We start from the raw sequence: 230,686 nt of genomic DNA, 5'->3' as shown, positions 1-230,686 counted from the left end.
TTGCTCGCGCTGCAGCATGTGGAACAAAGGCATTCCGACCGTTTGGCCCCGGCCGACGAGCGTAACGTGCTTCCCTTCCAAGGAATAGCCGTATGCTTGCAGCAGCCTTATGCAGGACTGCGGCGTCGCCGGGTACAATCCGGGCTCTCCCGTCATGACCGCAAGCTTTGCCGCCGGCGTCACGCCGTCCACGTCCTTGAGCGGATCAACGGCCGCGGCTACGGCTGCGGCGGACACATGACCCGGGAGCGGCAGCTCCAGCATGATCCCGTGTATCGAAGCATCGCGGCTCCATGCCGTAACGATCCCGACCAATTGCTCTTCCGTCGCCTCCCGCGGCATCGTCATCAGCTCGAATTCGATTCCGAGCTTGGCGGCGATTTTCCGTTTCGTCTCCGCGTAATAGGCCGATGCAGGGTCCCCTTCCACGAGGAGCGCGGCCACCTTCGGGACGATTCCGCCCGCCCTTAATCGCGCCGCTTCGGCTGCGACTTCGGCCCGCACCGCCTCGGCGGCATGCTTTGCCGTCATCCAAATGCCCATTGTTAGTCCTCCCACTCGTTATTTTTAGCCCTGTAGCCTCAAAAAGCCGGTCGGACAAAAGAAAAAGCATCCGAAGCGTCCGCGCGAGGCGCGGCAGCTCCGGACACTTTACCCAGGCGAGCGGTTATGTCCGTTCCGCGCGCTCCCTCGTGGTACCCCACGGATTCGCCAGTTACGCGCGGACTTCAATCTTCTTCCATTTTACCAAATTTGTTTTCAAAAGAGAAGCCCCGGGCACCTGCCTATTTGCTCAGCTCCTCCTGTATTTTTTTGTTCGCCGCTTCCTCCGCTTCCCTAAGCGCCGTGTTCGGATCTTTATTGGCCAAAATGATATTGTTGAACGCCGTCAGCAAATTCGTCTCGGCAACGCTGTTATATTTGCCGATCGGGGTAGCCGGCGCGAATTTCTCGGGCAGCATCGCCTTGATGTTTTTGCCCTTGTACATAGCCGCATCTTGGCCGAACGCCTTCCGCAGCGTGTCGCTTTTCAGCGCGGATAGGAACTCGCCTTTCTTCACGCCCGCCAGCTGGAATTCCTCCGAAGCGAGATACGCCATCACCTGGAACGCCTGGTCCTTGTATTTGCTCGTGCGGGCCAGCCAGAACCCGTTCGGATACGGCTGTGGACCGACCGAAGGCTGATCCGCGAATGCGGGGAACGAGGCGATATCCCAATTCATCCCCGCCAGCTCCTCGGCCGTGTGCTGGGTGCTCACCGGCAGCCACATCGCTACCGTCCGGTCTTTAATAAAGGCGGTACGCTGATTCGTAACGTTCGTCAAAGCCGAAGTCATCTCGTAGCCCGGAATCGTGTAGAAGCGGGTCGCATTGTCAAAAAACTTTTTCCACCTCTCGTCGGAGTAGGATGCTTTATTCGTCGTCGTGTCCAGCGTCTTCAGCGAAAATTGGTTCAACCGGATCAAATGCTGCGCCGAAACGAACAAGCCCCGGTACGTGATACCGCCGTCCTTGCGGGTCAGCTTCTTGGCCATTTCGTAAATTTCGTCCCATTTATTGCCGTCCTTCGGATAAGCGACGCCGAACTTATCGAAAATGTCTTTGTTGTAATAGAGCGTCGCCGGAGACATGAACGCCGGAAGACCGTACATGCCGCCGTTCGCCAATTGCTTCATCTGATCGACTACTACCGGCTCCAGCTTGCTCAGATCGTACTTGTGCTTCTGGATCAACGGCGTAATATCCTGCTGCAGCTCGTACTGCAGGAAACGGCTGTACACGAGTCCAGTAGAGGAATATACGATGTCCGGCGGCTCTCCGGCGGTTATCATGTCCTGCACCTTGCTTCCGTTCGTATACGGCACGAATTTCGAAGTAATATGCGGAAACTTTTGTTTGATCGGACCGCCTATTTCCCTTTCGAAACGTTCCGCCGGCCAGTCCCCGCTCCCGTCGTAGATCACGAGCTGGACCGGCTCCTCCTTGACGGCCGGCTTCGGAGCGCTGTCCCCCTGTTTGCTCGAATCGGCTGTTCCGCCGCCGCATGCGGCAAGCGGTACGGTACAAAGTGCGGTAGCGAGAAGAAGCGATACGGTTTTCTTAGTAATCATGTGCAAGTACTCCCCTTTTTAGTCGAATTCGTGATGTTGCGGCTTCGTATTGCTCCAGATGGATGCGGACGGTGATGTCCTGCGGATTCGGATTCGTAAAATGAATCGTCAACCTATCGCGCCGCGGAAAGCGATTTCAAAAACAAATATAGCACAGCGTCCGAAAAATTGAATTGATCTCAAATGGGAGGGTGGGCGCTTCTTTTAACTGTAAGTGGTTTTTTGATTTGTTTCCCGAATGCGCCGGGTAAGCGATTTCAAAACGGATCCTTATGGTATACTTACATTATCAACTTAGACTTTCCGGGATTGGAGGGACTTTTCTGTGGTGAAGTCGCATCCTTTTCGCATTTTCGCTGCTTATTATTACAAGTGGAACAAGCTGCCCCCGGCCTTGACTTTTCATTCGCATCCGCAGTACGAGATCTATTATTTCCACGGCGGCCGTTGCGACTATTTACTCGGGGACCGGATCATCCCCCTCGAGCCCGGCGATCTGATCATTATGAACGGAATGACGCGGCACTGTCCGAAGATCGACCTTTCGGCGGAATATGTACGTACGACGTTCTCGTTCGACCCCCATCTCGCCCAATTGTTCGGCCCGGAGCTGCTGGCGTGCGGACCGCTCAAGCCGTTCGAGGTACTAAGAAACCACCATATCCGGCTAAGTCCGGAAGCGAGGGCGGAGTGCGAAACCATCTTGCAGCGGATCAACCGGTTCTACTATTCGAATGACGTCGTTCATCACTATAGGCTGCTTTCGGCATTTTACGACCTGCTGCTGCTTATCTGCGAGCAGTGCCGCGAACATATGGAGACGAACCGGAGCTTGGCTACGGACCGGGAACGGTATGTGCAGAACATGATCGCATACATCGAGGAAGGATATATGGAGGATATCGAGCTGGAGAAGATGGCGGCCGATCTGCATATGAACCGGTTTCACCTGATGAAAGTGTTCCGGGAAGTAACCGGGCTCACCGTGTTCGACTACTTGTACAGAAGAAGGGTCAATCAGGCCAAAATTTTGTTCTACCATAGCGACCGGAATTCCATCACCGATGTATGCTACATGGTCGGGTTCAAGCATGTATCGCACTTCAGCCGGGTGTTCAAGAAGCAGGTCGGGATGACCCCGGACCAGTATCGCAAGCTTGTGCGGAAATTGTCTTATACCGCTTCGAACTGACTGCGGGGCCCGCAGCATACAACGCAAAAGATGCCGGGACTGCCGCCCGGCATCTTTCTTTGCTTTGCATAGAATCAGTGGCCGCCGCCCATCGGCGCGCCCGTCTGATGCATCGGCTGATAGCTGTGCAGAAACGTCTTGGCCGTATGATCCTGCATCGTAGGCACTTGATAAGCGCCCATCCGGTTCATGAACAGGAACACCTCATACGCTTGGTTGGCGCAGTCTACCGCTCCGTTCACGAGCATTTGTCTCACGTTCGGGTCCGCGCATTCCAGAGAGCCGGCCATATGGTTTTTGGCCGAGTTTTTGTGGCAGGACAGCATCGAGCCGGCGATTTGCCGGTCGTCGAACTGTCCCTGCATCGGGGCGTGTGTTCCCGGCTGATGCAGTCCGTACTGCACCTGCTGCGGCTGAACCTGGGGCATGCCGTATGGCGCCGGGCGGTTGGCGACGGCATTATAGTCATGCGTGTAGCCGACCAGTTGATCGTACGATTGCACCGCCGTCTGCAAATGGCGGTTGATCATGTCGCGAAGCTCGGGCAACTGCGCTTGCTGGGCGTAGAACGAAAAATGGTTGATCAAATTGATCTTCTCGTTCAAAATTTCGTGTACTTCCATCGTTTCGTGAGCGCCGTATGGCATCTGTATTCATCTCCTTCGGTTTGTCGGATCGGTTATTCGCAAGCCCGTCTTACTGTTCCCGCTCCGAAGGAAATTATGTGCAGCCGGCCCTCAGTCTACCGCCTTGAATTGTGTGCTATGCCCGGCAGTTTGTTTATTTCCTGTACCTGATTTGCACCGTATATTTTCCCGGCGCCGAGCCGGCAGTGTGCGCGTGCTGTGTAACCGCCGCATCGTCTACGTACACGATTTTCGCCGCTGACCTTGCCCGAGAACAACTCAGACAACCGATCTGGCCCCTATTATTTTATCTCGTTCACAATTATCTAATAAGTTGATGAACGACTGCATCGTCGATATAAACTTTCGCATCTTCAGCGCTGTCAACGATAATAAAAGCTTGAATCCGATCGACTTGATACCCCTTTACGGTTTCGGGAATTTCCTCCAACAGTACAAGAGAAGACCACTCACCCGCTGTACTGGATAAAGGTACAAACTCCTGATTAAACGTTAGCAAGGCTGAACCATTCGCATTTAATACTTGATAGAACAATTGAATCGTACCTTGCGTCTCCGTACCCGGAGGGGTATAGTAGTAAACTCGCGATGCTAAAAGTCCAGGCTTCGCCGACAGAAATTGATAAGGGCCGCCCCGCACGAGATGATTCACCAGCAAGCTCGCCTCGCCGGTACGAGCAACACCTTCTACCCGTTCCATCGGTCCTCCGGACGTCACCCACCTTATCCAAGGCGGAGCATCTTTTGCTCCCTGCTCGAAAGAAGCATTTTGCATTAAATTTGGCGCTTTCCCCTCATTGATTTGCTTCAACAGCTGGACTACTTCACGTTGCTGCAAAGGCAAGTTGCTGTCACCCGCCAACTCACGTACCTTATTTGTCAAAGGTCCGCCTTCTGGTTCAAACTGAGCCATATAGTCTACAAGATTCCAAAATTCATATGCATTTCTCCCAGACCAATTGGCTACCGGCAAAGTTGGAAATTTCAATGCAGGATCACTGCTAAATTCCTGAATCAGCTGATGTCTCTCTTTCGCCGGCTCTACACCTTGAGTTACCCTATCCAACATCGCCAACGCAGCAGCTGTATTTTCAGGTCGATCCACATTGCGCGGATAACTTAAAATCGATGCTTCATAATATTCAAACATACGCCCGAACAAACGAGCACGTTTTTGTTGAACTTCCGACCCGGCTTTGGACACAACAGATGTAATCAGCCTTCTACTCTCTGCCACATCTTCATCCGTCACCAGATTCAAGTACGAAGCATTGGTAATGGGTAGAAGTATGCCTCCCACCATGAACCATGGAGAATCTTTGATCCGCACAGACCAGAAATCCTCCCACAGTTCAAAATACGCCTTTAAGTCAGGAGCTGCCTCCGGCCCTACTATTCGTTCGTACCATTCCTGCAGCAGAGCATCCACATCCTGATCCGGATCCCATAGCAATTTCGCAGAAAGCCAAGCCTTTGGACCATCCCCTATATTCGGATACATTTCTACATAATTTCCGAACACATGATTTTGTTGATCAATTTTATAATTTTCTGCCATCAAATGCGGATACACCCGCGGCAACATATACATCGTACCATACATGTAATCGTACCAACCTATTTGTGCTGCAACTTTGTTCCATTCTTCCACTTGCCGTTGTTTTTGCATCTTGAATTCTTCATCAATCCACATCATTCGATCATTTGTAAGAAAAGGTACGACTTGAGGATTCAATGCAAATGAAGGGGGATCGTATACATTAAAATAAGCCAGCAATCCAAACCACTTCCCAGGATGTACCTTCAGAACTTGCTCCACAACATCATTTACCCATTTATAGTAAATGTCCGACATATCAACACTGCCGAGCGAATTTAGTTTATTTGGATATTGTGGGTGGCTCGGATTCACTTCGCAAAACCTAGCGTTATCATTAATGCCGAGCGAGAACGATGTTTTGTCCGGATTTTGATCAAAATAGGCAATGATCCCTGCAACTGCTGCCTCCACGCTGCCTTTTGCAGTGAAACATGGCTGCCATGATGTTTTATTTCCTGGAGCCGGCGGTTTTCCATCCGGATAAAACTCGGGATGAGTTACTGCATATTTCTCCGGTGGGAATAAGGAGTGCAAATTATGGTGAAAACTAACGGTCCCATTATAAAGCCCTTGCAGCCTGTTCCGCTGCGCCCACACATTTGTCGGTTGATTGCCGGCTGCTTGCCCAGGATCACCGCCAAAAGGACTCAATTGCCGAAAGGCAAACGCCGGTTCTTCTCTTACCTCAGCACGTGGCACGATCAAATTCGTTTTCTGCGGAACATCTTCACCGTCTGGGCCTGGTATTAGCCAGCGAACACCAACATAGGTTTCCAAAAATCCGTAAACGCCATTTAAAGTTCCCCATATGGTTGGACCCGCTATAAGAATGCGTTCCCCTTGAGATTGAATAATAAAACCTTGACTATCCATCTGACTCAACATTTCAGATTGCCCATCGACACCCCCTACATCAATCAAGACAACCCCCGTCTTACCAGAGCCCGAACGGACGAGTTCGCTTGCTGTCATCAGTTGCAATTCAACTCCGGTCGACTTTTTAATATACTCGATTAGAGTTTTTGCCCCAACCTCAGTCGTCTTATCTGCATTATCTTTGATAACGACGATCGCATTCGCTTGTCCATTCCGAACAATAACGTGAGCCGAACCGTCAAGTATAGCGATCGCTTCCTTCACGGCCGCATTAAGTTGCTTTTTCGCCGCTTCACTCACGAACTTACTCATCGAATCATTATGGAGATGTGCCAGAACATCCTCCAATTTTTTTATCGCTTGCGCTTTATCGCCTTTATCCAATTGATGCTTCGCCTGCATCACACCATTACTCAATTGTGAGAATAGCGGATGTTGAACCTTTCCCGATGTATTCAGAGCATTCAGTTGTACGAGGATCGCATCGAGCTCAACATTTCCAATTTCAGCTGCCTTCGCTTGATATCCCAGCCCAATGAACTGCATAATCGTAAAAACAAAAACTAGAGTTGACACCAACATTTTTTTTCTCAATACCAACTACCTCCTAGATCGTTTCCCTATTTCACGAATGGTGTATCGTACATGAATTTGATTACACGACCGGTCAATTAACATTCATGTAAACCAGGTATTAGCTGAATTCTACCCCATTGTGGTTGGTGATTAATTCCGCCTTTAAAACCCATTTGGCAGTAGTTCCGCCTGTTTGCCCATTTAGAAGGTTGAATGCTACGCTTTGTTCTTTATTGGGATCACCGGATATGTTGACAGTCGGACTAACAGGGGCGGCCAACAGAGCAGTTGTGGAAATCGTAGTAAACTCGGTATCAGAAATCAGTTTAATCTCAGCAACGCTGGAGACGGAATTGCTGGTACGCTTAATAGCAGCCCTCCATTCTACTTGACGAAGCGTCGTATCCTGTCCTTGCATATACTTTTGCCCTCTGATCATCAGAGTGGCGTCTACTGCATCGGTTGGCACACGGACTGCAAAAGCTAGCTGCGGGGAACTTGTCGCCGACGTTGCGACGTAATAGCTCTGCGCTTTCCGGGTAGCCAGCTGCGGGAAATTTGCATTGCCTACGTCCACGCCTTGCACCCTGCCACGGTATTCAATGAACTTGGCGAAAGTAGCAGACACTGTATTGAAGGTGAGACGGGTATTGACGTCCATCGGGTTCTCAGACGGGCCGTCATAGCAATCCTCGAACACGATGTTGCCCATTTTTCCGCCCACAAACAGATTAAAGTCGACACCGTTCATCCAGCATTGTTTGAAGAACACATCGTAGAGCTGAGACAGACGGCAATGAACTTTCATCCCCGTATTACGCTCAAAGTACAGCTTGTGCGGAGCGTAAGGCAATCCGGAATCCCCGCGAATTTCAATGTTGTTTGTACTGCCTTCGAAGTAGTTCCGCGTTACTTCGATATCCTCCCCGCTATTGTAGATCAGAAGGTCACAACCCGCATAATTGGCCTCGATTATGTTATGATCAATTCGCATAAACGAACAAGGGTATTTCAAGAAAACGCCGATTGCGCATCGCTCAAAAGTATTATCACGAATATTAGTAGTTGTTACCAACCCAGTCGTTTCAACGGCTACGTTCGTATACCAAACTCTGTTATCGCATATCGTCAGCCCGTATTGCGCCCTGATCTGCATTGCGCTGTCCAGCCCGTAAAAGAAATTTTCCGAGATAACGAATGGTGCGTACGCGCCCTGAACTCTAATGCCCACCGTGCTTACATTCGCACTGCTATCGGGGAGCTTGTAGCCTGCATAGTTCGTTGTGATGGATGTAAAACCAAAGGCGGCGTTCGTAGAACCGTACAGCTTGGAGATATGTCCTTCGACGCCGACACCGCCTATAATTTTAAACCTGCTTACCCCGCCAAGCACATCAACTCGTCCACCTGTTTCATTGGGGGATCGGCCAAAAATCAAGCCAACGTCATGAATCTCCAAAATCGTATTTGTTCCATGACCAACGAAGAAAACGTTGTTCAGAATTCTTACACTCGACAAAAGCTTGTATTTTCCCGGATAGACAACAATAACGCCACCATGATTCGCTGTCACCCCGGGATTGCTTGAGGGATAACCAAAGTAATCGACGGCAGCCTGGAACGCCCCGCTGGAATCATTCACTCCGGAATCGTCGGCCCCAAACCAGCGCGGGTCAACAGCACCAGAAACCACTCGCACCCATGCCCCTCCGGTTCCTGTCAGATCAGAACTAGGCGTTATAAATACACCTGATTTCGTGTCGGCAGCAACATCAGTTGAATGATCGGAAGCTGACCATCGGAAAAGACCTGCCCGTCCTGTTGTAATGACCTCCGCAACTTGGCCATTCACCATCCCCGTCAAATCACGCAAATCCTCGATCGTGTCCACCGTCACTGTTGCCGTTAGTGATCCACCCGTTCCATATACTTGGTCCGTTACACCAGCGAGGGCTTGATTGCCTCCGAGAAAGCTTGCTGCAGCTGTAGTCAAACATGCGGCTCCGGCAACTGCGATCAATGACCGGCGTGTGATCAACCTACTCGACGCTTCGTCTACCGATATTTTTTCGTTTATGCTGTCTGTACTCATAAAAACCTCCTTCTATAAAGTAATGTTTCTGTTTCCTTGCTCTTTCTCAGTATTGCAACTTTGACAGTTTGAGAGATTATGTTGGAAAATGTAATGCTCTTTCCGGATAACGGCGACAGCGCGTAAAACACCAATTCCACAGGCTCCAAAGGCAATGGCTTTGGCTGCTCCAGTTTCGTAGTTTATTCATAAGAATGATTCACTTCTGCGCATGATGAATTCAAAGTGTTCATTCTTATTGTTATAATAAGATAAACGGAATGAAAACGCTTTATCTTATTAGGCAATTAATTTGCATGTACGAAAGGGGGCATGACCGATTCGCGCACTTTTCAGCTAGTGCAGGGGGATATTGTGTTCTACAAGCAGAATGAATTTCATGGCGGAAAAGCTTTGCGCGGAAAAGCACCCAATCTGATCATTATCAGCTTTGAATGCTTCGCGCCATACATTTGATCCACCCATTCATACTCCTTCGATGCGTTTCCCCATACGTGGCATGGAGGCTCCTTTTGGCAGCGATCAGATCATCCGCAATTATCTGGAAATTTTATTAATACAATTAATTCGTTATGGAGAACAGTCCCATCCTACCGTCACGGTGTCCACTGCTGCCGATGAGCATCGCGCGCAGGAGCTCTCTGGTTCATGGTTTTAGCAAACTTGTACAGGTGCAAAAAGACCGGGGACGAAAAATCGATTCGTCCCCGGTCTTTTCAGATCGTTTAGTGATTCGTTCCCATCGGCAAATCCCTTTCCTTGTTCCCGTTATACGCTGAAACCGGCTTCCTCTAGCATCAGCTCCAGATTGGCTTTTGCTTTCGCCACGCGCTCGTCGAGCTCCTCGGCCGACGCCGGGCCGCCGGTCCCCTCAAGACGTTCGACGATGACGGGCCCGCTGAATGAAACCCGCTTCAGTTCAGCGAACATCGCCGGGAAGTTGCAGTCCCCTTCGCCCGGTATCGGAAAATCGGCCTCCGCGCGTGCGCCGCGGTGATCCTTCGCGATAAACGAAACCGTCTGGGAGGAGATAGCCGGGAAATCTTCCGCGGGATCGATCGCTTCATAGAAGCGGACGTTGCCCGCGTCATAGCTTGCCTTCACGGCAGGAGATCCGATAGTGCGGAGGGTGTCCGCAATCACCTGCGCCGTCGCCGTATTTCCGGTATGCGGCTTGATCGTCACGACGAGTCCGCGCTTTTCCGCTTCTTCGCCGACGAGACGGTACTTCGCGGCAAATGCATCGTTCAGCGGCTTCATATCTTCGTCGCTGATCGGCTCGGAAGGGAATCTTCTGTAGCTGGTCGTTCCGAGAGACAACAACTCCTTTACGCCCAGTGCCTTCACAAAATCCATCCGCTTCCGCGCTCTTTCGATCGGGTGTTGCGGAGCAAGCGCATCCGTACTGATCCACGACACGGGCTCGAGCCCATACTTATCCAGAAGGCGAAGTATTCTTTCCGCTTCGCCCTCCGCCCCGTCATTGAACGCAGGCTTGCCATCATGGGGCAATCCCAGCGAGACGTACCGGAAACCCGCCTTGGCTACGCCTTCCAACGCCCTTTCCAGCGGATATTTGTTGTACGGAAAAGTCATGCATGCCAGCTTTACGCCCGGTTTCATCGTCCGTTCCCTCACTTTCCGCCGGCCGCTTGACGCACGGCCGAATAATCCACTTGAACCTCGCGGCGCTCATTCAGAGGCCGATTACAGATTTACCGGAACGCCTTGGCTTTCGTACATCGCCCAGATCGTACGATGCGATCTCAGTGCTTCGACACCGTCGGTTTCCGGACGGGTACCGTTTGCAATGCATTCCAGGAAATGCTCGATTTCGTAAAGGACATTGCGTCCCGGGAAGTTTTCGAAATCCGCAGGGCGCTCGTAAATGACCTCGGAGCCTTCCTTCGTAATGTATTCCACTTTCAACATGCTGTTTTCCACCTGGAGAAGTCCTGTCGTCGTATGGATCTGGTATTTCGCCGGCGGTCTCGCCACCTTGATGCCCCAACTGGAGTTCAGGTTGGCGATCACTCCGCTTTTGAACTGGATCAGCGCTTGCGATGTACCCTCGCCTTCCATCCATTCGGTGCCGATCCGCGTGCCGAAATGAGCGACTCTTTCCGGATCGCCGAACAAGTAGAGCAGAATGTCGATGTAATGGCAGCCATGGCTGAACAGGACGCCTCCGCCCAGTGTTTCCTTGCGGGAGAACCAGCTGCCCGGCGCCGGAGTGAGATTGCCCTGTACCCATCCCTGAGCGTTGATCGGAGTGCCGTACTTGCCGCTGTCAATTGCTTCCTTCAGCTTCCGAATGGCCGGAAGATAGCGGACGATGTAGGCGATCATGAGCCTTACATTTTTAACGTCCGCCGCTTTAATCAGCTTCAGGCAGTCTTCCTCCGAATTGGCCAACGGCTTTTCGATCAGCACGTGCTTTCCTGCCTCAATCGCTTGCATGGCGTGCGGTGCGTGCAGATGGTGAGGAGTGGCGAAGCTTATGGCATCGACATCGTCGATGATTGACATCCAGTCTTTCGTATAGTTGCACCCAAGCTCGCCGGCAACCTTTTTCGCTTTTTCCTCGTCCAGATCGACGACCCAAGTCAGCTCCGAGCGTTCCGCTCTTTTATAGGCGTGGGCATGGCTCAATCCCATGCTGAGTCCGACCACGGCAGTACGAATTTTTCCCATTTAAATGAACCTCCATAAAATTTTTTTCATACGATTATACTAAAATAGAAGCCAATTCCTTTTTAAAAAACTCAGCGAACAGTTCATAGCCCTTCATATTAAAATGCACGCCATCTTCAACGAAAATATCGTCGCGCACCTTTGCGAAATCTCCCATATCGGCACGATCGTAGAAGAATAGCGGGGACTCCATGATGCTTATATACGTACAATCTTCATGCTGGCTTGCATAGTGTCGCAGCAGCGAGTCGTATTCGCGTTTTCGAATGTGGTAATCCGTAGTTGGTTTACGGTTGCCCTCCGGACCGAACAAGTACAATCGAATACCCGGAAAATCGGTGCGCGCGTATTCGAATAGCCGGGCGCTGATCTCCAGAACATCGCTTGGACTGTAACCAAACAACATATCGTTGCCGAACGTTTTATAAACAATGGCGCACGGCTCGTACGGTTTGACGGCACGCGGATAATAGTACAAAAGCTCCTCGGCCGTACTGGAGCCGAATCCATGGTTCAACGTGCATTCCGTGCCGCTTTCGCCGACTATGACGGATTCAAGAGACGGATGACCCCATGGTTCCGGTTTCCATCTCGTGAAAAAGGAATCCCCGTAAAATAAAATTCGTCCCTTGACGACAGGTGCTCTTTCGAAATTGACAATCGATTGTTCCAGCCGTTTTAAGTTTACTCTTACCGGCATAAGTTAACCTCCTGTATGCAAATAAAAAATAACCTCTCGGCGTTCGACTAGCCAGTCAGGGCAAGGATTTTCCCTATACGCGCTGCTGATCACCGACCTCGTTGATTCCGAGAGGCTAATGCTTACGTTGTTACTTGGATTGTTGGGACAATACTTGCTGGAACGCTTTGTTCGCCGCTTCTTCCGCCTCCCGCAGCGCGGTGTTCATATCCTTCTCACCCGTCACGATGGATAGGAATGCCTTGTTAAGCTCGCCTTCGGCGATCGTCTTGAACTCCGCTCTGGCAGCCGGCGCCGGAGCCGCAGGCGTTTGAGCCGTAAATGCACGAACATTTTTGCCTTTCCACATTGCCGCTTCCCCGAAGGCGGCTTTCGCTTTCGGATCCTTCAGTGGGCTGAATACCCCATACTTCGAGGACCGGTCGATCTGGACTTCACTGGAGAGCAGCTCGCTGATCGCCAGAACAGCTGCGTCTCGATGCTTGGTTGTGGAAGAGAGGCCCAGATACACCGGATACGGCTGAGCTCCAATTCCGCGCAGGCTGCTCATTTCAGGCAGGCTGACTACGTCCCAATTCAGTTTAAGCGAAGGAAGACTGAATGTGCCATAAGAGTTGAAGGCGAGCAGCATGGCGGCCGTGCCTTGCTCGAACGATTTGAGCTGGGCACCGCCAGCCATTGTTTCCGGTGTCGGGTTATAGCCCGGAACCGTAAACAAGGGAACGATCGACTCAAAAAAACGCTTCCATTGATCGGTAAAGATAGCCGCCTTGTCCGTTGTTTTCGGATTCACATACCCGAGCGAATATTGATTGATCGCGAGCCCCCCTCCTGCGGCGGCCGTTACTAATCCGCGGTAAGCGATGCCGCTGTCCGACCTGGTTAACTGTCTGGCCGTTACGAGCAGATCCTCCCAAGTGGCTCCATCTTTCGGGTAGGGAATGCCGAATTTGTCGAATAAATCTTTATTGTAATAAAGCCCCAACCTGAGATCGTATACGGGCAATAGCGGCAATTTGCCGTCAAAAGAACTTTGCACCAGGTCGATATACGGCTTCTCGATCGTTGTCAGGTCGAATTTATGCTGCTTGACCAAATCAGTCATATCCCCCACCATGTCTTTATCCTTGTAAAGAACAAAGTTGGCAAACGAACCGAAAAGGATATCGATCGGCTGTTTCGAGAGAATAACTTTGTCGACCGTGTTGTCATCCGTAGCATTAATGAATTTGAAGGAGATATGCGGGTACTTCTTCCGCACATAAGAGGTCCATTGCGCCGCCTTCTCCTCCTCCGTTCCCGACAACGGAGACAACGCGTAGAACACGAGCTCGACAGGTTCTGCTTGTGCAGGCTTGGATTGCGCATCCGATTTCGAACTTTCGTTCCGATTGCTGCATCCTGCCAACAAACCCGATAAAATCGCCGAACAGCTGATCATAACAACCATTTTCCGCAGGGCAACTCGTTTGTTCATGTATATACCCCTCTCTATTTCCATTTGTTATACCCGTGATGATTCAGTATGCCTTAAGACCAAGACCTCTCAGGTCAGCTTCCGTATGATTCTTCTCCGCTTCATATAGACGCCAAATCACGCGCAATCCTTGCAAGCTTGAAGGTCCGTTAGTCATTGGACGCTTATTGTTCGCGATACATTCTAGGAAATGGCGCGTTTCATGCTGGGTTAGCTTGCCGCTGGCGGAATCCTCGTATAGGACCGTGATTTTGGAATCGGTGTCGAGGTTTGATTTTTCTTCCTTAATGCTGTGGTGCAAGTAGACCTTGCCGTCGGCTCGTTTGTATTCGATCATGCCGTGCGTGCAATGGATGTGCAGGCTCCATCCGAGACGCGTTCCCCGGGCGCCCCAAGTTCCCATATGGTAACCCATCGCCCCGCTTGCGAACTCGATCACGACATTGCTCGTCCCTTCCCGTTCCATCCAAGGCGTCCCGAGATTGGTTCCCATGTGAAATCCGCGAATCGGATCGCCAAGCAGCCACATCATCAGATCGACATAATGGCAGCCGTGACTGAAAAATTGTCCGCCGCCCAGACGCTCGGCCGACAAGCCCCAATGGCCTTCGGGATATTTCGTATATTGCTCGGTCCAGATCGACAGCTGGAAAGGTTCCCCGTACGTTTTGTTATCGATCCATTCCTTGATTTTGACAATCGCCGGCCAGTAGCGTACGGGATAAGCGGTCATAAGCACCCGATCGTTCCGTTCGGCCGTCTCGATCAGTTGAACGCATTCTTCCTCCGTATTGCAGAGCGGTTTCTCCATTAGTACGTGCTTACCCGCTTGCAGGAAATACTTCCCGACCGTAAAGTGAAGATCGTGCGGCAAGGAAATGAGCACTGCATCGACTTCATCGACCAATTGCTTGTAATCCGCCACAGCTGTCCGGATCCCGAATCTGGCAGCTGCCTGCTCGGCTCGCTCTACAAGGATATCGCATACCGCAGTCACTTCCATCAAATCGCTTAATTCGGTCAACCCCCCAAAGTGTGATCCGGCTATGTTCCCACAGCCTATAACCCCCAACCTGATTTTGCCCATGTCTGGTTTCTCTCCCTACCGAAATAGTTGTAATAGGGAATGATTCACTTCTGCGCATATGAATTCAAAGTGTTCATTCTTATTTGTTATAATAGGAGAAACCGCATGAAAAGGCTTTACCTGCTTAGGCAATTAATTTGCATGATTGGACGGGGGGCCGGCCGGAACATGATGTATCAACGGTATCTGCTGAAGGAAGAATTGGAAATTCGCAAATTGATCACGTTTTACTATAAGGAGCTGCCGCGGCATTATGACAGTCCGGGCGAAAAGCACGATTTTTGGGAACTGGTCTATGTGGATACGGGAGAAATCGAGATCGTGACCGACTCGCGCACATTCCAGCTGGGGCAGGGCGAAATCGTATTTTATAAGCCGAATGAATTTCATGGCGGCAAAGCTTTGCGCGGCACCGCGCCCAATCTGATCATTATTACCTTCGAATGCTACGCTCCTTGCATGGAATTTTTCTCGGGGAATTCCTTTCGGCTGCGCGATGAGGAACGGTTTATATTAACGAAATTGGTGAAAGAAGGGAAGTCGTCGTTCGACCCGCCGATTCATTCTCCTACGATGCAGTACCCTTTTCGTCGATTGGACGCGCCTTTCGGCAGCGATCAGTTAATCCGCAATTATCTTGAAATCTTATTGATCGAGTTGATTCGTTATGGAGATACGGCACATCGTACGACCACCGTGTCCACTGCCGCCAATGAGCATGACGCTCAGGAGTTGGCGGAGCAAGTGATCCAGTACATGATTCAGCATCTTTCGGGTACGATCTCGATCGACCAATTATGCGCCCGGTTTGCCATCAGCCGCACGAAATTAAAGACGATTGTAAAGGCGAAGACGAACATGGGGGTAAGGGAACTTTTCAACCAATTGAAAATCGAACAAGCCAAGTTGTCGATCAGGGAGGATAGAAAAAGTTTCTCTGAAATTGCCGAAAGGCTCGGGTACTGCAGTGTGCATCATTTTTCGCGGCAATTTAAAAATACGACCGGGATGACTCCTACGGAGTATACACGGTCGGTCAAAGCGAGATCCGAACAGAAGCGCTAGCTGATCCAACAATCACGTGCGCTCTATAAACCGGAATCGAATCCAAACGCAGCAAAAAAAACCCGGAAGTGAAAAGCCGCTTCGCAGCTTATTCCGCTTGCTTCCGGGGGGATACCCATAGAAATCGACTTCGTATCAGCCGACCGTCTCGAATTGGGCTCGATGCAACCCGGCGAATACGCCGCCGCGCTCGACCAGCTCGTCGTACCTCCCCTGCTCGGCAATACCGTCCTCCGTCACGACGACGATCCGGTCGGCATGGCGAATCGTTGCCAGCCGGTGGGCGATGACGAGCGTCGTCCGGTTCGCGGAGAGCTCCTCCAGCGCCTGCTGGATCACCGCCTCCGTTTCCGTATCGAGCGCCGAAGTCGCTTCGTCGAGGATGAGAATCGGCGGATTTTTCAAGAACATACGGGCGATCGCGAGCCGCTGCTTCTGCCCGCCCGACAGCTTGATGCCCCGTTCGCCGATCTGCGTGTCGAAGCCCGCCGGCAGCGATTCGATAAACGCTCCGAGGTGCGCACGACGCGCCGCTTCGCGAATCTCGGCTTCCGTCGCGTCCAGCTTCCCGTACGCGATGTTCTCGCGGATCGTTCCCGTGAACAGGAACACGTCCTGCTGCACGATCCCGATATTGCGCCGCAGCGAGCGTTGGGTCATGGAACGGATGTCCGTGCCGTCGATCTCGATCGCGCCTTCGTCCACTTCGTAGAACCGGGGGATGAGGCTGCACAGCGTCGTCTTGCCCGCTCCCGAAGGACCGACGAACGCGACCGTCTCCCCTGCCGGGATTTGGAGATGGATATGCTGCAGCACTTTGGCATGCCCTTCGTACCCGAAAGTCACATTGCGGAAGGCGATATTCCCGCGCAAAGCCCCGATCTCTACGGCGTTCGGCTCATCAGCCACATCGGCCGCCGTATCGAGCAGCTCCGTAAACCGTTTGAACCCGGCCATCCCTTTTGGATACATTTCGAGCAGTGCATTAATTTTCTCGATCGGCTTGAAGAACAGGTTGACGTACAGCAGGAAGCCGATCAGCTCGCCGTAAGTTAGCTTGCCATTGAAGCTGAAATACGCTCCGAACATGAGCACGAGCAGCGCGAATATGCGCGTCAGGAAGTAAATGCCGGACGAGCTGAACGAGATGATCCAATACGAACGCAGCTTCGCCTTGCGGAAATTGGCGTTGTCGCGGTTGAACTTCTCCATCTCGAATGCTTCGTTCGTAAACGATTTGACTACCCGAATGCCGGACATGCTGTCCTCGACGCGGGCATTCACTTCGGCGATCTCCGCATACATCTTCCTGGCCGCGCCGTGCAGCAGCTTGTTGCAGACGCCGATCAGCCATACGAGCAGTGGAACGGCGACGAACGTGATCAGCGCAAGCTCCGGATTAATCGAGAGCATGATCGCGAAGGCGGCGACGAACGTCATGCACGCGATGAACAAATCCTCGGGCCCATGGTGCGCCATCTCCCCGATGTCGAACAGATCGTTCGTCATCCTGGACATGAGATAGCCGGTTTTCGTATTGTCGAAGAAGCGAAACGACAGCTTCTGCACGTGCTGAAACAGCTGCCGCCGCATGTCCGTCTCGATGTTGATGCCCAGCTTATGGCCCCAGTAGTTAACGACGAACTGCAAGCCGGTGCTGATCATATACAGAACGAGCAGTCCCGTTCCGGCCAGCACGATCGTCCGCCATTCGCCTTGCGGCAGCAACGAATCGACGAACCATTGCACCGCCAGCGGAAAAGCCAATTCCAGAACGGCCACGACGCAGGCGCTGCCGAAATCAAGCATAAACAGTCGCTTATGCGGCTTGTAGTAGGTAAAGAAACGGCGTATTACACTCATCTTTCACTTGCTCCCATCGGTCGAATGTCGTGCCCATTATATAGGCTTTTGACCGGACAGGCAAGGGAAAGAATGGATATATGCGAACCGGTAATGACATCGCCCCCATTATCCTTTACGATACAAGTACACCTCTCGAACAATAACCGGGAAAGGAAGTCCCTTCATGACGATAAACGGAAACGAATCCAAGCGCGGCAACAAAAGACGTCTCCTCGCTGCGATCGCCTTGACCGGAATGCTCTGCGCCTCCGCCGTCTTCCCGCCTGCCGTCCAGGCGGAGCAGGAGCATCCGTGGAACATGCACTTGCGGGCGGAAGCGTACCATAACGCCGGGCAGACGGCGCTCGCCGTCCCGATCTGGGACAGCCTGATGCGCGGCGGCGCAGCGCAAGCCGATTGGAATTCGGCAGCCCTGTACGCCGGCAAAATCAATCAATATTACGACTCGATCCGCGATTACGAGAATGCGATTGTGTATTACGAGCTGGAGAACGACTACTGGCTGAAGGACGGCAAAGATTGGGGAGCGAACGATCTCGTGCGGGCGAACCAAATCCGCACGACCGTCGAGCTGTTCGCTTCGGCCAAGGAGGACGAGGCGCTCGTACGATCCTATGCGCCCAAGTCGGGCAAGCTGGCCAAGTTCGAGCCGGAATATGGCATGTACTTCGGCCTCTATTCCGAGCAGGACAGCGAGATGGGTAACTTTTTCAGCAAATCCACCGCGATTTACGGGCGAAAGCATGCGATGTACTTGGCTTACGCCACGTACGGGGAGGAGTTTCCGGCGCGATATGTCCAGCGGGCCAAGGAGGCGGGCGGAGCGCTGCAGATCGCCTGGCAGCCGCTCGGCGGGCTCGATGCCGTAGCCGACGACGCCTACTTGCGCCAATGGGCGAAAGCCGCCAAAGCGGCCGGCATTCCGATCTTCCTCCGCTACGCCGGCGAGATGAACGGCGATTGGACGGCATGGAGCGGCGACGCGGCCAAATATATCGAGAAATTCCGCATCGTGGCGAGCGTCATGCACGCCGAAGCGCCCAACGTAGCGATGGTATGGAGCCCGGGGGACGTTCCGAGGTTCAATATGGCGGGCTTCTATCCGGGGGACGAGTATGTCGATTGGGTCGGTGTCAGTCTGTACACCGAGCCTTATTCGCATGGCAATCCGGACGAGAGCATGGAGGCAAACACGCCGATCGAGAAGCTCGAAGAGCTGTATGCGCTCTATGCCGACCGCAAACCGGTCATGCTGAGCGAATCGGCGGTGTCTCACTACACGAATGTGGACGGCAAATCGCACACCGACTTCGCTCTGATGAATTTGGACAGGCTGTATCGGGTCATGCGAGTCAAATATCCGCGTCTAAAGGCGATTACGTATTTCAACGTCGACCTGAAGACCAAGGAATCGCGCAACGACTATTTGCTGCGGGACAATCCGGAATTGCTGGCTTTGTACAAAAGCATAATCGCCGATCCGTACATGCTGACGGACGTAAAGACGGGAGCCAAGCCCGCCAATGAGGTACTATACCGGAACGCTTCCGTCCCGTTCGCGAAGCGGACTTCGATCGTGCCGTTCGTGCGCATCCCCGACATCTGGATCGGCAAGCTTGAATATGTGCTGAACGGCACAACGATCGCCGAGCAAACGAAGCCCCCTTACGGCATCCCGTTGAGAGCCGGCGACGTACCGGACGGCTCCGTATTGGAGCTGCGGGTGTACAATCGCGCCGGTCAGCGCGTCGCCACGAAGACGGTGCCGGTCTCGTCGCTAATCTCCGTCCAAATCGACGGCCGGGACCAGACATTCGAGCAGCCTCCGGTCATTATGGACGGCTCCACGCTCGCGCCGCTGCGCGCCATTTTCGAGCAAATGGGCGCGAGCGTGGAATGGAACGGCGACACGAAGACGGCGACCGGGCGCAAAGGCGGCACGACCGTGACGATCGCGATCGGAGAAAGCGTCGCCTACATAAACGGCGAAGCGGTGAAGCTCGAGGTGCCCGCGCAGCTCGTTGGCGGCTTCACGATGGCGCCGGCCCGTTTCGTCGGCGAGGCGTTCGGCGGCACGGTGACCTGGGACGGCGAATCGCGAACGGTCGTTATCGCGAAGGCGAAATGACCGGCCGGTTTAAATCGGCAGCTCGATCGTAAAAGTCGTACCCGCGCCGATCCGGCTTTCGATCTTCATCGTGCCTTTGTGATTCTCGATAATATTGTTCGTAATCATCAATCCGAGGCCGGTCCCCTCTTCCTTCGTCGTATAGAACGGCTGGCCGATCCGGGGGAGCAGATGCTGCGGAATGCCTCCTCCCCGGTCGGACACCCGTACGAGCAGCCGTTCCGCCGCGCGCTTGATTTCGATAATGACGTCCCCTCCGTCCGGCATCGCCTCGATGGCGTTTTTGATAATATTGATGAATACCTGCTTGATCTGGTTCTCGTCGCACATCATGAACAGGGAGCGCTCCGTACAGCGGATCAACAAACGCACGTTGTTCATGATAGCCTGGGTTTCCAGCAGCGCCATCACCTGATAGATGATCGCCACGATGTCGCCGTTTGCGAATTTGGCCTGCTGGGGCTTGGCCAGGACGAGCAGCTCGGTCAAGATCAATTCGATCCGGCTTAACTCCGACGACAAAATGTCGAAATATTCCTTCTTCGGCCCGTTCTTCTGCATCAATTGATGAAAACCCCGGATCGCCGTAAGCGGGTTGCGGATTTCGTGGGCGATTCCGGCGGCCAGCTGCCCCGCGACCGACAGCTTCTCGGAATTGTTCAGCAGCTCCAGCGTTCGCTTCCTTTCGGAAATGTCGCGGATAATCGTGTAGACGGCCGGCTCGTTCTGGAACACCGTAGGCACCGAGCGGGCTTCCGCTTCGATGATTTGTCCGTCCAGCCTGACGAGCTCCAGCTCGAAAAATTCGGCCGTTTTCCCTTCGGCGGCAAGTCCGTTTCGAAGACGTCCGATTTCCCCGTATTGGACGGGAATGAACCGGAGCGGGTTTTCCAGAATCGTCCGTTTGTCTTCCTCGGAGGAGCCGCCGAGCAGCCGTACCCCCGATTCGTTCATATACAAGCCCTTCTCCATATTGGCGATCAGCACCGCATCGGGGGAATGCTCGACGAGCTGCCGGTACTGCTCCTCTTGCAAGGCAAGCTTCTCCTCCGCCTGCCTCCGCTCCGTGATGTCGCGGCTGAATGACAAAATATTCTCGATCTTCCCGCTTGAATCGCGAATGATCCGATACGTGCACTCGAACCATACGTAGTGATTGTCCTTATGCCGGAAGCGGCACGTTAATGTGTCGATGTCCCCGATTATTTTTTTGGCCTCCTGCAGATCGTCGGGGTGCTGCAGATGAATACATTTCAGCCCGATTACTTCCTCCGCCTCATAGCCGAGCAGCCGCTTGACCGCCGGAGAAACGTATCGGATGCGAAGATCGGCCGAGCAATAAGCGATTATATCCTGCGACTTCTCCGCTATGAGCCGGTACATCTCCTCGTCGTGAAGCTCGCCCTCCGTCAGGCCGCATCCGGGCTTCTCCTGAATATGCGATATAAAGTACAGCGGGTTACCCCGTTCGTCCCGCATGATCGACGCATTCAACAGGGTGTGGACGAAATGGCCTTCCTTATGGACATACCTCTTTTCCAGCCGGTACGTTTCCAGCTTTCCGGAGAGAAGCTGGTCCGCATACACGACATCGGTATAGATGTCGTCCGGGTGGGTAATATCGAGAAATGTCCGATTCAGCAGCTCTTCTTCGCCGAACCCGACGATTCGGCTCAATGCATCGTTTATTTTTAGAAAACGGCCGCCAATATCGACCAATGCCATTCCGATAGGAGCATGTCTGAATGCGCTGTCAAAAAGCGCGATGTTTTCTTTGTCCGGATTCCTTTTCCTCGCCATCGGCCACTCCTCTCCGACCCTATGTCTTTCGCGCATTTCCTCCATTATCATAGGACTTTATAACTAATTTCGCAACACATTCATAGGGATCGCCGGATCGACTTTCATGTGCCGCGAAGTTAGACATGCTATAATGGACGATATGCGAGTTCGGGTAGCATTCGGATAACGTCGAGGAGTGATACGGCTTGGGCAATTGGAAGCTTAATTTGATCGTGCTTTGGTTCGGCAACTTTTTGGTTATGGCCGGGATGACGATGATCATTCCGTTCCTGCCTCTTTATATTCAGGATCTCGGAATAACGGATCCGGGCGAGGTCGCCTTCTGGTCCGGCGTTATTTTCGCCGGCAATTTCGTCACGTCTTTTTTGTTTCAGCCGTTATGGGGAAAGCTTGCCGACCGGTACGGCCGGAAAATGATGCTGCTCCGCTCCGGCTTCGGGATGGCGATCGTCATGACGCTGATGGGCTTTGCCGGCGACGTATGGCATCTGCTTCTGCTGCGTATGCTGAACGGCACCATTTCTGGCTTCATCCCGGCTGCCGTCGCTCTGCTGTCCGCCACTACGCCGCGCGAGAAGATGGGCTTCTCGATGGGCACGCTTCAATCGGGCGGTACGGCCGGCAGCATACTCGGACCGTTTATCGGAGGACTTCTGGCGGAATGGGTCGGGTTCCGGCCGATTTTTTACATAACCGGGGCGTTGTTGTTCCTTGCATCCATGCTTGCGATGTTCGTCGTCAAAGAAAAGTTCGACGCCCGGAAGGCGGCCAAGCTGCCGAACGTCTCGATCGTGGCCGGCTTGAAGGAATTGGGCAAAATACCACAGCTGTCCGCGCTGTTCGCGGTAACGTTCCTGATCCAGTTCTCGATGCTGAGCTCGATGCCGCTCATTCCGTTGTTCGTGCAGCATTTGCATGGTGAAGGGAACATGCTGGCGTTCTACGCCGGTCTCGTCGGCTCGATCACCGGATTTTCCAATATGATCGCTTCCCCGCTGCTCGGGCGGCTCGGGGACAAGATCGGCCAGGAGCGCGTGCTCGCCTTCTCGCTCGTCGGGGCGGCGATCATGTTCATCCCGCAAGCGCTCGTGCAAAACGTCTGGCAACTGTTCGCGGCACGGTTCATGCTCGGCATGTTCATGGGAGGGCTGCTTCCCTCAGTCAACGCGGTGATCCGCAAACATACGCCTGACGGGATGGAAAGCCGCTCCTACAGCTTCAACAGCAGCTTCCTCAGTCTCGGCAACATGATCGGCCCTACGGTGGGCGGCGTCTTGTCGGGCGTGCTGTCGATCCGCGGTATTTTCCTGATCGCCACGGTCATGCTGTTCGCCAACGCGATTTGGGTCAACCGCACGCTAATCCGCAAACCGGCCGCGGCGTCGGAGTAACGATTGATTTGAATCGTTAAAAAATAACGGAACAATTTTCCGTTATCGACAGCTAAAACAAGTTTGCTGCCAAAATTACGGAACTGTAATCCGTTATCCGCCCTTTTTGCCGCCAACGAAGCAAAGAATGAATGCTTTAGCGTACTGTAGTTCCGTTAAAACTCAGAAGTCCAGCTAAATCTCCAACTTAACGTACCCAAGTTCCGCTATCGAGCGAACTACAAAAAACCTCCAAAACCGTATCGGCTTCGGAGGTTTTTTGTTTTGAACGATTATTTGATCTGTGCCTGCAAGTCTTTGTTCGACTGCTCTTCGGCCTTGTTCAGCGCGGTGTTGATATCGGAAGCGCCCGTGATGACGTCCTTCAGCGCCTGGGTAATGTATTTGTCCGGCACCCGATCGTACTCCGATGGACCGTACAACAATTGCGGCTTCATTTTCGCCATCCAGTCGAGACGCTTCCCTTGCAAAGAGCCCAGCTTGCTCGCGAACTTTTTGACGACCTCGTCGTTTTTGATGACCGGGAGCACGCCTCTCTCCGACAAAAACGTCTGGTATTCCACCGAAGCGGACAGATGGGCGATGATTTTGTATACGAGCGCGGCATGCTTCGTCTGCGACGACATCGCGAGCATGGTCGGCACGCCGTTGCGGTTGTAGCCTTGATGGAGCGGAGCCTGCGCCAGCTCCCAATTGAACACGTTGCCCGCCTTCGTCTCGGCCTCGAGACGGCCCGAGTCGAAATGGTAAGGCATCATCGCGAGCGTCTTATCCTTGTAAAATTTGTTCAGAGCGGCCGTATAATCCATATACTCCATTCCTTGCGTGCTGAAGCCGGACTTCAGCAGCTCGAACGTCTGCTTCATCTCCGGATTGTTGAAGCTGACCTTCTTGTTCGGAACATCGACGAATCCTTTCTTGAACAGCGCGTACGTGAAGCTGTAGTTGCCGGGGAAAAACCCGGAATATTGGACCCCGCCGTCCATCCGCGTCACCTGTTTGCCGAGCGCGATCGCTTCCTCGTAGGTCATGCCGTCCTTCGGATACGGAATGCCGAATTTGTCGAATATATCTTTGTTGTAATACAGGGCGGAAGCGTAATTCGAGTACGGCAGCGCGAACATTCCGCCGTTCGGACTGAAGCTTCTGATCGTGTCGACGATCGCCGGCTGATAGCCGTTCAGATCGAGCTTGTCTTTGACGATCCATTCGTCCAGATTGGCGATCAGCTTCGTATTGATTTCCAGCGGGAAGCTCCATGCCGTCGTCATGAACAGATCCGGGGCAATGCCGCTCGCGGCCAGCTCGCTCACATAAGTGCCCTTGCCCGGCTTGACTACTTCGAAGCTGACGTTCGGAAACTGCTTCTTGACCGGCTGGACGAACCGTTCGTTAAACACCTCCTCGGACATATTCGTCTCGTCGTAGAACAGCAGCTTCACCGGTGTCTGCAGGTCGAGCTGGATGCCCGCTTCCTTCGGAGCGGCGTCCTTGGCCGCCCCCTTTCCATCCCCGGCCTTTCCTCCCGAAGTACAGCCCCCGAGCAGACCGATCGACAGCAGCAAAGCCGTCAATGCCGTCGCCTTGCGATGTTTGAGCATATTCATTCTTTTTCTCCCCCTGATCGTAGATGGTGTGTTGCGCGGCAAATCGCCATTATTCGGAACGCCGCTCGAACCGGACCGCATCCGCTCTTGTATAAATCGTCGGGTCCGCTGCGGTTCTCGTTGCTCTGACGTACTCGCTTCCGTCCCCGTCGAAACGGAACGTCCCCAGATTAACCCAGCCCGACGTCCCCGACGAAGCGTCGATATACGTCGCCTCGGTGACGGACTGATGCTTGATGTCCACCTTCACAGATGGATCGGCTCCCGGATTGCTCACGATTTTGTAGAAAGAAACGGAGTAAAGTCCGGCCGGTACATTAGCTTTCCATTCCGCCCAAGCGCCCTGCTCCGTCGTGTAGCGGGACTTGACCGTTTTATCGTAGCCGCTCAGACCGCTTTGAACCCATTTGCCCTGCTCGCTGTAAGCTTCGCTATCGGAAGTATCGACGATTGCGGACAATTCGCGGACATCGATCCATAGTGGCGGTGTCTCGAGAGTCGCTCCGTAAACCGAGACCGTGGCGCTGACCGCGATCCGCGACGTCGCCCCGTCGAGCCGATGCAGCGTAAGCACGCCGCCCGTACTGACCTCGGCCAGATCCGGCCTGTTGACATGGTATTGCACCGTGGCACCGGTCAAATCGCCGGGCAGTCCCGTATCGTAATACCCGGTCACCTTCAAGGCAGCAGAGCCGGTCGTCTCCAGTACATTCCGGTCGGAGTTCAGCACTGCCGACTCCCATCGCGGCACCGCCTGCGCGTTCACCCACATGACCGCATCCGCGGCGACCCGCGAACCGCTCGCCCGGTTCGTTAGCGATACGTATCCGGTATCGCCCGCCTTGAACGGGAACGTGCCGAGGTACGTCCATCCGCCGTCGGACAGTCTTTGGTTGACGGTAAAGCTTTGCGTTCCCCCTTCGTAATGAACGGTGAACGCCGCGTTCGGCGACAGCTCTTGGCTACCGGCGGGCAGCTTGTAATATACGCTGTATGTGACGCTTTCCGGCAGCTCGGGTCGCCAAAGTATCCGGCTCGATGCCGTTCCCGTCGTTGCTTTTGCATATACGTAATTGTCGTAATAATAAGGGTCGGCGGACGTATCCCGCACCCAGACGCCTTCCGTTTCCGCTTCCGTATTATCGACGACGAAGGAAGAACGGGGCGGCTCCTCCGGCTGCGGCGGCGGTGCTGCGGCCCGGTCGGGCAGGTAAAGCGCTGTCTCACGCGTACGTTTCTTTTCCGATTCGACGTAATACGTAAACGTCTTGGATAAATCGCTTACCCGGATCGACCACTCCATCGGATAGATCGCATCGGGAACGGCCGTATACGTCCGGCCTCCGTCCAACGAATAGTGCAGCGTCGCCGCTTTGTCCGTTTTCGCCTGCACATATGCGTCGTAGCCGCTCTCGTCGGGTTTGACGATGAGCATCCCTTTGACGGCGTCGATCGGGCTGTGCTTGTCGAAGAAATAAGAAGCGTCGGACATATCCGTTACGGTCTTCGAACGATGCAGCGGCACCTGAATGTCGAGTCCTTTCACGATGATCGCGGCGATTCCTTTCCCCGGCACGGCGACATCGATTTTCCCGCCGCGCATGACGGTATGCTCTCGCTTACCGTTGTTGCGGATAAGCTCGACAGGATAGGCCCGCTTCGAGTCGAACCCGATCAATTGCGCATTGAGGTCGACGGTCGTTTGCTGCACTTCGTCCGACTCGTTGACGAGACCGATGTAGAACCGGCTGCCGCTTTCCGCCGTAATCCAATTCAGCTGGGCGTTGTGCGGATCGATGACGCCCTCGGGCATCCACAGCCACACATCGGAATCGCCGTAGAACGTCCCCGGCTTATGGCCGTACAGCTTGTATTTGAACCATAGAAAGTCGGTCTCGAATACGGACGGGAACGATATTTGTCCGTTCGATTTCACCGATTGCTCGGTGACCAAATAATCGATCGTCTGGCCAAGCTGCGCCGGAATGTGATGGTAATAAATCGAAGTCGCCTCGCTCGGGCCGAGCAGCGGAAAATCCGCTTCGAGCTGGCCGGTCGCGAACGCTTTGTAATAATAGCCCGGATAGCTGGCGTATCGGCCTATGACCGCATTGTGGGCGATATCCGCGAGCAGCGCGTCGCCCGTATACGCCGACAGCCTGAGCATAAATGCGGCTTCCTGCGCATTCATCCGGTATGCCGAAGAGGTGGACCCCGCCTCGTAGGTCAGTCCGTTCGGCGAGACTAGCCAGCTGTCCGTCATAATCCCCCCGGCCTCATCTTCGGGAAGCCGGTCGCGCGGATAATCGAATTTGGCGGAAGACGGCCAATGGAACGACTCCCGGTATGGATATTGCGCCGGCTCGGGAATCCGCGTCGTCCCCTCCGGAACCGGTCGGGCGACGAACATCGTGGCGTAGCGCTTCGCCTCCTTGTAGGCGGCGTTCAAATAGGCGGGCTCCTTCGTTTCCTCATACAGCTCCAGCAGCTCCACCCACAGCTTGCCGAAATTGTACACAAACTCGGTTCGTGGCGGATTGACCGTCTCCGGTGTATCGATATTTTGGGCGATATACAGATCGGCCGCCGTCTTCGCTTCTTGCAAATAAGCGGCATCGCCGGTCATGCGGTACATCATCAGCGGCTGGATGACCGGCCCCCTGTCTTTCTGCTCCGGGTTGCGGAAGCGGTATTCCTCTTCGCCCATCGCGTAAATGCCCGGAGCCGCGCTGCCGGTCATCTGGTATACCGCCGCAACGGTCGAGAAGTCGAACGGCAGGGATGCCATTTTCCACTCCGACCCTGAGCCGTATACCGGCTTGCGCTTCGGCGACCAGCCTACGCCGTTTCGCGATACTCCGTACTGGATCGTCGGCAGCGCCCGCGTATCGTACAGCTCGCTGTCGCCGGTCAAATAATACGCGCCGAGCAGCACGCCGCTTGTCGTCGTTCGCACGGCATCCTCGTTCTCGATATCGATAAAGCCTTTGGCCCGGTTCCACCATCCGCTCTCCGATGGCACATAATCTACGGAATCGTCCCCCGGCGGCTCCGTCTTGATCAGATCGATCATATTGAACATCGCATCGGTCAGCGAGCCCTCGGGAGCGTTCTTACGGTAGGCCGAGTAGCCGTATTCGCTGCGAATCATGTCCCGGTAGGCGTCGTACAGGCCGCTTTTGCGCGCAGTCAGCCCGATGTGGAACCGGTATGTGCTTCCCGCCGTCATCAGTGAACGGTTGCCGAGCTGCGGAGCGTACACGATCGGCTGCACTTCGCCGTCATTGTTGACGAGACTCATGCCGAGACGCTGATTCGCGGCGCCGCTCGCCGGCTCGTATTCGAGCGGCAGCTCATCGGCCGGTACGAACAGGCCGTACGTCAACGCGCCGTTTCCGCCGCCGTTTTTCTCCACAAGACTCATCGGAGCGGTCAATTCCCACAGCCCGGTCGATTCCACAGTGCCGGCCATTTTGGCGTGAGAACGGAACCCATTCAGCACTTCCGATACTTGGTTAAGCGCTTCCGCGGTAAACGACTGATAGCCGATCACGTAATGACCGTTCGAATGCGGGGTAAACGAGTAAGCTACATCGGGCTCGCTCCCGGCCAGCGACCACGTAACCTGAAAGTCGTACTGGTCCGGGCTCGAAGCATCGGTCAATACCGCCGTTTGAGCGTCGGGAAACGATACCGAGTCGAAGGTGACCCACGTGCTGCTCATCGTTTCGTAATAATTGCTTCGCTTGCCGGAATTGCCGTCCAGCAGCACCCATTGTTCTTCCAGCCGTTCGGCCTCGGTATTGACCGGAATCCAGCTTCCGTTGTCGCTTACGAACAGATCGCGGACGATCGTTCGGCCTCCATCCCAAACCGCTTCGTAGAAGACGGCTTTATACCGCCCGTTCGCTATGACGCCCTTCTCCGTATAGTGCAGATTCGGCAGCGTCCGGCTGCGCAGCGGTCCCGGAGAAGGTTCCTGCTGCGAAATATATCCCTCGAACTTCGCCGCATCCGCCCGCGTATAGATCAGGCTGCTGCTTGCCGTCGTCCGCGTCATACTGACGTACTCCGCGCCGGTGCCGGAGAAGTCGAAAGTGCCTAGCTCGATCCATCCATATGGGCCGGATGCAAGATTCAAGTAGAAGCTGTCGGTCTTGCCGCTGTGTACGACATCGACTCTCACGTTCGAGTCGGCTTTATCCGGCCAGTTGACCTTATAGACGGATACCTTGACGGTACCGGCCTTCAGCTTCGGATTCCACGTAATCGAAGACCCCCCGATCGACGAATACCTCGTGCTGGAACCGTTTACACCTTTGACCGCGGTTGATGTGGTCCAGGAGCCGGACTCGGAATAGCCCTCATCGCCGTAATCGATCACGATACTCCTGTAAGGCGCGGCCGGCTCCCCGGAATCGGCATGCGCCGTCCGGCCGACAGTGCCCGCAGGCAGCGCCCATGCGAGACAAAAGCACAGAAACATAAACATTTTCTTTTTCAAGCGGTTCAACTAACGTCCCACCTCCTCGTGTGCAATGGCTCGCCGCCCTCTGCCCGGCCCGTACAACAACTACGGTCTTCTCCTCGCGGCTATACATCCATAGTAAGGCAGGCGCTGTCCGCAAAGACATATCCAATCGAAGCAAAATGTTAACGGATCTTACGATAATTGCTGCGTATATTTTAATGAAACCGGAACGATTTTCGGGGAAGCCGCTTTACGAATCTGCGCGCAGCCGTTAGACTTATAAGCACAGATCGGATCGTGAAGCCGAAAGCGGCAAACGGAGGACATGCCATGGAGATTATAGCCGTCGGTCATTCCATTCATACGAAATCATTCTATACCGACAAGCGGAGCGGCCTCGGACACTATATCGTCCGTCTGCAAACGGACGGCACCTGCAAAGCGGTCGTCAATCGCGCCGTCAACCGGCTCGACCCCGGCGATCTGCTGCTGTGCAGACCCGGAGACACTTACGAGCTGATGATCGGCGAAGAGGCGAACGGGGCATTCCGCAGCGCCGACTACTTTCTCTTGATTATGGCCGGGCAGGACTGGTTCGCGGAATGGTGGGAGAAGTACCGTCATGTCGGGAAATGCCGGCTCGGGCTCGACGACGATCTGATCGCGATGTGGAAGCTGATCCGTTACGAGAAAAGACGGCTGAAGAAGACGAATCCCGTCATTCTGGAATGCCTGGTCCGCGCTTTCTTCCTTCATCTGGGCCGGCTCATCTCGGAAGAGAGAGGCTCGACCGCATACGGACGGGCCGTCGCCAACCGGATGAAATATTTCATCGACAAACGCGCCGCCGAGCCGTTAAAGCTAAAGGACATATGCTCCGAAGCCGGACTGAGCGTATCGAGGGCGTCGCAGCTGTTCAAATCCGCTTTCAACCAATCCATCATGGATTATGTGATCGAAACCCGTCTTACGATGGCCAAGGAATATATGCTGATCGGGGGAGACACACTGGAGGAAGTCGCCTACAAGAGCGGATTCACGACCTATATCCATTTCAGCAGGACGTTCCGCTCCCGCTTCGGCGTGTCTCCGAGCGAGTTCAAGCGGACAGCGCTTCCGTTCGGGGAGCGGGGCGCCGAGTCTGAATCGTTAAAATAGCGGAACTGTATTCCGTTATCAACCGCTAAAACGAGTGTGCCATCAAATTAGCGGAACTGTAATCCGTTATCCGGCCGTTTTATCGTCAGCGAGGTGAGAAATGTATGTATTAGCGTACTACAGTTCCGCTATAACCGGGTAATGCCGCGAAATACTTAATATTACGGAATACAGTTCCGCTATCGAACCAAAAGGCGCAGCGAATTCGCTGCGCCATTCTTTCGCCCATGCCTGATACGGCTCAAGCCTGCGAAGGCTGAGCCTTCACTTCACTCTTGCAATACACAAGCCGTCATAAGCGGGCAATATCGTACTTTCCAGCCGCGGATCGGTCGCGATTCGTTTGTTGAACTCGCGTACGACGGCAACCGAATTGCCTTTCGCCTCGGGGTCCATCGTTTTGCCGTGCAGCAAAGCGTTATCCCCTACGATCAGCGCGCCGGGAGCGGCCAAACGGATCGCCCAGTCCAAATAGTTCACATAGTTGCCTTTGTCCGCATCGATGAAGAAAAAGTCGAAGGCGGCCCCTTCCTCACCCAGCCGCTCCAAGCTGTCTAACGCTTCCCCGATGCGGTACTCGACTACGTCGCCGAAACCCGCCGCAGTCAAATTCTCCTTCGCGACCGAAGCGAACTCCTCCTTCAGCTCCAGCGACAGCAGCTTCCCGCCGCCGTTCAACCCCCTTGCTAAACAAATGCCGCTATAGCCGCCCAGCGCACCGATCTCGAGCAACCTGTTCGCGCCGGACAAGCGCACGAGCATGGTCAGCAATCGGCCGTATCCGGGGGCGACCGAAATCTCCGGCATGCCGTGCTGCCGGATCGCTTCGTTCACCCGCTCCAAATCCGCATCCGTCTCGTAGAGCGATTCCACATACCGGTCAGCCGTCTGAAAATAACGATCCTCCATAAATTCCTCCGCTCTTCGCCGCATACGACGCGTTTGTATCCTTGATTCATTTCGCCTATACTTATTCTATAATTTCGCCGGCACCGATACAACCGAGCGTTTCTCGGAGCGGAGCCGACGCTAACAGATGGAGTGGACGAACAGGTGGATAAAGTGCAATTAATCGCAACCGCCCCGATGGGGCTAGAGGCGATCGTCGCCCGCGAGGTACGGGAGCTCGGCTATGACGACGTCATGGTGGAGAACGGCAAAGTGATGTTCCAAGCGGACCGCTCGGCTATAGCCCGGGCCAATCTTTGGCTGCGGACCTCGGACCGGATCCTGCTTAAGCTCGGGGAATTTCCGGCTACGACGTTCGACGAGCTGTTCGAGGGCGTGAAGGCGCTGCCTTGGCCGGACTGGATTCCCGGCGATGCCGAGTTTCCCGTCGAAGGCCGCTCCCATAAATCGCAATTATCGAGCGTACCGGCTTGCCAAGGCATCGTGAAAAAAGCGGTCGTGGAGAAAATGAAGCAGCGCTACGGCACGGAATGGTTCCCCGAGGACGGTCCCCGCTACGTGATCGAGGTCGCGCTGCTGAACGATGTGGCGACGCTGACGATCGATACGACCGGCCCGAGCCTGCACAAGCGCGGCTACCGCAAGCTGATCACCGAAGCGCCGCTCAAGGAGACGATGGCGGCGGCGATGGTGCTGCTCAGCCGCTGGCGGCCGGGGCGGCCGCTGATCGATCCGTTCTGCGGCTCGGGGACGATTCCGATCGAGGCCGCCATGATCGGCTGGAACATCGCGCCGGGGCTGCGCCGGGAGTTCTCCGCGGAGGCGTGGCCGACATTGGACCCTTCCATCTGGGACGACGCGCGGGAAGAAGCGTACGACCTGCTGCGCGACGACGAGCCGCTCGACATTATCGGCTCGGACATCGATCCGGCGGCGATCGAAGTAGCCGAAGCGAATGCGAAGAAAGCCGGACTTTCCGGCGAATTGAAGCTTTATCAGGCGCCCGTAGCCAAGCTGTGGCCGGATTCCGATTACGGCTGCATCATTACGAATCCGCCGTACGGCGAACGGATCGGCACGAAGGACGAAGTGGAGAAGACGATCCGCCAGCTCGGATCGATTTACGCCAAGCTTCCGACCTGGTCGCTGTTCGCCCTCAGCCCGAGCAAGCAGTTCGAGCATTACTTCGGCAAGCCATCGGACAAGAAGCGCAAGCTGTTCAACGGGCGGATCGAATGCAATCTGCTCATGTACCACGGTCCGCTTCCTCCGCGCCAGTCATAACGAGGCTATGCCGCGCCGCCGGCCGCGCGCCGGATGAAATACCCGTCGAGAAAAACGCCCGGACGGTCATGCAAACCAAACATTAGTGCGTTGGGAGAGTGGAGTTATTTCGTAGTGACTTCTACTCCCAACGGCCCTTCGTCATGAATGAACCAAATTTGTTTATTAGTGAACTTCTCTGCGCTTTTTGGCTCCACTTCTCGGTAATTGGAGAAACAATGAACCTAGAGTAACTATTACTGAACTTAAGTTTGGTAATAGTGAAATGGGGTTCGTTATTCGCTGTATTCGGCCATCTGATGTGCAAATAGCGCAATAGAGTTCAGTAATAGGGAAGTTTGGTTCGTTCAAGCCCATTTCCAAATTACCCATGCAAAAGGGTTACCCTTTCGCTTTAGTTCGGTAAAGAACTTAAACATTCTGATCGTACAAGCTTAAAGGCATCTGCCCCAGCAGATGCCTTCTTATTTCATGCGGTAATTGGCTCAATGCGCGGCGGCCATATCCTCCGCGAACGATTCCAGCAGTCCCAGCTGATCGGCCAGCTGTAGCACGGTGTACCGGCTGCGGACTTCCTTCGCCAAACGGAGGGCGTCTGCCAGCTGTTCCCGGCTGACCCCGATTTCCTTCGGCTCCGCGGGTGCCCCGACCTGACGAAGCAAGGCTTGAACGTCCGGAGCGATAGCGAGTATCGCTTGCAGCTTCGGTTTCAATTCCGGCCAATGCCCGACAAGCCTGTCGCGCCGGATATCGAGCTCCGTTTGATTCAAGAAAAGACCGCGGTTCATGGCGATCATCTCGTCGGCGAGCGGCCCGTAACACCGGCGAACGTCCCGTTCCCAATCCGCGATTTGCGCTGCCGTTTTCTCTTTCATCCGGAAAGTGTCCGGATCGGCGCCCAGCAGCGCATCGTACAGCTTCAGAACGATCGGCACGGCCGCTCCGACCTTGATCCCGTGAAGCTCCGTCCGATGCCCGGCGGCAAAATGCAGCATTTCCCAATAGTGCGAAATGTGGTGCTCGGCCCCCGAAGCGGGCCGGGAATTGCCGATCATTTGCATCGCGATGCCGGACAGCACGAGACCTTCCATAAGCAGCTTGGTCGCCTGCTCTTCGCCGTCGCGGATAGACTGAACATGGCTTACGATCCCGGTCAACGCTTTGCTCATCAGCGCTGCGATCACCTCGCAGTAGTGCTCTTCCTCCACTACGGATGCGAGCAGCCAATCGCATAACGCCGTTATTTTCGCCAGCATATCCCCTACTCCGGCCGCCTGCCGATCCCGCGGGGCCTGACGGATCACCGACAAATCTCCGACGATGGCGGCGGGGGACGCGAGGCTGTACGTCTTTTTGAAGCCGTTAACGAGAATGGGGGAGCCTGTCGAGGCATAACCGTCCATGGACGGTGCGGTAGCAACGACGATATATGGAAGTTTCGCCTTATAGCTGACGAATCGGGCGATATCGTTGATCGTGCCGGAGCCTACGGCAATGATCAATTCGGTATCCGGCTCCAAATCGATCAGAACACGGACGAGCGCTTTCTCGTCGGCATACCATTGTTCCTCCGGAAATACGCTCAACCGGACATCCGTTCCTTTGCCCGCCAAATCATCGGCCAACGCTTTCCCCGCCGCGGCGAAGCTCGAAGAGTCGGCTACGATCATCGCTTTCCCTCCGAGGTTCAACTCCCGGAGCAGCTCGTGCACCTTGTACAAGGCGCCTTCCGCAAGCATCAGCTTTCGCATCTCGACCCGATGCGTTTGTCCGCACGCGCAATGGAACGATATTCCCGCCAATTGCTCAGGGGTGCGCTTAAGTACCGTTTCAACCGTTATGTCCATCATTTCCCCCTGTTACTAGGTCTTTATCTCTATCTTAAAGCTCGATCCAAAATCTTCGGACGGCCGAATGCCATATCCGATATGACCGCCGGTGTTTAGCAGTCTCGGGCTCAACCGGTGGCGGATGTTAACGGCACCTACAATTTCTTCCCGCTCATCAACCAACCAATACGTGGAGTGTGGAACCCAATTCGCCTCGGTTACCTTCTCCTCGCTGTCCTGAGAGAACAGAAAATCAAGCATCGCCGCGAAATCGGCGGGGTCCCGTTCGACAACCCTAGGCACGATGTCTTCCCCGCTGCTCCGCCACTCCTCATAAAATGAAACATATTGGCGGCGGTAATCAGCCGACGGCTTAACCAAACGAACCGGAGTATGCATAAGGGACTACCTCCCGCGTAAATTTTTCTAATGGTAACACAGGAGGATAGCCGCCCGCAATGCCGGAAATTGCCGTTATACTCCGCTGCCGTTGCCGGATGACGCCATGGTCTCTCCGGATACGAAGCGTGCTACTTTGCCGCTGTACGCTTCCTTATCGTCATAGTTGTTGTACAGCCTGCTTGCGACTTTCACGGAATCCCCGAAGAAAAACCGTTCATACAGGGTCTGTCTCCCTGCAAACGAGCTCGCGCTCATCTCCCAGGCGAGCCGGAACAACCCTACCTTTTGACGCCCGTCCACATCGATTCCTTTCAAATACCGGGACAAATCGCCGGAAATGGGTGAGCGGAAATCCGCCTCGCCCGGAATCATGACGAGGCCGCTCGCTCCGATCAATTGAACGATCTCGACCATGCGCGGATAAAGCTTCGGATACAAGAAGTTCGCCGTATATAACGGCCCCGGGTCGGGCAGCATCGTCCCCCACCGATCCGGCTCCGCCCGGTGCTCGGCAGCGAGCAGCAGCGCTTTCAGCGTTTCGAGCGACGCTATCACCTCCGCCGCTTTCTCGACGACCTGCGAATAAGTGCGAAGCCCGAGCATTTTGACAATCGACTCGACCGTCCCGAGCACAAACTCCGTCTTCGCAATATTGCGGCACAGCACCTGATGGGTCGCATGGGTATGAAAATGGCTCTGTTCGGTAAACCGTGCCGCCAGCTCCTCGTCCCCGCACAAAAATACCCGGTCATGTGGAACGAGCACCCGGTCGAACACGACGAGCGTATCCATCTCCTCGAACCTCGAGCTTAACGGATAGTCATACGGCGAATGTCCGGCGGAGAAACTTTCCCGGCAAATAAACCGGATTCCCGGCAAATCGTTCGGAACCGCAAACGCGAATGCATGCGGATTCTCCTCGGCAAGCGACGGCAGCGGAGCCGGGAATATCAAGATTTCCTCCGCCGTCACACCTTGCGTAGCCAATAAGAAGGCGCCGCTGACGACGATCCCGTCTTTATTTTTCTCGATGACCTGAGCCGTATCCGGCAGCTCCAACGTATGCACAAAGGTCGACATTCTGCCGGAATGAGGGACGATAAAAGCATGGGAAAGCGTAATGTCGTTCTCCCGGCAATATTCGTAGTACCGTTTCATATTCTCGGCATACAGCGGATTATGCTCCGATAAAAAGCCGGAAGCCGCGCCGAACGCCATGACGGCCGTATTCATGTAATCCGGGGCCCGCCCCAGAAAACCGTGATGCCGCCCGGCCCACAAAGACATCATCCTTCTTCGCCGCACCAAATCGTTTTTCGTTATGGGACGCAGAAACGACAATCCTACGGGATCTCCGGTTGTCGGTGACGCAAATGTCATTTCCGCCCGAAACTCCTCTTCCCCCTGCATGTCGTATAAAGAAGCTTGCGTCGAAACGACTCCGCGAAAAGCGGGATGAACGGATATCGCATTCCGGACCCGTTCTCCGTGCACCCAAACCTCCACCCCCGAGCTATCGATTCGATCGATGTACTGCTTTCCGCTTTTGATCGGCATGCTCATCCACCTTTCACCATGATGTTATAACATACGCTGGCGGCGAAAAGCGGACAGGGGCACACGCCAATCTTTATGCGCCCGAGGTCCGTCCGGTTCCAAAAAAAACGAGCCTCCCTGACCGCTTCATGCGGCGAGGAAGGCTCGGGCCCATGCTTTCTATCCGTCCTGCTTCATCGTCGATACCAGCTGCTCCAGCACTTCATCGGCCGAATTGTATTCCACTTGGCACGTTCCCGCCGCCGCATGGCCGCCGCCGCCGTATTTCAGCATAAGCGAGCCTACGTCGGTTTTGGAGGTGCGGTTGACGATGCTGTGGCCGCAGGCGAGAACGCAGTTTTGTTTGTTTTTGCCGTCGACGATCCAGATGGAGATGTTCTGCTCCGGATACAGCGCGTATACCATAAAACGGTTGCCCGGGAAAATCGGATCGACGTTCCGCAGGTCGGATACGATCACATTCCCGTCGATACGGGTATGGGCGGTCAGCATCTCGCGATACTGCGCGTCCAGCTCGAAGTAGCGCTTCACCCGTTCCTGGACGTCCGGCAGCTGCATAATCTCGTCCACCGACTTCGTCATGCAATGAACGACGAGATCTTCCATCAGCTGATAGTTGCTGATCCGGTAATCGCGGTAACGTCCGAGACCGGTGCGCGCATCCATTATGAACGACAGCAAATCCCATCCTTGCGGATGCAAAATGTCTTCCTTGCTGAACTGCGCGGCATCCGCCTTGTCCACGCCCGCCATAATATCGTCGAGCTCGGCTCCGAACTTCTCCCGTCCGCCGTAATAGTCGTAGACGACACGGGCGGCGCTGGGAGCGATGCGGGTTTCCCCTTGAAATTGGATGTTCTCGCCGTTGCGGGTCAACTCGCTGGAATGATGATCGAACCAATAACCGCAGCCCGGCACATAAGGGACGTTAGCCAAAATGTCGTTCCCGTTCACTTCGATCAGCCCGTCCTGCACATCTTTGGGATGTACAAACTTCATCTCGTCGACCATTCCCAGCTTTTTGAACAGCATGGCGCAGACGAGCCCGTCAAAATCCGATCTTGTAATTAATCGCATGTCTGGTCCCTCTCTTATACATAGTTCTCACGGACTATTATATTCGTTAAATACGTTCGTTTTTCCTGCTTATCCCCCGGAAATTTCGCACCTTTGGAATATTGCCTCCGGCGTCTTCTGTCGATCTTTGGACCAGACGAGTCCCTTATACGAAAAAGCAACGCCGCTCTCGGGGAGCGGCGTCCGTTGTTTCGAGCCTCAGATCACTTTCCGTTACTGCCGGATGCTGCCTGTATGTCGCCATATGCCCAATGCTGTTTGGATACATCGGTCCATTTCGGCTGCGAGTCGGTCAACGGCTTCATGCCAAGCAGCTTATTGATAATCGCGACCGCCTCGGCGCGGGTAAGCGCAGCTTCCGGACGGAACGTTCCATCCTCGTAGCCGTTCAGAATGCCCGCTTTCTTGGCGTCGGCTATCGCCGTCTTCGCCCAGTGGCCTTCCGTATCCGTAAAGCTGCTTGTGCCGGTCGCCTTCGGCTTGTCACCCGACAGACGGGCTGCGATGGCGGCCATCTCCGCGCGGGTAATCGTATGATCCGGCTTGAAGCGGGCATCCGGGTACCCCAGCATCAGTCCCGCCTTCGCGGCGTTTTCGATCGATTCCTTCGCCCAGTGGCTTGCATTGACGTCGGAGAATGCGATCCCCGCTTGCCTCGGCTTCGCTCCGAATGCACGGCTCAGCATAGCGGCCATCTCGGCGCGCGTAACGTTCCGTTCCGGTCCGAACGTTCCATCGAAATAACCGTTAATATAGGCGATACCTGCATCCTTCTCATATTGCACGATCGTAAATGTACTGAACTTGCTTACGGCAATCCGTATTCCAAGCTTGCCGGATTCGTCGTACTTCACGATTTCGCCTGCGACCCATTCCTTGCTTCCGTCGCTATGTTCGATGAATACGCCGAGCGGTTTATCGCTTGCGTACGAGCTGTCGAGCGGCAGAACGAGCGTAACCGGTCTGTTTTGCAAATTCGTCTCGATCTTCATCGGTCTGCCGATCACGTTCATATCGCGGTCACCGATGACCGCGCGAACTTCCCGCTCCGTTTTGGTCCGGTCTTCGACGGCCTTGCGTTCGTTCTCGTCCTTGACGGGCACGAGGCGGAAGTATACATCATCCTCGCGTCCTTGCAAAGATTGCGGCGGAATGACAATACGGGCATTGTTCGTATACAGCTCCAAATTGATGTTTTCTTTGGACAAGAGATCCGCAGAGCTTCTCGGAATCGAAACATTCAGCTCGGATACTTCATCCTTCGCATCCGGAATTACAATCGTTGCCGAATTGGAGCCGGCAGCCTTCAATTGCTCTACCATCTTGGCCGTCTGATCGGCGGTCAGCTCGACTCGGTCTTTCTTCGTGCCGTCCTCGGCATTCGTACGGCGAATAACAGCTGTCGAAACAACTCCGCCGTTTGACGTCCCTCTATTCTCTACATTGACCGTAATCAATTCCGGCTGCGGAGACACAGGGCCCGTTCCTCCAGGAGAGGCTGGAGGATCATTGTCGGTGGAAGGCCCGCCCCCTCCACCGCCCGTCGATACCGCTCTCGGAGTTACCGACGCGGATGGTGCCGATGGTGCTGACGTCATGCCATTCGCATTTTTGGCCGTTACCGTGAACGTATAGGCCGTTCCGTTCGTCAATCCGGTTACCGTAATCGGACTGGAGGTGCCTGTTACGGACTTCACTGCTGTTCCGCCTGTCCATGCTTTCACTTCATACTCTGTGATCGCGCTGCCTCCGTTGTTCGCAGGCGGCGTAAACGTTACGGTCGCCTGACCGTCACCCGCCGTCGCGCTTACGTTCTGCGGTGCGGAAGGTACGGGCTGCTGCGAGGCGCTAGGAGTTACCGGTGCAGACGGTGCCGATGCTTGGGACCATACGCCGTTTCCATTTTTGGCCGTTACCGTGAATGTATAAGCCGTTCCGTTCGTCAATCCAGTTACTGTAATCGGGCTGGACGTACCGTATACGGACTTCACGACTGTACCGCCTGTCCATGCCTTCACTTCGTACTGCACTATTGCGCTGCCTCCGTTGTCCGCAGGAGGTATGAACGTCACGGTCACCTGAGCGTTGCCCGCCGTCGCGCTTACATTCTGCGGAGCGGAAGGTACAGGCTGCTGCGAGGCGTTCGGCGTTACCGATGCGGATGGAGCCGATGCTTGGGACCATACGCCGTTTCCATTTTTGGCCGTTACCGTGAACGTATAAGCCGTTTCGTTCGTCAATCCGGTTACGGTGATCGGGCTAGAAGCTCCGTATACGGACTTCACGACTGTACCGCCTGTCCATGCCTTCACTTCGTACTGCACTATTGCGCTGCCTCCGTTGTCCGCAGGAGGCGTGAACGTCACGGTCACCTGAGCGTTGCCCGCCGTCGCGCTTACATTCTGCGGAGCGGAAGGTACAGGCTGCTGCGAGGCGATCGGCGTTACCGATGCGGATGGAGCCGATGCTTGGGACCATACGCCGTTTCCATTTTTGGCCGATACCGTGAATGTATAAGCCGTTCCGTTCGTCAATCCGGTTACTGTAATCGGGCTCGACGTACCGTATACGGACTTCACGACTGTACCGCCTGTCCATGCTTTCACTTCATATTCGACTATCACGCTGCCCCAGTTGTTCGCAGGCGGCGCGAAACTCACGGTCGCCTGAGCGTCGCCCGCCGTCGCGCTCACGTTCTGCGGCACGGAAGGTGCAGGATGTATCAGCGTTAACGGAGCCGACGGTGCCGATGGAGCGGAAACACCCGCCGACGTATTTTTGGCCGTTACCGTGAACGTGTAAGTCGATCCGTATGTTAGACCCGTTACCGTAATCGGGCTCGATGCGCCGTTTACCGACTTCTCGACATTTCCGTTCGTCCACGCTTTCACTTCAAATTGTTCATAGGGGCTGTCCAGAGTACCCACAGGGCCCGCAGTGAACGTTACCGTCACTTGATCTTCATTAGCCGTCGCACTCACGTTCGTCGGAGCCGGAGGTACGGATTGCGCCGGCGCAGCCGTTACCACGTTGGAGAAACCGCTCGTACCGCTAGCATTTTTCGCTTTGACGGCAAAAGCATAGGTCGTTCCGTTCGTTAATCCGCTGACCGTATAGACGCTGCTTGTCACGCTGACGGCAGCACTCCGCCAGTTGGCCGCATCGGCAGGCGCCGCAGTTCCCTCGTATACGAATACTTCGTATTCTTCGGCTCCGCTCGGAGCCGTCCAGGTCAGCGACACTTTCGCATCGCCGGCAGTTGCAGTGAGCCCCGTAGGCGCGCTTGGTCCTAGCGGCTTGTTTGATTTAATGCCGAACAAAATATCCAAAGTGTACAGCCATCCGTTCGGATCGACCGCGATGCTGATCGGGTTCATAACCGCCGAACCTCCGACGGACGTAATCGTTTCCTGCGAACCAGCACTCAGGTTGTTCAAATCGAACTTCTTGATGCCCGCCATACCGTCGACAACATAAAGCAGCTTGTTGGTGCTGTCAACGGCGATTTTTCCCGGATTAGTCAGACCGGAAGTGATCATTGTAGGCATAGGGCCGCCCTCGCTTACGACCCCGGGTGTCGGCGTGTTGATCGATCGCCATATGTACCCTGCGTTGTCGGCGGCAAGCCCAAGGTTCGAATTGATGCTGCTCATCGTGGTGGGAGTAGTTCCGACTTTTCCGTAATAGTAGGAACTTGCTGGAAGACCCCCTCCCCCCGGCATACAAATCGGTGGACCTACAGGAACAGGAATACAAATATCTTGCGGTACAAACGAAGTTACACTGTAATAATAATATATTTCTCCTTGAGTCGTAACCGCCAGATCATCTACAGATACACCCGTAATAGGACCTGCTGCTGTAACAGACAACGGATAAGTTGCATGAAGGGTCCCGCCGGAGGAATAATGATTAATGGCTGCACTTATTACCGATGTTGTTGCCGCATAGATTTCCCCATTTCCGTCAACGAACACGGCCATCGGGCTCGCTATCGGAATCTCAAGCACGACATTTCCGGATGTGTCGAACTTGACAATCCGGTTATGGCCCGTATCGGCTACGTACATATTGCCGGCCGCGTCAAACGCGATATCTCTCGGGGCTAACAAGGTTGGACCCGGGCCTGGTGCCGGGGTCGCGCTGACGCCAACCCCGCCGAGCGCCTGCAAGAAGGCAAGCAGAATCGCCATCAGGAGCACCGCGCTTCTTTTCTTAATCTGATACAAGTTTCTCTCCTCCTCGTGTTGAACAAAATGCAAATTGTTCCTCACACCGGATTATACTTTTCCATTCTCACAAAATTCTCACAAGACTCCCCTATCGCAAATACAGCACCACCGGAGGACGAAAGCGACTGATGATCTCGACACCCGTATTTTCGCAAAGTTTCTCGTCAAATGCATAAGCTTTTGCATCTAGACCGGCAAAACCGGGCGATTTGTCGCGAACAACATGTACTCTTGCATGTAATGCATCATGCTCGGAAAAAGTGGTCCGCGAAATTTGGTAATACGCTCAAGAATTAAAAAAAAAGAGAACGGTATCGTCTCCCGCCCCCTGAACCTATTCCACTCCTACCTTGTCGGCCAGCTCTCTTGCGAGCTTCGGAGGCTCGACCCCGATCTCGTCCAGCAGCCGCTGCTTGTATAAGCCGTACTGCTTGCGAAATGCCCCCGCGTCTCCCGCTTCCACATAAAGCTGCAGCAAAGCTGCGTTCATCTCCTCGTCAAGCGGTTCGATCGACAAATATTTGCGAATACAGCGCTCGACCCCGGTTTTGTCCCCGCTGCCCCGGTAATGGACGACGAGCATCCGCGTCAGCGCCGCGAACAAACCGCCAAGCTCCTCAGCCGCTCCGAGACTCCACAAGTAGTCCTTCCCGCCGAACAACGGGCTTTCGTAGTCGTGCAGCAGCGTCTCGCACTGCTCCGCATTTGCGGAATCGGCCGCGGACACGCCGCGCATGAACTGCCGGAATTGTCCGACGTCGCAGGCCGCTCCATGCGGCATTTGGAGCGAATAGCCTTCGTTCGTCGTTTTCAGCTCAAGCTCGAAGCCGCTTTCCTTCAACACTTTCTTGAGCCGGTACATCGTATTATGCACGTTGTGGAGCGCACGGCTTTCTTCCATATCCGGCCACAATAAATCGGCGAGCACCCATTTGCTGATCCATTGATTCGGGTAGACGAGAAAATAGGCGAACAGCTCCTCCGTCTTACGGGTCGGCCAGCTTACGGTTTCCCCGTCCGCCCCCTTGACGTCGAACGTGCCCATGCAGCGGATTCGCGTCGAAGGCACCGCCGAAGGAGGCCGCCGTTTCAGCAAATCATGCGTCTTCATCAATCTGTGCGCAACCTTCTGCACCGCTTCCGGCGTTACGGGCTTCAGCAAATAATCGACCGCCTGGACGCGGAATGCATCCAGAGCGTATTGCTTATAGGCAGTCGTGAACACGATCTGAACCCGTTCATCCCGCGAAGCGATATGCTCCGCCAGCTCCAGCCCGCTCATCTTCGGCATCTCGATATCGAGAAACGCCGCATCGGGCGCAAGAGAAGCATAACGCTCCAACGCTTCCTTCGGGCTCGTAAACGTTCCGACGATTTCGAAAAAACCGCTCTCCTCCGCAATCAGCTTCATCCATTCGAGGATCGGCTGTTCGTCTTCGACAATGATCGTCCGCAGCATTCCGGCATCTTCTCCTCTCTTCCGGCGTTATCCCGCCCACGGCGTTTCTTCTGTCCGTTTGGGCAAATATACCGTCACTTTCGTTCCTTGCTCCAGAGCCGAATCGACCGAGATGCTCGCGCCGGGGAGCGTCATAAGCCGCCTGCGTATGTTCATCATCCCGATTCCGCCCTCCCTCATCTCGCCTTGGGCGAACCTGTACACGAGATCGTCGGCCATCCCCACCCCGTCGTCCTCGACGATAATCCGGATATACCCCTCGCCGTCCGTAACGGTCAAGGATACGCTGCCGTGCCCTTCCTTCTCGAACAGCCCGTGGCGTATCGCGTTTTCAACGAAAGGCTGGATGCTGAGGGACGGAATGAATGTCTCCTCCACTCCCGGCTCCAGCGTAAGGCGGAAATCGAACCGGTCGCCGAACCGGGCTTTCTCGATTTCCACATAAGCGCGGATCAACGCCAGCTCGCGGCTTAGCGGCACGAACATGTCGGAGCGGTCAAGCTCGAACACATAGCGCAAATAGCTGGCCAGCATCGACAGCAAATGCGCCGCCTTCCGCCCGTCCGTATAACAGAAGGAGACGATGCTGCTGATCGCGTTATACAGGAAATGCGGCTTGATCTGGGCATGCAGGAAAGCGAGCTCGTTCTGAAGCGCACGGTTCGCCGCCGTCTTCATCGCAAGCTGCATCCGGATTCGGGCAAGCAGCGTTCCGGCGATGAACGGCTTGGTTACGTAATCGTTCGCGCCCGCCTTGAAGCCGAGCTCGATATCTTCGGGCGTGCTCTTGGCGGTCGCGAGCAGAATCGGCAGTTCGATAACCGAGCGGGTCTCGCGCAATTTCCGGCACAGATCGAGTCCGGACAGCTCCGGCATCATGACGTCCAGCACGAGCAGATCGATGGACGGATGCTCGCTAAGCTTGCGAAGCGCCTCCTTCGCCGAGAAGGCGACTACGACGTTATACTCGCCGCCAAGCGCATTCAGAAGCAGGCGAATGTTCGAGGACTCGTCGTCCACGATCAGAACCGTATGCTCGTGCCGGTCCAAATGATCCAGAGCCGCTTTGGCCACTGGCTCGACAAATACCGCATCGTCATGCTGCGTCGTCCGGGCGCCCGGCGCCTCCGCCACCTGCGACACCGGCAAAGCAAAGACGATCCGGGTTCCGCGCCCAGGCTCGGACCAAGCTACCCGAATATGCCCGCCCATCCGCTCGACGAGCTGGCGGCTTATATACAGACCGAGCCCCATGCCGGTATATCCGTCGCGCGAGGCCGGTTCGTTCCGCTCGAAATAACTGAATATGTCCTCGTGCCGCTCCTTCGAGATTCCGGTTCCGGTATCTTCTACCGAGATGAACACGAAACCGTCCGCGATTCCCGAGGCTACCTCGATCGAACCCCTCTCCGTATGCTTGATCGCGTTATGGACGAGATTGTACATCACCTGCCGGACGCGGTTCTCGTCGGCCAGCGCGAGGGCGCTCGCCCCCACCCGGTTCGACAGACGCACGTCTTTGCCCTCCACCTCGAATTCGAGCACATCAAATACGAATTGGGTAACGACCTGCATGTCGACGGTCGACGACCGAAGGCGGATTTCGCCATGCTTCATCTGAACGACGTCCAGCAAGTCGTGAACGAGCGAAGACAGCTTGATCGAAGTATCCTTGATCAAGGAAAGATTGCGGTGCTGCTTCGCGTTCAGCTCCCCTTCCTTGCCGTCCAGCAGATGTGCGGAAATATTAAGAATGCCGTGCAGCGGTGTTTTCAGCTCATGCGAAGTGTTGGCGAGAAATTCGTCTTTCTGCTGGTCCCTCAGCAGCAGCTGCCGGGACAAGCTTTCCATGCGATCGTAGGCACGGGCGAACCGCAGCGCCAACATCAGGTTCATGAACGAAATGAACGCGAGAATGCTCAGCTTGCCGACAATCTCGCTTGTCGTCACGTTGGCCGCGTACAGCAGGCCGTCGCTCAGCATGATCAGGAGGGATACCATAGCCCCGAAGAGCAAAGCGAGTTCCCGGCGCTCCAATCTGCCGTTTTCTTTGTTGAAGCCAAGGTAGGCGATGCGGAAGGCAATCAGCAGGAATGCGGCAAAGCTATACATCCAAAACCAAGGCTCCGCAACCGTATACACCGAATAGGGCAGCACTACGATGCCTAGCAGCAGCACGATCAATGGAAGGATGAACGCCCCCAACTGCCATCTTCCGATAATGCGCCGATCAAGACGGTGGAGAAAAGCGGCCAGCACGACAACGCTCGCGAACCCGGTCAAGTCCTGCATTTTGTAAGCCGCCTCGAATGGAACGGCCGGGAACAGCTGCATGAACAGCTTCTCGCCGCTGAGCAGAAGCGTGCACATTAGCGCAGCCAAGTAGATGCCGCTGTACAAATACTCCTTTTCCTTCATCCGCATGCCATATATGCTCAAATGATAGACGCTGAACAACAGCAGCATAAAGACGTCGGCCAAATCGATTCCGGATGTGATCATGCCGAGCCGCAATACTTGCTCCTGCAAGCCGAACTGGATACTTTGCACGATGCCCCCGTTCGGAAATGCATAATTGGCGACCTGCAGCACGATCTCGATTTCCTCGCGGTCGGTCTGGAAAAACTTGCTGTAAGGCGTATTGCCGGGCGTATGCTCGCTCTCGCGGGCGGCCGGATCGCCGCTTTGGCCGGCCGGCTTGCCGTCGATATACAGCCGGTGAGCCATCCGGATGTTGCCGGACTTTATGCCATATTCGCCCGAGCCTTGTCCGAGCTTCAATAGGAGCCGATACGTGCCGAACCCTCTGCTATCCATGCCATTGCCGTTCTCCGGCGAGTGGCCCCGCCATATTCCAGGTACATTCATATAGCGGGTATATTCGGGAGTACGGCCTTGAAAGTCGGCGGGCGTAAGCAGCATTCCTTCATAAAATTCCCATTCCCCGTTCAAGCTGACGAAGCCGTCCTCCCGGAAATTCCAGTCCGACACGTCCATAACGCCCCGGATCGCCACAGGCATGTTCTGCTTGGGGATCGTGTAGGAATAGAAACCGCCGAGAACGAGGAGAGAAATGAGCGGAAGCAAGGCAAGCTTGACTATTTGGCTGAAGCTTGTTTTCATTGTCTGTCGACCCTCTTAATCGACCCCAAAATTTGCAGCCGGGACCGTTTAATCAAAGCTTAACATCCCGCTCTCACAAAATACTCACAAACTTCGGCGGGCTCGTCCTCTCCTTACTTTAATGCACCCTCCGCCAAAAAGAAACACCCCGCTCCCGGTAAGGAGCAGGGTGTGCTGCGTAAAGCAAGTCTTTGCTTATTTCACGATCATATGGATCGGATGGCCCAAAGCGCCTTCCGATGCATCCATGACGATCTCGCCGAGCGTCGGATGAGCATGAATCGTAAGGGAGATATCTTCCACGGTCGCTCCCATCTCGATAGCGAGCCCGAGCTCCCCGATCAGGTTGGACGCCTCCGCGCCGACGATTTGCGCGCCGATTAGATGACCCGTATCTTTATCGCCGATCAGCTTGACGAATCCTTCGCTCGCGCCGATCGATTGAGCGCGTCCGTTCGCCCCGTAGCTGAACCGACCGGAGAAGACGTTGACGCCTTTCTCTTTCGCTTCGGTCTCGCTCAAGCCGACGCTTGCGATTTCCGGTTCGGAGAATACGACGGCCGGAATCGCTTTGTAATCGACCGCGCTCGGCTTGCCGGCGATCGCTTCCGCCGCCACTTTCGCTTCATAGGAAGCTTTATGGGCGAGAGAAAGACCCGGCACAACGTCGCCGATGGCGAAAATGGCTGGTACGCTCGTACGGCCTTGATGGTCGACCTCGATCAAGCCGCGGTCGGTCATTTTCACGCCGATCGCCTGCAGCCCGAGCTCGTCGGTATTCGGCCTGCGGCCTACGGTCACGAGGACGTAATCAGCCGTTACTTGCTTCTCTTCGCCGCCGACGGTGTAAGTAACCGTCACGTCGGAGTCGGTTTGCTTCGACTCTTTGGCAAGCGCTTCGGTCACGACATCCACGTTCGACTTCTTCAAGCTGCGGCCCACATAGCGGGACAGCTCTTTCTCGAAGCCCGGCAAAATCGAGTCGGAGCCTTCCAGTATCGTTACCTTCGTGCCGAACTTGGCGAACGTTTGGCCGAGCTCGATGCCGATATAACCGCCGCCGATTACGACGAGGCTCTTCGGAATTTCGTTCAGGCTGAGCGCTTCCGTCGAGGACAGGATCCGTTTGCCGAACGGAAAAGCTTTCAGCTCGACCGGACGGGAGCCCGTCGCGATGATGCAGTGGTTGAACCGGTATTGGGTCGAGTCGCTTTCGGTGGCGACACTGACGACCGATTCGTTGACGAAGAACGCTTCGCCGGTCGCGAATTGAATTTTGTTGCCCTTCAGCAGCGAAGCTACGCCGCCGCTTTGTTTTTTGACGATGCCGTTTTTCCATTCTTGCACTTTGGCCCAGTCGACCTTCACGTCGCCGACGTTAATGCCGAACTCGGAGCTTTCCAGCGCCGTTTCATAGCGATGTGCTGCGGAAATGAGCGCCTTCGACGGAATGCAGCCGCGGTTCAGGCATACGCCGCCGATTTCGGCTTTGTCCACGCAGACGACGGACTTGCCGAGCTGAGCCGCGCGGATTGCGGCAACGTACCCGCCCGGGCCGGAACCTATAACCAGGACGTCGACATCTACAGTAAGCGTTCCGACTACCATGCGTTTATACCTCCATAACCATAAGCTGCGGATCTTCCAGCAGCGATTTGATGTAGTTCATTGCATTTTGCGCCGTTGCTCCGTCGATCAGACGGTGGTCGAAGCTGAGCGAGAGCGCCATGACGTTGCCGATGACGATTTGGCCGTCGCGGACGACCGGTTTTTGCGAGATGCGTCCGGTGCCGAGAATGGCTACTTCCGGATAATTGATGACCGGCGTAAAGAACATGCCGCCTGCCGAGCCGATATTCGTGATCGAGATCGTGCTTCCTTTCAGCTCGCCCGATTGCAGCTTGCCGTCGCGGCCGCGAGCCGCCAATTCGCGGATTTCGTTCGCAACCTGCCATACGTTTTTGCGGTCCGCATCGAACACGACCGGTACGAGAAGTCCGTTGTCGGTGTCGGTAGCGATGCCGATGTTGTAATATTTTTTATAGACGATTTCGCTCTTCTCGTCGTCGATCGAAGCGTTAAGCGCCGGATATTGCTTCACGGCCGCTACAAGCGCCTTGACGATGAAAGGCAAATAAGTCAGCTTGACGCCCTTCTTCTCCGCGAGCGGCTTCGCCTTCTGACGAAGCTCGACGAGAGCGGTGACGTCCACTTCGTCCATGATCGTAACATGAGGTGCCGTGTAAACGGACTTGACCATTGCGTTCGCGATCGCTTTGCGCATTCCTTTCAAAGGCACACGCTCTTCGACGCGTTCGCCGGCTGCAGTCACAACCGCCGCCGGTGCTGCTGCGGCTGGCGTTCCTTGAGCCGCTTCCGCCTGCTCGGCTTGTGCAGGCGCCACCGCTTGGCCGCCGCCCGCCGCGAAGGCGAGCACGTCGTCTTTGGTCACTTGGCCGTTGCGGCCCGTGCCTCGAACCGACGCGATGTCGACGCCTTTCTCGCGGGCGAACTTGCGCACGCTCGGCGTCGCCAGCACTTGGCCGCCGGCTGCTGCCGCAGGTGCCGGTGCTGCTGCTGCCGGTTGCGCCGCCGGCGCTGCTGCTGCAGGTGCCGCTTGCGGTGCACTTGGCGCCGGAGCCGCTGCAGGTGCAGGCGCCTCGGCCGCAGGAGCGTCGCCGCCGCCATGGTGAATCGACTCCGGCGGAATTTCGCCGACTACGTCGATAACCGCTAGCGGGTCACCTACGTGGGAAACCGTGCCTTCTTTAACTTTCAGCTCGACGATTTTGCCGGTTACCGGGGAAGGGACTTCCACGACCGCCTTGTCGTTTTGCACGTCCATAATGATTTGATCTTCTTTTATTTCATCTCCCGGCTTGACGTGCCATTTCACGATTTCGCCTTCGTGAAGACCTTCGCCGAGCTCCGGAAGTCTGAACTGCCAGATCGCCATAATACTGCCTCCTGTCGGATCGCCCTATGCAAGCAGCCGGTACGTATAGCCCGCTGCCTCCGGGCAATGATACGAACGATAACGGAACCAGGTTCCGCTAAGAAAGGAATTTTTATATCGTTCCATAAGTTAACGGAATTTTATTCCGTTATTCGTTGAAAATTTATGCCTATTGGAGCCGCCAACGCGCTGATAACGGAACGTAGTTCCTTTATTCGCGCGGAAACGTTCCCCGGCAGGCAAATAACGGAACCGAGTTCCGTTATTGCATGCCGCCAAGCGGATCATTAGAAATTCAGGACTTGATTGATCCCTTCGATGATGCGGGCCGGCGTAGGCAGCCATTCGTCTTCGATTTGTCCGAAAGCGTACACCGTATCCGGCGCCGCAACACGGAGAACCGGCGCTTCCAGGTGCAGGATCGCCTTCTCGTTGACTTGGGCGATAACTTCCGCCGCGATGCCCGCCGTCTTCTGGGCTTCCTGTACGACGATTGCGCGGTTCGTTTTCTTGATCGATTCGACGATCGTATCGATATCGAGCGGCATAAGCGTACGCAGGTCGATGACTTCGACGGACACGCCTTGCGCCTTCTCGATTTCTTCCGCCGCCTTCAGCGAGGTGTGAACCATCGCGCCATAGGTCAGGATCGTAACGTCCTTCCCTTCGCGGACGACGTTCGCTTTGCCGATCGGCACCGTGTAGTCGCCTTCCGGAACTTCGGCGCGGAATGCGCGGTACAGCTTCAAATGCTCCATGAAAAAGACCGGGTCGTTGTCGCGGATCGCGGAAATGAGCAAGCCTTTCGCATCGTACGGGTTGGACGGAATGACGACCTTGATGCCCGGAGTTTGCACGAGCATGCCTTCCAGGCTGTCCGTGTGAAGCTCGGCCGCTTTCACGCCGCCGCCGTAAGGCGTACGGATAACCATAGGCGCGTTGTAACGGCCGCCGGAACGCCAGCGCAGACGAGCGGCTTGAGCCACGATCGAGTCCATCACTTCAAATAGGAAGCCGATAAACTGCACTTCCATAATCGGACGGAACCCTTGAACGGAAAGACCTACGGCCAAACCGCCGATGCCGGATTCGGCAAGCGGGGTGTCGAACACGCGATCTTCCCCAAATTCCTTCTGCAGCCCTTCGGTAGCGCGGAACACGCCGCCGACATGACCGACGTCCTCCCCGAAAATCATGACGTTCGGGTCGCGCTGAAGCTCCAGCTTCATCGCTTCGTTAATCGCTTGAACCATCGTCAGTTGTGCCATGACTTACTTGCCCCCCTTGCCCGAAAACCAAGCTTTTTGCTCTTCCAAATGCGCCGGAGTCGTCTCGAACATCGTATCGATCAAGCCCGGAACGGTCATTTTGACCGTTTCTTCGGCTTTCTTGATCTGCTCGTTCACATGCTCCTTCGCTTCTTCGATCACTTTGTTCTCTTCCTCTTCGCTCCACAAGCCTTTGCCGGTCAAATAGTTGCGGAAGCGGACAAGCGGATCGCGAAGCTCCCAATCGCCGGACTCTTCTTTCGTTCTATATTTGGACGGATCGTCCCCGGACATCGAGTGCGGGCCGAACCGGTAAGTGATCGCTTCGATCAAGGTCGGAACGCCTTCAAGCGCGTGAGCGCGGGCTTCGGATACGGCTTTGTACACCGCGAGCACGTCCATGCCGTCGATTTGTACGCCGCGAATTCCGGCTGCGACCGCTTTTTGGGCGATTGTTGAGGCCATCGTCTGCTTCGCGCGAGGCGTAGAGATCGCATAGCCGTTATTTTGCACGAAAAATACGCATGGCAGCTTGAACGCTCCGGCGAAGTTCATCCCTTCGTAGAAATCCCCTTGGGAGCTGCCGCCGTCGCCCGTATAGGCGATCGCGATGTTCTGTTTGCCCCGGCGCTTCAAGCCCATGGCTACGCCCGGAGCTTGTACGATTTGCGCCCCGATGATGATTTGCGGGAGCAGCACATTGACGCCTTCCGGAATTTGCCCGCCATGCTGATGACCGCGGGAATACAGGAACGCCTGATACAACGGCAGCCCGTGCCATACGAGCTGCGGCATGTCGCGGTAACCCGGGCATACCCAGTCCTCTTTGTCGAGTGCATATTCGCTCCCGATCATGGAAGCTTCCTGGCCGGATACCGGCGCGAAAAATCCTAACCGTCCCTGACGGCTGAGCGACACGGCGCGCTGATCCCATGTGCGGGTGAACACCATGCGGCGCATCAGTTCCTTTAATTGATCGTCGGACAAATTCGGCAAAGCTGCCGAATCGACGACTTCGCCGCTCGGAGACAGAACCGACAACGGCTTGATTTCGTCGATCCGAACTTCGGACAATGGCTTGCTCATCGCTTTTCACCTCTGAATAGATTTGCCTATCGTGTTATACAGAATAGATAACTGTTATAGTATATGAGCCACTCTGTTTCATAACAACAAATGCTCTTCTGCCTGAGTATGCCTTATTTGACAGCCGGCAGCATATGTAACAGAGCATAATCATTATATAGTACAGATCAACAAAAATCTACACCAACCTGCAAACTTTTTCGTTGCAGCCGAAAGCGGACAAGCATCGGACGAAGTCGTCCGGTTTGCAAGGAAAGGCCGCTTTTCCGGTACGCATGCAGTATTCCCGAAACGAATCGATTTACCGTCTTTTCTTTTTCCCGGCCATCGCTGTTATAATTATTTTACACGAAACGAGGCAAATTCAATCCCGAAAGGAAACCGCGACATGGACGACACCCGCTATACGAAACGAACGATTATGAAAGAGGAAGTCGCTTCCGTCTTGCTGTCGGAAACCCGCAATGTGAAAATTTACCTTCCTCCGGGCTATAACGAACTTCTGACTTATCCGGTATTGTATTGTCAGGACGGGGAAGATTTTTTCAATTTCGGCCGGACGGCCACTCATATGACCAAGCTCATTTTGGACGAAGGACTGGAGCCGGCGTTCATCGTCGGAGTGGATGTGGACAAGAAGCTGCGCAATGAGGAGTATTCCCCCGACGGGTCGCGTTTTGGCGCTTATTGCCGTTTCTTCGCAGAGGAGCTCATACCGTATGTCGAAGCCCGCTATCCCGCCAAACGCGAACGTTCCGCCAGAGTCATCGCCGGCGACTCGCTGGGGGGGACGGTATCGCTTCACATCGCTCTCGAATATCCGCAGCTGTTCAACCGGGTTTTATCCTTGTCCGGCGCCTTCTTCGCAAGCACCCGCGACCGCATCGCGGCGGAGAGCGATTTATCTTGGCTTCAGCTGTACATGCTGATCGGCTTGCAGGAAACGGCCGTGGAGACGTCTCGCGGCACTTTCGATTTCCTTGAGGAAAACCGCCGCACCCGCGAGCTGCTGGAAGCCCGGGAAACGGATTTATTTTATGAGGAGAAGGATGGCAAGCATACATGGGGATTTTGGCAAAAGGAGCTTCCGACAAGCTTAAAGATTTTCTTCGGATGACCGATAAGGTACAGGCGGGAATTGTTGGATAGCTTCGGCACGGTGTAACTTCTCGCCGCTCCGGAACGTCAATACATACGATACAGCTTCAAAGACAATGGGGAGGATTACGACAGCCATGAAACGATATTTCAATCGAACGACAGCCGCCTTGCTGCTTGCCGGCTGCTTGGTCGGACTTTCCGCATGCGCGGATAAACAAGCGGCTCCGGCGGATACGAAACCGGCAGGGGAAACCGGTGCGTCTTCCGGCACCTCCGCGAATACAGGCGGGGGAAGCGGAACTCCCGGTCAGACGCCCCCGCCGAAGACGGGCGATGCCGGCTCTGCTGCCGGAACACCCTCGACAGGAACGCCGCCGTCATCCGGCAGCGCCGACAAGCCGAAAGACGGAACGACGGCACCCGACGCGAAGAACCCGCCGAACGGCGGCAAAACGGTGCAGGTTGTAGCCAAGCCTGCCGACATCGCCGTGCTGGTCAACAAAACCTACAAGCTGCCCGACAACTACAAACCGGACGATCTCGTCGAGCCGAACATCCCGTTTATTTTCCAAGAAAAAAACGAAAAGCGGCTAATGCGCAAGGAAGCCGCCGGCGCGCTCGAGAAGCTGGTCGCCGCAGCGAAGAAGGACGGCGTGTCATTGGCCGGCGTATCCGGCTACCGCTCTCAGACAACGCAAAAAACGTTGTTCGAAAACTATGTCAAGAAGGACGGCGAAGAAGCCGCCCGCAAATACAGTGCCGTCCCCGGCCACAGCGAGCACCAAACAGGGCTTGCGATGGACGTATCGGGCAGCGACGGCAAATGCGCCGCCTCCGACTGCTTCGGGGGCACGAAGGAAGCGAAATGGCTCGCCGAGCATTCCGCCGAGCACGGCTTCATTATCCGTTACCCGAAGGGCAAAGAGGATGTTACGGGCTACCAGTACGAGCCTTGGCACCTTCGGTATGTAGGGACGAAGGCCGCGAAGGAGATCGCGGAGAAAGGCGTTACGCTTGAGGAGTATATGCTGAACGCGATTCCAGTGTCGAAGTGATTTGTGTTTTTTGAAGGGGACAGTTGCCAATATTTTCGATATCCGTTAGGATGGAATCATCATCTTAATATCGGTCGTGAAGCACACGCCGCTCGTCGCTATTCGTGACGCAGCGGCTTTTTGCGTCGCGGCGCCAATGGAAGGGAGTGTTGCGGCTTGAGTTTCGAACAGGCTCATGAACGTTTTATGCAGAAGCATTCGCGCTTGCGCAGCGGTGAACGGCTTCGCAGGCTGACCGATGGTCACGGTCATGCCGAGCGGACTTTTCTCCAGCGCTTATGGTGGCCGGCCGTGGGCAGCTTTGATTATTTGCATCCGGAGTTTGAAGTGTCCGATTTCAAGGACGGCTCCCGTTACTTGGACTTCGCTTACATCCGCTTTCCTTACCGGGTGTGCATGGAGATCGACGGCTACGGCCCTCACCTGCGGGACGTCTCCCGCACGCAATTCGCCGATCAGCTCATGCGGCAGAACCATCTCCAGATCGACGGGTGGAGGGTCATCCGTTTCTCGTACGACGATGTAATGGAGAAGCCTCGCCGCTGCCAGCAAATGATACAGCAATGGATGGGAACATGGTTCGGCGGGGATCAACAACGCATCCTATTGACACGGAAGGAACACGAGCTGATCCAATTTGCGATCCGGCGGCAGAACGCGATTACTCCGTTCGAAGCGAGCGAACAGCTCGGAATCACCACAAGGTACATGCGGACCTTGCTGCAGAGGCTCGTTCGGGCTAATGTTTTGCTCCCCCACTCGGGGGATAAACGGGTTCGGTCCTATATCCTGAATCCGGATGGGAAGCATTTGTTCCTGTAAAGTAGGGAGTGTACCTTTCGTGCGGAACAAACAGTTCCGCTATCTCCGAACTAGGCAGGCAATTCAAGGCTTAAAGGAAGTTTGAGTTCCTTTATTCATAGAATAAAGAGCCGTTTCCGCCGTTATTTAGCGAATAGAGGAACTCTGCGTTCCGTTACGGCCTGAAAGCCGCCTTGCGAAGGGCAATAGCGGAACTCATTGTTCCGTGGAAGCATCGGAGGCAGCAGAAGCAGACGCATGCATAAAACATGCGCCTAAATGACACTTCTTCTGCAGAACTAGGACTAAGTTCAATCCTGCTGATCCTTGCGATCGTACCGGTTGCGCAGTGTCGCCGCCATCCGCTCGAGCTCCTGCATCGACGGCTTGTCCGGGTGACGTCCGACCGTTCCGCCCCACGACGTCAACGTCTCCGTCAACGCCCGGACAAACGTCCGGACGGTTACGCCGTAGCCGCCCAGCTCCGCCAGCGTAGCCATTGTTTCCGGCTGAACGGCCGGCGCATCTTGCGACTCGTCCCCACCCGTCGCCAATTCATAGAAGGAGCGGATCAGCTCTCCGCGGCGGTGGGCATGCCCTTCGACGGCGATGAACGCATTAACGATAAACGCCTTCGTCTGGCGCCGCTGCGAAATGCCGCACAGCTTACGGCCGTTCACGCTGACGTCGTACTCACCCGGGCAGTAAGAGCCCTTTACTTCTCCTTTGTCCGCACCGAGCCCCAGCTTGGCGAAGCTTTCGCGGATGAGCGCATACATCAGCTCGAAGTCTTCCTTGAACTCCAGTCTGCCCGTCGGATTCGGCATCACGATCGATACGTTGACGATGCCCGGATCGAGCGACACCGCCGCTCCGCCCGAGTTGCGCACACCGACCTGATAGCCGTGCAGACGCAGCCATTCGAGCGCGTGCTCGACGTTAGGCAGTCTGCGGTCCCGCAACCCGAGCACGACCGCTTTCTCGTGCCTCCATATGTGCACGAACGGGGATGCGCCTTCCCCGATCTTTTGACAGAGCAGCTCGTCATAAGCGAATGGGAATAAAATATCGCCCAGCAGCGTTTTTTCGCTTGAATCTTGAATGTAAAAAGGAGACGGTATCCGTCCGCTCATGTTTCCTCATCTCCCCGAAAGTAACTTGAAAGAAATCCAGTTAGAGAATAGCATGAAAACGGGAATTGTTCAAACCCGGACGGCAGTTTGAACGTGCCCTAGGCGTCTGACTCGCACATCGCAACTTGCCGAACACCATATAGGAGTAGATTGCACCATTTTATTTTGGGCAAAAATCCCTTTCCCTGTAGAATAGAAAATAGTAGAGAGACTGTCGATTAACTGATAGCGAAGCGTAAGCACGCCGTTCCAAGTGAAAAGATACCTTCCTCTGCTCAGACAGCTTGTTTTAAACTCCTTGATTGATAAGGATTAGACCGCTAATTCTCTCGCAAATCGCCCGGCAACCTGCCATCCCCCCAAAAAAATTCAAACAAAAAGACGCCCTCGCGGACGTCCCGGTCACTTTATCTAGATCGATACATTTTTCGGCTTCTGTCCGGGTACCCAAGCATGCTGGTCGTATCCGTTGCGCCCCCAAAATCCGATGTGCTCCTGCTCGATCAGCTCGATGTTGCGCAGCCACTTTACCGATTTGTAGGCATACATCTTCGGCACGAGCAGGCGGACCGGACCGCCCAAATCGCGGACGATCGGCTTCCCGTCCATCAGGACCGCGACCATCACGTCGTCTAGGTTCGCCTGCTCCATCGTCAGACTGTCCGTGTAGACGCCGTCTCCCGAATAAAACTTCACATACTTCGCATTGTGCTGGACTCCCGCCATCGCCAGCAGCTGCTTCAGAGGAATCCCTTCCCACGTGGTGCTGTACACGGACCACCCGGTGACGCAGTGAAAATTGCTGACCTGCACCTTGCGCGGAATTTGCAGAAACTGCTCCCAGCTCCACTCCAGCCGCTTGTCGACCAAGCCGCTTATCCAAAACTTCCACGTATCCGATGCGAATTCGGGCATATCGACAACCGTATAAATACGGAATTCGCCCTTGCCCCCTCCGCCGATCGGCTTCAGCGAATCCGCAAGCGGAGTCGGGGCCGGCAGCATCCGGTTGACGTCGGCGGCGGCCGATTCCAGCGACACCTTCCCCATGCCCGTGCCGGAGAAAAGCCAGCGCGCGAACTTCGGACCCACCAGCAGCAGCAGGACACCGGCGAACGACCATGTCAGGAACGCGCGCCGGGTGTATGCCGTATCTCGTAGCCAGCCGCTTACTTTCCCGATCCGCATCCGCACCGGAACCGCCGGCAGCGCGCCTTCTGACGCGTCGATGTTCGGCCGCTTCCCCGCTCTTGCATCGGGGCGTTTCACCCGCAGCCAGCGGCTGCGCGTAACCGCATGAAAGACGGCGTAAGGCACGCCGACCCATGTAAGCAGATCGTGAACCCACAGCGCGGCGTTCGTCAGGACCGGAGGAAGCGAACGGAACTGCCATAGCACAAATCCGGACACGATCCAGCCGGCCAAGAGTGCCAGCACGATCGCCAAATTCCACTGCTGGCGCGGCTTTCCCCGAAGCTGCTTCAGATGCTTGCTCATGGTGGGGACGTACAGCAGCACCACGACCGCCGAAATAATCCCGAGAATAATATGAGCTTGCTTCAAGGTAACCCGGACGATGCTGAATTCCCCGCGGAGCGCCGGAATGAACAGAACGATCCCGGTAATCGCCAGCACCAATACGAGCCAACCGTTCCATGCGTGCAGCCGAAGCAGCTTTTTGCCGAGCGCCGCGTTCCGCCGTTTCCGATCTTGTTCCATAACGGCTTCCTCCTTGTCGATCCATCCATTTACCTTAGTATACGTTTTCACCCGAAATCCGGTTTTACGGCCTCGGCCGGAGCGGCCCACCTATTTCGAGGATGGGCGACCACTACACTGTAGTGGATGCGCCTTATCATACAGACACAGGCCCATGAATTTTTTCATGGGCCTGCTCCTTTACGGTTGCATACGGGGAAATCCGCAAAATATCGTCGCGCAGACGACCGTTTTACTGGATAACCCGCTTCCCTTTAATCAGTCTTCCCTTCCAGCGTTCGTCCAGCTCGGATACGACGACGCCGATGCCCGTCCGATACGTATGCAGCATCTTGTTGTCGCCCAAATAGACGGATACGTGCCCGATCCGCTCCGTCCCGGTTTTATCCTTCCGCTTCGGCGTCGTGAAGAACAGCAAATCGCCTTTGCGGATTTGGTCCAGGCCGATTTCGGTTCCGACCTCGCTTTGCTGGCGAGAATTTCTAGGCAGCTTGATGCCTTTCTCCCCGAATATGTAATTCAGAAACGAAGAGCAGTCGAACGACTCGGTTTGGCCCAAAGGCGCTCCGAAATCGTACGGCGTTCCCATATACGTCATGCCGAGCGTTAAGATGGTGTCCGCTTTGCGTTCCCAGGCGGGTGCATCCGCTTGCGCCGGGACAAACTTGTAATTCGGATAATTGCCGTTCGAGTCCGGCTGGTCGGCCATCGGATCGTCTTCGTTTTCCGCGGAAACGACCGCCGTCTTCGTTTTATCGTTCCACTCCACCCGGTAGCCGAGCGATTGGGCGGCGAGCCGTATCGGCACGTAAGTCGTACCCTTGTAATTCAGACTCGACGGCAAATTCGTTTCGCCGTCGTTATAAGGCGTCTCGGAGCTGAACGTCTTCCCTCCGACCATCCACCGGAACGGAACGGCGTCGAGCTCGACCTTGGCCACCCCGGTTGCGAAGGCGACATTGACCATAAACGAAAGGCCGGCCAAACCGGCCAAGCCGACCGTAATCCATGTTTTCCTCATAAAGGTGCTCCCTCCACACGGCTGTACTTGTATCCGTATAGAGTTCGTCCGGCAAGAGCCCGTTTGCGGGAGTGGCATCTACGGTACAAATTGGTAATAGTTGATATTAATTTGTAATAAATGGTATAAATTGGCAATAGTTGATACTTATTTGTCCTTAACGGTACAATTTGGTATTAATACAAAGGCAAGTCGGCCACAATAGGTAAAGCGTTCATCCGGAGCTATACATTGACAAACGAGCCGAACTATTCCCATAATAAGTTAACGGTGCACGAAGCAATCCCGCCAAATGCAAGGTATTGAACCAAAATCGGCAACTCGCGAAATGGGGAATGTCCAGATGAATCTGATCGTAACCGATGCGGCCGTACACTGCTTTACGAAGGAATGGGGTTTTCGCGAAGGGGAATACGTCCGGGTGTACGTCCGATACGCCGGCGGCGGAGAAGATCCTTACGCGCTCGGCATTATGAGCGGCAAGCCGATCCATATCGGGATCGAGACCGTTGCCGGCAAGCTTACGTTTTACATGGAGGAAGCGGATCTGTGGTTTTTGGACAACCGGAACTTGACGCTCGACGCCAAAGGTGAAGATATCTTTTTTCATTTGTCGGCCGCGCCGACGAGAGATGACTGAATAAGTCATCTCTTTATTTGTTCCACCATAAAATGCAGAAAAAAGCCCCGGTATCCCCATAAGAGCGGAATACGGGACTTTTTTTGCTATGTATCAATAGGTTCGCTTGGAGGAGACATGCTCCTGCAAGAGCCGGTACAGCTGAATGATCGAGTCCTGGTTTTTGCTGAAGCGGAACGATATTTTCACTTCGCCCTGCCAGTAAAAAATAAACAAATTGTTTTTGCGCCCGATGACGAGCTCCACGTCCCATCTCGAATCGGTCAACCGGTATTTATCGCGGTTGAAAAACAGCTTCGGCCCTTCCGAGGAGTAGTACATGCCGAAAAAATCGTCGCACAGCTTCATATAAAAACCGTGTTCCGCGCACTTGAGCCCACCTTCCATCAGTTCCAACTCCTTTGCCTTCGTTATTAGTCCCTCCGTTGCGATGCTTCGGTAAGCCTCCGATCCTTATATCCAAAACAAAAAAACTTCAATTCGTTTCGTTCGGCAGCTGGCTGGCGTGGCTCGGTCGAGAGCGACCTAAGACTTTAGCCCCTTTAGCTTTGCGTCGCCGGCTTTCGCCGGGTTTGCCAGTATCGTGAAGTTCTCGAAGTTTTGGCGTCTTTTTTGTCGATTCCTTATTATAAGAATAATGGAGGGGCACTTCGCTTTACATCCTCCTTTATACCTATTTTTAGACACATGCCGACGTTTTTCGGATCAACCGCAACAAATTCGACAAACCTCTCGGCAAAAAAAACGAAAAAACCGGGCGGTTGACCACCCGGTTTTCAGCCCGTGGTACTGATTAGCAGATGCCGGTGCCGCGGAGAATAATTACCAGCAAGATGAACAACACCAGAATGATGCCCGTAGAAGTGAACAGACCTCCGACTCCTCCGACTCCGCCTACGCCGCAACCAACGCCGCCTACTCCGAATCCCATGTGCAGTCCTCCCTAATTCCATTATGCGGTGATTTGCGATCCTCCAAGGAACCGACCCGCTGCGCCATCGCTTCACTAAGAGGTTCCAACCACACGATCTACCATATGAGACATTGGCTATGGCGGACTGTACAAATGTCCCGTAGGCGCAAACTATTTTTGGGGAGGCCGGTCACATGCCTACTCGCGCGGCGCTTTGATGACGAGAACCGGTATTTTCGCATGCTGTACGACATAGTGGCTCACGCTGCCGAGAAACAGCTCTTTCAGCGTCCCGAGGCCTCTGCTGCCGATCACGATAAGGTCCGCTCCCTGTTCGTCGGCATATTCCAGCAGAGCCTGGGCCGGATCTCCCTGAAGGAGCGCCGAAGCCGCAACCGGGACCCCTGATGCACGGGCTCTAGCCTCTTCCAGAATATGCTCGGACTCCGACATCTCCTCCAGCTCCATACGCACGGGAGCTACGACAACCGCTTCGCCGACGACGAAATTAGGAATTTGGTATACATGGGCGATCGACAGACGCGCACCCGGCGTCGAACGGACGAGATCCGCGGCCCGGTCCAGCGCGGACTGCGCTTGGGCCGAACCGTCGTATGCGACTAGTACATGTTGAAATGGCATGACGGACACCTCTTATCGGAAATTGGATTTGGTTCCATTGTATCAACGGGTTCGTCCGGCAACTGTGAGCGTTGTCACATTCCGTATACTATATTCATACCCCAGTTGACCCGGGTTGAACCATAGTACCATGCAGCCGATCCGTCGTATGGACGAATTCACCGTATGACCAGAACCCGTTCCGGACCGTACCGTCCGGGTACGTTATCCGGCCGCGCCCATGCTCGAAATGATTGTCCCACTCGCCTTCATAAACCGTTCCGTCCGCCCACTCATATGTGCCTTTGCCGTGAAAGCAGCCTTCTCTCCACTGACCGGTATAGCGGTCGCCGTTCGCGAACAGCTTCGTTCCCCGGCCATGCTCCAAATCCCGGTACCAGACTCCCTCATACTTGGTCCCGTCCGCCCACACATAAGTCCCTTTGCCATGCCGAAGCCGGTGCAGCGTCTCGCCGCTGTAGCTGCCTCCCCGTTCATCCTGCCGCGACCCGGTGTCGCCCGTCAACCCGGTGCTTTCTTCCCATACCATATCCCGCAGGGCGCCGTCGATTTCGATGGTAGTCGTGAGTCCGGGTGCGGGCTCAGCGTTATCCTGATTCGCAAGGACGCCCTTCCCGGCGGTCGGCGCGACATACATCGGCTCGGCGGCGAAACGGTCGTCCACGTACGTCGTGTAATACCAGCAGGTCAGATCGTATATCCCGTACAAGCATTGTTTCACCGTACCGGCTTCCAGAAAAAGCTCGCTTTCTCTCAAGTCCATCATCATTAGCCGCCTCAGCAACGTAATGAAAGCCGGCTTCAGCAGCTCCATCTGTTCCAATTCGGCTAGCCGATCATACGGGTCGTGTCCTTCTGTGTTTCGTTCCTCGCGCTTCATGATATCCATCGTCAGCCAGTCGCCCGCATGCTTTAAATCCGATAGCGCGGCGGCCGGGTTGCTCGCCGAGGTCCGCTCGGCACGGGCTGCCATCTTGTACAGATGCGGGAGTTCCGCTTGCAGAAAATCAAAATGGGAAAGCTTCACGCCATACTCTCCTTGAACTTCTTTTTTGTTATCGTTTCGGAAAAGTTAACTTCGCTAAAACACGAATGTACAACATCGATGAAGCTTCGATCGGAAGCTTTTGTTATAATAAGGAATATCGGGAGGGATTATGTCAATGAAACTAGACAAGAACAGGGAAGCGGCCTCGTCGGCCCGCAAATCCGCCGCTTCTGCAAATACCCATAAAGACGGTTTCGGAACGGCCTCCATCGGCTCATTTGCCAACTGGCGGACGGCTCAGCGAACGATGGGCAACCGTGCGGTCGGACGAATGATCGAGCATTCGATACAACGCAAGCCGGAGCAGCCAACAGCCTCCCCTTCAGGTAAGCCGACCGTTCAAAGATTGATCGATGCAAGCAGCTTCAAGCAGGAAACGAAAGTAAAAAATCGCTTCCGTATGAAAATAAAAGGTGTCGACACGGCGCTCGCCGCTTACGGCAAAATCGCCAGAAACAACTACGCGAAACTCAACGAGCAGTTGGACGTCATCCGGGGCGAATGCAACGATTACAAAGCGCATCCCAAGGCGCATCCTTATCGCATTGCCGGCGTAGACCGGCTGCTTGAGCAGATCGGCAAGGAGCAGCGCGTAATTGCTCCATTAAGCGAAGCGATGGCCGAAGCCGATCCGAAGAAGAAGTTCGCCAAGCTGTGCGAAGGTCAGGACGCGCTTGTAGAAGTGAAAGAAGACGTTCCCGGCCTGAGCAACATGTCGCTCGATCCGGAATTCAGCGAATGCATACGAGAGCTTCGCGCCGTCCCCGGCGCAATGGAGGAAATGCTCCAGAACGAGATGGACCAGCTGAGGGCCATCATGAACGCTGCGGACACCCCGGACATAACGAAGCAAATATTGGCCGAAGCGCTCGGAAACGCGGACGATATTCACCTGGAGGCTTTCAGTCCGGGAGCCCGTTTTACGAATCAGAAAGAAAAAGACCGGGGAATAACGGAGAAGTATGTAGTCAACCACAACATGAACGCGCCCGGCGGCACATCCGAACGTCTCGGTTCTCTGGCGCATGAGCTTACCCACGTCTCCATATCCGAGCAGTTCGACAATACGGCGCTGTTCTTCGCCTTCGGCAAGGACGCGACCGAGGACGAGGTCATGGCTCTAGTGGAAAAGCGCCGAAGCGATCTCGATTCGCTCATCGCGCTGCTGAACCCGAAAGACTTCAAGAAGGATCAGATCGATCTGTTGAATTTAAAGCTGGCCTATCCGCGCAAAGGCGGACCCGCGGGCGTTCAGCGCTACATCGACAATTTCTTTACGAGCAAAAAAATATCGAAGGAACAGAAAGAAAAAGCCGAATCGCTTGTTGCCCGGGGAATGGATAATACCGTTATCGAGTTCGATACAGTCATAAACCAGATGCTCATCTACATGCAGCAGTGGAAAACACCGCAGGACAATCCATTCTATGTAAAGCTGATGGAGGTTGCGACCGATGCGCAAGCCCATCGCATGGGCGGCTGATTTCTTGTCGACCGCCCTGTCTGCGATAAGCCCCGACTGGACATGACGCAAGAACGGCCGCCTACTTGCCGCTCTTCCGCATGTCCATATTTATTTTTTTCCAGCGCTCCTTCTCTTTGCTGCGCAGCGCCGCATCTTCCTTCCGCGCCAAGTAGGCAAGCTCCCTCTGCAGCTTCAGGTAGCTGTCGTATCGGTCTGCTGCCAGCTTGCCGCTGCGCAGCGCTTCCTGCACGGCGCAGCCGGGTTCCCGACGGTGACCGCAATCGCCGAAGCGGCAGCTTGACGCCAGCTCTTCAACGTCGCGGAAGCCGTGGTCCAGCCCTTCGTCCGCATGCCACAGCTGCAGCTCCCGCATGCCCGGCGTATCGATCAGCACCCCGCCTTCCGGCAGCAGCACGAGCTCGCGGTGCGTCGTCGTATGGCGGCCTTTGTCGTCGCCTTCCCGGATGTCCCTCACCTGCATGATCGCCTTGCCGTACAGGGCATTGACGATCGTCGATTTGCCTGCGCCCGAGGAGCCTAGAAGCGCAACCGTTTGCCCTTCGTGAAGATACGGCGCGAGCTGCTCCAGCCCTTCCCCGCGCGCCGCGCTGATGACGTGCACAGGGACGCCGATCGCCGCGGCTTCCGCTTCGGCAACCCGCTCCGCCCGTTCCGCTTCACCGCACAAATCCGCTTTCGTCAGCAGGACGACCGGACTTGCGCCGCTTTCCCATGCCAGCACCATATACCGCTCCAGCCGACGTACATTGAAATCCTGATTGAGCGCATTGACGAGAAACACCGTGTCGACGTTCGCCGCCACAATTTGCTCGTCCGTGACCAGTCCGGCCATTTTCCGTGAAAACTTGCTGAACCTTGGCATGATCGCATGAATCGTCGCCCGGTTGTCGGCTTCCCTGTACCGGATGACGACCCAGTCTCCGACTGCCGGGTAATCGTTTCTTCCTTGCGCCTGATGCCTCAACTTGCCCGCCAATTCGGCCAGCATGTCGCCGCGTTCCGTATAAATCCGGTACAGATGCGTATGCTCCAGCGCGATGCGGCCGTATCCGTCCCCCGGCTCGGCCATCCGGCGAAACTGTTCGTCCATCTCAGGCTTCCAGCCCAATTGTTTCATATTCAAATGCGGATTCCTCCCGTAATGTTCGCGGAAGCGGCATCCGCCACGTCGTTTTCTTACGCGGACGGCGCTTCCGCCAATCTGTTCGTTTCCTTAACCGGTGCGCATACTGCTTGTTCCACTTTCCCAGTCCATGCAATCGACATATAACATCATCCTTTCATATGTTCAAAAAAGAGACGGCCGCAATACATGCAGCCATCTCCATTATATTCCATTGCGCCTCCGCTTACACGGGGCAGTATTGGTATAATCATTTTTTCGAAAGAGCGGCGGCTGTTCGCGGCTAAAGCGGCGATGTTCTCAATTGTCCGTCATTGTCCACGTAAACTTTGTATTTTCCTGTTCCGTCGGGCGTTGTCATGACAATTCCGTCGGCAACGTGAACGTTTGCCCAACGCTTGCCCGCGGCGCCAAGATCTGCCGTGTTGTCCGTCTTCGGAACGATCGCCCCTGCGAAGTCGGCCGTTCCGGCAGCCGATATTTTGAGCTTGGCGTCGCCTTTAACCCTTAGCTCGTGGCCATCGTTGCTTTCCGCAATAAACGACCCGCTCACTTTGTTCAAATTGCCGTGCACTTCGATGTTCGCTCCCGGGGTAATGCCCAAAGCATCCTTTCCTTCCCCGTTCTGCAATCGGACCCGCTGATTGTTCGGCGCCTTGAGGACGAAATCCTGCTCGGTTCGCTGCGGCATCGTTTCATAGCTGTCGAACGAATAACGCGGCTGGAAAAATCCCCCGTCCGTATAGCGAACCCCGGACTGCCGCTTGAACTTCGGCATTTTATCGACGCTGCTGAATTCCGTTGCCAGAAAGTAGATGTTGTTCGTCTGCCCGCATGGATACGGCCCCCTCGCTCCGGCACTGTTTCTCCACGGCGCGGCGATGATCCTCCCGCCTCCCAGTACCCCGTCGTAGCGGGCACCGGATTCGAAGTAGCTTCCTATGAATTGAACATCGAACGCATCATGCAGGTGAAGCAAAATATCCTCGTGACCTTGGATCGTGCAGGAGATAAATTTGAATCCGCGCAAAGGGTACCCGCTCATCTCTATATTTTTGGAGACACCCATACCGATCGCCGTATGACACGCGGCCCGCTTGGACGAATGCTCCAAACCGCCTATGTAGCAATTGACGAAAGCGGTGCCCGCAAATCCCGTACTGTACGGCGACAGCCTGACCTCGTCTCCCACATTCGCCGTGTCCGCCGGATTGCTCGACAGCCCGTGTAATGTGATGCGATCCCCGGATACCGTCGTCGACGTGTAATCGAATACCTTGTTGGCGAGCCGCACCTTGCCCTGTTGCGGCAGCGGACTGCTGCTCCACCAAGGGATTTCCAGCGTATAATTTCCAGCCGAACCGCCGAATGCGGTGGATCGGTACAAGTCGCCTCCCCGCACGCATAAGCCTGTCACTCCTTGAAACGTACAGTCGTAGAACCGATTGCGCTCCGCTCCCGCATTCGTATTTTCGGCGCCCAGGCTTCCGGCCGTAATGAGAGTCGCCGCAATTCTCCAGTATCCGACGATCTGCACGTTGTGTACGAGGATATCCTGCGCATTGTCGAGAAATACGCCGACGTCCCATTCGTCGCCGAGCGCAAACGTATTTTTGTCGTTGTACCCGTCCAAGCCATTAAAATTAGGGACAATGCGCAAATTGCGGATCGCGGCGAATTGGCACCCTTTAGGGGCGTACAAGGCGACGGAAAATGGTTTTGTCGAAGCCGGACCGCTCCCGGAAGCGTCCGCATTGCGGAAATTGGTCAGCCGGTAAGCCGAGTCGGCGTGATTCGGCAGCGTATCCGTATTGACGAGTACGCCGCCGGAAGGATGCATATCCGTGACGTAGGCCACCTCATACGATTTCGGTCCGGTCCCCGTAAATCGCAGCTCGGTCGCGGCCCGCTGCTTCGTCCGATTAGGAAAAGGAATATCCCATGCCCCGACACCCGCTCCTTCCAGCGCAACGCCGGAGCGCATCGTCAATGTATTCGTCAATTTATAAATGCCCGGGGGAAGAAATACGATTCCCCCGCCGCCTCCCGCGCATAGATCGATTGCACTCTGGACCGCTGCCGTATCGTCGTTCACCCCGTCGCCGAGCGCTCCCTGCTCCTTTACGTTCAGCACGCCGTAGGTCGCTTGCTGGACGGTCGTCTGACCGTTTGCCTCCGTATAACCTGCGCGCCATATTCCTCCCGCGGCGAAAGCGACACCCGCCGCCCCGATGGAAGCCAGAAGTCCTCTTCTGCTGATCGCGTGTCCTTGCTGCAGCTCTTCGTCATGCTCTAGCCCAACCTGTTTCCGATTATCCGCCATTTTCGATCACCTCATCCGCGAATTCGTTATTTCTGCTTCAGCTTGGCGATTTCCGCATTGATTTCCTCTTCGGCTTCCCTTAATGCGGTATTGACGTCTTTCCCATCGAAATATTCGGCAAACTTCTTACGCGTTATCCCGGTTGCGGTCCCTTCATATCGGGAATAGACGACCGGAGCCGACGGCTTGCTCATAAGAAATGCGGTCAAATGTTTATCCTTCAAGTAATCTACGTCCGCCCCAAGCTGCTTCTGCAATTCGGGGTCCTTAAGCGGAGTAAGGCGGGCTTGCCATCTGACCGACGTGCGCTGAACATCGGGCGAGGTCAGAACATCGAGTACCTGCATCGCCTGCTCCTTATGCTTGCTTGTCTTCGTAATGGCGAACACATGGGTAATCACGTAACCGAACACGTTCGGCTGCTCCTTGAAGCTCGGATATTGCACGACGTCCCAGTTCAATCCGGTGCTCGGATGCAAATATTGCGCCGATCCGTACAAAATGTTGTTGGTCGGGGCAAGGGCGAGCGTTTTGTCGATCAGAAACGTTTTTTGCCCGGTATCGTTCAGCTTCTCGGGCTTGTTGTTCGGCAGCGACCAGATCGTTTTGGCCAAATCGAATATTTTTTTCCAGCCATCGTTATTGACGGAAGCCCGTTCCGACTTTCCGTCGAGAGAAGTAAGCGACAGCGACTGCGCCAGCCTGTCTACTACGTCCGCGCTCAACCCTCTGTACGGCTTGCCGTCTTCTACTCGCGACAGCTTCTTGCCGAGCTCGACGGTCTGATCCCAGGTCATTCCGTCCTTCGGATAGGCGACTCCGAATTTGTCGAACAAATCTTTGTTGTAGAACATGGCGAGTCCGCTTACTTCGAACGGCAGCGCGTGCAGAGCCGTCCCTCCGGAAGCGAGCCGGATCGATTCCAGCGTTGCCGGATCGAACCGGTTCAGATCGACCTGAGCCGTCTTGGCGAGCGGCGTCAAATCATAGAGCAGATCGAGCTCCTTGTAGGCCGGAAGCTCTCCGCTCCAGTTGTAGATCAGGTCGGGCGTCTTGCCTTGCGCGACCAGGTCCGTCAGCATCGAGCCTTTTGCCCGCTTGATTACTTCTAACATAATGTGGGGATATTTCTTCTTGACCGGCTCTATAATCAGCTTGTTCACATTGTCCTCCGGTCCGAAGGTCATGTCGAGAAATAACGTCAGCGTGACCGGACTCGTATCGATACTCTTCGAGGCTCCGGCGGCCGGATCGGCCGCGGCTTGCCCGGATTGCCCCTTGTCCGCCCCTCCGCAGCCGGCCGTCATGGCGACCGAAGCGCAGGCAAGCAGCAAGGCGGCGTTTCTTTTCCAATAGTGGATTCGCATAGTTCGTTCCCCTTCCTGTCTAGGTTAATACCTTAATTGAAAGCGCATTCCCGAAATCGGATTCTAAAGAGAACGCAGCAGCCGATCGCAATCCGCTTCGTCCAAGCTGTACAACTCCTCTGATTTCCTGCGGGCATCCGGATGAAGCTCCCGCGGGTACCGGAAGCGCATAACGGCGTCGACTGCCGCTCGCACCTCTTGTTCCCGTCCGTCGCGATTCATCAACTGCATCAGCTCGTAATCCCGCATCCCTATCTGCAGCCATTTGTACCGAAGCGACAGCTGCGGCTTGCCCGCCGCTCCCGGGTTTCCACCTCGATCCGGACAATGTTCAAAGGTCCTCCTTTCCAGAACATCGGATCCGTACCCGTTGTCAGCAGGAAGTCGCGCTCGTCGGAAACGAGACACTGCAGCGCAGCGCTTTCTCTGCGGCAGCCTATTAGGTCCATATGCCGTGTCCTACGTATCTTTTGCGCGCCTGCGACCAGGCATTGTACCCCCGTACCGCCTTGTAAAACATCGATTGCAACCCAACATCCATTCGTTCAACTCCCGCCTGCAGTTCCCTATTGGTGAACAAAGTTCTCGAAATATGCCGCGACACTCCCGGCTATGCAGCAATCCCGATGAACTGTATACTTAAATTACCATCCCGCAAGGAAGGGAAGGAATGGAAACGATGACCAGATACATGGACTATAGGATCAGCACGAAGCCGATCCGGATTATCGATCTCAAGGTGGACAAAAGCAAGTTGTGCCATAAATCGCTAACGATTCTCGACGTCGGACATTTGCCCGGCAGAACATACTATAGAACGGATGCACGCTTCGTGGACAAATGGGCGGTCGTGTACATTGCCGGGGGTTCCGGAACTTACCGGGTCAACGACGGCGAAAAGCAGCCGGTAGCGGCGGGCAGCCTTTTTCTGTTTTATCCGGATGCCGTCTTTCATTTCGGACCCGATCCGGGCGGCTATTGGGATGAATATTATTTCACGATCCAAGGTCCGCGGATACGGGAATGGCTGGATACTTGGCTTTTCGAGCCGGGGACGGTGAGGCCGGTCGAGACCGACGAAGCGCAGCAAAGCAAAATCGAGCGGATATTCATGCTGATGGACAGCGGTGTTCCGATTAACGTGGACCGGGCGGCACTGCTGCTTGAATCCTTGCTGTTCGAATTTATGATGACCACCCGCACCTCGCCCAGCTCCGACAAAAATGAAGATACGATCAGGCTGATGGACGACATCGCCGGATCGCTATTCCGTCCCTTTAACGCCAAGAAGCTGTGCGAAAAGCATCACATCTCCTTATCGACCTTGAAGAGAACCGTTCGGAAATACACCGGATACCCGTTAAACGAGTACGTCCATCGACTGAAAGTGGCCGAGGCGAAAAATATATTGCTGAATACGGAACGAACATTGAAAGAAATCGCTACGTCCCTCGGATACGCCGATGTGTTTTATTTTTCCCGGCTGTTCAAGAAGTACGTGGGCGTGTCACCGGCGAATTACAAGAAAAGCTACTGAATGAAACGGCTTCCTCATTCCCGCTCCGTCCCGTATCCCCTCCTCTGGAACGTGCTCGGATTGACCCCGAACTGCTTGCGGAATTGGTTCAGGAAATGATTGTAGTTGCCGAAGCCGACGTCTTGGGCGACCTCCGACGCATTGCGGTCCGTATGCCGAAGCAGCAGAGCGGCCTGGCGGATGCGCATCCGGTTTAACGTCTCCACGATCGAGTGACCGGTCGTTTCCTTGAACAAGTGGGACAGCCTCGAAGGAGACAGGCCGACGGCTCTGGCCAGAACATCGATCCGGACCGAATCTCTCATGTTCTCGGACAGGAGACGAAGCGCCTCCTCGATGCGGGGATCGGTTGGCCCGGACATTCGTTTAGCGAGCAGCAGCAATATTTCCCGGAGCGCATTCTCGCTCAGCTCGTGCCAGTATGGTCCTCTCTCTCCGAAATCGGAGATGACCCGTTTGAAAGCCCGGTATATCCGCTTGCGCACCGAATCGCTCTCTACGCGATGAACGATCAGCTCCTTGTCCGGCAACAGTCCCGTTTCCAGCATGCGCGACGAGAAATGCGCCCAGACGAAATGCCACCGCTCCCCTTTCTCCGTTCCGTACTGGTGGGGCGTCCCCGATTTCAGCAAAGCGATGTCTCCGGCTCGGCACAAGCTTTTCGTACCGGACGTTATGTAGTATCCGGTTCCCCCCAGCGTATAAGTGATCAGCCAATCTTCCATTCCGTCGGGTCGTCGGGTCATATACGTGTCCGGCTCGTTGAAATGACCGGCGATGACGACGCCGGAAGTTACGCCGCCGTTCCCGGCAGGGCGGTTCATCTCTTTTGCCATCCGCACATGCTCCCTTCTCCTGCCATGGGCAGAATCGTTTATATCCATTTCCATCAGCATATCGCATCGTCCCCCGTATAACAATCGTCAGGTAGGAGAGGCAATTTTTGAAATAGCAGGATCGTGTGAGTTTTTGGCACGAATGTGACTATCCGCGACCTTGCCTCGGCAGTATCATGAACGTGAGAGCAACAATTTGGGAGCGAGGGGGATTCGCAATGCACCTTTTGCGTGCAATAACGGAAGATCAGAAGCGCCGTTTCGAGGAGGAAGGCTTCATCATAATCAAAGGCTTGTTTGCGACGGAGCAATTGGACGAAATCGAACGGACTTTCGAGGAGATCAGCCATCAAACGATACCAGGCTACTTCATGCCCGATTTGACCGCGGCGGGGGCCGACCCGCTGAGGCGGTATCCGCGCGTCATGCACCCCCACCGGTTCAACGAAACGGCCAAATCCTATATGCTGCATAAGCCGGTGCTGGACGTGCTGCGCGATTTATACGGGGAAGAGCCTCTCGCCGCGCAAAGCATGTTCTACTACAAGCCTCCGGGCTCGCGGGGACAAGCGCTCCATCAGGACAATTTCTATTTGAAAGTCGAGCCGGGCAACTGTATCGCCGCTTGGACGGCCGTCGACCCCGCCGATGAACAAAACGGCGGTCTGCTCGTCGTACCGAAGACGAACCGGTTCGATATCGTCTGTCCGGACAAAGCCGATGAGAACGAGTCGTTCACGACCCACTATGTCAAGCCGCCCCGAGACCATACGGTTGTCCCGGCCGTCATGGATAAAGGCGACGTGCTCTTCTTCAACGGCAACCTCATTCACGGCTCGTACCGCAACAAGACGAAGGACCGGTTCCGCAGAGCATTCATCTGCCATTACGCGAACGCTTCAGCCGCCAGCATCAGTTCCTATTACCGGCCGCTGTTCCGCGCCGACGGTACGGAAGTCATGCTTGAAGCGAATCCCGACGGGGGCCCGTGCGGAGTCGATGGCGGCAGCGCATATCCGCATTGATGAAACGGCCGACATTAAGCCCGCTCTCAGCTTCCGTTTAGGCTGATTTCAGAAACCGGTACTAAAATGAAAAACCGGAGAACCCATACAACCTAACGGGAGTGGTGAATGTCATGAAACATTATCGCAGCATGCTGGGAGCGGGAATCGTGCTTTCGATTTTCTTGAGCGGGTGTGCTTCCCAGCCGGGAACGCAGCCGTCCGGCGATACGGCAAATGCCGCGGGAGCCCAGGGACAAAACGCTCCGAGCGCGCAAGCCCCGCAGAACGGACAAAACGGGACGCCCCAGCAGCGGGGCCCATCCGGAATGAGCGAACAGTCGATGAATATGATGACCGTGTTCCGTTCGATCCCCTCGATGGACAAAACGGACGGATTAACGATAACGAAAGAACAGGCGGCCTACATGCTCCCGCTCGTGCAAGACATTGCAGCCAAAGGCGAGCTGACCGACGAAAGTAAGGCTAAGCTAATAGAGAAGCTTTCGACGGAGCAGAAACAATACATAGCGGACGCTTCGACGCGCATGCCGGGAGGCGCTAACGGCCGAGGCGGACAAGGCGATAGATCGCAGGGTGGTGATAGACCGCAAGGCAGCGATGGACCGCAAGCCGGGGGCGGCGGCAAGGCGCAGAGCGCACCAAGCGGCGGCAACATGCAAAGTAGCGACAGCGCGCAGGGAGCTGTCTCACCGGGTGGCGGCAGACCCGGAGGAGCCCCAGGCGCCGGCGGTATGAACAATATCGGTCAGCAGCTTGTCGAGCTGCTGCAATCCAAAACAAAATGATTGCTCAAGCGGAAGCCTTTATCTTATGAAGGGGCTTCCGTTTTGTTATGTCCAAGGAGCTCCTCGGCGGAACGAGCTGCTTGAAGAACGCTGCTTGAGAGAAATAACGTTCATATGAGCACTATACTCCGCAAGTTGCTTCGATACCGGCCGAATAAGGTTCAAATGTACACTACCCTCCGCCGCACATGCGCAAAATCGGTAGATTTCGGGCATATTCAATGAAATAACGTTCAAATGAGCCCTATTCAGCGCATCATGCACTCCCATAAGTCATATAAGGTTCATATGTACACTGTCCGATTAAACTCCCCTCTCCCAACGCCTCGGAAACGCTGCCCGAACGCTCCTTATCCCGGCACAGGCTCATTGCAGCCCCATCCAATAGCACCGTTGCCGGGCCCGGTGCATATTGTAAACATCGAGTACCTGTGCTCCAGCGGAGAACGGATGCGCGCCCCTCAATTGAGCTTGGTGCAATCGGATGAGAGCCCGACTGCGTCGGCTCATGACCGATTTATACCAACCTCGGATCGATGCAATTCGATGAGGAGCGACCGCGTTTCATGGTAGAGCTTGGTGCAATCGGATGAGAGCCCGACTGCGTCGGCTCATGACCGATTTATACCAACCTCGGATCGATGCAATTCGATGAGGAGCGACCGCGTTTCATGGTAGAGCTTGGTGCAATCGGATGAGAGCCCGACTGCGTCGGCTCATGACCGATTTATTACTTTTTCTTATGGGAAGCCAAAAAGTTCATGATGAACAAAAGGTTGCCTCAAACATAGGGAAACTGGCTGTACGCTCACCCGAATTTCGCCGGATTCCCTTCGCAAAGGAGTATCTTTCGTTCAAAATAACATAATCTTCAAGCCGTATTGACACGTATGTGCGGCGGTGTTACGATTGCTTCCATAAATAATCCCAACTATATTTATAGGATTAATCGGTCAACCGGACAGCCGGAGACTGGAGCACCCAGAACGTTACATCGACTGTTTATCAAATCAGAAAAAGGGAGTTTGAAAACAAATGAGAAAACCGTTCCTGCTGTCCGCCATTTCCGCCATCCTGTTAGTCGGCCTTACCGCCTGCGGCGGAGGAAGCGCCGCGTCGAACGGAGATCAGAAGACCTCCGCCTCCGCGCCTGCCGCATCCGATTCGAAGCCGGCCGCCAAACCGCCGATCGAACTGCTGAACGTCTCTTACGATCCGACCCGCGAGCTGTACGAAGAATATAACAAAGCGTTCGCCAAATACTGGGAAGGCAAAGCCAACCAAAAAGTGACGGTCAAGCAATCGCACGGCGGCTCCGGCAGTCAAGGACGCTCGGTCATCGACGGCATCCAAGCCGACGTCGTCACGCTTGCGCTCGCCTACGATATCGACGCGATTCAAGAGAAAGGCCTGATCAACGCCGACTGGCAAAAACGTCTGAAAGACAATAGCTCGCCTTATACTTCGACCATCGTCTTCCTCGTAAAGAAAGGCAATCCGAAAGGCATCAAGGACTGGAACGATTTGATCAAGCCGGGCGTAAGCGTCATTACCCCGAATCCGAAAACGTCGGGCGGCGCGCGCTGGAACTACTTGGCCGCATGGGGCTACGCCCTGAAGCACAACAACAACGACGAGAACGCGGCAAAAGACTTCGTCTCCAAGCTGTTCAAAAACGTACCGGTACTCGATTCCGGCGCACGCGGATCGACGACGACATTCGTCGAGCGCGGCATAGGCGACGTTCTGCTCGCCTGGGAGAACGAAGCGTTCCTCTCCTTAAAGGAGTTCGGCCCCGACAAGTTCGAAATCGTCGTTCCTTCACTCAGCATTTTGGCTGAACCACCTGTCTCTATCGTCGATAAAGTCGCCGACAAGAAAGGCAGCCGCGAAGTCGCGCAAGCGTATCTGGAATACTTGTATTCGGAAGAAGGCCAAGAAATCGCCGCCAAAAACTTTTACCGTCCGCGCCTCGAATCCGTAGCGAAAAAACATGAGAAGCAGTTCCCGAAAATCGAGCTGCTTACGATCGACAAAGACTTCGGAGGCTGGCAAAAAGCGCAAAAAACCCATTTCGCGGACGGAGGCATCTTCGATCAAATTTACAAACCTTCCAAATAATTAGGTGACAGGAGTGACCTGAACCGATGGCAGCAAACCAAACAGCCCCTCAAAGCGAAGCCGCAGCGAGGGGTCCCCATAAAATCAAAAAGAAACGATCCGTCCTGCCGGGCTTCGGCTTGTCGATGGGCTTTACGATCCTGTACTTGAGCTTGATCGTCCTGTTCCCGCTAGCCGGAATTGTCGTGAAATCGACCGGGCAAACCTGGAGCAAGTTTTGGGAGACGGTCACCGATCCTCGCGTGGTCGCTTCGATCCAGGTCAGCTTGAGCACTTCGCTCGTCGCCGCTCTGGTCAACGCCGTCTTCGGACTTATCGTGGCATGGGTGCTGGTCCGGTATACTTTCCCGGGCAAACGTCTCATCGACGGGCTCGTCGACCTGCCGTTCGCACTCCCGACCGCCGTAGCCGGCATAGCCTTGACCGCGATCTATTCGCAAAACGGACTGCTCGGCAGCTTCTTCGACAAATACGGCATCAAGACCGCGTACTCGCCGCTCGGCATCACGATCGCCCTGCTGTTCATCGGCCTGCCGTTCGTCGTCCGGACGATTCAGCCGGTGCTGGAAGATTTGGAGAAGGACGTCGAGGAAGCGGCCGCTTCCCTCGGCGCCTCCCGGTGGCGAACGTTCCGCAGCGTCATCTTTCCCGCCATCCTGCCTTCCCTGCTTACCGGCTTCGCCCTTGCCTTCGCGCGGGCGATCGGCGAATACGGCTCCGTCGTTTTCATCTCCGGCAACATGCCGATGAAGACCGAGATCGCACCGCTGCTCATCCGGACCAAGCTCGAACAATACGACTATGTCGGCGCAACGACCATCGCTCTCGTGATGCTGATCATTTCGTTCGTTCTGCTGCTCGTCATTAACGTTCTGCAATGGAGCGCCAGCCGCCGCACGATCAACGCATAGGAGGGAACTTCCATGGCCGGAACTGTCGCCGCACGTACGTTACCGCCTTCCAGCCAGCCCCGGACGGCCGCCACGAGCGAATCTTCCGCGGTCAAATGGCTGCTTATCGCAATCGCGCTCTTATTTATCGGATTGGTGCTCATACTCCCATTATTTACCGTGTTCACCCAAGCTTTCAAAAAAGGAGCCGACGTCTTCTTCGCCGCCATCATCGAGAAGGAAGCCCAATCGGCCATCCGGCTGACGCTCCTTACCGCAGCTATCGCCGTTCCGCTTAATACGCTGTTCGGCGTTGCGGCGGCTTGGGCGATTGCGAAGTTCAGCTTTCGCGGCAAGCAGCTGCTCATTACGCTTATCGATTTGCCGTTTGCCATATCTCCGGTCATTTCCGGCATGATTTTCGTGCTGCTGTTCGGCGCGCAAGGCTGGTTCGGTCCGTTTCTGATGGATAACAACATCAGGATCATATTCGCTCTGCCCGGCATCGTGCTTGCCACCATCTTCGTGACGTTCCCGTTCGTCGCTCGCGAGCTAATCCCGCTTATGCAGGCGCAGGGCAGCCAGGAAGAGGAAGCCGCCGTCAGCCTCGGAGCAAGCGGGTGGACCGTCTTCTGGCGGGTCACGCTCCCCAACATCAAATGGGGTCTGCTGTACGGCATTATTTTGTGCAACGCCCGCGCCATGGGAGAATTCGGAGCCGTCTCCGTCGTCTCCGGGCACATACGCGGCGAAACGAACACGATGCCGCTGCACGTGGAAATTTTGTACAACGAGTACCAGTTCGCGGCATCGTTCGCGGTAGCCTCCTTGCTAGTCCTGTTAGCGCTGGTCACGTTGATCGTCAAAAGCGCCGTCGAATGGAAGCATCACCAGGCAACCGTATATGTCCCCCAAAAGTGAAGCAATGCTTTGAAGCCGATTCCGAATACTTTTGGGGGAGCCCCCGAGAATAACCCCCAAAAGTGAAGCAATGCTTCGTAGCCGATTCCGAATACTTTTGGGGGAGCCCCCGGGAAATGATCAGGAGGAATAAGCATGTACATCGAAGTGAGCAATTTGGTCAAAACATTCGGCACGTACACCGCCTCGGACAACATCAGCTTCGGCATCGAGAAGGGCCGTCTGATCGGACTGCTGGGACCGAGCGGCGGCGGCAAAACGACGATTTTGCGGATGCTTGCGGGACTCGATTCGCCCGATTCCGGCGATATCTTCATCGACGGCAAACGAGTGAACGACGTCCCCGCGCAGCAGCGGGGCATCGGCTTCGTTTTCCAAAGCTACGCCCTGTTCCGTCATATGACCGTATTCGAAAATATCGCGTTCGGCCTGAAGGTTAAGAAACGGTCTAAGAGTGAAATAAAAGCCCGCGTCTCGCATCTGGTCGAGCTGACCGGACTAGCGGGGCTGGAGAGCCGATATCCGAATCAATTATCAGGCGGCCAGCGTCAACGCGTCGCCTTTGCCCGAGCCTTGGCGCCCGAACCGGATCTGCTCCTGCTCGACGAGCCTTTCGCGGCCATCGACGCAAAAGTGCGCAAGGAGCTTCGCTCTTGGCTGAAAGCGACGATCGAGAGAATCGGCATTACGACCATATTCGTGACGCATGACCAGGAGGAAGCGGTCGAGGTCGCCGACGAAATCATGATCGTCAGCGGAGGAAGGCTGGAGCAGAAGGGTTCTCCGATCGATATTTACAAAAATCCGAATTCGCCTTTCGTCGCCGGCTTTATCGGCGAATCGAGCCAGTTGGACAACCCGGGCGAGCTGAAAGGCTTCGAGGAAGAGCTGCCGGGCGCGAAAGCGATCATCCGGCCGGAATTCGTCGAGATCGGCAAAAACGGCGAGCTGGCCACCCCCTTGGCTGCGGAGTCCGGCATCGTACGCGACGTCTTTTTCCGCGGCAACAGCTGGCAGGTAGAAGTGCAGCTCGGCTCCCAGTCGATATCCGCTTACCGTTCTCTGGAGAAAGATCCGCTTAAGGCCGGAGATCAAGTTCTGGTACTCATTCACCGTCTCTACTTGTTCAACGATAAGCATTCGCGCATCGTGGAGAACGGCATGAAAACCGATCCGCTGCCCTTCAACATATAGCTAGCCCCCCAAAAGTGAAGTAAAGCTTCGAAGCGGATTCCTGGTACTTTTGGGGGAGCCCCCGGAAACAATCCCCCAAAGTGAAGTAAATGTGCGGAGTTTGTGCCGAGTACTTATCAATCAACAAATGATGGAGGGATCCGTTATGAGCATTCCGGTTCAATTGGACGATATTTGGGCGGAGCGGATATTGAACAGCGTCGCGGGCTTGGAATACGGCAGCGTCCATATCATCGTGCACGACGGCAAAATCGTACAAATCGAACGAACCGAACGGAAACGGTTCGACTCCGCTTCCAATCCCCGCAAAGCGGACGGCAAACCGCAAGTGGCCCAGTGGAAACAAAAATAAGTTCTTTAGCCTCGCATTTGACAAAAACAAGCTTCCTCCCGCCTATTGTTTGGACTGACGGGAATGGAAGCTTGTTTGTTTGCGCGCTATCGCCCGGGGGCGTACCAGGCAAGGACCGAGTCCCAATGCCAAGCGTCATAATACGGGGAAGGCACATCGATGTCGGAAATCACTTGTACGGCTTCGGACCCGTCGCCGTTTGAGATCCATGCATCGGCGCGTTCCCTGTCGGAACGGACCCAGGCGAGCTTTTTGCCGGCAGCCAAATAGGTCGGTTGAAAGTCGCCGTTATGATCCGGGGGACTCGTTATTTGCTTCTGATCGTTACGATGGATGTCGATACGGTATAACGCCGGCAATGGACGCAGTGCGGCATCGTTCGACCATTCGCTTTCCTTCGACCTGGATACGGTGATGAACCTGTCGCCTTCCCACGTAAAACCCCGATCGGCATACCCTTTCGGCGTGTACGGCACCCTTTGGATAACCGGAAACTCTTTAATTCTCAGCTGCTTGTTTTCGATGGCGAATCTGCCGATCCCTCCGATGTAGGCGAGCATGTTTTGACCCGGCGCCCAGTCGAACCATTCTTCGTAATGCAGCATCTCGTCCACTTTGCGAAACGTTTTGCCGTCGGAGGACAATACGCATAAGGTGTTGCTGTCCGCAGACAACGAAGCCGTAGGAATGGCCAGGAACGATATCCATTTCCCGTCGGGAGACCACTTGAATCCGCTGGTGCCTACAGCGAAAAAGCTACCGGATTGCGGAGGAAGCGTGAACAGCAGCTTGGCCTTGCCCGGATCCATATTGGCGTCCGCCGGAACCAGATACAGCTTGACGTCGGTCCATCCGGTCGGAAGCAATTGGGCGGACGAAGAAACAAGAAAGCCATTCCCGTTCGGAAGCCAAGAATAATTGGAGATCCCGGGAGTAACGTTTACAAAAGGATCGACCTGCTCGGGGCTCACGTCGGCATAATTCAGAATCCCGTCTATTTGGAACGCGAGTCTGTTCTTATCCGGAGCCCATTCGTAATTCGCCCCTCCGCTGTACACATGAAGCTGCCGCTTGCTCTCCAGACTGTAAACCCAAATATCGTTCGCCTGCTCGCCGGCGGCGTAGGCTACGAATTTACCGTCATGCGACCATTTGGGAGCGGCCGCTTTGCCGTCCTTCGTAACGGGCTGCTCGTCCGCCCCGTTCAGCTTCAGCCATAAATCTCCGTTGCGGATGAAAGCCGCTTTCAACACAAACTCCGCTCGATCCGCTTCGGCCGAGCAAATTCCGCCCGTCCATAAAGAAATCAAGAGGAGCATAACGCTCCATATTGTTTTATTCAAAGCAATACCCCCGTTTGACAACTTATACAGGGGTATTATTTACCATTTTGCCGGTTTTATGTAGAGTAGCGGGGTTTGATCAATCTTCTTAGCACTCTAGCGAAATAATATTGACGGCGCTCCATCGTCCAAGCATCCGGAGATACCGGTTGCGGAGTGTTCCATTCCAGAGCCTCCCATATGTCCTTTAACCAGCGGATGTCGCCAATAACAAAATAGAGGTCTCTGACTTCCTCAATGATTTCGTAAAGCTCCAATAAAGCTGCCCTAGGACCAAAACCGGACCACTGCTCCAAGTAAGCATCGCGTAAGTACGCTTTATCGGAATCCGACAAGGACCTTCTTATAACATGCAAGAACGAAACAATGCTAAAAAACGGATGAGTAACCGCCGACCAAGCCCAATCGAAGAAAACGATTCCGTTTGCCGTCAATCGAATATTACCAGGTCGAAGGTCGCCGTGATCGATCGAATCGGGAAACGAATAAGAAGCAATACGTTCGCAAAGTCCTTTCCAGTAAGGCAAACTCGCCACGAGATCGGATTGTTCTTCTTCCGAAAGCCGATAAGGAGAGTCTTGAAGCAGTTCGCGCGCCGCTTCGGCAATAGTATCCACATGCCCGGTAAGCGTGGACGTTCTGTAGTCATAGAATGGGAAAGGTTTGTCTACTTCAATGTGTTTCATCGCGCAAATCTGGAATCGTGCGTACTCCTCTATTACGACTGCCAGTTGTTCCACACTTGCATCCGGCGGCAGATCGCTTCCCCCCATATTTTCCATAAGGATGGCAGGCGCACCTTCTTCATCGGCAGCGATCCATACGGGTAGCGCAAGAACATCCCATTCCCGAATCAATTTCATAATTTCGATTTCACGAATAAAGACGGATGTGGGAATCTTCAAGTAATAATCGCGCTCGTTCATTCGGCAACGAAAAACAGTGGAGACGTAAGCGTTTTTGATTTGCCTGATCTCCGGGATGTCGTGACTATGGCTCCTTGCATGCAATCTCCCGATCATCGGATCGAGGTACGATTGGAATCCTTCCGGACGAACCCAGGGCATGATGCGGCTCTTGTTGTAGTGCTCCGGCAATCCGAGAAGGACTTGATGGATTACTGTATCGTGTCCGTATATACGGGCCGCCTCTGCATGAGATAGCCACACAGCGTCTGCTTTCTGCTGCGGATCTGTAGTCGTACCGGCCCGTTGAAGAACCATTACGGTCTCGTTAGTAAAAGAGGATTCGACGATATACCGTCTGAATACGGGAATCGAGCAGCACTGTTCAAACCATTGAAGATAAGGATCAGGATCGTCAAAACCGATATGATCCGCAACACCATTCTCATATAGTGGGATACAACCCCCATTTGCAGTCTGCAAAGTAAATACACGGCTCCCATCTTCGTTGGCGAGGACAAAATACAGCTGCTTCAAATTGCTCGCCATAACCGGACACCCCCTAGTTCATCTCGAGCACTTCATGACCAATCTCCCGCAACTGCCGCTGCCGGCGGCGCAGTTCCTCCGCTTGTGTCACGACTCCTAACCATTCGGGGTAACTGGCAGCCTGCTGATCCAAGAAGCTCCTCATCTCGTATCGGGCAAACACCCTTAGCACGTCGCGCGCGTCTTCTACTTCGATCACGTTTTCGTCGACCGATCTTCTGCAACCATACGACAGCCTGTGTCTTTCGCGGATCCAATCCGGGGCGCATTCGATTCTGCGGATAACGGCGAGGTCGTCCAGCGATTTCAATGCATTGAACCGTTCGGCCAGATGACCGCACCGTTTGGCCGCCGCGAGACGATCGAACCTTGTCCCGAGCCTGGCAAAAGAATTGTCGCGTTCCCTCCAGCTTTCCAGCAAATACGTTCTCAGATGCTCGACCGCTTCGTACAAGGTGTAGCTCGCTTCCAAACCCTTGCCGCCTGCGATCGCTTCACTCAGTTGGGCCTCGGTTTCCAGGAAACGGCTTCTCAGCTTATTCATCCGCAGCTTGACGATGCCGTCCTCGAACCGGTTCCGGTTGAACCACCGGACCAGCTCGCCGCCGATTCCATCCGGGTCGTACGCCGCCCGTCCCCCGTAAGCTTTGTCCAAGCTGTAATAGACGGAGGGCAGATCCAGCATCGACTCGAAAGCGGAACGTTCGGCTCGGACGAGGTCCGATGCGAGACCGGCCGTGAAGTAAAGCTTCCCCATATCGAGAGCGGTTCGCCACCCTTCTTGCACCCATCCTTCTATGAGCCGCACCCTAAGCTCCCGGATCGTTTCATTCGCCGCATGCTCATAGCCGTCCTCATAAATCGGAATGATGTCGATATCTGAAAGCGGCCAAGGCTCGCCCCCACCGAGACTGCCTCCGAGTATAAGTACCTTGACCCCTTCGACCTTGCAGCAGCGGCCTACGACCTCCTCAGCCCTCCGGTCCAGAACGGACCGCCAATCGGCCAAGTAGCTTTGCTCATTCATCTTCATCCGGCCCTCCCGAGCCTCCGTTCAACAGCAGCTCCATCCTTCTGTTCCGGGTTCTCAGTCCCATCGATTCGTACAGTCCGATCGCGCTTTGGTTGAACTCGGCCACGTTCAGCTCGAGCCCGTCCGCGTCCATCGAGCGGGCATACGCAATTGCATACTCCATTAACGCCTTACCGATGCCCTGGCCCCTATACGCCGCACTGACGCACAAATCGTTGATATAGATGAACGTCCTCGGATGCTTGAATACCGGCGACTGCGGCGCCTTCTCCGTATTCAGGACCATATAAGCCAGCACTCTGCTTGAACTCCCGTCCCAAGCTACGACGATTTTCGATTTCTCTGCGGCGAACAGCGAGACGATCTCGTTTTCATCGTAGTAATAGCCGCTTGCAAAAAGGTCGGGACGCGCTTCCGCGTGGACGTCGTCCAATTGCTTCCTAAGCTCGATCAACGGTCCGGCATCTCCGAGATGGGCATCTCTAATGACAAAACGCAAGTTTCCAGCCTCCTGACGATCCTTCTTATCTCATCCCATAATACCTTTATCGTAATGCTGTAAGTAAGGACTGTTTGAATTTACTTGAATAATCCGGTCCGCTGTATGGAATAAAAGCAGCGGCAGCCAGGGACAAATTTAGTCCTCGACTGCCGCTTGCTAGACGATTTTGATTTCAAGCAGCTCGTACTTAATTAATCCGGAAGGGGCGGTTACATGGATCGTGGTACCTATCTTTTTTCCCAGGAGCTCCTTGCCCAAGGGGCTCTCGTATGAAATTTTATTATTCGTCACATCAGCCTCGGCAGGGCCTACAACCGTGTATTCCACATTTTCGGAAAACTCGATATCGTGGAGAATAACTGTAGAACCCACTTGAACGGTTGTACGGTCCAAACTCTCCGCTTGGACTACTCGGGCATTTCTGATCATATTCTCCAAAATCTTGATTCGGGTTTCCATGAACGATTGATCATTTTTTGCAGAATGATATTCGCTATTTTCCTTTAAGTCGCCATAGCTGATTGCAAGTTTGAGCCGTTCGGCCGTTTCTCTTCGTTTTGTTGTTTTAAGCTCTTCGAGCTCGGCCACTAATTTGTCAAAACCTTCTTGAGTCAAAATCACTTCATCGTTGGACATCTTGACAACTCCTACTTTTTTAATCTTCATTCCATTGTAACCTATATCAGTCATTTTGCTAAAAAAATTAATGAATGAACCGTGCATACGCTCCCGGCTGCTTTGACGACCGGCAATACCGGCTGCCGGACATGCGCAAAAATTCCGCCATTTTGAACAAAAGCATGAAAAACCCCCGATCCCGGGATTAAAATTACAAACGAAAACCGCATATTTTCGGCCCATACAGCGATCTTTAAACCATTCCAACAACATCTCCGGAGGCGATTGACAGCGGGAGCCGGCCGATGGTAAGATGCCCACATAGATATCCAACTATATTTATAGGAATAATAGTAAAATATATGAATCATGAAACGGAGGAATGTGAGATGAGCAATAGCAATGCGGTTCAATTGGATGACGTATGGGCGGAACGTATATTGAGCAGCGTGAAGGGGCTGGAATACGGCAACGTGCAAATTATCGTGCATGACGGCAAAATCGTGCAAATCGAACGGACCGAACGGAAACGGTTCGACTCCTTCGCTGCCGCAAGCCAGAGCCGGGCGCGTCCCGAGCCTTTGAAACAACAAAGCCGATAAGGAACTTTAACGGAATTGCCGCCCTGACTGTGACGGCCGGGGCTTTGTGGAACGTCAAGTCCCGGTCGTCAGGGAGCAGGTACTTTATTCCGTTAAAGTTCTTAAGCCTACCGGACCGCCGGAGGCTTTCGCGAGTCCGATCGGATATCGATTCGGGCGGCGAAAGCCTCTTTTTTCGCGCCCGCTGTCTTTATGCGAAGCAGCATCATACTCTGATAATGAAAAGCAGGTGTCTGTCATGTCCAAAATCGTTATCATTTCCGGCAGTCCGACCGTATCCTCCCGCCTGAACGGTATTCTCGAATACGCCCAATCCATACTTGAGCAATCCGGCGCCTATGTCGAACGTCTCCAAGTCCGCGATTTGCCTCCCGCCGATTTGGTGTACGCCCGTTTTGACAGCCCCGAGGTGTTGAAGAGCATCGATAAGGTGGAGCAAGCGGACGCCGTTCTGATCGCCACTCCCGTATACAAGGCCGCCTACACCGGGCTGCTGAAAACGTTCCTCGATCTTCTGCCGCAGAAGGCGCTCGTGCGCAAAACGATATTGCCTGTCGCGATCGGCGGTACGATCGCTCACCTGCTGTCCATCGATTACTCGCTCAAGCCCGTTCTATCGGCTCTCGGGGCGACCCGCCTCCAGTCCGGCGTGTACATCGTCGATTCGCAGGTGCTTCGCGATGATCGGGGCCATTTGACGATCGAGGAGGAGGCGCTCAAGCGGCTGCACGATTCGCTCGTCGCTTTTCTAGAAGAAATCGAATCGACCCGCGAGAGGGTGTAACCTGACATGAGCAGCAAAGCGTTCACATATGCCTATGCAGTCGTACTACTTGTACTCGGCATTTCTCTGATCGGGGGCTGCGGCGAGGACAAGGCGGCGGGTTCGTCAACCGCTCCCGCCGCATCCTCAACCGGTCGTTAATCGCCTCCCCCTCCGCCGCCGTCTCCGCCCCCGCCATCCGAAGAGCCGGACGACGAGCTGTCCGAGGAGGAATCGTTCGAGGACGATCCTCCCTCGGACCCGCCGTTCGTATCGGCGTCGTCCTTGGAGTGGGATTTCCCGCTCTTGGAGGTTGGGCCGCTATCGTAAATATACGCGGAAGAATGCTCATCGGACCTCGCTCTGTTCGCCTTCGTCTTTCCCGATTTGTTTTTCCTTCCCGAAGCGCTGCCGATCCACAGCAGCGCCACCAGCACTATAACTACAAGTACCACGACAGCTTCCATCCGTTTCGTCTCCTTCCGATTTTTTAATAATATAACATGGAACGCCGGCCCTGTATCCTTAAGCGGCCGTTTTTTGTTATGATAGTAGCAACGTCCCGAAGACCACAGACAGCGAAGGAGACCGATCATGCGCAGCAACCGGATGCTTATTCTCGTCATAGCCGAACTCTTCATTGCCGTAGCGTTCGCCGCCACTTCCACGCTCGTCTTCATTTATGAGAGAAACGACGTCTGGATCCAAGCGATTCTCGTCCTGGGAGGTATCGCCGGACTTCTGAACGGCGCTTATTTGCTCAGGCTGCGCAGCAAACCTCCGGCCAGAAGAAGGCCGGGCAAGCCGAAACGGTAATACGCCGAAATAGAGCCCGCTGCAAAAAACACGAAGACGGCCCTCATGGAGCCGTCTTCGCTTTATGCCTTCACGTACTTTCGAGCCTTCTCGATCGCTTCGTCCTCGGTAGGTGCCGTAATGTACCGGCCGTTGACGAAAATAAATGCCGCTCTCGAGCACGGGCCGCAATACGATTTGCAGCCGACCTTGATGTCGGCGTCGGGAGCCAGCTTCTGCAGCTTCGAAAGCGCGGTTTTTATTTTCATATGCTTGCATTTGTCGCAAATGCGTATATCGTTGGCCATATCGCTTACGTTCCTCTTTCGGCCGGGCTTTGATAGTTCTTCACGATCCCGGGGCCCTTAATGGTCTCCGGTATTTCCTTTGCTCGGATTCGTAATGACGAATCCTTCGTTAGGCAAATACAAGTAGTCGATTTTGACGCCGTCGAGCATCTCTTCGGTTTTCTCCAGCACGACGTCGATCCCTTTATCGGTCGCCACTACGACGTCATCTTCGGACGGCTCGTCCAATCCGAGTGCGTAATGCACGTGGTTGCCGTGGGTAAAGTCGACCTTGACCCGAACCTTCAATCCGTTGTTTTCTTCCAATTCCAATTCTTTCAGCAGCACCTTGGCCGCGGCTCTTGTAATTTTGACGTTCATTGCTTTCCACTCCTTGTTTGACGTGTCACTTTCAAAATGATACCACGTTTTGCCTGCATCGTCTAACTTTTGTGGACTTCCCTCCCCCAAACCGATAAAATGTGGGGAGAAAACCATTTCATGTCCGAGGTGACGCAGGTGCTTTCGTTTTACAAAAAATATTACAAGACGGTGTTCGACATCGGTTTGATGGCGCTCACGATTTACTTGTTCATGCTCGCCTTCAGCTACTTGTACCGAATCGCCACTCCGATCTTCCTCGCTCTCGCGATTTTCGCGATCATCGAGCCGTTCGCCAGGTTCATGCACCGGAAAGGCTTGAAGAAGTCGATCGCCACGACCATATCGACGCTCGTGTTCATCTTGATTATTTTGGGCGTCCTGATCGGGGCGGGCGCGATATTCACGGCGCAAATTTACCAGCTCATTCAGAAAATACCCGTATACGCCAAAACGCTGCAGGAGCAAATATTCAACAATATGGGGTATTGGGAATCGAAGCTGGATGCGATTCCGGAGGACTGGCTCGCCAAAGCGAAGGAATATTCGACGATTGTCACCGATAAAGGAGCCAAATTCGCAACTACGGTTTTGGGCGGATTGTTCGGCATGCTCTCCTCGGTGTCGTCGTTCGTCTTTAACTTTACGATCGGCGTCATCCTTGCCTATTTCCTCAGCATCGAGGCGGAATCGTGGAAACGTTTTGCCTCGGACAAGACGCCCCGCACGTTCAAGACGGCGTTCTTTTTCCTCAAGGAAAACGTATTGAAGGGCATCTTGACTTATATTAAAGCACAGACGAAGCTCATCACGCTGACTTTCGTGCTCGTATTCGCCGCCCTGCTGCTGCTCGGCGTGGGCAACGCGTTCTCGATCGCGCTGCTGGCGGCCATCTTCGACGTGCTGCCGCTGTTAGGCGTATCGACCGTATTTATTCCGTGGATTATTTACTTGTTCGTCGTCGGCAACGTCAACCTGGCCGTTTGGTTAACCGTCCTGCTCGTTGTCGTCGTAGGGACGAGGCAAATATTGGAGCCGAAAATAACCGGCGATTCGCTCGGCGTCTCCGCCTTTACGATGCTGTCGTTCATGATCGTTTCGCTGTCGCTGTTCGGCGTTGCGGGCGTCATTTTGTCGCCGGTGCTCATTATTTTGGTTAAAGCGCTGTATGATCAAGGGTATTTGCGCAGATGGATACGGCTGCCCGAGGAAGAATACGATAAACATTCGCTGTGACCGTCAGGAGGACGACGGATACTTGCGCTCGGCACGGGCCGCGAACCAATTCATCGCGATCATCGTGACGGCTATGTCGTCCAGCGGAAGATACGGAATCGCGTCCGGAAGCACCCAATACAGCAGCACCGGAATGCCGAAAAGCAGCTTTTCCTTGACCGGCACTCGCGAGGACCCGACGAGTCGGATTACCCGGCTCACTACCGTGCTCCAATGTTTGTATGACAGCAGCTTGCGGATCATGCGCTCTCCTCCTTCCGCTTCGCATCTTCTCGTGGACGGAAGCAAGCTTGTCCGATACGTATCATTACCCGGCTGCATGGCCGATCAAAAGGAGCTCTTGCCCAAATGCCTACGCTAATCCTCCTCGGCGGGGATTTGCTCGTCTTGCTTCTGTTCGTCCTGCTCGGCAGGCAGGACCACGATATGACGTTCTCGTTTCCCGCCGCTTTGGAAACCGCCATCCCGTTCGCCCTCAGCTGGATCGCCGCCGTTGCCGTATTGCGCACCTACCGGGCTCGTACGGTGTCCTCGATCGGGAAAGCGATTCTTTACGCGCTGCTTACTTGCTTGATAGCCGTCCCGCTTGGGCTGCTGCTCCGTTCCGTATGGCTCGGCCGGCTGCCGACAGGGTCGTTCGCTATCGTAGCTTTCCCTTTAATTGCCTCCTTTATGTCCGTCTGGCGCGCCTTATGCGCTGTGCTTTTCCGATGGACGTTTCCCGAAACAAGGCGGAGCGAGTAATCGCTCCGCCTTTTGTACGAGCTGCCGGGCCGCCCGTCAATTTCCGGACAATCGGGTCATTTGCCAAAATACCGGCGACACTTTGATTTGCTCCCCCAGCCATTCCTGGGCAATAGCTTGGAACATGCCCGGGTCGCCGCTGCAAAAAAACCGGTGAACCGGTATTTTGCCCGATTGCGCAAGCTGCCCCCTATGATGCAAAATGGCGCTGACCTCCCGGGCCGTCTCATCGGCGGAGCTGATCATCGCTACACGCGGGCCGATCACCTCGGCAATGGCCGATGCGAGGAACGGGTAATGGGTGCAGCCCAAAATCAAACAGTCGATCGGACTGTTCATGAGCGGTCGAAGCGACTCCCTCACCGTTTGCTTCGCTTCGTTCGAGCGGTACAGCCTTTTTTCCACAAGCGGTACCAGGGTCGGACAAGCCAAGCCGACGACTTGAATGTGCGGATTGATTGCCTGAAGCGCATGCTGGTAGGCGCCGCTGCGAATCGTGTTTTCCGTGCCGATCACGCCGATGGTCCCGCTCCGCGTCTTCTTGATCGCCGCCCTCGCACCGGGCTGAACGACTCCCACGACCGGAATGCCCACCTGGGAACGAATGTGCTGCAGGGCAATGGCGGTCGCCGTATTGCAGGCGATAATGATCATCTTCGGGTTGAATTGAAGCAAGTAGCTGACGATTTGCTCTGTAAATTTCAATACTTCGTCCGCGGCTCTCGGACCGTACGGCGCCCGTTCGGTATCGCCGAAGTAGATGATTTCCTCCTGCGGCAGCTGCCTCATCACTTCCTTGGCGACCGTAAGTCCCCCTACACCGGAATCCAATATGGCGATCGCTTGATGCACGTTGACTCGCTTCCTTTAACTCGGTAGTTTGAAAGACTACATCTTAGAATATGAGCGCGCTTGTTGAAATGTACCTAGGCGTTTGGCAGGGGATATTCGACGCAACAAAAAAAAGGAGCGGGCCGAAAAATCGGCTCAAGCTCCTTTGTTCATCGTTCATTTACGGCTAGCCCGCATGTCTTCGCAGACATAAGCTCTTATTTCTGCAGCTCGTCGAGCGTTCCGAATTCGTAGCCTTCCTTCTTGATCTGCTTCAATATCCGGTCCATCGCTTCGATGTTTTCCTTCGACGCCTGATGCATCAGAATGATGTTGCCGTCATGCAAATTGCCGATAATGTCGTTGTAAGCATCGTCCGCACCGTTTTTGCGGGGCTCCCAATCCTTCATCGCCGTCGACCAGAAGTAGGACGTATATCCCATATCGGACAATAGCGAGAGCAGATGCATGCTGTACGTACCGTAAGGGAAACGGAAATATTTCAGAGGCTCCTTGCCGGTAATGTTTCTGTACAGCTTCTCCCAGTCGGTAATTTCCTGCTTGACCTGCTCGTCCGTTAGCGTAGTAAAATCTTTATGGGTAATCGTGTGATTGCCGATCGTATGCCCGTCCGCGAGAAGCAGCTTCATGTAGTCCGGGTTGTTTTTCAAATTGTAGCCCGTCACGAAAAACGTCGCCGTCACTTCGTTATCCTTCAACGCTTTGAGCAGCGTCTTGTAATCGAGCAGCTCGCCGCCCAGATCGATCGTCATATACACTTTCTTGCCCGTTCCGACCCATACCGACTTCTGATCCGGCTTCAGCTGCTTGATTTCCGCCGGAAATCCGGGCACTTCGCCTTTTTTCTTCTTCATGTAATACCAGGAAACAGCCTTCTTGTCCGCCGCTGTCGGCGCCCCCGATTGCTTGGGCGGCTGGTATGTCTGCGACGCTACGGTTTGCTGCTGCGCCGGCGCGGGATCGGGCTTCGGTTCCGGCTTCGGGTCCGCTTCCTTCTTCGGTTCTTCGGGGGACTTTGTCTCCTCTTTGGCCGGTGTCTGCGCAGACGGAGGCGGAACGGGCGGAACCGCCTTGCTTTCCGTTTGCTGCCGGTTCTGCGTATCCGGATTGGCCTTGGAGACGCCGGAGCTTTCCTTCCCCGTATCCGAGCACGCCGAGAGCAGCGTTCCCGCCGTCAAGGCGACTGTCAATATCGTACTAAGTTTTCGCATTGGGTCCCCTCCTCGCATGCTTAACGTATTCGACGGGCGGAATCATTTTCCTGTCAGGCGCGGTCCGCTTTCTCCATCCGCCACAAGACGATATGAATGGCGGAGATGAGCACGAATGCCGTCAAAGCCAAGAACGGAATCGTCACGAAGCCGAACCAGTTGATATACTCCAGATCGCACGGCACGATCCCGCACGAGAACGAATTCGACTTGAACAGGTCCGTTTTCTCCATCAGGTAATGGTAGACCGAGATGCATGCCCCGAGCAGCGTCATCGGCAGCACATACATGTAGACCGGCTGCTTGCGGACCGAGGCGATGCCCAGAATGAACACTTGGGGATACATCAGAATGCGCTGATACCAGCACAGCTTGCAAGGCAGAAACCCTTTGACCTCGGAAAAATATAGGCTGCCGAGCATGGCGACCAGCGCGATCGCCCAGGAGAGGTGAAGGCCGTTCTCGACCATGAATTTGCGCATCGTTAATAAGCTGCTCCTTTACTTAATGAAATTTGCCGATAGGAACTCCTCTCCATTATAGTGGATCGAGGCACTTTATGGAAAGAAGCCGCTTTCGCCCGGCCGCCTTCACGCCCGATATTCCAGTCGGTTGCCAGGTCTTCCCGCCGGGCAAAATGAAACTTTTTGCCGTCTCGTACGTCAATTGTATAGAATACCCAACTTTTTAACGGAAAGGAACTTCGATGGATCCCATAGCACGCAACCCAAAGGCCGCCAATCCCCCGCCAACCCGCCCGCGGCGACAAAAAAAGAAACGACGGGTCTTGAGATGGCTGCGCAATCTTGCAATCCTGATGATCGTGTCCACCGCGCTGTTCAGCGGATGGTTTTTCTTGACGGCTTCAGGCAATGAATTACGATACATGATGGCTGATACGCTTATTACGACCCAGCACCGCCATTGGGCGAAATATTTGATCGGACAAGAAGGACTGGACCGCCAAGTCGCCAAGTATATGCAGCAGTTCGAGGAAATGTCCCAAACGGAGAGCACCATTTCCGTTCAGGTGCACACACCGCCGCCCGAACAGAAGCAGGAGAAGGCCAAGCCGCTTATCGAAATCGAGCCGATCGAAGGCGCGAAGTTCAAAGGCCATCTGCTCATCGTGCACGATCCGAAAAAAATACGGCTGGCCGTTCCGGATAAAGTCGGCAAAGGCGAGAAAGTGTCCAGCATGGTGAAACGGACCGGCGCGATAGCGGGTGTCAACGCCGGAGGCTTCGTCGATCCCGAATGGATGGGCAACGGCTTCCAGCCGACGGGCATCGTCATCTCCGGGGGCAAAATTTTTTACAACGACGGCGCCATGAATACGTCCACATCGATCGTAGGGATCGACAAGGAAGGCCGGATGGTCGCCGGGAAATATACGCCCAAGCAAATGCTCGAGATGGGCGTGCAGGAGGCGGTCACGTTCACGCCGAAGTTTATCGTCGACGGCAAAGGGCTGATCAAGGATCAGGCGAGCGGCTGGGGCATCGCGCCGAGAACGTGCATGGCGCAAACGGCGGATGGTACGATTCTGTTTGCAATCATCGACGGACGCCAGCCGCACAGCATCGGGGCTACGCTGTACGACATCCAGCAAATTTTCCTGGAAAAAGGCGCGATCATCGCCGCGAATTTGGACGGCGGCTCGTCCACCGTTCTGGTGCACAACAACGAGATCATCAACAAGCCCGCGAGCCCGCACGGCGAACGGTACTTGCCTACCGCCTTTCTCGTGTTCGAGCATCCGGAGACGGCGCCGATCCGCAACATCTGGGAAGGGCTCGACATCAGCAAAATCGATCCTTCGAAATGGTAACCGCATATCCGGCATCAACTTAAGAAGAGGCCCCCGTTATCCGGGAGCCTCTTCTTGCATTATCTCAATTGACGTCTCGACAATACTTCGGCGTCGGCCGGCATCATTTCCTCTTCCGAGATCGCCACTTCCTTGCGCGATTCTTTCCAGGTTTTCACTTCTTCCGATACCGTGTCGACGACTTCCTTCGCCTTCTGCACCCATTCGTCGGTGTGCACGGATACGTTTTTCGCGAGCTCCTGGGTTTTGGCGCCGACCGTACCGGCCAGCTCCTGGGTTTTCTCGCTGATCGTGTGTGCCTTCTCGGAAATATCCGCCCTCAGCTCTTTACCGCTCTTCGGGGCAAGCAGCAGCGCCGTAACGGCCCCGAGCACGCTGCCGACGATGGCGCCGAGCAAAAAGTCTTTGCTTCTTCCGCTATGATCAGACATCGTTCTCATCCCTTTCGTTCTTTTTGGTAGGTCGTGAATCGCTTTGTTGTCTTCGGGATTGCCATTTGCGCCACAGATGAAGGCCAAGCGTCGCCCATTCCATCAGTTCGGCCGCCTGATTCCGCTCCCGGTTCACTTTATCTCCGGCTCTCCTGACGGAATCCGATACGGTGGCGGACACTTGCCTGACGGAAGTCGTAATTTGACTGACCGATTCCCCCACTTGCCCGATCGACTGGAACAACGAATCCACTGATTTCATTTTGCCCTGAACGTCGTCGGCGATGAGCTGCGTCGAATGCATCAGCTTCACGGTTTCTTGACTGATCGCATCCATCTTCGCGTCGATGTGGGCCAGCGTCTCGTTCACCTGTTGCAAGGAAGCTCTGGCGGATTGCAAGGCGGCGACCAGAAAGGCGACCAGTACGAGAAATCCTGCAGCGATGCAAGCTACGCTAATTTCAATGATCAACACGCTTCACCTCTCTTGTGTATCGCAAATCACTCCTAGACGAATGCCCAGTTCTTAGTTATATTATAAGTTCATTGGGGGCGGTTTGACACAGCCGACATGAAAAAAAATGAAACTATTTGCCGAAGCCTGTCAGCCGGCCATTAGACGGCAGCCCGGAGTCGAGCTATAATGATAACAACGCTACCTGAGAAAAGGAGTCTGATCATGGAACGCGAACAAGGGTTGTCCGAAATCAACCATACCCGCATTATCGCCATTCTTCGCGGCGTCCGCGAATCCGATATCGACAAGCTGGCCGCGGCGCTTCTCGCCGGGGGCATCACCGTGCTTGAAATAACGCTGAATACGCCCGGCGCGCCGGATATGATCCGTCAGCTTCAGCGTACCTACGGCGATCGCCTGTATATCGGGGCCGGCACCGTGCTCGATTCCGATGATTTGCAGGTCGCGATTGACGCCGGAGCATCGTTCATCGTAACTCCGAATACGGATGAAGAAGTGATCCGCCGCTGCCGCGACGCGGGAATTCCGATTTTCCCCGGTGCCATGACGCCTACGGAAATCGTGCGCGCCTGGAAAGCGGGCGCAACCGCGGTCAAGGTGTTCCCGAGCGCAAGCCTCGGACTGGACTATATCAAGGAGCTGCAAGGCCCGCTCAAGCATATTCCGATGGTCGCCGTCGGCGGAGTCAATACGGATAATATCGCCGACTTTATGCGCTGCGGCTGCCATGCAGTTGGAATCGGCGGCTATGTGATCAATTTGAAGGAAATCGAAGCGGGCAACTTCGCCTGGGTGACCGAACGCGCTTCGCAGCTGACGGACAAGACGAGAGCCTTTGCCGAAGGGGAATAAACCAAAAAAAACACCGGTACGTCCATTAGGCTCTCGCCAGGACATGCCGGTGTTATTCATTTCATTCTTTCTTCGTCCCGATATGGTACACGCACTTGCCCCCGCCCTTGGCCAAACATTCCGTCCGCTCCACCTTCACTTCGAGCAGCTTCTCGAACAGCTGCTGCTCGCATTCGCAAGCTTCGTTGTATTGGTTCGCCACCTGCGAGATCGGGCAATTGAACTCCTGCAGCACAAAGCCGTCTTCCGTCCGCTCCCAATCGGCCATATATCCGTTCGCGTTCTGAATGTCCGCGAGCTTCTCGACGCGCTCCTCCAGCGTCTTGCCTTCCATGCTCGGCTCATACTTCTGGAGCAGCTTCTCCTTGCGCTTGCCGAACAGTTGGCCGATCGTCCGATCGTCGCCCAGCTCGCCGAGCAAATCAAGCGTCAGCGTATGATAATTTTTGGGAAACAAATCCTCCGCCGCTTCGGTCAACCGGTAGACGTGCATCGGTCTTCCCATGCTTTGGCGGACAATATGCGAATCGATATAACCGTCCCTCTCCAGCGTGTTCAAGTGGCGCCGTACGGCCATCTCGGTAATCTCGAGCCGTTTCGCCATTTCGCTCACGCCGAGAGGCCCTCCCGTCTTAAGCATCTTGACGATCGTTTTTCTTGTGGAGGATTCTTGTTCCATATTCAAATCGGATCGCACCACCCGGTGTCTATTACACGTCAGTTGCTTGAGACGCGCGCTACCGTCATTTTATCGCATTTTCGGACATAAGTAAATTAATAAACAACATTGTTTCATAAATAGGGCGAATGCCGATCGAAACCGCAGCACCGCGTCCTCCGCCGGCGTCTAAGCCAATTCCTTGGCTATAAACTGCCTTACCGACTGGCCGAATGCCGACAGCAGTCCGGGAAGCTGCCGAGTGAGCGGATACAGACTGTCCCGTTCCAGGCCGGCATATTCCTGCACCAACGGCTTGCGAAGCCTTACAAGCGCCTGCAGCGGCTCGAACAGCTCCTCGGGAAATACGCCTTCCGTCCGAAGAATTTCCACGATATCCTCGTAGCTGCTTGCGTCGCGCATCAAAAAACCGTCGATCAGCAGGCTGCCCACATCGGTCACCAGCTCCAAAGCGAGATGAAGCAGCCGCTCTTGCGCCAGCGCCTGCAGCAAGTCGGGACGGCCTTCCCGCCACTCCCCGCACAACCGCTCGGACGCCCCGGACAAGACGGGAATAAGGTCCAGTCTTTCGCCTATTTGTTCCTGATTGACATAATACATCCGTTTCCCCCTACTTTCTGTCGCGCTTGCGCTTGTTCCATTTGGCCCAAACCATCGTCACGGCGAAAGTGAGCACAACGACCAAGACGACGAACATCGCCTGCCCGATATCTTCCATTTCCAATTTCGCTTCCAGCGGCCGAATCATCACTATTCTCACCATCCCACCGATTGAGCCGGCCGCTTATGCGCGCTTCCGAAGCAAACCGGTCTCGTCTTATCCAGTTTAGCCTCGGAGGTTGCCATCGTCAAGAAACGCCAAAAAACCGCATTTCTCTTTTTATATTTGAATTGCTTCGATAAGTGTTTCTCTTTTCGTTAAAGAAAATCTAAATTCGTATGTACAAATCGAAATGCGATTTACTTTACCAAGAGAAACTTCCTCTGAATCGCGGTCGCTCACCTTGAATTGCTTCGATAAGTGTTTCTCTTACTTTTCTATAGCAAATATACCTTTTTTAACAAATATCGTGTATAGTAATATAGATACTACGAGGAACGGACCCGATAAGGAGAGGAAATGCGAAGATGGTAGGGATATGGGTTTTGCTTGGCATCATGACGGTCGTCATTATCGGAATATTTATTATCGCCCTGAATAAAGGGTATTCCAAAAAATGGGACGAATAATTGTCGGGAATGATCGTACAGGGATTGTCATTACTTGGGAATTGTTGTAAAATGAAGTTGTACAAGACTTTAAACGGAGGAAAGAGCTATGATGATCCCCGTCCTGAAAGCCAAAAACGAGCACGAAACGGAACTCGTAATGCTAGATTTGGAAGACGTGCTGTATATTAATATCGAGAAACGCAACATCGTCTACCATACATTGGATGAGAAATATTATCATCTATCCACGCTTTCCGAGTTGTACGACCATTTCTTCGACAGCGGCTTCGATTTGCTGGACAAGACGAATCTCGTCAATTTGAACAAAATCAAGAAGCTCGACGGCAAGCAAGGCAAAATTTATTTCGAAGAAAATCCTTCAAGCGACAGCAAATATGCGACCGTAGCCTTTATCAAGCAAAAGCTGTTCCATAACGTCATCTCCCGCGCAATCGCCAACAATACGAATACAAGCTTGGAGTATTCCGCCAAGCCGACCAAGGAAAGCTTCCGCATTCTCCCTCGCCCTTCGGAAGAATAGTCGTTCCAAATCCATATACGGCACCCATAGAAAAAAGAACCTTTCCGAAGAAAAGGTTCTTTCATTTTGTTTCGACAAGCGCTCCGTGGATAAAGGTCGCCTTTACCGGCTGCGTGTTATCCCTCACGATTTCCAGCTGCTGGAAGCACCGGCTTAAGACGAGCAGCTTCTCCTCGGCTTCATGCTTCGACAGCGGGGAGCCGAGCTTTTTCCCTTTGTAGCTTATGTAATAAGGCATGTGTTCTAGCCTCCTTCTGGCAAGTTTAGCTGTCCAAAAAATACCTCCTTATATTCTATACGTACACCGGTTGAAAAATGTTACCGTATGCCCGAAAAATGTTATTAGTTTTTTACCCCCATTGTCGAAACATGAAACAGGGACGTACGGCCTATTTCCGATCGTCCCCTTTATCTTTCAATACCTCGATCAGCTTGCGGATCCCTCCGGGCAAAGGCAAGCCGAGAAGGCCGCAATTTTCCGTAATCGAAATAAGCTCGTTCGCCAAATAAAAGTAAATAAAGCCGGCCATGAACATATCCGTACCGAGCAGCAAATCGAAGCGGTGACCGATCATGACGATAACGACGATCAGCCCTTTTTTCCATATTCCCCAGAAGCCTCTCTCGCTGTTCAGTCCTTTGCCGATTTTGATTGAAGCGGCAATCCCGGTCACGTAATCCAGCGCAATCACGAGGAACAGCAGCTGCGTCAATTCGCTCCATCCGCCGAACATGTAGTTTGCGACCGCCCCTCCGATTCCGATTAATGAGTTGAAGCCGAACTGCTGCATGGCAACGATCCCCCTCCCTCGTTTCTATCAGGTTATGCGCGAATTGATAGAACCGTGACAACCGGAGTCGCGGATATTGTCGAAAAAAACAAAAAGCCCGCCCCTACAAATATAGGACGCGGCTGCAGTTTTTATTTTCATTTATTCTCTCGCACGATGCCAAGAGCCGTCTCAGCCGCCTTCCATACGGAGAACTTCCGCCCACTCCTCGGGCGTGTTCGCATTGACCGCAAATCGCAAATCGATTCCGGTGATTTCCCCGTCATGCAGCGGCTCCCAGCGTATTTTCCCGAAAAGCTCCATAACCCGGTACGTATCGTCCGCCAGTAATTCGGCGATCTGCTTGACGCATGCGGACCGATACACACCGTGAAGCGGGTGGAGCCTCCCGTCCAATCGGGGAATGACCGCATCCAGCTCCATGCGCTGCAGCTTATCCAGCATATGACGTGCGGCATCGGAGGACAGAAACGGCATGTCGCACCCGACGACCCAAGCATGCTCGTTCCCGGCGTCGGAAAGGGCGGCGTGCATTCCGGCCAGCGGGCCTTTTCCCGGAAAATGGTCTGCAACGATCTTGACCGATCGGCCCACATGCGGCGCAAACAGCTCCGGATCATTCGTTACGACGATGATTTCCGGACAGACCGGTGCCATCAGGCGAATTTGCCGCTGAACGAGCTTTTCCCCGCCTATCGGAAGCAGCGCCTTGTGACGGCCTCCCATACGGCGATTCTCACCGCCCGCCAATATGACTCCGCTCAGCATAGTTCCATTCCACCTTTCTCACGCCTATTCCGCTCACCCGTATGAAATCGGTCACACTCCGGCATCCGACCAGTGACATGCGTCACATCTGCCCGGTATCCTTTCGGATATACTAGTGCCGAAACAATGGATGATTGGGAGGTCGATCCGATGACATCATCTCAACCTCACGTCGCCGCGAATACTTCCTGCTTCTCCGTGGACAGCATGGATAAGCTTACGCGAATCATGCACGAGATCCACGTGGAGGCAGGCTCCGGCGTCTATTGGGAAGGCGATTTGGCTGACAAACTCTATTATATCAGAACCGGGAAAGTGAAATGCACGAAGACGAACGAGGACGGCAAAGAATTCGTCATGTATTTGTTCCGCGAAGGGGACTTTATGGGACAGTTCGATCCGTACTCGGACTCGCGGCAAAGCTTCACGGCCAGAGCGATAGAGCCCTGCACGATCGGCGTCGTCTTGAAATCCGATCTGGAAATGCTTCTGTGGCAATATGGCGATCTGGCCGTCGAGTTCATGAAATGGATGGGACTTATGCACCGGCTGACGCAAACGAAATTCCGCGATCTGATGCTGTACGGCAAACCCGGCGCGCTGTGCTCCACGATTATCAGACTGGCGAATACGTTCGGCAAAGCGACTCCGGAAGGAATCCTTATTACGGAGAAATGGACCCACGCCGAGCTGGCCGATACGATCGGAGCCGCACGGGAAAGCGTCAACCGGATGCTGGCCGAATGGAAGCGGGAAGGCGCGATCGATCAGAGGGACGGCCATTTGCTGATTACCGACTTGAGCTACTTGCAGCAAATATGCCACTGCGAGCTGTGTCCGAAGGAAATTTGCCGCCTGTAAACGGGTCTTTTTCCGTTATGAATCCCCCAGAAGTGAAGATCTGCTTCGTAGTTATTCCTATTACTTCTGGGGAGCCCCCATTATGAATCCCCCAGAAGTGAAGATCTGCTTTGTAGCTTATTCCGATTACTTCTGGGGGAGCCCCCATTATTTTGCCTTTGGAATAAGAAAGTATACTCGAAATAGAGCATATTTCTCGTTTTTTTGCTAGAATAGAAGTCAGTTAGTTTTTTCGACGCACTCGTGCCGAACTACTTCCATGCTCTATTCAAGGAGGAACACGTTATATGTCTAAGTCCAAAATGAGATCGGACATGATCAAGCGAGGATTCGACCGTGCGCCGCACCGCAGTCTGCTGCGCGCCGCGGGCGTTAAAGAAGAAGATTTCGACAAACCGTTCATCGCGGTATGCAACTCGTACCTCGACATCGTTCCGGGACACGTGCATTTGCAGGAGTTCGGTCAAATCGTCAAGGAAGCGATTCGCGAAGCGGGCGGCGTTCCGTTCGAATTCAATACGATCGGGGTCGACGACGGCATCGCGATGGGTCACATCGGCATGCGCTATTCGCTCGCGAGCCGCGAGATTATCGCGGATTCCGTGGAAACGATGGTTAACGCGCACTGGTTTGACGGCATGGTATGCATTCCGAACTGCGACAAGATCACCCCGGGCATGATGATGGCCGCTCTGCGTGTCAACATTCCGACGATCTTCGTCAGCGGCGGACCGATGAAAGCCGGACGGACGAAGGATGGCCGCGCCATCTCGCTCACTTCCGTCTTCGAAGGCGTCGGCGCGTACATGACCGGCAAAATCGACGAGAAAAGCTTGGAGGAGCTCGAGCAATTCGGCTGTCCGACATGCGGCTCGTGTTCGGGCATGTTTACCGCCAACTCGATGAACTGTCTCGCCGAAGTACTCGGACTCGCTCTGCCGGGTAACGGTACGATTCTCGCCGTTGCTCCGGAACGCCGCGAATTCGTGAAGAAATCCGCCAAGCAGCTGATGGAGCTGATCAAGCAAGACATCAAGCCTCGCGACATCGTGACCAAGGCTTCGATCGACAACGCGTTCGCGCTCGACATGGCCATGGGCGGCTCCACGAACACGGTACTGCATACGCTCGCTCTCGCTCACGAGGCGGAGATCGACTATCCGATCGAGCGCATTAACGAAGTCGCGAAACGCGTACCGTATTTATGTAAGCTTGCACCGGCTTCCGACCATCATATCGAAGACCTGCACAATGCGGGCGGCGTGAGCGCGATCATCAACGAGCTGTTCAAGAAGGAAGGCGCTCTTGACGGAACCGTGCTGACCGTATCCGGCAAAACGCTGCGTGAAAACGTGGCCGGCTCCGATATTACGGATTCCACCGTCATCCGTTCGATCGACGACCCGCACAGCAAGGAAGGCGGCTTGTCCGTCATGTTCGGCAATCTCGCACCGAACGGCTCGATTATCAAGGTCGGCGCAGTCGACAAATCGGTCGGCGGCTACCACCGCGGCCCGGCGATCTGCTTCGATTCCCAGGAAGAAGCGCTTTCCGGCATCGCGAACGGCAAAGTGAAGGAAGGTCATGTCGTCGTCATCCGCTACGAAGGACCTAAGGGCGGTCCGGGCATGCCGGAAATGCTCGCCCCTACTTCGCAAATCGTCGGAATGGGTCTCGGCACGAAGGTCGGCCTGATTACCGACGGCCGGTTCTCGGGCGCGTCCCGCGGCATTTCGATCGGCCACGTTTCTCCGGAAGCGGCCGAAGGCGGTCCGATCGCGTTCGTACACGACGGCGATATCATCGAGCTCGACATGAACAACCGGAAAATTACGCTTGAAGTAAGCGACGAAGAGCTGGAGCGCCGCCGTGCGGCATGGGCTGGCTTCGAGCCGAAAATCAAGCGCGGCTACCTCGCCCGCTATTCCGCGCTCGTGACCAACGCCAGCAAAGGCGGCGTCATGAAAATGTAGAACGTCCACCCGGCTTGTGCATAGGATTGCCCATCCGCCTGCAGGCTATCGGCATTCCGGCACAGGCCGGTTTTTTCTTACTTAATCGAAGCTGCCCTCTTCTCCTGTCGCCTAGCCAGATGCATAATCATCGGGTATAACGCATACAGATCCGGGGTGCTCAGCTCTTCGATCAGAAGCACGATTTCTTCCTTGAGATCGAGGTTTTTTTTGCCCGGCTTGCTTGCTCGTGTCGGCTTCGGCTGATTGTTTGCCGGTCGGATTCGCCGCTGCCTTATCCGCCTCGGGCCGCGTAGCAAACGCCGAGATAGCGTCTTCGATTTGCGCGAGCGAAATATTGTCCACGCTTTTTTTGTCTTCGTTGTAGAACAAAATGTTTTGCTGACCGAGGTCAAACGAGTAAATCCGGCCATGCGCAATCTTCTTGGCCCCCGCATGAATATAGTGCAATTCGATGATCGTTTGCGACTCTTTCCACTGCTTCAACAGATCGAAAATGTTCACAAGCCCAGCTCCGCATAAAGTCCCGTTTTTGTTACTATTTTACTACACATTGACGACGTCCGATGTTAAGCTTGCGTTAACGACTTACTTTTCAGAATTTTTAAAGTTATATAACTTTTTGCGAAAGCGACCAAAAAAGTTGCAAAGCCCGTACTGCCTGTTGTATACTAAAAAAGTCGCTTCGGGGCCTTAGCTCAGCTGGGAGAGCGCATCGCTGGCAGCGATGAGGTCAGGGGTTCGATCCCCCTAGGCTCCATAAAAAAAAAGAATGCGGACCATCTGGTCCGTGTTCTTTTTTTATGGCCTAGGGGCCGAGCGAACCCCTGCAAGGGGTTCAGACCGCGCGCAGGGAGCGCAGCGGACGAGCACGGCATGGAAATCTACCGCTAAGATCGTCATCGGTGAATCCACCTCTTCGGAAAGTTCAATGAGGATTTCCATATCCCCCTAGGCTCCATAAGGGGCGAACCTCGGGGTTCAGTCCGCGCGCAGGATCGTCAGCGACGAGCACGGCGTTTCAATCTACCGCTAAGGTTGTCCTCGTCGAATAGGCTTCGTCAGCAAGTTCAATCAGAGATTGAAACATCCCTTGGCTCCACCATACATAAACTTCAAACACGCCAATCCGGCGTGTTTTTTGAACGATAAAGAAAAGTTTAACTTCGCTAAAGCGTTAAAGCGAAGTGAGACTTTCTTTACCAAGAAAAACTTCCGCTAAATCGCGGTGCTCATCCCTGAAGTACGTCGATAGACGTTTTTCTTATTTGGCAATGTTGTTGGCGAAAGAGCGAACCCCATAATGTTCGAGCATCATTTCCAATCACATCCAGGTTTGACATACATATTATAGTACTGTATAGTAGTAATATGACAAACAAAAGATCAAGCATTTCAAACAAAGATATCGTCCTGCAGACCGCATCGACCTTATTTCTAACAAAAGGGTTTCAAGTGACAAGCATGGACGAAATTGTTGCCCTCAGCAAAGTTTCAAAAACCAACATTTATTACCACTATAAAAGTAAGGAGGAGCTTTTGTTAGCAATTGTCGACCAATTGATCTCGCGGTATGAAGAACGAATTTCCCGTACCTTGACGCAAGACATGTCCATTCCTGCAAAAATGGAGCGATTATTTCGAATCCTCACGGAGGATAATGAACAAATCGATTATGTTGGTGGATGTCCGTTCCTGACACTTTATACGCAGACTTCCCATTCCTCTTCGGAAGCGAGAGCTAAAATAAAAGCATTCTTCGATAAACAACTACAAGTTGTTGAGAAACTGCTGGAAGAAGGCATGGAAAAGAAAGAATTGAGCCGGAATCTGCCCGTCCATGAGACAGCGGCATTGATTGTCACCTCCATCGAAGGAGCTCTATTCCTAACCAAGGCCACCAACAATCCAATGCTAGCTCAGAATCTTATTCAAGCTTTTGCTTCGATGCTTAAGTGATTAGTTACTTAAGTCATTTTTTTTGCACAGACTAGCACTATTCAGTACTATTAAATGAATCGAAAGGCAGATGATTCAATTGAAAATATTCCTGACTGGCGGGACAGGTTATATCGGTAGCCATATTCTTGCCGAGTTAATATCCAAACATCACGACATTATTGTACTCGTGAGAAGTCTTGATCGCTTTCAACATACCCTCGGGCGGTTACATTTGCTTGAGGCGCAACACGTTACTGCAGTAATAGGAGATTTGTCGAAACCGAAATTAGGGCTATCCGCGAACGATTACAAACGAATACAAAATTCCGATATCATCGTTCATGCGGGCGGTCCCATGAATATTGAGTTAAGCCAGACTGAGGCAGAGCAAGCTTTTCTTAATCCTGCCATCGAATTGGCCGAACTTTCCGAAAAAATCCATATGAAGAAAGGATTGAAGCAATTCATTCATGTTGTTGGCTATATGAGTCCATATAACGAGCAAAATGCTAATCACAATCTGGATGCCGTTCTTGAGAAAGCTCCCCCGTATGAGAAGATGAAATTTCAAGCGGACTCCTATATACGAAAAGCACTAAAACCGTTAGGCATTCCGCTGTCCACGGTTAATCCCAGTACCGTCATCGGCCATTCTTACTCGGGAATTACGGAGCAGATTGGCGGTCTTAGTATACTGGTAGATTCTGTGAGAAGGAATCTTATGCCACTCGTTCCAGGAGGCAAGGACTACTGGCTGCCGATGGTACATATTGATCATGTCGCATCATTCATTGTTAACTTAGTGCAAACAAAGGAGCTTGCGAGTAATACGTATTTTTTATTGGATCCCAAGCAGGATAGTCCGTCGATCCGTTCATTGATCAGGCAAATTGCGATAGAGATGCGAGCGGCGCCGCCTTTCGGCACAATTCCGCTTGCTTTGTTGAAGTCTTTATTAAGACTTGGCATCGGCAAGCGATTGGGAATTCCCAAAGAATCGATGAATTTTCTCGTGAAATCGGAATTCCCGGTTACCTCGAAGTTTGAACTTGAGCGCAAGAACGGGGTACGGACATCCGTTGTTCCGACCACGCTTCCCTACGTAATCGCCGATCTTGATTTCCGGTTAAGCCACCCCTCATCCGAGCACCGCGAAGGGTTCGTGCAACGCAGAAGATCCAAACTGATTTCGTTGGAAAAAGAGAATCACGGAACACCGGTTATTTTTCTGCACGGAACATTCAGCGGGGCCGATTGTTTCGTTCCAATAGCGAAACAATTGAATGATGTCAATACTTGGCTGGTGGACCTTCCCGGATTCGGTCATTCACCGCGTCATCATCATCCTTCTCTGATGGACGGCTATGTAGAGGCTGTGATCGAAATGATTCACGAGCTGAATCGCCCTGTTATTTTGATTGGTCATTCGTTCGGCGGACTTATCGCTGCTAAGGTCATGGAAAGAATTGAGCAGCAGATCAGGCAACTCTTGCTATTGCAGCCCGTACTGCATCCCATTCATGCCAAATATAAATATGCAGGTGTTACCAGGTCGATTATGAAACTTATATCTCGCTCCGCGTTCAGAAAAACACTGCTGAAAGCCAATGACTTTATCGCGGACAGCGAACGACTGGATCACTACTCGAACTACGTCATTCATGATCTGCAGTCGGCCCGCATTCGTTCTTCCAACGCAATGGTCATGTCAGCGTTAACGCAAGTCCAGTCTTTCCAGCTAAAACCTGAATTATGGAACGCCCAAAAAGTACGAATCCATTGGGGTGACCGGGATGCAGCACATCATATTCCGGAACGATTCAAGCACATCGATACAACCTTCATCCCCTATGGTCATCAATACCCTTTGGAAGCCCCGCATCAGGTGGCTGAGTGGCTTCGTCAAGTTTTGGATCTTGAGTTGTCATAGAAGCATATTCTTCGGATGGCCATTCAATATGTCAAGTATAAATTCCATTGAAATTTGGGGCAGTGAAACCGACCAATGCGGGAGAGCGAACCCCTGCAAGGGGTTCAGACTGCGCGCAGGGAGCGCAGCGGACGAGCACGGCATGGAAATCTACCGCTAAGATCGTCATCGGTGAATCCACCTCTTCGAAAGTTCAATCGGGATTTCAATATCTCCCTAGGCTCCATAAATAATAAAACTGCAGTCCTTCGGGATCGCAGTTTTTCATTTCAGGAGACTTTGGAGGAGCGAACCCCTGCAAGGGGTTCAGACCGCGCGCAGGGAGCGCAGCGGACGAGCACGGCATGGAAATCCACCGCTAAGATCGTCATCGGTGAATCCACCTCTTCGAAAGTTCAATCAGGATTTCCATATCCCCGCCTGTTACAATCATCAAGCCCTATTTCTCAAAAAGCTTCAATCCGATGATGCCAAGAATGACCAGAACCAGCGAGGCCATGCGAAGAGGTGAAATGCTTTCACCTAGTGCAACAATTCCAGCAATGGCTACCCCTAGAGTTCCGACGCCGACCCAGACTGCATAAGCGGTTCCTATGGGCAAACTTTTCATTGAAAACGAAAGCATGATAAAGCTTAACAGAGCAAAAGTAATTCCGACTATGCTGGGCCAAAACCGTGTGAAACCGTGAGAGTATTTCAAAGCTACCGCCCAGATGATTTCGAGTAAACCGGCACTGACCAACATAATCCATGCCCATGCAAGCCGTGTCATGCCCCGAAACCGCCGTCTACGGCAATCGATGCTCCGGTCACATAACGGCCACCTTCTCCTGCAAGATGCGCGACCATGGCCGCAATATCATTAACGTGGCCATAGTGTCCGAGTGCAATGTGCTTTTTCTCATATTCAGCCCCTGGGCCGACAGCGGGATTCATGTCCGTATCCGTTGAACCGGGATGGACTACATTCACGGTGATTCCGCGTGGTCCGAGGTCACGGGCTAAACCTTTGGTCAGTCCGTTGAGGGCTGATTTACTCATTGCGTAAAGGGCGACTCCTGGATCGGGCACGCGATCAGCGAGGCAACTTCCAATGCTGATGATCCTGCCACCGGCGTTCATATAGCGTACCGCAGCTTGGACGGCGACGAAAACAGCGCGGACATGAATGGCCAATGTACGATCTATCTCTTCCAACGACACCTCCTCAAATGAGCCGTACGGGAATATACCGGCATTATTAACGAGAATGTCAAACCTGCCGAACTTCGCCGCCGTTTGGTTCACTGCTCGGATGACAGCTTCAGGAACTGCGCTATCGGCTTGAATTGCAAGCCCATTTTGGCCTGTCCCTTCGATTTTCTTGACAACGGATAAAGCTTTGTCAGCGGCATGTAAATAGGTGAAAGCTACGTCCGCCCCTTCCTCGGCTAACCTTGTGGCAATGGCTGCGCCAATGCCGCGACTGCCTCCGGTAACAAGAGCGACCTTACCTGTTAGAGAATTTTTCATCTAGCTTCAATCCTTTCTGCATTGGGCTTATAAGTGAATACATACTCGATTATCTCTAAATTTTTAATATTGAAAAGTACGCATTATTTTCGTACTTGGTACTGAAAAACAGACGAATAGCGTATGACAAGGGTTTCGAATGTGATACTGCAGCGACGATTTCCACGACCCGCTTCTATTCTCGTGCCAGTATGAAAAATCGTACTACTATTTAAAAAAGGATAAATACGCAATAATTAATACAGGTAACAACAAGTGAAGAGGGGCTGAATTTTATGGAAGATCGTGCGGGCAATTCCGTAACAACCCATGGGATTATTTCGACGCTAAGTGTAATTGGCGGGAAGTGGAAACCACTCATTTTATTTATTTTACTGGAAGAGGGGACGAAACGGTTTGGAGAGCTGCGACGTCTCTTGCCGCATGTAACGCAAGGGATGCTGACTAGTCATCTTCGCGAACTTGAACGCGATGGACTTGTAACAAGGGCTGTCTATCAAGAAATACCGCCCCGGGTCGAGTATTCGCTGTCAGCACACGGAAACACTTTATCCGTTGTGTTGAGATGCATGTGCGACTGGGGATTTAAGCATGATGAGTATTTGAAGACTAAGGAATAATTTCGTTTTTGTATTGTTCCTTTGAATATGACATAAAGTTGTCATGTTCTAACTGTTAAAATATATAAAAAACCTTATACGAGGAGAGATAGGCTTTGAGTAAAAAGATAGATTATAAGAAAGATTTTAAACAACTTTATATGCCTAATAGGTTACCGGAAATTGTGAAAGTGCCGAGGATGCCTTTTCTTATGGTAAGTGGTTCTGGAAACCCTAACGGTGAGGAATTTGCCCGGGCGGTAGAAGCTTTGTACAGTTTGAGTTATGCGGTGAGAATGTCTTACAAAAGTGACGATGTACCGACCGGATACTACGAATATACGGTTTTTCCGCTTGAGGGCGTGTGGGACTTGCTTGATCGGACCAAGCCGGCGACGGACAAAAACAATTTGAAATATACGATTATGATACGCCAACCCGATTTTTTGACAGAACAATGGTTTGTGCGGTTTCTAGAACAGACGAAAAAGAAAAAGCCTAATCCATTCCTTGAGAAAGTCCGGTTTGAGCATGTGGAAGAAGGATTGTGTTGTCAAATGATGCACATCGGCAGGTTTGACGACGAACCGAAAAGCTTTGCCCGAATGGAAGCGTACTGTGAAGAGAATGGTTATATCCGTACCAGCAAAGTACATCGGGAGATCTATTTGGCAGATCCTCGAAAGACGAAATCGGAGAAGCTTAAAACCGTGTTAAGATTTCTTATCATACATGCAGATTCTCGTCCTTAGGCAAATTGGGGCTGTGAAACTAACCACGGTGCGAGAGCGCATCGCTGGCAGCGATTAGGTCAGCGGTTCAGACCACGCGCAGGAAGTGCAGCGAACGAGCACGGCATGGATCGATGGCATATGGTATGTGATGATCCGCTCAATGATAGATTGAGGAATCGCGGGATTCGATAACTAGGAGTGCGCCTTACATTTGGGGGTGGTTAACCTAACCAACGCGGGAGAGCGTATCGGTGCATTCACCTCTTCGGAAAGTTCAATCAGGATTTCCATACCCCCTAGACTCCATAGAAAGTAAAAATCCGCAACCAATAAGGTTTGCGGATTTTTTTTATGATCTTGCGCTCTGAATATTCTCACTTATTAGCCCGTATAAGCAATTTCAATCCGCGGCGCGATCTGCAGATCTTTTCGGGACTCCCTGATCGGCTTCACGGCTTTCAATTCGGCAACCATCTCCGTCACTACGTTCCTGTACTTCATGATGTCATTTAAAACCTCGTCTATCGATTTATCGCCGTATCTCTTGCGATCGACATAAAGTGTTATTTTTTCAGTAAGCCAGTCGCCCCGGAATCCGTAATCCGCGCGCCAATAATAGGGTTGGGAGAAATACCCGAATGATTGCAAAAAATACTGCCTTACATGCGTTGGATCCTCGTATGCATCGTCACTTGATCCGTACGGAAGTCGGAAAATAGCGGTTGCCCCGGGCTTGGCGATCCGGTGAAGCTCCTGCATCAGTGGAAGCGGATGACGGATATGCTCAATCAGATGACTGGCAAAGAAACTAACAAAACTATCATCATTGAACGGCAGCGGTGTAGTCGCGCACTCATCCAGATTGGCAATGATGTCCACCCCGGGCATGGCAACTACATCCAGATTGACCCAGCCTGGTAAAATCGTTCTGCCGCATCCCAAATGAAGCTTCCTATCCATTCACTAATCCCCTTTCTTAACCATTAGGTTTCTATAGCGTTATCCTGTCGATATCCACGAATATTTTCCAAGTATCATATGCATCAACTAAAACAAGGGTGAGTGAGGCTGATAAATTGTCCTTGAAGTAAAACTCCATTATTTAGAAATTGAATCCAAGGGTAGTGTGACTTACTATGGCGGGAGAGCGCATCGCTGGCAGCGATTTGCGAGAAAATATATATTAAACTGACTTGACATTGGAGTCGACTCCAATGATATTTTGAATTCATGGAAAAACTTTATTCTATACAAGAGGTTTCGCGGATACTTGGGATGCCGAAGGATACGCTTCGGTACTACGACCGGATAGGGATCGTATCGCCGTCCCGGGAAGATAATCGGTACCGCAGGTATTCGAAGGACGACCTCATCGACTTGATGAATATTCAGATCATGCAGTTTGCGGATTTTTCTCTTGACGAAATCAGAGGGAAGTTTGGTTTTCACAGGATGAAAAATATCGACCCCGCTTATTGCGAAGAGATTGCCACGTTCCTCGATGCTAAAAACGCAGAAACGCGCAAAAAAATTGCTCATTTGGAAAAGGTTAGTCGACTGCTCGACGTCGCAGCCGAAACGCTGAGAGACTTTAATCATGAAAGCGACCTGCATCTGGCAGAGATCGTCCGCGAGATTTACAAGGATATCCGAAAGGCTGAACCGGGAACTGACGAGGAGGAATGTAATGAACGTAAAGGTTAGGAATTTTTATTATCTGATTGCAGGCGTTCTTGCGATGCTGTTTGCCGTCACGCACGCATGGAACGGGCAATCCGCTGTGCTGCCGACGCTCGACGTTAGGGCGATATCCATGGATACCCGGACGGTCTTCACGTATGTCTGGCACATCATCACGGCGGAAAATCTGATCTTCGGCATCGCATTCATTTTTATGTCCTTGCAAAGCGAGCGATCGGGAATCCGGTTTGCCGCATGGATGATCGTGTCGATTCTGATCTTCCGACTGTTGGTCATTGTTGGCGTAACGGCTTTTCATGACCTTTCAGCACTTACGGATACGTTAATCGATTCGATTGCTATCGCAATTTACGTCGCGCTCATCCTATTCGGCACTAGAATGAAGAGAAAACAGGACAGAGATCAGTCGCCCCTATAAAATCATCGGTAGCTTGTTCTCAGTCAACAAAAAAGGCTGCAAAGGAACCCCCTCTGCAGCCTCTTATCATTCGCGCCTATCTCACTCTTGAACAGCTTCTACTTGCTCCGGTTAAAGGTCTCTCAAGCCATCACGCCTTCTCCTCCGCCGAAGGAGAAGGCTGTCCAGCCTGGATCAATACTTTATTGCCGAGCATAACCAGACCTAGAGCGAGCAACAGCAAGCCGGTGCCAATAAGCAGCCATTCGATTTCGATCACATCAGCGATAGGCCCAAATACTAACATTCCGAGAGGCATCATGCTGCTCGCGATCATCCCGAATATGCCGAATACCCGGCCGAGAAAATCCCCTTCTACCTTCTGCTGCAGCATAACCGTAGATGGTGTGTTAAACATCGGCATCGCAAGGCCGAACAAGCCCATGAAGAGCAGGTAAATCCAAAACACGGGCACAATGCCAAGCGCTACCGTACATACGCCCATTAAGACGCCGGAGAGCACCATCGTGCGCACCTTGTTTTTGAACCCTCCCCAGGAAGCCATAAGAAGGCCGCCTGCCATCATACCGATCGAAAACGTAATCTCGATAGCCGTCAATCGCCAAACATCGTTGCCGAAGGTCCGCGTAACCTGAAGAGGAGTTAAGAACGCTACGGGAGCGGCCAAGAACATGAAGACGGTCATAAACAAAAAGAAAGTCCGTACATAGTCATGATTCTTAATGTAAGCGAAGCCTTTGCGCATGTCGTCTAAATAACTGATCTCCTGGTTGTTCATGGCCTTTGCATGGACAGGTACGCGCAAGAAGATGTACAGGATCGATACCGCTATGGCTGCCGTAATGACATCGATGAAGAAAATGGATTCGATGGATGCCACCGTCAGCAACGCGCCGCTGGCCATCGGCGAAAGCAGCATCACCACCGATTGAATGCTGCTGTAGGCCGCGTTGACCTTCGTAAGCTTATCTTCCGGCACAAGCTGCGGAATAAAAGCGCTGACCGCGGGGGTATGGATCCCTGTTCCGAGCGCGCGTATGGCTGACATGAGAAAAAGCAGCCACAGCACGTCATAGCCGATAAGATACAAAATCGCGAGCGCAAGCGTGGACACGGCAATTAACGAGTCGGAAAGCATGATCAGTTTCTTTCGATCGTAACGATCGGCCCATACTCCGGCAAACGGGGAAAGAAAAAACGTTGGCAAGAAGCCGCAGATGATGGATATCGTCATCATTACACCCGATTGAGTGTTTAACGTGATATACCACATAATCGCGTACTGAACCAAAGCGGATCCGAAAAGCGATACCGTTTGGCTGGCCAGGAAAAGCGTGGCATTCTTTTTCCAGTTATTGCTCATTTTCGAACGGTTCCCTCCATTCCATTGAAGCAAGCTCCGTGTCGTCGTCTCTGTTAAAGTATACCACCGAATATGTAACTGCATTTATCATGAATTGCTCTATTTGTTTCCCCTGCACACGGTAAGGTTTCTCTATTTCTATCATTTCCTTGACAGATGACATTTTATGTAACTAGAATACATACTATACGGAATGTAATTAAATAAAACTGCGCTATAAAATAACTTTTCAGGAGCTATCCATGAAAAAAAATAAGTTTCAATTGAAAAGAGAATCGACCTATCAGCAACTTCTCGAAGCCGGTTTGAAATGTTTTTCGGCGAAGGGTTACGCTTCGACGACGCTCGGAGATATTGTGGAGCTGACCGGCCATACGAAGGGCGCATTCTATGTTCATTTCAAGAGCAAGGAACAGTTATTCTTGCATGTTCTGGATTATCAAATGCAAATAACGAACGGCTGGACAGACGTGCCGAAGGAATATAGCCCGGAAGATACTACGCTGGAAAAGATAATCACGATTGTCCTTACGCGGCTCGGGCAGATGCTCAAGGAGGTCGATAATTGGATAGTCGTGCTGGCCGATTTCTATCAACAAACGAAAGGGGACCCGGTCATTCAGAGCGCGCTCAAGCAGAAATACCGGGAATGGGTCGGAGGAATCGAAAAGTTGATAGTAGTTCTGCAGGAGCAAGGGTGGATCACGCCTGACAAAGATCCCGTTCTAATCGCGAGGCAGGTCATTGCGTTCAACGAAGGATATACACTTTTTTCCGTTCTATTCGGAGGGACGGATGCGAAGGTGCTTATCCAAGGACTCGTCAAGCTGATGTCTTGATCTATTGAGCTGCCCTGATAGATTTGATCCTGATAGAGAGGAAATAAAATAATGAGAAAAACAATCGTTTGCGTAATTTTGTTTATGCTCGTCATTCAAACGCTTTCGCTTACCGTACGGACGACTGAAGTTCATGCGGCGCCGGGTGACTCGCCTGCAGATCCGATCATCATCATGAACGCTCAGCAATTGTCCGATATCCGCAATAGTTTGTCGAAACACTATAAACTGGGACGGGACATCGATCTGTCCGGCTATGATTTCGACGGAGCCGGTCCGGACAACGGAGGATGGATGCCGATCGGTACTAGCTCAAGCCCGTTCAAAGGAACGTTGGACGGGAATGGATATGTGATCCGTAACATGACGATCGACCGTCCATTAATACCAGTCGGGCTTTTCGGGGTCATAGGCGCTAATGCTCAATTGATGAATATTCGTTTGCTCGATATCAATGTGACCGGCAGGGGTGAGCCTGGTATCAGTGCGCCTGGGGGCGCCTTGGTGGGCAACCTCTTATCCGGTAGTACGATTCGAAACTCGATTGCAACCGGCAGGATAAGCATGAGCGGGCCTGATGCTGCCGCCGGCGGTCTGGCGGGTGTCAACGTAGGTACGATCGAGAATTCGTATGCGCTCGTTCATGTCAGCGGGGGGTCATGGAGGCATGGCGGCTTGGTGGGCACGAACGCCGGCACAATCCGGAACTCCTATGCAGCGGGCAATGTAATCGGGGACCGAGAAGTAGGTGGCTTGGTAGGCTACCACAATTCAGGTTCTATCGAAAATTCATATGCTGCGGGCCATGTAACCGGGAGCTCTGGGGTTGGTGGCCTAGTGGGCCGGAATGATACCGGCAACGCCTTCCCGGGCTCGTACTGGAACAAGGACACTTCCGGCCAATCAGCCAGTGCCGGTGGAACCCTAATCACCACGGAGGGCATGAAAGTTACGAACATCTTCACAGGCTGGGATACCTCGTTTTGGGGCTATAGCGATGGGGATAGGTATCCATACCTGCTTGCGTTCAAGCCGGGACTTGCAGTGGATCCGCTTGTTGTGACATTGTATAATCTATCCCCCGGCCAGAACGAATTGTCAGTGACGGGAACGGTATATAACGTCAGTATCGGCGAGCATCTCACCGTCGATTATACGATTCGGGATAGTTCGAACGCTACCGTTACAACCGTAACGTACAGCGTGTATGCCGACGGCCGCGCGCAATCGATAGGCCGCACGATCCCGCTCGCAGGGCTCGGCAGCGGAACTTATACCTTACATATTACGGTCAAGGATACGTATAATCCGATAGTTGCGGCGCCACAGCTTGCTTTTACCATTGACGCTACCCGGCCAACCGTTAATCTGTCCGGACCGGCAGTTAGTACAGTGAACGTACCGTTCCCGATTACCGTCACCTTCAGCGAGGCTGTAGCCGGCTTTGAGGCGAGCGACATCGTTATCGGTAACGGCACTGCTTCAAATTTTAATGCGGTCAGTGAGGCTGTTTACACGGCCACGGTCACCCCGACAACGAGCGATCAGGCGGTAACGGTAAATGTTGCAGCGGACGCAGCAACCGATGCAGCTGCCAACGGCAATACCGAGTCTAACACTTTGAGTGTAATGTACGACCCCACCAAGCCGACGGTTACCCTATCAAGCACAGCCGGCGCGACGGTAAATGCCGCTTTCCCGATTACCGTCACCTTTAGCGAAGCTGTAACCGGCTTTGATGCAAACGACATCGATGTTGGTAACAGTACGGTTTCCAATTTTATTGCCGTCAGTGCTTCTGATTACACCGCCACGATTACCCCGATTACGAGAGGCCAGGCAGTAACGGTACATGTTGCAGCGGGCGCGGCAACTGATGCAGCCGCCAACAGCAGTACCGTGTCTAACACTTTGAGTTTCATGTACGACAGCACCAAGCCGACGGTTGCCATTTCAAGCACAGCCAGCAGTATGGTGAACGCCTCGTTCCCGGTTACCGTCACCTTCAGCGAGGCTGTAGCCGGTTTTGATGCGAACGACATCGTTGTCGATAACGGCACCGTTTCAAACTTTAATGCTGACCATGCGCCTGTTTACACCGCCACGGTCACCCCGACAACGAGCGGTCAGGCGGTAACGGTAAAAGTTGCAGCGGACGCAGCAACCGATGCAGCTGCCAACGGCAATACCGAATCTAATACTTTAAGTTTCATGTACGACAGCACCAAGCCGAGGGTTGCTCTATCAAGCATAGTCGGCGCGACGGTAAACGCCGCTTTCCCGATTACCGTTACCTTTAGCGAAGCGGTAACCAACTTTGATGTGAACGACATCGTTGTTGGTAACGGCACGGTTTCAAACTTTAATGCTGACCATGCAACTGTTTACACCGCCACGATCACTCCGACCACGAGCGGTCAGGCGGTAACGGTAAATGTTGCGGCGGGCGTGGCAGACGATGCAGCTGCCAACAGTAGTACCGAGTCTAACATCTTGAGTTTCATGTACGACAGCACCAAGCCGACAGTTGCCCTATCAAGCACAGCTGGCACGACGGTAAGCGCCGCTTTCCCGATTACCGTTACCTTTAGCGAAGCGGTAACCGACTTTGATGTGAACGACATCGTTGTTGGTAACGGCACGGTTTCAAATTTTAATGCTGACCATGCACCTGTTTACACCGCCACGATCACTCCGACCACGAGCGGTCAAGCGGTAACGGTAAATGTTGCGGCGGGCGTGGCAGCCGATGCAGCCGCCAACAGCAGTACCGAGTCTAACATCTTGAGTTTCATGTACGACACCACCAAGCCTACCGTTTCATTCGGCGGATTCACAGCCAACCAGATCTTTACCGGTTCGCCTGCCTCGATTACCGTTTCAGTCAACGAACCCGTATATCGGGTGGCGGATGGGAAGTTGTTTACTTCTTCCGATGCACTTTCCCTATTCAGCATGGAGAAGGATAGTACAGCATTTTCAAATTATACGGCAAGCTATGATGAACCTTCCAGGACGTATACGTTTACGTTTAACAACCCTCTTCAAGATGGCACTTACAAAGTAAAAGTTACCGGCAACGTCGTGGAAAACGCCTACCACAATACACTCGATGAGGCAACTGCAAGTTTTACCGTTGCTGTGCCTGTGGTAAGTAACATTACAATGAATCCGGCAACCCTTGCTAGATCCGGGGGCAGCACAACAGCCACCCTAACTGGCTCAAATCTTATGGGGCAGTCGGTTAAAATATACATGGATGGGACAGAAGCAGCCACAGCCACCATAAAAAGTGCGACAAGCGCAGAAGCAACCGTCGCTATACCGCCAAACACGGACACAAGTCGCAAAACCTATACGTTGACAGTTTATCTGAATGGAGCGGAGGTTGCAGGAAAGTCCACAACGGTTACAGTGAACGGCGAGTCCGGGGGCTATGGCGGATACGATTCAGAGCCTGCGGAGCCTGCCGTCGCCGGGCCAATAATCGACCCGAACGGGGTCACGCTCGATCCGGACAAAATCGACACTTCGAAGCCGTCCGTCACGCTTGAAACGACGCCTAAAGACGGCGTGGCCTTTGTCAGCATCCCGGCAAGTATCTTGACTAACTTGGAGGGCAAAAACGCCGCCTTCCTCATCGAGATCAAGACCCCTTACGGCAGCTATCAAGTGCCGGTCAATCTGGCGTCGCTCATTCCGGGGCTGCAGGAATTGCTTGCTGCAAACAACCTTAAAGCCGAGGATATCAGCTTCAAGGTTACTTTGACCGACAAATCCGGAGATAGGGACATTGTTACGGCGTTTGACAGCGATCTGCCGAATGGTAAAGTCTTAGGCGCTATTGTCGATTTCAACATAGAGATTATCGTAATTAAGAGCGGGCAAACGATCGGAACGGCAGACAAGTTCAGTCAGGCGTTGACAAGAGTTATTCCGATGCCGAAAAATGTGAACGGCTTGCCGGAGCAATGGGGCGCATTCCGCTTTAACGAAACAACGGGAACATTCGAGTTTGTCGCCGCCGAGAAGGTGCAAATTGACGACGTATGGTATGTGATGATTCGCTCTCATTCAAACAGTGTGTACGTTGTCGCGGAGAACACAGTGAGCTTTACCGATGTGCACAATCATTGGAGCGGGTCGTTTGTCCGGCTTGCCGCAGCGAAAGGACTTGTTGATGGAGTAGGCGACGGCCTGTACGACCCGGACCGAACCGTAACCAGAGCGGAATTTACCGCTATGTTAATCCGGGCGCTTGGACGCGGCAAATCAACGGCCAACACGGCGCCATATCACGATGTAAAGTCCGGCGCGTGGTATTTCGAAGCAGTAGTTAAAGCGAAGGAACTGGGACTACTAAAGTACGTGACGGACAATAGCTTCAAGCCTGATCAACCGTTGACCCGCGAGGAAATGGCAAGCATGCTGGCGACCGTGATTTCCCTTGAAAAACTGCTGAACATTAAGGAACGAGTCAGCTTAAACGGCTATAAGGATATCGGAAAAGTAGATAAGGCTTACTTGGACGACGTTCGCACGATGGTTACGCTTCAAATCATGACAGGCACGGATGAAGGTACGTTCAATCCGAAAGGCGAAACGACTCGCGCACAAGCGGCGGTTGTTTTCATAAGGACGTTACAGAAACTCGGATTGATCAATTGAATAGGAGTAGATTCAGAATCCACTTCGTTAAGAAGTGGTTTTTCTTTTTGGGGATGGGACTTTGGAATGAAGTCTGAATAAATCAAAGCCGCTTTGCAAAAACTTTGTTCGATCGACATAACGGTTCAAGGAGGAATTGGTATTAATAAAATATTTATCGTAGCGGTATTACTACTCGTTATAGGTTGTTCGAGCCAAAATAATGTAACAAAAAAGCAAGTAACACCTAAACAAACAAAGGTGGAAGCACCTTCTCGCAGTGCCGCTCCAATGTCAAACTTAACCCAAGCGTCATCCATTTCTACACCGAATGCGGGGACCATGTCGATAACACAAGCGCCCGATGGCAGTTGGATGGACTGGTTCCAAGGCATTACGGTACCGGCGCCGACACCGGCTCCCACTCCGACAACAACACCGACACCGGCACCGGGGCAATACCCGGCGTATCCGCCTGCGAATCCGCAACAGTCCGCCGATACGTCTCAATATGCTCAGCAAGTGCTGGATTTGGTAAATCAAGAAAGATCGAAGGCCGGCCTGCAGCCCCTCAGTATGAACAGTAGTTTGTCCAATGTGGCTATGGCCAAAGCGCAGGATATGTACAACAACAATTATTTCGACCATCAGTCGCCGACTTACGGATCTCCGTTCGATATGATGCAAAAATACGGGATTACCTATAATACGGCGGGAGAAAATATCGCCAAAGGCCAAAGAAGTCCGACCGAAGTCATGAACCAATGGATGAACAGTCCCGGCCACCGCGCCAATATCCTGAACAGCAGCTTCACCCAAATCGGGATAGCCTACTATAACAGCGAGTGGGTTCAAGAATTTATCGGCTAGTCCAAATAACAGAGGAACTAAACGAAGCAGCCCTCATCCTTTCCAAGGTGGGGGCTATTGCTCTCACACCTCTTGCCTTATGCGCCTCCCGTTATCCGAAATGTGATATACTGTTTACGGGGTAAACACTTTCTCGGGACATATTTTACGGAGGATCAGAAATCGATGCAGAACCGCGATCAGCTTGATGAAGAAGCACTCAAACATTTTCCTAACGGAGCGAAGCTCAGCTGGGGGCTGGCCAAGCCGTCGCGAAGAGGGCCGAAAGGCGAACTGAGCATCGTCAAAATTGTCGAGGCGGCCATCGCGATCGCCGACAAGGATGGGCTCGCCGCCGTCTCCATGAACCGGGTTGCCGGAAATTTGGGGTTTACTACAATGTCGCTCTATCGATATATCGCCAGCAAGGACGACCTCCTGTTCCTGATGCAGGACGCCGTATGCTGCATTCCGATTCCTTCGGAAGGAGCTATTACGGATTGGCGTGAAAATATACGGGAGTATGTGAGGGCGTGTATTCAAGTATTCCGGGACCATCCTTGGTTCGGCGACCTCCCGATCACTGGCGTCCCCATAGCCCCTAATAACCTGCAGGTAATCGATTGGGTACTACGGTCCATGCGGGACTTCCCGCTGAATGATTATGAAAAAATGTCGTTTCTGCTTCTAATAAGCAGCTATTCGCGGTCGTGCGGGATCATCCAACGGGATATGGAAAGGGCTATCCAAGCGGGCGGCAGTCCCGAAACGTTCAGCGGCCTGGACTATACCGCCGCCCTGAAACAACTGGTCAAGCCGGATCGTTTCCCGGACTTGTACCCCATTGTCGCTTCCGGCGTGTATACGGGCGAGAACGAGAACGACAATACGGTCGGCAACGATTTCGATTTCGGGCTGGAACGGATACTCGACGGCATCGAGCACTATATTGCCTTCAAGACGTCGATGAAGAACGGATAGCGGTCATTGCTGCCTGTACACAAAAGGCTGCCCTGCGGCAGCTTCTTTTCCATACAAATTCATTGAACACTGCTTCTTGAACGATACTGCTCCAACAATTCGTCGATTCGAATACCGTCTACAATCAGCCCTGCAATGTCGCAGTTATCTAATCGCAAGTTTGTCAAATCGCAGCCGGATAGAGTGCCTCCGCGAAAGTTGCAATTCTCGATCTTAACCGACCTAGGGTGCGGCTTCGCATCAGGATCGCTTGCATTCAGAAATCCGACGTTGCGGATCGTAGCTCCGCCCCACTGAGCCCCGTCGATCGTCAGGTCGCTCAAGTTCGCATCCGAAATGGTTATACCCGACATGTTCACATTGTGAAAAGTCGCCCTCGCTACGTTGCAATTTTCAAAGGCAAGCTTCTCCGCCATTACGTCTGTAAAGCTGGAGCCCGACACGTTCGAATTGATTACCGTAATGACCTTCATTTCGTTCTCGACACGCATTGTCATGAATAATTCCTCCCAATAATCGAAAGTTGTGTTCTATACCAAGTAAGGACCGATGAGCGATGCGGGATTTCGCGCCAAGTCGGGCGGCGCCCCTTCGGCGACGATCCTCCCTCCCTGATTGCCTCCGCCTGGTCCCATCTCGATCAACCAATCGCAATAAGACAGCAGATTCGGCTCGTGCTCCGTCACGATGACGGAATTCCCATGCTCGACCAATTCGTCGAGCAGCACAATAAGCTTCTCGATATCCGTCGCACCGAGTCCGATCGTCGGTTCGTCCAGTACATACAGTGCGCCGGTTTTATGCTGTCTGCCAAGCGCTTTCGCCAGCTTCAGCCGTTGCGCTTCCCCGCCGCTGAGCGTCGGAGCGGGCTGCCCCAGCGACAAATACCCGAGACCGACCCGGATCATCACGCCGAGTCCCGCACGAATCGCCTTCTGATCGGCGAATAATTCATGCGCATGTTCGGCGCTCATGGATAGAACGTCATGGATGCTTTGTCCGTTATAGGCGATCTCCAATATTTCCGCCCTGTAGCGGGACCCTTCACAAACCGGACAAGGACGTTCAAAAATGCCGATCGCCCCCATACCCAGCGATTCCGAGCCATCTCCTTTACAGTGCGGGCATGCCCCCAGCTCGGTATTGAACGAGAAATGTCCCGATGTATACCCTCTCTCTCGCAGTCGGCTGGGCCGCGAAACAAATCCCGGACCTTATCCCAAATATCGATGTAACTGATTGGGGTGGACATCCGGCTGCGCCCGATAGGCGCTTGGGACACTATCACGCATTCCGTTACCGATTCCCATCCTTCAAGTCGGCCGAGTGCAGCCGACAGCGTGCCTCTCTCCTCCGACTCCTCCATCTCTTCCTCATCGGTCATATTCAGGCTATGTTCAAGCAGCGGCACGAGCGTACCCGAGATTAGCGTGCTCTTGCCGCTTCCCGATTTGCCCGCCACCCCGACCATCACCCCGAGTGGCAGTTCCACGGTCACTTGCCGCAAATTGTTCAGTCCCGCATTGCGGATGACCAGCTTCGGACCGTCTTCGCGAACATGCCGGTACCCGCGCCCGCTTTTGCGCGGAAGCATACTCCTGCCGAATAAATACGAGGCAAGCACGGATTGCTGCGCTTCGGAGAAGCCCGATATTGGCCCTTGATACAGCACGGTGCCGCCGTTTACGCCCGCCGAAGGACCGAGCTCGACGATAAAATCGCTGTTTCGGATCACATTCGAATCGTGCTCGACAACGATCACCGTATTGCCGGCGTCAGTCAATGAACGCAGCTTGCCGATCAGTGCGTGCTTCTCGGACTCGTGAAGGCCGGCCGTCGGCTCGTCGAATATGTATAGCAGCGAATCGAATTCCGATTGGAGATGGTTCATCAGAAACAACCGCTGCAGCTCGCCGCCGCTGAGCGACGGAAGCGTGCGCAGCATGGTCAAGTAACCGAGACCGACTTCCTCCAGCAGGTTCAGCTTCCACACGAGCTGATTGACGAGGTGCCGGCCTTCTTCGGTAAATCCGTCCATCTTCAGTCCCTTTAGAAACAGCCCGAGCTCAGCGATCGGCGCGGTACTTAGATCCCCCAAATGTTTGCCGGCGATAAAGACGTTCAACCCTTTTTCCGCGAGCCGGAATCCGGAGCACACCTCGCATGTCGCCCTGGAGGCAAATAAATATTCGAAAAGCACTTTCCGTTTCGGTGTCGTCAGCTTCGAACGGATATAGGGAATATACCCGACAAACTTGTCCTCTGCACCGTGAAGAAAAATATGACGCTCCTCTTCCTTCAGTTGATGGAAAGTCAACGTTTTCCAATCATAACCGAACAGCGCGGCGAATTTCGGAAGCTGCTTCACGAGCTGCCGGCCGAAATCCCGTCCTTCCATGCAGATCTGCTCCAGCCGCTTTCGCGGATCCGAGACGACTCGCAGCTCGTCCAGAAACGTATGAAACCCGCGGCCTCCGCACGAAACGCACATCCCCTCCGGATGATGGAATGAAAACGACTCGACCGGAAGCGTCGTCCGCTTACCATCAGGGCCGCGGCCTTCGGTGGCGTAAAGCCATTTCAACACGTCGAGCAGCTTTGTTCGAGTGCCGACAATGCTTCGCGGATTCGTCTGCCGGATCGTCCGCTGTTCGACGGCGATCGCGGGCGGCAGTCCCCGGATGCTAACGAAGGGAGCCTCCCCTCCTCTTGCCGGAACGTCGCTTTGCAGTCCGATCGACTGCAAATATCTTTTGCGGCCCTCTTCAAAAAGGATGTCGAAGGCAAGACTTGATTTTCCGGAGCCGCTTACGCCGGTAAATACGACGAGCGCCCCTTTTGGGATATCCACGTCCACACGCTTTAAATTATGAATGGCTGCGCCGCGTACTTGAATCTGATTCAACTATCCGTTCTCCTCTCTGGAGCAGAGCCGGCATGCAATACCGGAATCATCCATTGATAAGTCGACATGTCGTTCAAATCGTACCGTTCCATCTTCTCACCGGCGGGCTCGAATCCGAACTTCTGCACAAGACGCATGTAACTGAAGCATGCGAACGCGTCTGACGCCTTGCATTCCAAAGTGACGAACAAAGCAGGCTCGATCCATTCCAGGTTCCCATCCGTATTTGCGGCGGCCCGCTCTTCAGCCGAGCGGGCCGATTTGGGAAGCCGAAATCCAGCTTGACCGACCATCTCCTTGCCGTCCACCTCCACAGCCTTGACGAACGCCTCATGACAGCGGAAACCGTATACCTCTTCCAAATACCCGGCTCTTTCCTTTATGGCCTCTTCATACGGATTCAGCTTTCTCGCAACCCTGAACGGAAACCACATCATCGGAACGGACGTCTCCCACTTCATAAGCTGAATATAGGGATCATCCAATTGGATGCCCTGCAAGTATTGACTGGCGATCCGAAGCGACGCCATCTTGGCATCGATCTCTCTTTGCCATTTGCGAACCCAGTTCATTTTCTCCGAATCATCGGCGCTGAGGAACGACCGGATCTCGCGCAGGTTCACATCGGCCTGACGGAGCGAATGTATTTTCAACGCTGTAGGTATCTGTTCTTCGGTATACAAACGGTAACCGTTATCGCCCCGGACATGGGGGATAATGAGCCCTTCCGTCTCATAGTAGCGAAGCGTGCTGGACGCCAACCCGGTTCGGGCGGAAAACGTCTGAATCGTCATCATCTGTTCCATCGCAGTTCCCGCCCTCGCTTTAGCATCAATAATAATTCCAGACATTCAATCGATTGCCGTCCGGGTCGAAGAAGTGAAACCCCATCCACCATTCGCCGACCGCCTCGGACGTCTCGATGCCTTGCTCCTGCAGCCATCGTCGGGTCTGAAGAAAATCGTCCCTTCCCTCGATCAGAAAGTACGGTCGCGCACCCGGATTCGCCTTCCTGTGCGGAGAGCCCGGCGGGAGCTGCTGCAGCCAGACGTAGTCCCACTTGCTTTTGCCGTCCCGCATCAAGGCAAACCCCTTTTCCGCGTAATCGGTATCCGAACGCTCCAAGCCAAGCACATTCTCATACCAGAGGATGGAGGCTTCAAGATCCCGAACTCCAAGCCATAGAGGTTTCGCCCCATAACGGATCGCGAACGCTTCCGGATATTTCCCTTCATATTCCCGATCTTCGCTAAGTGTCAGACGGACGCCGGCAAAAGCCTCGATGTCGGCTGCTGCCGCACCATCCGGCAGCTTGACCGGCTCCGAGCATCGTACGCCTTGCTTCCGAAAATAAGCAAGCGCCTGTTCCAGATTAGCCGTACGGAAGCAGAATCGGCAATTTCCTTCCGCATAATCGTGTTGGCTGAAATGCTCCAGATCGATTTCGAAAGACTTCAGATTGGCCTGTCCACCCCCAGGCAAACGAAAAAACGCTTTCCTGCCCACTGGACCCGTTGCCGTGTCGATCAGTTTCCACCCCATATGCTGCCGGTACCAATCGACTCCTTCATCAAACCGATCCCAAGGCACCATAATAAACCCGCCGTCGAATTGAAAATAGAGCTTGATCCTCAGTCCCCCCCATTTGTTTCCTGCCTTCGTCACTATCGTACACCTTAAAGTTACTTGAATGTCAATACTTCAAGTTTGTGAAAACATTTTGGCAGGAACAAATCCCCCAAAAGTGAAGCAGGCCTCCGAAGCCGATTCCGATTACTTCTGGTGGAGCCCCCCAGTATTCCCCCAGAAGTGAAGTTGGCCTCTGAAGCCGATTCCGATTACTTCTGGGGGAGCCCCCGTTATCCACAGAAATTAGCTTCACATAATTTCCTATGCAGCAAAAAAACAGCGATTCGAGTAGCTCGAGCCGCTGTTCTTTCTGTTAGTTCTCCTTACCTCCGTCCCGCTTTGCCACGGAATGCCAAAACGCACCATACGAGGGATACAAGCAAGATGATCAAGCACCACCCGATCGCCGGCCATACGCTTCCATCGATCGGGGTGCCGGTAAGAAGCCCGCGAATCGTTTCGATGACCGGCGTAATCGGCTGGTTGTTCGCGAACCCTTGCAACCAGCCCGGCATCGTGTCCGTCGGTACGAAGGCACTCGATAAATAGGGAAGAAACAGCAGGATGAACCCGTATCCGGCAGCTGCCGACGGACTGCCCGTCACTAATCCGATGGCAGCGAACAGCCAAGTGAAGGTCAGAATGAACAGAATGATGACGGCCAATGCCCCGAGCCACTCCAAAGCGCCGGCGGAAGGCCGAAAGCCGACAAGCAAAGCAACGCTAATGACTACGCCGGTTGCAATCAGGTTACGGGCAAGGCTTGCTGCGACATGCCCGGTAATAACGCTTAGGCTCGATATCGGCATCGTCCGGAACCGGTCGATAATTCCGTTCGTCATATCTTGGGCCACATCGACGGCCGTACTGGACGAACCGAAGCCGGCGCACAGCAATATAATTCCCGGCACCACGTAGTTCACATAATTCCCGCTCGAATCGATCGCCCCGCCGAATACATAGGTAAACAGCAGCATAAGCATGACGGGAAGCATAATGGCCATAATCAATGCCTCGGTATTGCGCAAGCTGAGGCGAATGCTCCGCCCTATGAAGATGGCGTTCGTAACGCCGAACGACACGGACTTGGACGATGGAGAAGGAGTTGTCATAGTACCGCCGCTCCCTCCAATTTTTTGGTTGTCAAAGCGAGAAACACGTCATCCATGCTAGGCTTGCGAATGCTCACCCGCGCTTCTTGGGAAACTTTGGAGGACAGCTCGTTAAGCGTACGTCTCACATCGGATATACTTCCCGTAGTCGGGATCGTCTGGATCAATTCGTCCTGCGCATTACGCAGCTCGATTACTTCTCCGCCCACTCGCGCCTTCAATTCCTCCGCCGTTCCGGTCGCAACGATATGCCCGTCGGCAATGACCGCGATCAGATCGGCCAGTTGATCCGCCTCTTCCAAATATTGAGTCGTGAGAAAAATCGTGATGCCCTGCTCTTTCAGCTGCAAAATAATATCCCACAAGGCGCGCCGGCTAATCGTGTCGAGTCCCGTCGTAGGTTCGTCCAGGAACAGCACCGGCCGGGTAGCTGCGAGGCTGATCGCGAGATCGAGCCGCCGGCGCATGCCGCCCGAATACGTCTTCACACGCTTGTCGGCAACCTCCTTGAGGTCGAAATGCGCAAGCAGCGTATCTGTTCGAGCGCGGGATTGTGCGGCCGTAAGCCCGCAAAGTCTGCCTATCATCCGCAAATTTTCCGAAGCGGTCAGCACCTCGTCGACTGCGGCGAACTGCCCGGTAAGACTGATCGATCGCTTGACATCGTGCTTCTCGGTCACTACGTCGTACCCGGCTACCCGAACGGAGCCCTCGTCCGGAGCGACCAACGTTGACAGGATATGGATTAACGTTGTTTTCCCGGCGCCGTTCGGGCCGAGCATCGCATATACGGTGCCCGCCGGCACCGTAAAATCAATGCCGTCAAGCACCGTGTGCTTGCCGAACGTTTTACGCAGTCCCTCGACTTCTATGGCAAACTTGCTCATTGCGCTTCTCCCTTCCGCCCTCTTAATTGTATGTGATATAAACAGTATATTATGTACGCAGTTAATTGGCAATATAAAAAAATCGTCTATCGACGTATTTCAGGATGAGCGACCGCGATTCAGAGGAAGTTTTTCTTGGTTCAGAATGTCGCTGTTCGCTTTAACGCTTTAGCGAACTTAAACATTCTGAAACGTTAAAATGATGCAGGCCCGTCCCCAAGAAAAGAAAAGGCCCTCCCGGTTGAGCTCTCAAGCTCGGGATGGCCTTATGCCGATTTTATGGAACGATTGCGCCGAACCGCTCCAGTTGTTCGCGCAATTGCGCAATCGGAACGTCACGCACCGAGCAATCAAGCTCGACGGCGAGCGCCGCCGCCATGCCGGCCGCCTGTCCGGTAGCCATGCAGCTGGCTTGGACGCGAAAGGCCGAATTGGCCATCCGGTCCCCCGATGCGCAGCGTCCGGCGACGAGCAGGTCGTCGCTTCCTTTCGGAATTAACGCCCGGTACGGCAGCGTCGGAACGATTCCGGGCTCGATCATTTTCTGCTCGATATGAAATCCGCTATGGTGGTGCAGATCGATCGGGTAGAAGCTGTAGCACACCGCATCCGGCCATACATAACCGGAAACGTACGACTGCTCGTCGACTTCCGCTTCCCCGTCGATGCGCCATGTTTCGCGAATGCCGCATTCGTTCGCGAAATAACGGACCTCGATCTTCTCGCACCCCGGTACCCGGCGCAGCATCGTTACGGTGTCCAGCAAATGCCGCCGCGCCTTCACTTCCGCGACCGTTCTCGACTCCGATTCCGATCCGTCGATTTCTTGAACGTGCATGTTGATCCGTCCCGCCTTCAGGTCGTTATACAATCCGTGGCGGTTTCGACTTACATCCCCGTTCCGGAGCGCCTCCTCATACGTGCGATTCAGCTCGTCGACATCGATCGCCGTCAGATCGTAGCCGCCGATATCGTTGATGAGCGTACCCGGCTGAAGCTGTTCGCCTTTTTTGCGCGCATATCCCATCAAACCCGCCACGTCGGCGTCACCGGTCGCATCGACCAGCTTGCTCGTCTTGAACCATTTCAAACCCGACTTGCCGACGAGCGCGACATACATTCCGTCCTCGCCTCTCAGAACGGCGGCGGGCATTTCGTGCAGCCGCAAGCTTACGCCCGCTTCCAGGCAAATCCGGTCCAGCACGGCGCTGTATATGAACCGGTTCACCAAAATTTGATGCATCCAATGTCTTTGCGGAACGACGGAGAAATCCGGAAGCTTAGCTCCGCCCAGCTCTGCGGTTCGTTCAATGATTTCCCATCCGATACCGCGAATGACTTGCTTGCCCCAGGCGTGAAACAAGCCGGGAAAATTAACCGAGGCTACGATCGTCGTGCCGCCGAGTATGCCGTTCTTCTCCACGAGCGCCGTTCGCTTTCCGGCCCGGGCCGCCTGAATGGCCGCCGTGCATCCTGCGGAACCGCCGCCGAACACCATGATGTCATACTCCCCATGAACCTCGTTACCCGTCGGCAGCGGGATGGTTGCAGGCCGCCCGCCGTTTAGCCCGTCATTCATTTGCGCATCGCCTCTTCCAACGCTTTATTCGCTTGCTCCTCGGTCACCCGCAGCGCCGTGTTCAGATCCATCTCGCCTGTCATGACCTTGATCAAGTTCGCGCCGAGCGGAGACGACACCAAGCCCTCGTTCGCAGAGCGCGCCATCGGGACGGCCGGTTTGTTCGTATACAGCGCTTCGGCGATCTGCTTGTCTTTGAAGGCGGTATCCTGCCCGTACGCATCCCGGACCGCTTTCGTCTTGACGACAGGGATGAAGCCTTTCCGCGACAGCTGCATCTGGAATTCGTCCGAAACCAAATAGTTCAGCACTTCCATCCCTTGATCCTTGTACTTGCTCGTGCTCGTTATAAACAGACCGTTCGGATAAGGCTGCGAGCCGACTCCGGGCATATCGCCGAATACCGGCAAGCTGACGATTCCCCAATTGAACGTGTTGAAGTCCGGCTGCAATTGCAAATAAAAATTCATGACGAACATCGCCAAATTTTTGTCTTTCATGAAATTATCGTTGACGATCGTTTTTTTCGTCGACACCAAATATTCCCGATATCCGTTCTCCTCGGTCGGCTCGAGAATCGACTTGGTGACGAGCTTGCGGTAAGCGTCGGTGTTGATCGCCGCTTTGCCCGTTTCGCCTACGAACGGCAGCGAATACGGATTCATCGTCAGCATGTGATTGACGGAAACGCCAAGGCCGAGGTACTGAACACCGCCGTCGGAGCGGGTCAATCGTTTGCCGAGCTCGATCGTCTGATCCCAAGTCATACCGTTTTTGGGATAAACGACGCCGAATTTATCGAAAATGTCCTTGTTGTAATACAGTACGAGCCCGCCGTCGTGCAGCGGAAATCCATACAGCTTCCCTTTGTCGCTGAGCGCATCGAACACCGCCTTCTCGAACCGGCCCGTGTCGATTTGATGCGACTTCATGAGCGGGGCCAAATCGTAGCTGTACCCGTTATCGATAATATTGCCGCGCATGCCGCCAAGCGAATCGTGGATGAGATCGATCGTTTGGCCGGCGGCGATCATGCTTTGCACCGTGTTTTTGGCCGAGCCCTGGATATAGGTGAATTTGTATTTCGGAAATTTCTGCTTAAGCGCTGTACCGAACCTTTCGTTCCATACTTCTTCCGTATTGCCGACCGCCCCGAAAATAACGAGCTCGGCCGGCTCGTCGGCATACGATTTCGGCGCCGCCCCGGGCGCCGGCGCGTCCGACTTGTTACTCGTCCCGCTGCAGGATGCGGTCAGCATAGCAATCGCGAGGCCTAAGCCCGCTGCTGTGATCGGTATTCGTTTGGTCATGCCCATTCAAGCGCTCCCCTTTATCTTTTTTTAGGTACGGCAGGCCTGCTTCCCTTTCTTATTGTAGGAGAAAACGCTTTACTTCCTCCATACACTTTTGTAATGTAAACTATATACAAAAGATCGCCGCATTGGCGGGAGTTCGTCCCATCAAGACGATGATGCAGACGGGGAGAGGTTCGGGATGTCTTTTCCTTTATGCGGACATATACCGCGGCTGACATATTTCCGGCACGTAGTCCGGCGCGAGCAATTTTTTCAATACGAAAGCGTTCAAAGCGAGTGGCTCGTCTTTGCGGTGGAAGACGGGTCGTTTTATTACGAGATCGACAACCATCGTGCAACCGCTTCCTTCGGCGATCTGGTGTTTTGTCCGCCGGGCGTCGTCTTTCGCAGGGTCGTCATTTCTCCGGTAACCTTATTCGTTCTCCGGATGGGCTGGGGAGACGATCAAGGGAACGAGCTCGATCCGCTCTGTCTCGACCGCATTCCGGTCGGGAAAGTCAGCTTGCGCAATACGGAGAAGCTGATGGACGACTACGCCGCCATGAAGCATCATAACTTTCTGGACGAGCGTTGGAGCATGATCGGCAGAAGCCATTACCTGCACCATATTTGGCTGATGTACTGCGAACAGGAGGAACAGCTGCCGACCGCCGAACCCCCGCGGTCTTCCGATCCGCTTATGCAGAAGGCGACCAAGCTCATTCAGGCGCATGCGTTCGAGCGGTTCAGCTTGAATGCGATAGCCGTATCCCTCGGCGTCAGCCGCGTGCAGCTATGCCAGAAGTTCCATGCCGAGCTGGGGACGACCCCGATCAAATATGTGACCGCCCTTCGAATCGAAAAAGCGAAGAAGCTGCTTGCCGAAACGAATTTGACGCTGGACCAAATATCCGAATGCTGCGGCTACCAGAACGGCTTTTATTTAAGCCGCGTCTTTAAAAACAATTGCCGGATGACCCCGAAGCAATACCGTTTGGAGCATCGGTTGTAATGGGGGCCGATAACCCGGCAATGTTCAATTCCGCGAACGTTCGTCAAAAAATGTTTGACAAACCGATTTCGATGGCATATTATAATCATTAAATTTTATAATCAAATGTTGCGATTAGAAATAGTAGAACGGAAATGACCTTTCAGAGAGCCGTTGGTCGGTGCGAAACGGCAGCGTCATCCACTTCGAACTCATCTATGAACAGCTGCCCGAATCATGTAGGGTAAGACGGAATTCCACCGTTACAGGGATAGATGGTGATGGCCATCGAAAGAGCTCATTTCGTATGAAATGAATTAGAGTGGTACCGCGGGTTCAACCTCGTCTCTATACGTAGAGACGGGGTTTTTTTGTTGATTGAATTCCGGGTTCAATCAACCCCGCTTCACATATAGGCACTGTCACGGAACCGAACAATACCAAGGAGGTAATTAGGATGAGCCGTAAAATTTATGTATTCGACACGACACTGCGCGACGGAGAGCAAGTGCCCGGTGCCAAATTGAACATACATCAGAAAGTGGAGATCGCCCAGCAGCTCAAAAGACTGAATGTGGATATTATCGAAGCGGGCTTCCCCGCCTCGTCGGCCGGCGATTTTGAAGCGGTCCGGGAAATTGCCCGCACCGTCGGAGACACCGTATCGGTCACCGCGCTTGCCCGTGCGGTCAAAAACGATATCGACGCCGTATACGAAAGCATCAAGCTCGCGCAAAATCCGCTCATCCATATCGTGCTCGGCACCTCGAACATTCATGTGGAGAAGAAATTCAACCGTTCCAAGGAAGCCGTCATGCAGATGGGGGTCGATGCGGTCAAATACGCCAAAACGCTACTACCTCAAGTGCAGTACTCCACGGAGGACGCGTCAAGGTCGGACTTCGAATATTTGTGGCAAACGATCGAATCCGTCGTCAAAGCCGGCGCGACTATGATCAACGTGCCCGATACGGTCGGTTACGCCGTTCCGGAGGAGTTCGGCGATCTGATCCGCAGAGTGAACGAACGGCTGAAAAATTTGAACGAGAACGTCATCCTGAGCGTCCACTGCCATAACGACCTCGGTCTGGCCACGGCCAATACGCTCAGTGCCATCAAGAACGGAGCCGAGAAAATCGAGTGCACGATCAACGGGCTGGGCGAACGGGCCGGCAACGCGTCGCTCGAGGAAGTCGTGATGGGACTCAAGGTGAGGGAAAATTACTACAATTGCCATACCGGCATCAATACGAAGGAGCTGCTCCGCACTTCCCGGCTGGTCAGCCACTTGACGGGTCTGGATGTGCAGGTGAACAAAGCGATTTCCGGCGAGAACGCCTTCGCCCATTCGTCCGGCATCCACCAAGACGGACTGCTGAAGGATAAGCGGGTCTATGAAATCATGTCGCCCGAAGAAGTCGGCGCGGACAGTATGGAGCTGATTTTGACCGCACGCTCCGGCCGGCACGCCTTCAAAAACGCCGTCGAGAAAATCGGCTTCGACACGAGCGATGCCGCGGACTTCGAGCAGCTGTTCGAGAAATTTCTGACACTGGCCGACGCCAAAAAAGAAGTGTACGATCACGACGTATTCTATCTCGTGACGAATCATCGCACGATTGCGGATCACGACAGCCATCTGTATGAGCTTGTCTCCTTCCAGGCTATCAGCAATGACCTGCACCCGACCGCAACCGTCAAATTGAAAAAGGGCTCCGAGATGCTGGAAGGCAGCGCCGTAGGAGACGGGCCGATCGATGCGCTGTACAGCGTCATCAAAACGCTGGCCGGTCTTGACGTGGAGCTGAAGGATTACAAAATCAGCAGCTTGTCCAGAGGCAAGGAAGCGATCGGCCGCGTCAACATCCGAATCGAGCATCAAGGCAAAATTTATTCCGGACGCGGGATGGACACGGATATCATCAAAGCGAGTGCGCAGGCATTCTTGAACGGGATCAACGCCGCTTTGCTCGATTCGGCTAAAGACTGAGACGATCAATAGCGGAAGAAAGGCCATTCCCGATTGAATTTCCGACTTCGGGATGGCCTTATGCAATGCCGGCGCTCAGCGGCCGTTACGATACGGATTTCCCCATCCGTTGCCGATGGAAGTACGTCGGATTCGAGGAGACCGGCGCGGCCGCGCCCATGCTTTGCGCCTGAGCGGGAGTCTTGCAGTCGCTAGGCGGTCCGATGACAACCGTTTCCGTAATGGGCGCGAGCGTCTCCTTCACTTTAGTCTCATCGAGACAATACGTCTTGGCAAACACACTTGCCGGCATCAGCCGCAGCAGGTCGGAACCGCCGATGAATTCCGGTACCGGAGCATCGAAAATCGCGAGCAAGTGCGTATTGTCGACCGTAGGCCCGCCCGCGGGAAGGTGTGCCGGTTCTACAAAGAATTGCCCGCCGGTAATCCCCGTCTGCCGCCGCAGGAGGCGGAGCCGAGCCAAGTATGCGGATTGCCGGCCCAGCACCAGCCGAGCTTCGGTCTGCCGCCGCTGATCCATAATGCGGTCACTCTGCGGTCGCCGCAGCGGGAGGCAAGCAACGAGAAGCCGTTATTTTTGCCCAATAACTCCGGGTAGTGGGTAATAAGGGCGATTCCCTCCTCCAGCGTGAGCGGAGAACGGTTTTGCTGCAGTATGGTTGGGAGCGCTTCGTTCGGCGTGACGTTGAGCGTTTGTTTGCCGGTATCGATATCGGCCAGCATATAGGCCATGCCGTCGGGAATCGTGATCCCCTCGATCGGTTTGAACCGGTTGATGTCGTCCGAATCCATGACGCTAAATCCGGTTTTGTTTTTCCGTTCTACGAGATGCATCGCTCTTTCTCCATCCACCCAGCCGCTATTGACGACGATGATAAAGGGAGCATAACCCTCTTGCGTTTGTTTCCCGGTCCTATCCAGATCATCGGTGGATTGACGGAGAGGCTCCAACCGTTTTCTGAAATCATCCTCACTGAGCCCGACAATGCCCGGATAGTGCTGCGGAGACCTCCATCCCGAGCTCCACGATTCGGCATTGGGAGAAGCAAGGACTCATTACATCATCGCGCAACCCGCAAAATGGTTACCGGATGTTCAACCGTTCCCAAATACGCAAAATTTCGCTGCTTCGCGCATTGCGGCCGGCTCTATATTCGCTCACCGTGGTCGAACTGAAGCAAGCTGTCGCTCAGATGGATCACGATGACGCGGAACATGCCGGGAAAATCGCCCGGGATACTTTGAACTATGCATCAAACGAATCGGCAGCAGCTTCGCGGCGTTTATTACTTGTACGCCTTGTGCCGCCTATTGAAATTGGTCGATTGACTTCATGCAGCTAAAAAAACAACCGTCCGGTATCCGAACGGCTGCACTATGATATGATTACCCGATCAATCCCGCGTACCGCAGTCCATTACGGATACCGCCTTCATCGACATGCGTCGTAATATAGTCGGCGTACGGCTTCAGCTCTTCGTGCGAATTACCCATCGCGATCCCGAGACCGACCCTCGTCAGCATTTCTTTATCATTCAACCCGTCCCCGAACGCGACGGCTTCTTGCGGCGTCATATTCAGGTGCGCAAGCAGCGCCTCGATGCCTTGGGCTTTCGACCTTTCGAGCGGAAGCACGTCCATCGCCTTACTGTGCCAGCGGATATAGCGGAGGCCGGGCACGGCTTCATGGTACAGGTGCTCTTCGTGCGCCTCGCAATGCAGAAACATTTGATAGATCGTTTCGTTTTGCCAGAAATGCGGATCGAAGCCGGGCAGATCGACCTTCAGCGACGTGACCGACTCGACCATATGGGGATGGGACGGCTCGTTGGCGTAAAAAGCGGAATGTCCTTGGAATACGAGCGAGTGATTGTGCCTGGCCGCATGGTTCACCAGCGCTTCGACGCTTTCGCGAGGAATTTCCCGCTGGAAGATCGGCTTTCCTTTATAAACGACATAGGCCCCGTTCAAGCTGACGTAAGAATCGATGTTGAGCCTCTCGGCAATAGGAGCGAAGAAATAAGGCGCCCGCCCTGTCGAGATGACCGCCTCCACACCACGGCTTTGGAGCTTGCGGACCGCTTCGATCGTATCCTGCGGGATTTGCTTCTCTTCATTTACGAGCGTACCGTCAATATCAAAAAATACTAGTTTATAAGTCATCGCGAATCTCCCATTCTGCCCTCTGCGTTGTTTGGACGTACTATATCACAGATAGGCCGGATTTGCATCCCGGCAGCCGAATATTTTCAGAAAATGAAGAAAAGACCGCTAACCCGCGATCGTCCGGGGCGGTCTGATTATCCGATACCGACATGGTTTTACCATATATATCTTTTGTACAGCCAGCTTCCGATCAACATAAGAACGCCCAGGGTTATATTCATCCATCCCGAAAAAATGGCGATTTTGCGTTCCTTCTCCAAGCCTTTTTCTTTGTTGTAATGGCCGATATCCACCCATAACGTAAACAAGCCGCTAGCCAAAAACAGCATCGTGATGTAATTCAAATAGCCGACGTAACTCGTTCCTTGGGTCATTCGTTCCCCTCCGTTTCCTCGCATTTATCCGTTTGACCCGGTCAAATCGTCTTGCCTCCCACTCTTCGCACGCTGAACGTAACCTGCAGTTTGACGTCGATTTCCTTGTATACTTCCTCCCATTTCTCTTTCGTGCGGATTTCCTTGTTCCAATAAGAAGATTTATTGGCCCGGACCTGCTCGCCGAAGCCGAATATATCCGATCCCTTTTGCTGTGTCTTGCGGATCAGCCGGCGATAGTTGGTCAAGGTTTGTTTGTTCAGCTCTTTCTCGATATCGGTAATGACCTCGCGGGACAATTGAACCTTCTCATTGGATTTCTCGAGCAAATTCCCTTCATTATGGATCTTCACGTTGATCACCGGCTCTCCGTTGCGGATAGCCACATCGATTCGCGCCTTTCTATGGGTAGCCTGGTACACAACGGCCGTCTCCGTTCCGGGAATTTGCACGAGGACGGAATAGCCTCCCGTTTGTATATTTTTAATCCCCATGAAGGCTCCGATCTCCAGTGTCTCGGTTACGCCCACCATCCGGTCGGAACGGAAATAGGCCAGCCCGGATAACTCGAAAGTACCGCCTTCCACCATTCGGATATAAGGCAAGTAAGGATCGCTCCCTTTGGAGGAAGCGGCTGACCAGTATACGCCCGCGAAAACATTGGGCAGTTTTCCCATCTTAACCGCATGCTCCATAGTGCTTAAAATATAAAGGATCGGCACCCGCTCCAATTGGGGGACTACCCGCATAAATTTGCCCGCTTCGCCTTCCGACACTACGATCCAGCTCGTACGGCGTATTTCCGGATTGCGCCGTAAATATTCGTCAATATTCGATAATCCCGCCTTGGCGACTTCATCGGCTATCACGATAACCCGAAGATGCCCCCAGAACACCTTATGCGCAACTTTGCGCTGGAGAACGCTAAAAGCCTCGTCGATCGTATGGCCGACCGCATCGACGACCCACACCGGTTTATTCCCCGTCCCTGCACCTCCGCCGGATTCGCTGGAGCCGAGAGGAATGCGGCCGGGAACGGCAACTTGCACCGTTACGCGGAGCATCGGCGAATTGGTGACCGGAACTTGTTTCCCGACGTACGTTTTATTGGAAGGCTTGTTCACTTCGCTCTCCGGAGCCGTATCGATCGCCACGCCCAAAATAATAGCCCGCTCTTCGATCTCCAGCCTGTCCCAGCATCCCGTCAAGATCGCCGTCATGAACACTACCGCAAGCAAAGGCATGAAGGTGAGCTTAGGCCGGATCCGGCTTCCGATCGCGCCCCCCTCCTTTAGTCGATCGTTGCTTTTCACCGGTGCTCCCTCCTTTCTTGCGCACTAGCGCGATAAGAAACAACAGCAGCGGGTAAGCGATCGTCACAACGAGATTGATCCGGCCCACAAACGATATGATCAGGTACATTTCGATCACGTTTTGCGGGTACATAGCCAGCGTGAACACGAAGGGCAGCACCAGCATCGACAAAAATTTGTGGTCCTTCAGCCCCAGCAGCTGGCTGATCGAATGAATCATGAAATAATAGGTCGAGTATAACGTCGTAAATACGGCCGTTACCCAAACGGCCAAAAACGCCGCGTCCAGCCGCTCCAGTATGTTGGCGGGCAAAGAAGTGACCTTTGCCAGCTCCAGTGTCGGCCACAGCAGCAGCTTCGTCTCTTCGGGCCCGAATACGGCCACAGTCGCCGTCACGATCAAGATGTAGAAGCCTCCGGCTATAATCATCCCCCATATGGCGGCTTTCATCGCGCGCGGCGGATTGCGCATGGCCGGAATTACCATCGTCATGACGAAGGCTCCGTTGAACAGAGAAGCAATCGTCCCAAGCTCGCGCCAAACCTGATGCATATCTTGACCCCAGAACGGCTGAAGATACATCCCATTGGCGTTTTTGAGCGAAAGGGCGATAATTAGCAGGCCGGGGAACAAGATGAACGGGACGTAGAAATGATGGATGTAAGCAAACGTCGTGATGCTCGACCGGGTGGACATGGCGGCCAACAGCAGCATAACGATAACCGTTACGTCCAGCGGTGTCTTCTTCAAAACGGATGTAACGACCACTTCCCCGAATTCGCGGGAAGCGAGTGCCGTCAGTTCCGCGAAGAAGACAATGATAAGTACCGCGCCGAGACGTGCCGGCCATTTCCCGATCAGATCTTGGCTGTACTGGATTATCGTCTGCCTCGGGAATCTTTGTCCGAGCTTGGTGATGAAGTAAAGTCCGACAAAGGAGACCATTGCCGACATCGCCGTCAGAAGCGGCGCACCGGTACCGGCTCCACGGGCGGCGAACAGAGGCAGAGGCAAAACGCCGACACCGATAATCGTACTAATCAGAACGTTGGCCGCCTGAATCGCCGTTATTTGACGCGGATTGTCCATTGCTGCCTCCTGTCTCCTTATTGCCTGCTTTGCGCGGATCGAGCGTGCTTTGCTTCGTATGCTCCAGCTTATTGAAGCTCTCTGTGCCTACTCGCGTATGATCCCTCGGATGCAGCATGTTCGGACGCCGCTTCATCCACCAGAGCGGAGCGCGGAATACCGTATCCTTCATCGCTTCAAAGTTGCCCGGCACGATCGGACTCAAGTAAGGTACGCCGAACGATTTCAGCGACAACAAATGATTGTTGATCACGATCAGGCCGACCATAACGCCATACAAACCGAACATCCCGGAGATGATAATAATCGGAAATCGGAGCAGGCGAAGCGCAAGCGCGGCATTGTACGCTGGAGTCGCGAACGAACCGATCGTCGTCAAGGCGATGATGACGACCGTGATCGGACTGACAAAGCCTGCGGCAACAGCCGCCTGACCTACTACGAGAACGCCCACGATCGACAGGGCGCCCCCTACCTGCTGCGGCAGCCGGATCGTCGCTTCCCGCAGCACTTCCATCGATATTTCCATGACGAGCACCTCCACGACTGCCGGAAAGGGCACTCCGGCTCGTCCGCCCGCCACCGCGACGGCGAATTCGGTCGGGATGAGCTCCGGATTGAAAGAGATGACGGCGACGTAAAGCGCCGGAAAGGAAAGCGAGAACAACAGAGCCAGAAGTCTGGCAAGCCGGATGAAGCTGACCAGCAGGAACCGCTCCGCGTAATCTTCGCTCGTCTGGTAAAATTGGTTGAAGACGGCCGGCGCGATGAGCGCTATCGGCGAGCCGTCGACCAAAATGATGACGCGGCCTTCCAGCAGGCTGGCTACCGCTTTGTCCGGACGTTCCGTAATCTGGATTTGCGGAAATGGAGAATAATGATTGTCCTCGATAAATTGCTCCACATAACCGGAATCGATAATTCCGTCGATTTCGATCAAGGACAGCCTCCGCTGCACTTCCTCGACCAATGACGGGTCGACGATGCCATGGATATAACACACCCCAATGCAAGTACGGGTGTATTTGCCCAGCTTATTGATTTTGATCCTCAGGTCGGGCGTCTGCAGCCTGTACCGGATCAGCGAGATGTTCGTCATTAAATTTTCGATGAAGCCTTCCCGCGGTCCGCGAATAACTTGCTCCGTCTCCGGCTGGTTGATCGAACGCTTCTCGATATTGCGGGTGCAGAAGACGAAAGCCTCTTCCATTCCTTCCACATGAACGACCGTGCTTCCGTTCAGCAGCTCCTCGATTACTATTTGCAATTGGGTCTCGGTTCTTCCGTCGCTCGAGAACAAGTAGTCGTTCAAAAGCATTTTTTTCAGAGCGCCGCTTCGTTCCGGCGCGTCGTCCATCCGGTTGCCGATCGTCATGAACGATTTCAGCGCTTCTTGGTGCCCTCCGTCCGTCAACGGAGGAAAATAGCATACGACGGCGGGAACTTCCCCCATCACAAGAAACCGGCGTATAATGAAGTCGTCGCTGTAGTCGAAGCTATCCCGCAAACGGGAGATTGTCTCCTCGATATTCCCGGTGATGGGCTCGTCCTCGAACCGTTCCTTTGCGGAATTTGGGGCCTGCCGCTTTCCGCCATTTCCCGTATTTCGTTTTTTTTGCTTGTTCCAAGGAAGCCTGATCATCGGAATACCCCCCAATCACCCATCCTTATACGATTTCTGATTATGGAAATCGGATGACTTTTTGCTTAGTATGGGGACTCTTCCCATCGGATATGCATGCGGCTCGGAACGCAAGTAAAAGCCGCCCGGAACGAATCGACATCCGGGCGGCTTCTTTTATCGCTAGTGAAAAACTTCCGGTATTCGGGTCCCCGAAAAGTACCCGACGTAACCTTCGAAGGATAAGCGTCACTTTTTGGGTGATTGCCGGAGCATCATTCTCCGGTCAACTGCCGGATTTCGCGCTCCAGCCCGAGCTTGTCGAAATGCTCGCCGATGAACACGGCGACGTCCGGCACCTCGCCTTGAGGATTTATTTTCATCAGGTCCAGCTGTTTGTAAGCGTACTGGAACATAAAGCGCGAGGACGTATCGGAAAACGTAAGGATGCCCTTCGCCCGATACACGTCGTCCGGAAGCCGCCCCATCATCGCCTCGAAAGCTTCGCTGTTAATAGGACGATCGAAGTAGCGCGTATAGGCCATCACGTGCTCGTGCGTATGGTGGCCATGTCCATGTCCGTGATCCGGATGGGTATGGGGATGAGCTTCTCCGCAATGACATGCCTCGGCTTCCGATATCCGCTGCGGGCGTTTTGGCGCTGTGTCTTCATCCGTATCATATCGGGCAAGCAATCCGATATCGATGGCGGCCCCTACCGTGCGATGAATCGTCGCATAGGGATTCCACTCCCGGACTAACCGTTCCAGCTCGTCCGCTTCCGGCTCAGCGACCAAATCGGTTTTGTTCAAGAGCAGGACGGTGGCGCAGCGGATTTGCTCCTTCATGAGACGATACGTCTGGCCCTTCCCTTTATCCCGCTGCGCCTGCAAATGCTTCGCATCGACGACGGTCACGACATGCTTCAGCTCGACCTTCTTCAGCATCGAGGCGTCCCCTACCGCATCGATAATGTCGAGCGGATTCGCCGCCCCGGTCGATTCGATCAGCAGGATGTCGGGCTCGTGCTCTTCGATCAGCTTCAGCATCTCCATGCCCAAATCGCCGCGAACCGTGCAGCATATGCAGCCGCCGAGCATTTCCGCCATTCGGACGTCCCGGCCGATCTCGATCCCGTCCAAATTGACCTCCCCCAGCTCGTTCATGACGACGGCCGGCTTCATCCCTTCCGCTTCAGCCGCCGTAAGCCACCGTTTGAGCAAAGTCGTCTTGCCGCTGCCGAGAAAGCCGGACAGCAAATATACCGGGACAACCCGCTCCTTAGATTGAAGGTTCATGTCGTTTCACCGTTCTTTCTTCGTTATTGCTACTACTTTGACACTCCCACGGCTAAAGCCGTGGGATTCTTGGGTAGTTAGCGCACTCCGTTCATTTCTGCTTCGTACAACTCCCAAGTTCAGGGCTGTGCCATCAGCCCGTCCTAAGACAGTGCCTATAGCATCTTAGGCTGGCAGACTGTTACCCAAGGGCTTTCGCAGAAAGCTAAGGGCAACGCCATCTGCCACAGGTTGGCGCATGATGTTGATTGCCCCTACCCGATCGCGGTGTGCATGAAACCCGCATGTACATCGGTACATTCGATCCTTTGCATGATTTCGCTTTTCGCATTTTGGGCATGTTTGCGATGTATAGGCGGGATTCACTTCGATGACCCGAATGCCCGCCAATGCCGCTTTATAGGCGATGAACATTTGCAATTGATAGAATGACCAATTGTGCAGGTGTTTGGCGTTTTTACGACTTGTTCTTGTCGTCTGGCGAATGTTTGAAAGTTTCTCGACCTTGATGACCGAAACGCTCTCTTCGATCGCCATGTTCACGATACTTCGGCTGATTTTGTGGTTCTGATCCTTGATATAACGGTGTTCCTTGTTGTTCTGCTTGCGGATGGCGGACAGCTTTTTAAGCTTGCCCAGCCTCCTGCGGCGCGACTGGTATTTGCGACGGACGTACTTGTTTTGTCTGCCATTCCCGATAAACCTGGTTTTGCCTGTCGATGTGGCGACAACAGCGGGGACTTTCAATCCCAGGTCAACCCCCATCGTTCCGACAACCGGTGTTTTCTCTACCGGTATGTTTACGGAAATCTGAACAAACCACTTACCAGACTTTTCGACGACTTTCAAAAGCCCGAGCTTGCCGCTTGAAAGCAATCGTTGCTCTCGTTCGGTTATACGAGCAGAGACCGTCAGTCGCTGGACTCTCTGATCGATCGTTTTGGTATGGATGCTTCGCGCATCCCGAATGACTTGATTCCGTATGGCTGACGGAAGCTCGGCTTCAACGTTTTTCGACGTAAGCCTTGGGAACGATCCAAGTGCTTCGGCTTGCTTGGTGAGACTGTTCACAGTTGCGACATATACGGCGCCATGCTTACGCAGCAATTCTGGACGACTTGGATAGATTCGAATCTGGACGGTTACAGTTTGCATCTGTTCACCTCCCCCCCCCCCATTAACGTTTGGTTGTATTTGATTATACCAAACGAATGTTCCCGTCGAAAGCGTTCATACTTAAAAAAGTTGGACAATTAAGCTGTCTTGAGGACAGCCCTTGTCCTAAGCCGATTCATCCCATGCCTGAAGGATGTAATCCAAATCGTGCTTCGAAGTCAATAAAGCGTTATTATTACGATTAAAACAAACTTCACGCAGCCGATTTTTATCGGCGCCCGGCCAACAACTGGCTCGTATGCCTCGCCCGCATTCGCGGAACGCTACGGAGAAAGGAGGCTGAGCCCATATGGATGAAGAAGAAATCCGCGAGCTTGAACCGAAATATACCGGCAATCAGCGTCATCTTAGCGAAGGAGAAGCTTATGCGATCGTAAACGATCCGAATTATGAAGGAAACGACGATGACGACAGTCTGCTGGAGAGCATTCCGGGCATTTTGCTGGCCGGCAAAAATCCAAACCGTCCTCAGTGACGTTGCGAACCGAATCCCGAAATGTCAAAAGAGCCTTTCTTTAGGAAGGCTCTTCCAGATGCGAACGATTATTTGCCCGGCGGCTCGGTATGTTTGCCGAGCAATTGGGTCAGTTCTTTCATAAACATATCGATGTCCTTGAATTGACGGTATACGGATGCGAACCGGACATAGGCGACCTCGTCGACCGGATACAACTGCTCCATGACGAGCTCGCCGATATCCCGGCTGGCTACCTCGGCGTGGGCTTGGCTGCGCATATCCTTCTCGACCTCCGATACGATCGCTTCCAGCTGCTCGACCGACACCGGCCGCTTCTCGCAAGCCCGGATCAGCCCGCGCAGCATTTTGTCGCGGCTGAATTCCTCCCGGCTTCCGTCCTTCTTGATGACGATAAGCGGCGTTTCCTCCACCATCTCGAAGGTGGTGAACCGTCGTTGGCATTTCTCGCATTCGCGGCGGCGCCGAATCGATTTGTTGTCGTTCGCCGGGCGGGAGTCAAGCACTTTCGTTCCGGAATAATCGCAAAAAGGGCATTTCATGACGACGGTTCCCTCCTCAGAGCTTTTGCGGAGCAAAAGCTAGCATCGTAAGCATAAACTGAGCTTTTGCGGAGCAAAAGCTGGCAAATCGTAAATCGTTTACCATTGAATACCTGTAATGAACTGCCGAATTCCGCACATAATACAATTACAATCGACGGAGGAGGTGAAACAAAATGGCACAAGGACAATCCCGTTCCAGCAACCAGCTTGTCGTTCCTCAAGCTAACGCTGCTCTTGACCAACTGAAATATGAAGTAGCTCAAGAGTTGGGTATTGCAATCCCTCAAGACGGTTACATGGGTAACATGGCTACCCGTGACGCCGGTGCGATCGGGGGTAACATTACTCGTAAGCTGGTGCAAATCGCCGAGCAGCAACTTGCCGGCCAAGCCCGCTAATTTTACTTTATGATACATGAGAAGTGCTGGACCCGCTTCCTTGCCGGAGCTTGTCCGGCACTTCTTCATTATGTTCAAGTATGTGCTCGCTTCCCTTACGCTGAGAACCGCTCGGCGTAAAGCTTGGCGTATTTGTCATAGTAATAAAGCACGCGCTGCACGTAATGTCTCGTTTCGCCGAACGGGATTTGCCCGATATGTTTGAGCGTTCCGTCCCAGGTTCCGTTCTCCAGCCATTTGCGGGCATTGCCGGGGCCTGCGTTGTAAGCGGCCAGCACGGCGATCTGGTTGTTGTCAAACTGATTATACAACGAATTCAAATACCAGGCACCTACTTCGATATTCACATCCCCGCGATGAAGCGAGCGTGACGTTTCTTCGGCATAGCCGGCCCGCTCCACGATCCACTCGGCCGTATCCGGCATGAGCTGCATCAATCCGACCGCGCCTTTCCTGGACACTTTGTCGGGATTGAAATTCGTTTCCACACGAATAATGGCAGCTATCAGAAACGGATCAACCTTGTAATTCTTCGCACTGATGGCGATATCCTGCTCGTACCGGATCGGATAAATCCATTTTCCGAGCCAGTCCGAATTGTAAAATAACAGCACCAGAAAAAAAACGAACAATAGAGCGAATACCCGTTTTTTTCGAAAAACCTTCATTCCGATTCCTTTCGTATCCAATATTCGTCCACTTGACGCTCGGTCTCTGCGATCGTGCCGCTGTTGTCGATGACCCTGTCGGCCAGCCTCCGTTTATCCTCGATCGGCATTTGCGCCGCCAGCCGGCTTTCCGCCTGCTGCAAGGTGATCCCGTCTCTCGCTTGAAGCCGGACAAGCTGCAGTTCACGAGGTATATAGACAAGAAGCGTCTCCTCGAACATAGGCTCCAGCTTTGATTCGAATAGAAGAGGAACGTCGACGACAACGAGCTTGTCCGGCGTGAGCCGCTCGGCCGTCTCCATCCGCTCGCGCATCAGCGCGCGAATCCGGGGGTGCAGCAGCCCTTCCAAATCTTTGCGTGCGGCCTCGTCCCGAAACACGATTTCGCCCAGCGCTTTCCGGTTCAAGCTGCCGTCCTCCTGCAGAACCCCTTGCCCGAACCGTTCGGCAACAAGCGCCAGCGCGGGGCTGCCGGGAAGCACCACTTCCCTGGCGATTTGATCGGCGTCGATCAAAATGGCTCCGCGCCGCACGAGCATGGCCGCGACCGTGCTTTTACCGCATGCTATTCCTCCGGTTAATCCGATATTCATAAGCGTCAGCGCCTTTACATCAATTTCAGAATACCCATTGCGATCAGAATGCAGCCCGGCAGCACCGAGAGCCTCTGCAGCCATCTCGTATCGGCGTAAGTCAATCCGACCCGCAGCCCCGTCGTGATGAACATACCGCTGGCGAGCGCAATGACCGCTGCCGTCGCCAGCGGAGCAAAGCCGATGAACGCCGCGCCGATCCCGGCACCGAAGGCGTCGAGCGACAGAGCCGCACCGAGCAGAACCGCTTCCGATGAAGAGATGTAGCCCGACCGGTCCACGTCCGCAAGAGACGGCGTGCGCAAAATTTCGATAACCAGTCCGAGCCTCTTCATCTCGATTCTCAGCACAGTGCGGATTCCGCCCGTCATGGACTGCGGCTCTATCGAGCCCCCCGCAGCCTGCACCGGCCCCGTCTCTCCGCCTTGCGTGACGGGATCGGCCTCCGGCGAATCGTTCTCCGGACGCTGTCTCCACATCTGCACGATGGCCCATAGACCGATTCCGATCAAAATAACCGCCCCGATCGCCGATGCGACGGACGGAGACAAAAACTTGGCGATGTAAACCCCGATTTGCATCGAAGCAAAAATGACGAGCCCCGAGCAAATGGAAATAATGACAATCGAGACAAACGGGATCCGGATTTTTCGAAGTCCATACATAACGCCGACACCGAATCCGTCGAGACTGACGGCAAGCGCCAATAAGGCCAACGATACAAAAGGCGGCATAAACACCCTCCTGTTCCCAAGCTTGCGTACCTAGGCGACCGTACGTACGATCATCCTATGAAGCTTCGAACGAATGGGTGCCACCCCGCGATTTCAATTCCGGGTCGAAGCCGATCTCGGGGCCGCTTTTCGTAAAGGCTGGCATTTCGGACAAAAATGGGTGCCACGTCCCGCCACCACGGTTTTGACGATCGGCTCCGCGCATCGGCCGCACGGTTCCCCTTTGCGGCCGTAAGCCGACAATTGCTGCTGAAACATGCCCATCTCGCCTTGTCCGTTCACGTAGGACTTGATGGACGAGCCGCCTGCCTCCACCGCCTCACGCAGCGTCGAGACGATTGAATCGTGCAGCGCCACAAGCTCCCGCTTCGTCAGCGTATCCGCCGCGCGCTCCGGATGAATGCCGGCTTTATAAAGCGCCTCATCGACATAAATATTGCCGAGCCCGGCGATATATTCCTGATTGAGCAGCAGCGGCTTGATCTTGGTCGGCTTGTCCGCGATAGCATCCCGAAGCTTGGCGATGCTGAAATCGGCGTCGAGCGGCTCCAGACCGAGCTTGCTGAGCGGCAGCTGCGCCAAATCGTCGCCCTGGTCGAACAGGTGCATCGTACCGAACTGGCGTACATCCTTATACCGCAGCTCGGTTCCGTCCGTAAACCGGAATATGACGTGGGTGTGCTTCTCGACCGGATCTTCGCCTGCATACACCCCGTAGCGGCCTTCCATTCGCAAATGCGAGACAAGCACGAGACCGTCAAGCAGCAGCCGCAAAAACTTGCCCCGCCGCTCCACGGAGCGGATCGCACGCCCTTCCAGCATCGTGCAGAAAGCCGCGATGTCGTCCGGACGCTGGATGATCCGGGGCAGCGACACGCTGACGCTTTGTATCGTCTTCCCCGTCACGAGTCCGGCGAGCGTCCGCCGAACCGTTTCCACCTCCGGCAATTCAGGCATAATCGTTCCTCCTTGAGTATCATGTCGCTATCGGAACTCGTTCAACGCTAAAAAAAGGGAGATCTTATACGGGTTCTATCCCATTATAAGCTCTCCCTTGAGTTTAACCAATATTATCGAAATTGTCATCCGGTCCGACTTGCCGCATGATGTCGCTTCGGCGCTTCTTCATTGAAAAGTGCTGACGGTAAGCTCATTGCCGGATATCGAACATGAACCGGACAAAAGGCCAAACCCGTTCCTTGTAATACCGGTGCCCGCCGTCTCCTTCATAAAGCTCGCAACGATCCGTCCCTTTGCGATCGATCGCTTCGTAAATGTTACGTACATGGGCGAAAGCCTCCCGGGTATGCCCGATCGGAAAGTCGGCGTCGCGGATGCCGTGTACGAACAGTACCGGCCGCGGCGCAATCAAGCCGGCTACATCGTAAATCTCTCCCAACTGCATGATGCCGGGGATGACGTTGCACAGGCAGTGGGGAACGTTCATCACGGAGCCGAGATACGTACAGAAGCACGAGCCCGGCATGCATACCGCGATCCGTTCGTCCAATGCGGCGGTATAGAAAGAGACGGTGCCTCCTCCCGAATTCCCGGTGATGGCGATGCGGCTTGTATCGATATCGGGACGGGTGAAAGCGTAATCGATTAGCCGCCCCATATCGTGCACTCTTTCGCCGATCAGCGTTCTTCCATACATGAAGGCGCGCTTCTGCAGCTCATCGCAAGAAGAAGTTTTGTTTTTGGAAAACTCCTCTTCCCTCGACATTTCCCAAAAACCCCGAACGTCCATGGCGATCACGGCGTACCCTTCCTTCACTGCCTGCAGAGCGATATCCCGTTCTCCGGCCAACGCCGCCTGCTTTTCGTCATCGCTCGCAAAGTTGCCCACATAGGTTTCTTTTCCCCTTCTGCCATGTCCGTGAGGAGTCAGCACGAGCGGGAAAGGCTTTGTACCGCTCTCGGGCAATAGCAGATAAAACGGAATCTCTACTCCGGGTTCTGCGGCAATATACATTTTCTCTCTGCGGTAACCCGGAAAATGGGCCACTTCCGTCGTTCTTGGAGAAAGAGGGAGATGTCGGCTCAGTTCCCTGATGCCGGTCAGCCCCGACAGGTCCGCGAGACGCTGCCGAAACGATTGCTGCCAACCGACCCAGTCCCCGCTTTCCGGCACGCGAGTATAATCGAACTCTCTCGCCACACTCCCCTTCAAGTTGCGCATGTAAGGGTCAGTCCCGAATAAAATAGTGTCCGCCATTTTTCATGCACCGCCTATCCGTGAAATAGCCTTTCGGCATATATCCGGCGCTATTTTTGCCCCGCAATATTATTGTTTATTTTCTCTTCCAATTCCCGCAGCGTCGTATTGATATCTTTGCCGTCGAGGTACTGATACATGGCATCTTCCAATGCGGTGCTGTTGGCGCCGAATTCAAATCGGGAGAAAACCGGAGAGGCGATGATCTTGCCTTTGTAAGCGCCCTCCAGATGCTTGCCTTGCAGGAAAGGCATCTCTTTTCCGAGCTGCTTTTTGATTTCCTCATTCGCGAGTACCGTCAATCTTCCCGTTTTTCGGGTGCTTTTCAACTGCACCTCGTCCGAAGTGAATACTTTCAACGCCAGCATCGCCTGATCTTTATGTTTGCTCGTTTTGGTAACCGAAAAAATATGGCTGTCCACGATGGTCGACACATTCGGAAACTCCCTGTAGCTCGGGTATTGAGCGAGATCCCACTCGAGCCCTTCCTTCATCGCATCTTCAAGGCCGAGCGCCAAAATGTTGACGGTTGCCAGCATCGCCGTGCTCTTTTCTTTCATGAATCTGTTGTAGGAGTTCGTACCTTTGGGGCGTTCATTGTTCGGGATCGTATAAACGGAGCGTACGAGGTCGAACGCCTTCCGCCAAGCATCCGTATTCACGGACGCTTTATCGGTTTTGCCGTCGACTTTAAGCGCCGCCAAAGGCCGTGCTACCCTCGAAACGGTTTCTGCGTCCAATCCGGCATATTTCACGCCGTTCTCCGAACGCGACAATTTTTTGGACAGCTCGATCGCCTCGTCCCAGAACAGGCCGTCTTTCGGGTAAGCGATGCCGAACCGGTCGAACAACGTTTTATTGTAGTACAGGGCGGTGAATTGGTAGGTGAAGGGCAGAGCGATCAACGTTCCTTCCTTGGAAACGGCTTTGATCGAATCCATAACCGCCGGATCGAATCGCGACTGATCGATTTGATGCAGCTTGATCAGCGGAGTCATATCCATCAACAAATCCTGCAAATAATATTGTGGCAATATGCCGTTAAATGCATAGATGATATCCGGAGTTTCGCCCGAAGCAATCAATGAATCGATTGTAACACCTTTTCCCGGTCTTTGGATTTCTAATGAAATATGGGGATATTTGTTCTTTAACGGTTCGGCCCATATCTCTTTCACTTCCGCATCCGTAAGGGATTGCTGCAGAAATACCCGCAAAGTGACGGGCGTCGTATCGATAGCGGGTTCTTTTCCGTTGCTGCCGGGTTCATCCGAAACGTTTGTTTGTTTGCCGCATCCGGAAAGCGCTATCATTATCGCGATGATAAACAGCGCCATACCTCGCAAATTCCGTTTCCGTTTTGTATAAACGTTCATTCGTTTGCTCACCCTTTCATCTTGTATACCGGTCCTCCGCGAATGCCAAGCCTGCTGCGTACTTACCGCCCCCGTCCCTATTTCATCTCTGCCGCTTTCATGAATGCGCATATCCAATATAGTATAAAAAAGCCATGGGTTCTTCGGGTTTTTTTGCCTTTTCTGCGAAAAAAGCGGTTTACTTTGCTCTCTTTGTTATGATACGTTCAAAACCAAAGGAGCGAGGACAATGGTTCACAAATTGACGTTAAGCGGAGATTTTTATTTGGAGGAAAGCGTCAAAACTTCGGAGGAAATGCGGGCGCCCCATTTTCATGAAATGTATGAGATGTATTACCTCATTTCCGGGGAGCGGAATTATTTGATCGGAAACCGGACGTACAAAGTTTCGCCGGGCGATTTGTTATTCATTCCCACTTATGAAATTCATCGGGCAACGAATACTTCGGTCCCCTTCCACGAAAGAATTGTGATCAACTTCACGAAACGATTCCTTGCACAGGATGCCGTATGGCTCGATGACGAGCAGTCCCCATTTACTACCGGCACACACCTTCTGTCCTTGCCCGTGCATATTCAGAAAAAGGTCGAGGAAATACTGGATCGAATGGTGATCGAATACCGGACAAAAGATAAAGGATTCGATACAAGCATCAAAAGCGCCCTTCTTGAACTGCTGATTCTCAGTTTGCGGCAAAACAGGGACATCATGAACGAGCCTATCGAATATCCTACCCCAACACACCAGAAAATATCCGAGATCATCCGATATATAAATGAAAACTGCGGAAAGCCGATTACCCTGATGTCGCTGTCGGACCGGTTCTTCATCAGCCCCTATTACTTAAGCAGACTGTTTAAAAGCACGACCGGATTCACTTATGTGGAATATTTGACTACGGTAAGGATAAAGAACGCGCAAAGGCTGTTGCGCGAAACGAATTGGAAGATGAACCGCATTATGGAAGAAGTCGGTTTGCATGACCCTGCGCATTTCGGTAAAATTTTCAAAAAAATGTCCCGCTGTACCCCGATGCAATACCGCAAAATGTACCGAAAATAGCCGGAAGCCCGCTCCGTAAAAAAAAGCGAACAACCGGAAACATAAGCTTCCCTGTTGTTCGCTTGATCGCAAGCTTTATATTCAGTTTCGTTACTTAGCCTCGTACCAGTTCTCGCCGTAATTGACGTCGACCTTGAGCGGCACGTCGAGCGCGAGCGCGCTCTCCATCACTTCCGGGACAAGCCGCTTCATCAGCTCGAGCTCGTCCTGCGGAACCTCGAATACGAGCTCATCGTGTACTTGCAACAGCATCCGGCTTCTGACGTTCTCGCCCTTCATCCGCTCGGCGATCTGCACCATCGCCAGCTTGATAATGTCGGCGGCGGAGCCTTGGATCGGCGAGTTCATCGCCGTCCGTTCCGCGAACGAGCGCAGATTGAAGTTGGACGCGTTAATTTCCGGCAAGTACCGGCGGCGCTGCAGCAGTGTCGTCACGTATCCGTTCGTACGCGCCTGCTTGACGATATCGTCCATATAGTGCCGCACCCCTTGGAAGACGGCGAAATATTGCTCGATAAACTGTCCCGCTTCCTTGCGCGTAATGTTCAGGTTTTGCGACAAGCCGTAGTCGCTGATGCCGTATACGATGCCGAAGTTGACCGCTTTCGCCTGGCGGCGCATGTTCGAATCGACTTCCGCCTCGGACACGCCGAACACGTCCATGGCCGTCTTCGTATGAACGTCCATGTCGTTCAGGAACGCTTCCTTCAAATTTGTGTCCCCGGAAATATGGGCGAGGACGCGCAGCTCGATTTGCGAATAGTCGGCGGCCAGAATGCTCCAGCCGGGCTCCTGAGGCACGAACACTTTGCGGATTTTGCGTCCTTCCTCGAGCCGGATCGGAATATTTTGCAAATTCGGGAACTGGCTGCTTAGCCGCCCCGTCGCGGCGATCGTCTGCTGGTAATACGTATGCACTTTGCCGGTTTCCTCGCGGATCTCCTTGAGCAGACCTTCCACGTAAGTGGACTGCAGCTTCGCCAGCTGCCGGTAGTTCAGAATGCTGGAGACGACCTCGTGGTATGGAGCCAGCTTTTCCAGCACCTCGGCGTCCGTCGAGTACCCGGTCTTCGTCTTCTTGATGACCGGCAGGCCGAGCTTGTCGAACAATATTTCGCCGAGCTGCTTGGGCGAGTTCAGATTAAACTCCATGCCGGCACCCCTGTATATGCCCTCTGCGAGCTTCTCGATCGCTTTGCCCAGATCGCCTCCGAGCTGCTTCAGTCCGTCCGCGTTGACCCGGATGCCCTGCTTCTCCATGGAAGCGAGTACGCGGGCGAGCGGAAATTCGAGCTCGTAATACAGCCGGTTCATTTCGTTTTTCTCCAGCTCGTCCTTCAGAACGGGCACGAGTCGAGCCAGCAGGTCGGCCTTGCGGCTAATATGCTCGCTGAGCCGTCCGACTTCGGGAACTTTGAATTTCGCGCCTTTGCCGTATACATCCTCGTCAGCCGGGATCGGGGAAAGCTTGTACCGTCCGGCCAGCTCGTGGAGCGTATGCGTCGATTCGGTCGGATCGAGCAAATAAGCCGCGATCAGCACGTCGAACGAAACGCCGCGAAGCGGAACGCCTTTCCAGTGAAGCGCCACTTCCGTCCGGTGCATGTCGTATACGATTTTGGGTGCATGCTCGTTCGCGAGGAAATCCCGCAAAGCCCCGGCTTCGGGCGTATCCAACAGCTCGGCCGGCACGAACAGGCTTGTTCCTTTCGAGGTGAGGAGAGACAAGCCGATCACTTCGGACACGTGCGGATTTTCCCCGACGATTTCGATATGAACGGCTTCCACGTCATGAAGGTCGTCGGCCAACATCCCGAGCGATTCCTTCGTGACGATCTTGATCTCGATTGCCGTCTGCGCTCCTTCGTCCAACGGCGCACCCGCCGACAAATCCATCTTCTCCAGCAGCGACTTGAACTCCAGCTTACGGAACATGGCGCCCAGCGTCGGACCTTCATAGCCCCCGTACTGCAGCTCGTCCAGCTTCATCTCCACCGGCACCTCGCGGAAAATGGTCGCGAGCTCCTTGGACATACGCGCGTCTTCGGCATGCTCTTTGATTTTGTCCTGCATTTTGCCGCTTATTTCATCGGCCTTGGCCAGCACTTCCTCGACGGTGCCGTATTGATGCAGCAGCTTCAGCGCCGTCTTCTCGCCTACGCCCGGAATGCCCGGTATATTGTCGGAGGCGTCGCCCATCAAGCCTTTCAAATCGATGATCTGCTTGGGGACGAGCCCGTATTTTTCGGAAATGGCCTCTGGGGTGTATCGGTCCACCTCGCTGACGCCTTTGCGGGTCAAAGCGATCGTTACATGCTCCGATGCGAGCTGCAGCATATCTTTGTCGCCGCTGACGACGATGACCTGCAGTCCTCTCTCGTCGGCGAGCCGCGTCATCGTGCCGATAATGTCGTCCGCCTCGTAGCCGGGCAGCTCGAACTGGGGAATGCCGAACGATTGGACCAGCTCCCGAATGAGCGGGAATTGTTCGGACAGCTCCGGCGGAGTTTTCGCCCGTCCGCCCTTGTAATCCTTGTATTCCGTATGCCGGAACGTCACCTTCCCGGCGTCGAACGCCACGAGGAAGTGCGTCGGCTTCTCCTCCTCGATCAATTTGAGCAGCATCGTCGTAAAGCCGAATACGGCGTTCGTATGCAATCCGCTGGAATTGCTGAGCAGCGGGAGCGCATAAAACGCCCGGCTCGCGATACTGTTGCCGTCGATCAATATCAACTTTTCCATTACGCACACCCCATTCCTGAAATCCTCCCTCCATCATAGCATAACGGGTTCCACATATGAACAACCATGCCCCGCATACTTATAGTAGATAGGGAAAGGAGGCGGAGGGAGTGAAACGCACGTTTACTCCGCGCAATACGAAAGCCGTTTTTTTCGACATGAACAATACGTTGATCGATCCGGGTGCGTCGTTCGACTCGTGTTTCTTGAATGTGCTAGTCGACTTTGCCGGCCGCTGGGATGACGGCGACGGACAATGGGAGCCCCGGCATGTGCTGGAAACGTACAAGACCGAATGGAACAAAAAGAAAGGCCGTTTGACCACCCCGGAGGAGTTGGAGAAAGCGAAGAAGCAATGTCTGGAAACCGCGCTGCGTCATTATCCGTTTCAGGTGAACGAAGCGTTCACGGCTTCCTTCTTCCGGGAGATGCGCAACCAGATGCGCGAGCATGCCGTCCCGTTCCCGCACGCGCGCGATACGGTCGCGAAGCTGTCCGAGCATTACAAAATCGGCATCATTACGAACGGCCGCAAGGAGCATCAGGAGAAAGTGCTCGGCAAGCTGAGCTTGTCGGCATACGTTGCCGGGGACCGGATATTCGCCTCGAACCATGGAGGCGTCCGCAAGCCGAATCCGGCCATTTTCCTGGCGGCGGTGCGCTCTATGAGCATTCGTGCGTCCGAAGGGGTTATGGTCGGGGATTCTTGGAAAAACGATGTGACTGGGGCGCTGAAATCCGGGATGAACGCGGTATGGCTCAATCGTCCGGGCGGCACGAATCAGTCCCGGCGCAAAGTCGGCAAATTGGAGGTGCCGGTCGTAGGCGGCTTCAAGGAATTGGGCGAGCTGTTCGGAAGTTGAACGAATTCGTGATAGAATGAAACGCAAGAGACGAAGAACGTCCCGATCCATTCCGATGAATGGATACGGGGCGTTTTCTTATTTTCCGAAGGGGTGAATCTATGATTTTCGAAGAAACGCATCAGGCATGGGTCCGGCACCATCTCGAGTCGAGGACCGGGGAACGAAGAGCCCGTCTGGAACGGGGACATAGTCATGGGGAAACGTTGTTTCTCAAAAACGTATGGTGGCCGTTAAGGGGGAGCTTCGATCGCCTCCATCCGGAATACGAAGTGCTCGATTGGCGAGGACGGTCGTATTTCGCGGATCTGGCTTGGCTGCCGGGTTATGCGAAGCTTTTATTCGAGATTAAAGGCTACGCGTCGCACGTACGGGACATGGACCGGCTCAAGTTCTGCAACGAATTGAACCGCGAAACGTTTCTCTACGCTATGGGATACCATGTGATTTCGTTCGCTTACGATGATGTCGAGCAGCGTCCGGACGTATGCATCGCTTTGCTGAGAATGGTGCTGAGCCGGTATACGCCCGGCCAGGCGCCGGTCTCTCGCGCACTGCTCGCCGAGAAAGAAATCGTGCGGCTCGCCATCCAGCTCGCCCGGCCGATCAAGCCCAAGGACGTGGAGCGGCATTTCGATATCGATCATCGAACGGCCGTCCTGATGCTGCAGAAGCTGTGCACCAAAGGATGGCTTCAACCGTCTTTGCCACTTAGAGCGAAAGAAAGCCGCGAAGCTCCTTCTGATTCCGGGGCCCCGGCACCTATTCGCGGCAAAAGAGAAAGGATTGTCCGGTACGATTTGGCTTGCGATGTGTTGGATAGGTTGGATTAGGGCCACATTTGCGGAGGGAATGCACATCCTCAAGGGAGAGCGAGCTGCACTATGACGGAATATGGGCGTCGCAAGGATGTATCAAAGCGTCAGCCTGCGTTTAGTTTTGGCTAGCGGATGACGGTGTTGCCAATCTGTACTAGCATCCTTCTCCCGTTTGACGCTAAGTGGAAAACATGATGTTATTTTTCAGGTTTGAGCCCTTTTCTTTGTCTCTTACTGGAAAAGGTACAGGTAATTTGGGCAAATGGGCTCCATTTCCCGACATTTCGCAGAAATAGATGTACCTTTTCCAGTTAGAAGCGTCAATTATGCTAGTTGAGCGATTTATAATGGATGTTTTCCATTTGAGTAAATTAGTTGGATTTAACGAGGGAGACAGCGGCGCCTATCTGTACTAGCATCCGTCTCCCGTTTGACGCTAAGTGGAAAACATGATGTTATTTTTCAGGTTTGACCCCTTTTCTTTGCCTCTTACTGGAAAAGGTACAGGTAATTGTGCAAATGGGCTCCGTTTCCGATAAACCGCCGAAAATAGATGTACCTTTTCCAGTTAGAAGCGTCAATTTTGCTAATTGAGCGATTTATAATGGATGTTTTCCATTTGAGTGAATTAGTTGGATTTAACGAGGGAGACAGCGGCACCTATCTGTACTAAGCCATCCGTCTCCCCTTTGACGCTAAGTGGAAAACATGATGTTATTTTTCAGGTTTGAGCCCTTTTCTTTGTCTCTTACTGGAAAAGGTACAGGTAATTTGTGCAAATGGGCTCCATTTCCCGACATTTCGCAGAAATAGATGTACCTTTTCCAGTTAGAAGCGTCAATTTTGCTAATTGAGCGATTTATAATGGATGTTTTCCATTTAAGTGAAACGGGTGCGGTGAGGGGAGCGACGAACATGGGTGCTAGCACGGGGGATTAGTGAATGACAGGTAAGTCAGAGGCTACGAGAGGCTAACCGGGGCTGGCGAGTGGGGAGAGGCTGGCGGGAGGCTAGCGAGTGGCTGGTGGGGGCCGGCGAGGGGCCAGCAAGAGCCCAGCGAGAGGCCCGCGAGAGGCCCCCAGCCAACCGGCACAGATAGCTGCCTGCAGCAAGAGGCATCCGATAAAGCTACAGCGACGATACAAGCAACATGCGCGGACCCAGCCGTTACATGCTGCCCCAGCCCGCCTCCGTCCCCAACGAAAAAAAGCCTTCAGTTGCCAAATGGCAATTGCAAGCTTTCCCGACGGTCCTGGCAATTCACGACCGGCTCCCCGATCCGCTCGTAAAAGTAAATGCTTCCCATGTGTGCCTTGGCCCGCTTCTTCAGCTTGGCCGCTTCGCTCGATATGTACTCTGCCGTAATCGCCGAGCAGCATTCGCATATGATCAGCGACAACGAAATGTTGACGCGGTCCGTCTGCACCTCCTTGCCATCCCGGTCTACAACCCGGGCGGACTCATCCGGATCGAGGAATGCGGTTATGCCCGCATCGAACCGGCGGATCATCTCCTCGCACAGCTTGTTAGGCGATTCCGACCGCGACATGACGATGAAATCGTCGCCTCCGATATGGCCGACAAAGTCGTCCGGCAGCCCGTGAAGGACGGACGTTTCCCGCAGCAGCTCAGCCGTAAACTGGATCAGCTCGTCCCCTTTCTGAAACCCGTACCGGTCGTTGAACCATTTGAAAAAATCGAGATCGGCGTAGATGACGGAAAATTTGCGGTTATCCATAATCCGCTTGTTCAATTCGCGCTGAATTTGCTGGTTGCCGGGCAACCCGGTCAGCGGATTGGCGATGCGGGCATATTCGATCCGCACTTTCGTGATCGATTCGAGAATGGAGCGGACCGAAGCTACGCCGATAAACTGCTCGCCGCTAGTGACGATCACGTAGTCGTACAAATGGGTCGTTTCCCGCGCCGTGGACATTTGCGACACCTGATCGAGCGGCAGGAGCTCGTCCACGATCAGCGGATTCGGGTCCATCAGCCGGAGGATGGGCCGGTTCCAATATAACGGAATGCCGTACTGGCCGGCAAGCTGCTGGAACAGCTTCTCCCTCATCACGAGGCCGACCGGCGTTCCGCCCGTCACGACGACCGCAGCCAGCTCATTCTCGTTGTCCTTGAAGTGGCGGGCCACCTCCGATATGCGGGTTCCCGGCTCGAAAGTCCGGATCGGCGAGGCGATCGCCCCGATCGACGGGAAGCCGTTCGAGCCCCGAAGCCGCTGCTGATTGCGGATTTGCTCGACAAGCCGTGTCTCGATCCGTTCCATGCCGCGGGCCGGACGGGCGAGCAAATACCCTTGCCCGAAATGGATGCCCATCTGCATCAGCTTGAACAGCTCGTCCGCCTGTTCGATCCCTTCCGCGATGATGCGGATGTTCATTTTGTCGGCGAAGGCGACGAACGTTTCGAGCATATGCTCCTTGATTTTATCTTTGTGAATGTTATGGATGAGCGAACGGTCCACCTTGATGTAGTCCGGGTGCAGCTCGGCGATCGCCTGCAGCGAGGAATAGCCGGCGCCCGCGTCGTCGATGGCGATCTGGTACCCTTGGCTGCGGTAATGCTGCAATATTTTTTTGGCGGTCGAGAAATCCTCGATCGAGCTTCGCTCCGTAATCTCGAATACGACATTATGCGGCGACAGCCCGCGCTCCTTCAGCAGCCGCAGCGTCCGGCCGGGCGTGAAGTGCGGGTCGTGGATGACATGGGCGGGAATGTTGATGAAGACGCGCTGCTCCTTATGCAGGTCCGCGCATCCGGCTACCGCCTTCTCTCTCGCCAGCCGGTCCAGCGTATACAGCAAGCCTTCCCCTTCGGCGAATTTGAACAGCTCCACAGGAGACTCGAAATCGGTGCCTTCCGGTCCGCGGGTCAGCGATTCGTAACCGAAGATGCTTCCGTCGGCCAACGATACGATCGGCTGATACACGGCATGAATCGTCTGATGCTCGAGAATGGACAGAAATCGTTCGGTTCTCGATACGCTTTCGCCGGAGCGCGGAACCGGAGAACGTCTCGCCTCGCGAATCGCCTGTTTGGCGCCGTCATACACGATTTTGCCCGTATCGGCATGATCCCCCGGCGCCAGGAATGCGCAGCCTATCTGGAAAATCAAGGAATCCGTCCCGAATGCGTCGGCTAACCGCTGCTCCAGCCGCAGCTTGATCTGCATGCCGATTTCACGGATATGAAACCCGGCATCCGGCACTCCGGATTCCAAACCGATATACAGGAAAAAGTCGTCGCCTACCGCTTTGAACAAAAATAACGACGTCCATTCCCGGCTGCATGCCTGCAAAACCGAATCGACGGACGCAGCGACCGATTCGGCGAACCGCCTACCCCCAAGCTGCTCCGGCTCGGGATAGCGGGCGATATCCAGCACGACGAGCCCCGTAGCCCCGCGCTCCATCCGTTTCGCGATCAGATCCAGTTCCTGCTTGCTCAAACCGAGCATGACCATCCCTCACCCGCATTGTTGTGTATGTGTCGGACCGGAATAGCCGAAAGTGTAGGCTGTGCATGGAGCAGCCGCTTCCGGTCCGACGCTTGCCGGTTATCAAGCGTTCAAATCAGGCCGCTTCCCTTTAACCAAATAAACGACGCTCTCGCCGATATTCGTCGCATGATCGGCCATCCGCTCGAGATATCGGCTGACGAAGCAGAGAAGAAGCGACTGGTTGACCGTCTTCGGATTTTCCACCATGAAGCCGAACAGCTCCCGCATAATTTGACTGTGCAGCTGATCGACGTCGTCGTCCATCTTGGCCATCCGGTAAGCGAGGTCGACATTTTCCTGCACATAGGATTCGATGCTGTCGCGCGTCATCTGCTGCGCGATTTCGGCCATCCGGGGAATATCGACGAGCGGCTTGATGAGCGGCTCTCCGCCGATGCGCACCGTCACCTTGGCGATGTCCACGGCCAAGTCGGCCATCCGTTCGAGATCGCTCGCCATGCGGAAAGCGATAATGATGCGGCGCAAATCCTTGGCCACAGGCTGCTGTGTCGCGATGAGCCGCGTGCCGATATCGTCGATCCGCTCCTCCATCGCGTTAATCGCGGCATCGCCCGCTATGACATCTTGTGCCAGCTCCAGATTGCCGTCCTTGAGCGATTGGACCGACTTGATGATCGCCTGCTCCACCTTGCCGCCCATATCGATCAGTTCTTTGCGCAGTTCGTTCAGCGATGAATCGAAATTATGACGTTTGGTCATCATTTGTCTGCAATCCCCCCGATTAACCGAATCTACCGGTAATGTAATCTTCCGTGCGCTGATCTTCCGGATTCGAGAACAGCTTGACCGTATCCGCGAATTCGACCACCTCGCCGTTCAGGAAAAACGCCGTCTGGTTCGACACGCGCGCTGCCTGCTGCATGTTGTGCGTCACGATCACGATCGTATAATTGTCCTTCAGCTCTTGAATAAGCTCTTCAATCTTCAGCGTAGAGATCGGATCGAGCGCGGAGGTCGGTTCGTCCATCAGCAGAATTTGCGGTCCGACCGCCAAAGCCCGGGCGATGCACAGTCGCTGCTGCTGGCCGCCGGAAAGGCCGTATGCGGACTTTTTCAAGTAATCCTTCACTTCATCCCACAAAGCCGCGGAGCGCAAGCTTTTCTCCACAATCTCGTCGAGCTCCGACTTTTTCGTCGTGCCGTGAATGCGCGGGCCGTAGGCGACATTGTCGTAGATCGATTTCGGGAACGGGTTCGGCTGTTGGAACACCATCCCTACGTTTTTGCGCAGTGTCTCGACGTTGTTGCGGGACAAGTAGATGTCTTCGCCGTTGATGGCGACTTTGCCCTCGATACGGACGCCCTTGATCGTGTCGTTCATCCGGTTCAACGTACGCAGCAAGGTCGATTTGCCGCAGCCGGAAGGACCGATGAACGCCGTAATCGATTTTTCCTGTATTTCCATATTTATTTTCTTGAGCGCGCGAAATTCCGAATAATACAAATCCAACTGTTCGATATCTATGAGAGCCATGGCCGAGCCTCCTCGTATGTTATTTGTCGCCTGACAGCTTCTTCTGGATCATGCGGCTCGGAATCGCGATGAGCAGGTTGAACAGCAGCACGACGATGACGAGCAGCGCCGCGCTGCCCTGGGCGATCTCTTTCGCATCGGGTGCGAGCGAGCTGCCGCCCACGTACCACAGATGAACCGCGAGCGTCTCCCCCATCGCCATCGGGTCGAAATCGGGAAAAAATCTCGAGACCGACGTACCTGCGGTATAAATCAAAATCGCCGTTTCCCCAAGCGCCCGTCCCGCAACAAGCGTAATCCCGGTAATGAGTCCCGGCATCGCGGCCGGAAGCAGCACGCGCCGTATGCCTTGCCATCTGGTGGAACCGAGCGCCAGGCTGGCCGACCAATAGGAGCCCGGAACGCTATTCAACGATTCCTCCGTAACTCTGACGAGAATCGGTAAATTGAGCAGCGCCAGCGTCGCCGAGCCGCCCAGGATGGAAAACTTCCAGCCCATCCAGTTGACGAAGATTAACGCCCCGAACAGTCCGAATACGATGGACGGAACGGAAGAGAGAGCTTCGACGGAGATGCGCACGAGATCGGTAAACTTGTTTTTCTTCGCATATATGGTCAAGTAAATGCCGGCCCCGATGCCGATAGGCGCGGAGAACAGCATGGATAGAAACAAAATGTAGAACGAGTTGAACAAATGGGGCCCTACTCCGCCTCCGGCCGTCAATTCCTGCGGCATTCCGGTAAGGAATTTCCAGGACAGATGCGGCAGCCCGGGTCTAAGAATCTGATACAAAAACCAGGCCAAAATTAATATGATGGAAATGCCGACGAACCAAAAGTAGACGGTCGCCAGCCGGTTGGTCAGTTTCCCCCACCTCACTTGGCTTCACTCCTTTTCGAGAAGACGCGGATAATCAGGATCAAGGACATCGAGATGACCAGAAGCAGCAGCGCCATCATGTAAAGCGCATTGTTCCAAGTCGTGCCGTAAAACGTGTTCGCCATATCCTTCACGATGGCCGTCGTCAATACGGTCGTGGAGTCGAGCAGCGAGGAAGGAATTTTCGGCGAATTGCCGATTACCATGAATACCGCCATCGTTTCCCCGATGGCCCGTCCCATCCCGAGAATGATAGCCGTCAGGATGCCGGACTTCGCCGAGGGCAGCAGCACTCTCCAGATCGTCTGCCAGCGGGTCGCCCCGAGCGCCATGGAAGCTTCTTCGAGCCGTTTCGGCAAAGCCCGCAGCGTATCCTCCGATATCGACATAATCGTGGGCAAAATCATAACCGCCAAAATAATCGCCGCCGGCAGGATGCCGTATCCGATCCCCCCGAACATTTTGCCTAGGGCAGGGACGATAATCGTAAGCCCGATCAAGCCGTATACGACGGACGGAATGCCGACGAACAGATCGGCTGCCGGACGCAATATTTCACGCATCCATTTCGGGGCGATCTTCGCCATGAAGACGGCTCCGGACAAGGCCAGCGGAACGGCCATCAAGACCGACAATAACGTCAGCAATATCGTGCTGTACAAAAAGGCCAGAGCGCCGAAACGCGGTTCTTCCGAAGAAGGCGACCAGTCCGTCGACAAGAAAAATTCGGCCGGAGTGACGTCCTTGAATGTAAGCGAGCCCTGATAGCCGACGAAAGCGATGATCGAGAAAATAATCGCGGTCACGAGAACCGAGCTGCCGATAAACACCCAGTGCATCGCGTCGTCCTTCATCTTCTGCCGTCTCGTCCACCGGTCGAATCCGTTCGTTGCTTGCTCCGTTCGCAAGGCCGCGTCTGTTTGCGTCATCTTTGACATGTGAGCCCCTCCTTCTTTCTTCATTCATCATAGGGGGAGAATGTTTTCCCTATATTAATAATTTGTTAAGCGGGTGTAAAAACGGACGCGTCCGCGACAAAATATTCCAATCTCCGCTCCCGTGCAGACAAAAAATCCCGGCTATGCCATATCGCTTATGCGTATGACAAACCGGGATTTTGTTCGGGCTATCGGGGAATGTTATCCGTATCCTTATTTCTTGATGAGATCGGCAGGCAGGAAGCCGAGATTGGCCACTTCCGGCTTACTCAGAAACTCCTTGCTCATAATGAATTCCAGGAATGCTTTCACGGCAGGGTTGTTGCTGTCTTTCTTCGTATACATATGCTCGATGCCGTACAGCGGGTATTTGCCGCTCTTGATGTTGTCGGACGAATATTCGTTTCCGTCCAGCTTGAGAGCTTTGATTTTGTCGTTGCCTTTAATGTAAGGAACGTCTACGTAGCCGATCGAGCCTTCCGTCGATCCTACCGCTTCCGCAACCGTTTTGCTCGTATCTTGCGTTACGCCTTCTTTGGTGAAGTCTTTGTTGTCGAGCACGATTTGTTTCACGAGCTTGCGCGAGCCGGAGCTGTCCGGACGATGAACGACCGTAATTTTCAAGTCTTTGCCGCCAACGTCTTTCCAGTTCGTGATTTTGCCCATGAAAATATCGGCTGCTTGAGCTTTCGTCAAGTTGTCGATGCCAACGCTGCTTTTGTTGACGATCAGGGCGAAAGGCGCGATAACGACGATATTGTCGGTCAGTTTGTCTTTGTATTGAGCGTCCGCCTCTACGTCCGAGTTGCCGATGTCGGATACGCCGTCCGCTACGTTTTTCACGCCCGTGCCGGAACCGCCGCCCGTTACGTTAACCGTTACTTTCGGGTTTTTCGCCATGAAATCTTGAGCCGCTTTGCTGACGAGCGGCTGGAGCGCCGTCGATCCGGATGCCGAAACCGTTCCGGTCAATTCCGCCGCCGCCGGCGTCTTAGGCGCCGCCGCGCCGCCGCTTGCGTTCGTCTTCTCGTCTTTATTGCCGCACGCAGCAAGAACCCCCACCGATAAAATTCCGACCATTGCAAAAGTAAACATTTTCTTCGACATCATCTTCAACATGTTGTGCATGTCCTCCCTTTAACTTTTTGTTTACATTCGATATCGTACCAACCAATTGTTAAAGCAAAACACGCGAATCGTAAACCGAGTGTAAATTTTTCAGAAGCCTTTTCATACGCCTTTCACATGGAGGTACGTGGGATTCGGACAATCCAGAACTTTACATCAGCATGACAAAATATGACTTTTGCGTTAATAAAGCTGAGCTATAATCCCTACAAATAGGCAATTAGGAGCTGTCACGCAATGCATGCCTTGATTGCATTTTCAGTTCCTAAGACATAGGGGGATCACAATATGGCCAACAAAAAGAAAAAGCTTGCTCTCTTGTGGAAAACGAAGCTTACGCTCGGCTTCGCCGTCGTATCGCTCGTATTCGCGGCTGCCGCGCTGATCAATCTGGTGCAGGTGCGCGGAATGAACGAACAGCTGTCCAGGCAAAACGAGAAAGTGGAAATGAAGCTGATGGCGCTTGAATTGAAGGTGCTCGTCCAGGAGCTGAAAGATATATCGTCCGGCTTGATGATATCGCGGGACGAGAAATATACGGACAAATTTATGGAGAAGCGCCCCGCATTCCAGGAGATGGTACGATCCGTCGGGGAGACGGCGACGACGGACAACCAGCGCTTATGGAGAAGTCAGATGATTATGGCGCAGACGGAATTCCTCGATCTGTTCGACCGGGCCGTCAGCGTCATCCGGAACAAAAGCTGGACGGAAGTCGATATCCAGAAAAATACGGAGTCCTTATATAAGGAAACACAGGTGCAAAGGGATATCATTTTCGATTTGGTGGACAAGTTCTACGTCGATTATTCGAAAGATGCGGAAGCCGCGGTCAAAGCTACGACCGATCATATGACGGGAGCCGTCGCCGTGCTGCTGCTCGCCGCCGCATCCGTGCTGATCATTACCGTCATCGTCTCGATCATGCTGATCCGTTCGTTTACGAAGCCGCTCCGGCGGATGCAGCATGCGATGGGCTTGATCGGCGACGGCGATCTGCGCCATCGCATCGATTCAACGTCCCCGGACGAATTCGGCCAGCTCGGACGAAGCTTCGACCGGATGATGGATAACGTCGCCGATATGCTCACCCGGCTGCGCGACATCGGCACGGAGCTGAATGAACGCTCGGCCGTGTTCAAGCAATTCGCGCGTTCGACGGCGGCCGCCAATGCGGACATTTTGAAGGCGTTCGGCGAAATCGCCGGCGGAGCGGACCAGCAAGCCGCCTTCTCGGAGAAGAGCGCCTCGCTCGTATCCGGACTCGGGCAAGAGGTTGAGCATATCGCGCGCTCCGCTGACGAGATGATACGGTTTGGCGGAATGGCCGACGAGCAAGCGAAGCGGGGCGCGGAGACGGTAGCGGAGCTGGAAGGGGCGGCGGAGCAGTCGAACGTTATGCTGCATCAAGCCGAAGCGGCGGTCGAAGCTTTCCTCAAGGATGCTGTGCAGATCGGCAAAATCGTCCATGCGATTACGGAGATCGCCAATCAGACCAACGTTCTTGCGCTGAACGCATCTATTGAAGCGGCACGGGCAGGTACTCACGGCAAAGGCTTCCTCGTTATTGCCGACGAAGTGAGAATGCTCTCGGAGCAGTCCAAATCGGCGGCCAAATCGATAGCGGAATTGGTCGGATCGCTGCAGACGCAGATGGCCGGGGTGCGCGATAGTATGACGGTCGCGGGCGAAGCTGCGGCAACTCAAGGGGCAAAAGTAAGCGATACGCTGGCCGCCTTCCGAACGATCGGACAATCGATCGCGGATTTGTACGGGCAGACGGACCATATCCATGCGAGAGTGAAACTGGCGGAGGAAAGCAACACTACTCTGATCGATGCCATTCAGCATATGGCCGCGATCGCGGAAGAAACGGCCGCCGGCGTGGAGGAAGTGAACTCGACGTCGATCGAACAGAACGAGTCGGTGCGGCAAATCGCCGAGCAAGCCGAAGCGATGCATGAGATCGCAGAGAGCCTTTTCGCCGAAATCGGCAAGTTCAAGACAGACGACAGAGCGGACAATCGCGGTGTTGTTTGAGGGTTATACGAGCGCCGAAGCGGATGAATGCGCCAGGGCCGGACAGGACGGCAAAACGACGTGAATTTGGGTGCCGATTCCGAGCTGGCTGTATACTTGGACGCGCCCGCCATGATTTTCGATAATGTTCATACTGACCATCAGTCCGAGTCCGGTTCCTTTCTCCTTCGTCGTGTAGAACGGCTGGCCGAGCATACGGATTTTTTCTTCCGAGATGCCTACGCCTTCGTCGCGTATGACGATCACGATATCGGACTGTTCCTCCTTGGCGTCGATCGTGACGGTGCCTCCGTCAGGCATCGCTTCGATCGAATTTTTCAGCATATTGATGAACACTTGCTTCAGTTGATTCGAGTCGCAGCATACGGTCAAAGAATGCCCTTCGTATATTCTGGCGATTTGCACGTTGTGCATGTTGGCCTCGGATTCGAGCAAAGTGGCGACATGGTCCAATATGACCGGGACATGCACCGGCTGGAATTCGACCGCCTGGGGCTTCGAGAGCATCAGCAGTTCGCCCGTAATGAGCTCGATGCGGCCGATTTCGTCCAAGATGATGCCGTAGTAGCTCTGCGGCATCCGTTCCTTGAGGAGCTGGATGAAGCCTTTGATCGATGTCAGCGGATTGCGGATTTCATGGGCGATGCCTGCGGCCAGTTCGCCGGCGACGGAGAGCTTCTCGGATCGTTGAATCATTTCCCTCGCCTGCTTCAGCTCCGTTACGTCCCTCATAAGCCGTTCGGTCAGCTGCTGCAATTGCTGCTTCATTTGCTTGTCCGATGTAATATTTTTGACGATCAGGCATACGCCGTGCGTACTTCCTTCGACGAGCATCGGGATCGCAGATACGCTTACATCGTTTCTTTCCCCCGATTTGTTGATGATGCCGATTTCCATCGCATGTCCTTGACCCGCCACCGATTTGACAAAGCTTTCCCCGGCAATGTTCAGATCTTCCCGGCATACGAAGTCAATCACGTTGCGTCCGACGATCTCGTGGGCTTCATATCCGATTACGTCCGCCGATCTGCGGTTGGACCGGACGACAACCCCATCCATGTCCGTCACGATGACAAGCTCCGGACTTTGCTCGAACAAGGAGCTGTACTTCTGCTCGGCCTCTTGGAGACGCCGGTTGACCAGTACCGACATGACGCTGATGCCGAGCAGGAACAAGGCGGCGACGCCGAACGCACTGGCCGTGAACATATCGTGGTTCGTATCGGTCATCCGATTCCCGAACCCGCCGTCATACCGGAATGTAGTCCCCCGCATAGCCAGAAAATGCATCCCGACGAGACCGAGCCCCATCATGATCGAGCTGAGCGCTTTCCATCCGTGATGCTTGCGGCCATACCGGTAAGCGATCCGGAAGGAGACGTAAGCGTCGATTACGGCCCATAGCCAAGACAGAAAGATCCAGTCGAAGCCGAATTCCACCTCGACAAACGAATGCATCCCGTACACTCCTAAGAAATGCATCATGCAAACTCCCGTCCCGGCAATGACGCTGCCGGCGGCATGCCGACGGAAGCTGCCGCTCGTCGAAGCGTCCGAGAAAATGCTGAAGGCCGCAAAAAACGCGCAAAACGGCAGCACGGCGGATAATAAGAAAAATAGGAAATAGTAGTCCGAGGAAAGCGGAAGCCGGTAAGCCATCATGGCGATAAACCCGGCCGACCATAGGCCGATGGCGGTCGTAAACGCCGAATAGAACAGACGAAGCCGGTCTTTCCGGACTTGCTGTTCTCCGATCAGCGTAATGACCGTGTACGAGGATGCGAGTGCAATCACATAAGATAACACCATAAGCCAACCGTCATGAATATGTGCGATAAGTGGCATGCAAGCGCGCTCCTTCGAACCGTCGAGTTCACAATAGCGCTTCCATTGTATCAAGAGAACCGAAGGAACATGCTCGAAAATTGTCGAAGCGTTCAGAAATCATTTATGAATATATCATTGATGCTCGAACGTCCGTTTATAGTAGGCGTTCCAATTCGGGCGGGTTCCGTCGATGTCCGTAAACCCGTACTCTTCCGCCAAGTCGCCCGACATGAGCGCCTTCCCCGATTTAGCGGCAATGTTCGGATCGCTTGCCAAGGCGACGACGGCTCTGCCAATATAATAAGGCGTTTCCGATTGGGCGAAATGAACGTCCTTCGCTACCGCCTCGCGCCAATTCGATTCGGCTACGCCGAAATGGTCCAACACCGCTTCGGAGCGGAGAAACCCCGGAGTTAGCGCCAGCGCCGTCACGCCGTGAGGCTTCAAGTCGGCGGCCATCGCCTCCGCGAGATGGATCGTCGATACTTTGGCCAAGCTGTAGTAGAGATTGCCCCTGTACCGGTAGTCGGTGCCGTCGGTCACTTCGATTATGAGACCTTGTCTGCGGGCGACCATCATCGTCACGCCGTAGTGGCTCGTAATCAGGTGGGAATGTACGGCCCGCCGCTGCATCAGAAGCCCGTTGCTGAGCGAATGCTCCCAGAACGGCGTTTCCCACTGCGTCAGCGGGTCCCCGCCCCATATGTCGTTAACGAGAATATCCAGCCGGCCGTCCTGTTCCCGGCGAATGCGGTCGAACAGCGCCTTTACGTCTTCTTCGACCGTATGGTCCGTTCTGACGGCGATCCCGACGCCGCCCCGCGCGCTCACCATCTCGGCGGTTTCTTCGATCGTCTCGCCCCTGCCTTCGGTGGCCGGATTTCCCCTCACACTTCGTCCCGTCACGTATACGGTCGCTCCCGCTTCCCCCAGCATGACGGCGATTCCTCTGCCGCCTCCGCGCGTCGCGCCTGTCACTACGGCTACTTTTCCTGCCAATGGCTTGCTGATGCTGTTGCTCATGTTCGGCTCGCTCCTATCGTTCGATATTGACCATCACCTTTACTTCTATAGTAATCGGTCATTGACGACACCTTTTGTCATATTGCCTTTCCCTTCTACTTGGAGCTTTTTTAAATGGAGGATTTCCATTAAACGGCTCGCGGTATGTTTTAATCGTCCCGTGGATAACCTAATGCCCGAAGGGAAAGGAGGAAAACAATGGACAAGCGAGAAGAAGCCGTGCAGCGCGATGTCGGAGAAGATGTGTCCGCACACGAACGCCTCGGCATGAGAATTGACGACGATAACGACGATCCGACCGATATCGAGCGTGACGGACGCATTAACATCGCCCCGGACAGCGCGCCGTTCTGAGCAAAACGAAGCCCCCGCTTCTTTCGCTGGAAGCGGGGGGTTCGTTTGCTGCCGCACACTTCCTGCAGACTCTTACCGCACTTCTTTATTGTGTTTTCTGTAAACCCGTTCGGGCCGGCCTACAACACCATAGGACAAATCTGCATAGATGTCGCCGAGACTTACCAAATACTCCAAATAACGGCGACCGGTTGAACGACTGGCACCGATTATTTTGGCGATTTGATCGGCCGTCAAGCCGTCGGGCACGCTTGATAGGGCCTGCACGACCTTCAGGAGCGTCAATTTATCGATGCCCTTCGGCAAAAAAGAAGCTCCCGATCCCGTTTCTTTTTTGGCCGCTCCCAAGAGCAAACGATCCACATCGCTTTGGCTGATGTTACCGCTTACGTTCAATCGGCTCAGCTCCCGACGAAAATCAAGATAACGGTGAAGCGTTTCCTGTAGCCGGTTAAAGACCAGCGGCTTCATAATGTAGTCGAACGCTCCTCCGCGAACGACCTCGCGTATCGTCTCGACCTCCTTGGCCGCCGTAATCATAATCACATCCGTCTCCCGGTAATGCTGTCGAATGTATTGCAAAATGTCCAATCCGCTCACGTTCGGCAAATAAATATCCAGCAGCACCAGGTCCGGCTTCATAATTTCCAATTGCTCCTTGGCCTGAATATCGTCGGTCGCGATACCTACGACTTTAAAGCCATCTACCTTCTCGATGAACCGACGGTTGATCTCGGCGATCTTTACGTCGTCTTCCACGATCAGTACTTCCACGGCCGGTTTGCGAAGCTGGTCTCCCAACGAAATCTCTCCATTCGAGGCATATGGTTTATTTCGGAATGGCCACGGTGAAAATGGTGCCTCCCGCGGGGTTTTTGTGAATCGTGACATAGCCGTTCAATTTGCCTACGGCATGGTGGACAAGCGTCAGTCCGATGCCGCGGTGTTCGCCTTCTTTGGTCGAAAAGCCTTTCTCGAACACGGAGCTCATGATTTCCTCCGGAATCCCGATCCCGTTATCTTCGCATTCGATGATCAAGTCATCGCCCAGGTCGGTCATAAACAATTTCACATACTTGTCCGATCTGCTATCGCAAGCAAGAACGGCCTCCATAGCATTGTCTGCCAAATTGCCGATAATCGTAACGAGCAATCCCCGGTCCATGCGGATAGGAATATCCTTGAATGAGCTTTCATGGTCGATTTCGAATGCGACCTTCAGTTCGTGGGCATGATTGTATTTGCCGATCAGCAGCCCCCCGATCATCGGATCGGGAATTTCCCTCATAATGAATTGAACGAGATTCTGATGCACACTCGTTTCGCGGGAAATAAGTTCGACGGCTTCTTGATACGATTCCAGCTGGATCAACCCGGATATGACATACAGCTTATTCGAGAACTCATGGGTTTGAGCCCGAAGCGTCTCGGCGAATCGTCTTACTTGAGACAATTCCTCGGCAAGCCGGTACAACTCGGATTTGCTGCGGAAGCTTGAGACGGCGCCGGTAACGCGGCCGCTTAAATCCGTGGTCGGCACGCGATTGACTATCACCTCGTGATCGCCGATCAACATCTCGCTATCAAACTCCGCTTTGCCGGTGCGAACGACTTCGTTTAGTCGCGTATTCGGAATGATTTCTTCGATCGGCAGACCCGAGATGCCGGCGTTTTCCGGCAATTGCAACAGCTGCAATGCATATCGGTTGGCCATCGTAATGACGCCTTCCCGGTTCACGGCGATAATGCCTTCGCGGATAGATTCAAGAATGGCTTGCTTCTCGGTATATAGAGCACCAATCTCTTCGGGTTCAAGACCGTGAATGGAACGCCGCACGCTGCGTGCGATAACAACCGAACCGATTAAGCCTACAGCTAACACGATCAGTGAGATCAGTTCGATTCGAGACTGGTAAACATCGGTAATATGATTGATGTCCTCCATAAGAAATCCGACGGAAACGATTCCCATTACGGCTCCATTATCGTTAATGATCGGAACTTTGCCTCGGAGAGCCGGTCCGAGCGACCCGACCGCTTTCGAGACGATCGACTTGCCTTCAAGCACCGGCCCGTTATCTCCGCCGACCATCTCCTTCCCGATCCTGTCGGGAACGGGGTGGGAATATCGAATGCCTTCCCGGTTTCCAATAACTATATATTCCGCATCGGTCTTCGTCCTTATCCTTTCGGCTATCGGCTGAATGACGGCGGAAGGATCCGGATCGTCGAATGCCTCCCGGATTTCGGGCATGGATGCTACGGTCTCGGCAATCTTCAACGCCCGCGTTCCGATTTGTTCTTCAAGAACGGCGGTAATAACGTAATAATATATGCCCCCGAGACTGAGAATGACGAATGCAAGCAGGGAGCAAATGATGAATATAAGCTTTGTTTGCAGCTTCACGGCTCGTCTGACACCCCCGCTTTGTAGCAATTGTATCATATAGATTGTCATTATTGAGGGAGCGGTACTGCGAAACGGCGTGAACAATATGAACAAAATGCGCAAAACGGCGTTATTGCTTTTAAATGCGTTAAACTGTTCTATTCCTGTTAGCAGTGTTATTCTGTAAGCGCATTCAATATAAGCTTGATTTTAATACGGAGGGGTTCTTTATGATGAAAAGCATTTCGGCGGCATTTTGGAAAACGGCTCCGATCGGTATACTCGCAATAAGCTTGGCAGCCTGCGGCAATGCAAGCAAGGAGACAACCGCCCCGGCCGCTGCGGCGTCGAAGTATCCTGAAAAAGCGCTTACCCTTGTTGCTCCATCGGGTGCCGGAGGCGGTTGGGATATGACTGCGCGCACCATCGCCAAAGTATTGACCGAAACCAAATCGGTCGAGAAAGCGATTACCGTAGAAAACAAACCCGGCGGGGGCGGCGCCGTCTTCATGGCGGAATACGCCACCAAAGACGTGAAAGACAATTACAAGCTATTCGTAAGCTCGCCGCCCATTCTGATCAATAATTTGAAGAAAGAAGGAAACACGCCGTACGGCTATAAGGACACGACGCCGCTCGCTCAATTGACGAAAGACTACGGGGCCATTGCGGTAGCGGCAAACTCCAAATATTCGGACTTGAAATTGCTGCTGAACGATATGAAGGCCGATCCTTCGAAATTGACCGTTGCCGGAGGTTCGGCTCCCGGTTCGATGGATCACTTGGTATCGATTCTCCCGGCCTTTAAGTTCGGCATCGATCCGAAAAAAATCAAGTATTTGTCCTATGACGGCGGCGGCGAAGCGGTAACGGCACTGCTTGGCGGCAATGCGGATGTGCTGGGTACGGACGCTTCCTCGCTCGAGCAGTACGTGAAAGCGGGCAAAATCAAGGTGCTTGCAGTCGCTTCCCCGCAGCGTCTCGGCGGTACTTTGAAAGACGTGCCGACTATGAAGGAGCAGGGCGTCGATACGGAGTTTCTGATTTGGCGCGGCATCTTCGGACCTAAAGAGATGAGCGCGGATGCCAAGAAGTTTTGGGACGATACTTTGAAGAAAATGGTCGAGACGGAGCAGTGGAAAAAAGAAGTGTCGGCCAACAACTGGCAAACCGACTACAAGAACTCGAACGACTTCAAAGCCTATTTGGCGCAGCAAGAAACGCAGGTCAAAGATATATTGACAGCTATGGGCATGCAAAAATAAGGAGTCGAGAAGAATGAACAAAACATTCGATCGCTATGCCGGAATTGTGTTTTTTGCAATTGGGACCGCGTTCGTCATCGGCAGCAGAACTATTTCGACCAGCGCGTACGGCAGCAATGTCGGAGCCAATATTTTTCCCATGATATTAGGCTCCTTCCTGGCTCTCATGAGCTTGCGGCTAGTCTATGAATCATTTCGCAGACAGCAGGCGGAAAGAAAGAAAGTAAAGCTGGACTACGCGAGGTTCGGCATCATTTTTGCCGCGGCTGTTTTATACGCTTATTTTCTCGAGGACGTCGGCTTCGTCATTTCTACTTTTTTGTTTTTGCTTATCGGCTTTCAAACGATGCAGAGGGGGAAGATTTGGATTTCGCTGCTGATTGCCGCAGCCTTTTCCTTCGGTGTTTATTATCTTTATGTCGACGTGCTGGATGGTTCCCTTCCCGGTTTCCCGGCTTGGCTCGGCATATCCTGAATCGTTTCGGAAAGAATCGCATGGCGTAAGCAAATGCTGGGAGGTTTACAACGTGAGCACGATTGAATATTTGCTTCATGGTTTAGGCACCGCCATGCAATGGCATAATCTCGTATTCGTTTTTTTGGGCGTATTAATCGGAACGGTTGTAGGCGTTTTGCCTGGAATCGGACCTATGAGCGGCGTAGCGCTGCTGATTCCGATAACGGCGACGATGACTAACGGGCTAAGCCCGGAGGAAGCGGCCACGAGCTCCATCATATTGCTTGCAGGCGTTTATTACGGCGCGATGTATGGCGGCTCCACGACGTCCATTCTGCTTAATACGCCCGGCGAATCGTCATCCGTTGTCACGACATTGGACGGCTACCAGATGGCCAAGCAAGGCAGAGCCGGTGCCGCTCTGGCGATCTCGGCGATCGGGTCCTTCTCGGCAGGCATCGTATCGTTGATCGGTCTCATTTTCTTGGCCCGCCCTTTATCGGCGATCGCAATCAAATTCGGTCCGGCTGAATATTTCTCGCTAATGGTGCTCGGCTTACTTGCAATCAGCGGTCTGGCCGGCAAATCGATGGTGAAAGCGTTGATCATGACTGCGTTCGGCTTGCTGCTGGCAACGATCGGCATCGACAGCGTCTCCGGCGTAGCGCGGTTTACGTTTAATATTCCGGAGCTGTTTCAGGGCTTGGAATTTTTAACCGTCGCCGTAGGTACCTTTGCGGTTGGAGAAGTGTTTAAAACGATTTTGGAAAAAGAAGGGAAGGATGGCGAGCTTGCCAAAATCAATCGGATTCTGCCCACAAAGCAGGATTTGAAGGATAGTGCCGCTCCGATCGCACGCGGGTCCGTTCTCGGATTTTTCATCGGTCTTCTGCCTGGCGCAGGAGCGATCCTTGCCTCTTTCTTCGCTTATATCGTCGAGAAAAAAATAAGCAAGCATCCGGAAAAGTTCGGCAAAGGGGCCATCGAAGGCGTCGCTTCTCCCGAATCGGCGAACAATGCCGCCTCGGGCGGCGCGATGATCCCGCTGCTTAGCTTGGGTATTCCTTCTTCCGGCACAACGGCGATTTTGATGGGCGCCTTCATTATGTACAATGTACAGCCGGGGCCGCTTCTGTTTCAAGACCACCCTCAGCTTGCCTGGGGCGTAATTGCCAGTATGTTTGTCGGGAATTTGATGCTGCTCATCCTTAACATGCCGCTCGTGAAAGTGTTTGCCAAAGTCATAGAAACACCGACCAAATATTTGCTTCCGCTCATTATCGTCTTCTCGGTGTTCGGCGTATATGCGGTGCAGTACTCTACGTTCGACTTGCTCTTGGTCATGGGCTGCGGCCTCGTAGGGTATTTCCTGGCCAAAAACGACTACCCGCTGGCCCCGCTTGTGCTCGGTCTCATTCTCGGTCCGATGATGGAAAACAATATGCGCAGAGCGCTTACGATCTCCAATGGCGATTTTATGGTTTTTTTGCAAAAACCCGTTTCCCTCGTCTTCCTCATTGTCGGTTTCCTATGGGTAACCATTCCTCTGCTTCTCAAAATGAGAGGCAAAAACGTGCTTGTCAATGAGGGAGGATAACGATATTTCCACTTGCGAGCGCAGGCCGGTTACAGCCCGCGCTCTTGCTTTACCTTGCGGCAAACCGGTCCAGCGCATCCTGCTTCATTCGGATGACTTCATCGATGCCCATTTTACGGATCGTCGCGACGAATTTGTCGAAATTGTCAAGCGGCTCTACGCCCATGATGAACTTGTTGACCATTTCCTCGTAATACGGATTCACATCGTTCATGATCGAAGTTTGCTTCGAGCTTTCCGCCGAATTCATCGTGAGGGGCGGCATCAGCTTCGAATGGTCCGCCTTCGTCCAGACGGAGATCGCCTGCTTCTGCTCGGGCATTGAAGCGTATTGCTCGGCAAACCGTTTGTCGTAGACGAACGGTCCGGCGAACGTGCCGTGAGAGTAACGGGTCATGGCGAGACTCATGCTTAATTGATCCGGATTGTTCGTAATCAAGCTCGTGAGCTTGGGATACCCGTTCTCCATCTTGTAGCTGACGTTCTCGATGCCGAAGTTGAACAGCATCTTGCCGGCCTCTCCGTAAGCATAGTCCAGCCATCTGACGATCTTCTCGGGATGCTCCGCCGAAGCGGTAATCGCGGCCCCTCTGCCGTTAAACGGACTTTCCTTATGTCCGATCGACCGTCCGCCCGGATCGAGCGACGGATAAGGAGCTGCGATCAGCTTGAAGGCCGGATCGGTTTTGGCCATGGCTCCCGTGTAGCTGCCGATGCCATAGCCGGTATTCATCGCCATCGAGCCTACGAGGCCTTCGGTCATTTTCGCATCCTTCAGCTTCTGATCGAGCGTCGCGTAATCTTTATCGATCAAGCCTTCCTCGTACCACCGGTTCATCATCATGAGAAACTGCTTGAACCTCGGGTCGATCGGACCGTATTTCACTTTGCCGTTATCTTGGTAAAAAACCGACGTAATGCCATAGGCGCCTACGAAGGCATGCCCGACATTCATCACTTTGGCGTCGAACAGAAGCGGGATTTCGTCCTTGATGCCGTTGCCGTTCGGGTCCATGTCGCGGAAAGCGGTCAACACGCTCTCCCATTCCCTGAGCGTAGTCGGCACTTGCAGGCCGAGCTTGTCGAGCCAATCCTTCCTGAGCGCCGGTCCGTTATAGACGAGCGCATCCGGGGCGTCGGCGAAATAAGGGAACATGTACAGATTGCCTTCATCGGTCGTCGCCAGCTTCCTGAATTCCGGGTTTTCCTTCAGCACCTTCGATAAGTTGGGCGCATGCTTCTCGACCAGCTCATTCAGGCGAATAATCCGCTTTTCTTTGATCGCGTTGTCCGGACCTTTCGGAACGCCGCCCCATAAATATTCGATGACGTCCGGCAGTCTCCCGGAGGCGATCATCAAATTGAACTGATCCTTTTCTTGCCCGAACGCCGGATGCTGGAAGTCGACCTTCGTTCCGGTTCTATTCTCCAGCTCTTTATAAGCCGCTATCTCGCCGAAGCTTTTCATCGTTGCCGTAACGTTCGCGGTCATCGGGACCCAATACGTCAAGGCGGCCGGATAAGCCGACTGTGCGGCGGGAGCGGTGTCCGTACTTTCCTTCCTATCCTTAGTCACATCACTGCAGCCGGCCGCCAGAGCGGAGGCAAGCAGCATAACGGCGAACGGTTTCCGGTTTTTCCGGTTCATGGCGGCACTCCCTCTCCCTATACTCGTCAGATTTACGGCGACGCCGCCGGATCGGACGTTCTCTCCCGTTCGATCAACTCCCGGTATTGCCCCGGCGTAATGCCCTCGATTTTTTTGAAAACCCGCCCGAAGCCGATATGGTTCGCATACCCGACCTTGCGCGAAATGTCCCCGATCGTAAGCCGCGTTGTTGCGAGCATCGTTTTCGCTTGGGCGATCCGGTATTCCGCGATGTAGTCGGAAATGTTGCCCCCGCCGTACTTTTTGAAAAAAGCGGAGCAGTATTGCGGCGTAATGCCGAGGTGGTCGGCGATCAAGGTGAGACTCAGGTTTCCGTTCCCGTACTGCTCCCCGATAAATTTCACGATGCCGGCATACAGCCGTTCGCCCTGGTCGGTCCGCGCTTCCTTGGCGGAGGAGCATATTTCGCGAAGCGTCCGCTTCAGCCGCTCAACCATGTGTTCCGCCGTGGAGCAATCGGCGAAATAAGCGATCGGATCGTGGAAGCCGTCAGGCGGCGTTTGCTCCGAATCCGACGAATGAACCGCCCTGAGCAGCGAGCCGAGTATGTCGAAAAACAGGAAACGGCTCATTTCCGGAGAAAGCTGCCCGTCCGTCAAATTGTCTTCGGCGATCTGTTCGAGCAGGACGGCCGCCTTCTCGTATTCGCCGGTCTTGGCGTAATTGATCAGCTGCACTTCAAGCTCCGGCGGATACCGGTAAATCGTCCGTTTGGCCTCCGCCGGATCTTCGGGGTACATAATCGCATTCCCCCGCAGCAGGCGGCGGTCCAGCGCCAGCAGGGCGTCGGAATAACATCTCCAGATGTTCTCCGGACTGTCCCGGGTCGGGCTGACCGCAATCGCGACGCTCAGGCGGAACCGTTCCTCCACCGCCCGCTTCAGCTCGACGATCCAGGCGTCTTCGCTTCCGTCTTCGGCATCGCATTCCAATACGGCGATCCGGCTCCGCTCCAGCTCCACGACGAAGCCGTTTCCCTGCAGCAGCTCGCCGCTTAGATTGGCGACGATAAACCGGAGAAGCGCCCATTCGCGTTCCGTCTCGGTTTTCATAAATTTGCTGCCGTCCTCGATATCGATAAGCACGACCCTGTACGTCCGGCAGTTGAGTTTCACCTGCATAAACTCCAATGATTCCCGGTCAAGCGCCGAGACATCGACGAACCCTTTAAGTAACCGGGACAAAAAATTGGCCCGGATGATCGGCGCCTGCATCTCGATCGTTTGTTTTAGCGCATGCTCCTCGTCGAACGAGCGGATCAGGGCGCTGCGGATATAATCGTATTCGTTCATCGTGTCCGCGCCGGTTCCGCTCTTGCGTCTCGTTATGACATGGATCATGTCCCGCACCGGCTTGTAGTTGCGGTATGCCAATATGCAAGACACCGCGAGTCCGGCCGCCGCGCCGAGGCAGAAAAGCTGCAGAAACAACGTTTTGACCTGCCGGATCGGGCTCATGACGATATCCTTCGGCACGACCGATACGTATTTCCACCTGTTCCCGCCCGTCGTGAACGATACCATCATGCTGGTCCCCCCGTGCTCAACCGTAAACGAATCATGAGCCGATGACAGTCTGGCCCGGATATTCCCGGCCAGCTCCCCGCGCTCCGGCGTAGCGGCGATCACTTTCCCGTCCTGGTCCAGCACGTAGTTCAAGCTGTTGCCGCCCCACTCGACGCGCTTCAGCAGCTCGGTTACTTTTTGCTCATCGACCAATATGACGATGGACCCTTTCGGATTTGCCGTCTCATCGAGCGGAAGCGACTGCACATAGGCAAGCATCGACTTCTTCGAACCGTTATCCGTCACTTCGACCGCCGGTACGAACGTTTTATAGTTGCGTTCGGTCAGCAGCTTCCGCATATCGCCCGACTGGCCGAACTGCTGGATGCGTTTGAAATACAAATCATGCCCCGTCTGCGCCGTGGGTGTAAGGATCATATCGCGGTCGCGGAACGATATGAAAGCGGAATCGAAGAAATCGCTTACATTGAGCAGGGCGCTCATGCTCTTCATTAAACTGATCGACCGCATCTGGACGATGCCATGGTCGCTATCCGCATTATGCAGCAGCCATTGCACGTCCGTATTCATGGCGAGCTGCAGCATCATCCGGTCCAATTCCCTGAGCCGGCTGTCCACGGTTTGCTGAACCTGCTCGAGCATCCCGAAGTTGGCCTGATTGACATTGCGGGTCAAGGCGTTCTCCATGATCCGGTATCCGATTCCGCCGGCGGTGAGCGGAATGATGAGCAGCAGGCAGTATGAGATCAGAATGGTAAGAAATACGCTTCTTCGACGCAGCATGTGCGGGAGCCCTCCGGAAACGTTGTATGCCTCTTTAACACTATAACTATAACAGGTCGGCGGGGCGGCTAGGAAGCTTCGGGTTAAAATCGGATACAGCATCTTAAAACCGGTTGCTGCCGGATTGGAAAATCGTATACAGGAATTGGGAACATACGCTTTATGGGAACGCTACCGCTTTCTATGATGAAATGGAGCAGGACTATATTCGATAGAAGAAAGGGTGGTGAACGGCATTGAAATGGAGCACGATCAAGCCGATTTCACTCGTCGTGGCGGGCTGCATCCTCGCAGCCGGATTCGCCGGACTGACCGCGTACGCCGACAAGGAGAAGGAGAAGGACAAGGACAAAGGAAAGACTGTGACAGCCTATACCTACGGAACGTCCGCGTATAGGGACGTGACGCAATACGGGGCATCGCCGACCCACACGCCGGCCGAGAACAAGCAGGCTCTGCAGGATGCGATTGCCGCCGTCGATTCGCAAGGCGGCGGGGTTATCATCGTACCGTACGACATCGAGTACGGCTACAAACGGAACACGGTCTCTACCCACCCCGATTTTTCCGCCACCGATACGGACATCCTGGTCATCGACTATTCGAAAGGATCGACGTATGCCGGCTCTTCCAATCCTCTGTCCCGCGACGGAATGCAAGTCCGGTACTTCTCCAGCACGAGCGGCAACGAGCCGGACGGCCAGCATGACGGCAACACGACCTGGTTTATGGGCAACCATCACCCGGCGCTTATGCTTATGCACAACAACGCGGCCGCGAACAACCGGCAGGCTACCGTCTTCTTCGGCAATCGCGGCAAAGTCAACTGGGGGATCGGACAAGGCAATAATGCGATCACGGGCGGGACCGACGATCAGTTAAGCAACTTCAAGATCGTAGGAAATAACATCAACGGCGGCACGGGCCTGACCAACATGATGACGATTTTGAAAACAAACGGCTATTTCGGCTTCAACAACAGCGCGCCGACCAAAGAATTCACGTTCGCGGGCCGGCAGGCCGACACCGAATTTTTGATCCAGCAGACGAAAGCCGGCGGCGACGTATACTTGATTCTGAAGACGAAGACGAAGGAACGGAAGTTCAAGCTGGAGGATGACAACGGCGACCTTGTCATCACGAAGGCGAACTCGGCGGGCGAAGCGGTGCGCTTGTCCGCAAACGGTACCGGCTCCTTCGCAAGCGGGGTAAGCGGCGGCGCTTTCGATTCGGCCAGCAGACCCGATCCTGCGGCGCTTCCCATCGGCACGATGATATTCGACACGACGCTGGGCAAGCCGCTGTGGTCGCATAACAATCAATGGAAAGACGCGAACGGCGCTGTCCAATAATCGGGAGGCATAACCGCAATGATCGATACGGCACTACAGACCGATTCCCATTTGGTCGAGGTCAAAATGAAACCGGGCCGGAATTACTCGGCGTGCCGGGTCCAATACAGCAAGGACGGAACGGCGTGGATGCCGGCGTCCGTATACGCCGATCTGGATCCGGAGTCGGTACTGACCGGGAACACGTTTCTATGGAACGAAGGGCAGACGCTCGGCACGGTTCGTCTTACCGGTATTGCCGAGCCGAGTCTTTATTGGAATCCGTACATCCAGTTGGGCGAATTTGAAGGCTTCGTGAAGCTCAAAGTATCTTTCATTACGACGGAGAACAGCTACGAAGACGAATGCGAGGTGTACGTCGGCAGGAAGGAGGTCGTATTTCTCGCCGACTGGCGTAATGCCGTGGAGCACCGCCCCGACGGCACAGCCGTTCCTGCGGAGCGAAGATGGGACGTTGTCTCGGCCATGTCCGGTTCGGCGATATGCCGGAAGAAAAAGGACGGCGAGCTCCCTTTGCCGCTGCAAATTCCTTTGCCGGTGCAAGGACTGTACGACATTTATTTCGGCATCGCCAAAGGGGGGCTGCGATGTCTGTTGAAAATCGGCGACGAGCCGTTCTCCCGCTTCGAGGGCAACGGGTCCAGATATGCGCCCGGCCCCGAAGGCAAATACAACGTGGAGCTGTACTGGTCGAGACGGCGGTTGAACGGAGCCGACAGTCTGGAAATCGCCGCGACGCACCGGACGGCGGGCGGCCATCACGAGTTCGGCTATCTTTCTTATATTAAGCTCGTTCCATGCCGGGAGCCCGATGCGGTGCCGGTCAACTCGGCAGCTGCCCAATACGGCAGACGGCAAATCAATGATTTGATTTTATACTACGAACCGCTGAGCTATGCGGTCATCAGCGGCATTCATGACGCGGATACGATGAACCGGCATATGCTGGAGGAATTTCTTCGGGTACGGCCGCGAGAGATCGCCTGTCAAACGGCCCGAATCGGCTCCAAAGTGCTTCACCGCAGCGCTTTTCTCGAAAGCTACGACCAGGCGGCGAAGGCCGACGACAACACCGTCAACGACGATTTCGTCATGCTGGCCCAAAATTGCGACATTTTGCACGAGACGTTGCAATACTCGCGCGGCCGCGACGTCCGCATCACTTCCTGCATCGGGATGAACCGGCCGTATTTATGGAATCCGACGTTCTCGGAGAAGTTTACGAGAGAACATCCCGAGATGATCCGGGGCGGCGATTTCGACTACGGCTTCCCGGAGGTTCGGGAATATGCGGTACGTCTGATCGGCGAATTAATCGACAACTACGATCTTGACGGACTCGTACTCGACTATATGCGCCACAGTCTCCACCAAACGCCGGAAACGCTCGTAGAAGTGATCGGGCGCACGAGGCAAATGCTGGACCGAAGGGAGCGTCTCGACGGGAAGAAACGGGAGCTGAAGGTACGCTTTCCGGCCAATCAGTGGAACTACTACAAAGGGTTGGAGACGTGCGTGCTCGAACGCTTCGTGGACGGGTTAATCCCGTCCAATCTGAATACGACCTTTCCGCTGCCTTCGGTCGAGCCCTATATGCGCCTCTGCCGCGGTACGGGCATCAAGGTGTACGGATGCATCGACGGCTGGACCGCCTCCTTGTCGTCCGATCCGCGCATCGGGGCGATGATGATGCATCATACGCCGAGAAATTTGGCCGAGGCGATCGATGCCTATACGGAACGGGGTGTAGACGGCATTTTCGTCTATCAGGCCGACCAGTTTACGGCAAATCCTTATTTGAGCTCCATTTTTTGATCAAAGCAAAACGGCTTCCCGGCGGATACTCCGCAGGGAAGCCGTTTTTTAACGAATATTATTTACTTGAACGTAGCCGTCTGCACCGCCTTGTCCGCCCGCTCCACGCCTTCGCGCAGCGCCGTATTGGCGTCCTTCGCCTTGATCGCGATGTCGATGAAGGCATTCAGCGCTTCCTTGGCGTACGTGCCCGTAAATGCGTTCCATTTGCTCGATTCGGCATGAACGGCCGGCAGCAGCGCCTTTACGTTTTTGCCTTGATAGCCCGGGTTCGATTTGCCGAAAACGTCCAAATATTTGTTGTCCTTCAGCGCCGGGATGAACGTGCCCTCCTCCGCCTTCGCCTTCTGGTATTCGTCCGATACGAGGTAGTTGATCACCTTCAGCGCATCTTCCTTATGCTTGCTCGTCTGCGAAATGTACATCGTAAACGGGTACGCCTGAGGACCGACGCCGGGCTTATCCTTGAATACGGGAGACTGCATGTAATCGTAGTTTTTCAAGCCTTTAACCGACGGATCGCCGGAAACCGGCATATACATCGCCACGACCTGCTCCTCGTCCCACATCTTTTTCTGCTGGGCTGCTACGACCTGCGTCGCGTCCAAATTGTACAAATCGTAAAAGCGGGAAAAATTGCCGTAGAACGTTTTCCACGCGCCGCTGTCGAATGCCGATTTGCCGGATGCCGGTTCGAACAAGTTCAGGCTCAACTGATTGCGAAGCGCGGCATGGTAGAACGAAATGAACATACCGTAATAGGCTTTGCCCCCGTCGGTGCGAGTCAGCTTCTTGGCCAGCTCATACGTGTCGTCCCAAGTCATTCCGTCCTTCGGGTACGCCACTCCGAACTTGTCGAATATGTCTTTGTTGTACATCATCGCGGTATGGCTCATGGCGAACGGAATGCCGTGCAGCGTGCCGTTCCCGACTTCTTTGACGATCGATACGGCTCCTGGGTTCAGGCGCGACATATCGAAGCCTAACGTTTTGACGAGCGGGGCGATGTCCGCCTCCAGCTTCTGGTTGTACATGCCCGCGCCGACCGTACCGGGTGTACCGACGATCAGGTCGATCTGCTCGCCGGCCGCGATCATCTCGTCCGTTGTCAGCCCGCCCCGCGTCTTATGAAACGGCATGAATTTCAACGTGACGTTCGGAAACTTCTGCATAATTTTGCTGCCGCTGAACGCTTCGGAGAAATTATCCTTCGTCCAGTTGCCCGTCGTATCGAACACGACCAGCGTAACCGGCTTGTCGATTTTGTCCAGACCCGCCGCCGCCGCAGGCTCCGCAGTCCCTTTCTTGTCCTCGTTCGCCGCGCCGCCCGCATTATCCTTCGTCCCTGCCGACGTTCCTCCGCATCCCGCCGTGACCGCGATCGCGGTGCCGAGCATGAGGGCCACCCATCTTTTCTTCATCTTGCTTCCTCCCCTTGATATGCTGAACTGGTAACTCGTCATCAGCATATCAGGTGGGGGGAATCCGCCATATGTCCGGTATTTCAGATGCAGCAACCGCATTTGGGCTTACCGCTAATCCGAAATCAAGATCATGCAACTAATTTTTAGATGACTGTATCGGCAGACGAATCCGGAACGTCGCCCCGGGGTCTGGCCCGCTCTCGACGGCGACCGTCCCGCCATGCAGCTCGACCAGCTCCTTGACGATCGCAAGTCCGAGTCCGGTGCCCTTCTGATTTTTCGCCCGGCCCCGATCGGCTTTGAAAAATCGCTCCCAGATGAATTCCTGGTCCGCTGCGGATATGCCGATTCCGGTGTCGGTCACCTCGAACTCGACGAACGCGCCGTCCTGCCGGGCAACAACACGAACATGCCCTCGCTCCGTAAATTTGATCGCATTGTTCACCACGTTGCTTACGATTTGCTCCAGCCGATCGAGGTCCGCGAACACCGGGGGCAGCCCTTCGGCACAGTCGACGCGGAACTCCAGTCGCTTGGCCAGCGCTATAGCCTCGAATTTCAGCGCCATATTGCGCAAAAACGAACAGACGTCCACCGGATGCCGCGACAGCGCAATTTCATCGTTCTTGAGCTTGTTCAGCATCGTAATATCGTCGAGCAGCCGATTCATGTGCAGCGTCTCCTGCACCATGACGTCGTAATACGATTGACGCCGGTCCTCGTCGATCAGGCCGTCCTGCAGCGCTTCCAAAAATCCTTGCATGGCCGTGAGAGGCGTCCGCAGCTCATGCGAGACGTTGGCCAAAAAATCGTTGCGGATTTGCTCCGCTTTGCTTCGCTCCCGCTCGGTCAGCTCCAGCTTGCCGGCCATCGAATTGATCGTCTGCGCCAAATCTCCGATTTCGTCGGCAGCGTCGATTTCGATCCGCTTCGCGTAGTTGCCCAAGCCGATTTCCGAAGCGGCCCGGTCTATCGCCTGCAAAGGCCGGGAGATCGACCACGATAAATAAGACACCATCGCCGTGGAGATGAGGACGCCGATCAGCGTTCCCCACAAAATCGTCTCGCGGATTTGGCTGACCGTTTCATTGATGCCGTTGACCGGAGCATGCAGCACGATTCCCCCGTATATCCGGTTATCTTTGCCCCAAGGGACCGTAACCGACAGCATCGGCTGCGTCAGCCCTTCGAACGACAGCTCGCTCACCGCCGTTTCGCCTCTCGTCACTTTTTTGGCGATGGACATGGCGACGGACTTGCCGATGAATACTTCGTCCTTCGTCGACGTGGCGATTATTTTGCCGTTGCCGTCAAAAATCCATATTCTCGAATCAAACGTCTGATCGAAAAACACGAGCATGGATTCCACCGTCGAGTCGATCGTTTGCGTCTCCTGGATGGCGAGATTCACTTTTTTCGCCTTGCGCAACAGCTCTTCCTTCTTGCTGTCGTAAATATAGCCTTTGGCAAAAAACGAAATCAGCAGGCCGACAACTCCGAGTCCGAGCAGAACCGTCAACAAATAACTGAACAGCAGCCGGCGGAAAATGCTTTTGTTAATCGTTCTCAGCATCGCCCGGCACCGCCTCGAATTTGTAACCAACCCCCCAGATCGTCTGAATATACGTATAGGTCGAAAGTGCGAGCCTTTCCCTTAGCTTCTTGATATGCACGTCCACCGTGCGGATATCGCCGTAGAAATCGTAGCCCCACACCTGCTCGAGCAGCTGCTCCCGGGAGTATACCGTACCCGGCGATTTGGCAAAATGCGCAAGCAGGTCGAATTCTTTCGGACGAAACACGATTTTCTCGCCGTTCACGAGCACTTCCCGCCGGTCCAGTCGGATGGACAGCTCCCCGAAATCGTACGACGTCCTGCCTTCCTCCTCCGGCACCGGCTTCCGCTGAATCCGGCGGAAAATCGCTTTGATCCGCGACATCAGCTCCCTCGGACTGAACGGCTTGGTTACATAATCGTCGGCTCCCAGCTCCAATCCGAGCACCCGGTCGAATTCTTCGCCCTTGGCGGTTAGCATGATGATCGGTATGTCGCGCTTCTTCAAAATTTCCCGGCATGCGGTAAACCCGTCCATGACCGGCATCATCACATCGAGTATGACGACATCCGGTCCTTCCCGCTCCACAAGCTCCACGGCTTCCGCGCCGTTCTGAGCTTCTATCAAATCGTACTGGTGGCTCTGAAAAAAGATACGCAAAATTTCCCTGACATTTGGATCATCATCGGCTACGAGCACTTTCAAACGGTTCATCGCTTTTGATCACCTCCCTTCCATTGTATATAAAAAGGAGGCAAAATATAAGTTTTATAGATGTTTTCCAGAAAAAAGCTGCGATTTACGCGGAGCTGATCCTATATAAGACTATTTGTATACATACATGGGATGATACAGTAGAATTGTTGGATAAGGAAAATTGATATTTAGTTTGCTTACTAATTCTGCATGAGGATGGATGATAGATGGGAATTGAAACATACGGGGAAATCGCTTTACGATACAAATTACTGTCTGCGGAAGTTTTGCCTAAAGTAATTTTAACTCGCGGGAAATTAAAAGCTATGGAATCTTTAGAGGAACACATCGCTATGTTGAGCCGATTAACGAGAGCTATGGAAATGGAATGGATTGAAATTGAATCTCTGTTTACTGACCTTCAGCATACAAATGAAGAAGCAGTTACGTATGCAATAAAAAAAATTGAAAATGTTATGATTATGGAAAGAGAAAGAGTAATGAATCTGAACCCTATTGAAATCACCCGCCACATTAACGGGGACCCCAATGAGTTTGCAATTCTTATACCTGAAATGGAGCTGGATTTACTTGTGTCTGGGTTAGAGGGCAGGGATTTGGCAATTACAGGAGACCTTTTAACCGAGCGTCGAAAATCACTTAAAGCAATTGATGCTGCAACTCGCGAATTTCTTAGGCACTTGGAGTCAGTTCTCGACACATTTAGATTTGACACGGTTCATTCCGATTTTTTGAAAAGCAATACCCATCATATTAACGAGATCGTGTTGCGGGAACAAAAGGAACTAAGTCGACAAGAAGACTTGTTCCGAAAATCATACATGGGACTGGGTTAAAAGAAAAACAGCGGCTCGAGCCGCTTCTATAAGCGAATCGAACCGCTGCCTATCGGAATTATTTCGTCGAAGTGCCGGAGCTGCCGGTGCTGCCGCCTGTCGTCGAATCGGGCTTGCTGGATGCGTCCGAACCGGAGGTCGATTTGTCGGCGCCGGATGTGCTCGAGCCCGACGAGCTCGAACCCGAACTACTCGAACCCGACGATCCCGTACTCGAGGAACCCGACGAACCCGAGGATCCCGATGAACCGCTGGATCCCGATGTTCCGGAAGAACCCGAAGATCCGGAAGATCCGGTAGAACCGCTGGAGCCGGACCCGGTCGAGCCGGATGTGCCGGATTTGGACGAATCCGACCCGGTGCTGCCCCCGGTCGTACCGCCTGATTTGGTTCCGCCCGTACTTCCGGAAGACGGCGTTTCCACTTTCTTGCTGCCCGAATCGTTTTGCATCGTCGGTTCGGCCCCCCCTGAACACCCCGTCAGCATTGCTGCACCGAAAACACCGGCTAGAAGAGCCAAGGACCACTTTTTCCTCATCATACTTTCTCCTCCCAAGAACTTTGCATAAGCAAAGTTTGTTCGAAAGCATATGCTTTCGGAATACTGGCTTGCCGAACGCCGAAGCGTCTGACAAGGATCAGTATACAAGGGAAAGATGAGTAAACTTTGATCGGACGAAGACGATTTTATTAGCAAAATGTTAAAAAATTATGATCGGCGTCGAGAAGCGCCGTTACCGCTTCCTGCGCGAAAGCTTCAGCAGCTCGTACAGCGCCGCTGCAAATTCGCCGCGGGTTACCGTATGCGGGCTTCCATCCCGGAGCCGGCCGCGGCTATACTCGACCCCAAGCGAGCGGCAGGCCGCGTCCAGCCAACGAGCGGCCATCGTGCGGGACAATTCGGGCTTCTCCGCCCAATACTGCCGGTACGGCTGCTCTTCCGCCAGCTTTCGCGGCCCGATATCCACCCCCGCAGGGGCGATCCGATCCGTCGCCGGCAGCGCCGGCAATCTGGCCCCGCCCGGCAGCGCCCTCGCCCTATTCAACCACATCGAAGCGTCGGCGACGGTGCAGGCTGCGTCCGGCTTCGCTTCATACCCGGTAAAGAACGACTTCGTCCCGAAATATTGCATGGCCTGGTGCGCCTCATGATCGGCCTTCACATCGCGGAAATACGTAATGATCTGACGCGCCTCGATCAAATCGTCCTGGAGACGGTCGATGCACAGCTGCTGGACCGGCGCCGCGGACGTTATTGAAAGGTCCGCCGCAACTCCCGCCGCAAAGCCGAGCTGCATCCAGAACGGCTCCATGCGGATCGTACCGAAGCCCATATGAGTAGACGATACGGCCACCGGAACGAGCAGATTTCGCACCGTTTCCGGCACCATCACGCCAAACGGAATTTGATACACCTCCGTCAGCGAGCCGAAGCCGAGAAAGCCTTCCAGCGACCGGTTTTGACCGATGGGCTCCCGTTTGCGGGTCGCATGCGAGTCGATCGCGTAATCTCCGGTGGCGATGCTGTCATGATGAACGGGCGAACGTCCCATGCCGGGGGCCAGCCGGGCGTCATTTTCCGTAAATACGTACCGCCCGACGATTCGGCGCGCTTCCCGCACATACAGCTGCGGGGGGAAATGGTCCGTCTCCGGGAATTCGTCCGCCGCGTAGCCCCACCGGCTTGCCTCCGACCGAATCGTGTCCGGCAGCGCCTCGTCCTCCTGCAAAAACCAGAGCAGCCCCTGAATATATTCCTTGTGGCGCCGAGCGATCCGCTCCCGTACGTCACGTTTGCCCTCCGGGTATTCGAGATTTTCGCCGGGCAGGTCGGTCGAGCACGAGCAATTGTGATGGTTGTTCGTATCGGTTTTGCCGTTCGGGATACTCGACAGCTTGACGATCTCGCCGAAGGAGGACAGCCGGCCTGCCGCAATGTCGTCCAACAGGCTCGTATAATCGCCGCGATTGTAGTTCTCGGGCCTCGCGAACGGCACGCGGTTGTCCGGATTATTCGTCATGCACAGCCGGAAATTGTAGGCCTGCAGCAAATCGTCGCCTTCTCCGGTGCTTCCCGGCAGCACCTCCTTGGTACGATACTCGCAGTACAGCTTCCCGGCAAGCTCCTCGTTCCATTCGTCCCGGGATTCGCGTCCGAGCCGGTAAGGGACGCCGGCCATGGCGGCCAAATCCCCTTCATACGTGGCATCGATAAACTGATGCGCGCCGTAGACCGTTTTCGCCCCGGATTGTATGTCCTCCACCTCGAGGCTAACGATTCGTTCTTCCTCCATTCGCACAGAGACGATCTCCCGAAGGCAGGCGACCTCGATACCAGGCTCGTGGCCGAGCAGCTTGTGCATCACCTTTCTTGCCACGGAAGGCTCGAATCGCAAGCCCCTGTTGCATTCCTTCGCCTGCCGCGAGTTCTCCCCGTAAGCGGACACGTAATGCTCGTAAACATGGGCGAGAAACTCCCCGAAAATCGACCCGGACGTATCGACGGAGCGAATATCCGTCTCTCCGAGACCGCTTGTCATCAAGCCGCCGATAAAAGCGGACGGCTCCATAAGAAGTACGCGCTTCCCGCGCCTCGCCGCCGCAATAGCCGCTCCGATACCGGCGGGCGTCCCGCCGTATACGATCAAATCCGTCTGCTTCTTCATAGCTGATACACCTTCCTGATCCAGTATGGTTTATCTCTTCTCTTCCGAATGAGTGAATCCTACCGGTTAACCGTTTACCTCCCCAGGCTCAACCCTGATCGGCCTTCATTTCGTCTGCGTTTTCGCCTTCTCGGTTTGGATCGCTTTATTGATTTCCTCGTCGAAGTCGCGCAAGATCGTGTTCGAATCGGCCTCGCTCGTGAACAACTTGGTGAAATTGACGGCTACGTTCGTCAAATGCTCGGCCCGCGGAGGAATCGCCGGCGCATCCGGGTAGTAGTAAAGCGCTTTAACGTTTTTGCCCTTCCATTGCGGCAAGTCTTGGCCGAATGCTATGCGCACGTCCGGATCGGCAAGGGGCGTACCGACCGCCTGCTTGGTCAGCTTCGCTTGGAATTCCGCGGATACGAGATAGGCCATCACCTTGAACGCTTCCTCCTTATGCTGCGACGTTGCGGAGAGGAACAAGGAGAGCGAGGCCGGCTTGAACCCGGTCTTCGGCTTTTGCGGCAATTCGGGCACCGAGACGAGGTCCCAGTCGAGCTCCGCACCCGCTTGGCTGATCGCACCCGAATCGAGAATCATCGCGACGGTGCCTTTGACGGAATCCGCAACAGGAACGAATTTATTGTTCGGAATTTCGCCGAACCTGCGCAAGTTGTTAAACAACAGCTTCCATTCGTCCGTGTTCATCGCCGCCTTGTCTTCCTTGGCATCGAGCGGGTTCAGCGAGAGCTGGTTGTTGAGCAGGATGTTGTTGGGTACCGCCGTAAACCCGTTATAGGACGCGCCGGCGTCCACTCGCGTCATTTTTTTCGCCAGCTCGTACGTTTCGTCCCAGCTCATGCCGTCCCTCGGATAAGCCGCACCGAACCGGTCGAACAAGTTTTTGTTGTAATAGAGCGCATACCGGTTCATCGTAAACGGAAGACCGTACAGCTTGCGCTCGCTGTTCGTCGAGTAGGCGTGGGCAAGCACATTCGGCTCGAATATGTCCGTCTTGAAGCCATGAAGCTTGATCGCCTCCTGCAAGTCGACATGCAAGCCGAACTGTTTGATCGAGCTCACCGTGAAGGCGGTCGATTCGTAAATGATGTCTACCGGGGTTTGCCCGGTAACCCAGTCCGCGTATTCCTTCCCTTTCTCTCTTTTGAACAAATTTAGCGTAATATGAGGATATTTCTGCTTAACGGCCTCGACGATGCCCGCTTTCTCGAAATCCAGCGCCGCTGGCTGCGCAATGTACAATGTCAGTGTAACCGGCTTGGCCGGCTTTGCTTCCGCTGTCTCCTTCTGTACTCCCGAGCCTTCGTCCCCCCCTTTTCCGCAACCGCTTACAATTGCAATTATTGCCACAAGCCATGCAGCGGTTTTTCCCCATCTTGCCGTCATACCAAGCCCCTCCTCTTAGCATGTATGATGCGAGGACATGGTGAATTTCATCTGTTACTCATTATAAGCGTCCTCCGGAACGCTTCCAGTTTCATTTTAGTTAAACGAAAAAAGCTTTTGTATCGCGGTTTTTAACCAGGGTGAACGCTTTCCCGGGAAAGGAATCAATGGTACGATGACGGTATACGATTTTTCCATCCCGAGGTGCTTCCATGCCCGTCATTAAATCGATTACGCTTCGCACGATAGCAAACGAGCTCGGACTGACCGTCCAAACCGTCTCCAAAGCTTTGAAGGGCCGGCCGGGGATGTCGGAGCAGACCCGCCAGCTGGTCGTCCAGACGGCGGAGAAGCTGGGCTATTTCACGAAGGAGCAAATTCGCAGCTTGAAGGCGGAGCATATTATTCCATATCCGCTCGAGCGGAAAAGGTTCCTGCTTATCCAGACCGCGCATTCCGCGAGCTATTATAAGCTATTGCTCGCAGGGCTGCATGAGCGCTTCGCTTCCTTCGGCCACCATATCGAGGTAGTCATGCTGCCCGATCCGGTCAAGGAAAAAGCGATGGACGAATGGATCGAGCAGCGCGGCCTCGCCTATGCCGACGGCTTGTTCATCGCCCCGAGCATTACTCCGAGAGAGTGGGAGCCGAAGCTGCTGAACTTGCCGCTGCCGAAAATATTGCTGAGCTTTCCCCCGCTTGGAACGAAAGTGGACAGCGTGATATGGGACATATACGAAGCAACGTATCAAGCGGTCGCTTATTTGCGCTCGCTCGGCCACACCAATATCATGTATGTGGGAGACACGCGCGGGCAGCGGGGATATATTTTGCGCTGGCAGGCTTTTCTTCACGCCATGAACGAATTCGGCGCCCCTGTCGATCAGGCCGCCCATTCGCTCGTACGAACGGCCCGACCCGGGTGGCTGAATGATTTATCGGAGAAGCTTGTCCGATATACCCCGACAGCGATTATATGCGGAATCGACGGGGAGGTTCCGAGCGTATACGAGCTGTGCCTGCAGCTCGGGCTGCGCGTCCCGGAAGACATTTCCATGATCGGCTTGCTGAATGAACAACCCGAATCGCTGCCGCCTTTCACGATGCCGCTTCTCGCGATCCGCGAAACCGGCTATAGAGCCGCCGACCGGATGCTGTGGCGTATCGCCAACCCGGCTCTTCCGTATGAGCATATCCGCATTCAGAGTGAGCTGCGGATCGGCGGCACCACCGCTGCACCTCAATCACTTCAATTTGGTATTGACTGAACGTGAACGGCATTAGTATAATAAAGTCGATATTTTACAGAACTACGTTCTATAATAAAGAACCTATTATCACCCCAGTCATTCAGATGCTTCATAACAGCAACACTGCCTCGATCGCATCTACACTTCCTTCAGCCATGTATTGACATCGCTCGTTCCGCCGAGACAATTGATATAAGGAGGAAATGATTCATGGATCAAAATGATAGCGGTTACATTTCGAAGGAAATTGAGGATGGCAACGCTGCAAAATCGCTCAGCAGAAGGGAAATGTTGGCTTCTATCGGAATTGCGGGCACTGCTCTTTTTGCTGGAGGAGCATTCCTGGCAAGTCCGTTTAGCGAAGCTGCCGTAGCAGATGGCGTTTATGGCAATAAGAAGGAAAACCCGGATATGCCGTCAAAGCTTTTTGCAGAACATTGCCGCTATGCAACTATAAGCGAACTGCGCAATGGAACGAATCCGAGCGAGACAACCGTCTATTTCGTATCGGATCCGGGACAGGAAGGATTTTTTGTATACGACTCTGCGGATACGACTACGTCTGATAATACCGGTACCGTAATCGTGTCCGCAAGCGGTGCCAGATTCAAACGAATCGTGCAAGGAGAGTTGAATGCGAAATGGTTTGGCGCCGCCGGCGACTCGGCGACGGACGATACCGCCGCCATTCAGAGCGCGCTTGACACGGGACAACCTGTTCTTCTGCCGGCCGGAACGTACAAGGTGACGGATACGCTGCGCCTGAAGGAGAACGGCCAAATGATCCGCGGAGCAGGCCGCTTTCGTACGGTCATCCAAAACACGGCCAATGCAAAACCGCTGCTGCACTTCGGCGATCTTACCGACAGCGCGGCAACCGGCTATGCGTTATCGTGCACGGCTCGGGATTTCTCATTGGAGGGCAACCCTTCGACAGTGGAAGGCTTAGCTTTGCTCGGCATTTTAGACGATGTAGCGACTTGGGGAAGCGCTTCGCGAGCGTGTCTGCTCGAAGGCATTCGCATAACGGGAATAGGCTCCGGACCCGCTCTTCGCGTATCCGCGTGGACGCCAACCGTAATAGGCTGCGAATTTTGGAACAGCAAGCAAGGCATCAAAATCGGCAATCATGTATATGCCGGACGATTTATCGGCAATTATATCAGCGGTCATGAGGCCGAAGGCATTACGTGCAGCGTGCAGGCGGCAAACTCGGCGGCTCTCCTATTCTCGGGCAACGTCATCCAGTGGTGCGGCAGTCCGTCCGGGATGATCGTATTGTCCGGCGGCAGCGCATGGACATTTCTAAACACTTATATCGAAAAACCGAACGTCGGCTGCGGCGCGGTATGGGCGTTGTCCAACCAATGCACGACCGTCACGATCGACGGCGTTCATTACGGCACCGCCAAAGGAGAAATCGCCATCGATGTCGTCTCTACCAATATTAAATTGTGCTCCGTCCGAAATGTACAAGTATTCGGAAATGTGCGCAGCGCCGTCAAAATTACGGGTATCCTGCCGCTAACTTCAATCGACGGTGTGCGCCAGCCATCCGGCACTGCCAGCGTCGCGCTGATCGACGATCAGTCGGACCGCAAGCAGACTTTCATAAACAACTCTCCGCTCAACATCGAAATGGGAGCGGCCAAAATCAAGTGTGTCCCCTCTTACAATGCGATTACGGCAGTCGATACGGCAACCGGCCAAACCCATTGGTTCCTGAAAAACGGACGCGAATATTTCGGGGCCGATACGAATGCGCCCAGCCTCGGAGCGGACGGACAATCTCTTGCCGTGTATAAGGGAGCCCGTATGGGCCCGCTGAAAGTTGACAGCCTAATGCTCGGCACGGACAACAAAGGAATATTTCACGGTTCCGGCAGTCCGGAAGGAGTCGTAACGGCGCCGGTAGGGTCGCTGTTCCTGCGTGCCGACGGAAGCCCCGGCTCTACGCTTTATGTGAAGGAAAGCGGTGTCGGCAATACGGGCTGGGCGGCCAAGTAGCCGCTGCCTAACTTTCTTTATCAATCGGCTGTTTTAGGCCATCCTCGTAAAAATCGAGCATCAATTTGCCGTTCGTGCTCTTTACGGCATAGAACACATCTGCGATGCTCTTCTCCCTCTTCTCCAATTCCGCCTCGAGCCAACGTCTCGAAACGCCGTTATTGCTCAAGTTGTTCTCGATCAGCTGCCCGTCCATGATCAATTCGACCGGAAAGCCGACCGCCCCTTGCCCTTTTATGTGCAAGTCCTTTTGGGTTACGTTCCGGTAAGGCGGCTTCTTCAACACGGATAACTTACCGTTATTTTCCAAAACCGCGTATTCGACTTCCTCCAAATCGAAAATGTCTTTCTCGCGCAGCGACTGGATAAGCGTGTCCAACGAATATTTTTCATGCTTCATATTTTGTTCGAGAATTTTGCCGTTTTCGATCAATATGGCGGGCGATCCCGTAATCCACTTCCTCGCCTTCCTGCTCCGGATCGATAGAACCGCTATCGCGAACGAAGTGACCGTGAACACGACAAGCGACAACAGCAAATACGGCGATTCGATTTTCGGATTGAACGCCAGGTTGGCCGCGATGGCGCCTAGTGTAATCCCCGTTACGAAATCGTGGAACGTCATGTTGGACAAAACTTGTTTGCCCAATATTCTGGCGATGACGAGAAGCGCAAAGAACGCGGCAATCGTACGGAACAAAATAGTTATGTATTCATGCACCAATAAACTCTCCTATATGCCAGATTCAGGCAGTCAGTCGTTAGTTAGTATGTCTTGGGACGATCGTTTTCAATCGAAAGTTTTTTGTGCAAAAGCGAAGGGAGAGGTGCTATATGCCCCCTCCCTCTTCCATCATCAGTCCCCGACCGGGTCCTTTCCCTTCGTCCGGCTCATCATCAGCAAATAATTGTACTTGCTCGCGTGCTTCACTTCATCCAAAATGATGCCCTGGACAGTATCCTTATAAATGCCCGGCGGCAAGCCGAACCAGATGTTCCGGTATTTCTCTACCGCGGCCAGCTCGCCCATAAGCGCTTGCTGCAAGCCTTCCGTATACGACTGCACCTTCGTATACTGCTCGCTGCTAACTCCGGTAATTTCCTGTCCGGTCAAAGCTCTATACATCTCCCGGAACATCTTGTTGTGCCCGCGTTCGTCGTTGCGGATCGATTCGATGATGCTTACCTGTTCTTGCGAAGGGGCCAATTTGATCAGCTCGTCGTAAAACAATTCGTCGTTGCGCTCGCCTTGCACCGCTTCCTTGATCATTTCCAGCGCCTGAGGCATACTCGTTGCCCAAATTGGCATAAACCCGGCTCGCACCCAATAAGGTCTTACCCAGTACATTTACAAACTCCCCCAGTCGAAACCGTATCGTTTACCATATTCGCGAATGCCCATATCGGTTCGGGGAAAAAATGACGGCTTCGACATCCAAAGCAAATAGGCCGAACGCACGTCGTCCGGCCTGCTTCCCTAGGTCCGATTTCCCGGGAAATGTCATTTTTTGTTCGTATGAATGACCAGCTTGTAGCCCAGACCGCGAATCGAGTCGATTTGGACCGTTTCCTGGTTCATTTCCAGCTTTTTCCGAAGCGAGCTGACGTGCACGTCCACCGTGCGCTGTCCGCCGACATAATCGAACCCCCAGACGACGTTCATCAGATCGTCTCTCGATACGACGACGCCGGGACGCTGCACCAAGTACAGCAGCACCTCGAACTCCTTCGGACGAAGCTGGATTTGCTCGCCGTTCAGAACGACCTCGTATTTCTCCGGGTATATTTTCAATTCGGCCGCTTGGATCACTTTGGCCGTCTCCTGCTCATCGGAGACAGGCGCGCTATCGGTCCCGGATCTGCGCATAACCGCGGATACGCGGGCAAGCAATTCGGCGACGCCGAACGGTTTCGTAATGTAATCGTCGGCTCCGGCTTTCAGACCTTGCACGACCTCTTCCTCGGCATTCCGGGCCGTCAAAATAATAACCGGCGTCTTGTCGCCCTTCTGGCGCAGCTTACTCAGCACTTCGAACCCATTCATTCCGGGAAGCATAATATCGAGTATGATCAGATCGAACGAGCCCTGCTGTGCGGCCAGCAGACCTTCTCCTCCGTGATCGACCAGCGTCGTCTGGTATCCTTCCTGGGACAAGTTGTAAGATAGTAGTCGGGCTAGCGTCGGTTCGTCTTCGACAACGAGTATGTGTTTCGGCATTGTCTTCCCCCTGCGCATCATAATTTGTCCGCGCTACCCTAGCATAACACAAGTCCGTAAAGTTTGCTCGATCTCCCGCTTCTCGGCCGGAAGCAAATTCACTCAGCTTTGAATGACCGGCAGCTCCAAAATAAACCGCGAACCGAGCCCGAGCTCGCTTTCTACGCGAATGGTGCCTTTGTGCAGCTCGACCAAATGCTTGACGATCGATAAGCCGAGACCCGTACCGCCCGAGCTGCGGGAGCGGGCTTTGTCGACGCGGTAAAACCGTTCGAAAATGCGCGGCAAATCTTTTTTCGGAATGCCTATGCCCGTATCGGAAATGACAATGCGGATTTTCTCGACCTCGCCCTCGCCCTCCGCCGGGACTTCCTCTACCTCTATCTTGACCTTGCCCCCGTCCGGCGTGTAGTTGATGCCGTTGGAAAGCAGGTTGAACATAATTTGCCGCAGCCGGTCTTCGTCCGCCTCCATGTACAGCTCTTCGTCGACCTTCATCTCCAGCTCGATCTCTTTCTTGTCCGCCGACGACCGCATCATATCAAGCGTCTTGCCTACGAAGCTGCTCAGATGCACGGGCGAGAACTGCAGCGGAATCCGTTTCGATTCGACTTTGGACAGCTCCAGGATGTCGCCGATCAGCCGATTCAACCGCTCGCTCTCGTCATAGATGATTTGCAGAAACGACTTTGCGGTTTCCGCGTCGTTCATCGCACCCGCCAGCAGCGTTTCGGCGAATCCTTTCACCGCCGCGATCGGCGTTTTCAGCTCGTGGGAGACATTGGCGACGAATTCGCTGCGCACCTTCTCGAGCCGTCTGATCGCCGTGATGTCATGGAGCACGATAACCAAGCCGAGCCATTCGTCCTCGACCGCCTTCATCGGCACGAGGTTCACTTCGAGAATGCGTTCTTCCGGGAAATAAAACATGATTTCGTCACGGATATGCTCCCCGCGCTCGATGCATTCCTTGATCATCTGGACGAGCTCGTACGGATGCTTCGCGCTGTCATACTTTTTCCCGATCAAATCTTTGGAGACGAAGCCCAATATGTCCTCGGCGGAACGGTTCAACAGCACGATGCGGCCTTCCTCGTCGACCATGACGACGCCGCTCACCATATTGTCCAGTACGCCTGACAGCTGGCTTTCGTTCTCCAGAATGCGGTGCATTTGCTGCTGCAGGCTGTCCGCCATCGTGTTGATCGCCTGTCCGAGCTCGCCGATTTCATCGCGATTGCGCAAATAAACCCGCGATTTGTAATTCATCTTCGTAATTTGCCGCGCCACCCGCGTTATTTTCTCAATCGGACGCGTCATCTGGTAGGCGACCCGGTAACTGATCAGTCCCGCGATAACGAAGACGACGAGCAGCCCGCCCAGAAGTCCCAGCCACAAATGGCGGACCGTCGTTTCGATGTCTTCCAGCCCCATCGACAAGCGCAAATAGCCTGCGAGGTCCGAACCGTTCCGGACCGCCATCGCCACATACAGCATATTCCCTCCGGTCGAATCGCTGTAGCGCTTGGAGTAGCCGGCTTCGTTCACGGCTGCTTCGCGTATTTCTTCTCTAGTTGAATGGTTGTCCATCTGCTTCGGGTCGAGGTCGGAGTCTCCCAGCACGGTCCCGTCCGCCGCTATAAAGGTGACCCGGGCATTGGCGTACCGCTTCAAATATTGAGCCCGCTCGGTAAAAAACTCACTATTGCCGCGTTCGTACTGCTGCACGCTTTCCGGAAGCGTAGCGAGCGTAATTTGGATTTCGCGCTTCATGCTGTCCTGAAGCGCGTTCAAGTACGACCGCTCCAGCAGGAAAGCGACAAATACGCCGGCGGACAGCACCGAACAGCCGATCAATACGATAAACAGCAGCGCCAGCCGCGTCCGAAACTTGTTCATGGAACAATCCTTCACTCCTTCGTATTCCTTATCGTGCTGTACAGGCCGGTATTCTATAAGTTGACTGTTGTTCATTTTGACGCTTTTCGGGGGCTCCCCCGAAAGTATTCGGAATAAGCTGCGAAGGCCTCCTTCACTTTTGGGGGGCTTTTCGGGGGCTCCCCCGAAAGTATTCGGAATAAGCTGCGAAGGCCTTCTTCACTTTTGGGGGATCAAGTATTTATCGTAGCTTGCACGTCTCGCTTTTTCCAGTAAAGTTTTTGTAAACGGTGCTGGAGCGTAGCCATCGGCTGCTGAATGAGGATACCCATGACGACGGGAACGGCGGCGGCCGGCTCGAAATATTGCAGGGCGATGACGATGCCGAGCGAAATATTGCGCATCCCCGAGCTGTACGTGATCGTAACCGTCACTTCCCGGTTCCGGAAAGGCAAGGCGCCGAACCAGCCCAGCGCGTAACAGAACACGACGAACAGCAGCACGACCGGCACCAGCTTGACCAGCTCCCCCTTCATGGCGAAAACGTGCGGAGCAATGGCAGCCGCGTTGATCAGGATGACGGCAGCGAAAGCCAGCTTTGATATCGGCACCGAATAAGGAGCCGACCATAACTTGGCTCTTCCCCCGCTCCACGCATTGACCGCTACGCCGAGCACCGTCGGAACGAATATGATGACGAGCAAATCCCGCATGACCTTCCACTGGTCGAAATGAATGTCCGCGCCGAACAGCAAATCGACCGCGAACGGTACGACGAACGGGCTGATCAGCGAATCGATGACGATCATCGTCAGGACGAGAGGGACGTTGCCGCCCGACAATCCGACCCAGATCACGGAAGAGACGCCGAGCGGTATGACGGCGAACAGCACGAGCCCCACAATATAAGGGGAGCCCGGACCGAACAGCATCGTTCCCGCCGCATAAGCGGCCAGCGGAGCCACGAAGTGGACCAGCGCCAGCGTCATGACGATCGGCAGCGGCATTCCGAGCGCGCCGCGCATTTGCCGCGGATTGCAGCCGAGCGCCATCACGAACGTGATATAAGCGAACAAGTAAGGGACGAGCGCCGTGGCATCCTCAAGCCATTTGTAAAAGAAAAACCCGAGTATCATCGATACCGGGGTAATGACGAACATTTTCGCCTCGAACCAATCGTTGAAGCGGAGGCCGAACGGTTTAGGTGTGGTCGTTTCCATCGCAGAATTTCATCCCTGTCCGTATAAGCTGACTTGAACACCGGCGGCGTGCTCCAACCTGTAAATTCGCCGAATTTACAGCTATTCTGCAAGTCCTATCGATCGAGACCGTCTGCAAGGACACGCCGACAATGCTTCCATTGTATCAAGGATCGAGCGGAATGAAAACTGCCGATTTCATCCCCCCCTCGGCCTGCCGGGCTACTCGGAATCGCTCCGTTTCAGCAGCGCCATTTGCTCTTCGATGACCCTCAGCAAATACTCGCAGTCGTCGACTTCCGTCCAATTGTTGTCCTTCTTGTGCCAATCCAAGCAAAAACGGACGTGCTCCCTCCACTGCTGCAGCTCGCCGTACGTGCTGGCCCGCACTCGCTCCTTCTCGTAATTGCGATGCAGGACGAATCACCTCCCGATCATTTCCCCCCGAAAAATTACCGATTCTTTTCCTTGATACGATAGGCAATTTCTATGGTAAACGGATGAGCGATCCCGGATTGCTCTTCCTTTTTCATACGATTGCCGTTATGATTATCGAAAAATAATAGCTTTTTCCTATCATTCACCGTCATACTGGAGGCACTCCCATGGAACTGAAACAGCTGGAATATTTTATTGCCGTTTGCCGGGAGCTTCATTTTACCCGCGCCGCCGAGAAGCTGGGCATCGCGCAGCCGTCGCTCAGCCAGCAAATCCGCCTGCTCGAGCACGAGATCGGCACGCCCTTGTTCGACCGCGTAGGCAAAAAAACGGTCATGACCGAAGCGGGTCGGGCGCTGCTGCACCATAGCTACAACGTGTTTCACGAGCTGTCTCAGGCGCGCGCCGTCATCAGCGAGCTGCAAGGCTTGAAGCGCGGGACGCTCAAAATCGGCGCGCTGCTGACCGTCGTGAACTACTTGCTCCCTCCGACCGTCATCGGGTTCCATCGCAGCTATCCGAACGTCGAGCTGTCCATTCTCGGCTTGCGCACCGGGGATATATTCGACGGGCTGCTGCAAAATGAGCTCGATCTCGGCATCGCGCTACTGCCGATGGAACACGACGACCTGGTCTCGATACCGCTGCACGAGGAAAATCTCGCGCTCGCCGCACCCGTCGACCACCCTTTCGCCGACCGGCCGCACGTCTCGCTCGACGTTTTGAAGGAGACGCCGTCCGTGCTGCTGCCCGTCACGTATTCCATGCGCCGGCTTATCGACGAGCATTGCCGCGCGCACGGCTTCGCGCCGCGTCCGGTCATGGAGATGACGACGATGGAATCGATCGTCAATATGGTCGGCAAAGGCGTCGGCGTCACCGTCCTGCCGAAAGCTTATCTCGATTATATCGACAATCCGAACATCCGCACCGTTCCGATTCAAAACCCGTCGATCACGACACAGATCGGGCTCGTGTACCGCAAAAACAAACATTTGTGCGCGGCGAGCCGCGTCTTCATGGAGCAGCTGATCGCGACGATCAAAGCCGGCAGCTTCAAGTAGGAGCGGACGCCCTGCGTCCCGCCAAGACCCGACGCCGGAGCGGCGGCGTTCGGTAATCGCTTACGTCTTCGGGGAGGGCGTATGTTCCGGGCATTCCTTCAGGGAAGCTTCATGGGTCAAATACGTTCGGACCAGCTCGCAATAATGGGGAGCGGCTGCGTCGCCGGCGTTCGGACGGAAATGGACGCAGCCCGAGCAAGGCTCCGCTGCGAACAGGTAGCCGCTTCTGTGCATAGCGGCGACGACAGTGCCGAGTCCCGACTCGAATTGCGCCAGCGTATCGTCCGCGATCGGCCGCAACGTTTCCTCCAGCGTGCGCCCCCACTGTTCGATACTCGATGCCGTCTGTGTGCCTGCGGCGGTCAAGCCGAGCAAAGTGACCCGGCGATCGCCGGCCTTTTGCATTTTAACGATTAATCCTTTGCGGACGAGTCCGTTCGCTGTTTTCACGGCGGTAACGTGCGTCGTCCCCAGCGCATGGGCCAGATTGCCGACCGTCGCTGCATCCCCGCGCGTATGGAAGGCGAACAGCAGCGTCTGGATTTGGACGGGAGACAGTCCGAACGCGTCGCTTTCCGCTTGCGTCATTTTTTTGATCGCTTGCGAGAGCCGGAACAAGGCCATGCCGATTCTGGCGGAGCGATCGTCCTTGCGCGACCGGGAATCGAATATCATGTGAAAACGCACCTGCCATCCGTTTTTTCTCATTGTACATGCAATCCTGAACGGAAAAAAGCGGACGACAGACGACACACTCCCCGAATAAGTCCCCTGGACGTGAAAAAGCTCCCGATGGAGCTTTGGCGGCGATGTTCCGAGACTTCATCAGGGGATGCCGGCGCGGCTCCCTGTGCGGCTGCGATTACCCGTTCTTGACGTCTTCCAGGCTCGCGCCAAAGTTGATATGATAGACGCTGCCGCCGATCACCAAGGCGGGAACCGACTTGACGCCGGCCTTCTCGGCTTCCTCGATCCGGCTGCGGGTGGTGCCGAGATGAACGACTTCGGTTTGGACTTTGGCCGTGTCCAAATAGGACAGCACCGTTTGTTCGGCGTCGACGCATACGGGGCATCCCGCGTGATAAAATACGGCTTTTGACATGGAAACCATCTCCTTCACATTTTATGTAGCATTGCTACATTTCAAGTATAAGAGCCGGGCCCGCCATCGATCAATTGCGATTCTATTATCGTAACGATAGGTGAATCCGATCGTTCGACGCTGCGGGTCGAGTGCGGGGCATTATAATGAACCGAATTTGCTTATTTGTGAACCTCATTGCGTTATTTGACACCACTTCTCGGTATTTGGAGGAACAATGAACCTGAAGTAACTATTACCGAACTTAAGTTCAGTAATAGTTACTTTTGGATCGCTATCTGCAGAATTCGCCCATCTGGCAAGCGATTAGCGCAATTGAGTTCAGTAATAGTGATGTTTGGTTCGTTCCAGCCCATATCCAAATTATGGTGTGAAAAAAGCCCTGGTATCCGGCCGGATACCAGGGCTTATCTTATCCTAGATGAATCGCTTATTTGAATACAGGCTCTTTGAATTCGGCCAGCTTCTCGAGCGAGCTCTTGTCCACGTCGGCGTGAAGGCTGTTGCCGTGCGAATCCATCGTCACGATCGCCGCGAACCCTTCCACCTGCAAATGCCACATCGCTTCGGGAACGCCGAATTCCATGAAGTGGACGCTGTCCACCTTCTTGATGCATTCCGCGTAATATTGCGCGGCGCCGCCGATCGCGTTCAAATAGACGCCTCCGTGCTCCTTCAGCGCGGCGAGCGTTTTCGGACCCATGCCGCCTTTACCGATAACGGCGCGAAGTCCGAACTTTTTCAAAATATCGCCCTGATACGGCTCCTCGCGGATGCTCGTCGTCGGCCCGGCCGCACGCACGTGCCACTCCCCGCTCTCGTCCTTGGACATGACCGGTCCGCAATGGTAGATGACATGCCCGTTCAAATCGATCGGAGCGTCATGGTCCATCAAATATTTATGCAGCGCGTCGCGGCCGGTATGCATCGGACCGTTGATGACGACGACGTCGCCTACACGGAGACCGCGGATTTGCTCCTCCGTAATCGGCGCCTGCAGCACGACTTCGCGGCGGCTGTCATCTTTTTTCTTCTGGGTCGGATCGGCCATGGCTACGTTGCTGCCGCCTTCGTACACCCAGTCCTTGATTTCGCCCGTGGCGGAATCGAGGATGACGCCTTGACGGCGGAACGCCCAGCAGTTATACGCGACCGATACGAAGAAGCTGGCCGGCAGGCGGTCCATCACGCCGACTTTGCAGCCGAGCAGCGTCACTTGTCCGCCGAAGCCCATCGTGCCGATACCGAGCTTGTTCGCGTTCGCAAGCACATATTCCTCGAGCTTCGCAAGCTCCGGATTCGGATTAACGTCATCCGACTGGCGGAACAGCTGATGCTTGGCCAATTCATAGCCCGTCGTACGGTCGCCGCCGATACCTACGCCGATGAAGCCGGCGCTGCAGCCTTGTCCTTGCGCCTGGTATACCGCGTGCATGATGCATTTGCGGATGCCGTCGAGATCGCGGCCCGCTTTGCCTACGCCTTCAAGCTCGGCCGGAAGGCTGTATTGGATGTTTTTGTTCTCGCAGCCGCCGCCCTTCAGGATAAGCCGGACGTCGATGTCGTCCTTCTCCCACTGCTCGAAATGAATGACCGGAACGCCGGGACCGATATTGTCGCCGCTGTTGGCGCCGGTCAGCGAATCGACCGAATTCGGGCGGAGCTTGCTGTCCTTCGTCGCTTGGCGGACCGCTTCCACGATATGCTTCTTCATCTCAATCTGGTTGGCGCCTACGGGACAATGGATGATGAACGTCGGCATGCCGGTATCTTGACAGATCGGCGAGACGTTGCATTCCGCCATCGTAATGTTCTCCGATATGGTCGACAGCGACAGCGCCGCGCGGGTGCCTTCGTCCTCCTGCTCCTGGGCGCGCTGAATGGCCCGGCGGACGTCGGCGGGCAAATTGGTGGACGTTTCTACGATCAGTTTATAAATGCTTTCTCGAAACTGCTGCATACGGGGTTGTTGCTCCTTTCGGACGTAAAAATGCTATAATGAATGCTCTACCTCGATCATACCACTTTAGAATAATTGTTTACAACGATCGGGAAGGATTTCCGGCAACATTCGCGAATGATTAATAGTTTGGTTTGAGGTTGTTGTAAAAGTCTGCAAGGGAGGAAGCGGTTAAGGCAAGAGGTGGGGGAATGTGCTCCACTTCCGTTAAAATCGTGTTGTTTTTTTGGAATTTTCAGCGGTTACAACAAGATTTTAAAGTCAGCCGTTTCACTTTACGCACATCTCCCCCACCTCTTTTGGTATTTCAACTCTCACTTTAGACTTTTTCAACGACTTGTTGGTTTCCATAAATTTTGCACGAGTAAGGAGTATGGCAGCATGGCTAAACAGATATTAAGCTCGATGATCCTGTTCCTGATCGGCATTACGCTTCTGCTGCCCGCGCTGCGCGCCACCGAAGGCAAAGCGCCGTATTCCGATCAAGTGGCCGTCCTGATGTACCATCACGTGCACGATACGGACGAGAGCTCCTCCACCATTTCGTCGAAGCTGTTCGAGGATCAGCTTACTTATCTTCGCGATCGCGGGTACAAGTTCATTTCGCTGGAGCAATTCGAACAATATATGCAGGGCGCGAGCGTTCCCGACAATGCCGTGTTCGTCACGTTCGACGACGGCTACGAAAGCTTCTACACCCACGCTTATCCGATCTTGACGAAGCACGGCATACCGGCAACCAACTTCGTCATTACCGATAAACACGCCAATCCGCAAGAGTACCAGCCGCCGTTCATGTCCGCCGACCAAATCATGACGATGACCTCGGCCCATCCGCGCATGATCAGCGCACAATGCCATACGAACGGTATGCATAACGATCCGGTTACGCCCTACATGACGAATCGAATTATCGTCGACGGCGTCCGGGAGACGGAGGAGCAGTACAGGGAACGGATCGTCGCCGATACGCAGGCGTGTATCCGAACCATGACGCCGCTCGGTCCGGAGAAAGTAAATGCTATGGCTTACCCGTACGGGGTTTTCGACAAATTGTCCGCGGAGCTCGTTCGTGAAGCCGGCATCCAATACGCTTTCACGATCGTCCCGGAGATGGCCAAGCGGAGCGCCAGTCCGCTGCAAATCCCGCGCATTAATGCGGGCAACCCGAACATTACGCCGGAAGTGCTGGTCGAGAAGATCAGGCGGCGCATCCAATTGAACGTCCCTTGAATCCGAATATCCCGCATAGCGAGGTGAGACCGTATATGGAAAGCCATTTTTTCGCTTATTTGTACCGGTTGCGTTATATCGAGCGCTGGAGTCTGATGCGTAACGTGCTGAAGGAAAACGTCGCGGAGCATTCGTTCCACGTCTCGCTGCTTACCCATGCGTTGTGCACGATCGCGAACACCGTATACGGCCGCCAGCTCCCTACGGAGACGATCGTAACCGAAGCGCTGTTCCATGACACGACCGAGGTGTTCACGGGAGACATCCCTACCCCGGTCAAGCATCATAACCCGAACATATTGCGCAACTTCCGCGAGATCGAGCAGATGGCCGCGGAACGGCTCGTCAACATGGTGCCGGACGAGCTCCAGTCGACGTACCGTCCGCTTATTGAAGCGAAGAAGACGAATCCCGAGCACAGCCGTTATATCAAAGCCGCCGATCTGCTGGACGCGTATCTGAAATGCGTCTCGGAGCTGTCGGCCGGCAACCGCGAATTTACGGTCGCGAAGAAACAGATCGAGCAATCGATCGAGAAGCTCGACATGCCGGAAATCCGCTACTTCCTGCAGCACCTGGCTCCGAGTTTCGAGAAGACGCTGGACGAGCTGAACGAGTCGGACAATAGCGGCGTCTAAAAAAAGGAAACCGGACGGTCCTCTACGGACCGTCCGGTTTCCTTGTACCCCATTATTTAGGCCCGAGCATCATAGCCATTAGCAGAGCGTAGCTCACGCCCGAGATCAGGGTGAACGTCCGCAGCTTGCGCAGCGCCGCTCCCCCGGTTTCCCCGGCAATCAGCTTCTTAAACGGTTTGGAAGCCATCCCGGTCATGGCGAACATGACGAGAATGAGCACGACGGCCAGAACCATCCACAGAACCGAATAATCCGCCTTGCTGACCATATACCCCCCTGACAGAAAAGCCAACACCAACACGTACTGCCCGATCCGGTTCCCTCTGCTCAGCGCGATGGCCGTGGAACGGTTAGCCGCTCCTCCCACCAAAAACGGAAGCAAAATGTAGAAAATAAGGGCTAGCGCGGAAAGAACATGAATGACGTACATCGTCTGATACACGACTGTCTTGCCTCCTTCGGTTTACACAGGTGGAATCTCGTTCCATCTGTAGTATACCGAAAAGCAAGTCCCGATACAAACATCCCGCCCTCTTGTCGCGAAAACGTCAAAATGCCCGCATGCCATGCCCTTCATACGTGTACGATCACGTTCTCCTCGTCAACCGAAACCTCGTACCGCTCCACCGTGACGTCGTACTTCTTCGTTCTCGTCTTCGGATCGACAATCATGCATCCCGTCTTTATATCAAACTCCCAGAAATGCCAAGGGCACCTTACGATTTCCCCTTCGCGCTCGTAATGGAAGTCTCCGGGTCTGTCCGAGGTAACGAGCGCCGAAGTAATCCCGTCACAAAGAGCCGCGCCTTGATGAGGGCAAAGATTGCGAATCGCATAGAAGCTTCCGTTCAAATTGTATACGCCGATGCTGCGTCCGTTTACATCGACGATTTTGCTTGATCCCGGGGGAATATCCGACACGGTGCCTACCGGATAGGCCGTCATTGTCCGTCCCCTCCCAAAGCGCCGTCTCTTGCCGGCAATCCGTACAGCTCGGCCGCGTTCTGGTAAAAAATGCGCTCGCGCAGCTCATCGGGCAGCTTCGGAAAAGCTTGCACCGGGGAATCGAAGTCCCAATGCGGGTAATCGCTGGAAAACATCAGACACTCGTCGGCATGGATCGCTTCAAGCATCGGCAAAAACATGTCCTTCTTATGCGGCATTTCGATCGGCTGGGACGTGACGCGCACATGCTCGCGGTAATATTCGCTCGGGCGCTTCTTCACCCACGGCGTATGGTGACGCAGCGCCTTCCAGTCCTCATCCATTCTCCAGATCGCCGGAGCGATCCATAGCGTGCCGGCTTCGATCATAACGACCTTTAGCGTCGGGAACAGCTCGAATACCCCTTCATAGATGAAGCTGGCCAGATGCGTCATCATAATACCCGCGCGGGCCAGCCGATACTCCGCATAGTGCGACACGTAACCGGCTCCGGTCGGCGGCGGGTTGATTCCGATTCCCTCCATGCTTACGTGAATGCCGAAGGGCAAATTGTGCCTGACGCACGCTTCGTAAATAGGATAATAGTGACGGTGCCCGTAAGGCTTCTCAGCTCCGTTCGAGACGATCACCTGAACAAAGCCGGGATGTGAGCCGACACGATCGATTTCCCGTGCCGATTTGACCGGGTCCTGCTTCGGAATCATGATCGATGCCTTGAATCGCGGCTCTTTGTCGAGTATGTGCTCGATCGTGTAATCGTTGCAAGCCGAGCAGATCGCCGCGGCGTAATCCGTATCCGGGGTCGTATTGATCCCGTAATCCATCCCGGTTATAATACCGTGCTCGATATTGTACTTGTCGAGCAGGTCGGCCCGCAAAAAATCGAGCATGACCGCTTCGTCGCCCGGCGGCACTTTGCGGCCCTGCATCGAGCCGTTGATGCCGCCGTTGTTGTACATGCCGATTTGCGCCGGTACGCGAGAGCCCCACGTTTCCACCTGCTCGCGGTAAAAGCGCGGCAAATACGGCTTGAGCGCATTGTATCCGCCTCGCAGCGGAGCGAGGTGAAGATCGCAATCGATAATCGAACGTTTCCTATTCGAAGCGGCTTCCGTCGTATTTTGCTGATCCTGCTGCATGGTACTCATATGGCTTCACTCCTGTCCGAAGGTTGTTTCTCTTCTTCTGTATCGTTTTATTTTCCTTGCTTGGCCAGTTCGTCGGCGACCGCTTTATCCGCCCGATCGGACGCGGTCCTTAGCGCCGTATTGGTATTGGTGCCATTTTTCAATATATCGATCGCCGCACTAGTCACTTCTTTTTCCACGAGGTTCGAATACCGATATATGTCGGCGGACGGCGCATACTTGGCCGGCAGCAGCGCCTTCAGGTTTTGCGTTTTGGCCAACGGCTCGCCCTCCGCCAAATATTTCATCAAATGGCTCGGGTCCTTCAGCGACGACATGTAGCCTTGCCGCATAATATGCTGCTGGAACTCGTCGGAAGCGACGAACATAAGCACCTGGAACGCGGCGTCACGCGATTTGCTCGTCTTAAACTGGTAAAAGTAGTACGGGGACACCTGCGAGCCGACGCCCGGCATATCTTTCCACTGCGGCATTTGCGCCATGTCCCAGTCCTTGAAATCCTGCACCTTGCTCCATAAAGCGGGAGCGTAGCGCGTAATATGCAGCATCATCGCCGCTGTCCGTTCTTTTTCGAACAGGCTGACCTGGGTTGACATGGAATCATTGGGCAATTCATTTCCGGGAATCTGGTACATCCGAACCATATTGTCAAATTCCCGCTTGAACTTGTCGGCCGTAATCAGCGATTTGTTCGTCTTCAGGTCGACGAGCGGCGCGGACGATTGGTTGAAGCGCAGCACATGGATGAACGAAGAAGCGAGTCCCCGATACTGGATGCCGCCATGCGTCCGGGTCAGCGCCTTCGCGAGCGTGTACACGTCGTCCCACGTCATCCCGTCCTTCGGGTACGGCTGGGCGAATAGATCGAATATTTGCTTGTTGTAAAACAAGATCGGCGTCGTAACCGAGAACGGAATGCCGTATATACCTCCGTTTGCGAATTTCCGCTGCACCTCTACGGCATTCGGCTCCAACCGGTTCAGGTCGAACTTGTACTTTTTGATCAGATCGCTGATGTCGTCCTGCAAGCCGAATTGGATGAGACTGTTATACGTAATGTCGGCGGCCGAAATGTCGATGTCGATATTCAGCTGCCCGGATGCGATCAGATCGGCGAGCGATGCCCCTTTTCCCGTATTTTGATGGTATTTGATTTTGTAGTTCGGAAATTTTTTGGCAATCACGCTCCCGTACTTGGCCATGAACAGCTCTTCCGATTCGGTCGGCGCCGTCGAGTTGTAAAACGTCAGTTCGGCCGGTATCGCGGTTATATCCGCCGGCGCCTGTGCCTGCGCTTGTGCGGAGCCGCTCCCCTCCCCGCCCGAATCGCGGCCGCTGCCGCACGATGTCAGCAAAACAACGGCGAGTCCCAGACCGGCGAGCCGGTATCCTTGTTTTGGCGGCAAACCCATTCCCCCTTTTTTTTGTTGTATGAGTGTCTGGCAGCGGATTGCCGGGTATGCGCTGACTTTATCCCGATCGAGCGCAAATGGCTAGTATTTGCTTGCCCGCAACCGCTTTCACGTTAAGCATACACTCGCGCACCGGGGAACGTAATGCACGAATTTTAGGTAATATAGACACTTTTTTTGGTAAGGTTCGGCTTTACAAGCGCATCGAATATGATAATCTCAAAGCAGAGACAGACAAAAGCGTTGCGCCTGCAGGCGCTTGCCGGCGCAACGTCCGAAGACGGACGACGAGGTGAACCGCATGTGCAATTGCGCGATGAAATTGCAGACGTATACGTGTGCCGGACCGCAGCCCGGATTCATGAAGGCGGAGGAGATATTGCCGCTGTTTGTTCTGATCGGGGTGGAGTCCGGCTCGTTCGACTTCGGCATCGGCCAGCAAACAGGCCGGGCTTCCTTCGGCGATCTCGTCTTGGCCCCTCCCGGCGCGGTCTTTAGACGCAAATCGCATGGCGAGATCGCCTTTCACGTATTTTACTTCTCTCCTCCGCCGGAAACGAGCCTGCTTGACAAGCTTCCGGTCGGAAAAGTGTCCGTCGCCGACGTGAGCCGCCTATCCTCGACTTACGCCAGCTTGCGCAAAGCATGGCGCGAGTTCGGCGCCAGCATCAGGCAGCTGGATCTGACAGGCCACCTGCTGATGGATTTGCTCTACATGTGCGAATTAGAAAGGCAGTACGTCTCGACCCGTACCAAAAAAGTAACCGATCCGCTGATGCAGCGGGCCGCCGGCCGCATTCATCGGCAGCTGTTCGGCAGGCTGAATATGCAGGGAATCGCGGCGGAGCTTGGCATCAAGCCGTCCGAATTGACCCGCCGCTTCCGCTTGGCTTATGGGGTTGCTCCCGTCGAATACGCGACCCGCCTGCGGCTTGACGAAGTAAAGCGCTTACTTCGGGAGACGAACGAAACGCTGGATGCGATCGCCTGCCGTTGCGGTTACGAAAGCGGTACTTACTTGAGCCGCGTGTTCCGCTCCAAGCTCGGTGTGACCCCCTCCGCCTTCCGCCATTACAATCAGTTCTAGAGCATAATTCGCAAACAACCCGGAAGCCTCTTGATGAAAAAGGGAGCAACGTTTTTCTAATGGAACAGTGTCCTTCGGAAAAAAAAGAACCGTCAGGTTTAAGTACCTGACGGTTCAGGCTGTCGAGAAACCCCCGATTTTTTCAAGGGCGATTAAAAAGAACATTTTTCACATCATAACGTGGCTCTCAGATCGTTTTAAATCGATTTTTCTTGTTTGAGACGAGAGTCACCACATAAAAAAATAAAGTGCGAAATGCCCATTAGACTTTATCGACACTCTGAACCGTCAGGTTTAAGTACCTGACGGTTTTTCTTTTACAGCCAAAGCCGGACGTACAGCCGAGCGCGATAGTTACAATCAGCCGTTTACAACCTCGATTACGCTGCGAACCGACTGAGCGGACTTATCCATAGCCGCCTTCTCTTCGGCCGTCAGCTCGAGCTCGATCACTTTCTCGATGCCGTCGCCGCCGAGGATCGTCAGAACGCCCATGAACAGGTCGTTATAACCGTACTCGCCTTGCAGCAGTGCGATTGTAGGCAGAATGCGCTTCTTGTCCTTCAGAATCGCTTCCGTCATTTGTACGAGCGAAGCGGCCGGAGCGTAGTACGCGCTGCCATTGCCGAGCAGGTTGACGATTTCGCCGCCGCCCGTACGAGTACGTTGTACGATAGCGTCGATGCGTTCTTTCGGGATCAGCTTCTCGATCGGGATACCGCCTACGCTGGAGTAGCGTACAAGCGGAACCATGTCGTCGCCGTGGCCGCCGAGTACGACGCCGCGAACGTCTTCAACCGATACGTTCAGCTCTTGGGCGATAAACGTATTGTAGCGGGCCGTGTCGAGTACGCCGGATTGGCCGATGACGCGGTTTCTCGGGAAACCGAGCGTCTGGAAAGCAACGTAAGTCATCGCGTCCACCGGGTTGCTCAAGATGATGACGTATGCGTTCGGGCTGTAAGTTTTCACGTTCTCGCAGACGGAACGAACGATTCCCGCGTTCGTGTTCACGAGATCGTCTCGGCTCATGCCCGGTTTGCGAGCGATGCCCGCCGTGATGATGACAACGTCGGAATTTTTCGTCGCTTCATAGTCGGAAGTACCGATAATATTGCTGTCGAAGCCTTGCACGGGGCTCGATTCTAGCATGTCGAGCGCTTTGCCCTTCGTCGGGTTCTCAAGCTGCGGGATGTCGAGCAGAACGACGTCGCCGAGTTCTTTTTGTCCGAGCAGGAATGCAGTCGTCGCGCCTGTAAAACCCGCGCCTACGACAGTAATTTTTTTGCGCTGAATCGCCATGGGAAAAGAACCCTCCTTGAGTTTTTCTTTGGATCTATTCGTTTATAGTATGGCCAAGGGCCCCGAAAAGTAACAGAATTACGTTTCGGAGCCCCGCTTATTTTTGGGAGATTAGCCCATGTTTTTGATTACAAGGTTCGCAAACTCGGAGCACTTCACTTCGGTTGCGCCTTCCATCAGGCGGGCGAAGTCGTAAGTGACCGTTTTGTCGGCGATCGATTTTTCCAAGCCTTTGTAGATCAGGTCAGCCGCTTCGAGCCAGCCGAGGTGCTCCAGCATCATGACGCCGGACAAAGTAACCGAACCCGGGTTGACGACGTCGAGACCGGCATATTTCGGAGCCGTACCGTGAGTAGCTTCGAAAATCGCGTGATGCGTCACGTAGTTGATGTTCGCTCCCGGAGCGATACCGATACCGCCTACTTGAGCCGCCAATGCGTCAGACAAGTAGTCGCCGTTCAGGTTCAGCGTCGCGATGACGTCGAAGTCGGTCGGACGGGTCAATACTTGCTGCAGGGCGATGTCGGCGATCGCGTCTTTTACGACGATTTTGCCGGCTGCTTCCGCATCCTTCTGCGCTTTGTTAGCCGCTTCGACACCTTGCTCTTCTTTGATGCGGTCGTATTGCGCCCAAGTGAACACTTTGTCGCCGTACTCGCGCTCTGCGAGCTCATAGCCCCAGTTTTTGAACGCGCCTTCGGTGAACTTCATGATATTGCCTTTATGCACAAGCGTGAGGCTCTTGCGGCCATGCTTGATCGTGTACTCGATGGCTGCGCGAACGAGACGCTCGGAGCCTTCCTTGGAAACCGGCTTGATGCCGATGCCGGACGTTTCCGGGAAACGGATTTTTTTGACGCCCATTTCCTTTTGCAGAAACTCGAGCACTTTCTTCACTTCGGCCGAGCCTTCTTGCCACTCGACGCCTGCGTAGATGTCCTCTGTGTTCTCGCGGAAGATAACCATGTCTACGAGCTCCGGACGTTTAACCGGGGAAGGAACGCCTTTGAAGTAACGAACCGGACGCAAGCAAACGTACAGGTCGAGCTCTTGACGAAGGGCAACGTTCAGCGAGCGGATCCCGCCGCCTACCGGAGTCGTCAAAGGACCTTTGATCGCCACGATATATTCGCGGATCGCTTCCAGCGTATCGTTAGGCAGCCAGCTGTTGTATTTGTTGAACGCTTTTTCGCCGGCATACACTTCGTACCAAGCGATTTTTTTCTCGCCTTTATAAGCTTTCTCGACAGCCGCATCGAGGATGCGCTTGGAAGCCGCCCAAATGTCCGGGCCTGTACCGTCGCCTTCGATGAACGGAATAATCGGGTTGTTGGGAACGACAAGCTTGCCGTCTTGAATCGTCAGTTTCTCGCCTTCGGTCGGAAGAGCGTAGTTTTCGAATTGAGCCATGGGAAACCTCCTGATATGAAAATTGGTATGGAAAACGCCGTTTGAATTCGGGGGCTCCCCGAAAGTAATCGGACTAAACTGCGAAGGATCGCGTCACTTTGGGGAGTCATGGCGTCTATGCCCGCAAAAGAACGGGAGTCGCAGACATGGAAGTCCGAAACACCCCGTTGGTGCGAATGCTTATGGTTGGGTAATCTTAACGGCTTTCGATCGGAACGTATTTCTGATTGACCGGACCGGTATACTCGGCGCGCGGGCGGATCAGACGGTTGTTCTCGTATTGCTCCAAAATGTGCGCGGTCCATCCGGATACGCGGCTGATGGCGAAAATCGGCGTGAACAGATCGCGCGGAATTTCAAGCGACGTATAGACGGATGCCGAATAAAAGTCGACGTTCGGCTTCAATCCTTTTTGACCGGTGACCATCTCTTCGATTTTGATCGACATGTTGTACCAGTTCATGTTGTCGGTAATTTTGCCGAGCTCTGCAGACATTTTCTGCAAATGCTTCGCGCGCGGGTCGCCGTTTTTGTATACGCGGTGCCCGAAGCCCATAATTTTTTCTTTGTTCGCCAGCTTCTCGCTGATGTAAGCTTCCACGTTCGAGGCGGTGCCGATTTCTTCGAGCATGGCCATAACCGCTTCGTTGGCTCCGCCGTGCAGCGGGCCTTTCAGAGCGCCGATAGCGGAAGTTACGCCGGAATAAATGTCCGACAACGTCGCAACGGTAACGCGGGCGGCGAAGGTGGACGCGTTCAGCTCATGGTCGGCATGCAGCACGAGAGCCTTGTCCAACGCTTCGACGGCGATCGATTCCGGTTCTTTGCCGGTAAGCATGTAGAGGAAGTTATAGGCGATCGAAACGTTCGCCTTCGGAGCGATCGGCTCTTGGCCTGCGCGAATGCGCGCGAACGCCGCGATAATCGTCGGAAGCTGCGCCTGCAGGCGGATCGCCTTGCGCAGGTTCGCCTCGCGGCTCATATCGTTCGCTTCGTTATCGTAAAGCGCCAGCGCGGATACCGCGGAGCGCAGTGCCGCCATCGAGTTCGTGTTTTTCGGATAAAGCTTGATTTGTTGAATGACGGAATCCGCCACGGCTGCGCTATCGCTCAAATCGCGGTGCAATTGCTCCAGCTCCGACTTGTTCGGCAGCTTGCCGTACCAAAGCAAATAAACGACTTCTTCGAAGGATGCGTGCTCGGCCAAATCGTCGATGTCGATTCCGCGGTATGTCAATACGCCGTCAATAATCGAGCTGATCGAGGAAGTTGTCGCCACGATGCCTTCCAGACCTTTGGTAGCTGTCATACATGTATCTCTCCTTTGCGCTGTCGGATTTTTAAGTCAAACGCTGCTACTTGAGAAAAACTATCAAATTATATGATAAATGATTTGCACCGATAAAGAAACAAAAAGGGGCATAAAAGTTCATTATCGGCACCATAAACATATGCTATCTCCCTATATCTCCGGATTGAATGCCAATTCCAGTATTCTCATAAGGAGTTCTAAAAAATCGTGTCGAATCCGATCTTTCGCGCGTAAAATGTGGGAAATGTCCCGCCCGGATCATTGCCGGGCCGGTGCCGGCGTTACGGGCTGTCCGTGCGAATCGGCCATAGTATCGCGTCTTGCCGGCGCGAGTAGGCGGCAATTGCCGGCATGCCGGTCAGCGAAATACCGCGATCGGACAAGATCGTGTTGGCCGATACTTCGACATCTACCGGCTGAAGCAGCCAAGGGCGGTGGTGGATTTCACCGATTTTGACGTCGCCCTTGACCTTCGTAAATAAACAGTATCGTTCGGTCAGCCAGTAATCCAATGAGCCTGTCTTCGGTTGAAACTTGTCGGACTTGGGCCAATATCGGCAATGGAATTGCTCCGGCGCGCTCCGTGCATGGCGATTCTTTTCCCAAGTGACATCCGTTTGAAAAACATCCGCCTCGCCTTTCATGCTTATATGAGCCAACGAATACGGCAGCTTATAAATCGTTCTGGCTCCCGCCACCACCCACAGCTTCGACGCGCCGATTTTCAGAAAGAAGATTCCTTTTTTCCCGTACCGGTTCTGCACGTATGTCCTCACGTTTAATTCGTCTACGCTTCTAAAGCCAGGAACGGGAGGAAGCCATCTGGCGCGGGCATCCCGGATGCGAAGCGGAACGACCGTAATCCATGCCTGTCCGTCATAGGTATCCAATTCGAGTCCGGCCGGTATATGCGGCCGGATGATCGCGCCCTCGATCGGCCAATGAAGAAACAGCAGATGCCGCCAGCTTTGGAAGCCTGCCCATGCACCGCTCGGCAGCGGATATGGACGATGCCCGGTTCGATCCATAACAAAATTCTCCCTTTGACGGTTGATTTCACTTATTATGGCCCGAAAACGGTAATTTGCATCGCTTGACGGCAATGACATCCATTTTTTGATAGAATAGTTCTATGCTACTCATCGACCCGCATGGAGGACTTAAATTGCACATGAACAGCGAACGCGTAGGCATAATCGACATCGGATCGAACTCGGTCCGTCTCGTCGTGTATGAACGAATGGGCGCGAAAGCATATCGAGTCATCGACGAAAGTAAGGAATCGGCCCGGCTCAGCGCACGGATCGCACCGGACGGCTCGATTACGCAAGAAGACGTCGGACGGCTCGCCCGTATTTTGAACGATTTTCTGATGCTGTGCCGCGTGCACGGAGCGGATACGGTTCGCGCCGTCGCTACTGCGGCTATACGCAACGCCTCCAACGGCCGCGAAGTTGCGCAGCGGCTTCGTCAATTGACCGGCGTGCCGATCGAAATATTGTCCGGGGATGAAGAAGCGCGGCTCGGCTTTCTCGGCATGATCAATACGCTCGATATCGCGGACGGCTTCCTGATCGACATCGGCGGAGGCAGCACGGAGGTGTCGCTCTTTAGGAACCGCGTCCTCCTTCACAGCGTGTCGTTTCCGTTCGGAGCGGTCAATACGACGAAACAGTATTCCGATGGGGGCAACGTGTCCAAGGAAGATGCGAGACGCATCCGCGACATGATCGCCGCCGCGGCGAAAAGCGAACCGTGGCTGACCTTGTATCCGGACCTTCCGCTCGTCGGTCTCGGCGGGACGATCCGGTCGCTCTGCAAAATCGATCAAAAGCTCAATAAATATGTACTGCCGCAAACCCATCAATACGAAATCGCCAAGCCGGCTCTCGATAATTTGGCCGAATGGCTGCCCGCCTTGACGGCGAAGGAACGTTCGAAAGTGGACGGCTTGTCGGACGACCGCGCGGACATTATCGTACCCGGTCTCCTTATTCTGCATTCGTTTTTCGGGCATATCGGCGCAAGCCGCTGCATCGTGAGCGGAGCGGGCTTACGGGACGGCGTATTCTACGAAACGGCTTTTCCGGACGATAGCGCGAGAGGCGATGTCCTTGCCGACAGCGCACAAAACCTGCTTGCCCTGCATCCCGCCGTTTCCCGCGCTCATGTCGAGCAGGTGAGCCGGATTGCGTCCCGGCTTTTTGACGATTTGGCGCTCACTCCGGTGTTCGGGGATAGAACGCGCAAGCTGCTGCAAACGGCCGCTTTGCTTTACCGGATCGGGGTTTCGGTTCATTACTACAATTATTACAAGCATACGTTTTATTTGATGCTTCACTCGAGAATCGACGGACTGACCCACCGGGAATCCGTGCTGTGCGCGCTTATCGCTTCCTATAAGACGAAAAGCCGTTCTCGAAGCATGATGGCTCCTTATCGGGAGCTGCTGAAGGAATCCGATCTCGACCTGGTCTATCGTCTCGGCGCGCTGCTGCAATTGGCGGTTGCGCTCGACCGGAGCGAGACCCAGCCGATGGACGTCATTCAAGCCGGGATCGACAAGCAGAGCCTAACGATCGGGTGGACCAGCAAGCACGATCCCGCAATCGAGCTGAGGGAAGTCGAGCGCATATCCGGCGAGTTCAAAAAGTGCTGGGGCTTGCGCGTTAAAATGAGTCCCGCCACCTTTTCCAAGTAACGATATCCTGCGCCTCGAACTGGCTGCGGAAAGGCGTAACCGTACCGCCCTCTTCCCGCACGTACTGCCCGTTCGGCTTGAGGACGCGCGCCTTGACATTGTCCGTCAGGCTGAGCCGCAATATTTGGATGAGCATCGCCTTCAACCCCGGGTCGAACACCGGGCACATCAGCTCGATGCGGCGGGTCAGGTTGCGCGTCATCCAGTCGGCGCTGGACAGCCACAGTTGCGGATCGCCGCCGTTCTCGAAGTAAAAAATGCGGGAATGCTCGAGAAAACGGTCCACGACGCTCCGTACGGTTATCGTCTCGCTGAGGCCTTCGACGCCTGGCTTCAAGCAGCATACGCCGCGGACGATCAAGTCGATCTGCACGCCTGCCCGGGACGCATCGTACAGCTTGTCCACCATTTCTTGGTGCGACAGCGAGTTCATTTTGGCGATAATCCCGGCAGGCTTGCCCGCCGCCGCGTTCTCCGCTTCCCTCGCGATCAGCTCGAACAGCTTCGCCTTCATATCCGTCGGAGCGGTACCGAACGCTTGCCAGTCGTGCGGGGCGGAATAGCCTGTCATTTCGTTGAACAGCACCGAGGCGTCCTCCCCGATTACGGGCTGGGAAGTAAAAAGACCTATATCCGTATACAGACGCGCCGTATTATCGTTATAGTTGCCCGTGCCGACATGGACGTAGCGCCGCAATCCGTTCTGCTCCTGACGGACGACGAGCGTTATTTTGGCATGCGTCTTGAGTCCGACCAAGCCGTATACGACATGGCAGCCCGCCTTCTCCAATTGTCTCGCCCAAGCGATGTTCCGTTCCTCGTCGAAACGCGCCTTCAACTCGACGATTACGGTCACCTGCTTGCCCGCCTCCGCCGCTCTCGCCAGCGCGCTGACGATCGACGAATTGCCGCTCACCCGGTACAGCGTCATTTTGATCGCCATGACCGCCGGATCGTTGGCCGCTTGATCGATAAAATCGCACACCGCGTCGAAAGACTCGTAAGGGTGGTAGACGAGCACGTCCTTCGCCCGCAATACTTCGAAAAAATCGTCCGTTTCGTCGAACTCTCGCGGATACGCCGGCTCCAGCTTCGGATAGCGCAGATGATCGAAATTGGGCAGCGAAACCGACATTTTCATGAGATAGCTCAAGTCGATCGGTCCGTCGATTTCGAATACGTTGTCCCCGATCTCGAACTCTTCCTTCAGCATGTCCAGCGCATACGGGTGAAACCCTTTCTGCACCTCGAGCCGGACGGGTGATCCCCACCGTCTTCGCTTCAGTTCCTTCTCGATTTCCTCGAGCAAGTCTTCCGCGCCCTCTTCGTTCAGCGTCAAGTCCGCGTTGCGCGTCAGCCGGAACGGATCGACGGATACCGGCGTATAGCCGGAGAACATCGTATGAATATGCTCTTCGATCAAATCCTCGAGCAATACGAACTCCTGCTTTACACTGTTCGCGCGCGCATGCACCTTGATGTACCGGGGCAAATTAGACGGTACCTGTACGATCGCGAAATAAGGTTCTTCCTCCGGGTCGTCCCCTTCCCGCTTCAGCGTCACGGCCAAATACAAGTTCAAGTTGTGCACCAGCGGAAACGGGCGGCTCTGATCGACCGCCATCGGCGTCAGCACCGGGAACACGTAGTCGTGGAAATACTGATCCATCTGCTTCTTCTGATTGGGCGTCAAATCCCCGTTAGCCGTAAAAATGATTCCTTCCTTGGCCAGCGCCCGCGCCAGCTCGCGAAGCGTCTTGTACTGCTCCTGCACCATTTTGCCGGTCCGCTTCATGATGCGCCGCAGCAAGCCTTCCGGGGTGTAGCCGGTAAAATCTTTTTTCGTATAGCCGGCCTTCAATTGATCGGTGATACCCGCGACTCTCACGCTCATGAACTCGTCCAGATTGGTCGAGCAGATCGACAAAAACTTGATTCTTTCCAATAGAGGCGTCGACGGGTCCTGCGCCTCTTCCAGCACGCGCCGGTTGAATTCGATCCAGCTCAAATCCCGATTGATATAATCGGAGTTCGAATAGGTTTGTTCTTGCATCGGCTTGGACACCTCGGATTCCTCCGTTACGATGATGATTGCTTCTTCTATTATCACCGGGGATTGTTAAACCGATGTTAAGGATTTGTAAAATGAACGTAATTTCGAAGCAATTCAGGGGCGAGCGACCGCGTGTATGGAGGGCCGGTTGTGGGGAGCGGATTTGGGTGCTCCCCACAAATACTTCGAATACGCTGCGAAGGACGGCTCCACTTTTGGGGGACCAGTTGGGGGGACCGGTCTATCTTCTGAAGTAGAAAAACGGCCGACCGTTCGACAGCCTCTTCTGGATCCAGATGGACAGCACATTCCGGAACAGCCGCCGGGTAACCGGCAAAATGAGCAGAATGCCGGCGATATCGGTCAGGAAACCGGGCGATAGCAGAAAGATCCCCCCGGCAAATACGCATATTCCGTCAAGGATATGCCGCGTCGGTATTTGTCCCGAGGCCATGTCGTGCTGTGCATAGTTCCACACCTTAAGCGCCTCCTTCTTCGCCAAATAAGCGCCTACGATGCCTGTCAAGATGATGAGGCCGAACGTCTGCCATCCTCCGATCCGCTGCCCCACTTCAATGATCGCCCATATTTCCAGAGCCGGAATCACAATAAACAGCAATACGAGTAAACGCATCATCATCGCTCGTCACCCATCAGCCGGAACAGCTCCGGCGCCTCCCTGTCGATGCGAGCCGGCTTCCATTCCCGGTTCAGCCATACGTGACGGGTCATGCCGCTGACAAGCAAATCCCCTTCGGGCAGGGCGATGCCTTCCGCCCTGTCGAACGTCATGTCGTTATCCGGCCGCCGCCGTATTTGCGATTCGAACTTGACGGTCAAAGCGTTAAATGAAGAAATTCGCGTATAGATCGCAATGGCGTCATCATACTTGGCCGGCTGGTGAAACTTCGATTCCAGCTCGACGACGGGTAAATACAGCCCCATCTCTTCGATCCGGCTGTACGGGAACCCTCGGTCCCGGATCAGCTCGGTTCGGCCGATCTCGAACCAGTTGATATAGTTGGCATGATAGACGACCCCCATGCGGTCCGTTTCCTGATAGCGGACGCGGACGGCGTGCCTGTGCCACCGTCCCGGTTCTTGTTCATTCCACTTCACTGTCGCTCCTCCGCTCCGATAAATGGCAGCCGCGAAGCCATACCGCGCCGCCTACTTTATTTTTATATTACTAGACCGGGCACGATTCCTCAAACTATCGTTCCCCGGTTCGCACCGGTAGACACGTCCGATTCGGACATGGTAAGCTTTTGTCCGACAATACGGAAAGGACGGGGAATGCATTGCGATTGGAAAGGCTGCTCGCCACCTTGATGCTCGTCGTCAACCGGAAACGGATCTCCGCGACGGAGCTCGCCGACAAAATGGAAGTTTCCGTAAGAACGGTATATCGCGATATCGATACGTTGTGCCAAGCCGGATTTCCCCTTGTCGCTTATCAAGGGGCGGGCGGCGGCTTCGAAGTGATGGAAGGCTACCGGCTCGATCGGAACGCGCTGACCTTCGACGAGATCGCTTCCGTCCTGGCGGCATTGAAAGGAATGACCACGGCGATTGACGATTCGCGCTTCGGAACGACGCTCGAGAAGTATGCCGGACTACTGTCCGACAAAGAGAAGGAAGCCGCCCGGTTTTGGCAGGACAGGCTCGTGATCGATATGAACCCGTGGGGCTCGGACGGTACGATGAAACGCAAAGTGGCGCTCATTCGCGAAGCGCTGCAGCATTCGCGCATGATCCGGTTCTCGTACACGTCCGTGAACGGGATCGCCACCGAGCGGAGCGTCGAGCCGATGACCCTGCTGCTCAAGGGCGTGTCGTGGTACATCTATGCCTATTGTATGCACCGGAACGATTTTCGATTGTTCCGTCTATCCCGGATGTCGCAGCTTTCGATTATGGAGAGACGCTTCGAGCGGAGAGAGCATGCTCCCGTCGAGGGTGCGGATTGGGATCGGATGTGGGACAACAATACCCGGCCGGTGACGATGGTGCTCCGGTTTACTCCGGAGGGGCGCGCCCGCGCGGAAGAATATTTCGGCGTCGAACGGCTTCAGCCGCAGCCGGACGGTTCCGTTATCGTCACCGAGACGTACCCGGAGGACGAATGGGTGTACGGCTTCCTGCTCGGCTTCGGGGACCGGGTCGAAGTGCTCGAGCCGGAACGGCTGCGCCTGCTCATCCGCGACAGGGTGAGAAACATTGCGAAGCTGTACGGAAATGATTCCGATCCGTATCAACCATGACAAACACCTGTCATAGTTCGCGGTGTATGATGAACTCATTCCGATGAAGGAGGCCATGCCCCGATGAACAAACCGTTTTGCCAAAGCTGCGGAATGCCGCTCGCAGCCGCAGAAGAGTCCGGCACGAACGCCGACGGAAGCCGCAATGATGATTATTGCATTTACTGCTACAAGGAAGGAGCCTTCACCTCCCCCGACGCCACCGTACATTCGATGATCGAAGAGTGCGTTCCGCACGTCCGCTCCGCTCAAGGCATCTCCGAGCAGGAAGCGCGGGACATGCTCGGCAAGGTCATTCCGACGCTGAAGAGGTGGGCTTAGACCGGCGCAAATCCCGACCCGGGGTCTTCGCTCTTATTGCGTATACGGGTCGGCAAATCGTCCACACCCCTTTCCCAGCAACACAAAAAAGCCACAGCGTGCTCGTTGCAGTTGCACAACACGCGGTGGCTTTTTTCGCGACAAACGCTTCAGTAGTTGACGAATTCCGCATTCAAATCGACGATGAAGCCGGCAAGCGGCGACATGCCGGATATGCCCGTGATCCGAACGCCGATGCGGTCCCCTCCGACAAAGTCGCCGCCTCCGGCGATCGGTACGATGGCGGGATTTTGTCCCGAGCCGGGGCCGTTCAGTCCGGCCAGCCAAGGCACGCCATTCTTGAGAACCTCAAACGCAACGGCCGGCACAGCGCCTCCGCCTGCTTCGGCATATGCGGCGTAACCCGACAAGCGGCCGGCCTTGGGCATCAAATACTCCTGCGTCGGATGCCCCTTCATTCGGTCCATCCGGATCGGGACCGCCCCGCCCGCAGCGTTGGCGGCATAGTAATGCAACGTATCCGCCAGTCTGGAAGGGTAAACCCATTGCCCGCCGTCCCACACGAGCAGCTGCATCAGGTCGGTATCGAAATAGGCGAAGCCTTTCTCCGAGTTGAACATACCTGCGGTCGGACGCTGCGTCGTAGTGCCCTTGCGGCGTGCCATGTACGGAGACTCGGATTCGTGATGGCTTCTGAGCATGACCGTAAATTCCGGCTCGACCGGCGTTCCCGCGTTGGCGTAATAGTCCGCCAGTTCTTTGGCCAGCTTCGTATTCGCATGGTTATAGCGCAAAGCTTGATTCACTTGGATGAACTCGTACCGGCTGACAAGGTCGGGTCTCGCACTGCCGTTCACGATCGGCGCGTATACCGTGCAGTTCGTAAACCGGGTGCCGAGCGTAACGCCGAGAAATAGAAAGTTCCGTCCGTCATCGAGCGCATCCGCACGAAAATCGCAATGATCGAACGCGATCCTCCCCCGCATCGGCCCTCCCTCGTAGGCGTCGATACAGTTAATGAGGCAGTTGCGGAACCGGACGTCCGCGACGCTCCCCCGGAAATGCCCGAAAAAGTCGCGGCAATCGACGATTTCGATTGTCGGATACAGCGCATATTCATCGTCGTATGCTTGGGAGCCGAGCGCATTCAGCAGGAAATGGACATGCGCGGCCGATTGCGACGTCTGGACCGGCACCTTCTCCAGCTGAATATTCTCGAATCGCATGGAACAGTTCGACGTCACCTTTTGCCCGTCGTATCCGCCCTTCCTGCGCACGTCGAAGCCGCGGGGATCTTTGATCTCCAGCAGACGCACGCCTTGCTCCCGTCCGTGCACGGATATATTCCGGCATTCGAGCTGCATAGGAAAAAACAGCCTCTGTCCTTCGTCCGTCTTGGAAAATGCGGCGATCTTCATGATCCAGCACGGAAAAGCGGCAGCGGGAGAACCGGTAAAATCGAAAATAAAATCTTCGATCCGGATTGTTCTTCCATACCCGATCGGGCATTTGTAATCGTAGTTGGAAGGGTTGTAATAGAGCACCGACGCCATGCTGCCCGTACCAGGCACAAGTATTCGACAATTCCGGATACGAATGTCGCCGTCCCATCTCGCGCCGTAGTCCGGCCGGAAATCGATGAAATTGTTTCCGTAGCGAGTCGTATTCTCGACGAACAGATTGCCTCCCCCGGTCAGCGACAAGCCCCGGTAGCCGATCTCGCAATCGCGGATGTACAAGTTCCAGCAATGAAAATGAACGTCGACCCGGTTCAGCTTGCAGTTTTCCACCCGGAAGTCTTTGAACATATTCGTTCCGAACACGCCCCAATGGACCCTGCTGCCTTCGGCCGTGACGCTGCGGAATGTGGCGCCCAGCACCCGATTCCCCCCGATGCCGTATGTTCCTTGCGGCACTTGGCCGGAACCTCCTCGATCTTTCTCGAACGGAATGAGCCTGACATTTTCCAGCAGCACCTCGTACACATAGTTGAATGTGTAAAACCCGTTGCGAGGGTCCAGCGCTACATCGGCCTGACCGACTTCCAGACCGACCCATTGGTTGCGGATGACGGTGCGGCTGCGGCGAATTTGAAATCCGTTATTCCAATACCCTTGATTGCTGCCCGGACTGTTCCCCGACAAATAAAACGTTCCGCCATCGATGATCAAATAGCCGTCATCGCAAGGATAAGCGGTCAAGCTCGTATAATCCCGAAACGTCCAGGCGATATCTCCGATAATACGTCCGTGCTCTTCCACATAAAAAAACTCTTCCTTCACCCATTGGTTCCCATAGCCTTCCCGGCGGGCAACGATATCGTTTTTGTCGACGACAAAGACGAGACAGTTTTTGTACGGAGCGAGCTCGGGGAGCTGGGTCGTTCCGGGCTTCAGCTTGGCAATCAATGATGCTTTTGCTGCCGGATCCAATACGATCGAGCTCGATGGTTTGGCGCTCGATACGAGAAACTTCACGTCGGTTTTCGAGTTGAAGCTTTCGTCGATATGAAACCTAGTCGCTCCCCAGCTTACATTCGTCCGGATTTCGATCTTGTTCGTCGCCTTGAGCCAGTAGTCTCCGCTCGTTTGCTCGACCGGAAGCCCCGTCTTGTTCGCATAGGCGTGGGCTTTCTTGATCTGAATCCCGTCATCGTTCACGCCATCGCCTACAGCCCCGAAAATCCGGTAATTGACCGAAGCGCTCGGAATGAGCCGGGCCTGCAGCCCGTTCTGAAGATTGACGACACTGCCGCCGTCTTCCGCCAGCGTACCGGCCGTGATCGTATACTCCGCTCCGCCGCCATCCCCTATGGTGTAATATCCGTATGTTACGGCAATCATCCCTTCCGTCAGTTGGACCGACGATTTCAGCTCCGTCAGCGTACGATACGCGCAGCTGCAGCAGCCGTTGCTCCCGTAAGTTTGTCCGGTGACCGTCTGCCCGTCCGCCAGCATCGGACCGCCCGCAAGCAGCGACTGGGCGGTTACCGCCGCGGTCGCGGCACCCAATGCCGTCAGCAGTTGGCGGCGGCTCATCCATGCGGAATCGGGTGTCGCGCTGCCTCTATCCTCTCCCATGCGACATTCCTCCTTCGGCTGTGCAGCCGCTATTTCATTTGCGATTTGGCCTGCTCAATCTTCTTGTTCGCCGACTCTTCGGCTTCCCTCATCGCCGTATTAATATCTTTCTCGCCCATTGCCGCGGAGATGAAGGCGGACTCCAGATCCCCTCTGACGATTCCGTCATACTTGCTGCGGTAAGCCGGAGGCGCAAACTTGGCGGGCAATATCGCTTTAATGTTTTTCCCTTTGAACTCCGGGTAGTTTTGGGCGAACGCCATCTGGATTTCTTTGCTGCTCAGAGCCGTCAGCGTGCCTTTCTTGGAGCTTTCCAGCTGAAACTCGTCCGAAGTCAAATACGACAATACGTCAAAAGCTTGCTCCTTCAGCTCGGAGGCGGCGGAAATATAGAAATACAGCGGATAAGGCTGCGGACCCAAGCCCGGCGCATCTTTGAACGTCGGGATTTGGGCGAAGTCATAGTCCATATTTTTGAAGCTCAGCTCCCGGATGCCGGTCCCCGAGGCGTTCAAATACATCGCGACGACTTGATCTTTCTCGAACAGGTCTTTCCCGACCTGGCCGCCGAACTGCCCTCTTTTCTCCACCTGATTGTTCGGAATCTTGTAAATGCTGAGCATCGTTTCGATATACTCTTTCCATTTGGGGCTGCTGAAGTCGGCTTTGTCCGTGTTCGGATTGATCAAGCTTAATGAGTACGGGTTTCGGTACAGCATGAAATTCGGATATACGAGCGAGCCTTGATACCGGACACCGCCTTCTACGCGAGACATTTTTTTGGACACCTCGTAGAAATCGTCCCAGCTCATCCCATCCTTCGGATAAGGAACGCCGAACTTGTCGAACAACGCTTTATTGTACACGATCGTCGAAGCCGCTCCCGCGACGGGTAGGCCGTATATGCCGCCGTTCGCCAATTGCTTGGCGAGTGCCAATGCGGTCGGCTCGATCCGGTCCAAATTGTATTTGGTCGATTTGATTAACGGCGTGAGATCGTATTGCAAATTATTATCCAGAATATTGGTGTTAAACATCAGCAAGGACGAGATGACGATATCGAACTTCGCCTTCGTCGCGAACATTTCGGGAATGCTCGGCTTCGGATGCGGTACGAACGATACTTTGATATGCGGGAACTTCTGCTCGATCGCCTTGCCGTAATCGTTCATAAAGTCTTCGGCCGACCACCCGAAGGTCGCGTCCTTGAACACGAGCTCGATCGGCTCCTTCTTCTCCTTCGGCGCTTCTTTCGCACCGGCTCCCCCTTCGGCCGGCGCCGCCCCTTTCTTCCCGCTCTCCACTCCGCTTGCTCCGCCGCACGCCGACAGCAGCGCCATCATTCCGGCCAGCAGCACGACCGTTCCCTTTCCGGTCCATCTTAGCAACGTGAACCCCTCCTGTATCGGATATATGAATGCGCCTTCATTATTTCACAACGGTTCCAAAAAAGAGATTTCAAGTTCATGCGATTCGTTATACATATTTGCCCCGGCCTTATTCAAATATTTGACATAGACTTTGAAATCCCTTGATACAGCGAGCTTTTCGCCTACTGAACCGCCGTTTCCGCACATATTTACACGCAAGCGGACTCGTGATACGCTAGGAGGACTTTAGCGTAAGGGAGAGAATGGCACGATATGAAATGGACGTTTAACCGCCGGTTCCAAAATATTTATTTCCGCCGTCTGTTTCTCTCGTATACGATCGTAACGATCGTCATTTCCACCTTGTGCGGGGCCATTTTGTACAATAATGCGAAGCGGGCGGCCGAAGACAAACAGGAGCGGGACAGCCGGGGCAAGCTTGGCCAAGTGAAGACATACGTGGAGGAGCTTTACCCGGGGATTTTTAAGAACGCTTTCATCAGTGAAATTTTGACTACGATGAATACGGGGAACGGCACGGACGATGCGTTTACTTCGTTCTACAAAGAGTACGGCCATAATTTATATCAAATATACCGGGTCGCCAATCACCTGAAAACGACCGTAAGCGCCAATCCGGGAACGGAAAGCGTATCCGTCTATTTCAAAAATTCGAACTTGATGGTCGATCCGTATGCTTATTACAAAGTTTCCGCCCATTCTCCCAAATACGGCCTGATCGCCGAGCTCGAGCAAGGGCGTCTGGCAACGGACCAGTGGCTTGCTCGCTCCGTACCGTATGAGGATAAACTGACCGATCAGCTGCTTACCTACATCTACACGTTCCCTATTCAAGCACGCGGCGGCGAGATAAGCGGGTACATGTTTATCGACATATACAAGGAGCACATTCGCGATATGCTGGATTCGCTGCTCGGCTCGCAGGCGGAAAAACTGCTGATGGTCAATGTGAAGCAGCAATTTATCGCCGGCTCGAGCAATCTCGACAGCCAAGAGCTGGATCAGTATTGGGCGAAGCTTGCCGGCAATCCTGCCGCCGCCGGCAGACAAAACGGCCGGCTGCTATCCGTTTTGGGAGGGGACTCACCAGGGAACGATTGGGTATTCGCCTCCGTGCAGCCGGTCGGCTCGGCCGCGATACGTTGGCCGCTCGCATTGGTCGGTGCGGGCTTGCTGCTGTTCGGCATCCTCATCTCCTACTATATTTCCGTCAAGACGTACCGGCCTGTCCAGCACATGCTCCGGAAGCTTCAAGAGACGAACGGCGGATTGTTCCCGGCCCAGGCCCATCAGCAGAACGAGTTCACAGTGGTCGATTACGTCTTGTCGGGATTGAATCATAAGGTCAAGCAGCTGACCGGCGAGTTGGACGACAATAAGCTCGCCGCGCTGCTGAACGGTATTCTGGGCGAAGACGAATATCCGGAGAGAATCCGGCCGGACGGCCGATATGTCGTCGTGAACGTAAAGCTGGACCGGGATACTGTAAAAACGTGGAAGGCGAAGCTGCGCAAGCTTGCGCACCCGTTCCATTGCGAAATCGTGGAGATGAGCGCTGTAGAGCTCGGCTTGCTTTATTTCGCCGGGGAGTCGGAGAGTGCCGTTAGCGGGATTCGCGAGGAATTGCTGAAGCTCGCGTCGCAGCAAGGACCGCGTGAGGCTTCGTTTGCGGCGGGAATCGGCGGTTTGGCTCTTCATGCGGAAGATATTTCGAAGTCGTATGAGCAAGCGGCGGTAGCATTACGATACACGTTCCTCGACGGGGTCGGTTCGATCGTCGATTATGGCGCGATCAGCAGGCGCACGGAAATGCCGGTCATCGCTTACGAGCCGCTGGAAAACGCGCTTCGCGCCGGGGATATCCCGGCGATCGAGCAATTTGTCGAGGAGTTCGCCGGGATGCTGCGGCGCGATACGTTGTCATTGGAAGCGGTCGAATTTTCCCTGATGCAGATTACGATGGTACTCTCGAGAGTGATGATCGATATCAACTCGCAAGAACGGATGTATTCCCCGTCGCTTCTGTTCCGCGATCTCCGTCAGGACACGTTCCGCGAGACGATTGCGACCATCCGCGAGCGATGCCTGCAAATCGGGGGACATATTCGCCGTCATTTGCTTCACCATGCCCAGCACGACGTCTTCTACAAGCTGAAGACCTATATCGACGAGCATCTGAAAGAAGATATTTCGCTCGATACTTTATCGGAAATGGCGGGGCTGTCCACCCACTACTTGTCCAGACAGTTCAAGGAGGTGCACGGGGTATCGTTCCTCGAATATATGACGAACGCCCGGCTGGAGCGGGCTTGCGAGCTGCTCCGAAACGATCGCCGCTCCGTAACCGAGATCGCGGATCAGGTCGGCTACAGCAACGCCCCGTATTTCTGCACCAAGTTCAAGCACAAATACGGGGTCACGCCTATGCAGTACCGGAACTCGTACCGAGTCGCGCTGGAGGAATAATCGTCCGCAAATAACGGGCTACGCCGTTATCCGCGTTCGTCGCGAGCACGCCTGTAGCCTTTTCCTTCAAGAGCGGGTGCGCGTTGCCCATCGCATATTTCTCGTCTGCGATTTCGAACATCGGCAGATCGTTCAAATTGTCCCCGAAGCAGACAATCCGTTCGGCCTGGAGCAGCCGCTTCAATTGGGCGACGCCGTCCCGCTTGTTCGCCCGGGGGTGGTTGATCTCCAGCCAGTGATAACCCGGCGAATAAATGTCCGGCCCGAAGTGGCACTGCATCCCGTCACGGCCGTGGAAAAACCGGAATGCGACTTCCAGCTCCTTTTCCGTCCCGATCGCGTTCACTTCCATAATTTGCTCGTCCTGAGGGATGTCGAACTTGTCCACGAGCCGGAACCGTTCGTCTCCGTTTTTTAACCGGTCGGTCACATAGTTGATCTCGCTCGGGTTGAACATGCCTTTATAATAAATTTTGAATTCGTTCCCCCTGTTGACCGTATACACGAACGGCCGCAAGCCGAGCCGCTCCTCCTGCTCGATAATTTCGAATGCGGTATCCCGGTCGAGCAGATTGGAGACGATATACGATTTCTGTACCGGGTCATATACAAACACGCCGTTCATCAGCACGACCGGAAGCTTAAGCTCAAGCCGCTCCAGCAAATGTCCCGCGGAATCCCAGGAGCGAGCCGTAGCGACGGAGAAGCTCCCCCCTTCCGCTATCCAGGCGTTAACCGTCTCGATCGTTTGTTCCGAAAGCTTCTGATCGGCGTTCAATAACGTGCCGTCCAGATCGGATACGTACAATGTTTTCATTCGCGCCCTCCATTGCTTGTATGTATACAGAAGGCCCGGACCGATTGCAGGTCCGAGCCTTTCGTTCGTTTGCATGTATATGTCTCGGGGTCCCCGCAAAGTACCTGTATATGCATCGGAGCAAATACTTCACTTTGTGGGGTAGTATGGGCAAGCTTACAGTACTTTCGCCTGCCCTGTATAGATGACGCCCACTTCGGCGTATACGGATACTTCCATTCCATCCTTCATAATCGACGTGGCGTTGTCCACTCCGACGATAACCGGAACGCCAAGGCTGAGTCCGACTACGGCCGCGTGCGACGTGATGCCTCCGGTTTCCGTAATGACTGCAGCCGCCTTCTGGAATGCGGGGATGTAGTCTTTGTCTGTCGCCACGGTGACGAGGATCGAACCCGGTACGGTTTTATCCAGCGCTTCCTGGGCGGTGCGGGCGACGACGACTTTGCCGGTGGCCGGCTGGCTGCCGATGCCTTGTCCTTTGGCGATCATCTCGCCCACATGGTGCACCTTCATCAGATTCGTCGTGCCGGAGCGGCCGACCGGAACGCCTGCGGTTATAATGACAAGATCCCCGAGCCGGATATGACCCGCCTTGATCGAATCGTCTACCGCAAGCTGGAACATTTCGTCGGTATTGCGCGCCTCTTCGCCCTTGATCGGCACAACGCCCCAGACCAAGCATAGGCGGCGCATCACCTGCTCGTTCCGCGTCACGGCGATAACCGGCGATTTCGGGCGGTACTTGGACACCATACGCGCCGTATAGCCGCTCTCCGTAGGGGTGATAATCGCTTTCGCATCGAGGTCGAGCGCCGAATTCGCCACCGATTGGCTGATCGCCTCGGTGATCGTCGTCTGCTGCGCCGTGCTTTGGCGGATGAAAATTTCACGGTATTCGATCGCCGACTCCGCACGGAGGGCGATACGGGACATGGTCTGTACGGATTCGACCGGATATTTGCCGGCAGCGGTTTCTCCGGACAGCATAATCGCGTCCGTACCGTCAAAGATCGCGTTCGCTACGTCGCTTGCTTCCGCCCGGGTCGGGCGCGGGTTGCGCTGCATCGAATCGAGCATTTGCGTCGCGGTGATGACCGGTTTGCCGACATGGTTGCATTTCTTGATCATCCGCTTCTGGACGAGCGGCACTTCTTCCGCCGGAATCTCGACGCCGAGGTCGCCGCGGGCAACCATCAGCCCGTCCGACACTTCCAAAATTTCATCCAGGTTTTGCACGCCTTCCTGGTTCTCGATCTTCGAAATGATTTGAATGTGGGACGCGTTGTGCTCTTCGAGCAGCTGGCGGATTTCGAGTACGTCCGAAGCTTTGCGCACGAACGAGGCAGCGATGAAATCGACGCCTTGCTGGATGCCGAAAATGATGTCGTTCGCGTCCTTCTCGGTAATGCCCGGAAGCGAGATGCGCACGCCCGGGACATTGACGCCCTTCTTGCCTTTGATCGTGCCGCCGTTGACGATCCGGCATTCGATGTCGCTGCCGCGGATATCGGTAACCGTCAGGCCGATCAGACCGTCGTCGATCAAAATGGTCGAACCGACGTGCACGTCGCGCGGCAAATCTTTGTAAGTAACGGATACGCGCTTATTGTCGCCGATCAATTCCTCGGTCGTCAGGACGATCGTCTCGTCCTGCACGAGCTCGTACGAATCTTCCTTCAGCTTGCCGGTGCGGATTTCGGGACCTTTCGTGTCGAGCAGAATGGCGACCGTCTTGTCCAATTCCTGGCAAGCTTGACGAATGTTGCGGATCCGGTTGCCGTGCTCCTCGAAATCGCCGTGGGAGAAGTTGAGCCGGGCGACGTTCATCCCCGCCGAAATCAACTGCTTCAGCGCGGGCAGCGATTCGCTGGAAGGTCCGATGGTGCATACGATTTTTGTTTTGCGCATGATAAAGTAGTTCCTCCTAGGTTACGGTTCGGCGGGAAGCCGGCTGGCTGTTCGTCAGACGAGCTCAACCGCATCGTGCATATGGGTAAATTTCCCGATCTTGCGGAATTTCTCATAACGGTCGGCTACCAGTTCGTCGCCGCTCATCCGCAGAAGCTCCTGCAGGTGCTTCCATACGGCGGAACGCACCGCCTCGCCCTGCTGCTCCGGATTGCGGTGGGCTCCCCCGCGCGGCTCCGGCACGATCTCGTCGATCGCATCGAGCCGTATCAAATCTTGAGCGGTTATTTTCATAACTTCGGCCAGCTCGGCGGCTTTGGACGCGCTCTTGTACACGATCGAGGCGGCCCCTTCAGGGGAAAGCGCGGAATAGATCGCATGCTCCAGCATGAGCACGCGGTTGCCTACTCCGAGAGCCAAAGCGCCGCCGCTGCCGCCTTCGCCGATGACGACTACGACGATCGGCACGCGGAAGCGGGACATCGCGAACAAATTGCGGGCGATCGACTCGCTGACGCCTCTCTCTTCCGCAGGCGCCCCGGGGAACGCGCCTTTCGTATCCAGAAAGGTGATGATCGGACGTCCGAACTTGTCCGCCTGCTGCATGAGTCGAAGCGCCTTGCGGTATCCTTCCGGGTGCGGGCTGCCGAAATTGCGGGCGATGTTGTCTTTCGTGTCTTTCCCTTTCTGGTGGCCTACGACGGTAACGGGAACACCGTTAAACTTCGCGATCCCGCCGACGATCGCCAGATCGTCCCCGTACATGCGGTCGCCGTGAAGCTCCATAAAATCGGTGCAAATGCTATTGATAAAGTCCTGCGTCGTCGGACGCGACGGGTGTCTCGCGATCTGCATTTTCTGCCCGGCGGTCAAGCTGTTGTACAGCTCTTCCTCGAGCACCGCGTACCGGTCCTCCAGCTTGGCGATTTCGTCGGTGAAGTCGATATGCTTCTCCGCGCCGAACTTGCGCAGTTCCTCGATTTTGCTCTTCAATTCCGCCAGCGGACGCTCAAAAGGCAGTTCGTTAGCCATTCGCGCTTGCCTCCTTCGTCGATCTAACGGTATGCAGCTCCAGCAGCTTCGTAAGCGTGGAGCGAATCTCTTTGCGGTGCACGACTTTATCCAGCTGTCCGTGCTTCATATTGGACTCGGCCGTCTGGAATCCTTCCGGCAGCTTCTGGCGGATCGTCTCCTCGATGACGATCGGACCGGCGAAGCCGAACCGCGCTCCGGGCTCGGCAAGAATGATGTCGCCCAGCATCGCGAAGCTTGCCGATACTCCACCATAGGTCGGCTCGGTAATAACCGAAACGTACAACCCGCCGTTGTCGCTGAACTTGGCCAGCGCGGCGCTTGTTTTGGCCATTTGCATCAAGCTGAGGATGCTCTCCTGCGTACGCGCTCCGCCCGACGTCGAGAAGATGACGAGCGGGTACCGCTTCTGGGTCGCCGTCTCGATTGCGCGCGTAATTTTCTCTCCGACAACGGAACCGAGAGTCCCTGCGAAAAAGTCGAAAGACATGGCCGCGATCACGACCGGAAAACCGCCGATCGTCCCTTCGCCGGTGACCACAGCATCACGAAGGCCCGTCGATTCCATCGCCTTGGTCAATTTGTTGACGTAGTCGGGGAACTGCAACGGGTCCTCGGAAATCATATCTTGGTCATATTCGAAAATGCGCCCTTCGTCGAGCGTAAACTCTACCCGCTCGAGCGCGTTCAATCTATTGTGGAATCCGCACGACGTGCATACTTTCAAATTTTTGCCGAGCTCTTTGCTATATTGAATCGTGCCGCACTTGGGGCATTTGCTCATGATGCCTTCCGGTATTTCACGCTTCGTTTGTTCCGACGGGATGGTAGCATACTTCCGTTTTTTTTGAAAAAAGTCTTTTATTGCCACGTCTACACCTCTCCACAACCGTTGTCATCCGTACGCGGACCTACCTTGCAAATTCATGGAATTTACAGTTATTCCGTGGTGTCAACACGGACATCAGCGGCCGCATGCGAAGCTTCTCCGCTTTCGACCGGATGCTGAAGATCCGGGCGGAACCCCCGATGATCCTGAGTACAATCCTAATTGCTCCGGAACCCGATTCAATCCCAAACCCATAACCGAAAGCCGTCTCTTTCCATAACCGCAGCCTATCGGGAGTCCCCGTATTTCCTACCGGGAAACTACGCACCGGATCGCTTCGCAGGAGCAGCCTGCCCTTATCCGACAGCAGCCTCCGCCTGCGAAGCGTCATCCGTGCAATATGGCGTTCAACACTTCCTGAACTTCTTCCAGCTCGCCCTCGGGAACGAGAATTTCGAATTGATGCTTCGATAGACTGACAGGGCGTACTTGTACCAAAAAACCTTCATCCGTAAGTTTTTGCTTGATGCGCTCAGCGATTTTCGCGGTCGGAGCAATATATATAACCGTCCACATGATACAAAAAACCTCCCTGACTACCGAAACACCTCTCTTGTACAATGGATTTATGATACCATATTCCGTCTTTTACCCGCAAGGAAGCTAGTGTCGAATCATGGCGACGCCGCCTCGTTCTTTTCGTCATTTTCCTCGAAAGCCCCGTAATCCGTAGCGTTTTTGTTCTGGTGGGCGATTCGGGCCGAAGCCGCGGCGGCGAGTCCAGCCACCAGGTCGTCCAGAAAGACGTGGATTTGCGAGGAATGGTTATTGAGCGAACGGATGATGCCCGTTTTCTCCTTGTCCAAGTAGCCGAAGCTGGTCAGCCCGATCATTCCGTACACATGCACGATGCCGAGCGCCAGCGTCTCGTCCACGCCGTACAGCGACTCGTCCCGCTCCATAATCGCCTGCAGCGGCTGGGGCAGCAGCCCTTTCTCCGCGAGCTCGTCGAGCGCTATCCCGGTATAGAGCGTGAACTGGACTTCCCTCTTGCCGAGGACGGCCATCACGCTGTCCTCGCATTCTTCTATCGTCAACCGATCATTGTAAGGCAGCTGCAGCCTATATACGATTTCCGCGACCTGATTCAACGTGACGCCTCGCCGAGCGAGCATTTGCAAAGCCAATTGTTTCGACATCGGACATCCCTCCTGGATGACGTTTAAGGAACTTTAACGGAATAACTTACCTGATCATTGATGACTGGTGCTTGCCGCCACAAAGCCCCGGTCGTCAGTCAGGGCGGTAATTCCATTAAAGCTCCTAAGTGTGCCGGCGTTAGCCCGGGTGAATACGAGCCGTATCCCGTCCGGGTTTTACTAAATGTATGCACACACGCCATGGAATGTTCGTAAATATCCCTATAAAGTGGAGCTCTAGCTCCGATGCTTGTCCAAGTCCTTTATCTTGAAAAGGAAAGTCCCGCCTCGCGGGCGAATAGCAGTCTTTTGCGCCTCTTATTCGGTGCGGAGTTATGGAGGAGATACAAATAAGAGATGATCGGGACTCTTATTATCGGCCCGCGACCCGAATATAGGCCATTTCGCCGGAAATAAAGGTTCCAAACATCTCTTATTCAGTAAAACATGCCGGTTTCCAGCGAAATAGGAGGTGCGAAAGACTGTTATCCCCTTCCCGCTCGAAACTGGAGGGACTTGAACGTTCGGCCGGGAGGAGGCCTGTTCGTGCGTCCCCTGTGCCGACCCGGCTTATCCGCCCTGCCGTTACTTCACTCTGGCGGAGTCGGGTCCCATAATCTCGCCGATTTCCCGGATCAGGTCGGGAGACGGCTTCACGTTGTACGCGTCGCTCAGCCCGAGCACCCGCTGCTCCCGCTCGTAGAACAGCACGACCGGCATCGGCCCCGCATGCTGCTGCAGCAGCGCCTGCAGGCGGCCGAGCCGCTGCGTCTGCTCGCGGTCGGCCGCGATCTTGACGAACAGCCGCTGCGCCCGGCCGGCTGCGCCGCGCGCGGGCTCCGGCCGCGTCGTCGCTGCTTGCGGCTCGCGCTGACGCGGCTCCGCCGCCGCAGGCCGCTCCGCGGGCACGGGCCCGCCTCCCGGGCGGGCTGCAGCCGCTTGC

Annotated in this window: 203 protein-coding genes, 1 tRNA gene, 1 pseudogene, 2 riboswitches and 1 other annotated feature (1 of these 208 cut by a window edge); of the genes and pseudogenes, 68 read left to right on the top strand and 137 right to left on the bottom strand. The window is 54.3% G+C overall.

What is annotated here, in order from left to right; translation table 11 throughout:
- Positions 1 to 543: the 5' portion of a bifunctional 5,10-methylenetetrahydrofolate dehydrogenase/5,10-methenyltetrahydrofolate cyclohydrolase gene (locus FE783_RS18215; RefSeq protein ID WP_138880811.1), read on the bottom strand. It extends 327 nt beyond the left edge of the window; 543 of the gene's 870 nt are visible here — the first part of the coding sequence; its start codon is at positions 541 to 543; its stop codon lies off the left edge, out of view.
- Positions 544 to 646: 103 nt separating this feature from the next.
- Positions 647 to 729, bottom strand: a riboswitch (ZMP/ZTP riboswitch).
- Between the two features lie 56 nt (positions 730 to 785).
- Entirely contained in the window at positions 786 to 2,111 is a 1,326-nt protein-coding gene (locus tag FE783_RS18210) for an ABC transporter substrate-binding protein (RefSeq protein WP_138880810.1), read from the bottom strand.
- 325 nt (positions 2,112 to 2,436) lie between these two features.
- On the opposite strand from FE783_RS18210, the gene FE783_RS18205 reads away from it, so the two are divergent.
- Entirely contained in the window at positions 2,437 to 3,303 is an 867-nt protein-coding gene (locus tag FE783_RS18205) for a helix-turn-helix transcriptional regulator (RefSeq protein WP_138880809.1), read from the top strand.
- Positions 3,304 to 3,377: 74 nt separating this feature from the next.
- Here the strand turns inward: FE783_RS18205 and FE783_RS18200 are convergent, their stop codons facing one another.
- The 8 genes from FE783_RS18200 to FE783_RS18165 all read right to left on the bottom strand — a co-directional run bounded on the left by FE783_RS18200 (position 3,378) and on the right by FE783_RS18165 (position 15,052).
- Positions 3,378 to 3,950, bottom strand: coding sequence for a spore coat protein (locus FE783_RS18200; protein ID WP_138880808.1), 573 nt, complete (start codon positions 3,948 to 3,950; stop codon positions 3,378 to 3,380).
- Between the two features lie 301 nt (positions 3,951 to 4,251).
- Positions 4,252 to 7,020: a DUF4838 domain-containing protein gene (locus tag FE783_RS18195; RefSeq protein WP_138880807.1), complete on the bottom strand. Its 2,769-nt coding sequence runs from the start codon at positions 7,018 to 7,020 to the stop codon at positions 4,252 to 4,254.
- A 100-nt stretch (positions 7,021 to 7,120) separates the two neighbouring features.
- On the bottom strand, positions 7,121 to 9,094 hold the full coding sequence (locus FE783_RS18190; RefSeq protein WP_138880806.1) for a NosD domain-containing protein: 1,974 nt from the start codon (positions 9,092 to 9,094) through the stop codon (positions 7,121 to 7,123).
- A gap of 768 nt (positions 9,095 to 9,862) precedes the next feature.
- Positions 9,863 to 10,717 (bottom strand): sugar phosphate isomerase/epimerase family protein, encoded by an 855-nt coding sequence (locus tag FE783_RS18185; RefSeq protein WP_138880805.1) that lies wholly within the window; start codon positions 10,715 to 10,717, stop codon positions 9,863 to 9,865.
- An 84-nt stretch (positions 10,718 to 10,801) separates the two neighbouring features.
- Positions 10,802 to 11,788 carry a Gfo/Idh/MocA family protein gene (locus FE783_RS18180; RefSeq protein ID WP_138880804.1) on the bottom strand — a complete coding sequence of 329 codons (987 nt, stop codon included), beginning with the start codon at positions 11,786 to 11,788 and terminating at the stop codon, positions 10,802 to 10,804.
- A gap of 34 nt (positions 11,789 to 11,822) precedes the next feature.
- Entirely contained in the window at positions 11,823 to 12,488 is a 666-nt protein-coding gene (locus FE783_RS18175; RefSeq protein ID WP_138880803.1) for a GDSL-type esterase/lipase family protein, read from the bottom strand.
- A gap of 130 nt (positions 12,489 to 12,618) precedes the next feature.
- Positions 12,619 to 13,965, bottom strand: a complete 1,347-nt coding sequence (locus FE783_RS18170) for an ABC transporter substrate-binding protein (RefSeq protein WP_158301895.1) — start codon at positions 13,963 to 13,965, stop codon at positions 12,619 to 12,621.
- A 43-nt stretch (positions 13,966 to 14,008) separates the two neighbouring features.
- Positions 14,009 to 15,052 (bottom strand): Gfo/Idh/MocA family protein, encoded by a 1,044-nt coding sequence (locus FE783_RS18165; RefSeq protein WP_138880801.1) that lies wholly within the window; start codon positions 15,050 to 15,052, stop codon positions 14,009 to 14,011.
- A 168-nt stretch (positions 15,053 to 15,220) separates the two neighbouring features.
- Between FE783_RS18165 and FE783_RS18160 the strand changes: the two genes are divergently transcribed.
- A complete protein-coding gene (locus FE783_RS18160) occupies positions 15,221 to 16,117 on the top strand; it encodes a helix-turn-helix domain-containing protein (protein WP_158301894.1) in 897 nt (298 codons plus the stop codon).
- 135 nt (positions 16,118 to 16,252) lie between these two features.
- On the opposite strand, the gene FE783_RS18155 is transcribed toward FE783_RS18160, so the two are convergent.
- Positions 16,253 to 17,980, bottom strand: a complete 1,728-nt coding sequence (locus tag FE783_RS18155) for an ABC transporter ATP-binding protein (RefSeq protein ID WP_138880799.1) — start codon at positions 17,978 to 17,980, stop codon at positions 16,253 to 16,255.
- A gap of 166 nt (positions 17,981 to 18,146) precedes the next feature.
- On the opposite strand from FE783_RS18155, the gene FE783_RS18150 reads away from it, so the two are divergent.
- Positions 18,147 to 20,111, top strand: a complete 1,965-nt coding sequence (locus tag FE783_RS18150; protein ID WP_138880798.1) for a stalk domain-containing protein — start codon at positions 18,147 to 18,149, stop codon at positions 20,109 to 20,111.
- 9 nt (positions 20,112 to 20,120) lie between these two features.
- Here FE783_RS18150 and FE783_RS18145 read toward each other — a convergent pair whose 3' ends face one another.
- The gene (locus FE783_RS18145; RefSeq protein WP_158301893.1) at positions 20,121 to 21,911 is read right to left on the bottom strand and encodes a PAS domain S-box protein; all 1,791 of its coding nucleotides are present in this window, start codon (positions 21,909 to 21,911) and stop codon (positions 20,121 to 20,123) included.
- A gap of 188 nt (positions 21,912 to 22,099) precedes the next feature.
- Here FE783_RS18145 and FE783_RS18140 point away from each other — a divergent pair, with 188 nt between their 5' ends.
- On the top strand, positions 22,100 to 23,305 hold the full coding sequence (locus FE783_RS18140; protein WP_138880796.1) for an MFS transporter: 1,206 nt from the start codon (positions 22,100 to 22,102) through the stop codon (positions 23,303 to 23,305).
- 272 nt (positions 23,306 to 23,577) lie between these two features.
- Here FE783_RS18140 and FE783_RS18135 read toward each other — a convergent pair whose 3' ends face one another.
- Both FE783_RS18135 and FE783_RS18130 read right to left on the bottom strand, forming a co-directional pair.
- Positions 23,578 to 24,912 (bottom strand): ABC transporter substrate-binding protein, encoded by a 1,335-nt coding sequence (locus FE783_RS18135; RefSeq protein ID WP_158301892.1) that lies wholly within the window; start codon positions 24,910 to 24,912, stop codon positions 23,578 to 23,580.
- Positions 24,913 to 24,961: 49 nt separating this feature from the next.
- Positions 24,962 to 29,425, bottom strand: a complete 4,464-nt coding sequence (locus FE783_RS18130; protein WP_138880794.1) for a golvesin C-terminal-like domain-containing protein — start codon at positions 29,423 to 29,425, stop codon at positions 24,962 to 24,964.
- Positions 29,426 to 29,713: 288 nt separating this feature from the next.
- Between FE783_RS18130 and FE783_RS18125 the strand changes: the two genes are divergently transcribed.
- A complete protein-coding gene (locus FE783_RS18125; protein ID WP_138880793.1) occupies positions 29,714 to 30,541 on the top strand; it encodes a helix-turn-helix transcriptional regulator in 828 nt (275 codons plus the stop codon).
- 264 nt (positions 30,542 to 30,805) lie between these two features.
- On the opposite strand, the gene FE783_RS18120 is transcribed toward FE783_RS18125, so the two are convergent.
- Positions 30,806 to 31,450 carry an O-methyltransferase gene (locus FE783_RS18120; RefSeq protein ID WP_138880792.1) on the bottom strand — a complete coding sequence of 215 codons (645 nt, stop codon included), beginning with the start codon at positions 31,448 to 31,450 and terminating at the stop codon, positions 30,806 to 30,808.
- 144 nt (positions 31,451 to 31,594) lie between these two features.
- On the opposite strand from FE783_RS18120, the gene FE783_RS18115 reads away from it, so the two are divergent.
- Positions 31,595 to 32,734 carry a THUMP domain-containing class I SAM-dependent RNA methyltransferase gene (locus FE783_RS18115; RefSeq protein WP_138880791.1) on the top strand — a complete coding sequence of 380 codons (1,140 nt, stop codon included), beginning with the start codon at positions 31,595 to 31,597 and terminating at the stop codon, positions 32,732 to 32,734.
- Between the two features lie 485 nt (positions 32,735 to 33,219).
- Here the strand turns inward: FE783_RS18115 and FE783_RS18110 are convergent, their stop codons facing one another.
- The 11 genes from FE783_RS18110 to pdhA form a co-directional block, all read right to left on the bottom strand.
- A complete protein-coding gene (locus tag FE783_RS18110; RefSeq protein ID WP_138880790.1) occupies positions 33,220 to 34,584 on the bottom strand; it encodes a sn-glycerol-1-phosphate dehydrogenase in 1,365 nt (454 codons plus the stop codon).
- A 12-nt stretch (positions 34,585 to 34,596) separates the two neighbouring features.
- A complete protein-coding gene (locus FE783_RS18105; RefSeq protein WP_138880789.1) occupies positions 34,597 to 34,962 on the bottom strand; it encodes a GNAT family N-acetyltransferase in 366 nt (121 codons plus the stop codon).
- A gap of 75 nt (positions 34,963 to 35,037) precedes the next feature.
- Positions 35,038 to 36,522: a 4-hydroxyphenylacetate 3-monooxygenase, oxygenase component gene (gene hpaB, locus FE783_RS18100; protein ID WP_138880788.1), complete on the bottom strand. Its 1,485-nt coding sequence runs from the start codon at positions 36,520 to 36,522 to the stop codon at positions 35,038 to 35,040.
- Positions 36,523 to 36,681: 159 nt separating this feature from the next.
- Positions 36,682 to 37,599, bottom strand: coding sequence for an exopolyphosphatase (locus FE783_RS18095; protein ID WP_138880787.1), 918 nt, complete (start codon positions 37,597 to 37,599; stop codon positions 36,682 to 36,684).
- Positions 37,600 to 37,802: 203 nt separating this feature from the next.
- Positions 37,803 to 41,828 (bottom strand): fibronectin type III domain-containing protein, encoded by a 4,026-nt coding sequence (locus tag FE783_RS18090; protein ID WP_138880786.1) that lies wholly within the window; start codon positions 41,826 to 41,828, stop codon positions 37,803 to 37,805.
- Positions 41,829 to 42,165: 337 nt separating this feature from the next.
- Positions 42,166 to 43,290, bottom strand: coding sequence for a response regulator (locus FE783_RS18085; RefSeq protein WP_138880785.1), 1,125 nt, complete (start codon positions 43,288 to 43,290; stop codon positions 42,166 to 42,168).
- Between the two features lie 27 nt (positions 43,291 to 43,317).
- The gene (locus tag FE783_RS18080) at positions 43,318 to 46,413 is read right to left on the bottom strand and encodes an ATP-binding protein (RefSeq protein ID WP_138880784.1); all 3,096 of its coding nucleotides are present in this window, start codon (positions 46,411 to 46,413) and stop codon (positions 43,318 to 43,320) included.
- 195 nt (positions 46,414 to 46,608) lie between these two features.
- Positions 46,609 to 48,021 carry a dihydrolipoyl dehydrogenase gene (lpdA, locus tag FE783_RS18075; protein ID WP_138880783.1) on the bottom strand — a complete coding sequence of 471 codons (1,413 nt, stop codon included), beginning with the start codon at positions 48,019 to 48,021 and terminating at the stop codon, positions 46,609 to 46,611.
- A 4-nt stretch (positions 48,022 to 48,025) separates the two neighbouring features.
- Positions 48,026 to 49,369 (bottom strand): dihydrolipoamide acetyltransferase family protein, encoded by a 1,344-nt coding sequence (locus FE783_RS18070; RefSeq protein ID WP_138880782.1) that lies wholly within the window; start codon positions 49,367 to 49,369, stop codon positions 48,026 to 48,028.
- A 287-nt stretch (positions 49,370 to 49,656) separates the two neighbouring features.
- On the bottom strand, positions 49,657 to 50,637 hold the full coding sequence (locus FE783_RS18065) for an alpha-ketoacid dehydrogenase subunit beta (protein WP_138880781.1): 981 nt from the start codon (positions 50,635 to 50,637) through the stop codon (positions 49,657 to 49,659).
- Between the two features lie 3 nt (positions 50,638 to 50,640).
- Positions 50,641 to 51,723, bottom strand: a complete 1,083-nt coding sequence (pdhA, locus tag FE783_RS18060; protein WP_138880780.1) for a pyruvate dehydrogenase (acetyl-transferring) E1 component subunit alpha — start codon at positions 51,721 to 51,723, stop codon at positions 50,641 to 50,643.
- 388 nt (positions 51,724 to 52,111) lie between these two features.
- On the opposite strand from pdhA, the gene FE783_RS18055 reads away from it, so the two are divergent.
- The 3 genes from FE783_RS18055 to FE783_RS18045 all read left to right on the top strand — a co-directional run bounded on the left by FE783_RS18055 (position 52,112) and on the right by FE783_RS18045 (position 54,701).
- The gene (locus tag FE783_RS18055; protein WP_138880779.1) at positions 52,112 to 52,840 is read left to right on the top strand and encodes an alpha/beta hydrolase; all 729 of its coding nucleotides are present in this window, start codon (positions 52,112 to 52,114) and stop codon (positions 52,838 to 52,840) included.
- A gap of 118 nt (positions 52,841 to 52,958) precedes the next feature.
- Entirely contained in the window at positions 52,959 to 53,879 is a 921-nt protein-coding gene (locus FE783_RS18050; RefSeq protein WP_138880778.1) for a M15 family metallopeptidase, read from the top strand.
- Positions 53,880 to 54,035: 156 nt separating this feature from the next.
- The gene (locus FE783_RS18045; RefSeq protein ID WP_138880777.1) at positions 54,036 to 54,701 is read left to right on the top strand and encodes a DNA-binding response regulator; all 666 of its coding nucleotides are present in this window, start codon (positions 54,036 to 54,038) and stop codon (positions 54,699 to 54,701) included.
- A gap of 290 nt (positions 54,702 to 54,991) precedes the next feature.
- On the opposite strand, the gene FE783_RS18040 is transcribed toward FE783_RS18045, so the two are convergent.
- The 3 genes from FE783_RS18040 to FE783_RS18030 form a co-directional block, all read right to left on the bottom strand.
- Positions 54,992 to 55,813 carry a lipoate--protein ligase family protein gene (locus tag FE783_RS18040; protein ID WP_138880776.1) on the bottom strand — a complete coding sequence of 274 codons (822 nt, stop codon included), beginning with the start codon at positions 55,811 to 55,813 and terminating at the stop codon, positions 54,992 to 54,994.
- A 411-nt stretch (positions 55,814 to 56,224) separates the two neighbouring features.
- The gene (locus FE783_RS18035) at positions 56,225 to 57,532 is read right to left on the bottom strand and encodes a molybdopterin-dependent oxidoreductase (protein ID WP_138880775.1); all 1,308 of its coding nucleotides are present in this window, start codon (positions 57,530 to 57,532) and stop codon (positions 56,225 to 56,227) included.
- 232 nt (positions 57,533 to 57,764) lie between these two features.
- On the bottom strand, positions 57,765 to 58,553 hold the full coding sequence (locus FE783_RS18030) for a C40 family peptidase (protein WP_158301891.1): 789 nt from the start codon (positions 58,551 to 58,553) through the stop codon (positions 57,765 to 57,767).
- A gap of 343 nt (positions 58,554 to 58,896) precedes the next feature.
- On the opposite strand from FE783_RS18030, the gene FE783_RS18025 reads away from it, so the two are divergent.
- Positions 58,897 to 59,193: a HesB/YadR/YfhF family protein gene (locus FE783_RS18025; protein ID WP_138880773.1), complete on the top strand. Its 297-nt coding sequence runs from the start codon at positions 58,897 to 58,899 to the stop codon at positions 59,191 to 59,193.
- Positions 59,194 to 59,286: 93 nt separating this feature from the next.
- Here FE783_RS18025 and FE783_RS18020 read toward each other — a convergent pair whose 3' ends face one another.
- The 4 genes from FE783_RS18020 to FE783_RS18010 form a co-directional block, all read right to left on the bottom strand.
- The gene (locus FE783_RS18020) at positions 59,287 to 59,580 is read right to left on the bottom strand and encodes a hypothetical protein (protein ID WP_138880772.1); all 294 of its coding nucleotides are present in this window, start codon (positions 59,578 to 59,580) and stop codon (positions 59,287 to 59,289) included.
- A gap of 101 nt (positions 59,581 to 59,681) precedes the next feature.
- A riboswitch (cyclic di-GMP riboswitch) is annotated at positions 59,682 to 59,780 on the bottom strand.
- A gap of 206 nt (positions 59,781 to 59,986) precedes the next feature.
- Complete coding sequence (locus FE783_RS37990; RefSeq protein WP_202916207.1) at positions 59,987 to 60,124, bottom strand: hypothetical protein; 138 nt, start codon at positions 60,122 to 60,124, stop codon at positions 59,987 to 59,989.
- A 180-nt stretch (positions 60,125 to 60,304) separates the two neighbouring features.
- Positions 60,305 to 60,748: a universal stress protein gene (locus FE783_RS18015; protein WP_138880771.1), complete on the bottom strand. Its 444-nt coding sequence runs from the start codon at positions 60,746 to 60,748 to the stop codon at positions 60,305 to 60,307.
- A gap of 94 nt (positions 60,749 to 60,842) precedes the next feature.
- Positions 60,843 to 61,775 (bottom strand): MORN repeat-containing protein, encoded by a 933-nt coding sequence (locus FE783_RS18010; protein ID WP_138880770.1) that lies wholly within the window; start codon positions 61,773 to 61,775, stop codon positions 60,843 to 60,845.
- A 136-nt stretch (positions 61,776 to 61,911) separates the two neighbouring features.
- Between FE783_RS18010 and FE783_RS18005 the strand changes: the two genes are divergently transcribed.
- On the top strand, positions 61,912 to 63,279 hold the full coding sequence (locus FE783_RS18005) for a hypothetical protein (protein WP_138880769.1): 1,368 nt from the start codon (positions 61,912 to 61,914) through the stop codon (positions 63,277 to 63,279).
- 61 nt (positions 63,280 to 63,340) lie between these two features.
- Here FE783_RS18005 and rsgA read toward each other — a convergent pair whose 3' ends face one another.
- From rsgA to FE783_RS17985, 5 genes are all read right to left on the bottom strand, one after another.
- Positions 63,341 to 64,399: a ribosome small subunit-dependent GTPase A gene (gene rsgA, locus FE783_RS18000; protein WP_138880874.1), complete on the bottom strand. Its 1,059-nt coding sequence runs from the start codon at positions 64,397 to 64,399 to the stop codon at positions 63,341 to 63,343.
- Positions 64,400 to 64,688: 289 nt separating this feature from the next.
- Positions 64,689 to 66,728, bottom strand: a complete 2,040-nt coding sequence (locus FE783_RS17995; RefSeq protein WP_138880768.1) for a glycosyl hydrolase family 28-related protein — start codon at positions 66,726 to 66,728, stop codon at positions 64,689 to 64,691.
- A gap of 26 nt (positions 66,729 to 66,754) precedes the next feature.
- The gene (locus FE783_RS17990) at positions 66,755 to 68,095 is read right to left on the bottom strand and encodes an ABC transporter substrate-binding protein (RefSeq protein ID WP_138880767.1); all 1,341 of its coding nucleotides are present in this window, start codon (positions 68,093 to 68,095) and stop codon (positions 66,755 to 66,757) included.
- A gap of 63 nt (positions 68,096 to 68,158) precedes the next feature.
- On the bottom strand, positions 68,159 to 68,326 hold the full coding sequence (locus FE783_RS37640; RefSeq protein ID WP_158301890.1) for a hypothetical protein: 168 nt from the start codon (positions 68,324 to 68,326) through the stop codon (positions 68,159 to 68,161).
- A gap of 20 nt (positions 68,327 to 68,346) precedes the next feature.
- A complete protein-coding gene (locus FE783_RS17985; RefSeq protein WP_138880766.1) occupies positions 68,347 to 68,544 on the bottom strand; it encodes a hypothetical protein in 198 nt (65 codons plus the stop codon).
- 221 nt (positions 68,545 to 68,765) lie between these two features.
- Between FE783_RS17985 and FE783_RS17980 the strand changes: the two genes are divergently transcribed.
- Positions 68,766 to 69,632, top strand: a complete 867-nt coding sequence (locus FE783_RS17980) for an AraC family transcriptional regulator (RefSeq protein WP_238403134.1) — start codon at positions 68,766 to 68,768, stop codon at positions 69,630 to 69,632.
- A gap of 14 nt (positions 69,633 to 69,646) precedes the next feature.
- On the opposite strand, the gene FE783_RS17975 is transcribed toward FE783_RS17980, so the two are convergent.
- Positions 69,647 to 70,468: a helix-turn-helix domain-containing protein gene (locus tag FE783_RS17975; RefSeq protein ID WP_138880765.1), complete on the bottom strand. Its 822-nt coding sequence runs from the start codon at positions 70,466 to 70,468 to the stop codon at positions 69,647 to 69,649.
- Positions 70,469 to 70,686: 218 nt separating this feature from the next.
- Here FE783_RS17975 and FE783_RS17970 point away from each other — a divergent pair, with 218 nt between their 5' ends.
- The 7 genes from FE783_RS17970 (at position 70,687) to FE783_RS17940 (ending at position 77,759) form a co-directional block, all read left to right on the top strand.
- A complete protein-coding gene (locus FE783_RS17970; RefSeq protein ID WP_138880764.1) occupies positions 70,687 to 71,493 on the top strand; it encodes a phytanoyl-CoA dioxygenase family protein in 807 nt (268 codons plus the stop codon).
- 113 nt (positions 71,494 to 71,606) lie between these two features.
- Entirely contained in the window at positions 71,607 to 72,281 is a 675-nt protein-coding gene (locus FE783_RS17965) for a hypothetical protein (RefSeq protein WP_138880763.1), read from the top strand.
- Positions 72,282 to 73,316: 1,035 nt separating this feature from the next.
- Positions 73,317 to 74,402, top strand: coding sequence for a sulfate ABC transporter substrate-binding protein (locus FE783_RS17960; RefSeq protein WP_138880762.1), 1,086 nt, complete (start codon positions 73,317 to 73,319; stop codon positions 74,400 to 74,402).
- A 26-nt stretch (positions 74,403 to 74,428) separates the two neighbouring features.
- Positions 74,429 to 75,313, top strand: coding sequence for a sulfate ABC transporter permease subunit CysT (cysT, locus tag FE783_RS17955; protein WP_138880761.1), 885 nt, complete (start codon positions 74,429 to 74,431; stop codon positions 75,311 to 75,313).
- 12 nt (positions 75,314 to 75,325) lie between these two features.
- Positions 75,326 to 76,213: a sulfate ABC transporter permease subunit CysW gene (gene cysW / locus FE783_RS17950; protein ID WP_138880760.1), complete on the top strand. Its 888-nt coding sequence runs from the start codon at positions 75,326 to 75,328 to the stop codon at positions 76,211 to 76,213.
- Between the two features lie 135 nt (positions 76,214 to 76,348).
- Entirely contained in the window at positions 76,349 to 77,407 is a 1,059-nt protein-coding gene (locus FE783_RS17945) for a sulfate/molybdate ABC transporter ATP-binding protein (protein ID WP_138880759.1), read from the top strand.
- A 145-nt stretch (positions 77,408 to 77,552) separates the two neighbouring features.
- Positions 77,553 to 77,759 (top strand): YezD family protein, encoded by a 207-nt coding sequence (locus FE783_RS17940; RefSeq protein WP_138880758.1) that lies wholly within the window; start codon positions 77,553 to 77,555, stop codon positions 77,757 to 77,759.
- A gap of 86 nt (positions 77,760 to 77,845) precedes the next feature.
- Here the strand turns inward: FE783_RS17940 and FE783_RS17935 are convergent, their stop codons facing one another.
- From FE783_RS17935 to greA, 5 genes are all read right to left on the bottom strand, one after another.
- A complete protein-coding gene (locus FE783_RS17935; RefSeq protein ID WP_138880757.1) occupies positions 77,846 to 79,102 on the bottom strand; it encodes a TolB-like translocation protein in 1,257 nt (418 codons plus the stop codon).
- A 56-nt stretch (positions 79,103 to 79,158) separates the two neighbouring features.
- A complete protein-coding gene (locus FE783_RS17930) occupies positions 79,159 to 80,556 on the bottom strand; it encodes an aminoglycoside phosphotransferase family protein (RefSeq protein WP_138880756.1) in 1,398 nt (465 codons plus the stop codon).
- A gap of 13 nt (positions 80,557 to 80,569) precedes the next feature.
- Entirely contained in the window at positions 80,570 to 81,589 is a 1,020-nt protein-coding gene (locus FE783_RS17925) for a hypothetical protein (protein WP_138880755.1), read from the bottom strand.
- A complete protein-coding gene (locus FE783_RS17920; RefSeq protein ID WP_138880754.1) occupies positions 81,576 to 82,088 on the bottom strand; it encodes a GNAT family N-acetyltransferase in 513 nt (170 codons plus the stop codon). The genes FE783_RS17925 and FE783_RS17920 overlap by 14 nt, the downstream gene beginning before the upstream one ends.
- Positions 82,089 to 82,247: 159 nt before the next feature.
- The gene (greA, locus tag FE783_RS17915; protein ID WP_138880872.1) at positions 82,248 to 82,727 is read right to left on the bottom strand and encodes a transcription elongation factor GreA; all 480 of its coding nucleotides are present in this window, start codon (positions 82,725 to 82,727) and stop codon (positions 82,248 to 82,250) included.
- A gap of 371 nt (positions 82,728 to 83,098) precedes the next feature.
- Here greA and FE783_RS17910 point away from each other — a divergent pair, with 371 nt between their 5' ends.
- From FE783_RS17910 to FE783_RS38680, 3 genes are all read left to right on the top strand, one after another.
- Positions 83,099 to 83,311: a YezD family protein gene (locus FE783_RS17910; protein WP_138880753.1), complete on the top strand. Its 213-nt coding sequence runs from the start codon at positions 83,099 to 83,101 to the stop codon at positions 83,309 to 83,311.
- Between the two features lie 238 nt (positions 83,312 to 83,549).
- A complete protein-coding gene (ssuE, locus tag FE783_RS17905; RefSeq protein WP_138880752.1) occupies positions 83,550 to 84,095 on the top strand; it encodes an NADPH-dependent FMN reductase in 546 nt (181 codons plus the stop codon).
- 6 nt (positions 84,096 to 84,101) lie between these two features.
- The gene (locus FE783_RS38680) at positions 84,102 to 84,236 is read left to right on the top strand and encodes a hypothetical protein (protein ID WP_274381452.1); all 135 of its coding nucleotides are present in this window, start codon (positions 84,102 to 84,104) and stop codon (positions 84,234 to 84,236) included.
- On the opposite strand, the gene FE783_RS17900 is transcribed toward FE783_RS38680, so the two are convergent.
- Positions 84,233 to 84,541: a hypothetical protein gene (locus FE783_RS17900; protein WP_138880751.1), complete on the bottom strand. Its 309-nt coding sequence runs from the start codon at positions 84,539 to 84,541 to the stop codon at positions 84,233 to 84,235. The two genes, FE783_RS38680 and FE783_RS17900, sit on opposite strands and share 4 nt — an antisense overlap.
- 127 nt (positions 84,542 to 84,668) lie before the next feature.
- On the opposite strand from FE783_RS17900, the gene FE783_RS17895 reads away from it, so the two are divergent.
- On the top strand, positions 84,669 to 84,890 hold the full coding sequence (locus FE783_RS17895) for a hypothetical protein (protein WP_138880750.1): 222 nt from the start codon (positions 84,669 to 84,671) through the stop codon (positions 84,888 to 84,890).
- 62 nt (positions 84,891 to 84,952) lie between these two features.
- On the opposite strand, the gene FE783_RS17890 is transcribed toward FE783_RS17895, so the two are convergent.
- Together FE783_RS17890 and FE783_RS17885 are read right to left on the bottom strand one after the other, a co-directional pair.
- Positions 84,953 to 85,177, bottom strand: a complete 225-nt coding sequence (locus FE783_RS17890; RefSeq protein WP_138880749.1) for a YuzB family protein — start codon at positions 85,175 to 85,177, stop codon at positions 84,953 to 84,955.
- A 57-nt stretch (positions 85,178 to 85,234) separates the two neighbouring features.
- Complete coding sequence (locus tag FE783_RS17885; RefSeq protein ID WP_138880748.1) at positions 85,235 to 85,537, bottom strand: iron-sulfur cluster assembly accessory protein; 303 nt, start codon at positions 85,535 to 85,537, stop codon at positions 85,235 to 85,237.
- 138 nt (positions 85,538 to 85,675) lie between these two features.
- On the opposite strand from FE783_RS17885, the gene ytvI reads away from it, so the two are divergent.
- Positions 85,676 to 86,773: a sporulation integral membrane protein YtvI gene (gene ytvI / locus FE783_RS17880; protein WP_138880871.1), complete on the top strand. Its 1,098-nt coding sequence runs from the start codon at positions 85,676 to 85,678 to the stop codon at positions 86,771 to 86,773.
- 3 nt (positions 86,774 to 86,776) lie between these two features.
- Here the strand turns inward: ytvI and FE783_RS17875 are convergent, their stop codons facing one another.
- Positions 86,777 to 87,016, bottom strand: coding sequence for a hypothetical protein (locus tag FE783_RS17875; RefSeq protein ID WP_138880747.1), 240 nt, complete (start codon positions 87,014 to 87,016; stop codon positions 86,777 to 86,779).
- 105 nt (positions 87,017 to 87,121) lie between these two features.
- Between FE783_RS17875 and FE783_RS17870 the strand changes: the two genes are divergently transcribed.
- On the top strand, positions 87,122 to 87,517 hold the full coding sequence (locus tag FE783_RS17870; protein WP_138880746.1) for a DUF3054 domain-containing protein: 396 nt from the start codon (positions 87,122 to 87,124) through the stop codon (positions 87,515 to 87,517).
- A gap of 36 nt (positions 87,518 to 87,553) precedes the next feature.
- On the opposite strand, the gene racE is transcribed toward FE783_RS17870, so the two are convergent.
- From racE to FE783_RS17855, 3 genes are all read right to left on the bottom strand, one after another.
- Positions 87,554 to 88,369, bottom strand: a complete 816-nt coding sequence (gene racE, locus FE783_RS17865) for a glutamate racemase (protein ID WP_138880745.1) — start codon at positions 88,367 to 88,369, stop codon at positions 87,554 to 87,556.
- A 197-nt stretch (positions 88,370 to 88,566) separates the two neighbouring features.
- Positions 88,567 to 89,580 (bottom strand): polysaccharide deacetylase family protein, encoded by a 1,014-nt coding sequence (locus FE783_RS17860; RefSeq protein ID WP_238403133.1) that lies wholly within the window; start codon positions 89,578 to 89,580, stop codon positions 88,567 to 88,569.
- Between the two features lie 53 nt (positions 89,581 to 89,633).
- The gene (locus FE783_RS17855; protein WP_138880743.1) at positions 89,634 to 90,062 is read right to left on the bottom strand and encodes a disulfide oxidoreductase; all 429 of its coding nucleotides are present in this window, start codon (positions 90,060 to 90,062) and stop codon (positions 89,634 to 89,636) included.
- Between the two features lie 224 nt (positions 90,063 to 90,286).
- On the opposite strand from FE783_RS17855, the gene FE783_RS17850 reads away from it, so the two are divergent.
- Entirely contained in the window at positions 90,287 to 91,411 is a 1,125-nt protein-coding gene (locus tag FE783_RS17850; RefSeq protein ID WP_138880742.1) for a phosphodiester glycosidase family protein, read from the top strand.
- Between the two features lie 59 nt (positions 91,412 to 91,470).
- On the opposite strand, the gene FE783_RS17845 is transcribed toward FE783_RS17850, so the two are convergent.
- Complete coding sequence (locus FE783_RS17845) at positions 91,471 to 91,842, bottom strand: YtxH domain-containing protein (RefSeq protein ID WP_138880741.1); 372 nt, start codon at positions 91,840 to 91,842, stop codon at positions 91,471 to 91,473.
- Complete coding sequence (locus tag FE783_RS17840) at positions 91,835 to 92,317, bottom strand: DUF948 domain-containing protein (protein ID WP_138880740.1); 483 nt, start codon at positions 92,315 to 92,317, stop codon at positions 91,835 to 91,837. The genes FE783_RS17845 and FE783_RS17840 overlap by 8 nt, the downstream gene beginning before the upstream one ends.
- 204 nt (positions 92,318 to 92,521) lie before the next feature.
- Between FE783_RS17840 and FE783_RS17835 the strand changes: the two genes are divergently transcribed.
- Complete coding sequence (locus FE783_RS17835) at positions 92,522 to 93,172, top strand: bifunctional 4-hydroxy-2-oxoglutarate aldolase/2-dehydro-3-deoxy-phosphogluconate aldolase (RefSeq protein ID WP_138880739.1); 651 nt, start codon at positions 92,522 to 92,524, stop codon at positions 93,170 to 93,172.
- Positions 93,173 to 93,233: 61 nt separating this feature from the next.
- On the opposite strand, the gene FE783_RS17830 is transcribed toward FE783_RS17835, so the two are convergent.
- From FE783_RS17830 to FE783_RS37635, 3 genes are all read right to left on the bottom strand, one after another.
- Positions 93,234 to 93,857, bottom strand: coding sequence for a helix-turn-helix transcriptional regulator (locus tag FE783_RS17830; protein WP_238403132.1), 624 nt, complete (start codon positions 93,855 to 93,857; stop codon positions 93,234 to 93,236).
- A 162-nt stretch (positions 93,858 to 94,019) separates the two neighbouring features.
- The gene (locus FE783_RS17825; RefSeq protein ID WP_138880738.1) at positions 94,020 to 94,451 is read right to left on the bottom strand and encodes a DUF86 domain-containing protein; all 432 of its coding nucleotides are present in this window, start codon (positions 94,449 to 94,451) and stop codon (positions 94,020 to 94,022) included.
- Between the two features lie 10 nt (positions 94,452 to 94,461).
- Positions 94,462 to 94,602: a hypothetical protein gene (locus tag FE783_RS37635; protein WP_158301889.1), complete on the bottom strand. Its 141-nt coding sequence runs from the start codon at positions 94,600 to 94,602 to the stop codon at positions 94,462 to 94,464.
- Positions 94,603 to 95,169: 567 nt separating this feature from the next.
- Between FE783_RS37635 and FE783_RS17820 the strand changes: the two genes are divergently transcribed.
- Complete coding sequence (locus FE783_RS17820) at positions 95,170 to 95,604, top strand: LytTR family transcriptional regulator DNA-binding domain-containing protein (RefSeq protein WP_138880737.1); 435 nt, start codon at positions 95,170 to 95,172, stop codon at positions 95,602 to 95,604.
- A 61-nt stretch (positions 95,605 to 95,665) separates the two neighbouring features.
- Here the strand turns inward: FE783_RS17820 and FE783_RS37630 are convergent, their stop codons facing one another.
- The 3 genes from FE783_RS37630 to mobA all read right to left on the bottom strand — a co-directional run bounded on the left by FE783_RS37630 (position 95,666) and on the right by mobA (position 97,163).
- The gene (locus FE783_RS37630; protein ID WP_158301888.1) at positions 95,666 to 95,842 is read right to left on the bottom strand and encodes a hypothetical protein; all 177 of its coding nucleotides are present in this window, start codon (positions 95,840 to 95,842) and stop codon (positions 95,666 to 95,668) included.
- 151 nt (positions 95,843 to 95,993) lie between these two features.
- Positions 95,994 to 96,395, bottom strand: coding sequence for a phage holin family protein (locus FE783_RS17815; RefSeq protein ID WP_138880736.1), 402 nt, complete (start codon positions 96,393 to 96,395; stop codon positions 95,994 to 95,996).
- Positions 96,396 to 96,566: 171 nt separating this feature from the next.
- Entirely contained in the window at positions 96,567 to 97,163 is a 597-nt protein-coding gene (gene mobA / locus FE783_RS17810) for a molybdenum cofactor guanylyltransferase (RefSeq protein WP_138880735.1), read from the bottom strand.
- A gap of 150 nt (positions 97,164 to 97,313) precedes the next feature.
- Between mobA and FE783_RS17805 the strand changes: the two genes are divergently transcribed.
- The gene (locus FE783_RS17805; protein ID WP_138880734.1) at positions 97,314 to 98,024 is read left to right on the top strand and encodes a Crp/Fnr family transcriptional regulator; all 711 of its coding nucleotides are present in this window, start codon (positions 97,314 to 97,316) and stop codon (positions 98,022 to 98,024) included.
- Positions 98,025 to 98,311: 287 nt separating this feature from the next.
- Positions 98,312 to 99,997, top strand: coding sequence for a dihydroxy-acid dehydratase (gene ilvD, locus FE783_RS17800; RefSeq protein WP_138880733.1), 1,686 nt, complete (start codon positions 98,312 to 98,314; stop codon positions 99,995 to 99,997).
- Between the two features lie 111 nt (positions 99,998 to 100,108).
- On the opposite strand, the gene FE783_RS17795 is transcribed toward ilvD, so the two are convergent.
- Positions 100,109 to 100,501 carry a hypothetical protein gene (locus tag FE783_RS17795; protein ID WP_138880732.1) on the bottom strand — a complete coding sequence of 131 codons (393 nt, stop codon included), beginning with the start codon at positions 100,499 to 100,501 and terminating at the stop codon, positions 100,109 to 100,111.
- 183 nt (positions 100,502 to 100,684) lie between these two features.
- Here FE783_RS17795 and FE783_RS17790 point away from each other — a divergent pair.
- The 3 genes from FE783_RS17790 (at position 100,685) to FE783_RS17780 (ending at position 103,868) form a co-directional block, all read left to right on the top strand.
- Positions 100,685 to 100,757: transfer RNA gene (locus FE783_RS17790), tRNA-Ala, on the top strand.
- Between the two features lie 611 nt (positions 100,758 to 101,368).
- Positions 101,369 to 101,956 (top strand): TetR/AcrR family transcriptional regulator, encoded by a 588-nt coding sequence (locus FE783_RS17785; RefSeq protein WP_138880731.1) that lies wholly within the window; start codon positions 101,369 to 101,371, stop codon positions 101,954 to 101,956.
- Between the two features lie 70 nt (positions 101,957 to 102,026).
- Positions 102,027 to 103,868 (top strand): alpha/beta fold hydrolase, encoded by a 1,842-nt coding sequence (locus tag FE783_RS17780; protein ID WP_238403131.1) that lies wholly within the window; start codon positions 102,027 to 102,029, stop codon positions 103,866 to 103,868.
- Positions 103,869 to 104,307: 439 nt separating this feature from the next.
- Here FE783_RS17780 and sugE read toward each other — a convergent pair whose 3' ends face one another.
- Both sugE and FE783_RS17770 read right to left on the bottom strand, forming a co-directional pair.
- Positions 104,308 to 104,640 (bottom strand): quaternary ammonium compound efflux SMR transporter SugE, encoded by a 333-nt coding sequence (gene sugE, locus FE783_RS17775; protein WP_138880730.1) that lies wholly within the window; start codon positions 104,638 to 104,640, stop codon positions 104,308 to 104,310.
- On the bottom strand, positions 104,637 to 105,380 hold the full coding sequence (locus FE783_RS17770) for an SDR family NAD(P)-dependent oxidoreductase (RefSeq protein WP_138880729.1): 744 nt from the start codon (positions 105,378 to 105,380) through the stop codon (positions 104,637 to 104,639). The genes sugE and FE783_RS17770 overlap by 4 nt, the downstream gene beginning before the upstream one ends.
- 275 nt (positions 105,381 to 105,655) lie before the next feature.
- Between FE783_RS17770 and FE783_RS17765 the strand changes: the two genes are divergently transcribed.
- Together FE783_RS17765 and FE783_RS17760 are read left to right on the top strand one after the other, a co-directional pair.
- Complete coding sequence (locus tag FE783_RS17765; protein WP_138880728.1) at positions 105,656 to 106,000, top strand: winged helix-turn-helix transcriptional regulator; 345 nt, start codon at positions 105,656 to 105,658, stop codon at positions 105,998 to 106,000.
- Positions 106,001 to 106,095: 95 nt separating this feature from the next.
- A complete protein-coding gene (locus tag FE783_RS17760) occupies positions 106,096 to 106,731 on the top strand; it encodes a GyrI-like domain-containing protein (RefSeq protein WP_238403130.1) in 636 nt (211 codons plus the stop codon).
- A gap of 363 nt (positions 106,732 to 107,094) precedes the next feature.
- On the opposite strand, the gene FE783_RS17755 is transcribed toward FE783_RS17760, so the two are convergent.
- Positions 107,095 to 107,673 (bottom strand): class I SAM-dependent methyltransferase, encoded by a 579-nt coding sequence (locus FE783_RS17755; protein ID WP_138880727.1) that lies wholly within the window; start codon positions 107,671 to 107,673, stop codon positions 107,095 to 107,097.
- 270 nt (positions 107,674 to 107,943) lie between these two features.
- Here FE783_RS17755 and FE783_RS17750 point away from each other — a divergent pair, with 270 nt between their 5' ends.
- Together FE783_RS17750 and FE783_RS17745 are read left to right on the top strand one after the other, a co-directional pair.
- Positions 107,944 to 108,417 (top strand): MerR family transcriptional regulator, encoded by a 474-nt coding sequence (locus FE783_RS17750; protein ID WP_138880726.1) that lies wholly within the window; start codon positions 107,944 to 107,946, stop codon positions 108,415 to 108,417.
- On the top strand, positions 108,401 to 108,832 hold the full coding sequence (locus tag FE783_RS17745; RefSeq protein WP_138880725.1) for a hypothetical protein: 432 nt from the start codon (positions 108,401 to 108,403) through the stop codon (positions 108,830 to 108,832). Before FE783_RS17750 ends, FE783_RS17745 begins: the two co-directional genes overlap by 17 nt.
- 130 nt (positions 108,833 to 108,962) lie before the next feature.
- Here FE783_RS17745 and FE783_RS17740 read toward each other — a convergent pair whose 3' ends face one another.
- Entirely contained in the window at positions 108,963 to 110,195 is a 1,233-nt protein-coding gene (locus tag FE783_RS17740; protein ID WP_138880724.1) for an MFS transporter, read from the bottom strand.
- 242 nt (positions 110,196 to 110,437) lie between these two features.
- Here FE783_RS17740 and FE783_RS17735 point away from each other — a divergent pair, with 242 nt between their 5' ends.
- The 4 genes from FE783_RS17735 (at position 110,438) to FE783_RS17720 (ending at position 117,511) form a co-directional block, all read left to right on the top strand.
- Positions 110,438 to 111,034: a TetR/AcrR family transcriptional regulator gene (locus FE783_RS17735; protein WP_138880723.1), complete on the top strand. Its 597-nt coding sequence runs from the start codon at positions 110,438 to 110,440 to the stop codon at positions 111,032 to 111,034.
- Between the two features lie 51 nt (positions 111,035 to 111,085).
- Positions 111,086 to 115,702, top strand: a complete 4,617-nt coding sequence (locus tag FE783_RS17730; protein ID WP_138880722.1) for an Ig-like domain-containing protein — start codon at positions 111,086 to 111,088, stop codon at positions 115,700 to 115,702.
- 141 nt (positions 115,703 to 115,843) lie between these two features.
- Entirely contained in the window at positions 115,844 to 116,551 is a 708-nt protein-coding gene (locus tag FE783_RS17725; RefSeq protein WP_420799749.1) for a CAP domain-containing protein, read from the top strand.
- Positions 116,552 to 116,716: 165 nt separating this feature from the next.
- Positions 116,717 to 117,511: a TetR/AcrR family transcriptional regulator gene (locus FE783_RS17720; protein WP_138880720.1), complete on the top strand. Its 795-nt coding sequence runs from the start codon at positions 116,717 to 116,719 to the stop codon at positions 117,509 to 117,511.
- A 59-nt stretch (positions 117,512 to 117,570) separates the two neighbouring features.
- On the opposite strand, the gene FE783_RS17715 is transcribed toward FE783_RS17720, so the two are convergent.
- From FE783_RS17715 to FE783_RS17675, 9 genes are all read right to left on the bottom strand, one after another.
- Positions 117,571 to 118,008 (bottom strand): pentapeptide repeat-containing protein, encoded by a 438-nt coding sequence (locus FE783_RS17715; protein ID WP_138880719.1) that lies wholly within the window; start codon positions 118,006 to 118,008, stop codon positions 117,571 to 117,573.
- Between the two features lie 33 nt (positions 118,009 to 118,041).
- A complete protein-coding gene (locus tag FE783_RS17710; protein ID WP_138880718.1) occupies positions 118,042 to 118,485 on the bottom strand; it encodes a hypothetical protein in 444 nt (147 codons plus the stop codon).
- Positions 118,482 to 120,416, bottom strand: a complete 1,935-nt coding sequence (locus FE783_RS17705; RefSeq protein WP_138880717.1) for an excinuclease ABC subunit UvrA — start codon at positions 120,414 to 120,416, stop codon at positions 118,482 to 118,484. Before FE783_RS17705 ends, FE783_RS17710 begins: the two co-directional genes overlap by 4 nt.
- Positions 120,413 to 121,222, bottom strand: coding sequence for a MerR family transcriptional regulator (locus tag FE783_RS17700; protein WP_158301887.1), 810 nt, complete (start codon positions 121,220 to 121,222; stop codon positions 120,413 to 120,415). Before FE783_RS17700 ends, FE783_RS17705 begins: the two co-directional genes overlap by 4 nt.
- A gap of 25 nt (positions 121,223 to 121,247) precedes the next feature.
- A complete protein-coding gene (locus FE783_RS17695; RefSeq protein WP_138880715.1) occupies positions 121,248 to 122,081 on the bottom strand; it encodes a VOC family protein in 834 nt (277 codons plus the stop codon).
- Positions 122,082 to 122,368: 287 nt separating this feature from the next.
- Positions 122,369 to 123,157, bottom strand: a complete 789-nt coding sequence (locus FE783_RS17690; RefSeq protein WP_138880714.1) for an ABC transporter permease — start codon at positions 123,155 to 123,157, stop codon at positions 122,369 to 122,371.
- Positions 123,154 to 124,044: an ATP-binding cassette domain-containing protein gene (locus FE783_RS17685; RefSeq protein ID WP_138880713.1), complete on the bottom strand. Its 891-nt coding sequence runs from the start codon at positions 124,042 to 124,044 to the stop codon at positions 123,154 to 123,156. Before FE783_RS17685 ends, FE783_RS17690 begins: the two co-directional genes overlap by 4 nt.
- Before the next feature lie 277 nt (positions 124,045 to 124,321).
- The gene (locus tag FE783_RS17680; RefSeq protein WP_138880712.1) at positions 124,322 to 125,623 is read right to left on the bottom strand and encodes an FAD-dependent oxidoreductase; all 1,302 of its coding nucleotides are present in this window, start codon (positions 125,621 to 125,623) and stop codon (positions 124,322 to 124,324) included.
- Positions 125,620 to 126,933, bottom strand: coding sequence for an ABC transporter substrate-binding protein (locus FE783_RS17675; protein WP_158301886.1), 1,314 nt, complete (start codon positions 126,931 to 126,933; stop codon positions 125,620 to 125,622). Before FE783_RS17675 ends, FE783_RS17680 begins: the two co-directional genes overlap by 4 nt.
- Before the next feature lie 184 nt (positions 126,934 to 127,117).
- On the opposite strand from FE783_RS17675, the gene FE783_RS17670 reads away from it, so the two are divergent.
- Both FE783_RS17670 and FE783_RS17665 read left to right on the top strand, forming a co-directional pair.
- Positions 127,118 to 127,930 (top strand): AraC family transcriptional regulator, encoded by an 813-nt coding sequence (locus FE783_RS17670; RefSeq protein WP_138880710.1) that lies wholly within the window; start codon positions 127,118 to 127,120, stop codon positions 127,928 to 127,930.
- 101 nt (positions 127,931 to 128,031) lie between these two features.
- Positions 128,032 to 128,262 (top strand) — a binding site (T-box leader).
- A gap of 104 nt (positions 128,263 to 128,366) precedes the next feature.
- Positions 128,367 to 129,899, top strand: coding sequence for a 2-isopropylmalate synthase (locus tag FE783_RS17665; RefSeq protein ID WP_138880709.1), 1,533 nt, complete (start codon positions 128,367 to 128,369; stop codon positions 129,897 to 129,899).
- Between the two features lie 85 nt (positions 129,900 to 129,984).
- On the opposite strand, the pseudogene FE783_RS17660 reads toward FE783_RS17665, so the two are convergent.
- Positions 129,985 to 130,272 (bottom strand): annotated as a pseudogene (locus FE783_RS17660) (cupin domain-containing protein); the annotation flags it as partial.
- Positions 130,273 to 130,301: 29 nt separating this feature from the next.
- Positions 130,302 to 130,850, bottom strand: a complete 549-nt coding sequence (locus FE783_RS17655) for a DUF5701 family protein (protein ID WP_238403128.1) — start codon at positions 130,848 to 130,850, stop codon at positions 130,302 to 130,304.
- 62 nt (positions 130,851 to 130,912) lie between these two features.
- Between FE783_RS17655 and FE783_RS17650 the strand changes: the two genes are divergently transcribed.
- Positions 130,913 to 131,242, top strand: coding sequence for a MerR family DNA-binding transcriptional regulator (locus FE783_RS17650; RefSeq protein ID WP_338015870.1), 330 nt, complete (start codon positions 130,913 to 130,915; stop codon positions 131,240 to 131,242).
- Positions 131,243 to 131,285: 43 nt separating this feature from the next.
- Here the strand turns inward: FE783_RS17650 and FE783_RS17645 are convergent, their stop codons facing one another.
- The 7 genes from FE783_RS17645 to FE783_RS17615 form a co-directional block, all read right to left on the bottom strand.
- A complete protein-coding gene (locus tag FE783_RS17645) occupies positions 131,286 to 132,062 on the bottom strand; it encodes a Cof-type HAD-IIB family hydrolase (RefSeq protein WP_138880707.1) in 777 nt (258 codons plus the stop codon).
- Positions 132,063 to 132,220: 158 nt separating this feature from the next.
- The gene (locus FE783_RS17640; protein ID WP_138880706.1) at positions 132,221 to 132,439 is read right to left on the bottom strand and encodes a CLC_0170 family protein; all 219 of its coding nucleotides are present in this window, start codon (positions 132,437 to 132,439) and stop codon (positions 132,221 to 132,223) included.
- 41 nt (positions 132,440 to 132,480) lie between these two features.
- Entirely contained in the window at positions 132,481 to 133,752 is a 1,272-nt protein-coding gene (locus FE783_RS17635; RefSeq protein ID WP_138880705.1) for a Ger(x)C family spore germination protein, read from the bottom strand.
- Complete coding sequence (locus tag FE783_RS17630) at positions 133,694 to 134,842, bottom strand: GerAB/ArcD/ProY family transporter (RefSeq protein WP_138880704.1); 1,149 nt, start codon at positions 134,840 to 134,842, stop codon at positions 133,694 to 133,696. Before FE783_RS17630 ends, FE783_RS17635 begins: the two co-directional genes overlap by 59 nt.
- On the bottom strand, positions 134,790 to 136,484 hold the full coding sequence (locus FE783_RS17625) for a spore germination protein (protein ID WP_138880703.1): 1,695 nt from the start codon (positions 136,482 to 136,484) through the stop codon (positions 134,790 to 134,792). Before FE783_RS17625 ends, FE783_RS17630 begins: the two co-directional genes overlap by 53 nt.
- Before the next feature lie 254 nt (positions 136,485 to 136,738).
- A complete protein-coding gene (locus FE783_RS17620) occupies positions 136,739 to 137,761 on the bottom strand; it encodes a CobW family GTP-binding protein (RefSeq protein WP_138880702.1) in 1,023 nt (340 codons plus the stop codon).
- A 165-nt stretch (positions 137,762 to 137,926) separates the two neighbouring features.
- Positions 137,927 to 138,916 (bottom strand): RNA-guided endonuclease TnpB family protein, encoded by a 990-nt coding sequence (locus FE783_RS17615; protein WP_138880701.1) that lies wholly within the window; start codon positions 138,914 to 138,916, stop codon positions 137,927 to 137,929.
- A 310-nt stretch (positions 138,917 to 139,226) separates the two neighbouring features.
- Between FE783_RS17615 and FE783_RS17610 the strand changes: the two genes are divergently transcribed.
- Complete coding sequence (locus tag FE783_RS17610) at positions 139,227 to 139,412, top strand: hypothetical protein (protein ID WP_138880700.1); 186 nt, start codon at positions 139,227 to 139,229, stop codon at positions 139,410 to 139,412.
- A 68-nt stretch (positions 139,413 to 139,480) separates the two neighbouring features.
- Here FE783_RS17610 and nrdR read toward each other — a convergent pair whose 3' ends face one another.
- Positions 139,481 to 139,954: a transcriptional regulator NrdR gene (gene nrdR / locus FE783_RS17605; RefSeq protein WP_138880699.1), complete on the bottom strand. Its 474-nt coding sequence runs from the start codon at positions 139,952 to 139,954 to the stop codon at positions 139,481 to 139,483.
- Between the two features lie 176 nt (positions 139,955 to 140,130).
- Between nrdR and FE783_RS17600 the strand changes: the two genes are divergently transcribed.
- On the top strand, positions 140,131 to 140,355 hold the full coding sequence (locus FE783_RS17600; protein WP_138880698.1) for an alpha/beta-type small acid-soluble spore protein: 225 nt from the start codon (positions 140,131 to 140,133) through the stop codon (positions 140,353 to 140,355).
- 95 nt (positions 140,356 to 140,450) lie between these two features.
- Here the strand turns inward: FE783_RS17600 and FE783_RS17595 are convergent, their stop codons facing one another.
- The 6 genes from FE783_RS17595 to FE783_RS17570 all read right to left on the bottom strand — a co-directional run bounded on the left by FE783_RS17595 (position 140,451) and on the right by FE783_RS17570 (position 145,944).
- Entirely contained in the window at positions 140,451 to 141,023 is a 573-nt protein-coding gene (locus FE783_RS17595; protein WP_138880697.1) for a lytic transglycosylase domain-containing protein, read from the bottom strand.
- Positions 141,020 to 141,616 (bottom strand): dephospho-CoA kinase, encoded by a 597-nt coding sequence (gene coaE, locus FE783_RS17590; RefSeq protein ID WP_138880696.1) that lies wholly within the window; start codon positions 141,614 to 141,616, stop codon positions 141,020 to 141,022. Before coaE ends, FE783_RS17595 begins: the two co-directional genes overlap by 4 nt.
- A 14-nt stretch (positions 141,617 to 141,630) precedes the next feature.
- Positions 141,631 to 142,350, bottom strand: coding sequence for an MntP/YtaF family protein (locus FE783_RS17585; protein ID WP_138880695.1), 720 nt, complete (start codon positions 142,348 to 142,350; stop codon positions 141,631 to 141,633).
- A 93-nt stretch (positions 142,351 to 142,443) separates the two neighbouring features.
- Positions 142,444 to 143,307 carry a DNA-formamidopyrimidine glycosylase gene (gene mutM, locus FE783_RS17580; RefSeq protein ID WP_138880694.1) on the bottom strand — a complete coding sequence of 288 codons (864 nt, stop codon included), beginning with the start codon at positions 143,305 to 143,307 and terminating at the stop codon, positions 142,444 to 142,446.
- Between the two features lie 193 nt (positions 143,308 to 143,500).
- Complete coding sequence (locus FE783_RS17575) at positions 143,501 to 144,568, bottom strand: alpha/beta hydrolase family protein (protein ID WP_138880693.1); 1,068 nt, start codon at positions 144,566 to 144,568, stop codon at positions 143,501 to 143,503.
- 50 nt (positions 144,569 to 144,618) lie between these two features.
- Entirely contained in the window at positions 144,619 to 145,944 is a 1,326-nt protein-coding gene (locus tag FE783_RS17570; RefSeq protein ID WP_158301885.1) for an ABC transporter substrate-binding protein, read from the bottom strand.
- A gap of 229 nt (positions 145,945 to 146,173) precedes the next feature.
- Between FE783_RS17570 and FE783_RS17565 the strand changes: the two genes are divergently transcribed.
- A complete protein-coding gene (locus FE783_RS17565; RefSeq protein ID WP_138880691.1) occupies positions 146,174 to 147,007 on the top strand; it encodes an AraC family transcriptional regulator in 834 nt (277 codons plus the stop codon).
- Between the two features lie 90 nt (positions 147,008 to 147,097).
- Here FE783_RS17565 and polA read toward each other — a convergent pair whose 3' ends face one another.
- Positions 147,098 to 149,749: a DNA polymerase I gene (gene polA / locus FE783_RS17560; protein ID WP_138880690.1), complete on the bottom strand. Its 2,652-nt coding sequence runs from the start codon at positions 149,747 to 149,749 to the stop codon at positions 147,098 to 147,100.
- Between the two features lie 110 nt (positions 149,750 to 149,859).
- On the opposite strand from polA, the gene FE783_RS17555 reads away from it, so the two are divergent.
- Together FE783_RS17555 and FE783_RS17550 are read left to right on the top strand one after the other, a co-directional pair.
- Positions 149,860 to 150,612, top strand: coding sequence for an HAD family hydrolase (locus FE783_RS17555; RefSeq protein WP_138880689.1), 753 nt, complete (start codon positions 149,860 to 149,862; stop codon positions 150,610 to 150,612).
- A 101-nt stretch (positions 150,613 to 150,713) separates the two neighbouring features.
- Entirely contained in the window at positions 150,714 to 151,445 is a 732-nt protein-coding gene (locus FE783_RS17550; RefSeq protein WP_238403127.1) for a hypothetical protein, read from the top strand.
- Between the two features lie 1,198 nt (positions 151,446 to 152,643).
- Here FE783_RS17550 and FE783_RS17545 read toward each other — a convergent pair.
- The 6 genes from FE783_RS17545 to FE783_RS17520 all read right to left on the bottom strand — a co-directional run bounded on the left by FE783_RS17545 (position 152,644) and on the right by FE783_RS17520 (position 159,379).
- On the bottom strand, positions 152,644 to 154,905 hold the full coding sequence (locus FE783_RS17545; RefSeq protein ID WP_158301884.1) for a GGDEF domain-containing protein: 2,262 nt from the start codon (positions 154,903 to 154,905) through the stop codon (positions 152,644 to 152,646).
- 102 nt (positions 154,906 to 155,007) lie between these two features.
- Positions 155,008 to 155,667: a phosphate signaling complex protein PhoU gene (phoU, locus tag FE783_RS17540; protein WP_138880867.1), complete on the bottom strand. Its 660-nt coding sequence runs from the start codon at positions 155,665 to 155,667 to the stop codon at positions 155,008 to 155,010.
- Positions 155,668 to 155,689: 22 nt separating this feature from the next.
- A complete protein-coding gene (gene pstB / locus FE783_RS17535; RefSeq protein WP_202916206.1) occupies positions 155,690 to 156,442 on the bottom strand; it encodes a phosphate ABC transporter ATP-binding protein PstB in 753 nt (250 codons plus the stop codon).
- Between the two features lie 19 nt (positions 156,443 to 156,461).
- Positions 156,462 to 157,322, bottom strand: a complete 861-nt coding sequence (gene pstA / locus FE783_RS17530) for a phosphate ABC transporter permease PstA (RefSeq protein ID WP_138880686.1) — start codon at positions 157,320 to 157,322, stop codon at positions 156,462 to 156,464.
- The gene (gene pstC / locus FE783_RS17525) at positions 157,319 to 158,260 is read right to left on the bottom strand and encodes a phosphate ABC transporter permease subunit PstC (RefSeq protein ID WP_138880685.1); all 942 of its coding nucleotides are present in this window, start codon (positions 158,258 to 158,260) and stop codon (positions 157,319 to 157,321) included. The genes pstA and pstC overlap by 4 nt, the downstream gene beginning before the upstream one ends.
- A 213-nt stretch (positions 158,261 to 158,473) precedes the next feature.
- A complete protein-coding gene (locus FE783_RS17520; RefSeq protein WP_138880684.1) occupies positions 158,474 to 159,379 on the bottom strand; it encodes a phosphate ABC transporter substrate-binding protein in 906 nt (301 codons plus the stop codon).
- A gap of 297 nt (positions 159,380 to 159,676) precedes the next feature.
- On the opposite strand from FE783_RS17520, the gene FE783_RS17515 reads away from it, so the two are divergent.
- On the top strand, positions 159,677 to 161,428 hold the full coding sequence (locus FE783_RS17515) for a methyl-accepting chemotaxis protein (protein WP_138880683.1): 1,752 nt from the start codon (positions 159,677 to 159,679) through the stop codon (positions 161,426 to 161,428).
- 3 nt (positions 161,429 to 161,431) lie between these two features.
- On the opposite strand, the gene FE783_RS17510 is transcribed toward FE783_RS17515, so the two are convergent.
- Both FE783_RS17510 and FE783_RS17505 read right to left on the bottom strand, forming a co-directional pair.
- Positions 161,432 to 163,273: an ATP-binding protein gene (locus tag FE783_RS17510; protein ID WP_138880682.1), complete on the bottom strand. Its 1,842-nt coding sequence runs from the start codon at positions 163,271 to 163,273 to the stop codon at positions 161,432 to 161,434.
- 114 nt (positions 163,274 to 163,387) lie between these two features.
- On the bottom strand, positions 163,388 to 164,278 hold the full coding sequence (locus tag FE783_RS17505; RefSeq protein ID WP_138880681.1) for an SDR family oxidoreductase: 891 nt from the start codon (positions 164,276 to 164,278) through the stop codon (positions 163,388 to 163,390).
- Between the two features lie 198 nt (positions 164,279 to 164,476).
- On the opposite strand from FE783_RS17505, the gene FE783_RS37625 reads away from it, so the two are divergent.
- Positions 164,477 to 164,632 carry a hypothetical protein gene (locus FE783_RS37625; protein ID WP_158301883.1) on the top strand — a complete coding sequence of 52 codons (156 nt, stop codon included), beginning with the start codon at positions 164,477 to 164,479 and terminating at the stop codon, positions 164,630 to 164,632.
- A gap of 72 nt (positions 164,633 to 164,704) precedes the next feature.
- Here the strand turns inward: FE783_RS37625 and FE783_RS17500 are convergent, their stop codons facing one another.
- Both FE783_RS17500 and FE783_RS17495 read right to left on the bottom strand, forming a co-directional pair.
- Entirely contained in the window at positions 164,705 to 165,433 is a 729-nt protein-coding gene (locus FE783_RS17500; RefSeq protein ID WP_238403126.1) for a response regulator, read from the bottom strand.
- Positions 165,434 to 165,461: 28 nt separating this feature from the next.
- A complete protein-coding gene (locus FE783_RS17495) occupies positions 165,462 to 167,039 on the bottom strand; it encodes an ATP-binding protein (RefSeq protein ID WP_138880679.1) in 1,578 nt (525 codons plus the stop codon).
- Between the two features lie 215 nt (positions 167,040 to 167,254).
- On the opposite strand from FE783_RS17495, the gene FE783_RS17490 reads away from it, so the two are divergent.
- Genes FE783_RS17490 through FE783_RS17480 form a run of 3 tightly spaced genes read left to right on the top strand, consistent with a single transcriptional unit; the run spans position 167,255 to position 170,340 of the window.
- Positions 167,255 to 168,286 carry a Bug family tripartite tricarboxylate transporter substrate binding protein gene (locus tag FE783_RS17490; RefSeq protein ID WP_420799748.1) on the top strand — a complete coding sequence of 344 codons (1,032 nt, stop codon included), beginning with the start codon at positions 167,255 to 167,257 and terminating at the stop codon, positions 168,284 to 168,286.
- Positions 168,287 to 168,299: 13 nt separating this feature from the next.
- The gene (locus FE783_RS17485; RefSeq protein ID WP_138880677.1) at positions 168,300 to 168,761 is read left to right on the top strand and encodes a tripartite tricarboxylate transporter TctB family protein; all 462 of its coding nucleotides are present in this window, start codon (positions 168,300 to 168,302) and stop codon (positions 168,759 to 168,761) included.
- Positions 168,762 to 168,813: 52 nt separating this feature from the next.
- The gene (locus tag FE783_RS17480) at positions 168,814 to 170,340 is read left to right on the top strand and encodes a tripartite tricarboxylate transporter permease (protein WP_138880676.1); all 1,527 of its coding nucleotides are present in this window, start codon (positions 168,814 to 168,816) and stop codon (positions 170,338 to 170,340) included.
- 49 nt (positions 170,341 to 170,389) lie between these two features.
- Here FE783_RS17480 and FE783_RS17475 read toward each other — a convergent pair whose 3' ends face one another.
- Both FE783_RS17475 and FE783_RS17470 read right to left on the bottom strand, forming a co-directional pair.
- Positions 170,390 to 171,988 (bottom strand): extracellular solute-binding protein, encoded by a 1,599-nt coding sequence (locus FE783_RS17475; protein WP_138880675.1) that lies wholly within the window; start codon positions 171,986 to 171,988, stop codon positions 170,390 to 170,392.
- Between the two features lie 32 nt (positions 171,989 to 172,020).
- Positions 172,021 to 174,318 (bottom strand): AraC family transcriptional regulator, encoded by a 2,298-nt coding sequence (locus FE783_RS17470; RefSeq protein ID WP_158301882.1) that lies wholly within the window; start codon positions 174,316 to 174,318, stop codon positions 172,021 to 172,023.
- A gap of 236 nt (positions 174,319 to 174,554) precedes the next feature.
- Between FE783_RS17470 and FE783_RS17465 the strand changes: the two genes are divergently transcribed.
- A complete protein-coding gene (locus tag FE783_RS17465; protein WP_138880673.1) occupies positions 174,555 to 175,670 on the top strand; it encodes a hypothetical protein in 1,116 nt (371 codons plus the stop codon).
- A gap of 18 nt (positions 175,671 to 175,688) precedes the next feature.
- Entirely contained in the window at positions 175,689 to 177,485 is a 1,797-nt protein-coding gene (locus tag FE783_RS17460; RefSeq protein ID WP_138880672.1) for a hypothetical protein, read from the top strand.
- Positions 177,486 to 177,547: 62 nt separating this feature from the next.
- Here FE783_RS17460 and FE783_RS17455 read toward each other — a convergent pair whose 3' ends face one another.
- The 3 genes from FE783_RS17455 to FE783_RS17445 all read right to left on the bottom strand — a co-directional run bounded on the left by FE783_RS17455 (position 177,548) and on the right by FE783_RS17445 (position 181,179).
- A complete protein-coding gene (locus FE783_RS17455) occupies positions 177,548 to 178,906 on the bottom strand; it encodes an ABC transporter substrate-binding protein (protein ID WP_158301881.1) in 1,359 nt (452 codons plus the stop codon).
- 139 nt (positions 178,907 to 179,045) lie between these two features.
- Positions 179,046 to 180,482 (bottom strand): sensor histidine kinase, encoded by a 1,437-nt coding sequence (locus tag FE783_RS17450; RefSeq protein WP_138880670.1) that lies wholly within the window; start codon positions 180,480 to 180,482, stop codon positions 179,046 to 179,048.
- On the bottom strand, positions 180,466 to 181,179 hold the full coding sequence (locus FE783_RS17445) for a response regulator transcription factor (protein ID WP_138880669.1): 714 nt from the start codon (positions 181,177 to 181,179) through the stop codon (positions 180,466 to 180,468). The genes FE783_RS17450 and FE783_RS17445 overlap by 17 nt, the downstream gene beginning before the upstream one ends.
- Before the next feature lie 209 nt (positions 181,180 to 181,388).
- On the opposite strand from FE783_RS17445, the gene FE783_RS17440 reads away from it, so the two are divergent.
- Both FE783_RS17440 and FE783_RS17435 read left to right on the top strand, forming a co-directional pair.
- Positions 181,389 to 182,018 (top strand): hypothetical protein, encoded by a 630-nt coding sequence (locus tag FE783_RS17440; RefSeq protein WP_138880668.1) that lies wholly within the window; start codon positions 181,389 to 181,391, stop codon positions 182,016 to 182,018.
- A gap of 71 nt (positions 182,019 to 182,089) precedes the next feature.
- Entirely contained in the window at positions 182,090 to 182,587 is a 498-nt protein-coding gene (locus FE783_RS17435; protein WP_138880667.1) for a hypothetical protein, read from the top strand.
- A 165-nt stretch (positions 182,588 to 182,752) separates the two neighbouring features.
- On the opposite strand, the gene FE783_RS17430 is transcribed toward FE783_RS17435, so the two are convergent.
- Entirely contained in the window at positions 182,753 to 184,684 is a 1,932-nt protein-coding gene (locus tag FE783_RS17430) for an FAD-dependent oxidoreductase (RefSeq protein WP_138880666.1), read from the bottom strand.
- A gap of 105 nt (positions 184,685 to 184,789) precedes the next feature.
- Complete coding sequence (locus FE783_RS17425) at positions 184,790 to 186,076, bottom strand: ABC transporter substrate-binding protein (protein ID WP_138880665.1); 1,287 nt, start codon at positions 186,074 to 186,076, stop codon at positions 184,790 to 184,792.
- Between the two features lie 212 nt (positions 186,077 to 186,288).
- On the opposite strand from FE783_RS17425, the gene FE783_RS17420 reads away from it, so the two are divergent.
- Both FE783_RS17420 and FE783_RS17415 read left to right on the top strand, forming a co-directional pair.
- Positions 186,289 to 187,344, top strand: coding sequence for a LacI family DNA-binding transcriptional regulator (locus FE783_RS17420; protein WP_138880664.1), 1,056 nt, complete (start codon positions 186,289 to 186,291; stop codon positions 187,342 to 187,344).
- A 192-nt stretch (positions 187,345 to 187,536) separates the two neighbouring features.
- Positions 187,537 to 189,333: a glycosyl hydrolase family 28-related protein gene (locus tag FE783_RS17415; protein WP_138880663.1), complete on the top strand. Its 1,797-nt coding sequence runs from the start codon at positions 187,537 to 187,539 to the stop codon at positions 189,331 to 189,333.
- A gap of 7 nt (positions 189,334 to 189,340) precedes the next feature.
- On the opposite strand, the gene FE783_RS17410 is transcribed toward FE783_RS17415, so the two are convergent.
- The 7 genes from FE783_RS17410 to FE783_RS37615 form a co-directional block, all read right to left on the bottom strand.
- Positions 189,341 to 190,054, bottom strand: coding sequence for a DUF421 domain-containing protein (locus FE783_RS17410; protein WP_138880662.1), 714 nt, complete (start codon positions 190,052 to 190,054; stop codon positions 189,341 to 189,343).
- Positions 190,055 to 190,189: 135 nt separating this feature from the next.
- Complete coding sequence (locus FE783_RS17405) at positions 190,190 to 190,642, bottom strand: ferritin-like domain-containing protein (RefSeq protein WP_238403125.1); 453 nt, start codon at positions 190,640 to 190,642, stop codon at positions 190,190 to 190,192.
- Between the two features lie 192 nt (positions 190,643 to 190,834).
- Positions 190,835 to 191,551 carry a response regulator transcription factor gene (locus FE783_RS17400; protein WP_138880660.1) on the bottom strand — a complete coding sequence of 239 codons (717 nt, stop codon included), beginning with the start codon at positions 191,549 to 191,551 and terminating at the stop codon, positions 190,835 to 190,837.
- A gap of 102 nt (positions 191,552 to 191,653) precedes the next feature.
- Complete coding sequence (pnpS, locus tag FE783_RS17395) at positions 191,654 to 193,450, bottom strand: two-component system histidine kinase PnpS (protein WP_138880659.1); 1,797 nt, start codon at positions 193,448 to 193,450, stop codon at positions 191,654 to 191,656.
- A gap of 212 nt (positions 193,451 to 193,662) precedes the next feature.
- Positions 193,663 to 194,649: a bile acid:sodium symporter family protein gene (locus FE783_RS17390; RefSeq protein ID WP_238403124.1), complete on the bottom strand. Its 987-nt coding sequence runs from the start codon at positions 194,647 to 194,649 to the stop codon at positions 193,663 to 193,665.
- 201 nt (positions 194,650 to 194,850) lie between these two features.
- Positions 194,851 to 195,018: a hypothetical protein gene (locus FE783_RS37620; protein ID WP_158301880.1), complete on the bottom strand. Its 168-nt coding sequence runs from the start codon at positions 195,016 to 195,018 to the stop codon at positions 194,851 to 194,853.
- Positions 195,019 to 195,080: 62 nt separating this feature from the next.
- The gene (locus FE783_RS37615; protein ID WP_158301879.1) at positions 195,081 to 195,218 is read right to left on the bottom strand and encodes a hypothetical protein; all 138 of its coding nucleotides are present in this window, start codon (positions 195,216 to 195,218) and stop codon (positions 195,081 to 195,083) included.
- A 15-nt stretch (positions 195,219 to 195,233) separates the two neighbouring features.
- On the opposite strand from FE783_RS37615, the gene FE783_RS17385 reads away from it, so the two are divergent.
- Positions 195,234 to 196,130: a LysR family transcriptional regulator gene (locus FE783_RS17385; RefSeq protein ID WP_138880658.1), complete on the top strand. Its 897-nt coding sequence runs from the start codon at positions 195,234 to 195,236 to the stop codon at positions 196,128 to 196,130.
- 60 nt (positions 196,131 to 196,190) lie between these two features.
- On the opposite strand, the gene FE783_RS17380 is transcribed toward FE783_RS17385, so the two are convergent.
- The 3 genes from FE783_RS17380 to FE783_RS17370 all read right to left on the bottom strand — a co-directional run bounded on the left by FE783_RS17380 (position 196,191) and on the right by FE783_RS17370 (position 199,192).
- Positions 196,191 to 196,838, bottom strand: a complete 648-nt coding sequence (locus FE783_RS17380; RefSeq protein ID WP_238403123.1) for a MarR family winged helix-turn-helix transcriptional regulator — start codon at positions 196,836 to 196,838, stop codon at positions 196,191 to 196,193.
- Positions 196,839 to 196,992: 154 nt separating this feature from the next.
- Complete coding sequence (locus FE783_RS17375; protein ID WP_138880657.1) at positions 196,993 to 197,232, bottom strand: thioredoxin family protein; 240 nt, start codon at positions 197,230 to 197,232, stop codon at positions 196,993 to 196,995.
- A 430-nt stretch (positions 197,233 to 197,662) separates the two neighbouring features.
- Positions 197,663 to 199,192 carry a fumarate hydratase gene (locus FE783_RS17370; protein ID WP_138880656.1) on the bottom strand — a complete coding sequence of 510 codons (1,530 nt, stop codon included), beginning with the start codon at positions 199,190 to 199,192 and terminating at the stop codon, positions 197,663 to 197,665.
- A 381-nt stretch (positions 199,193 to 199,573) separates the two neighbouring features.
- On the opposite strand from FE783_RS17370, the gene FE783_RS17365 reads away from it, so the two are divergent.
- Together FE783_RS17365 and yfbR are read left to right on the top strand one after the other, a co-directional pair.
- The gene (locus FE783_RS17365) at positions 199,574 to 200,425 is read left to right on the top strand and encodes a polysaccharide deacetylase family protein (protein ID WP_138880655.1); all 852 of its coding nucleotides are present in this window, start codon (positions 199,574 to 199,576) and stop codon (positions 200,423 to 200,425) included.
- 35 nt (positions 200,426 to 200,460) lie between these two features.
- Positions 200,461 to 201,063, top strand: coding sequence for a 5'-deoxynucleotidase (yfbR, locus tag FE783_RS17360; protein ID WP_138880654.1), 603 nt, complete (start codon positions 200,461 to 200,463; stop codon positions 201,061 to 201,063).
- A gap of 52 nt (positions 201,064 to 201,115) precedes the next feature.
- On the opposite strand, the gene FE783_RS17355 is transcribed toward yfbR, so the two are convergent.
- The 4 genes from FE783_RS17355 to FE783_RS17340 form a co-directional block, all read right to left on the bottom strand.
- Positions 201,116 to 201,505 (bottom strand): hypothetical protein, encoded by a 390-nt coding sequence (locus tag FE783_RS17355; protein WP_138880653.1) that lies wholly within the window; start codon positions 201,503 to 201,505, stop codon positions 201,116 to 201,118.
- 131 nt (positions 201,506 to 201,636) lie between these two features.
- The gene (locus tag FE783_RS17350; RefSeq protein ID WP_138880652.1) at positions 201,637 to 202,008 is read right to left on the bottom strand and encodes a Rieske (2Fe-2S) protein; all 372 of its coding nucleotides are present in this window, start codon (positions 202,006 to 202,008) and stop codon (positions 201,637 to 201,639) included.
- The gene (locus FE783_RS17345; protein ID WP_138880651.1) at positions 202,005 to 203,156 is read right to left on the bottom strand and encodes an amidohydrolase family protein; all 1,152 of its coding nucleotides are present in this window, start codon (positions 203,154 to 203,156) and stop codon (positions 202,005 to 202,007) included. Before FE783_RS17345 ends, FE783_RS17350 begins: the two co-directional genes overlap by 4 nt.
- 47 nt (positions 203,157 to 203,203) lie before the next feature.
- Positions 203,204 to 204,562, bottom strand: a complete 1,359-nt coding sequence (locus tag FE783_RS17340; protein ID WP_158301878.1) for an ABC transporter substrate-binding protein — start codon at positions 204,560 to 204,562, stop codon at positions 203,204 to 203,206.
- A 307-nt stretch (positions 204,563 to 204,869) separates the two neighbouring features.
- On the opposite strand from FE783_RS17340, the gene FE783_RS17335 reads away from it, so the two are divergent.
- The gene (locus tag FE783_RS17335) at positions 204,870 to 205,655 is read left to right on the top strand and encodes a helix-turn-helix domain-containing protein (protein WP_138880649.1); all 786 of its coding nucleotides are present in this window, start codon (positions 204,870 to 204,872) and stop codon (positions 205,653 to 205,655) included.
- A gap of 360 nt (positions 205,656 to 206,015) precedes the next feature.
- Here FE783_RS17335 and mdh read toward each other — a convergent pair whose 3' ends face one another.
- The 4 genes from mdh to FE783_RS17315 all read right to left on the bottom strand — a co-directional run bounded on the left by mdh (position 206,016) and on the right by FE783_RS17315 (position 210,707).
- Positions 206,016 to 206,957 (bottom strand): malate dehydrogenase, encoded by a 942-nt coding sequence (gene mdh / locus FE783_RS17330; protein WP_138880648.1) that lies wholly within the window; start codon positions 206,955 to 206,957, stop codon positions 206,016 to 206,018.
- Between the two features lie 111 nt (positions 206,958 to 207,068).
- Positions 207,069 to 208,367 (bottom strand): NADP-dependent isocitrate dehydrogenase, encoded by a 1,299-nt coding sequence (gene icd, locus FE783_RS17325; RefSeq protein ID WP_138880647.1) that lies wholly within the window; start codon positions 208,365 to 208,367, stop codon positions 207,069 to 207,071.
- 196 nt (positions 208,368 to 208,563) lie between these two features.
- On the bottom strand, positions 208,564 to 209,676 hold the full coding sequence (gene citZ, locus FE783_RS17320) for a citrate synthase (protein WP_138880646.1): 1,113 nt from the start codon (positions 209,674 to 209,676) through the stop codon (positions 208,564 to 208,566).
- 284 nt (positions 209,677 to 209,960) lie between these two features.
- Entirely contained in the window at positions 209,961 to 210,707 is a 747-nt protein-coding gene (locus FE783_RS17315) for a YqjF family protein (protein WP_158301877.1), read from the bottom strand.
- A gap of 143 nt (positions 210,708 to 210,850) precedes the next feature.
- On the opposite strand from FE783_RS17315, the gene FE783_RS17310 reads away from it, so the two are divergent.
- Positions 210,851 to 212,380 (top strand): Ppx/GppA phosphatase family protein, encoded by a 1,530-nt coding sequence (locus FE783_RS17310; protein ID WP_138880644.1) that lies wholly within the window; start codon positions 210,851 to 210,853, stop codon positions 212,378 to 212,380.
- On the opposite strand, the gene ppk1 is transcribed toward FE783_RS17310, so the two are convergent.
- The 3 genes from ppk1 to FE783_RS17295 form a co-directional block, all read right to left on the bottom strand.
- Positions 212,349 to 214,445 (bottom strand): polyphosphate kinase 1, encoded by a 2,097-nt coding sequence (gene ppk1, locus FE783_RS17305; RefSeq protein ID WP_138880643.1) that lies wholly within the window; start codon positions 214,443 to 214,445, stop codon positions 212,349 to 212,351. The two genes, FE783_RS17310 and ppk1, sit on opposite strands and share 32 nt — an antisense overlap.
- A 229-nt stretch (positions 214,446 to 214,674) precedes the next feature.
- A complete protein-coding gene (locus tag FE783_RS17300) occupies positions 214,675 to 215,073 on the bottom strand; it encodes an FxsA family protein (RefSeq protein WP_238403122.1) in 399 nt (132 codons plus the stop codon).
- Positions 215,070 to 215,552: an acyl-CoA thioesterase gene (locus tag FE783_RS17295; protein ID WP_238403121.1), complete on the bottom strand. Its 483-nt coding sequence runs from the start codon at positions 215,550 to 215,552 to the stop codon at positions 215,070 to 215,072. Before FE783_RS17295 ends, FE783_RS17300 begins: the two co-directional genes overlap by 4 nt.
- Before the next feature lie 182 nt (positions 215,553 to 215,734).
- Here FE783_RS17295 and FE783_RS17290 point away from each other — a divergent pair, with 182 nt between their 5' ends.
- Together FE783_RS17290 and FE783_RS17285 are read left to right on the top strand one after the other, a co-directional pair.
- Positions 215,735 to 216,697 carry a helix-turn-helix transcriptional regulator gene (locus FE783_RS17290; RefSeq protein WP_138880642.1) on the top strand — a complete coding sequence of 321 codons (963 nt, stop codon included), beginning with the start codon at positions 215,735 to 215,737 and terminating at the stop codon, positions 216,695 to 216,697.
- 63 nt (positions 216,698 to 216,760) lie between these two features.
- Positions 216,761 to 217,018, top strand: a complete 258-nt coding sequence (locus FE783_RS17285) for a zinc ribbon domain-containing protein (RefSeq protein WP_138880641.1) — start codon at positions 216,761 to 216,763, stop codon at positions 217,016 to 217,018.
- Between the two features lie 149 nt (positions 217,019 to 217,167).
- Here FE783_RS17285 and FE783_RS17280 read toward each other — a convergent pair whose 3' ends face one another.
- Together FE783_RS17280 and FE783_RS17275 are read right to left on the bottom strand one after the other, a co-directional pair.
- The gene (locus FE783_RS17280) at positions 217,168 to 220,098 is read right to left on the bottom strand and encodes a hypothetical protein (protein WP_138880640.1); all 2,931 of its coding nucleotides are present in this window, start codon (positions 220,096 to 220,098) and stop codon (positions 217,168 to 217,170) included.
- A gap of 29 nt (positions 220,099 to 220,127) precedes the next feature.
- A complete protein-coding gene (locus tag FE783_RS17275) occupies positions 220,128 to 221,486 on the bottom strand; it encodes an ABC transporter substrate-binding protein (protein WP_138880639.1) in 1,359 nt (452 codons plus the stop codon).
- Between the two features lie 255 nt (positions 221,487 to 221,741).
- Here FE783_RS17275 and FE783_RS17270 point away from each other — a divergent pair, with 255 nt between their 5' ends.
- The gene (locus tag FE783_RS17270) at positions 221,742 to 223,955 is read left to right on the top strand and encodes a helix-turn-helix domain-containing protein (RefSeq protein ID WP_138880638.1); all 2,214 of its coding nucleotides are present in this window, start codon (positions 221,742 to 221,744) and stop codon (positions 223,953 to 223,955) included.
- Here FE783_RS17270 and FE783_RS17265 read toward each other — a convergent pair.
- From FE783_RS17265 to FE783_RS17235, 7 genes are all read right to left on the bottom strand, one after another.
- A complete protein-coding gene (locus FE783_RS17265) occupies positions 223,912 to 224,772 on the bottom strand; it encodes an HAD family hydrolase (protein ID WP_138880637.1) in 861 nt (286 codons plus the stop codon). The two genes, FE783_RS17270 and FE783_RS17265, sit on opposite strands and share 44 nt — an antisense overlap.
- A 156-nt stretch (positions 224,773 to 224,928) precedes the next feature.
- Positions 224,929 to 226,683, bottom strand: a complete 1,755-nt coding sequence (gene pyk, locus FE783_RS17260; RefSeq protein WP_138880636.1) for a pyruvate kinase — start codon at positions 226,681 to 226,683, stop codon at positions 224,929 to 224,931.
- A 54-nt stretch (positions 226,684 to 226,737) separates the two neighbouring features.
- On the bottom strand, positions 226,738 to 227,715 hold the full coding sequence (locus FE783_RS17255; RefSeq protein WP_138880635.1) for an acetyl-CoA carboxylase carboxyltransferase subunit alpha: 978 nt from the start codon (positions 227,713 to 227,715) through the stop codon (positions 226,738 to 226,740).
- Complete coding sequence (gene accD, locus FE783_RS17250; protein WP_138880634.1) at positions 227,708 to 228,586, bottom strand: acetyl-CoA carboxylase, carboxyltransferase subunit beta; 879 nt, start codon at positions 228,584 to 228,586, stop codon at positions 227,708 to 227,710. The genes FE783_RS17255 and accD overlap by 8 nt, the downstream gene beginning before the upstream one ends.
- A gap of 345 nt (positions 228,587 to 228,931) precedes the next feature.
- Entirely contained in the window at positions 228,932 to 229,120 is a 189-nt protein-coding gene (locus FE783_RS17245; RefSeq protein WP_138880633.1) for a glutamate decarboxylase, read from the bottom strand.
- Positions 229,121 to 229,218: 98 nt separating this feature from the next.
- Positions 229,219 to 229,743: a phosphatidylglycerophosphatase A family protein gene (locus tag FE783_RS17240; protein ID WP_138880632.1), complete on the bottom strand. Its 525-nt coding sequence runs from the start codon at positions 229,741 to 229,743 to the stop codon at positions 229,219 to 229,221.
- A gap of 585 nt (positions 229,744 to 230,328) precedes the next feature.
- The coding region (locus tag FE783_RS17235) for a hypothetical protein (RefSeq protein ID WP_238403120.1) at positions 230,329 to 230,686 on the bottom strand (358 nt) is incomplete at its 5' end.

It is taken from the genome of Paenibacillus mesophilus, assembly GCF_005938385.1.
GTDB classification, from domain to species: Bacteria; Bacillota; Bacilli; order Paenibacillales; family NBRC-103111; genus Paenibacillus_AB; species Paenibacillus_AB mesophilus.
Note: the sequence above shows the minus strand (reverse complement) of the source record. Positions and strands in the feature narration are given on the sequence as shown.

Coding starts and splice junctions, on each gene's coding strand:
- FE783_RS18210 (WP_138880810.1), bottom strand. CDS start 2,111: ATGATTACTAAGAAAACCGTATCGCTTCTTCTCGCTACCGCACTTTGT.
- FE783_RS18200 (WP_138880808.1), bottom strand. CDS start 3,950: ATGCCATACGGCGCTCACGAAACGATGGAAGTACACGAAATTTTGAAC.
- FE783_RS18190 (WP_138880806.1), bottom strand. CDS start 9,094: ATGAGTACAGACAGCATAAACGAAAAAATATCGGTAGACGAAGCGTCG.
- FE783_RS18185 (WP_138880805.1), bottom strand. CDS start 10,717: ATGAAACCGGGCGTAAAGCTGGCATGCATGACTTTTCCGTACAACAAA.
- FE783_RS18180 (WP_138880804.1), bottom strand. CDS start 11,788: ATGGGAAAAATTCGTACTGCCGTGGTCGGACTCAGCATGGGATTGAGC.
- FE783_RS18175 (WP_138880803.1), bottom strand. CDS start 12,488: ATGCCGGTAAGAGTAAACTTAAAACGGCTGGAACAATCGATTGTCAAT.
- FE783_RS18170 (WP_158301895.1), bottom strand. CDS start 13,965: ATGAACAAACGAGTTGCCCTGCGGAAAATGGTTGTTATGATCAGCTGT.
- FE783_RS18165 (WP_138880801.1), bottom strand. CDS start 15,052: ATGGGCAAAATCAGGTTGGGGGTTATAGGCTGTGGGAACATAGCCGGA.
- FE783_RS18160 (WP_158301894.1), top strand. CDS start 15,221: ATGATGTATCAACGGTATCTGCTGAAGGAAGAATTGGAAATTCGCAAA.
- FE783_RS18155 (WP_138880799.1), bottom strand. CDS start 17,980: ATGAGTGTAATACGCCGTTTCTTTACCTACTACAAGCCGCATAAGCGA.
- FE783_RS18150 (WP_138880798.1), top strand. CDS start 18,147: ATGACGATAAACGGAAACGAATCCAAGCGCGGCAACAAAAGACGTCTC.
- FE783_RS18145 (WP_158301893.1), bottom strand. CDS start 21,911: ATGGCGAGGAAAAGGAATCCGGACAAAGAAAACATCGCGCTTTTTGAC.
- FE783_RS18135 (WP_158301892.1), bottom strand. CDS start 24,912: ATGAATATGCTCAAACATCGCAAGGCGACGGCATTGACGGCTTTGCTG.
- FE783_RS18125 (WP_138880793.1), top strand. CDS start 29,714: ATGGAGATTATAGCCGTCGGTCATTCCATTCATACGAAATCATTCTAT.
- FE783_RS18120 (WP_138880792.1), bottom strand. CDS start 31,450: ATGGAGGATCGTTATTTTCAGACGGCTGACCGGTATGTGGAATCGCTC.
- FE783_RS18110 (WP_138880790.1), bottom strand. CDS start 34,584: ATGATGGACATAACGGTTGAAACGGTACTTAAGCGCACCCCTGAGCAA.
- FE783_RS18105 (WP_138880789.1), bottom strand. CDS start 34,962: ATGCATACTCCGGTTCGTTTGGTTAAGCCGTCGGCTGATTACCGCCGC.
- hpaB (WP_138880788.1), bottom strand. CDS start 36,522: ATGCCGATCAAAAGCGGAAAGCAGTACATCGATCGAATCGATAGCTCG.
- FE783_RS18095 (WP_138880787.1), bottom strand. CDS start 37,599: ATGCGATTAATTACAAGATCGGATTTTGACGGGCTCGTCTGCGCCATG.
- FE783_RS18085 (WP_138880785.1), bottom strand. CDS start 43,290: ATGCTGCGGACGATCATTGTCGAAGACGAACAGCCGATCCTCGAATGG.
- FE783_RS18080 (WP_138880784.1), bottom strand. CDS start 46,413: ATGAAAACAAGCTTCAGCCAAATAGTCAAGCTTGCCTTGCTTCCGCTC.
- lpdA (WP_138880783.1), bottom strand. CDS start 48,021: ATGGTAGTCGGAACGCTTACTGTAGATGTCGACGTCCTGGTTATAGGT.
- FE783_RS18070 (WP_138880782.1), bottom strand. CDS start 49,369: ATGGCGATCTGGCAGTTCAGACTTCCGGAGCTCGGCGAAGGTCTTCAC.
- FE783_RS18065 (WP_138880781.1), bottom strand. CDS start 50,637: ATGGCACAACTGACGATGGTTCAAGCGATTAACGAAGCGATGAAGCTG.
- pdhA (WP_138880780.1), bottom strand. CDS start 51,723: ATGAGCAAGCCATTGTCCGAAGTTCGGATCGACGAAATCAAGCCGTTG.
- FE783_RS18055 (WP_138880779.1), top strand. CDS start 52,112: ATGGACGACACCCGCTATACGAAACGAACGATTATGAAAGAGGAAGTC.
- FE783_RS18050 (WP_138880778.1), top strand. CDS start 52,959: ATGAAACGATATTTCAATCGAACGACAGCCGCCTTGCTGCTTGCCGGC.
- FE783_RS18040 (WP_138880776.1), bottom strand. CDS start 55,813: ATGAGCGGACGGATACCGTCTCCTTTTTACATTCAAGATTCAAGCGAA.
- FE783_RS18035 (WP_138880775.1), bottom strand. CDS start 57,532: ATGGAACAAGATCGGAAACGGCGGAACGCGGCGCTCGGCAAAAAGCTG.
- FE783_RS18030 (WP_158301891.1), bottom strand. CDS start 58,553: ATGAGGAAAACATGGATTACGGTCGGCTTGGCCGGTTTGGCCGGCCTT.
- FE783_RS18025 (WP_138880773.1), top strand. CDS start 58,897: ATGAATCTGATCGTAACCGATGCGGCCGTACACTGCTTTACGAAGGAA.
- FE783_RS18020 (WP_138880772.1), bottom strand. CDS start 59,580: ATGGAAGGTGGGCTCAAGTGCGCGGAACACGGTTTTTATATGAAGCTG.
- FE783_RS37990 (WP_202916207.1), bottom strand. CDS start 60,124: ATGGGATTCGGAGTAGGCGGCGTTGGTTGCGGCGTAGGCGGAGTCGGA.
- FE783_RS18015 (WP_138880771.1), bottom strand. CDS start 60,748: ATGCCATTTCAACATGTACTAGTCGCATACGACGGTTCGGCCCAAGCG.
- FE783_RS18005 (WP_138880769.1), top strand. CDS start 61,912: ATGAAACTAGACAAGAACAGGGAAGCGGCCTCGTCGGCCCGCAAATCC.
- rsgA (WP_138880874.1), bottom strand. CDS start 64,399: ATGAAACAATTGGGCTGGAAGCCTGAGATGGACGAACAGTTTCGCCGG.
- FE783_RS17995 (WP_138880768.1), bottom strand. CDS start 66,728: ATGGCGGATAATCGGAAACAGGTTGGGCTAGAGCATGACGAAGAGCTG.
- FE783_RS17990 (WP_138880767.1), bottom strand. CDS start 68,095: ATGCGAATCCACTATTGGAAAAGAAACGCCGCCTTGCTGCTTGCCTGC.
- FE783_RS37640 (WP_158301890.1), bottom strand. CDS start 68,326: ATGCAGTTGATGAATCGCGACGGACGGGAACAAGAGGTGCGAGCGGCA.
- FE783_RS17985 (WP_138880766.1), bottom strand. CDS start 68,544: ATGGACCTAATAGGCTGCCGCAGAGAAAGCGCTGCGCTGCAGTGTCTC.
- FE783_RS17980 (WP_238403134.1), top strand. CDS start 68,766: ATGGAAACGATGACCAGATACATGGACTATAGGATCAGCACGAAGCCG.
- FE783_RS17975 (WP_138880765.1), bottom strand. CDS start 70,468: ATGGCAAAAGAGATGAACCGCCCTGCCGGGAACGGCGGCGTAACTTCC.
- FE783_RS17970 (WP_138880764.1), top strand. CDS start 70,687: ATGCACCTTTTGCGTGCAATAACGGAAGATCAGAAGCGCCGTTTCGAG.
- FE783_RS17965 (WP_138880763.1), top strand. CDS start 71,607: ATGAAACATTATCGCAGCATGCTGGGAGCGGGAATCGTGCTTTCGATT.
- FE783_RS17960 (WP_138880762.1), top strand. CDS start 73,317: ATGAGAAAACCGTTCCTGCTGTCCGCCATTTCCGCCATCCTGTTAGTC.
- cysT (WP_138880761.1), top strand. CDS start 74,429: ATGGCAGCAAACCAAACAGCCCCTCAAAGCGAAGCCGCAGCGAGGGGT.
- cysW (WP_138880760.1), top strand. CDS start 75,326: ATGGCCGGAACTGTCGCCGCACGTACGTTACCGCCTTCCAGCCAGCCC.
- FE783_RS17945 (WP_138880759.1), top strand. CDS start 76,349: ATGTACATCGAAGTGAGCAATTTGGTCAAAACATTCGGCACGTACACC.
- FE783_RS17940 (WP_138880758.1), top strand. CDS start 77,553: ATGAGCATTCCGGTTCAATTGGACGATATTTGGGCGGAGCGGATATTG.
- FE783_RS17930 (WP_138880756.1), bottom strand. CDS start 80,556: ATGGCGAGCAATTTGAAGCAGCTGTATTTTGTCCTCGCCAACGAAGAT.
- FE783_RS17925 (WP_138880755.1), bottom strand. CDS start 81,589: ATGAAGATGAATGAGCAAAGCTACTTGGCCGATTGGCGGTCCGTTCTG.
- greA (WP_138880872.1), bottom strand. CDS start 82,727: ATGTCCAACGATGAAGTGATTTTGACTCAAGAAGGTTTTGACAAATTA.
- FE783_RS17910 (WP_138880753.1), top strand. CDS start 83,099: ATGAGCAATAGCAATGCGGTTCAATTGGATGACGTATGGGCGGAACGT.
- ssuE (WP_138880752.1), top strand. CDS start 83,550: ATGTCCAAAATCGTTATCATTTCCGGCAGTCCGACCGTATCCTCCCGC.
- FE783_RS38680 (WP_274381452.1), top strand. CDS start 84,102: ATGAGCAGCAAAGCGTTCACATATGCCTATGCAGTCGTACTACTTGTA.
- FE783_RS17900 (WP_138880751.1), bottom strand. CDS start 84,541: ATGGAAGCTGTCGTGGTACTTGTAGTTATAGTGCTGGTGGCGCTGCTG.
- FE783_RS17895 (WP_138880750.1), top strand. CDS start 84,669: ATGCGCAGCAACCGGATGCTTATTCTCGTCATAGCCGAACTCTTCATT.
- FE783_RS17890 (WP_138880749.1), bottom strand. CDS start 85,177: ATGGCCAACGATATACGCATTTGCGACAAATGCAAGCATATGAAAATA.
- FE783_RS17885 (WP_138880748.1), bottom strand. CDS start 85,537: ATGAACGTCAAAATTACAAGAGCCGCGGCCAAGGTGCTGCTGAAAGAA.
- FE783_RS17875 (WP_138880747.1), bottom strand. CDS start 87,016: ATGATCCGCAAGCTGCTGTCATACAAACATTGGAGCACGGTAGTGAGC.
- FE783_RS17870 (WP_138880746.1), top strand. CDS start 87,122: ATGCCTACGCTAATCCTCCTCGGCGGGGATTTGCTCGTCTTGCTTCTG.
- FE783_RS17860 (WP_238403133.1), bottom strand. CDS start 89,580: ATGCGAAAACTTAGTACGATATTGACAGTCGCCTTGACGGCGGGAACG.
- FE783_RS17855 (WP_138880743.1), bottom strand. CDS start 90,062: ATGCGCAAATTCATGGTCGAGAACGGCCTTCACCTCTCCTGGGCGATC.
- FE783_RS17850 (WP_138880742.1), top strand. CDS start 90,287: ATGGATCCCATAGCACGCAACCCAAAGGCCGCCAATCCCCCGCCAACC.
- FE783_RS17845 (WP_138880741.1), bottom strand. CDS start 91,842: ATGTCTGATCATAGCGGAAGAAGCAAAGACTTTTTGCTCGGCGCCATC.
- FE783_RS17835 (WP_138880739.1), top strand. CDS start 92,522: ATGGAACGCGAACAAGGGTTGTCCGAAATCAACCATACCCGCATTATC.
- FE783_RS17825 (WP_138880738.1), bottom strand. CDS start 94,451: ATGTATTATGTCAATCAGGAACAAATAGGCGAAAGACTGGACCTTATT.
- FE783_RS17820 (WP_138880737.1), top strand. CDS start 95,170: ATGATGATCCCCGTCCTGAAAGCCAAAAACGAGCACGAAACGGAACTC.
- FE783_RS37630 (WP_158301888.1), bottom strand. CDS start 95,842: ATGCCTTATTACATAAGCTACAAAGGGAAAAAGCTCGGCTCCCCGCTG.
- FE783_RS17815 (WP_138880736.1), bottom strand. CDS start 96,395: ATGCAGCAGTTCGGCTTCAACTCATTAATCGGAATCGGAGGGGCGGTC.
- mobA (WP_138880735.1), bottom strand. CDS start 97,163: ATGCTGAGCGGAGTCATATTGGCGGGCGGTGAGAATCGCCGTATGGGA.
- FE783_RS17805 (WP_138880734.1), top strand. CDS start 97,314: ATGACATCATCTCAACCTCACGTCGCCGCGAATACTTCCTGCTTCTCC.
- ilvD (WP_138880733.1), top strand. CDS start 98,312: ATGTCTAAGTCCAAAATGAGATCGGACATGATCAAGCGAGGATTCGAC.
- FE783_RS17785 (WP_138880731.1), top strand. CDS start 101,369: ATGACAAACAAAAGATCAAGCATTTCAAACAAAGATATCGTCCTGCAG.
- FE783_RS17780 (WP_238403131.1), top strand. CDS start 102,027: ATGATTCAATTGAAAATATTCCTGACTGGCGGGACAGGTTATATCGGT.
- sugE (WP_138880730.1), bottom strand. CDS start 104,640: ATGACACGGCTTGCATGGGCATGGATTATGTTGGTCAGTGCCGGTTTA.
- FE783_RS17770 (WP_138880729.1), bottom strand. CDS start 105,380: ATGAAAAATTCTCTAACAGGTAAGGTCGCTCTTGTTACCGGAGGCAGT.
- FE783_RS17765 (WP_138880728.1), top strand. CDS start 105,656: ATGGAAGATCGTGCGGGCAATTCCGTAACAACCCATGGGATTATTTCG.
- FE783_RS17755 (WP_138880727.1), bottom strand. CDS start 107,673: ATGGATAGGAAGCTTCATTTGGGATGCGGCAGAACGATTTTACCAGGC.
- FE783_RS17750 (WP_138880726.1), top strand. CDS start 107,944: ATGGAAAAACTTTATTCTATACAAGAGGTTTCGCGGATACTTGGGATG.
- FE783_RS17745 (WP_138880725.1), top strand. CDS start 108,401: ATGAACGTAAAGGTTAGGAATTTTTATTATCTGATTGCAGGCGTTCTT.
- FE783_RS17740 (WP_138880724.1), bottom strand. CDS start 110,195: ATGAGCAATAACTGGAAAAAGAATGCCACGCTTTTCCTGGCCAGCCAA.
- FE783_RS17735 (WP_138880723.1), top strand. CDS start 110,438: ATGAAAAAAAATAAGTTTCAATTGAAAAGAGAATCGACCTATCAGCAA.
- FE783_RS17730 (WP_138880722.1), top strand. CDS start 111,086: ATGAGAAAAACAATCGTTTGCGTAATTTTGTTTATGCTCGTCATTCAA.
- FE783_RS17720 (WP_138880720.1), top strand. CDS start 116,717: ATGCAGAACCGCGATCAGCTTGATGAAGAAGCACTCAAACATTTTCCT.
- FE783_RS17715 (WP_138880719.1), bottom strand. CDS start 118,008: ATGACAATGCGTGTCGAGAACGAAATGAAGGTCATTACGGTAATCAAT.
- FE783_RS17710 (WP_138880718.1), bottom strand. CDS start 118,485: ATGAGCGCCGAACATGCGCATGAATTATTCGCCGATCAGAAGGCGATT.
- FE783_RS17700 (WP_158301887.1), bottom strand. CDS start 121,222: ATGGAACAGATGATGACGATTCAGACGTTTTCCGCCCGAACCGGGTTG.
- FE783_RS17690 (WP_138880714.1), bottom strand. CDS start 123,157: ATGACAACTCCTTCTCCATCGTCCAAGTCCGTGTCGTTCGGCGTTACG.
- FE783_RS17685 (WP_138880713.1), bottom strand. CDS start 124,044: ATGAGCAAGTTTGCCATAGAAGTCGAGGGACTGCGTAAAACGTTCGGC.
- FE783_RS17680 (WP_138880712.1), bottom strand. CDS start 125,623: ATGAATGACGGGCTAAACGGCGGGCGGCCTGCAACCATCCCGCTGCCG.
- FE783_RS17675 (WP_158301886.1), bottom strand. CDS start 126,933: ATGACCAAACGAATACCGATCACAGCAGCGGGCTTAGGCCTCGCGATT.
- FE783_RS17670 (WP_138880710.1), top strand. CDS start 127,118: ATGTCTTTTCCTTTATGCGGACATATACCGCGGCTGACATATTTCCGG.
- FE783_RS17665 (WP_138880709.1), top strand. CDS start 128,367: ATGAGCCGTAAAATTTATGTATTCGACACGACACTGCGCGACGGAGAG.
- FE783_RS17645 (WP_138880707.1), bottom strand. CDS start 132,062: ATGACTTATAAACTAGTATTTTTTGATATTGACGGTACGCTCGTAAAT.
- FE783_RS17640 (WP_138880706.1), bottom strand. CDS start 132,439: ATGACCCAAGGAACGAGTTACGTCGGCTATTTGAATTACATCACGATG.
- FE783_RS17630 (WP_138880704.1), bottom strand. CDS start 134,842: ATGGACAATCCGCGTCAAATAACGGCGATTCAGGCGGCCAACGTTCTG.
- FE783_RS17625 (WP_138880703.1), bottom strand. CDS start 136,484: ATGATCAGGCTTCCTTGGAACAAGCAAAAAAAACGAAATACGGGAAAT.
- FE783_RS17620 (WP_138880702.1), bottom strand. CDS start 137,761: ATGAACCTTCAATCTAAGGAGCGGGTTGTCCCGGTATATTTGCTGTCC.
- FE783_RS17615 (WP_138880701.1), bottom strand. CDS start 138,916: ATGCAAACTGTAACCGTCCAGATTCGAATCTATCCAAGTCGTCCAGAA.
- FE783_RS17610 (WP_138880700.1), top strand. CDS start 139,227: ATGGATGAAGAAGAAATCCGCGAGCTTGAACCGAAATATACCGGCAAT.
- nrdR (WP_138880699.1), bottom strand. CDS start 139,954: ATGAAATGCCCTTTTTGCGATTATTCCGGAACGAAAGTGCTTGACTCC.
- FE783_RS17600 (WP_138880698.1), top strand. CDS start 140,131: ATGGCACAAGGACAATCCCGTTCCAGCAACCAGCTTGTCGTTCCTCAA.
- FE783_RS17595 (WP_138880697.1), bottom strand. CDS start 141,023: ATGAAGGTTTTTCGAAAAAAACGGGTATTCGCTCTATTGTTCGTTTTT.
- coaE (WP_138880696.1), bottom strand. CDS start 141,616: ATGAATATCGGATTAACCGGAGGAATAGCATGCGGTAAAAGCACGGTC.
- FE783_RS17585 (WP_138880695.1), bottom strand. CDS start 142,350: ATGCCGCCTTTTGTATCGTTGGCCTTATTGGCGCTTGCCGTCAGTCTC.
- mutM (WP_138880694.1), bottom strand. CDS start 143,307: ATGCCTGAATTGCCGGAGGTGGAAACGGTTCGGCGGACGCTCGCCGGA.
- FE783_RS17575 (WP_138880693.1), bottom strand. CDS start 144,568: ATGGCGGACACTATTTTATTCGGGACTGACCCTTACATGCGCAACTTG.
- FE783_RS17570 (WP_158301885.1), bottom strand. CDS start 145,944: ATGAACGTTTATACAAAACGGAAACGGAATTTGCGAGGTATGGCGCTG.
- FE783_RS17565 (WP_138880691.1), top strand. CDS start 146,174: ATGGTTCACAAATTGACGTTAAGCGGAGATTTTTATTTGGAGGAAAGC.
- polA (WP_138880690.1), bottom strand. CDS start 149,749: ATGGAAAAGTTGATATTGATCGACGGCAACAGTATCGCGAGCCGGGCG.
- FE783_RS17550 (WP_238403127.1), top strand. CDS start 150,714: ATGATTTTCGAAGAAACGCATCAGGCATGGGTCCGGCACCATCTCGAG.
- FE783_RS17545 (WP_158301884.1), bottom strand. CDS start 154,905: ATGCTCGGTTTGAGCAAGCAGGAACTGGATCTGATCGCGAAACGGATG.
- phoU (WP_138880867.1), bottom strand. CDS start 155,667: ATGACCAAACGTCATAATTTCGATTCATCGCTGAACGAACTGCGCAAA.
- pstB (WP_202916206.1), bottom strand. CDS start 156,442: ATGGCTCTCATAGATATCGAACAGTTGGATTTGTATTATTCGGAATTT.
- pstC (WP_138880685.1), bottom strand. CDS start 158,260: ATGTCAAAGATGACGCAAACAGACGCGGCCTTGCGAACGGAGCAAGCA.
- FE783_RS17520 (WP_138880684.1), bottom strand. CDS start 159,379: ATGTTGAAGATGATGTCGAAGAAAATGTTTACTTTTGCAATGGTCGGA.
- FE783_RS17515 (WP_138880683.1), top strand. CDS start 159,677: ATGGCCAACAAAAAGAAAAAGCTTGCTCTCTTGTGGAAAACGAAGCTT.
- FE783_RS17510 (WP_138880682.1), bottom strand. CDS start 163,273: ATGCCACTTATCGCACATATTCATGACGGTTGGCTTATGGTGTTATCT.
- FE783_RS17505 (WP_138880681.1), bottom strand. CDS start 164,278: ATGAGCAACAGCATCAGCAAGCCATTGGCAGGAAAAGTAGCCGTAGTG.
- FE783_RS37625 (WP_158301883.1), top strand. CDS start 164,477: ATGGACAAGCGAGAAGAAGCCGTGCAGCGCGATGTCGGAGAAGATGTG.
- FE783_RS17490 (WP_420799748.1), top strand. CDS start 167,255: ATGAAAAGCATTTCGGCGGCATTTTGGAAAACGGCTCCGATCGGTATA.
- FE783_RS17485 (WP_138880677.1), top strand. CDS start 168,300: ATGAACAAAACATTCGATCGCTATGCCGGAATTGTGTTTTTTGCAATT.
- FE783_RS17475 (WP_138880675.1), bottom strand. CDS start 171,988: ATGAACCGGAAAAACCGGAAACCGTTCGCCGTTATGCTGCTTGCCTCC.
- FE783_RS17470 (WP_158301882.1), bottom strand. CDS start 174,318: ATGCTGCGTCGAAGAAGCGTATTTCTTACCATTCTGATCTCATACTGC.
- FE783_RS17460 (WP_138880672.1), top strand. CDS start 175,689: ATGATCGATACGGCACTACAGACCGATTCCCATTTGGTCGAGGTCAAA.
- FE783_RS17455 (WP_158301881.1), bottom strand. CDS start 178,906: ATGAAGAAAAGATGGGTGGCCCTCATGCTCGGCACCGCGATCGCGGTC.
- FE783_RS17450 (WP_138880670.1), bottom strand. CDS start 180,482: ATGCTGAGAACGATTAACAAAAGCATTTTCCGCCGGCTGCTGTTCAGT.
- FE783_RS17445 (WP_138880669.1), bottom strand. CDS start 181,179: ATGAACCGTTTGAAAGTGCTCGTAGCCGATGATGATCCAAATGTCAGG.
- FE783_RS17440 (WP_138880668.1), top strand. CDS start 181,389: ATGGGAATTGAAACATACGGGGAAATCGCTTTACGATACAAATTACTG.
- FE783_RS17430 (WP_138880666.1), bottom strand. CDS start 184,684: ATGAAGAAGCAGACGGATTTGATCGTATACGGCGGGACGCCCGCCGGT.
- FE783_RS17425 (WP_138880665.1), bottom strand. CDS start 186,076: ATGACGGCAAGATGGGGAAAAACCGCTGCATGGCTTGTGGCAATAATT.
- FE783_RS17420 (WP_138880664.1), top strand. CDS start 186,289: ATGCCCGTCATTAAATCGATTACGCTTCGCACGATAGCAAACGAGCTC.
- FE783_RS17415 (WP_138880663.1), top strand. CDS start 187,537: ATGGATCAAAATGATAGCGGTTACATTTCGAAGGAAATTGAGGATGGC.
- FE783_RS17405 (WP_238403125.1), bottom strand. CDS start 190,642: ATGCCAATTTGGGCAACGAGTATGCCTCAGGCGCTGGAAATGATCAAG.
- FE783_RS17400 (WP_138880660.1), bottom strand. CDS start 191,551: ATGCCGAAACACATACTCGTTGTCGAAGACGAACCGACGCTAGCCCGA.
- pnpS (WP_138880659.1), bottom strand. CDS start 193,450: ATGAACAAGTTTCGGACGCGGCTGGCGCTGCTGTTTATCGTATTGATC.
- FE783_RS17390 (WP_238403124.1), bottom strand. CDS start 194,649: ATGGAAACGACCACACCTAAACCGTTCGGCCTCCGCTTCAACGATTGG.
- FE783_RS37615 (WP_158301879.1), bottom strand. CDS start 195,218: ATGACGGTGAATGATAGGAAAAAGCTATTATTTTTCGATAATCATAAC.
- FE783_RS17385 (WP_138880658.1), top strand. CDS start 195,234: ATGGAACTGAAACAGCTGGAATATTTTATTGCCGTTTGCCGGGAGCTT.
- FE783_RS17380 (WP_238403123.1), bottom strand. CDS start 196,838: ATGAGAAAAAACGGATGGCAGGTGCGTTTTCACATGATATTCGATTCC.
- FE783_RS17375 (WP_138880657.1), bottom strand. CDS start 197,232: ATGTCAAAAGCCGTATTTTATCACGCGGGATGCCCCGTATGCGTCGAC.
- FE783_RS17370 (WP_138880656.1), bottom strand. CDS start 199,192: ATGCAGCAGTTTCGAGAAAGCATTTATAAACTGATCGTAGAAACGTCC.
- FE783_RS17365 (WP_138880655.1), top strand. CDS start 199,574: ATGGCTAAACAGATATTAAGCTCGATGATCCTGTTCCTGATCGGCATT.
- yfbR (WP_138880654.1), top strand. CDS start 200,461: ATGGAAAGCCATTTTTTCGCTTATTTGTACCGGTTGCGTTATATCGAG.
- FE783_RS17350 (WP_138880652.1), bottom strand. CDS start 202,008: ATGACGGCCTATCCGGTAGGCACCGTGTCGGATATTCCCCCGGGATCA.
- FE783_RS17345 (WP_138880651.1), bottom strand. CDS start 203,156: ATGAGTACCATGCAGCAGGATCAGCAAAATACGACGGAAGCCGCTTCG.
- FE783_RS17335 (WP_138880649.1), top strand. CDS start 204,870: ATGTGCAATTGCGCGATGAAATTGCAGACGTATACGTGTGCCGGACCG.
- mdh (WP_138880648.1), bottom strand. CDS start 206,957: ATGGCGATTCAGCGCAAAAAAATTACTGTCGTAGGCGCGGGTTTTACA.
- icd (WP_138880647.1), bottom strand. CDS start 208,367: ATGGCTCAATTCGAAAACTACGCTCTTCCGACCGAAGGCGAGAAACTG.
- citZ (WP_138880646.1), bottom strand. CDS start 209,676: ATGACAGCTACCAAAGGTCTGGAAGGCATCGTGGCGACAACTTCCTCG.
- FE783_RS17315 (WP_158301877.1), bottom strand. CDS start 210,707: ATGGATCGAACCGGGCATCGTCCATATCCGCTGCCGAGCGGTGCATGG.
- FE783_RS17310 (WP_138880644.1), top strand. CDS start 210,851: ATGAACAGCGAACGCGTAGGCATAATCGACATCGGATCGAACTCGGTC.
- FE783_RS17300 (WP_238403122.1), bottom strand. CDS start 215,073: ATGATGATGCGTTTACTCGTATTGCTGTTTATTGTGATTCCGGCTCTG.
- FE783_RS17285 (WP_138880641.1), top strand. CDS start 216,761: ATGAACAAACCGTTTTGCCAAAGCTGCGGAATGCCGCTCGCAGCCGCA.
- FE783_RS17280 (WP_138880640.1), bottom strand. CDS start 220,098: ATGGGAGAGGATAGAGGCAGCGCGACACCCGATTCCGCATGGATGAGC.
- FE783_RS17270 (WP_138880638.1), top strand. CDS start 221,742: ATGAAATGGACGTTTAACCGCCGGTTCCAAAATATTTATTTCCGCCGT.
- FE783_RS17265 (WP_138880637.1), bottom strand. CDS start 224,772: ATGAAAACATTGTACGTATCCGATCTGGACGGCACGTTATTGAACGCC.
- pyk (WP_138880636.1), bottom strand. CDS start 226,683: ATGCGCAAAACAAAAATCGTATGCACCATCGGACCTTCCAGCGAATCG.
- FE783_RS17255 (WP_138880635.1), bottom strand. CDS start 227,715: ATGGCTAACGAACTGCCTTTTGAGCGTCCGCTGGCGGAATTGAAGAGC.
- FE783_RS17245 (WP_138880633.1), bottom strand. CDS start 229,120: ATGTGGACGGTTATATATATTGCTCCGACCGCGAAAATCGCTGAGCGC.
- FE783_RS17240 (WP_138880632.1), bottom strand. CDS start 229,743: ATGTCGAAACAATTGGCTTTGCAAATGCTCGCTCGGCGAGGCGTCACG.